We start from the raw sequence: 227,804 nt of genomic DNA on the forward strand, positions 1-227,804 counted from the left end.
GGAACGGCCCCGTATCATGAATTCGCGCGGAAAAGCGCATGACGGGGGCATTTTGTCAAGGAAAAGCCCCGCGCGAAGGAGGAAATCAGCTTCGTGAGAGGTCTCTCGAGGGGTGGCGTTTTCGCGCTCCCGCCGCCCCTTCCCTTGACATCGCCGCCGCAAAGGCGAAGGAAAGGTGGCGAAAAACGAGACGATATTTGAAGATGATCGAAACCACCGCCGCCCTTGCCGAGGCTTGTGCCACGCTTGCCAAATCCGACTTCGTCACGATCGACACCGAATTCATCCGCGAAAGCACGTTCTGGCCGGAACTCTGCCTGATCCAGATGGCGAGCCCCGATCTGGAAGTGCTGGTGGACCCGCTGGCAAAGGGCATCGACCTCAAGCCATTCTTCGAGCTGATGGCCGATGCCTCGGTGGTGAAGGTGTTTCACGCCGCGCGGCAGGACCTCGAGATCGTCTATCATCTCGGCAACATGCTGCCCGCGCCGCTGTTCGACACCCAGGTCGCCGCCATGGTCTGCGGCTTCGGCGACAGCGTTTCCTATGATCAGCTGGTCTCCCGCATCACCGGCGCGCATATCGACAAATCCTCGCGCTTCACCGACTGGCGCGCCCGTCCGCTCAACGACAAGCAGCTTTCCTATGCGCTGGCCGACGTCACCCATCTGCGGGACGTCTATCTGAAGCTCAAGGAACAGCTTGAAAGCGAGGGCCGCACCGACTGGGTGGAGGAGGAGATGGCTATCCTCGAAAACCCGCAGACCTACGACCTGCCGCCGGAAATGGCCTGGACGCGGCTGAAGCTTCGGATCAAGAAGCCGATCGATTTCGCGGTGATGCAGAAGGTCGCCGAATGGCGCGAGAACGAGGCGCGCGAACGCAACCAGCCCCGCCGCCGGGTGTTGAAGGACGACACGATCTACGAGATTGCCCAGCAGCATCCGACCGAGCCGGAGGCGCTGGCGAAGCTGCGGATGATCCCCAAGGGCTGGGAACGCTCTCAGCCGGCAGCGGGCCTGCTGGAGGCGGTCAAGACGGCGCTCGCCATACCCAAGGCCGACCTTCCGCGCCTGCCCCGCCAGCCGCACATGCCGGAAGGGGCAGCTGCGGCCGCCGAGCTTTTGAAGGTGCTGCTCAAGATCGTCGCCGAGCAGAACAAGGTCGCCGCCCGCGTGATCGCCTCCTCCGACGATCTCGACAAGATCGCGGCGGAGGGCGAGAACGCCGATGTCGAGGCGATGAAGGGCTGGCGGCGCAAGCTTTACGGCGAGCCGGCGCTGAGGCTTCTGAACGGCGATGTCGCGCTGCGCTTCGTCGACAAGAAGGTCGAGATGATCGAGGTCTGACACGAAAGCTTCATGGCTCCGTGAAATCGCCGACATAAGCAGGCGCTAACGCTCCCCGTGTTTCCAACATACGGGGATATTTCATGAAGACCCTCTTTCTTGTCGCTGCCGCCACGCTTATGGCCGGCACGGCCCTTGCCGACGACACGCAGTTCCAGGCAACGCTCACCAGCCACGCCATCCTGCCGGCAAACACTATCATCGCCGTACCGGCGGACGCGCCCGTCTATATCCAGACATCGGCCAAGTTCCTGAAGCCCGGCCAGCCGCGCGTCGCCGAAATCGGCAGCGTTCCCGGCATGTCCGCCAAGCGCGAGACCGGCCTTGCGACGCCGTTCGACGGCCAGCCGATGCAGGGCTTTTCCGGCATCAAGGCCATGGGTGACGGCACGTTCTGGTCGCTCTCCGACAATGGTTTCGGTTCCAAGGCAAACTCGTCCGACGCCGCGCTGATGATCCACCATATCGCCTTCGACTGGGACGCCGGCACGGTCGACCGGAAGGAAACCATCTTCCTCTCCGACCCGAACATGGTCGCGCCCTTCCCGATCGTGCTTGAAGGGTCCGACAGCCGCTATCTCACCGGCGCGGACTTCGACATCGAATCGATCCAGCCGGTCGCGGACGGCTTCTGGATCGGCGACGAACTCGGCCCCTATCTGCTGAAGTTCAATACGGCCGGCGAACTCCAGGCCGTCATTGAAACGCTGGCCGACGGCGAGCCGGTGATGTCGCCCGACAACGTCTCGCTGTCGCTGCCGAACCCGGGCGGCGAAATGCCGGCCTACAACCTGCCGCGCTCCGGCGGTTTCGAGGGCATGGCGATCTCGCCGGATGGCGCGCATCTTTACGCCATGCTGGAAAAGCCGATCGTCGTTGACGGCAAGCCGGAAATGGCTGATGGCAAGCAGGCGCTGCGCGTGCTGGAATTCGACACCGCCGCCGAGCAATGGACCGGCCGCTACTGGCTCTATCCGTTCGCCGATGGCGGCACCAATATCGGCGATTTCAACATGATCGACGCCACCACCGGTCTCGTCATCGAACGCGATGGCGGCGAAGGCGACCCTTCAATGGCCTGCGCCTTCGACACGGCCACCGGCTGCTTCGAGAAGCCCGCCATGCTGAAGCGCATCTACAAGATCGAGATGAATGACGACAACGTCAACGCCGCCGCCCGCAAGATCGGCTATATCGATCTGATGAATATCGCGGACCCGAATGGCGTTGCCCGTCAGGGCGGCAAGGACGGCGTCTACACCATGCCGTTCGTGACGATCGAGGATGTGGACGTGATTGACGACAGCCACATCATCGTCGGCAACGACAACAACCTGCCGTTCTCGGCCGGCCGCAGCCTGAATGCCGCCGACGACAACGAATTCGTCATCCTCGAAGTCGCCGACTTCCTGAACGCGAAGTAAGCTTCTGACGCCCGGCTGCCATGGCGGTCGGGCGTCTCCTCACGGGTGCATCTTCGCGCCCTTTGTGATCTTGTCGGCGATCTTCTTTTCCGCCCGAAAGGCGATGCCGACCACCTTGGCGTCCTCCGGCGAAAATTCGGCGAAGACGGCGCGATTGGCGGCGTCATGGCCCGTCGAAAACATCTCCTCGATATAGAGCGCCGCCGGCACGCCGCGTTCCAGCGCACGGGTCTGCACCTTCTTCAGCGTGTCGCCATCGCCGCACAGCACAATGATCGGCTGGGCAGAGATCGGGTGATAGACATTCCCCGCGCCGTCCCTGTAGTCTTCCCCCAACACGCCCTCTGCCGCGCCGGCGACGCCGGTCGCGAGAAAGGCGGTGACGTTGAGCTTCTGCCATTGCGCAAGATCCTCGCGCACGACGATGACGAATTTGGTGTCGAACATGAATGCGAACTCCGGGAAGGGATTTGAACGGTCGGGCGCCATCCTAGCGAAAGCGAAGGGCGGCGATCTTGAACGTTCGTGCAGGCGTGACGCGATCTTCGCCGCGCCTGCCGAGGATGGCATCGAGCGGCTGGAGGCGCGGTTTTCCGGCAACGGCTTTGCGCCGCACCGCCACGACACCTATGCGCTGGGGCTGACCATGGCCGGCGTCCAGACCTTTTCCTATCGCGGCGCGGCGCGCTTTTCGACGCCCGGCCGGCTGATCATCCTGCATCCAGATGAGCTGCATGACGGCGGCGCCGGCGGCGAGGACGGGCTCACCTACCGGATGATCTACCTGCCGCCGGAAAAGATCATGGCCGCCTTGGAAGGGCTCGCGACCGCCCTCCCCTTTGTCCGCGATCCCGTGGCCGATGACGGCCAGATGAGGGCAAGCCTGATCGAGGCGCTCGACGAACTCGACGGCGAAATGGGCGAATTGAAGCGCGACGGCCTGATCGCCGAGATCGCCCATCACCTTCTGCGCCTCGGCGACGCCCGGGGCCGCGCGGCGAAATCCATCGACCGCCGGGCGCTCGCGCTTTGCCGCGACTTCTTGAGCGAATGCGCGGAGGAAGCGATCAACTCGCAACGGCTGGAGGAGATCGCCGGACTCGACCGGTTCACGCTCGCCCGCCAGTTCCGGACGCTCTACGGCACCAGCCCGCACCGCTACCTCGTCCAGCGACGCCTTTCGCGGGCAAGGGCGATGATCATTGCGGGCGCGCCGCTGGCCGAGGCCGCCACCGCTTCCGGCTTTGCCGACCAGAGCCACATGACCCGGCATTTCGCCAAGACCTACGGAATGCCGCCCGGGCGATTTCGGGCGTTGACCCTTGCCGCGCACGCAGAGGAAGAGAAGCATCCCGCTTCTCCTCGGCACTGCCGCGGGTTGAGACGCTGAATGCGAATTCGCGCCTGAAATGCGGGGCAATCGCTACAAAACTGCTATATGTCATAGTATCGTTGCCAAACTGGGCTAAGCGGCAAATGATCAACGACCGCATGCCGATATCCGGCCAGCAAGAGGAAGAACGCACATCATGAACGACCTGTCTTCGAGCGTTTCGGAAATCGTCGAATTGGGCGCAGCCGAGGATCTTTCCAAGAGCCCGGCGCGGTTCATCAATCGCGAATTCTCCTGGCTGCAGTTCAATCGCCGCGTGCTCGAGGAAACCCTGAACCCGGCGCATCCGCTGCTGGAACGGGTGCGGTTCCTGTCGATCTCCGCGGCCAATCTCGACGAGTTCTTCATGGTCCGCGTCGCCGGCCTCGAAGGTCAGGTGCGCCAGGGCGTCACCATGCTGTCCGCCGACGGCAAGACGCCGTCCGAGCAGCTTGCCGACATCCTGCGCGAAATCGACAACCTGCAGATGGAGCAGCAGGCGGCGCTGGCCGTGCTGCAGCAGTACATGGCCAATGAAGGCGTGATGATCGTGCGCCCGACTGTGCTGTCAGAAGAGGACCGACTGTGGCTCACCAATGAATTCGAACAGGGCATTTTCCCGGTCCTGACGCCGCTTTCCATCGATCCGGCGCACCCCTTCCCGTTCATTCCCAATCTCGGCTTCACCATGGGGCTGCAACTCGTCAGCCGCCACGGCCGCGAGGCGATGAACGCGATGCTGCGCCTGCCGCCTTCGATGAACCGCTTCATCCGCCTGCCGGATCTCGACGGCGCGATCCGCTACATCACCATGGAAGACGTGATCGGCCTGTTCATCCACCGGCTCTATCCGGGTTACGAGGTGCAGGGCTACGGCACGTTCCGCATCATCCGCGACAGCGATATCGAGCTGGAGGAAGAGGCGGAGGATCTGGTGCGCTATTTCGAAAGCGCGCTGAAGCGCCGCCGCCGCGGTTCGGTGATCCGCATCGAGACCGACAGCGAGATGCCGGCATCGCTGCGCCATTTCGTGATCCATGAACTCGGCGTGCCGGAAGACCGTGTGGCCGTGCTGCCCGGTCTGCTGGCGCTCAACACGCTGTCGGAAATCACCAAGGCGCCACGCCCCGACCTCCTGTTCAAGCCGTTCAACCCACGCTTTCCCGAACGCGTCCGCGAACATCTCGGAGACAGTTTCGCCGCGATCCGCGAGAAGGATTTCGTGGTCCATCACCCTTACGAATCCTTCGACGCCGTGGTCCAGTTCCTGATCCAGGCCGCCCGCGACCCGAACGTGCTGGCGATCAAGCAGACGCTCTACCGCACCTCCAATGACAGCCCGATCGTGCGCGCGCTGATCGACGCCGCCGAGGCCGGAAAATCGGTGACGGCGCTGGTGGAACTCAAGGCCCGCTTCGACGAGGAGGCCAATATCCGCTGGGCGCGCGATCTGGAGCGCGCCGGCGTGCAGGTGGTGTTCGGCTTCATCGAGCTGAAAACCCACGCGAAACTCTCCATGGTGGTGCGCCGCGAGGAGCATAACCTCAGGACCTACTGCCATATCGGCACCGGCAACTATCACCCGATCACGGCCAAGATCTATACCGACCTGTCCTACTTCACCTGCAACCCCGAGATCGCCAACGACGTCGCCGAAATCTTCAACTTCATCACCGGCTATGGCGAGCTTGAGGAAAACATGCAGATCGCGGTGTCGCCCAAGACCATGCGTCCTCGCATTCTCCAGCATATCGAGGAAGAGATCGAGCATGTCAGGAGCGGCCTTCCCGGCGCGATCTGGATGAAGATGAATTCGCTGGTCGATCCCAAGATCATCGACGCGCTTTACCGCGCCAGCGGCGAAGGCGTGCAGATCGATCTCGTGGTGCGCGGCATCTGCTGCCTGCGCCCACAGGTGCCGGGGCTTTCCGAGAATATCCGCGTCAAGTCGATCGTCGGCCGCTTCCTGGAGCATTCCCGCATTTACTGCTTCGGCAACGGCCATGGCCTGCCCTCGGAAAATGCCCATGTCTATCTCGGTTCCGCCGACCTGATGCCGCGCAACCTCGATCGCCGGGTTGAAACGATCGTACCGGTCACCAACCCCACCGTGCATGAACAGGTTCTGTCCCAGATCATGCTGGGCAATATCATTGACAATCAGCAGAGCTACGAGATACTCCCCGACGGAACCTCGCGGCGGACGGAACCGCGCGAGGGCGAGGAACCGTTCAACGCGCAGGAGTATTTCATGACCAATCCGAGCCTGTCCGGCCGCGGAGAAGCCCTGAAATCAAGTGCGCCGAAGCTCATCGCCGGCCTGCTTTCGGGCCGCACCAAATAAGCCGGGTATTTATGGTCGAATCTGAAGCGCAGGGGCGCCTTCGCGGAATCTCCCCTGTCTCCGTGGTCGATATCGGATCGAACTCGGTTCGCATCGTCATCTATGAAGGCCTGTCGCGCGCGCCGACCGTGCTCTTCAACGAAAAGGTCCTGTGCGGCCTCGGCCGCGGCATTGCCGCCAGCGGCAAGATGAACGAGGAAGGCGTGGAACGGGCGCTGAGGGCGCTGAAGCGCTTCAAGGCGCTCGCGACCCAGGCCCGTTCGGTCACCATGCATGTGCTGGCGACCGCCGCGGCGCGCGAGGCGAGCAATGGCCCGGCCTTCATCGAGGCGGCGGAGAAGATCCTGGGCATCGATGTCCGGGTCCTGACCGGTCGCGAGGAAGCGCTCTATTCCGCATATGGCATCATCAGCGGCTTTCACCAGCCGGACGGGATAGCCGGCGACCTCGGCGGCGGCTCTCTCGAACTCATCGACATCAAGGACAAGACCTATGGCGACGGCATCACGCTGCCGCTAGGCGGCATCCGCCTTTCGGAGCTTTCGGAAGGCTCGCTGGCAAAGGCCCGCAACTTCGCCAAGAAGCAGGTCAAGAAGGTCACTTTCCTGGAAAAAGGCCGCGGCCGCACCTTCTATGCCGTCGGCGGCACCTGGCGAAACATCGCCAGGCTCCACATGGAGATCAACAATTATCCGCTGACGATGATGCAGGGCTACGAGATCGGCTTCGACGAGATGATGGCCTTTCTCGACCGCATCGGCGCCGACGAGGAGCAGAAGGACCCGGCCTGGCAGGCGGTTTCCAAGAACCGCCGCATGCTCTTGCCCTTCGGCGCGATCGCGATGCGCGAAGTGCTGAGCGTGATGCAGCCGAAGACGATCAGCTTTTCCGCGCAAGGCGTGCGTGAGGGCCTGCTCTATTCGCTGTTGAGCGCGGAGGAACAGGATCAGGACCCGCTGCTGGTGGCCGCGCGACAACTGGCGCTGCTGCGCGCCCGCTCGCCCAAGCACGCAGCCGAGATTGCCGCCTGGACCGGGCTGATGCTGCGCCGCTTCGGGATCGAGGAAACGCCCGAGGAGGCGCGCTATCGCCAGGCCGCCTGCCTGCTCGCCGATATCAGCTGGCGCGCCCATCCCGATTTTCGTGGTCGCCAGTCGCTGAACGTGATTGCCCATTCCGCACTGACGGGCATCACCCATCCCGGCCGCGCCTTCATCGCGCTCACCAATTACTACCGCTATGAGGGTCTGCGCGACGACGACCATACAGACGGGCTCGGCACGATCGCGACGCCCGAACTCCTGGAGCGCGCCAAGCTGCTCGGCGGCCTCCTGCGCGTCGCCTACCTGTTCTCGGCCTCCATGCCCGGCATCGTCGGCGCGCTCGACTTCCTGCCGGCGAAGGACAAGGAATTCGATCTGGAACTTGTGGTGCCGGAGCAGCACGCCGATTTCATCGGCGAGCGCGTGGAAGGACGACTGGATCAGCTTGCCAAGCTCACCGGCAAGAAACTGACGATCGCGACCATGTGATACTGTTCTGATCGAGATCGGGGCCCGCGCTTACGGCATGGGTCCAGTTTGCTGACAAACCTCTCACCATATTCCGCGTCATCAACTCTGTTGGATGACTTTCTCTGTGAACCTTGCATTGAGGATCACGACGATTTTTCGCATGACTGCTGCGATCGCGACGATTGGCTTTTTGCCGGCTTCGACAAGGCGCTTGTAGAAGGCGGCGAACTCGCCCCTTCCGCGGGCGGCCTGCATGGCCGGCATGAACAGGATGGTGCGCATGACGGGTCTGCCGCCGCGCATTCTCCGGTAACCGATCTAGTTGCCGCTCTCGTTTGGGTGCGGCGCCAGGCCGGCCAGCGCCGCCGCCTTCTTTCGATCCAGCGTCCCGAGTTCGGGCATTGTGGCGATCAGGGCGGCGGCGGTTGTCTCCGCGATGCCGGTCATCGCCATTGCGATGCTGGCCCTGGCTGCAAAGGCTTCGCTGCGCATGAGCATGCGGATTTCCTTGTCGAGCAGCGCGATCTGGCGATTGATGGCAGCGAGCATGGCCTTGAAGGTGACGGCAAGTTCACGTCCGCCCGGCGCCATGGCGCGGTTTTGCTCGGCGACCCTGATGGCGACCAGATCGGCGCGGCGGCGCACAAGGGCCTTGAGCCTTGCCTCTTCAGGGTTTTCAGCCTGCCACAGGGACAGGCTTGCCCAGCGTTCCATGCCATAGGCGACCATTTCCCGGGCATCGATCGCATCGCTCTTGCCGACCCGTCCACGCGAACGAATGAAGGCCTTGAGCCTGCGCGTATCGGCCCGGTGGACGGCAAGGCCGCGCCGCAGGCACTCTTCGATCAGGACGGTTTCATACCCGCCGGTGGGTTCGCAGATGACCAGATCTGCCTCGCAGTTTCGCAGGAAGCGACGAATATCCCTGCTGCGATTGGCGATGACGGTGGCCGGACCGCCGCAGGAAACGGCGATCGTGTCCTTTGCAACGTCGCAACCAAGACAGATGTGCGGAGGGTGATGCAAAACGACCATGGCGATGCTATCCTTTCAAGGCATGCTTGGGATTGTTTGCGGGCGTGGCAATCAGCGGCCCAATCAACTCTTCAAGCGGTTGCTCGGTGCAACAGTGACCTTGATGACAGCGGGTATTCCACCCAATACTCGGACGGTCGGCTGTTGCAGCAGCTGCGGGCAAGCCAACGGTCCGCAGCTGCATCACAACAATAGCGCAGATCCGACAAACAATCCTCGGGCTTGACCCGAGGATCCAAGCCGCCTGACAAGGGGTTGTCATAAGACTTTGCAAATTCAGCGACTTAAACCGCCTGGATGCTCGGATCAAGTCCGAGCATGACACAAGACGGAAGGGCTCATGAGAAATGATGGTCAAAGCTTATTGCTTTGTCATCCTTCCAGGCCCGCGCTCACGTCGCGGACCGCTCGTTTCTCAGCGCCGCCACCTCCTGCCTCAGCGCCTTCAGTTCGGACAATATCTGCAGCATTTCCGGTTCGCGCGCCTGCCGGCTCTCCTCCAGCAGTTCCTGCTCATGCTCCTTCTGCATGGCCGAGACGATGATGCCGATGAACAGGTTCAGCACGGTAAACGCCGTCGACAGGATGAAGGGGACGAAGAATAGCCAGGCATTCGGATAGACATCCATGACCGGGCGGACGATGCCCATCGACCAGCTTTCCAGCGTCATGATCTGGAACAGCGAATAGATCGACGCGCCGAGCGAGCCGAACCATTCGGGGAACGCCTCGCCATAGAGCTTGGTCGCGATCACGGCGAAGATGTAGAACACCAGCGCCATCAGCACGATGATCGATCCCATGCCGGGAAGGGCCGCCACCAGCCCGCCGATGACGCGCCGGAGCGACGGGATCATCGACAGGAGACGCAGCGCCCGAAGGATCCTGAGCGCGCGCAACACCTGAAGCGGGCCGCTGGCCGGAATGAGGCTGATCGCGACGATCGTAAAATCGAACAGGCTCCAGGGATCGCGAAAGAAGCGCAGCCTGTGGGCATAAAGCCGCAGCGTGATCTCGATCACGAAAATGGTGAGCACCAGAGCGTCGAAGAAGCGCAGCAGCGGGCCGGCAAAGCTCTGCATGACGGTTTCGGACGTCTCGAAACCCAAAGTGATGGCGTTGATGACGATGACGGAGAGGATGAAGGCCTCCCAGGAACGGGAACTCATCCAAGCCTTTACCTTTTCACGCATTATCCGCACGCTCTCCGCAGTGACCCAGATCGGCCTTCGAGATGGGGAAATTTCGCGCCGAAAGCAAGTAAGCGGCGGAGACATTTTCAGCCGCCGACAATGCCGGCAATCACGAATGTGTGATGAACCGGAACGCCGGCCCACATGGACCTTTCGGCGGTTCTCCCGCACACTGGCCCGATCAGGACAATCTGGGGAATGGCAATGCTTCGCTCATGCGCGATGCTTATCCCGGCGTTTCTGGCGCTCGCCGCAACGGGCGTCGCCCAGGAGGCGCGCCCGCCCGTCAGCCAATGCCAGGCGATCGCCGAACGCCTGCCGCAAGTGAAATTCGCAAGCTTCGTGCCGGTCGCCTACGAGGCGCCGGAAGTCTCGATCAGCTTCATCGGTCATTCGACCTTCCTGATCGAAAGCCCCGGCGGGGTGCGGATCGCCACCGATTATTCCGGCTTTCTGCTGCCCGGCGGCCCGGCGGATGTCGCGACCATGAACAAGGCGCATGAAAGCCATTTCACGCTGACGCCCGATCCCGGCATCGGCATGGTGCTGCATGGCTGGGGCGACACGCCCGGCCAGCCGATCGACCATGACCTGGTCGTGGGCGACGTCTATATCCGCAACGTCACCACCGATATCCGTGCCTGGGGCGCGTTCGAGGAGGACGGCAATTCGATTTTCATCTTCGAGGTGGCGGACCTCTGCATCGGGCACCTTGGCCATCTCCACCACGAACTCGCCGACAGCCATATCGCCGAGATCGGCCGGCTGGACGTGGTCATGGTGCCCGTTGACGGTGGACTGACGCTTGGCGCCGAAAGCATGAGAAACGTGATCGAACGCCTGCACTCCTCGCTGGTGCTGCCGATGCACCGCACCGGCCCGCGCGTGCGCGATTTCGCCGCCATGTTCGAGGGCGACTACGACGTGGTCTATTCCGACAGCCGCACCGTAACCCTGTCGCTCGCCTCGCTGCCGCGCCCGCCGCAGATCCTGCTTCTGCAGGGCGTTTGGTAACGCGCGCGGGCTTGAATGCGCGGCCCGCCGCCCGTATAAGGGCGCGCATTCAGACAAACAAAGACAGGGCGGAGCCATGGCTGGCCATTCACAGTTTAAAAACATCATGCACCGCAAGGGCCGGCAGGATGCGGTCCGTTCGAAAATGTTCTCCAAGCTTGCGCGCGAAATCACCGTCGCCGCCAAGATGGGCACGCCGGACCCGGACATGAACCCGCGCCTGCGCCTGGCGATCCAGAACGCCAAGGCGCAGTCGATGCCGAAGGACAATATCGAACGCGCCGTCAAGAAGGCCGCCGGCGGCGATGCCGAGAACTACGATGAGGTGCGCTACGAGGGCTATGGTCCCGGCGGTGTCGCCGTGATCGTCGAGGCGCTCTCCGACAACCGCAACCGCACCGCCTCCAACGTTCGCTCGATCTTCACCAAGGCCGGCGGCGCGCTCGGCGAAACCGGTTCGGTCGCCTTCTCCTTCGATCATGTCGGCGAGATCGTCTACAAGCCCGAAGCCGGCGACGCCGATGCGATCATGGAAGCCGCGATCGAGGCCGGCGCTGAGGATGTCGTTTCCGACGAGGACGGCCACACCATCTACTGCGGCTTCGAGGATATCAACGAGGTCTCCTCCGCCCTTGAAAAGGCGCTCGGCGAGGCCGAAAGCGTCAAGGCGATCTGGAAGCCGCAGAACACCATCCCCGTCGACGAGGAACGCGCCACCTCGCTGATGAAGCTCATCGATAATCTTGAAGACGACGACGACGTCCAGAACGTCTACTCGAACTTCGAGGTCGATGACGAGGTCATGGCCAAGCTTTCGGCCTGACCTTTCGCAGTCTCGACATTTGAAGCCGCCGGTCACTTTGATCGGCGGCTTTTTTGTTGCCGGTGGCACGGGCTGCGGACAGCGTTGCGAATCTGCACTCATGCGCGGAAAACGTGCAAAGTCGGTAGCGCCATGGGTTGGCGATGCTTGCAACCTTGAGAGAATAGGATTGAACTGACTTTTACGTTGGGGTTGTGGTGGAGGGGAAGATGCGTTTCATCGCGGCAGTATGCGCAATGGCCTTTGCGTTGATGGCTGGCCGTGCGCTGGCGGACGATGCCCAGGCCGACCTGGCCAAGCAGCTTTCCAATCCGGTCGCGCCGCTGACGGTGTTGCCGTTCCAGTTCAACTATGATCGCGGCTATGGCCCTGAAAAGGGCGACCAGTTGCAGCTCAATGTTCAGCCGATCATCCCCTTCAGTCTGAACGCGGACTGGAACCTGATCAGCCGCACCATCGTGCCCTTCGAGCAGCAAAGCGATATCGCCGGTCCTTCCGGCGACCAGTTCGGCCTGGGCGACACGTTGCTGTCGCTGTTTATCTCGCCGGTCGACAGCGGCGTCGACGGGCTGATCTGGGGTGCGGGGCCGGTTTTGCTGTTGCCCACGGCAACCGACGACCTGCTCGGAACCGAAAAATGGGGCGCGGGGCCGACCGGGGTCGTCGCCTTCGAACACGGGCCATGGACGAGCGGACTTCTCGCCAACCACGTCTGGTCCTTTGCCGGCGCGGAGGACCGGAGCCGCATCTCGACCACGATGACCCAGCCCTTCATCTCCTACAACACAAGATCGGCCTGGACCTTCTCGCTCACCAGCGAGGCGGAATATGACTGGGTGGGCGAGGACTGGATCGTGCCGATCGACTTCACCATCGGCAAACTGGTGATGGCCGGCAAACAGCCGATCAGCCTGACGCTTGGCGCGCGTTACTGGGCGACCGCGCCCGATAACGGCCCGGAAGGCTGGGGGCTCCGGGCCGTGGTCAGCTTCGTGTTCCCGAAATAGGCGGAATTACGCCGCCTCTTTAAGCTCATCGCGCAGAGCGCCGAACATGCCGACGGCCTTCAGCCGCGCTTCCACCGAATGCACGGGCACGGAGATGATCACCTCGTCGGCCTTGGTGTCGGCAACGAAGCGCTCCATCTTGGCCCTCGCCTTTTCCGGACCGCCGACGACGGCGAACTGGAAAGTGTGCTCGATCGACATCTTCTCCATCTCGGTCCAGATGCCGTCCATGCTTTCGACAGGCCGGGGCGTCTTGCCGCGGGCATTGCGGCGCAGCGCCACGAAGCTCTGCAGCGCAGAGGTGAACAGATAATCCGCCTCGTCATCACTATCAGCCATCGCGCCCATGACGCCGACGATCACATAGGGCTTTTCGAGCTGCGCCGAAGGCTTGAAATTGGTGCGGTAGATGTGAAGCGCTTCGAACAGCATGTCAGGCGCGAAATGCGAGGCGAAGGCATAGGGCAGGCCGAGCATGGCCGCCAGATGCGCGCTGTAGGTGGAGGAGCCGAGAATATAGATCGGAACCTTGGCCCCTGCCCCCGGATTGGCAAGCAGGCGCTGCCCCTCGACCGGATCGTCCATCAGCTGCTGCAACTCGACGATGTCGTTCGGGAAGGTCTGTGCTCCGGCGTCGAGATTGCGGCGCAGCGCCCGCGCCGTGTTCATGTCGGTTCCCGGCGCGCGTCCGAGCCCGAGATCGATGCGCCCCGGATAGAGCGCTTCCAGCGTGCCGAACTGTTCGGCGATTACCAGAGGCGAGTGATTGGGCAGCATGATGCCGCCGGAGCCGACGCGGATGGTGCTGGTCGCCCGCGCGGCCTCCGAGATCACCAGCGAGGTGGCGGCACTGGCAATGCCGGCCATGCCGTGGTGCTCGGCGAGCCAGAAACGGGTGTAGCCCGCCTCCTCGGCCTTCCTCGCCATCTGCCGCGTGGCATCCAGCGCCTGCGAAATGGTGCCGCCTTCGACAACCGGACAAAGGTCGAGAATGGAGAATTTGGTCATGGAAAATCCTGTCCCGGAATGTGTGTCTTTGACACATAATTAGGGATTGACAAGCCGGTTTGCAAAGTCTGGCTGTCGTGATGGCCGAAGAAACTGCTCGCTACCCTGTCTCGCCGGCCTGTCGCCGTTGTGCAGCCACGAAATCGATGAAGGCCCGCAGCGGGCGCGGGGTCAGGCGGCTGGAATAATAGAGAAAAGGTCCTTCGAAATCGGGGCACCAGTCCTCCAGGACGGGCGCCAGTTCGCCGGTTTCGAAATGCGGTTCCAGCCAGTTGCGGAAACTGTAGATCAACCCGTGGCCGGCGATCGCCAGCTTGACAGCGGCGCGCCAGCCGGGCGTGGCGATGATCAGCCGGGCGGTCGGATCGAGCCGCAGCGTTTCGCCGTCCTTTTCGAATTCCCAATCCGTCAGCGCCCCGGAAGCGAAACGCATTCGAATGCAGTCGTGAAAGAGCACGTCGCGCGGATGCAGCGGTTTCCCTCGACGGGCCAGGTATTCCGGCGCTGCGGCAAGCGCGGAGCGCTGCCGGGCCGGGCCGATCGGCGTCGCGATCATGTCCTGCGCCAGGTGCTCGCCATAGCGGATGCCGGCGTCGCAACCGGTGGCGATCATGTCGGTGAAACGGTCGTCGACGAGGATTTCGACCCGCACCTCCGGATGGGCCTTGGCGAAACCGTCGAGGATCGGCGGAAGAATATCCTCCATCACCGCGCCCGGAACCTGGATCTTCAGCCGCCCCCGCACCGTGCCCTCGCTGCTGGTGGCATCGGCGATGGCCGAGCGGGTTTCCGCGACCACCGGCTCCAGCCGATCGGCCAGCGCCCGGCCGGCTTCGGTCAGGTGAACGCTCCGGGTGGTGCGGATGATCAGCGGCACGCCAAGTTCCTCTTCCAGCCGGGTGATCGTCTCGCTGACCGTGGAGGGCGAATTGCCGAGCCGCCTGGCCGCGGCGCGAAATCCGCCCGTGCGGGCGATCACGAGGAAGGTCAGCAGGTCGTCGAAGGAGGGTAGCGGTTTATTGTTCGCCATACCGATCACCGTATTCGCAATTGTACGGATTATCAAGCGATCCTCCGTCGCCTATATCCGCTCCATGAAAGCACAAGGAGCACTCCAATGACCTCTCCAGCCTCGGCCGCCGGCCGCTTCACCTTTCCCGGAACGGACATTTCCGTCAACCGCATGGGCTTCGGCGCAATGCAGCTCGCCGGCCCCCATGTCTTCGGCGAGCCCAAGGATCCGGACGAATGCCGCGCGGTGCTGCGCGAGGCGCTCGCGCTCGGCATCGACCATATCGACACCAGCGATTTCTACGGACCCTACGTCACCAACCGGCTGATCGCCGAAACGCTGCACCCCTACCCCGACAATCTCACGCTCGTCACCAAGATCGGCGGCTGGCGCGATGACGCCGGCGGCTGGAACATGAACCACGAGCCGGATTTCCTGCGCAAATCCGTCGAGGACAATCTCGAGCGGCTGAAGCTCGACCGGATCGCGATCGTCAACCTGCGCATGGGCAGCGCCACCGGGTTCAGCGAGGATCGGGAACTCGTTGAGCCGATGAAGGCGATGCTGCGGATGCAGGAGGAAGGGCTTATAGGGCATATCGGCATTTCGACCGTGACCGCGCCCCAGGTGAAGATTGCCCAGGATATCGCCCCGATCGTCTGCGTGCAGAACCACTACAATCTGATCCACCGCGACGACGATGCGATGATCGACAGCCTCGCCGACCAGGGCATCGCCTATGTGCCCTATTTCCCGCTCGGCGGCTTCCTGCCCTATCAGGCTGACATTCTGGACCAGGTCGCAAGGGAGCTCGATGCCTCCATCCAGAAGGTCTCGCTCGCGTGGCTGTTGCAGCGCAGCCCGAATATCCTCGTCATTCCCGGCACATCTTCACGCGCGCATCTGCGCGACAATATCGCCGCCGCCGAACTGACGCTCGGCGAGGAACACCTGAAACGGCTCGACGCGATCGCGGCCTGATCGCTTACATCGTCCTGACGCGATACATGCGGAACGCTCGGTCGGCGCTCCGCATGTTTTTGTTTTGTTCACTTTTATCTGGAAGCCTCGGGGCAAGAACGATAGGGTGAATTCATGGAAAAGACGATTCGCATCATAGGCATCGATCCGGGGCTGAGGCGCACCGGCTGGGGCATTATCGAGACGCTGGGAAACGCGCTCAAGTTCATCGATTCCGGCACCGTCACCTCCGATGGCGATCTGGACCTGCCCTCGCGCCTTCGCCAGCTCCATGACGGGTTGTCGGAAGTGGTGCACGGCTTCCGCCCGGACGAGGCGGCGGTGGAGCAGACCTTCGTCAACAAGGACGCGGTGGCGACGCTGAAGCTTGGCCAGGCGCGCGGCATAGCCCTGCTGGTGCCCTCGCTCGCCGGACTTCCCGTGGCCGAATACGCGCCGAACGCGGTGAAAAAGGCGGTGATCGGCGTCGGCCACGGCGACAAGCAACAGATCCACATGATGCTGAAAGTTCTGATGCCGCGCGTGCAGTTCAAGGGCAGCGACGCGGCGGATGCCTTGGCCATCGCCATCTGCCACAGCCACAATCGCGGCGGCAACAGGATGATGAAGGCGGCCATGGCGGCGGGGTAAGGAAGAAACGGCCCCACGGCAACCAATCTCCCCCCTTGAGGGGGAGATGTCGCGAAAGCGACAGAGGGGGGTGAATATTGTCCGCGAATACAGAGTATCGGGCGTGCGCTGCACCCCTCTCTGCCCTGCCGGGCATCTCCCCCTCAAGGGGGAGATCGGCAAGTGGCGATGGGGTCGATGAAACGACAAACGGTGGACGGGGCGTCACACCACAATGACAGAGGCATACGCGTGAAGGCGTCACGTCGGAAGGAAAAATCTGCATGATCGGCAAGCTCAAGGGCGTGATCGACGAGATCGGCGACGACCATGTCGTGGTCGATGTGCATGGCGTCTGCTACGTCGCCTATTGTTCGGCGCGCACGCTGTCGCGCATCGGGTCGCCCGGCGAGGCGGTGGTGCTGTTCATCGAGACCTTTGTGCGCGAGGACCAGTTGCGGCTCTACGGCTTCATGAGCGCGGAGGAGCGCGGCTGGTTCAACCTGCTGCAGAGCGTTCAGGGCGTCGGCGCACGGGTGGCGCTGGCGATCCTGTCGACGCTGTCGGCGGGCGAGATCGCCAATGCGATCGCGCTTGGCGACAAGACCGCGGTATCGCGCGCGCCGGGCGTCGGGCCCAAGGTCGCGACCCGGATCGTCACGGAACTCAAGAACAAGGTGCCGGCCGGGCTCTCGATCGGCGACAGCGAGGCGATTTCCTTCCGCAGGGAGGTCGGCGAAGGCGCCGCGCCCGCCGCCGTCTCCGATGCGATCTCCGCGCTCACCAATCTCGGCTATTCCCGCGACCAGGCCGCAGGAGCCATCTCCGCCGCGCTGAAACAGGCCGGCGAGGATGCCGCGAGCGCAACCCTGATCCGGCTCGGCCTGAAGGAATTGTCGCAGTGATCCTTTCCTGATAGGATACTCCTTACAAATTCTGGATGGTAAGGAAAATGAGCATGAGCGTGTTTTACGGCACATTGACTTCCAAGGGACAGACGACGATCCCCGCTGAAGTGCGCCAGATGCTGAACCTGAAACCGGGCGACCGTATACGCTACATCATCCGCGACGGCGAAATCATCGTGCGGGCGAAGAACAGGCAGGCGAGCGACCTCAAGGGCCGCTTCCACGATGCCGACAGGGAGCCGGTCACGCTGGAAGACATGAAAGACGCCGTCGGTGAGGCGGTTGCAGAACATGTCGCCGAGCGGTCATGATCGGCCTCGATACCAATATACTGCTTCGGCTGGTTCTGCAGGACGACGCCGAGCAATGCCGGCGGGTGGACCGGCTGATGGAAAGCTTGCCGGAGCGCGGGCCGGGCCATATCAACGCGATCACGCTGATGGAGTTTTCCTGGTTCCTGAGGAAGCGGCTAAGGGTGGGACGCGCCGAACTTGCAGCGGCGATCGCAGATCTTCTGGAGGCGCGCGATATCGAGGTCGAGGATGAATGGCAGGTTGAAGAGGCGCTGGATCTGATGAACCGTACGCCGGCCGAATTTCCCGATATCCTGATCGCGCTTCGAAACACAAAATCCGGCTGCCATGCCACGATGACGCTCGACCGCACCGCAGCCGCCGCCATACCGGGAATGGAATTGTTGACATGAGTGAAGCCGACCGTCTGATTTCGCCGGACAAGCGCGGGGAAGACCTCGATGCGGCGCTGAGGCCGCAGACGCTGGACGATTTCACCGGCCAGGCGGAGGCGCGCGCCAATCTGAAGGTGTTCATCGAGGCCGCGAAACGGCGAAGCGAAGCGCTGGATCATGTGCTGTTCGTCGGCCCGCCGGGGCTCGGCAAGACCACGCTTGCCCAGATCATGGCCAAGGAGCTCGGCGTCAATTTCCGCTCGACCTCGGGCCCGGTGATCGCCAAGGCCGGCGATCTGGCCGCTCTTCTGACCAATCTCGAAGAGCGCGACGTGCTGTTCATCGACGAAATCCACCGGCTCAACCCTGCGGTCGAGGAAATCCTCTATCCGGCGATGGAGGATTTTCAGCTCGACCTGATCATCGGCGAGGGCCCGGCGGCGCGTTCGGTCAAGATCGACCTGTCGAAGTTCACGCTTGTCGCGGCCACCACGCGACTCGGCCTGTTGACGACGCCGCTGCGCGACCGGTTCGGCATTCCGGTCCGGCTCAACTTCTACACCGTCGAGGAGCTGGAACTGATCATCCGACGCGGCGCCCGGCTGATGGGGCTCGGCATGAGCGATGACGGCGCGCGAGAGATCGCGCGGCGCGCCCGCGGCACGCCGCGCATCGCCGGCCGGCTGCTGCGCCGGGTGCGCGATTTCGCCGAAGTGGCGGACGCAACCGAGGTCAGCCGCGCGATCGCCGACGAGGCGCTGACGCGGCTTGAGGTCGACCATATGGGGCTCGACCAGCTCGACCGGCGCTATCTCAACATGATCTGCCAGCATTTCGGCGGCGGGCCTGTGGGGATCGAGACGATCGCGGCGGGGCTTTCCGAGCCGCGCGACGCGATCGAGGATATCATCGAGCCCTATATGATCCAGCAGGGCCTGATCCAGCGCACCCCGCGCGGACGGGTGATGACGGCAACCGCCTGGAAGCATCTCGGCCTCACGCCCCCGAAAGATGCCGACCTCACCCAGTTCCGGCTGTTCGACGAAGGCGAGTGACCACCGGTTCCGCAGTGCCTCAGATGGCTTCGCGCGCGGCCAGCACCTCAGCGGCCAGCGCCCGGGTGATGCGGCGGTTGCGCGACAGCGCCAGCTTGTCGATCTGATCGACGATCTGGCTTGCGGCATCGAGCGAGCGCTCCATGCGCGTGACGACATAGGCGACGAGACGGTCGTCGACTTCGAGCTGTCGGTCGGCGAACAGCTTGAAGATCACCTGTTGCAGCAGCGCGTCATCCGGCGCGCCGATTTCCACCGTGGTGGCGGCGGCAAGCCGGGATTTCAGGTCGGGCAGCGTGATCGGCCAGAGCTGCGGCAGCGAGCGTGCGGTGATCAGCAGACTGCCGCCATGCTGGCGCACCGTGTTGATCAGATGGAACAGGCCGGTCTCGTCAAAGGCTTCGCGGTCCGCATCCTCGAACAGGAACGCGCCGTGGCGGGCTGCGACCGGGCGCCCTTCCCTCAGCTCCGCCGTCACCGGGCGGGCCTGGCTCAGTCCCTTCCAGATGGTCGACAGATGGGTCTTGCCCGACCCCGGCGGACCGACGAGCACGGTAACCGGCGTGTGCCAGTGCGGCCAGCGGTCGATCAGGTCGATCGCCGGCATGATCGACCGCGAGATCAACAGGTGATCGCGGTCGGCCGCCGGGTCGTGGCCAAGCTCCAGCGGCAACTGCATCGCTTTTTCACGCAGCACGGTCAGGCTCACTTCCCCTCTTCAACAACCGGCGAAGGCTCTTCGGCATGGTGCTCGATACCGTCCCAGTAGAGATCGCTGGTAAGATAGCGATCGATCGCGAAGCGCACCAGCACGCCGACGGCCGCCGACACCGGCACCGCGACCAAGAGGCCGACAAAGCCGAACAGCACGCCGAAGGCGAACAGGGCGAACATCAGCCAGACCGGATGCAACCTGACGCTGGAGCCGACCAGCTTGGGCTGCAGCACATTGCCTTCCAGAAACTGGCCGAACAGATAGATCCCGAAGATCAGCGCGATCATCCAGAAATCCGGCCAGAACTGGAACAGCGCCACGCCCATGGACAGGATCAGGCCGGAGGTCGAGCCGAGATAGGGAATGAAGCTGACAAGACCGGCGAAAATCCCGATCAGGGCGCCGAAATTGAGCCCCGCGAGGCTGAGCGTGATCGCGTAGTAGATCGCGAGAATGAGGCAGAGCGACCCCTGCCCGCGCACGAAGCCGGAAATCACCGCGTTGATCTCGTGGGCGAGGTAGCGGACATCGTCCACCTGTCCGCGCGGTATCCACTGGTCGATCTTCTGGACCATCCGGTCCCAGTCGAGCAGAAGGTAGAAGGCGATCACCGGCGCCAGCACGAAGAACGAGACGAGATTGACCACCGCCATCGACGAGTTCCAGATGCTGCCGAACACCTGACCGGCGATCGAGGCGCCGCCCGACAGCATCTTGCCGATATTCTCGCTGAGCGAAGCAAGCTGGTCGTTGCCCCAGTCGATCAGTTTGGAAAACTCGGTCGTCTCCAGGTACTGCTCAAGCTGGTGCATGTATTTCGGCACCTGCTGGGCGACATCATAGGCCTGCGACACCAGAAGCGGAATGAACAGCAACAGCACGGCGATGACGATCACCAGGAAGGACAGCATGATCGTGGTCGTCGCCCACAGCCTGTTGAAACCAAGCTTCTCCAGCCGGTCGGCAACCGGATCGAGGAAATAGGCCAGCGCCATCCCGGCGACGAAGGGCAGCAATATGCTGCGGAAAACATAGAGAAAGAGCGCGACAAAGGCGGCAAACAGCAGCCAGAAATAGACCTGCCTGCGCAATCCCGCGGCACTGATCCGACCCGCCATGAAAAAACTCCCGCTCCGGTTCGCGCTCAAGCGATTGTGGCACCAGGGCCCGCAACATGGATGAAGGCCCATAGCGTTTGTTCAGCAAACCGCCGCCAGCGTCAAGCGACAAGGCCGATGCCACGCGCCCCTCCCCGATATCCACTGTGTCCAACGTGGTCGCGCGCGCGTTAATTGTCGATATCGGCCTCATGGTCGGGCAACACACTTGCATCGGGCAAAACTCCATGCAATGCCCGGCTTTGACTTTTGCATGAGGGACCGCCCCATGAGCGAGACGCGTAGAAACGGCCTGACCTACTCCGACGCAGGCGTCGACATCGATGCCGGCAACCTTCTGGTCCAGAAAATCAAGCCCGCGGTGAAATCGACCCGGCGGCCCGGTGCGGACGGTGAAATCGGCGGTTTCGGCGGCCTCTTCGACCTGAAGGCGGCGGGCTTCACCGATCCGGTTCTGGTCGCCGCCAATGACGGCGTCGGCACCAAGCTGAAGATCGCGATCGAGGCCGGCAAGCACGACACGGTCGGCATCGATCTGGTCGCCATGTGCGTCAACGATCTCGTGGTTCAGGGCGCGGAGCCGCTGTTCTTCCTCGACTATTTCGCCACCGGCGCGCTCGACCCCGATGAGGGCGCGGTGATCGTGGAAGGCATAGCCGAGGGCTGCCGGCAGGCAGGCTGCGCGCTGATCGGCGGCGAGACCGCAGAAATGCCGGGCATGTACGCCAAGGGCGACTACGATCTTGCCGGCTTCGCGGTGGGCGCTGCCGAGCGCGGCGCGCTGCTGCCGTCCGAAAGCCTTGAGGAAGGCGACGTGATCTTCGGCCTCGCCTCCTCCGGCGTTCACTCCAACGGGTTTTCGCTGGTGCGGCGCGTGGCCGAAATGAACGGTCTCGGCTGGCAGGCCCCTGCCCCCTTCGCGCCGGGCAAGAGCCTTGGCGAGGCGCTGCTGGAACCGACCCGCATCTATGTGAAGCCGCTGCTGGCCGCAATCCGCGAAACCGGCGCGATCAAGGCGTTGGCCCATATCACCGGCGGCGGCTTTCCGGAAAATATACCGCGCGTTCTGCCCGCGACGCTTTCCGCCGAGATCGATCTCGAGGCGATCACCGTGCCCGCCGTGTTCTCCTGGCTCGCGCGCGCGGGCGGCGTAGCACCCGCTGAAATGATGCGCACCTTCAATTGCGGCGTCGGCATGATCGGCGTCTGCCGCGAAGACCGGCTCGATGCCGTGCTCGCAGCGCTTGCGGACCAGGGCGAAAACGCCTTCCGGCTCGGCCGCATCGTCGCCCGCAAGGACGGCATGGACGGCACGGTCTACAAGGGCATGATCGCGCTATGAGCGGACGCAAGCGGGTTGTCGTGTTCATTTCGGGCAGCGGCTCCAACATGGAGAAGCTGGCTGAAGCCTGCGAAGCGCCGGATTTCCCGGCGGAGATCGTGGCCGTCATCTCCGACAAGCCCGACGCCGGCGGACTGCTAAAGGCGAAGGCCCGCGGCATCGCCACCTACGCTCTTGCCCGCAAGGATTACGACAGCAAACAGGCGCACGAGGCCGCGATGCTCGGCTTGCTTGCCGATCTCGCGCCCGATTTCATCTGCCTTGCCGGGTTCATGCGGCTGCTCTCGGGCGATTTCATCCGCGCCTATGCGGGGCGGATCATCAATATCCACCCCTCGCTGCTGCCGCTGTTTCCGGGGCTCGACACCCATCAGCGCGCGCTCGACGCCGGCATGCGCATCGCCGGCTGCTCGGTGCATTTCGTCACCGAAGGCATGGATGAGGGGCCGATCATCGGCCAGGCCGCCGTCCCGATCGTGCCGGGCGATGACGCCGATGCGCTGGCAGAGCGGATACTGACGGTCGAGCACAGGCTCTATCCCGCCACGCTCAGGCGGCTTGCCGCTGGCGAGGTGCGGATGGAAAATGGCCGCGCCGTCTTCACCAACCGTGGCACAGACGGGGCCGAACAGATTTTGATCGCGGGGTAAAGCGATCCCGGCGGGCGATAGGCCGCGACCGGAGAAATCGATGCCGGAACAAGAGGCAGGACTGTCTTGGACATATTCCTCATCAATCTCGCCAGTAGCCAGGACCGCCTGTCGCGCATGCGCGAGGTTTTCGGTGCGCAGAAGCTTGCCTTCGAGCGGATCGATGCCGTCGACGCCGCATCGCTATCCGATGACTTTGTCCGAAACATCGTCGCCCCGCCGATGAGCAAACATGCCCGCAACCTGACCCCGACCGAAATCGGCTGCTATCTCAGCCACAGGAAGGTCTGGGAGACGGCGCTGTCGCGGGGCATCGATTACGCGACCATCTTCGAGGATGATATCCACCTCGCCCCCGATGCGGGAAAGCTTCTTTCCGCGGCCGCTGATTGGCTGCCGGAGGGGGCAGACCTGATCAAGCTCGAAACGCTTGCCATGCCGACCCATGTCTCCCGCGACGGCAAGGTCCTGATGGCAACGCCGCACCGGCTGAAAAAACTCCTGAGCAGCCATTACGGGGCTGCGGGATACATCGTCAGCCGCCGGGCGATGGAGCGTCTTTGCGCAGCAAGCGATCCGCTGCCGCTGCCGGTGGATGATGTCATCTTCGGCGCGCATTACCGGGTCTTCGGCGGGCTGCGGGCCTATCAGATCGACCCGGCGATCTGCGTTCAGGATCAATATATCGAGAGTCCCGAAGCCGGGCGGCTCGGCATCGTCTCGACGATCCGCGACCGCCATGCCAGCCTGCCGGTAACCCATGCGGGCCGGAGCCTCATCAGACGCGGCCTCGATGGCCTTTCGACCAAGCTCACCCGTCGCCGGCGGAAAACCAGGATCGCCCTGCTGCAGGCGCTTGGCCGCGCGGAGCAAAAGACCATCCCGTTCGCGCGGGATTGAAGCCGGTCAAAGCCCCTTGAGAAAGGGGTTGTTGCGGCGCTCTTCGCCGATGCGCCCGCCCGGCCCGTGGCCGCAGATGAAGCCGACATCGTCGCCGAGCGGAAACAGCTTGTCGCGGATCGAGGCGAGCAGGATATCGTGGTCGCCGCCCGGCAGATCGCTGCGCCCGACCGAGCCGTGAAACAGCACATCGCCGACATGGGCGAATTTCTGGGCGCGGTTGAAGAAGATCACATGGCCGGGCGCGTGGCCGGGAGTGTGATAGACCTCGAACACATGGTCGCCGAAACCCACCGTTTCGCCCTCGGTCAGAAACCGGTCGGGAAAGCAGTTGCGCACCATGCCCGCCATGCCGAAACGCTCGGCGCTTGCCTCGATGTTCTCCAGAATGAAACGGTCATCCTCATGCGGGCCGATGATCTCCAGCCCCAGACGCTCCTTCAGCTCCATCGCGCCGCCGGCATGATCGAGATGGCCGTGCGTCAGCCAGATCGCCTTCAGCGTTATGCCGTTTTCCTCCACGGTCTGGATGATGACATCGGCATCCCCGCCGGGATCGACCACGACGCCCTCGCGCAACTCGGGATCGAACAGCACGGTGCAGTTCTGCTGGAGGGGGGTGACGGGAATGATCCCGGCCTGAAGCTGCGCCATTGAACTGATATCTCCCTTGCGGACGGTCGCCGCCAACGGCTTCCATTTCGCTTGCGTCCGTTTTAAACCTGATACGATATCTATGTCAGACTGGATTTGATTACAAAAGCCCGGCGGGCGAAAGGAAACAGGCTTTGGGAGTGAAACATCAGGCGATCATGCCCGAACACGCGCCCGAGAGCGGCGTCGCGGACCTGGCGGTGGTCGAACTTCTGTTTTTCGCCTATCGCGATTTCATCTCCGATCCGGACGCGATCCTCGGCGAGATCGGCTTCGGCCGCGCCCATCACCGGGTTATCCATTTCGTCGGAAGCCGGCCGGGCATGAGCGTTGCCGACCTGCTCGACATCCTGCGCATCACCAAGCAGAGCCTCGCGCGCGTGCTGAAACAGCTGATCGACAGCGGCTATATCCGCCAGACGGCGGGGCCGGAGGACCGGCGTCAGCGTCGGCTGTTTCTGACCGCGGAAGGCGAGCGGCTGCGCGCGGAACTGCTCTCGCCGCAATTGCGGCGCATCGACAGGGCATTCGCGGCAATGCGCGAGGACGAGCGCCGGGCGGTCGGCGAATTTCTGACACGCATGTGCGATCACGATCCCCATGCCGGCGTCGAGGCCTTGCCGCAGAAAGGGGAGGAAGCATGAGCGAAGCCAGAGCGATCGATGATGACGCGGCCCACCTTCTGATTGTCGACGACGACACCCGTATCCGCACACTGCTCAAGCGCTATCTGGGCGAAAACGGCTACCGCGTCTCCACGGCCGCCGATGCCGCCGAGGCGCGGCGCAAGCTGGAAGGGCTCGACTTCGATCTTCTCGTTCTCGACGTGATGATGCCGGGCGAGGACGGTGTGTCGCTGACCCGGCACCTCAGGGACGTCCGCCCGGTCCCGGTACTGCTTCTGACCGCGAAGGCGGAGGCCGACGCCCGCATCGCGGGTCTGGAGGCCGGCGCCGACGATTATCTGGTCAAGCCCTTCGAGCCGCGCGAGCTTCTGCTTCGCATCAGCAATATCCTGCGCCGCGCCGATACGCCGAAGACGCCGGCGATCGAACAGGTCGTGTTCGGCCCCTATTCCTTCTCGCTCGCACGGCGCGAACTCAAGAGAGGCGCAACCCCGATCCGGCTCACCGAACGCGAACAGGACATTCTGGCCATGCTCGCCGAAAAGGCCGGCGAAACGGTCGCGCGCTACGATCTCGTCAGCAGCGCCAGCGAGATCAACGAGCGCACGATCGACGTGCAGATCAACCGGCTGCGCCGCAAGATCGAAAACGATCCGGCGAACCCGCTTTATCTCCAGACCGTGCGCGGTATCGGCTACCGCCTGAGCCGGGATTAGGACCCGACATTGAAACTCTGGCCCGCAAGCGTTCAAACGGCCTGTGAAAGAGCGGCGCACGCCCTCAGACGGCGCACGCGCGAACTCGAGCGGCTGCCCGGCCTGCGCCATATCGCCGGCGCCTACAAGGTTATCGCCCGCTGGACCCATCACCGGCTTCCGCGCGGCCTGTTCGCGCGCTCGCTGCTGATCATCATCATCCCGATGCTGCTGCTGCAGGCGGTGGTCGCCACCGTGTTCATGGAGCGCCACTGGCAGATGGTGACCCGCCGCCTTGCCGACGCCGTCACCGGCGATATCGCGGCAATCATCGACCTGATCGACGTGACCGGCGACGAATATGAAAGCGAGATCGTCTCGATTGCCGCGCGCGACATGGGGCTGAGAGTCGCCTTCGAGCCGGGCGCGAAGCTCCCGCCGCCGCTGCCGAAGCCGTTTTTCGGCCTGCTCGACCAGGTGCTGGCGGAGCTGATCTCGGCCAAGATCGGCCGGCCGTTCTGGATCGATACGCTCGGCGATTCCCGCTTCGTCGAAATCCGCATCAAACTCGATGACGGTATATTGCGCATCTTCGCGCGCCGTTCGATGACCTATGCCTCGAACACCCATATCTTCATTCTGTGGATGGTCGGCACCTCGCTGGTGCTGATCGGGATCGCGACCCTGTTCCTGCGCGGCCAGATCCGGCCGATCCTGAAGCTGACCCAGGCCGCGGAGGATTTCGGCAAGGGCCATCGCTCCGAGGTGCCCTATACGCCGCGCGGCGCGATCGAAATCCGGCGGGCGGGCCTCGCCTTCATCCTGATGCGCGAGCGCATCGAGCGCCAGATCGAACAACGCACCACGATGCTGAATGGCGTCAGTCACGATCTGCGCACCATCCTCACCCGCTTCAAGCTGCAGCTTGCCCTGATCGGCGAGAGCCCGGAGGTGGAGGCCCTCAACGAGGATATCGAGGAAATGCAGAAAATGCTGCAGGGCTATATCGACTTTGCCCGCGGCGATGCCGAGGAAACCACCGGCACGGCCAGTCTCTCGACGCTGTTCCGCCGCCAGAAGGAGGATTTCGAACTCTCCGGAAAATCGCTGCATTATGTGGTGATCGGGCCGGACGAGGTCACGGTCAGGCCCAACGCCTTCGCCCGCCTGATCGCCAATCTCGCCTCCAACGCCAAGCGCCATGCCGACAGTCTGGAGATCACCGCCGAGCATGGCGAGAAATGGCTGACCGTGACCTTCGATGATGACGGGCCGGGTATTTCCCCGGAGATGCGCGAGGAAGTGTTCAAGCCGTTCCTCAGGCTCGACAATGCCCGCAACCTCGATTCCTCCGGCACCGGTCTCGGCCTCGCGATCGCCCGCGATATCGCCCGCTCCCATGGCGGCAATGTCACCCTCGGCGACAGCCCGCTCGGCGGCCTGCGGGCCGTGATCAGCATCCCCTGCTAAACCGGCCCACGCGCAAGCCCACAAATGGAAAAATAAGTATTTGCTTACTTATATGGGTGTCTCTGGCACGGCAGAGGAAAAGAGCCGCTTTCGTTTAAAACCATGTCCCGAATGCCAGGTTTGCTGAATCGGCGACCGCGCTTGCCGCGCCGCGAAACAGCCAGCGCACAGACAAAAAAGGCCCCATCACGGATCATGGGCGCATGATCGGCGATGGGGCCCGAGCTTAATTTTATACGCTTTAGAAAAAAATTTAATTAAATCACGAACCTATACCAATATTTAAAGCTTTATTATAAAGATAGAGAGCGCTGAAGGTCATTACCACCACCCAAAATATTCCGAAGGATACTATGAGTATAAGATATGGCCAGCGGCGATTGTAAAAAGGCGTGATACGATAGCACTTGCCGCATGTGGAGGAGCCAAATCGCAAACGATGACCACAGCGACAGGTAAAAAAGCGCCTTGGCGATTTGCGCCTTCGCTCCGGCTCCATCCGTTGTCTTTCAGCCACAAAATGCATCTCAGCCCTCTCGAGTGCTCAAGGTTCTAAAACCCCTCCCGAAGCGATGAACAAGTGATATACGTTCGAGCAAACTTACAAAATACCATATTCATGGTATTGCCGGCATCCGCGATACAAGAAACAAAATGGGATTGGCTGCGCAACGCGGTCACGGCGGTTCCGAAGCTCTTCGGATAGAGATGGGGACATACTTCTTTGGCACCCTTTCGAATTGTCCTATGCGAGGACGACGATGTCGTGCGCCAACGGCTGGCAAGTCTGATCAAGGGATGGGATGGCGGCCAACTGGTCGCCGCTTGCGCAACCATTGCGGAGACGCGCGCGGTCTTTGAGAGGTCTGAAATCGACCTTCTGATCGCGGATCTGAATTTGCCGGATGGCAGCGGCCTCGAAGCGATCCGCGCTTTGCGCAAGACGCACCCGAGGGCCGAGGCGATGGTCATTTCCGTTCTCGCGGACGACAGGTCCGTGCTCGAAGCAATCGGGGCCGGGGCTTCAGGTTACCTGCTGAAGGATGCTGACAGCCTGGATCTGATCGAGGCGGTCGAAAGCCTGATGGCGGGTCATTCACCGATATCCTCCCGGATCGCCCGCGTTCTTGTGAGGCAACTCTCTGAACAGGCGCCCGATACCCGTTCTCCAGAGCCGGCCGTGAACATGACCTCACGAGAGATGGATATATTATGGGGCATCGCAAAGGGGTTCACCTATGCGGAAATCGCCCAGCAATTGCATATTTCGAGACAGACTGTTCCGGTCCATATCCGTAATATCTATCGCAAACTTCAGGTGAAGAACCGGTCGGAGGCCGTTTTTGAGGCGACCCGCCAGGGACTGATGCAATTCTGACGGCAAATCCAATGGCCTTGGCGGCGAAAAAACTTCAGGCCTGGGCAGGCCACCCGACACTGTCATCTCTCTTGCTCAAGCTGCTTTTTGTTGTTTCAATCGCCATCTGCTGTGCGATGCCGTTCGTACTGTCCCTGCCGACGCCGCGCGATGCGCTCGTTCTGCATTCGGCAATACTTCAGGAAGGCGCTTCCCCGGCGCGTGAGATAACGCTACCCTATACGCGAACGAACGTCTGGGAATCGTCACGCACCGAAGCGCTCTACAAGATCCATTTTCCCCGGGAGGCGGTTCCTGCCGATCATCCGGTTCTCTTCTTTCCGGCGGTACGCCAGGCCATAGACGTACGTCTGAATGCTATTCCCCTTGTGCGCCGGGAAATCTCACTCCTCACCTCGCCGCGCCTGGGCGATTACTATGCATTTGATGTCATGCCCCTGGCGCTTCGTGATGGCGTCAACGAACTTGAAATCCGCCATAGCCGTCTGGATGGCTGGATCTCGAGCTATCTCTCACCCGCTTACCTGATGTCGCAATCCGTATTCGCGCCTTATCGGCAACTCTATGATTTCGTCTTCGAACAGTGGCGCTTCACCTCGCTCCTGCTCAAGGCGATCATTACCATCAGCGTCGTCATGATAGCGCTATTGCGGCCAGCCGATGGCTTCTTTCGATGGTTCAGCCTGATCATGGTCTTCAGCCTCACCCTGACGGCGACGCAATACGGCTTCTCGCTTGCCGGCGCCGGCGTGCCGCGACTTTATTATGCAACGCTGCAATTGGGCACGCTTTTGCTTGCGGTTGCTCTGACGCTCGAAATGGCAGGCCGGAAATTCGTCCGGAAATCGCTCTATCTGGCGCTGGGCCTCCCGCTTACGCTGCTCACAGCGTATTGGGCCGGCCTGGGTTCGAGATCGCAGATTGCAGTGCTCGGCAATGTCTTGAGCATTGCCGCCATGATGGCGGCGTTGTGGATTGCAATCGCGCATTACTATAGGTCGCGGGATCCGATTGCGGCCATCATAGCCGCGCCGCTCGCTCTCTGCTTCCTGTTCGGGCTTCATGACGTCGGCCTGTTGTTCGGCCTCACGAACGGCGCCCACATGTTAACGCCCTATATCGAGATGGCGACCCTCCTGGCCGCCATGCTCATCATCACAATCAGGTTGATCCAGAGTCTGAACCAGCTTGATAGCGCCAACATCCGCCTGAAACGGCGGCTTGATGAGCAACAGAAAGAGTTGAACCTGCTTCATGAAAAAGAACGCAGGAATTTGACCCGCATGGCCCTCGAAAAGGAGCGCGATCGCCTGATGCGCGACCTGCATGACGGACTGAGCGGCCACCTCGTGTCGATCATGGCCCAGACTGAGAGAGAGAATCTGGCTCCGGAGGCGATCCGCACCACCGCCCGGGATGCACTGGGCGATCTCCGGCTGGTGATCCAGTCGCTTGACCTGAGCGACACGGATCTGCGGGTCGCGCTGGCCGGCTTTCGCGAGCGAACCGGCCCGTACCTGCACCGCATGGGCATTCGGCTCGACTGGCAGACCGGGAACATGCCGGAAGTCACCGGGGTTACGCCTTCAACCGCCCTCGCCCTTTTAAGAATACTGCAGGAGGCCGTCACCAATGCGGTCAAACATGGACCAGCAACGCACATCGCGATTTCCGCGTCCGCCAATGAGAATGGGGACGCGGTCATCACCGTGGAGAACGATTTTAGCGGCAACGATATCCGCGGCAAAGGCCATGGCCTCGCCAATATGGCCACGCGCGCCCGAACCTTTGGCGGCGATATTGCCTTCACCCGTTCAAAAGACATGGCGCGTCTCGTGATCACGCTGCCCACAGCCCTGCGCCCGCAGCCCGCCTGATTGACAAAGACGCAGACGCGAGCACGTCAGGCGGGATGCTGCTGGACGCTGAGGCCGCCGTCAACGGTCAGGCAGGTCGCGTTCATGAACGGGCATTCGTCGGAGATCATGAACACAGCCGCCATCGCGATCTCCTCGGGCGTGGCGATCCGTCCGCCGGGGTGGAGCTTCAGCGTCTCGGCTTTCGCCGCCTCGGGATCAGGAAAGCTGTTCCAGTAGTCGATGACCTTCTGCGTCGCCACATAGCCGGGCGCGAGCGCGTTCACCCGGACGTTGTTCGCCGCATATTCAAGGCCCAGCGACTTGGTCATGCCGAGAAGCGCATGTTTTGCCAGCGGATAAGGAAAGGTATGGGGGATGATGGTGAAGGCGTGGGTCGAGGCAATGTTGAGGATCACGCCGCCGCCGGCATCGATCATCCCCGGCAGCGCCGCCTTGCAGCAGTTCCACGCGCCCTTGAGATTGATGTCGAAGCACCGGTTCCAGTCCTCGTCGCTGGTCTCGAGCGGGGTGGAGAACACATTGACGCCGGCATTGTTGACCAGAGCGTTGATAGACCCGATTTCGTCGGCGGCCTGTTTCATGGCGGCGGCGATCGCTCGGGCATCGGTTATATCGGCGGCGGCCCAACCAAGGGACCCGTCAGGCGCAACGAGGGTCGCGGCCTCGCGCTCCAGAAGCGCGCCGTCGCGGTCGACCATGAACAGCGCCGCGCCCTCCTTCACGAAGGCCCTCGCGAGCGCCAGGCCGATACCCTGGGCCGCGCCGGTGACGAATATGCGTTTGCCCGAAAGCCGTCCCGTCATTTTCCGCTCCTCACCACTCGGCGAAACTGCCGTCCGGATGACGCCAGATCGGGTTGCGCCAGCGATGACCCTCTCTGGCGCGCTCTATCACATAGGCCTCGTCGATCTCGATGCCGAGCCCCGGCCCTTGCGGTATGCCGACAAAGCCATCGGCATATTCGAACACGTCCTTGTTCGAAATGTAATCGAGAATGTCGTTGGTCTCGTTATAATGGATGCCCAGACTCTGCTCCTGGATGAAGGCGTTGTAGGACACGGCGTCCACCTGAAGGCAGGCGGCGAGCGCGATCGGCCCGAGCGGACAATGCGGCGCGAGCGCCACATCATAGGCTTCCGCCATGGCGGCGATCTTGCGGCATTCGGTGATGCCGCCGGCATGCGACAGATCCGGCTGGATGATATCGACATAGCCGCCCTCGAATATCGGCTTGTAGTCCCAGCGCGAATAGAGCCGCTCGCCCAGCGCGATCGGCGTGGAGGAATGGTTGGCGATCTCCCTCAGAGCTTCCGCGTTTTCCGAAAGCACCGGTTCCTCGATGAACATCAGCTTGTAGGGGTCGAGTTCCTTTGCCAGCACCTTGGCCATCGGCTTGTGGACGCGGCCGTGAAAATCGACGCCGATGCCGATATGGGGGCCGACGGCCTCGCGGATGATCGCGATGGTCTCGACCGCCTTTTCCACCTTCTCATTGGTGTCGACGATCTGCATCTCCTCGCAGCCGTTGAGCTTGATCGCCTTGAAGCCGCGCGCGACTACCTCTTTCGCGTTCGTCGCAACGTCGGCAGGACGGTCGCCGCCGATCCAGGAGTAGACCTTGATGCGGTTCCTCAACTGGCCGCCGAGGAGCGCATGGACCGGCTGCCCGAGCGCCTTGCCCTTGATATCCCACAGCGCCTGGTCGATGCCGGCCAGCGCCGACATGTGGATCGCGCCGCCCCGATAGAACCCGCCCCGGTAAAGCACGGTCCAGTGATCCTCTATCAGAAACGGGTCCTTGCCGACGAGATAATCCGCCATCTCGTTGACTGCCGCCTGAACGGTCAACGCGCGCCCTTCCACAACCGGCTCGCCCCAGCCGACAATGCCCTCATCGGTCTCGATCTTCAGGAACAGCCAGCGCGGCGGGGCCAGATAGGTGGTGAGCTTGGTGATCTTCATGACTGGTTCCGATCAGGGAAGTATGAGGTCGATCGCCTTGGCGGCGGCGGCAAGAACGGCGGCATTGGTGTTGCCGCTGACGATGGTCGGCATCAGCGAGGCGTCGATGACCCTGAGGCCCCTTGTGCCCCGGACCCTGAGGCGACTGTCGAGCACGGCGTCCGGATCGCCGTCACGCCCCATCCGGCAGGTGCCGACCGGGTGATAGCCGGTCTTGACGGTGCGCTTGCAATGCGCCGCGATCGCCTCGTCGCTGGTCACATCGGCGCCCGGAAAGATTTCCCTGTCGATCAGTTCGCGCATCGGCGAAGCGGCAAGCACGGTGCGCGCGTAGCGAAAGCCCGCCATCGTTATCCTGAGATCGTCGGGATGGCTGAAAATCTGGGTATCGACTACCGGATCGGCGAACGGATCGCTGGAGGAAAGCGTCACCGAGCCGCGCGATTTCGGGCGCAGCAGCAGCGAGTTGATGGTCACGCCGTCGCCGGGATCGGTGCCCATGACATCGCGGTCGAGATAGATGGTCGGCACGCAGAACATCTGGATCGTCGGGCGGTCGCTCGTGCCTTCCGGATCGTGGAAGGCACAGGTTTCGACCCCTGTGGTGGAGGCCGGGCCGGACTTGAACAGCAGATATTGCAGCCCCGCCTTGATCATCGGCCAGCCGCGATCCTGCCCGTAATAGCCGAACGAGCCCTTGGTGGTGGCGACCACCGGACACTCATAATGGTCCTGAAGATTGCGCCCGACGCCGGGAAGCGCGAGCTTGACCGCAATGCCGTGCCGGGCGAGTTCATCCTCCGGTCCGATCCCGGACAGCATCAGCAGTTTTGGGGTCTGATAGGCACCGGCCGCAAGGATCACTTCGCTGTCCGCGAAGACGGATTTCCGGCCGCCGCCCTGCACGTAATCAACGCCGACCGCCCGGTCGCCCTCCATGCGGATCGCGGTGACGGTTGCCCCGGTCACGATCGTCAGCAGCGGATCATTCATGACCGGAGCTAGAAACGCATCGACAGCGCTGCAGCGCCGGCGCGTGCGCCAGTCAATTGTGTGCTGCATGAAGCCGACGCCGAACTGGCTTTCGCCGTTGAAATCCGGGTTGTAGGGAATGCCCATGCCCTGCAGGGTTTTGACATAAATGCGGGTCATCGGACTGGTGTGGCCGAGATGGGAGACCTTCAGCGGTCCGCCGACGCCATGATATTCGCCGGCAAGATGGTCGTTATCCTCCTGCGCCTTGAAATAGGGCAGAAGATCGCGATAGCTCCAGGCGTCGTCGCCTTCGGTCACCAGCTCGTTCCAGTGGTCGAAATCGGCCGCCTGCCCGCGCATATAGACCATGGCATTGACCGTGCTGCCACCACCGAGCACCCTGCCCTGCGGCACGATCGGCCCGCGCCCGTCAAGCTGCGGCTGCGGCGCGGTCGCGTGCATCGCAAGATAGGTGTCCTTCGCCAGGAACTTCATGTAGCCGGCGGGGAAATGCATGATCGGGCTGGCCTTGGCCGGGCCGCGCTCCAGCACAAGCACGCTCGCGCCGCACTTCACCAGACCGGCGGCAACCACGCAGGCCGAACTGCCGCCACCGACGAGGATATAGTCGTATCGTCCGTCGCTCGTCTTGCTCATAGGTCCTGCGCTCCCAGCCAGATGCTGCCCGACAGTTTTTCGCCGGGCTGAAGAATGCGAAGCCCGCCAAGATCGGGCATGTTGTGACCGTCCACCAGATGCGACATCGGCTCGAAACAGAAATAGTCCCGCTGAAAGTTCGGATCGAACGCGGTATCCGAGACAAACAGGAAAGCGTGCCGGAACAGCGGTTCCGCCTTCAGGGATAGCTTCGTTTCCCGTTCCGGCCAGGCGATCACCGCTTCGCCGGACCAGTCCTCGAAGCCGTTATTGACCCAGCGGTGCGGCAGGGGCGAAGGCTTACTGAAATCGAGATCGGCGGGGATGTCCGTGGCCTCGCCCGGCAGCCATCCCTCGACCTCGGTCCAGAATTTCCGGGCGGGCGCCATGAGCGTGGTTTGCGGCGTCATCGGGAAATAGGGATGCCATCCAAGCCCGAAAGGCAGCGGCTCGTCTCCCTGGTTCTCGACGGTCGACGTCATCTGCAATTCGCCGTCGGCAAGCGAAAAACGCTGCCATGCCTCATAGACATAGGGCGTGCCGCCGCCCGCATGCCGGAAACGCATCGCCAGCCGGTCGGCCTCGTGTTCTTCCAATGACCATTGCGAAAGCCAGCCCTCGCCATGGAGGTAATGCGGGTCCCAGTCGGTATTCGCGGTCAGGGCGTATTGCTTGCCGTTGAAGGTGAACCGGTTGTCCCGCACCCGGTTGCCGAACGGCACCAGCGGATAGCAGGCGGACGACAGCGCATCCGCCCCCTCGGGCGCTTCGCGCAGTAGGGCCACCCGTCCCTCTGCGCCATCCCGCCAGAGACCGAGGATCAATCCGCCCTTTGTCGAGGCTCGCAGCGACAGGGCCCCGGAGCTGATATCAACGACCGCCATGCCCCTCACCCCTTGTTGCGGGCCAGGCTGCGCTTGATCGCCTGCATGTTGGCGAGCACGGCGATGACGATGATGAGGCCCCGGACAACCTGCTGGAAGAACGGATTGATGCCAAGCAGTACGAGACCGTTGCCGATCAGCGTGATCACCAGCACTCCGAGCAGCGTGCCGAGCATCGAACCGCGACCGCCGGAAAGCGCCGTGCCGCCGACGACCACGGCCGCGATCACATCGAACTCCAGACCGCTTGCCGCCGTCGCATTGCCGGAGCCGAGACGCGACACCAGCAGAATGCCGGAGATCGCCGCCATTGCGCCGCCGATCGCGAAGATCGCAACCCGGATACGCGCCACGTTGATGCCGCTGAGATAGGCCGCATGGGCATTGCCGCCGATCGCAAACACCGAGCGTCCGAACGCGGTCTTGCGGCTGACGAAGGCGAAGATGGCAAACAATACGAGCATGATGATCGCCGCCGGCGGAATGCCAAGCACCGAGCGGTCCAGCGCATCCAGCACGTCATTGCGGCCGATCGAAACCGGCAGCGCATCGGTGAAGAATAGCGCCAGCCCCCGCAAGGCGCTCCACATACCGAGCGTGGCCACGAAGGACGGCACGTCGAAATAGGCGCGCAGCACGCCGGAAATACCGCCAAGCCCGGCGCCGAGCGCCACCGCCAACAGGAAGGCGATCGGCGTGGGAAAACCCCATTGCAGGAGGTAGGCCAGCGCGACGGAAACGAAGGCCACCATGGGACCGACGCTGACATCGATTTCGCCGGAGATGATGATGAAAGTCATCGCCCAGGCCGCAATGCCGATCGTGGCCGCATCGCGCAGAATATTGACCTGGTTGTTGAACGACAGGAAGCCATAGGCGGTCGTGCCGAAAATCACATAGAGCAACGCGATCGCCAGGAACAGGCTGAGTTCGTTGATATGCTTCGAAACGCCGAAGCCGCTCTTCTTCGGGGCGGCCGTGTCGGCAGCGTTGTTGTGCGACATCATCGTCTCCGTCAGTGTCCTGAAATGCAGGCCGCCATCAAGGTGTCCTGATCGATGTTGGGGGAACGGAACTCTTCCCTGAGCGCGCCGTCCCTCAGGACGAGCACCCGGTCGCACACCAGCGGCAGTTCCTCGATCTCGCTGGAGACGAAAACGATGCTGCGGCCTTCGGCGGCGAGTTCGCGAATGATTGAATAGATCTGGGCCTTGGCCTCGATATCGACGCCGCGTGTAGGCTCGTCGAGCAGAAGGATGCGGCTGCCGGCATAGACCCATCGGCCGATCACGACCTTCTGCTGGTTGCCGCCCGAAAGCGTGCCGATCGGCGTATCGGTGCGCGCCGTCTTGATGTGCAGCCGATCGATGATCTCGCGCGTCGCCTCGGCCATCCGCCGCGCCGACAGCACGCCATTGACGGTGACGCCCTCAAAGCGCGTCGAAAGCGTGTTCTCGTCAACGCCGAGCAGCGGAACGATGCCCTCTTCCTTGCGGCTCTCGGGCGTGTAGCCGAAGCCGAGCTTGATCATCTGCTTGTAGCCGAGCGATGTCACCGGCTTGCCGTTTGCGTAAATCTCGCCCGCCTCGCCGCGACGCACACCCATGATCGCCTGCAGCAATTCCGTGCGGCCGGAGCCGAGCAGGCCGGCGATCCCCAGAACCTCGCCCTTCATCAGCGAAAAGGACACGGAGGAGAGCTTCGGCGCCACCGCCAGATCCCTGACCTCAAGCACGGTCTCTGGCTGGCTGGCATCTTCCAGCACGGCCGCCTCGGCGCCCTCCGAGCCGAGCATGAGGCGCACGATCTCGCGGGTATCAGCGTTCTGCACATCGACGGTGTCGATGATCCGGCCGTCGCGCATGATCGTGGCCGAATGAGCGATCTGGCGGATTTCGTTCATCCGGTGGCTGACATAGATGACCGCTATGCCCTCAGCGGCGACGCGCGTCACCGCCGCCATCACCTTTTCGGCCTCCGCGGCCGCCAGCGAGCTTGTCGGCTCGTCGAGGATCACCAGCTTGGGATTGCCGAGCAGCGCCCTTGCGATCTCCAGAAGCTGGCGCTCGGCCGGGCTGAGCGCCGAGACGAGCGAGTCGGGCGAAAGATCGAGACCGAGACGATGCATCGCCTCTTTGGCCTCGGCGATCATGGCGCGGTGGCGGATGACCCCGCCCTTGCGCGGCCAGCGCCCGAGAAACAGGTTCTCGGCAAGCGACATGCCGGGAACCAGGCTGAGTTCCTGATAGACGACACGCACGCCGTGCGAAAACGCCTGCTGCGCGCGGGCGGAACCCACATGCGTCAGTTCCTCGCCGTCGATCAGGACAGTTCCGCTGTCGGGCACTTCGGCGCCGGTGAGCATGCGGATGAGGGTCGACTTGCCGGCGCCGTTCTTGCCGAGAAGCGCGCGTACTTCGCCCGGCGCGACCTCGAAATCGGCATTGTCGAGCGCCAGCACGCCGGGATAGCGCCGCGTGCAACCCGTCATGGAGACGAGCGCGGTTGCTTCCGGTCTTTTGTTCTGAGATGCGGACGTCATTGCTCTTCCAGTTGATGGCGATGCCGCCGGGTTGCGGCGGCATCGGAATTTGCCTTCAGCGCGCTGCCTCAGCAGCGCCGCAGCGCCGGGCTATCGATCACGGAATACCGTCGGCGTGCGCCTCAAGCCATCCCTTGCCGTCCTCGGACGACTTGTAGAGATCGATGTCATAGGGAACCTCGATGCCTTCCGGAGGCGTGCCGTCGATCGACTTGATCGCCTGCGCCAGCGCCAGCTTGCCGAGGCCCTGGCCGGAGATGTCGACAACACCCTTGATGACCGTGAAATCGGCAAGTTCCTGGGCGATTTCGGTGGTCATGTCGCCGCCGAAGACCACAACCTCACCTTCCTTACCCTGAGAGCGGACGGCGCGGGCGGCGCCCAGCGTCGCGCCGCCGGCTTCGCCGAAGAAGGCGTCAATCTCGGGATTGGAGGTCAGCATGGTGCTGGCGACCGAAACGGCCTTGTCTAGGATCGCGCCTTCCTGGTTGGCCACGATCTCGGCGTCCGGCACCTTTGCCATCAGCGCGTCCTCAAAGCCCTTTCGGCGGGTGACGCAGACTTCGACAAATTCGCAGTTCAGAACGGCGATCTTCGGCGCGTCATTGCCTTCCGCGATGAAGTAGTCGGCGGCGGCATCGCCGAGCTTGTGACCGAAATCATAGGGGTCTCCGACGGCATAGGCGGAGATATATTCCTTCATGTCCTGTTCGTTGAGGCAGGTATTGTAGCAGACCACCGGGATGCCGGCGTCATGGGCGCGGCGGATCGCGCGGTAGGAGCCATCGGCGGAAACCGGCGAGACGATGATGGCCTGAACATCGGCGGAAATCAGCGAGTCGATGAAGGAGGATTCCTTGCTGACATCGCCCTGGGCGTTGGTTTCGACGATGACGAGGTTGCGGCCGGCCTCTTCCGCGCCATCCTGGATACCCTTGCGGACACCGGCATAGAAGCCCTGCGCGTCCATGTAGATCGCGCCGACCTTGAGGTCTTCCTGCGCCGATGCGGTGGTCACACTCGACAATGCGGCGGCGGCCAACAAGGCCGCCTTGATGATGAGCTTCATTGTGCTCCTCCCTGTGGACGTTTTACCTGCCGGAGGCCATGCCGTCCCGGCGGCACGATAATTATAATACGTCCGATCAATGTCAATTATAAATATGATTTATTTTTGAATTTGAATGAGGATGATATATCGATCATATTACCGACAATGAATGCGGGAGCGAGGTCCGCCCACGACACGCGGCGGGAAAGCATTCGCAACGAAGGGGACCCGGACGAAGCGATGACTCAAATACTGACGGAACACGGCACGCCGATTGCCCAGCGCGGCAAGCGCAGCGTACGGGAAGCGTTGCTCCAATCCCTCATCGAGCTGATCGTTTCCGGCACATTTGCCGAGAGCGCCACACTTCCCAACGAGATGGAACTGACGGAGAGGTTCGGGGTCAGCCGCACCAGCCTGCGCGAGGCGATGCAGTATCTTTCCGCCCTCGGCATGGTGCGCTCCCGCACCCGCGCCGGGACCATCGTATTGCCGCGGGAAAACTGGAACTATCTCGATCCGGTCGTGCTCGATGTCATGCTGGCGGTCGGAGCGGACGATTCGTTCTATTCATCGCTGATCGACGCCCGCCAACTGCTGGAACCGGCCGCGGCGGCACAGGCGGCCGCCAACGCCAATGCGCGGCAACTCTACCAGATCGCCAAAGCCTTCGAGGATATGGTCGAGGCGAACGCCCGCGACAACGAGGAGTGGAGCCGGGCCGACCTCGAATTCCACACCGCGATCATCAATGCCAGCGGCAACTGGGTTTATCGCCAGTTCGCCAGCGCCATCCGCGCCGCTCTGCTGGCGAGCTTCCGCCTGACGAACCGCGCCAGCCAATCCCATGAGCAGGCGATCCTCGCCCATCAGGACGTGCTCGAAGCCATCAGGATGCGGCGGCCGGATGCCGCGCGCCATGCCATGGAACAGCTCATAGGCGTTGCCAGAAGCGAGATGACCGATGCGATGCGCCGGACCCGCCTCGCCTCCAAAATGCAACCCAATGACTAGAAATCGGATAAAAGATCATACATAAATAACGCGGTTACGCGGCACGGACTTTTGCCGTCGCCGTCAGATGAGACCACCCGTGACAATACCCAAGGACAAATGGAGGCGGCGTTTCCGTGAGACGCGGAACCGCCTTCCTCCGGAAATGAGACCGACCGCATGACCCAAACCGTTGCCGCCATTCTCGACTGGGGCACCAGCTCGCTGCGCGCCACGCTGCTTTCCGCCGATGGCCGTGTGCTCGACAGACGCGAAAGCCGGAACGGCGGCATCCAGTTCGTGGAGAGCGGCGCGTTCGAGGCGGCGCTGATGGCGGCGATCGGCGCGTGGTTTGAGGAACATGGCCCGTTCCCGGTCGCCGCCTGCGGCATGATCACCAGCCGCAGCGGCTGGGTCGAGGTGCCTTACGTCGACGCGCCGGCGGGTCTTGCGGAACTTGCCGCGGGGGCAAGGCACATCACGCTGCAGAACGGCGCGACCATGACCTTCCTGCCGGGCCTGCGCGATCCGGCTGCAAAGCCGTTTCCCGATGTGATGCGCGGCGAGGAAACGCAGATCGTCGGTTACGGGCTTGCGGAGGACCGCACGCTGGTGCTTCCCGGCACCCACAGCAAGTGGGCGCGCATTGCTCGAGGCCGTATCGCCGCCTTCCAGACCTATGCCACCGGCGAAATCTATGCCCTGCTCACCCGGCATTCCTTCATCGCACGCGCCGCCGAGCCCGCCCCCGGCAGCGAGCCGGCCTGGTCGGCCTTCGATCGCGCCGCGGAATTTGCCGCGAGCGACGAGCCCGCCGCCGATGCCCTGCTTTCGTCCGTCTTCAGCGCCCGCAGCGGCATTCTGTCCGGGGCGCTTCAGCCCGAAGAGGTCGGGGATTACGTCTCGGGCCTTCTGATCGCCTCGGAATTCCGGCAGGCGCGCGCCGCCGGCTGGCTTCACCCCGGCGAAGCGATCGGCATCATCGGCAACTCGGCGCTGAGCGAACGCTACGGGCGCGTCGCGCCGCTTTTCGGCCTTACGATCAAACCCGGCCCCGAAGATGCCGCGACCCTCGGCGTCCAGCGGATCATCGGCAAACTGCAATCGACGGAACAGGAATGAACGACATGAATTTCACCGAAGCGCTTGAAGCCTGCAATCTGATCGCGATCCTGCGCGGCATCCGACCGGAGGAAGCGGAGCCGATCGGCGAAGCGCTGATCGAGGCCGGCTGGCGCATCATCGAAGTACCGCTGAACTCGCCCGAACCGCTGAAGAGCATCGAAAAACTGCAGGCCCGTTTCGGCGATCGCGCGCTGATCGGCGCGGGCACGGTTCTCACCGAGAGACAGGTCGCCGATGTCGCCGCGACCGGGGCGCGCGTCATCATCTCGCCCAACGCAAACCCGGCCGTGATCGAAGCGACCGCCGCGCGGGACATGATCAGCCTGCCGGGCGTCGCCACGCCAACGGAAGCCTTCGCCGCCATCGCGGCCGGCGCCACCGGCATCAAGGCCTTTCCCGCCGAGGCCATACCGCCGATCGCCATCAAGGCATGGAAAGCCGTTCTGCCGAAAGAAATCCCGGTCTTCGCCGTCGGCGGCGTGACGCCCGATAACATGAAAGCCTACGTCGAGGCCGGCGCATCCGGCTTCGGCATTGGCGGCGCGCTCTACAAGCCAGGGGCGGATGTCGCGGCGATTGCGCAGAAGGCAAGGCAATTCATCGAGGCCATGCATCGGATATGATGCGGTAGAAACGGAAAGACCGTCTGGCTTGACCGCTGTGCCGCAAGACGGACGCCCCATGCCGTCCGGCAATGACAAGGAAAAGCCCCCGCCCCTACCATAAAGCCAGCCCTCGGGATCAAAACGGCTTGCCAATCCCTTCGAAGGGTCGTTTCACTGGCCCGGCGACAACACCGGAAAGAAAGGTATGCCTGATGGTCGAAACGGCTCGAAACACCAAGGCGAAGGTTACGCTGATCGTCCTCGGCGGTACGATCACCATGACGGCCGACGCCAGCGGCGGCATAACGCCGAAGCTGAGTGCGCAAGCGCTGGTCGACGCCGTGCCCGGTCTGGCCGAGATTGCAGATGTGGAGCCGCTCTCACCATTCAAGTTACCGAGCGCATCGCTCACGCTCGAGCAGCTCGGCGAGGTGGCGCGGATGGCCAGGCGTGCGGTCGATGGCGGCGCTTCCGGCGTGGTCGTGGTGCAGGGAACCGACACGATCGAGGAAACCGCTTTCGCGCTCGATTGCATGTGGGCAGAGGACGCCCCGATCATCGTGACCGGCGCGATGCGCGGGCCGGAAGCGGCCGGCGCCGATGGTCCTGCCAATATCCTTGCCTCGGTCATCGCCGCGTCTTCCGATCAGGCCCGTTCGCGCGGCGCGCTGGTGGTGATGAATGACTGCATTCACACGGCCCGCGCTGTGACGAAATCCCACACCGGACTTTGCTCGGCCTTTACATCGGGCGCGGTCGGCCCCGCCGGCGAAATCATGGAGGGACGCCCCTTCTTCTTCGCGCCGCCTTCGCCGCGCCGGCTTCCGGCAATCGCGCCTCCCTCGGAGCCCGTGCCGCCGGTCGCGCTTTTGAAGCTTGGGCTGGGCGAAGACGCCAGGCTGGTCGAGGCCCTGCCGGGACTTGGCTACAAGGGCGCTGTCATCGAGGCGATGGGCGCGGGCCATGTGGCGGAACGTTTGTCGGAGCCGCTCGGCGCGCTGGCCGCGACCATGCCGGTCGCGCTTGCCAGCCGCACCGGGAACGGTCCGGTTTTCAAAAGCACCTACGGCTACAAGGGCGGAGAGATCGACCTGCTTTCGAAAGGCCTCATCAACGCCGGCAGGCTCAGCGGGCTCAAGGCACGGCTGCTGCTGCAGCTCCTTCTAGCAAGCGGCGGCGATCGCGAGGATTGTGCTTCTGCCCTGAAGGCAGCTTGGGACAGATAACATAATCTATTTCATGGGGGCTATTTCGTAGGGGCTATTTCATGGGGGCGCTTGCGCTCGTGCCGCGAGTATCGGATATTCGCGGCAATGACCCGCTCGCCGGCGGGCGCTTTCAGGAGGTGCCAGATGTCCGTCCCATTCCGTTTTGCCATTCCGCTCGCCGCTATGTTGGCGCTGGCCGGCTGCCAGACGGCCGCGCCGGAAAGCCCGGACCAGACGATGCTCGATCAGGCTGCCCGTGCCGAACTCGGCGCCGCTGACTGCCAGTCTTATGGCGGCCTGCGCGCCACCCGCCGCCTCAACGATGCCGCCGACGCGACCTTCGCAAAGGCGCTCCAGGCGGGCGCAACCGAAGCCGACATCGAAGCAGCGCGTCTGCGCGCGCGCCAGCAGGCCGATCAATATCAGACCCTTTACGGCAATCGCGGCGCCTGCGACCGGTTGCTGCAATTCCCGGACGGCTACACGCCGCCGAACTGACAGGCGCCGGAGCTTCCCGCCATTGGCGCGAACGACAAGCCTCAGAGCATTTCGGAAATGTGCGGACCGGGCTTCACATTCCCCCCGCGACGGTGAAAACGGCTACTGCAGTGCAGAATACCGGCCACAGTGCGCCGCTGTGCGAAGGCAATTGGCGCCGCGAGGCGGCCTCGGTCGACATCGCATTTTACTGCTTCCTTTGCCGAAAACGGCCCGGCTGGCATTGCCAAATAGTGAGTGCAATAACGTCGGCGTAGTGTATGCTTCGACGCATTCAGCCTGGTCGGCTTCGACGCCGATGCGGATCACGAAACATGAGACTACTGCTGTCTCGCTTCGTAAAATGAATCCGGCTAATATTTCTGTAAAAATCAATTAAAGAGAGAAAAATTGGCGAAAACGGCTTTGATCACCGGGATCACCGGTCAGGACGGCTCCTATCTTACGGAATTCCTTCTCGAAAAAGGCTATGAGGTTCACGGCATCAAGCGACGCGCCTCGCTGTTCAACACCCAGCGCATCGATCATCTCTACGAGGATCCACACGTTTCCAATGCGCGGCTGAAGCTGCATTACGGCGATCTGTCCGACACTTCGAACCTGACCCGCATCATCAGCGACATCCAGCCGGACGAGGTCTATAATCTCGGCGCGCAGAGCCATGTCGCGGTCTCCTTCGAGGCGCCGGAATATACCGCCGATGTCGATGCGATCGGCACGCTGCGCCTTCTGGAGGCGATCCGCTTCCTCGGGCTTGAGAAGAAGACACGGTTCTATCAGGCGTCCACCTCCGAGCTTTACGGGCTCGTTCAGGAAACCCCGCAGCGCGAGACCACGCCATTCTATCCGCGCTCGCCCTATGCGGCCGCCAAGCTCTATGCCTACTGGATCACGGTCAATTACCGCGAGGCCTACGACATGTATGCCTGCAACGGCATCCTGTTCAACCATGAGAGCCCGCGCCGCGGCGAGACCTTCGTGACCCGCAAGATCACCCGCGGCCTCGCAAACATCGCGCTCGGGCTGGAGCCCTGTCTCTATATGGGCAATATCAGTTCACTGCGCGACTGGGGCCATGCGAAGGACTACGTCCGGATGCAGTGGATGATGCTGCAGCAGGAGAGCGCGGAGGACTACGTGATTGCCACCGGCAAGCAGTATTCCGTGCGCGAATTCATCACCTGGGCGGCCTCCGATCTCGGCATAACGCTCAGCTTTTCCGGCGACGGCGTCGAAGAGGTCGGCACGGTGGAAGCCGTGATCGGCGACCTGGCGCCCAATGTGAAGCCGGGCGACGTGATCGTGCGGATCGATCCGCGCTATTTCCGCCCCGCCGAGGTGGACACCCTGCTCGGCGATCCCACCAAGGCCAAGGAAAAGCTTGGCTGGGTGCCGGAGATCACCGCCCGCGACATGTGCCGGGAAATGGTGGTCGAGGATCACAAGGCCGCGCGCCGCTATGCGCTGTTGAAAGCGCACGGGCTCGACCTGCCGGTCAGCCTCGAGGGTTGACCCGCATTCGTGCAGATCCTTTTATTTGACGCATCGGGTCAAAGAAAACCGCATCCCTCTTTTCATCCGACGCTCTGATTTCGAAACGGAAGATCATCTCATGACCTTCGATATCGCACAGAAGAGAATCTGGGTCGCTGGCCATCGCGGCATGGTTGGCACTGCCGTCGTCCGCCGCCTGGCCGGGGAGAACTGCGAGGTGATCACCGCCGGACGCGATACGGTCGACCTGAAGCGACAGGCCGAGGTCGAGGCGTTCATGGCCGATGCGAAGCCCGACGCGGTGGTGATGGCTGCGGCAAAAGTCGGCGGAATCCTCGCCAACGACACCTATCCGGCGGATTTCCTTTACGACAACCTGATGATCGAGGCGAACATCTTCGAAGCCGCCCACAGGAGCGGCGTCGACCGCTTTCTGTTCCTCGGTTCGTCCTGCATCTATCCGAAATTCGCCGAACAGCCGATCCGCGAGGATTCCCTGCTGACGGGTCCGCTGGAGCCGACCAATGAATGGTATGCGATCGCCAAGATCGCCGGCATCAAGCTCGCCCAGGCCTATCGCCGGCAGCATGGCCGCGACTATATCTCGGCGATGCCGACCAATCTCTACGGCCCGGGCGACAATTACGACCTGAATTCGAGCCATGTCATGCCGGCGCTGATCCGCAAGGCGCATGAGGCCAAGGCCTCCGGCGCGAAGGAGATCGTGGTGTGGGGCACCGGCACGCCGCTGCGCGAGTTCCTCCATGCCGACGACTGCGCCGACGCGCTGGTCTTCCTGCTGAAGACCTATTCCGGCGAGGAGCACGTCAATGTCGGCTCCGGCACGGATATCTCGATCCTCGATCTTACGAAGCTGGTCTGCAAGGTGGTCGGCTTTGAGGGCGACATCGTCCACGACCTCTCCAAGCCCGACGGCACGCCACGCAAGCTGATGAGCGCCGACAAGCTGCGCGGCATGGGCTGGTCCCCCAAGATCAGCCTCGAGGACGGTATCCGCGACGCCTATGACGCTTTTCTCTCGGGGAATTTTTCCGCGCGCGCTCTCGGGTAGAAAACGGCGCTCGCGAGACAGAACGACCAATCCTCGTCATAAGGTGTCCTTGGGAGCTTCGCAGCGGCTGCCGACCGTCTCAACACCACCCAGTCGGCAATCTCGAAGCGGGTGCAGGAGCTGGAACAGCAGTTCAGCGTCGAAATTTTCGACCGGTCAAAGCGCACAGCGCGCCTGACAGAGAAGGGCGCGGAAATCCTGCACTATGCCAAGTCCCTGCTTGAGGAGCGCGACAATTTCATCGAGCGCGTCAGCTCAAACCAGGTTTTGATCCGGCACTTCCGGATCGGGGTCACGGAGCTGACCGCCATGACCTGGCTTCCCCAGCTCGTGAAGGAAATCAAGACAGAATATCCGCGCGTCAGCATCGAACCGGAGGTCGAACTCAGCGCGACGCTTTTCGACCGCCTGATGGACGATACGATCGATCTGATCGTCATTCCCGACGTGTTCAACGATTCGCGCTGCGTCGTGACGCCGCTGAAGGCCGTGGAGAATGCCTGGATGTGCGTCCCGGAACTTGATCCGGGCGGGGAAACCTTGTCGCTCGAGGATCTTTCAAATTTTACCATGCTGGTTCAAGGCACCCGCTCCGGCACGGGTCTTATCTACGGCCGCTGGCTTGCCGAGCATAATATTATCCCCTCCAAGACGATCTATTGCGAAAGCATGTTGGCGCAGATCGGCTTCACGGTTTCAGGCCTGGGCGTCAGCTATCTGCCCGTACCGGTGACCCGGCAGCTCGTTCGGGACGGAAGACTGAAGCACCTGGCCATGCGCGGCGATCTGCCACACATTCGCTACGCCGTGCTTTACCGTCACGACCGTAGTTCCAGTTTCAAGAAACGCATTGCCGAAATGGCACAACAATGCTGCGACTTTCGCACCTTCTTCGCCGAATCCAGCCAGCCTCCAACGTGCTCCATGCCGAGCAAGTATCCCAACCACCGCACCTTCGGCTATGGTTCTGGCGCAGGACGCTTCCACCTTGACCGAAGGCGCTCCAGTCTCTCTTGCCACTATGTCTTGGTCTCCACGCATTCTGCCAGTTGCGCCACCACCGTTCCCCAGCCATCGTGAAACCCGAGCTCTTCATGTTTCTCGCGATCGGCATGACTTTTATGCAGCGCTTGCGCGCGGTAATGTGTGCCGTCTGGATGATCGGAAAGGGTGATGATCGCCGTCACAAAGCCGTTTGCGGCAGGTCGCCAGCCTCCGGTCAGCGCGTTCGTATAAATGATGCGTTCCCCGGCCAGCACATCGAGAAAGCAGGCCGAGAGGTGCGGCGCGAACGGCCCGTCATTCTCGCTCATTTCAGTGACGAACGCTCCGCCGGGTCGAACGTCCAGACTGACGACGCGGCAGATCAGGGGATGTGGTATCCACCATTTTGCAAGGCGTTCCGGATCCACCCAGGCGTTCCAGACGCGATCCCGCGGCGCCTTGATGATCCGGGATACTTCGAGATCGAGTTCAGCGGTCACTGTCTGCATTTCTGCCCTCCTGTTCCAGCATTACAAAAGCCTCCAGCCGATCGGCCTGTGCTTCCCATATTTTTCTCTGCTCCGCCAACCACCGCTCGGCATTGGAAAGGCCTGGTCCGTCGATCACGCAGGTACGGGTTCGCCCAGACTTTCTGGTCCGGATCATCCCGCTGTTTTCAAGAAGCCGAATATGCTTCATGAATGAAGGCAGTCCCATGTCGAAAGGACTTGCGAGTTCGCTGACGCTGGCCGGCCCCTGCCCGAGGCGGGCAATGACGGCACGGCGCGTCGGGTCGGCGAGCGCCAGGAAGATCGAACTGAGATCGTCGGACATCTGCGAGGCGGCTGTTGCCATCAACCTGCTCCTCAATCCTGTGCGGCGCCGGCCAGATTGGTCTGCCCGCGCACATATGTTCCAGCCGATCCATTGCCCGTGTTCTCAAGACGGCACATGATGAGACCCGATGGCGTTCGCTCCTCGGAAAGAAGTTTGAAACCTGATGGCGCTTGCGTGTCGCCAAACAGCTTTCGCCCCTGGCCCACAATCACCGGCGCGATCGCGATACGCAGTTCATCGACGAGGTTCGCAGCCAGAAGAGACCGACCCAATCTGCCGCTGCCATGCACCTGAAGTTCGCCGCTTTCCTCCCGCTTCAGGGCGGCGACCGAGGCTTCAACATTGCGGTCCAAAACCGTGACCGGCCCCCAGGCGACATCGACTGGGGAGGTGGCCGCGACATACTTATGAAGCGTGTTGAGCCGGGCGGCGTTGCGATCGGCTGAATCGGTAATGGCGGGCCAGACAGCCGAAAACTCTTCATAGGTCCATCTTCCGAACAGAAATCCGGATGCTGTCGCCGCCCATTCTTCCACGCGTTTCTCCAGGGTCGCATCAACGAAGGGCACAAACCAGCCACCGCGTTCGAAACCATCCGACCGATCCTCATCGGGGGATCCCGGGCCCTGATAGACCCCATCGAGCGACAGGAAATTCAAAATGACAACGCGCATTCCAGCCTCCGGCATAATAGTTTTCCTTTTAGCCAACTATCATGCCCGAATACTTCGCTCAAGAGGAAAGTGAAGTCCAAACGTTCCCGGTATTAAGGGATGCTCCTGAAGCGCTAGGATCGAAGCGAAGGCTAACCCACCCTGGGCTCTTTTACCGCTCGTGGCATTCAGCTTTGCCCGTCTTCTGTATATGCTTGCCCGCGCGGAACATTTTACGGGGAGGCTCTTGTAGTGATGGGCGGAACGGAGAACGCATCAGGGTTCAGCGATTTTCTGCTGGAACTTTACCATGACGCCTCGGAATGCACGCCCGACGAACTGCGTCTGCGCGTACTGAATAACCTGCAGCGCTTCATTCCCTTCGATTCCGGTGTGTGGGGCGGCGGCTGGGCTGACGGCCGGCTGGTCACGGACCTGACCGTCCTCAACCAAAGCGAGGCGATATTGGGCGAATGGGACACTGTCGCCCAGGAGGATGCCTTCTGCGACCTGACGCTCAACCGCCTCGGCGCGACCGCCCGCTTCGATGACGTTCCTGACTATCGCGCAAGTCTAGCGTACAACGAGCATTGGCGGCGCTTTGACGCCTCGCATATGATGGCGACAATTGTCGGGGAGAAAACCGACGGCTATGTCAGTTTCGTTGGACTTTGCGCGGACGACAGGCCGGGGACGTTCTCCGATGCCGAGCGCATGTTCAAGCAGATGCTTATGCCGCACCTGTCCCAGGCGCTGCGTATGAACCGGGAACTATGGACCGGCCGGGCGGCCTTCGAACATGAGGCAATTGCATTGGTGGACCGGCAAGGCTGGGTGCTGTGCACACAAGGTCCGTTTCACGATTTTGCCGGGCAAGAGTGGTCTGGGCATATCGCCCGGCTCCCGGCTGACGTGATGATACTGCTCAATCAGGGCAAACGTTGGCGCGGGGAACGTCTCGATGTGCGCATGTCCCGGTTTGGCAGTAATCACTTCGTTCACATGTCGGTTCATCCGACACTTTCGGGCCTGTCCCGACGCGAACGCGAGGTCGCCGGATTATTCTCATCCGGCATGACCAACAAGCAGGTGGCGCGCGCCCTGGGCACATCACCATCCACCGTGCGCAACCAGCTCGTACGTATCTACGAAAAGCTTGGCATCTCCAGCAAGGCGGAACTTGCGAGACTTGTCGGCGGCAGGTAGCGCGCCTCTCACGCGTCAATAGAGCAAACGCTCTATTGTCAATCGCCCCTGAACCCGGGATACCCTTGCAGTTCACAGGAGGTGAACTGACCGTGTTTGGAAACAGACAAGCCCCCAGAGATGCCATGGCGGCCATCGCCGCAGCGTTTGCCTTGTTGGCGAGCGTCGCCCAGGCCGAGATCGACGGGTCCGGCCCTGATGCCTGGCGGGTAACGGGAGTTGCGCCGAACGACGTTCTCAATGTCCGCATGGGACCAGGCGCCGGCTATCCCGTGATCGCGACCTTCGCGCATGACCAACGCGAGCTGCAGCAGATCACCTGCGTGCCCTTCTACACAATGGCGCATTTCTCGGCGATGACCGAAGCCGAACTCGATGCCCTGCCGCCGCGCTGGTGCCTCATGCGCACTGCCGATCTGGCTACCGCCGGCTGGGTGGCGCAACGCTACCTGATCGTCGATTTCGACGATGACATCCTGTTCGGAAATAGCGGAGCGCATGAGGAACAAGAGGAAGTGGTGGACGTCGAGAAGATTCTCCCCGCCCCCACGACCGGCCCGCAGGCGTGGTCAGGCGATGACCTGATCGAACACGCGCGAGCGCTCGTCGCGGCGCTCTATGACTATGATGACCATGGCGTGGGGCTTAGCCATCGCGATCCGTCCGCGCCCGACGTGTTTTTCTCCACCGGATTCAGGAATGCGCTGCGATCGCGCCCACCCGGCGCGGACCTGCTCATTGGCGCGCAGGATTTTCAGGGCAGCGTCTCCGAACCGGTTCCCGACCCCGATCAGCCCATGTTCCGGGGCATGATCACCATCAATGTCGAGGTTGAGAATTTCGGCAAGACGCACACGGCCGTCTTCCGCCTGCGCGGTGACGCCACGCGACCCGACGCACCCTTGCGCATCTTCCGCATCGAACACGACGGATGGTCGTATCCATAAGCGCATGAAAGGACCCGCTCAATGAACTTGAACCAAGCGCCTCGCCTGGCAACCGTCGGCCTCGTCCTCTGCCTGATCCAGCCCGCACAGGCCCAAATCGCAAGAACGCCGGTCGGCACGGTCGATGCTACCATCGATGGCACGTCCTATTCGGGCGAAACACTCGATATCCCATCAGAGGGGACGTCGACGGCTGAATTCCGATCCATGGGGCCGGTGACGTCCATTTCCATCCAGGCACACAACCCCGAGGCCGAAAGCATCATGCGCGACGTCCTAACGATCGAGGTTTCGCTGATGGGTGGCGATGCATCGTCCTCCATCATGGATGTTTCCGTTTCCTGGTGGCCGGACGGGATGAGCGAACCTTTCTACCTCAGTGAAGATAGCGGGACGCCCCCCGAGATCGTCTTTGATGCGCTTTCGTTGGAAGACGGAGCCGCCGCCGCTCAAGGCCGCTTCTCGGCTGTCGTCTGCCGCAGGGACAGCATGTTTGCGGACGCTGATAAGAACGACTGCCGACAGGTTGAGGGCGCCTTCGATACGGATCTGCGCAAGGCCGATTGAGACGGTTTTTTGGGCTTGCCAATCGAGATCAGTCTCGAACCATGACGAAGCGGATGTCGTCCTTGGTGCTGCCGTAGACGCGGTCGCGGTAGGAATCGATGGGCAGGTCGAACGAACCGATATTCGGCGTCGCGATGGCGGACAGGATGATCGTGCGACCCTTGCGTTCCCAGCCATTGATGCGGCTGACGCCGTTGATGCTGCCGAGACCCTCGACCAGGTTGCAGGCGAATGTGCTGACGCGACCCTTGTGCGGGTCGAAGGCGCTCGCCTTGAACTCGATCGAGCAGTTGCGTTTCGTTGGGCCGATTGCCGGGTACATTTTCCATTTCCCCACAACCGAGTCCTTCATCTCCTTTTGCGCGGCCGCAGTCGACTGGTAGCCGGGCGCGGTCGAGACCGATGGCACGGAACCGTCCGATACCTCGCAGCCGGTCAAGCCGGCGACAATCAGAAGACCTGCCCCGGCCAGGATTGGCGAGGCGACGTGAGAATGAGCGCGTTTCATGACATTGTTTCCCCTGTTTTGAGCTTGCACGTGGTTCTCTAGAATTTGAGGCTGGCATTGGCGGAAAAGATCTGGCTGGTGAGATTGTCCCGGAGCTCCGCATCGTAGCTTGCACCAAAGGTGAAACGATCCGACGCGATGGCATTGACGGAGACGCGGCCGATAAAGGCATTGCGCCCGATATCCGCGCCGGATGCATCAAAGCCGCTGCCGAAGATGGCAAGGCTCGAGGACCGGTCCAGATCGCCGAAGTCATGGCGCCAGCCTGCGCTCAACACCGGCTCCAGCTTCAGCCCGTTATCGAATGTAAAGCGATGCGAGGCGGACAAGGCCAGCGTGGCCTGCGTTTCGGAGAAGGTTTCATCCGGCAATGACAGCGCGAAGAGGCTTCCCGTCTCGGTCATGGCATCGCGGTGGAAACCGCGATAGCCGAGCGTGGCGGATGGCGTCAGGGTCAGCGCCGCCATTTCGAATTCCTGAAAGGCACTGACTTCGGCAAAGCCGCCCATGCCGTGACCCGAGGCGTTGGCCATGGCGGCATACTTGCCGAGCGTGGTCAGCCGACTGGTCGAAAGGTCGCCATAGGAAAGCCCGCCGCGTACGGCCACGGTCGGGCCGGCGGTTTCAAACGTGGCATAGGCTGCGGCTTGGTAGGTGCCGATATTGCCGTCGCCGTTCGCATTTGCCGAAACGTCGGCATATTCATAGGAACCCGCGATGCCGGCAATGGTCTGCCCGAAATGCCAGTCAATACCGAACGCGCCATTGTTGGCGTTGACGTCATAGCCAGAGATTGCGCCGGATGAGGCCACGTCCGTATGGGCATGGTTGCCGCTGACCCAGACCTCGCCGGTGCCATAGGGCGTTCCCGTCTCGGAAAGCCATCCGGTGGCAAGGCCCATCTGGCGCTCGCCGATGCGGTCGGCGAATCGGCCGATGGCGCGGACGGCGCTGGTACCCATTTCGGCATGGATCTGGCCGGTCAGCGACGAAAGCCCTCCGGCAAGCGCCTCGATGTCGGCTGCATAAAGTGCGTTGAAACTTTCATTATAGGCGGCATCGGGACGCACGCCCGCCGGAGGCCGGCTTCTGTCGATCGCACCGCCCAACGCCTTTTCGTTTTGCGTGGCGGAGATGCCGAAGACGGAAAGATCGGCATAGCGCTCCGGCGTGGCGGCCAGGGAAAGAGCATCCGCTGCGTAGAGCACATCGAAACGCGTGCCCGGCGCAAGGCCCTCATCCGGCTGGTCCAGGCCAGAGAAACTGCCCGTAACGCTGCCGTCTGCGACCTGAACAAAGGTGAAAAGTTCGCCGGGCATTGGCGTGAAGGCATTGGTGGCGGCGCCGGAAATGCCGCGCAACCGCGGTTGAAGGGTGCCGTTGGCGGCGATGTCATTGCCCGCGCCGGTCACGAGAAGACGGTCGTAATTGCCGGCCCCGTTCTCTGTCCCCGTGCCATCGACATCGATTTCCATGGTTGCCGTCGGCGCAAGGCTCACATTGCCGGCAATGGTCATCGTTCCGGGCGACTGTCCGGGCGCAAGCGTGCCGTCGACCTCCACAGCGGCTACAACGCGCCCGGTACCGCCAAGCGTGCCGTTTCTGCCGACATGCAGTTCCGGTGTCGTCAGGGCGCCATCAACCGCCAGCAGTCCGTCCTCGACGCCCGCGGCCTGCCTGAAGGTTGCGGCGTTGAGGATGGAAAGCGTGCCGCCGCCCTGCTTCTCAAGGCTTCCATCGCTCGTAAACGAAACGATCCAGGTCGTGTCGGAACCGTCCGCGCCGACCGCGTAAACGCCTTCGCCGGTCATGCCGACCGGGCCGACCGAAAGCGCGCGGTCAAGCCGCACCAGCCCCCAACCATAGACAGCGTCAATTCCCGCAGCGCCGAGATCCTCGGCGGTCATGAACAGGATTTCGACGATTTCCGCCGGGGTGAAGCTCGGATAGGCCTCGGTCAGGACGGCGACGGCGCCGGACACATTCGGCGCGGCCATCGACGTGCCTGAGTAGGAATCATAGCCACTGGGAACCAGATCTTCAGGGACGGTCGAATAAATACCGCTATCCGCTCCTGATGGCTGATCACCGCCCGGCGCGGCAATACACCACTCTTTTGCAACACCGCATCTGTTGGAATAGCTGGAGATCTGATTATAGGCATCGAGCGCGACGACGACGACAATTCGACCGCGGGCAATGCCATCTTGTTTTTCCGCAGCCGCCAGTGCTTCGGCGGACGTGAAGCTGAGGTCAAGCCCGGTGCCATGATCATCATAGACCAGACTGCCTGACGAGTTCGTAGCCGCTTCATTTTTCGGCTGAATGAAGGGGAAAAGGCCACTGCTGAAAGGATTTTCCGCAAGTACTGGAGCCTCAAGGAATTCATTGCCCGCAGACATGACGATGATCTGCCCGGCATCAAGGCTTTGCTTCATGGCCTTGGCGTCTGCCATGAACTGAGCTTGCGCCCCGACAGGTATATCCCAGGTTTCTTGATCCGGTTCAGCATTGGATCCGAAGCTGCCATTGATCACCTTCACATCCGAAAACTGCGACAGATATTCAAACCCTACAGTATCGGGAACGCGTGAACCGGTGATGGGCTCGCAGGTTCCATTCAATAGGGATGGCCCGCAATACTGCAAATCATCGATATCAAAATCCTCGCCGTCGACGAAGACCTCGCCATCGCCTCCCGGTATCGCTCCAACGGAGAGAATCGTGGCCTGAGAGGCGACACCCTCCATGCCGAAGCCGTTACGACCTGCACCAATAATCCCGGAGACATGGGTTCCATGACCATCGATATCATAGGGGTCATCCGGGCCTTGTTCGAAAGCGGCCTCAAACTGTTCTTGGGTCAGGTGCTCGCCCTCGACACTGGGGTCAAACCAGTAGAGGTAGCTTTTTGAACGAGGATCGACGCGGCCTTCGAATTCAGGGTGAACAGTCCCGTTGGGGCTAAGCGCAATGCCAGTGTCAATAACACCGACGACGACACCCTTTCCGGTAAAACCTTTTTCGAGTGCAGCATCGACATGCATGGCATCGAGCGAATAGTTGCGCTGATATTCACTGAGCGCATCTTTCAGAATGCTGGGATTACCCCCGGGGTAAGGCGTAGCGCGCGCGGCTGGGGAGGATGCCCGAGGTTGCGTCCGGACCGTTCCGGACACCGAAGCCTCGGGAAACAGGCTTGCGAGGTGGCGGCCAGAGGCGGCCGCCTTGGAGATCGACGCGGCAAGATCGGGCCGAAGCCTCCGCGCCTCCGTTTCAATCAGATCGGCGCGTTCTGGCGTCAGCCGCGCGTTTTCGACGATACTGGCAAGAAGCGATTTGCGACCGAAGGCGATTGCCTCCTGCAGCGCGGCCCTTACTGCCTCCGACGATTGATCGGCAACGGCCCCGCTCTCTTCGGCAGGTCGCGTCGCAAGATCGTCCGCGAGTGCGCCGGTCGCCAGCAAAGTCGAGGTCAGCATCGCCGAGACGGCGATAGTTCCGAACCGGCCTGAGAGAGAGGGGCGAGGAAAGGCAGGGGTTATGGGCATACGCATGTCCAATCATGACCGGTCACAAACATGTTTCGGCAGCGGCAAGCGGCGTTGACCAGACTGACGAACCGTCCCCGCCCCGTCCGCCTGCGCGAAACAGAACGATCCTGTCATCTCACAGAAATGTTTGCTCAGTATTTGAAACGGCGATTTTCTTGACTTTTCGCAAGTTTCCACCGTCGGTGTCGTGGACGCGTCATCCGCCCTGGCCGCAGAAAATGCACCAGATTATCGCCGCCGCGCCGGGCTTAGGCCGGATCGGCTACGCCGGATCTGATGCTCTCGCTAACGACATCGTCGCCAAATGCGGCAGTGAAGGCGGCAATCGGCGCGTTCATGATATTCCGGCGGTGCTCGAGTTTCTTGAAGCGGCGGCCGAAGACATTGTAGAGCAGTTGAAGCATGTGCGCCGCGATGGCCGATGTCAGCTCGGCGCCCGCGACCGTCCGGCTCATATGGCCCTCGTTCAGTTCGGGCGCGAGCAGCAGACCCAGGCGGGCATGCGCGAGCGGCGCTGTCATGCGCAGACGCTCGGCAAGCGCCTGCAACGCGTCCAGCCTGTTTCCGGCGCGCAGTGCACCAGCCTTCAGCAGCATCAGATAGATGAAGAACTCCGTGCCCGGCTCGGCGAGTTCCAACGCCTCGTCGTAGAGCTGGCACGCGGCGTCGATGTCCCCTTCGATCGCCGCGATTTCTCCCCGCAAGGCCGCCGCGGTGGCAAAGGCAGAACCATGTTGGAGAGCCTGATCCACCAGACTTTCGGCGAGCTCCGTATGTTCATTGTTGACGAACAGAAGCAGCTTGGCGAAGGCCAGTCCCATTTCGGGCATCTTGGGCAGCTCGCCCAGAGCGGACAGGCTGGTCTCTTCAATCTCCCGCTCGATCGCCTGCCACTCCTCATGGGAAAGCCATTGATCCGGTTCACTCATGCTCTGCAGCAGCCGAGCATAGAGATTGAGCGCCCACATCACGTTTAACCGTTGATCATGCGGGCTTTCCGCCATGGCGCGCTCTAGCATGCGCGCATTGTCCCGCCAGCTAACCTTGGCCGGGTTGCCGCTGAGCGTCAGCGCCGCGTCGTGCTGGCGGATCCATGGCGGCAGATCATCGGGCAGCCCGCCGATCGGCGGCGGCAGGGCGAGATGCGACCAGATGGCCTGCAAGATGTCCTCTGTGCCGACCGCATTGCTGCCTGCGCGATGATCGACCCGTTTCATGCCGATAAACTGGCCGGCATGCCTTAGAAGCAGCGCGGCATGAAGAACATCGCCATGACGGTGAAAGACCACCTCGATGCTGAAATGCCGCGTTTCGACCCTGTGGGACTCCTCGACGATCACCGCCCTGTCGGAACTAAGGCCTGCCTGAAACGCCTGACGGAGCTGAGCGAGATAGCGCTCCGCCTCCGCCCCACCCCGCTTCAGGCCGCGGATGGGTCCGATGATTAGAAACGCATCCGGATTCTCTGCATTCACCGACGTGTGCGGCGCAATCCAGACATAGCCTTCGCCATACTGCGTTCGGATGAAGCGGGGTGTGCGCGGCGCGTCCTGAAGCTTGCGCCGAAGCTGGTTGATCAGGAAATCGACGTGACGATCGCTGCTGGTCTCGCTTTGCCCGCCGAGAACAGAGAGCAGATCATTGCGGCTGAGCAGGCGCCCGTTATTGGCCGTAAAATGTTGCAGCAGAATTCTTTCCTGCCGTGTGAAGGTCAGTCGCGTACCGTCTCCGTCGCGGTCAGCCGTCAGAAAATCCGCTGAAAATTCAATATCAAGATACCGCATGCGCCGAGCCTATGGCCTGGCTGGCACATGGTAAAGCACGCCTTGCGCGAGGCGCGAAATCTCTGATCGCAAACCGTGTTTCGTTCCTCTTTGTCGATTGCAGGCGTGCCACGTCTGGTGGTGCCGAAGACGGTAGCGATTGCGGTGGGAAGCGCCATCGCGATAACAGCGCCGGGAGCGATGCTCCGCCGCAGTTCGAACATCACCGCGCGCATGAGCGGTTCGGTCTGGTTGGTTGTGGTGAGACCGGTGCGATCGATCAGATCCCGGCACCACTCCACATGCAGCCGCGTCGCATTTTCCACGTCATATGGATGTCCCATGATTGTCCTCCGTTGTCGGGCTAGCAAATGTCCTGATCTCAGAGCTCACCTGGCCTGGCCGCGCGCCTTTATGCGTGTCGCAGCCAGCAAAGCGCCGAAAGACATGACGACCAGCGCTCCGAACGCGATCCGATAAGCTGTCGCCGGTGCAGAGACGCCGAACTGCTCGATGACGGCGACCGTGGCGATCGCGCCCAACGCGCCTCCCAGACGCTGGGCGATGTTGATCAGCGTCGCGGCGTCAGCGGTTCTGGTCTCGTCAACCTGATTATAGGCAGCCGTGATCGCAGGCATCTGGGCCAGAGCCAGGCCGGCTCCGCGTGCGACGAGAACAAGGATGATGGCGGGAAGTGCGATAGCGGCCGAGACGAGGAAAGGAATTGTCGCTAGAACCAGCAACCCGCATCCGGTCAGCGATACGGCTCTCGGTCCATGGCGATCCGTCAGCGCCCCCGCCGCCGGTAGCATGCACGCGGAGCCAAGACCCATGGCCATGAGCATGAGGCCGGCTTCCGTTGACGTTTGTCCAAGGCTGCGCTGCAGGTAGATCGGCAGGAGCAGCAATCCGCCATACATGGCGGCGCCCGTCAATCCGGCCGTCACGACTGGCGCGGCAAAACCCGACCGCGCAAGAAGGGCGACATCGATCAGGGGATCGGGCGTTCGGATGGCGTGGACGACAAAGGCGGACGTCAAGCCAGCCCCGAGGACCAGGATTGCCAAGGAGAGCATGCCGATAGTGCTCGATCCGATCTCCGCCGCGCCGTAAAGCAGCAGCGGAAGGCCGAAACCGATGAGCATCAGTCCGCGCGCGTCGATCCGAGCCTTCTCCGACCTGTTACCGGGCGGCACCAGACGCGCCGCGCCGATCAGGGCTGCTGCGCCCACCGGCCCATTGATCAGAAACAGCCACCGCCAGGAGCCCGTATCGATCAGCACGCCGCCAAAGGCTGGTCCCAGGGCCGGCCCAAGGGCGATGGCAAACCCCACGATCCCCATGAGCCGCCCCAGCTGACGCCGTTCGGCGGTGGATGCCAGAACCGCCTGACCGGCGGGCACCATCAGCCCGGCTGCAAGCCCCTGCAGGCAGCGCGCCACGATCAGATGCGTCACGGACTGCGCGAGCGCGCAAATGATCGAAGCGAGCACGAAGGCAAGGATGCTGGCTTTCCAGACGCGACCGTCGCCAAGGCGTCGGCCGAGCCAGCCGGTGAGCGGCAGCGAAACGGCGAGTGCGATCAGATAGCCGGTCGCCACCCACTGAACGGACGACAAGGGCGCGGCGAGGTCGGAACGGATGGCTTCCAGCGCAAGGTTGGCGATGGTCGAATCGAGCATCGCCATGAAAGCGCCGGAGCCGGTGATGGCGGCGACAGCCCAAAGCCGGCCTGAGATTTGGGGAGGTGAAAGCGACATGGCGTTCAACGCGTGCGAAAGATGACAGTGGCGAATCTTTATGATACACTCGTACCACAAAAAATAACCATAAGCGAGGCCGGCCGCCCATGCCACGAACCGTCGACCACGACGAACGTCGCTCCATGATCCTGGAAGCCTTCATGCGCCTCGCCGCGCGTGAGGGATTGCATGCCGTCTCCCTGCGCGGCGTTGCCGCCGAAGCCGGCATCTCGCTGCGATTGGTGCAGTATTATTTCGAGACCAAGGCCAGGCTGATGCAATCGGGCCTCACCGCTCTCGAGACCATCAGCAATGAACGCCTGAGTGCCCGTCTTCAAAGTCTTGGGCCGTCGCCCGGTGCGCGGGCCACGCTCGAGGCATATTTCGCCGTTGCGCTTCCCACCGATCGCGAAAGCCGCCAGTTTCACCTGCTCTGGACCTCCTATGCGATGCTCGCGATGACTGACCCGGAGATTTCGGACCGAACCTTCGTGGATGGCCCCGACCGGCAGCAGGAGCGGATCGCATCGCTGTTGGAGAAGGGAAAATCCGACGGCGCGTTTCATGCCGCTCTCGATAGCGAGATCGAAGCAACCATCCTGATATCCCTGATACACGGCCTCGGAACCGCGGTTCTCGTCGGCCAGCAGACGGCAGAGCGCGCGTTTGCAAGCTTCAGGCATCACCTTGACCGTTTGACCGCAGAAGCAAGCGGAAAGCCGGATCGCGATCGGCAGCGTTCAGAGTAAACACCGTCTCCGGCCTGGCGGAGAACGCTCTCATTCCTCGATTGAGAAGACGAACCAAGGAGCAGCCCTTGATGACAGACCTCATCCTTCCTGCAACCGCTCTCGCCACAGCGCTAGCCTTCATCGGCCTTGGCGGCGGCCTCTACGAGGTCGGCGTGATTGATCCCGCCTGGCCTCGACGACCGGACCTGATACAGCCCGATCATGGCGGCATATCGCGCAAGCGCTTCTGGATACCGGCACACGCGACTTTCGAAGTGCTGCTCGTCATCGCGCTTGCTCTTTCTTGGTCCATTGCCGATGTGCGGTTCTGGCTTCTGGTCGCGATGGCAAGTCACGCCGTCATGCGGTTCTGGTCGGCCTTCGATTTCATTCCGAAGGCGCTCGCTTTCGAAAAGGCGGTCCCCGGACCGGACACGGAAACCGCTGCAAGGCGATGGACGCGCCGAAGCCTGGCGCGCCTGCCGCTGGACATCATTGCCTGCGGCGCAATGCTGGCCGCCACGATTGCAGCGGCAGGGGTCGCATAGGCGCCGCAGGGCAAACGGTTGCTCCCGTTGCCGGACCAAATGCATGTGGGCTGCACTCTTATTGATCGCCTTGAAACACCGCTTCCACGTTGTTGCCATCCGGGTCTATGACGAATGCCGCATAATAGGCATCGTGATAGTTCGGGCGTATCCCCGGTGCGCCATTGTCGGCGCCGCCGGCGGAGACGGCGCCTGCATGAAAGACCGCCACCTCTTCTCGGTTCCTGGCGCGAAAGGCGAGATGAAGCGGGGTAGGCATCGGGCCCGACGCGCCAATAATGAAAAGTTCCACGCGCTCCCGGCCGAAACCGGCGACCCCGCCCTCGGGGCGATCGATAAAGAACTTCTTCTCTATTCCGAGCGGCGCGAGCGCCGCTTCGTAGAAGCGCTGCATGTCCGCGAGGCGCGTGGTTTTGAGGCTGACATGATCGAAGATGCTCATTCCTGTTTCCTGACTGAGATGGGACCTTGGGCGGTCGTTTCAGATCGTCGGCAGCATTCCGCCGTCGAGACGAAGGTTCGAGCCGGTGATGTAGGCGGCGCGCGGGCTGGCAAGGAAGCAGACGGCATCCGCAATCTCCTCCAGCGTTCCCACCCGACCAACGGGGACCGCCGCAAAGAGCGGAAGGACCGCGGCCTCGACGTCATCCCAGGGCGCATCCGGCGCGATGCCCCTGGTTTGCGCGACCTCGCGAAACCTGAAGTCGAGCTTCTCGCTGTGAATTGTGCCGGGGGAAACCGTGTTCACGGTCACGCCTTCGGCGGCGGTGGCTTTCGCCATGGAGGCCGACATCGCAAGCATCGCCGCCTTGGCGGCGGAATAATCCGGGTTCGCTGCGGGCGGCATCAGTCCGGCGAGGCTGGCGATATTGATGATCCGTCCCCACCGCGCGCGCCGCATAGCCGGCAGCACGGCGCTTGTCACGCGCACGGCCGCCAGCACATTGGCGTCGTAGGTCGTGGCCCATAAAGCGGCCTCCGTCGTGCTCCAATCGGACGCGCCGCCCGAACCGCCCGCATTGTTGACGAGAATGTCGATATCGCCGGCGGCGGCTCGGGCCGCGGACACCATTGTCTCGACCTGAGCCGCATCGGTGAGATCGCCGGTTACGACATGCGTCGTTCCGCCCGTGGCCTCGATCTGCTCCGCCACGCCGCGCACCTGGTTTGCGTCGCGGCCGTGAACGATGACGGTTGCGCCTTCCAGGGCCAGCCCCCGTGCAATGCCTGCGCCGATGCCCTTGCTGCTTCCGGTCACCAGGGCAATCCTGCCCTCAAGATGTAGATCCATGAACCGGCTCCTCTTACTGTGTTACGTTGAGCCCGTGATTTAGGAGTGCCGCGATGGATGCCGCAAGAACGCACCAAAAAGTGCCTGTCAACAAACTGGAGCGAGGCGCCTGCCTTGGCGCGGATGGCGCGGTTGCGCATGTGACGCGTTGCCTGCGGATGATCAGCGGACGCTGGAAACTGCCGATCCTGTTTCGCCTCTATGCCGACGAGATGTTGCGAAGCTCACAGCTTCTGCGCGACATGCCTGACGTGTCGCAGAAGATGCTCACCCAGCACCTGCGCGCGCTGGAGGCGGACGGTCTGATCCTGCGAACGGATTTCGGCGAAACGCCTCCCCGGGTGGAATACCGCCTGACAGAGCGCGGCCAGGCCCTGATGCCGGTTCTGCTCGCCGCGCGCCAGTTTGCCGAGGACCATGAGCGGGCCGTCAAATAATGGGATGAAGACGCCAGACGAGCAAAGCCTCGTCGGCCGAAAGGTCGTTGCCTACTGCCTTGCGGAAGACGTTTACCGATGTCCGTGAAAGGCGGAAGCGACCACGCACGCGTGGTCGGGGCACACAGCGCCAATCGCGGTGCAGGGGCAAAACCATCATCATGTCGCTGGCCGGCAAACTGCTTCGGCTGACTCTGGAGAGCGCTTGCCTGGGTCCTGTCAAGAACATCTTGCAGCCGCCCTGCCCTTCTTTCATGGTTTCGCGCTTCAACGGGCTATTGCGGTTGGCGGGCCTCGGCCCGCAGCAGCTTGCGGATTCGTCTTCCCCGGCGCCAGCAGGTGACCGCCGCAAGCGAGACGATCAGCCACAATGCTGCCTCAAGCACGAAGCCGATGGAAAGCCCAAGCATGGGTGCCGTCAGACACAGCAATGCGGCAATCGTCAGCGTCGCCATCCGCTGGGGCTTTGCCATCGGGCCACGGTAATCGGCGGGCTGGCCGAGCGATTGCGCAAAGGCACGAAGATAGGCCGTGAAAATGGCAAGCGCCGCGGCCGCCCAGCCCAGCTCGGGCATGCCCGCCCCATAGCCCGCGCCGACAAGGATGAGCGTGTCGGCAACACGATCGGGCGCCTCGTTCCAGAACGGGCCATCGTCCGCCGCGCGACCGGCCTCGACCGCGAGCATGCCGTCGAACAGATTGCACAGAAGGCGCAACTGGCAAAACAGCGCGGCTGCGAGCAAGAGGACGATCTGCAAGGCCCCGGCCGCATCGCTGGAAAACGCGAATGCCAGGCCGGCGATCCCCGCCATCACCATGCTCAGAAACGAGACCTGGTTTGGCGTGATCGGCGTCTTCGCAAGCATGCGGACAGTCGCTTGCGCCCAGGCCGTCTGCCGGCTGGCAAGGGGCCGACGATGTTCAAGGTCGGGCATGGCTATTCCCCTCCGTCATGGTTCTCTTTGGATCGATCTGTCGACACGCCCTGCCGGCGGCCGCGTTCCAGATGACAAATACCGTGCTAGCTGGTCGACCACCAGAACCGGACGAGATGAAAGAAAATCGGCGCCGCGAACACGACCGAATCCAGCCGGTCGATGAAACCGCCATGGCCTTCGATCAGATATCCCCAGTCCTTCACGCCCCTGTCGCGCTTGATGGCCGACATGACTAGGCCGCCAAAGAACCCCATGAGCGCGATGGCGAAGGCGAGCAAGCCCGCCTCAAGCATGGAAAACGGCGTCATCCAGCTGAGAAGCGCGCCGATCAGCGTCGCGCTCGCAACGCCGCCGACAAAGCCTTCGACCGTTTTGGAAGGCGATAGCCGCGGGGCGATCCTGTGCCGGCCGAGAAGCTTGCCACAGACATATTGCAGAACATCGCTCATCTGCACCACGAAGATCAGGAACACGATCAGCAGGATGTTACGCCCGTCATAGCCGGGTATGTCGAGACTGAGCAGCGCAGGGACATGGCTCGCGCAGAAGACGCAGATCATCAGGCCCCACTGGGTTTCCGCTATCCGCACCAGGAAATCATCCACATCCCCTCGCAAAACCGCTAGGATCGGAAGAAAGAGGAAGGCGTAAACCGGAATGAAGATCGAATAGATGCCATACCGTTCTGCCCAGACGAGATAATACTGGACCGGCAGGACGACGAAGAAAGCGGCGAGCAGAACCCGATGGTCGGCGCGCGTGGTGTTCGTCAGCGTCGCGAATTCCCTGAGTGCTGCGAAGGACAGAAGCGCAAACAGCACAACGACGCCGGTCTTTCCCGCGAGAAAAGCGATGCCGAGAAGCGCGACCATGGCCCACCACGCGCGGATGCGGGCGTTCAGGTTCTCGATCGCATCATTGCCACCGTCAGGAGAAAACTTTCGTTTCAGCACATAGCCTGTGACCGAGGCAACGACGAGAATAAGCCCGACGGCCAGAAGCATGTATCCGAGTTCCGGGATCGCGGTCGTGCTCATGACTGCTCCGTTCCACGATTGCAGACAGGCTCGTCCTCATCCGCGAGCGCCAGAAGCCGGTCACGCGCCCTTTCCAGAAACGCCGCCTTGCTCTCCCCGGGATCAAGCCGAAGCGCCGCTCCGAAGCGAACGACGCAAAGCAGCGGAACCGGCAGGAATTCCCCCTTCGGCAATACTCTGTTCAGGTTGGAGATCCAGACCGGCACGAAGTCGACATCGGGCCGCGCTTCGGCAAGGTGAAAAATGCCGCTCTTCAACGGCAGCAATCTATCCTCGGTGGTGTTGCGGGTTCCCTCGGGAAAAACGATCAGAGACGACCCCTGATCGAGCGCTTCCGCCATCGCAGTGATCGGATCGATATCGGCATGCTCACCATTTCGGGCGATCAGAAGTGACCGGAAGGCGTCGACACCGATGAACCGGCGCAGACGAGAGGCTTGCCAGTAGTCCGCTCCTGCAACAGGCCTGGTCTCGGCCCGCAAGCCCGGCGGAAGCACAGTCCAAATCAATATGAAGTCGCCATGGCTCGCGTGGTTGGCGTAAAAGACACAGGGCTCGGTGTAGGCCTCATCGCTGTGACGGACACCACGAACGGCGGTGATCAGGCGCGCGAGAAAGCCGATCAGCGCGGCAACGAAACCGGCCGCAAATCTGCGAACAACCAACCTCATCCGACCACCACGCAAAAATCGAATCCTGCCATCGGCACCTTATAGCCCGCAGCATTCTCATGAACAAATCGCATGGTCCTCGACAGTGCTGAGCGATAGCCCCGGTCTTATGTCCGCCTGATTCCATAAATTATGGCTGCTGCCGCCACGGCCATCGGTGCCCAGAAATGGATGAAGCCGATCTGGCTCCAGACGCTGAATTCTTCACGGCATCCGGTGGGGTTCATCCCGCAGCCCAGGGGCACGAAATAGGAGAACCACACGAATGTTCCGATGAGGAGCAGGATGCCGCACAACAGGGAGAGTATTTTCATGAGTGCTTGCCTTGCCTATTTGCCGTCCAGCGCCGCGATCGTTCGCTGGGGCGGCCCGGCTGCCGATCGCTCACGCGTCGGGCCAACGCGAGAGATGCCGTTTCAATTTGCCCGCAAACCTGTCGCAGGCAATCCGCTGCTTCCCTCATACGCTATCCCGCGAATTCCGTAGCGCGATGGTACATGCTCACGAGACGGCGGCGGAACGCCTGGCGCTGCTCATAATCGGCAACGGAGGCTGCCCGGCTCAAATCCTCGCATTGTCCCGCAAATCCCACGGCCTCGACGTCCTCCGCGCAACGGCCGAGCCAAGGCGCGGATTGCGCGACCGCCCGACTATGGATTTCCAGCGCCCGGTCGCACAGCGCCGGCATGTCGTCGCTGCAGCCCATCGCGAAGGCCAGATAGGCGATATACTCGGGCTGCCATATTTCGTCATCCACGCCCATCTCGTCCGCATCGGGGATGCTGTCAGCGAGGATTTCGCACCCGTTGCCGTCGATGAACGGCGCGGGATTGTGCAGGAAGCATGCGCGAGAGAGTTCGGCAAAGGCCCGGTCGATCCGCGGCTCTCCAGTGAGGCCGTTGCGATAGATGATGCCCAGATATTTGCAGGCATAGGGACCGATGCCGACATCGTCGGAGCCGCACACCCTTTCCATCCTCTCCCGCGCCGCTTCATAGTCGCGAAGCGTGACATTCAGAAAATAGATCTTGCCGGCCTCATAACAGCCGCCCATCTGAAAGCCCGCATTGCATGACGCTTCATAGGCAGCGAGCGCCGCCTTCGCATCCCCGAGCTTTTCCGCCGCCACGCCGGCCTCCCAACAACTGTCCACATTGGCCTCCGGTACGCAGTCCAGAATGGTCTGTTCGCCTCTCGATACTCCGGCGCTCTGCGTCGGCTCAGCAGCCGAAGCACCCGTGGCAACCGCCCCAGTCATCATCAAAAAGGCCGCCAAGATTGATCGCATTTTTTCTCCCAGTCAGCGGTTCGGTCTTGCCGGACGCTCGCCCCCTGCGCCGCGCTATATTCCAGAGGCGGTCTACTGCTTCCACATATCGCGTTTAATCGCGGCCCATAAGCAATCTAGAAGCGAAACGCAGTGGTTTATAGCTTGGGTAGGCAAACCTCGACCCCGCAACGAGTTCCCCCTTTTATAGCCTTCACTTCGCTGCCTGTCACACCAATCGGCTCGATCTTAACCGGGAGTCCTCAATCCTAATCGGTGGCGATGTCTTCAACACGGAACTGTGTCATGACCTGCCTGACCATATCACTCAGCGAGCCTTCATCGCGGTCGAGCCACAATTCGACAGCCGCGTGAATGGCGGCATAATCGAAGCCCATCGGCCTGGGCTGGCCGGCCCGATTTCTTTTCGGGCCGGCCATCGAGGAAATTCTGTTATCTATTTTGGGCTTGGCTCTCTAGCAATGATTGCTTGCAGCAGTGTCTGCCGAAGTTTACACGCATTTCAACCGCGATTTGCGCCTTGCGGGCATCCCAAATGACTGCGGCCAAGCTGGTTATCTGCATCAGGTCTTGATGGGACTCGGACCAGCGATCCGTTGTTTAGCGGCTGCAGCGGCGCCAATTTTCTCATTTCCATGGAGGTATAGTGACTTTATCAGGCGACTTCCCAGGTCGCCCGGTGGTATGGGCTTCCGTTACTGGTTCTTGGCATGGGCCGCAGAACTGACCGAACCGGCGTCACTGCCCAGGTTGCGGCAGGCCCGGATCGTCAATGCCATGACCGTGAGCGTGGTCCCGGCAACGCCGCTGCCGGGAAAGGCGCTCGCATCCGTGACCAGAACGTTCGGCGCGTCCCAGAGCCGGTTGAAGGGGTCGAGCACGGATGTTTCGGGGGTTTCGCCCATGCGCGCGCCGCCGGTTTCGTGGATGGCCGCTCCCATGCGCATCGTCTTGCCGAACCAGAGACGAAACATCATGCGGCTGAAGGGATCGGCTTGCGGAAACGCGCCCTTTCCGAATTCCTTCAGACCCGAGGGCGAGCCGATGAATTCCAGTTCGCCGCCGACGTCGCGGATCATGTCGACCATGGTCTCCTCCTGCTGCTTGAGAAGCGCCTGTTCCGCCTCGTGCATGACGCAGCGGATATGCGGCGCGGGAATGCCCCAGGCGTCCTTGCGCCGCGGATCCAGCGTGATGCGATTATCCGCGTATGGCAGCATGCGGCCGAAGCCGAAGAAGGAGAGCTGCGCGTCTTCATTCGCGCCGACCGGGCTTCGTCCGACGCTGCCCTGATAGTCGAAATCGCCGCGCGCCGGCTCGCTTTCATCGAACCGGGGTATGAATATTCCGCCGGAAGCATTGTAGAACGAATCCTCAGGAGCCGATCCGTCCCGCGCCCAGCCCTTGGCGCCCGGAAACGAGCCGAACGCCAGGCATGGAAGCTGGTCCATGAAATAGCGGCCGAGCAGGCCGGAACCGTTGCCCAGGCCATCGGGATGCCGGGAAGAGGCGGAATTCAACAGCAGCCTGACGCTTTCCACGGGCGAGGCGCAGACGACGACCCTGGCCCCACGGGCGATTTCCGGCTTTCCCGTGACCCGGTCGATGAAGTCCACGCCCGTCGCCAGGCCGGTCGCATCATCCGTGATTATGCGGCGGACGACGGCATTGTAGCGGATGCTCAGCCGGCCGCTCGCTTTCGCTTCTCGCAGGGGGCGAGGCACCCGTTCCGGATCGGGGGCGATATAGCGCCACGAAACCACGTGACGGCCCGGCCACCGGCTCTCGACCGCGGATTTGAAGGCCTGTTCGCCGGGCGTCAGCATGGCGGGCCGGCAATAGATGCCGTCGGGCAGCGTCTCGACATCGTCCCGGTTGCCGTAAAGCCCGAGGCAGCGCTCGACCTCGTCGTAGAAAGGGGCCAGTTCGCTGTAGGAAACCGGCCAGTCCGCCCCCTTGCCCGTGCGCGAACTGATCTTGAAATCCGCATCGGTCCAGCGCAGCAGCACGCGACCGAAACTGTGAAGGCGACCACCGCCCTGCCGTCCGCGAATCCAGAGAAAGGGTTCGCCCTTCGGCGTGGTGTAGGGATTTTTCACATCGTTGACGAAGAAATGGCTCAGACGCTCGGTGAAGAACGCGGCCCGCGCCTGAATCGGCTGGCCCTTCAGCGTCGCGCGCATGCGCTCCCAGATATTGATGGCGCCTGCCGGCGGCTTCTTCCGGTCCGGATCGAAATCCGCCGGCCCGACTTCGCGGCCGGCCTCCAGAAGAAGGACGGAAAGCCCCTGCTCCGTCAGTTCCTTTGCCGCGAAAGACCCGGCAGCGCCGGAACCGATCACAAGTGCATCATATATCTTGGTGGACATGTATTTCCGATCGTATTTGCGTATTGGAGCGCCGGGCGAAGATGGTCACCGATTTTCGATAACCCGACGCGGCAAAGGTAAGAAACGGGATCATCGGGCGCTTCATACTGAGCGCCCGATGATCTAAAGACGGCGTCCGGCTTCATCGAAGAGCGACGCCCTGGCGATATCGATCCCGGGCGCGATTTCGTCACCGGGCCGCAGCGTCACCTCATCCATGGTTCTGAACGAAAGGCTGTTCTCGCCCCGGTCGAACCAAACGATCGCATCGGCGCCCATCGGTTCGACGACAGCGACGCGGCCGGCAATGACGGGAAGCCCCGCCGCCGCGCCGTCGATCACGAGATGCTCCGGGCGGAAGCCGAGCGTTGCCGGGCCGGCGCGCGCGCCCTCCCGGAAGGCATAGCCCGAAAGGTCGAGCGAAAGATCGGGGCTGTTGAAAACCGGCCCACCGTCCGCAAGCTCGATGCTGCCGGAGATGAAATTCATCGCCGGAGCGCCGATGAAGCCGGCAACGAACAGATTGACGGGACGATGATAGATTTCCGATGGCGCGGCCACCTGCTGGATAACGCCGTCGCGCATGATCGCGATGCGGTCGGCCAGCGTCAGCGCCTCCACCTGGTCGTGGGTAACGTAGATCATCGTGTTGCCGAGCTGCTGATGCAGCTTCTTGATCTCCACACGCAGCTCATTGCGCAGTTTGGCGTCGAGGTTCGACAATGGCTCATCGAACAGAAAGACGTCGACTTCGCGCACAAGCGCCCGGCCGATGGCGACGCGCTGGCGCTGTCCGCCGGAAAGCTCCGACGGCTTTCGGTCCAGCAGGTTTTCGAGATGGAGCAATCGCGCGGCGCGGTCCACGCGGGCCTCGACCTCCGCCTTGGGCAGGCGACCCGCGACGCGCAGGCCGAAGGACAGGTTCTTGCGCACGGTCATCTGCGGATAAAGCGCATAGGACTGGAAAACCATGCCTATGCCGCGATCCTTGGGTTCCTCCCAGGTGACATTGTTGCCATGGATCCAGATCTCGCCGTCGGTGATATCCTGCAGCCCGGCGATCGAATTCAGCAGCGTTGACTTGCCGCAGCCGGAAGGGCCGAGCAGAACGAGAAACTCGCGACGGGCGATATCGATCGACAATTCCTCGATGACCGTGTGGTCGCCATAGGCGATCTTCAAATCCCTGACTGAAACAGCGGTTTCCATGATTGAGCCTTATCCTTTGACGGCGCCGGCGGCGATGCCGCGCACGAACCAGCGGCCGGAGAGAAAATAAATCGCCAGCGGCACGAGCGCGGTGAGCATGGTGGCCGCCATGTTGACGTTGTAGAGGCGTTCGCCGGTGGTGGTGTTGACGATGTTGTTGAGCTCAATCGTCATCGGAAGATTGTCCCGGCCGGCAAAGACCAGGCCGAGCAGGAAATCGTTCCAGATGCCGGTGAACTGAAACATCGATGCAACGACGATCATCGGAACGGCCATCGGCAGCATGATCTCGAGCAGGATGCGCCAGAAACCGGCGCCATCGACGCGCGCGGCCTTGAACAGTTCTTCGGGGATCGTCACGAAATAGTTGCGGAACAGAAGCGTGACCAGCGGCAGGCCGAAAAGCACATGCACCAGTATGATGCCGCCGAGGGAGTTGTAGAGGCCGAGCGTGGCCATTGCGCGCACCAGCGGATAAAGGAACACCTGATAGGGTATCAGGGCGCCGGCCATCAGCAGCGTAAACAGAAGCTTCGATCCCCGCACCCGCCAGAACGACAGTGCATAGCCGTTGACGGCGCCGACGAAAACCGAAATGGCGACCGCGGGGATGGTGATCCTGACGGAGTTCCAGAAACCGACGCGGATGCCTTCACATTCCGTTCCGGTGCAGGCAGCCGTCCAGGCCGTGATCCAGGCCGACAGATCGAAGTGACGCGGCAGGGCGAATATCTGGCCGAGACGGATTTCGTCCATGGTTTTCAGGGATGTGACGATCATGACGTAAAGCGGCACGGCGAAAAACAGCACGGCGCTCAGCAGGAACAGGTAGAGGCCGATGCGGCCTGCCGTCATGTGACCTGGCCTTGGCCCGCGGGGGTGGGTCATAGCGTACCTGCCTTGCGTCGGGCGCTGATTGTCTGGGCATAGCGAAAGGGTGCGACGATGATGACAACCATCAGAAGAAGCGACGTGGCGGCAGCCGTGGCAAGCCCCAGATTCTGCCGCTGAAACAGATTGTCCATGATGAACTTGGCGGGCACCTCGGTGGCCGATCCCGGCCCGCCATTGGTGAGCGCGACCACAAGGTCATAGGTCTTGATCACCCCCATCGTCAGGAGCGTGCCGGCAGCCGCGAGCACCGGACCAAGCTGCGGCAGGACGATAGACACGTAGACCCGCCAGACGGGAATGCCGTCAATCCTCGCCGCCCGCCATTGCTCTCCGTCGACGCCGCGCATGCCGGCCAGCGCCAGCACCATGACCAGCCCCGCCCCCTGCCAGACGCCGGCGACGACGACCGCGTAGATCGCCATCTCGCGCGAGGTCAGCCAGTCGAACCGGAAGCTCTCCCAGCCAAGCGCGTTGACGCTGGCCTGCAGGCCGAATATCGGGTTTGCCAGCCATTGCCAGACAAGGCCGGTCACGATGAAGGACATGGCGTAGGGGTAAAGGAAAATGGTTCGAAAGGCGTTTTCGAAACGGACCTTGCGGTCGAGCGCGGCGGCCAGCAGAAACCCCAGGACCAGACAGCCAACGACGTAGAGCACGCCGAAAATCACCAGATTCTGCAACGCCGTCAGCCATTTGCTGGATGAAAACAGCTTTTCGTATTGCGCGAAGCCGACATAGTTCGATGACGGAAACAGCCGGGAATCCGTGAACGAAAGGCGCACGGACCAGACCATCGTGCCGATATAGACCAGGATCACGGCCAGCCATGTCGGCGACAGCGCAACATAGGCGGCGAAGGGGTGTTTGCGTTTCATCGGTTGTTCTCTATCGATGCGGTTGTCGCCCGCCATGCCATGCCATGCCGAAGGCGACGGATCGCCGCCCGGCCCGCACGCCCGGCCGATCAGACAGCGACCGTCCGGGAGCGGCGAGGCCTTTGGCGCGATGTCAGACATTCATGTCCGGGCGTTACTCGAAGACCGCCGAGAACTGCGCGACCGCATCATCGATATCGGGCGACGGATCGCTCCAGAACTCGCCGACGAAATCCGTCAGCATGCCCACCGCCTCCGGCGTGAGCGTGATCGCATGCTCAGGCACGATCTTGCCCTCGGCCATCATCGCCATGCCCTTCTGGGTGCACATGTCGAACAGCGACGCATCGAGATCGGTCCGCGCCGGAATGGAGCCCTTGTTGAGGCTGAACTCCACCTGCACGGCAGGGTCCATCACCACTTCCGCGATCAGTTTCTGGGCCGCCTCGCCGTTCGGGTCGGAAACCTTGGGGAAGCCGAAGGCGTCGCCGATGTAGATCATGCCCGGCGTTGCCGGCGAAAAGGCGCAGCCGAAATCTTCGCCCGGCACCTGTCCGGCCGTCGTGAACTCGCCCTTGGCCCAGTCGCCCATGAACTGGACGCCGGCCTTGCCGGTAATCACCATGGCAGTGGCATCGTTCCAGTTGCGCCCCGGCGAACCTTCATCGACATAATCGCGCATTCTGCCGAAGATCTCGAGCGTGTTTCGAACGCCGTCCGAAGCCAGCACCTCCTGATCGCCATCGGCGTAAATCTTGAGGAAACCGTCAAGACCGACCTGAGACAGCAGGACCATGTTGAAAACCTTGGTTTCCTGCCAGGCCTGGCCACCCCACGCGATCGGCACGAGGCCGGCCGCCGCGAGCTTGTCCATATCGGCGAAGAACGCGTCCCAGGTCGTTGGCTCTTCGGTGATGCCGGCCGCCTCAAAGGCGGCCTTGGAGTAGAACATCCAGCTCTCGCCGTGAATGCCGGTCGGCGCAAGGTAGGTCTTGCCGTCATAGGTGATGTAGTCCGACAGCGCCTTGGGCAGCACGGCATCCCAGTTTCCGGCGGTCGCGACGTCGTCGATCGGGGTCATCAGCCCAAGCGCGATGAACTCCGCGGGATCCTTTCCGACGATAAGCTGTTTGACGGTCGGCGGGTCGCCGGCCACCAGTCGGTTCTGGAACGCGGCATTGGCATTTTCAAATCCGGCGATCGAGGAATTTTCCCACGTGCCGCCGCGTTTTTCGAATTCGCTCTTGATCGCCTGCAGCGCGCGTCCCTCGCCACCCGACGTCCACGAGCTGAAAACCTCCGCCTTTGGCGCTTCCTGCGCCTGGGCTGCGGCAAATGTCGCGGCTAGTGCTACGCTTGCGAGTAATAGTCTGGTTGTGTCGATCATTGTTCCACCTCTTCTGTTTTGGTTCGGGGCCGTTTGTCGCGGCTTCTCCGGTCGTTTTGATGTCAGCGATAGATTGGCAGGAGCGCCTGCCGGACGAGCGTCAGCCCGCCGGCGATGTCGCGCACGGGATCCGGAGCGGCATCGAGTTCGAGGATTGCCCATCCTTCGAAATTGCGATCGCGGAGAAGGCGGATCCAGGCGGGCCAGTCCACCCGGCCCAGGCCGAAACCGCAAAAATAGGGGCGATGGCGATCGTGGATATGCTCGTCAATCGGCGTTTCGGAGGGCATCGGCCCGATCGCATCCTTCCAGTGCGCGATGATCATGCGCTCATGATGACGATCGACGACTTGGATCGGATCGGAACCGGCGAGGATGATGTGGGCGGTGTCCGGGCACATGTGCACATAGGCCGGATCGGTCAGCAGCATCATCAGGTCGACGTCGCGCGCGGCGGCGAAAATGGAATGCGCCTCGGTGTGAACCGCAAGGCGCACGCCGCGGGCAAGAAGGGTCGCGCCAAGCCGGTTCAGGAAATCGGCGATCGCCTTCGCGCGGTCAAGGTCGTGAAACATGGCCGGCTGTGCGCCCGGCGTCTGCCGCAAGGGCGCGCCGATGACCATGATGTCGCTGCCGCAGGCCTTCAGGAAGTCGGCATAGCGCTCGGCCTTGTCGATGATCGCTTCCTGCGCCTCCGGACGGGTGAAATCCCCGGCCGCCTCGAGCTCGGCGAAAAACCCGCTGCAAAGCGTCAGCCCGCGTCCGGAAAGAGCCTCCGCAAAACCCTCGACCGAGCCGTAGGTCTTGATCGCATCCTGCCAGTTGAAAGGCGAGAAGGTAAGCTCGACGCCTGTCACGCCGGAGGACTGAACGCTGTCGAGTATCCGGTCCCAGAAGGCGCGCGGCGCCTCGCGGGCATAGCTGATGACAGCCTCGTGATCGGGGACGTTCCAAAAGCCAGGATGGAAGAAGGTCACCAGGTCAACGCCAAAGCGGAGTCCGTCGCGGGAAGTCATGGCTGCTCCAGTTTCTAGGCATGCTGCATGGTTTGCGGAAAACGTATCCCGCATAATAAAATACAGCAATTTCAAAATGTTGCGAAATGGCAAACGATTGCCATGGCTAGATAATAATCAAGCCTATATTTATTGCAAGTGCTTTTTGGCAAACGTTTGCTATAAGCTTCCGGGCGGATTGGGCACCATGACGCAAATGTCTGGGAGGCAACAGAATTGAACAGAAAAGACAATGTGACTCAGGACGAGCCGTCAGGTCCGCTGATGGCGGATGTCGCCCGGCTTGCGGGCGTGGCAATTTCGACGGTCAGCCGCGCGCTTGCCAATCCCGGACGCGTCAACGAAAAGACGCGCGCGAAGATCGATGCCGCGGCCAAGCAACTGGGCTACACGCCGAACGCCATGGCGCGATCTCTCAGGGTCGGCAAGCCCAACACCATCATGATTATCCTTCCCGGATCGCTCTACTACGGCGCGTCGCAGATCATTCCGCAGGTCCTGCAGAGCATCAACAAGTCGCTGATCAAGGCCGGCTACAATCTGATGATCGCCAACCTCGATCGCGACGAGACCTCGGAACGCTACATTCTCGACCTCGCCTTCGGCGGCACGGCGCGCGGCGTCATCATCCTGTCCTCGAAATTGCCGGAAGTCGACGGCCGCTCGCTTGCGCAGGCGGGGCTGCCGGTCGTCTCGATGCTTCTGGACATGAGCGACGCCGGCACGCCGAGCGTCGTCACCAATGATCGCGCGGCCGTTCGCGCGGTATCCCGCGAACTGGTCGGACTGGGTCACAGGCGGTTCTTCTACCTGGCCGGGCCCGAGGGCAATTATCACGACGTGGAGCGCTATGCGGGCGTCGTCGAGGCATTGGCCGAGGCGGGCCTTGGCGAAGACGCGGTGGTGCGCTCGGGAGGCAGCCTCGACTATCAGCAGGGCTTCAGAATCGGCCTTGAGGGCGTCGCCGATTTCGAAGCGCTCGAAAACCGACCGACGGCGGTGATCGCGACCAGCGACGACATGGCGATTTCCTTCATGAGCGGCATCCGCAAGCTTGGCTTGCGCATTCCGGAGGACGTCTCGGTCGTTTCCTTCGACGGCTCCCCTGTCTGCGCCTTCTGCACGCCGCCGCTTTCGACGATTGAGCAGCCGGTGGAGGAGATGGGCCAGGCGGCGGCCGCCTTGCTGCTTGAGGCTATCGAAAACGGCCCACCGACGCCAGCGAGCTGCACTGTCGTTCCAAGCCGGCTGATCACGCGCGAGAGCATGGCGCCGCCTGCCCTATCGCGCTGAACGACCGCGCCACGTCGGGCCGTTCGGCCGTGGGAAATCAGGGCAGCATCACTTGACGGCTGAATTTCCGCCATCGGCAAAAAGCGCTGAACCTGTAACAAAACTCGATCCCGGGCCTGCGAGGAAGAGCGCGGCCTGCGCAATTTCTTCCGGCTGAGCTATGCGTTTCATAGCGTGGAGACCGGCGGCCCATTCCTTTTGCGATTGGTCACCCGCCATGCCGGTGTCCGTGCCACCGGGGAGAAGTGCATTTGAACGGATATGCATGGCTCCATAATCGGCAGCAATGGCTTTGACCAAACCCATTAATCCAGCCTTGGCCGCTGCGTAAGCTCCCATGCCGGGAAGTCCCACGCTCGTCCCAACGAAGCTCGACGTGAAAATGATCGAGCCGCCACCGCGTTCGAGCATTGCCGGTATCTGGAAACGGCTTCCAAGGAAAGCCGCCGTGAGGTTTGTGGAAATGGTTTGATGCCATTCATCAGCCGTCATGTCTGCGATCGGTTTCATCGCCCCAACCGTCCCGGCATTGTTGAAGGCAATATCAAGCCCACCGAAAACCGTCGTAGCTGCTGCGACCAGCTCCTCGTGTGTGTCGGATGAGGCAACATCTCCGGCAACCAGATGCGCGCGTCCCCCCCTCTCCTCAATCCGTTTCGCCACGCTCTCCAAAGACGATTTGCCTCGTGCGTTCAAAACGACGCTCGCGCCTTCCGCGCTAAACAACAAAGCGGCGGCCCGCCCTATGCCAGAAGACGCACCGGTGATAATTGCAACTTTATTCTCTAGAATTCCCATGAGTATTCTCCTTGAATTGGAGATCAATGGGATAAGGAAAATCCTAGTTTCCGGACACCCGATTCCTGCACAGCCGGCGCCCGCCCTTTCGCTTCCGTCTGCACAATGAGGCGCGGAAGATTCTCTACTGGCTGATCTGTTGTCTGGCTTGTGGGGTATCAGCGCACGTCGTCACTGTCGCGATCCCAGTACCAGGCAACATACATTTTCTTCCGGTCGTGCTGCCGATTTTTCAGGAGCGCGCGGATATCGCGGATGTCGCTTTTCTCGCAGGCGATCCAGACGAAGGTTTCGCTGTCGAGGTCGGCGAGTGCATGGTGGATGGTTTGCGCCAGTCCCTCGGTTCCGGCGGACGAGCGATGCAGCCAGGTGAGGTCGAGTTCGGCCGCCCCGCCGATTGCCTGTTCCTCCGAAGCGCTTTCCACCACGATGATCGCCGTCAACTTCGTTCCGGCCGGCGCCTCCTCGGCGATACGGGCGATCGCGGGAAGGGCGGCCTCGTCGCCGGCAAGGAAAATGTGTTCTGCCTCGGGAACGCCGCCGCCGCCGGGGCCGAGAAACGCCGCCCGGTCGCCGGGCTTTGCATCGCGAGCGAAATCGGCGCCCGGCGTGGCAATGCCCGGGGCCGGGTGCTGAAGGAAATCGACCCAGACTTCGCCGCGTTCGATATCGACGAAGCGGATCGTATAGACCCGGATCAGCAACGCATCCTCGCCCTCCGGCCATTTGATCCGTCCGTCTTCTCCGATCACCGGCCAGACCGGCTCCCGGCCTTTTGGCGGCACCAGCAGACGGACATGCATGTTGCCGCCGACGAACGGCGTCAGATCGGCGCAGACGAATTTCACCCGCAGCATGTGCGGCGTGACGGTTTCGGTGGCGACGACCCGCACCTCATGCAGGTTCGGGGGAACGGCGGGCGGAGGCGGATCGGACCATGACAATTCCAACGCCTCCCCGCCGGCGAAATAGAACAGGTGCTCGGCGAGCATGGTGCGCAACAATTGCAGCCTTGCGGCGCTTTCCGCCGCAAGCGCGATCCGCAACTGGTTGCCGTCCAGCGATATCACCGCCTCGCCGCCCTCGCCGGCAATCGTCACGCAGTCACCGGTTCTTGTGACATCGGCATGGTCGGCGAAGTGCTCGGCGGCCATATCGAGCATCGCGCGCGCATCTTCGGGCCGGGCAAGGCCGGACAGGCGGAAAGTCTCGGTCATGATTGTCGTCCTTTCATAACGTGCCGCTGTGATGGCGTCCCATCGGCAGCATCATCGGTCGCGCGGATACCGGATCGGTGACGATCCTGCTTTCGAGGCCGAAAATCTCCCTGATGTGGTCTTCGGTCAGAACGGTTTCGGGCGTGCCGGCGACATGCAGCCGCCCCGCCTTCATCGCGACCAGATGGTCGGCGTAGCGGGCCGCAAGGTTCAGGTCGTGCAGCACCATGACGATGGTGGTTCCGTTCTTACGATTCAGGTCGGTCAGCAGATCCAGCACCTCGACCTGATGGCTGATGTCGAGAAAGGTGGTCGGTTCGTCGAGCAGCAGGATATCGGTCTGCTGGGCCAGCACCATGGCGATCCAGACCCGCTGGCGCTGGCCGCCGGAAAGTTCGTCGACGGCGCGGTCGGCAAGGTCCGCGGTTCCGGTCGTGTCGAGCGCAAGGGCAACCGCCTGGTCATCCGCGGCACTCCACCGCGAAAACATGGTCTGGTGAGGATGGCGTCCCCGGCTGACGAGATCCGAAACCGTAATCCCCTCCGGGGCCAGTGGCGACTGCGGGAGCAGGCCCAGCGAGCGTGCCAGTAATTTCGTCGGTGTGCGGTGGATGGCCTTGCCGTCGAGCAAGACCTCTCCGCGCTTCGGCGTCAGAAGCCGCGACAGCGTCTTGAGCAGGGTCGACTTGCCGCAGGCATTGGCTCCGACAATCGCCGTGATCTTGTTCGGCGGCACGTCGAAGCTGAGGTCTTCGAGGATGGTCCGGTCGCCATAGCCGGCGAAGATTCCTTGGGCGCCAAGGGTATGCTGGATCATAGCGAACCTCTGTTGACCCGGATGATCAGGTAGATGAGATAGGGCGCTCCAAGCGCACCGGTGACGACGCCGACCGGATAGCGGGCGGGAAGAAGGAACTGCCCGGTATAGTCCGCCACAAGCACGAGGCACGCGCCCACCAGCGCTGCGGGCACCAGCAGCGAGCCGTTGTTACGCATGATCCGCGCCGCGATCGGCCCCGACAGGAAGGCCACGAAGGCGATCGGCCCGGTGATCGCGGTCGCGATCGCAATCAGGCCAACCGCCGCGATGGTGATCAGGAGCCGCGTGCGCGCGACGCCAACGCCGAGCGCGGCAGCCGTGTCGTCGCCAAGCCGCAGCGTTTCGAGATCGCGCGTCCGGCTGAGGAGCAGGCCCCCGAGCAGGACGAGGCTGATCGCAAGCGGCATTGCCTGATCGAGCCGCGCACCGTTGGTGCTGCCGGTCAGCCAGCGCATCGCCTCCTGCAGATCCCACATCGGCGCGCGCGAGAGAACATAGGCGATCACGCTTTCGAGCATCGAGGAGACGCCGATGCCGACGAGGATCAGCCGCGTGCCGGCAACGCCGTTCTTCGCCGCAAGCCCGTAGACCAGCAGCGCCACGCCGAGCCCGGCGGCAACGGCAAAGACCGAGACCACGGGCCCATCCAGCGACAGCACCACGATCGCAAATACCGCCGCGGCACTCGCCCCGGAGCTGATGCCGATAATGTCCGGGCTTGCCAGCGGGTTGCGCAACATGAGTTGGAAGGCGACGCCGCCAAGACCGAAGCTTGCGCCCGCAAGAATGGCAAGCACGGCGCGCGGCAGACGCAACTGGCCGACGGTGAAGGAGAGGCCCGGCACATCTCCGCCCATGAGCACGCGCAGGACATCGCGCGGCGGCGCGAAAGATTGGCCGAGCATCAGCGTCAGCGCGAAGAACGCCGCGAGCAGGGCGAGAAACAGCGCCAGGAAAAACCGCCGATGCCGGGCGCGGCGGGCTCTTGTCGCGCTGACGAGCCGGAATGTCGGGGAAAGATCCGTCACAGTTCACGCACCTGTTGACGCCTGACGATCCAGATGAAGACCGGCCCGCCGACCAGCGCGGTGATGATGCCGACATCGACCTCGCCGGGGCGGCCGGCGATGCGGCCGATGATATCGCTCGCCAGAAGCAGGATACCGCCGCCAAGGGCTGAAAACGGCAGGAGCCAGCGGTGATCGACGCCGACGATCAGGCGGCAGGCATGTGGCACCACGAGGCCGACAAAGCCGATCGGCCCGCACACCGCCGTCGTCGCCCCGCACAGGAGAACCGCCGAAACCGCGGCAACGGCGCGGCCGAGGGCGACGTTTTCCCCGAGGCCGGCGGCCAGTTCGTCGCCCAGCGCCATGGCGTTGAGCTTGCGCGCGGAGATGAAGGCGAGCGCGAGACCGACGACAAGGAACGGCAGAACCGGAAGGATGCGCGAAAATGTGGCCCCACCGACGCCGCCGATCTGCCAGGAGCGGATGCCGCCGGCGATGTCGCCTCTCGGCAGCACGATCGCCATGACCAGCGAAGCAAACGCGATCGAGGTTGCCGCTCCCGCAAGCGTCAGCTTCAGCGGCGTCGCCCCGCCGCGGCCGAGCGAGCCGACCAGATAGACGAAGACGGCGGTGATGCCCGCGCCGAGGATCGCGGTCCAGATATAGGCGTTGGAGGAGCTGATATTGAACCAGGCCACGCCGATGACCACCGCCAGCGCCGCGCCCGTATTGACGCCGAAAATGCCGGGATCGGCCAACGGATTGCGGGTGATGCCCTGCATCAGCGCGCCGGAAAGCCCGAGCGCGGCCCCTGCCAGCACGGCAAGCGCCGTGCGCGGAATGCGCATCGCCACCACGGCTTCGCCGATCGTTTCATCATGCCCGGCAATGGCGGCGGCGATGTCGGAAAAAGACACGCCGCGCGTGCCGATCGCCAGCGAGGCCGCCGCCAGAACGACGACAGCGAGAACGGCCACGGTCAGCCAGAACACTTTCCCGCCGCCACCAAGGCCGGAGGCTATCGTAACCTGCCGCCTCATTCTGGCTTAGCGGTTGACTTTCTGGCCGCTGCGGCAAGCTTTGCCACATAGTCATCAAGTACATACGAGATCGAAAGCGGGGTCGGGTTGGCCGCCGTGCCGAGGGGATTGCGGCCTAGCATGACGACAGCGCCGTTTTCGACAGCCGGCATGTGCCGGAAAACCGGATTCTGCCGCATGGCCTTGAGAAGCGTATCGTCGCCATAGGTAACGACAATATCGACGTCGTCGAAGGCATCGATGCGCTCGACGCTGATCGACCCGGCAAAGCTGCCGTCCTTCGAGGCCGCGATCACGCTTTCGGGGGCTTCCAGCCCGAGATCGCCGAAGAACTGCACCCGGGTATCGTGCGTCGTATAGAAATTCACGACGCTGAGGTCGGTGGCGTCGAGATGGGTGATGAACATCGCCTTCTTGCCCCGAAGCTCCGGGTATTCGGCGACCTCGGCGGCAATCTCGGCCTCGATCCGCGCGATCAGCGCCTCGCCTTCCTCGGGCATGCCGAGCCCTGCGCTGTTGAGGCGGATCATGTCGCGCCAGTTCGTCGCCCAGGGCGCCTCCGGATAGGCCACGACCGGCGCGATCTGGCTCAGCGTGTCATATTCGCTGCGGGTAAGACCGGAATAGGCAGCGAGGATGACGTCGGGCCTGACAGCGGCCACAGCCTCGAAATCGATGCCATCGCCCTCGTCGAACAGCGCGGGCGTGTCGGCCCCGAGTTCATCGAGCCTCGCAGCGACCCAGGGCAACAGCCCGTCGCCGTCATCATCGCCGAAATTGGCCGCGGCGAAGCCGACCGGCACAACGCCGAGCGCCAGCGGCACCTCGTGATTGGCCCAGGCAACGGTTGCGACCCGCTCCGGCTTCTCGGTGATCACGGTCTCGCCGAAGGCATGGTGGACGATGATCGGTTCGGCAAGGGGCTCGCCCGCGAAAGCGGCATCATCCGCGAGGAACCGAAGTGTGGCTGTCATGACCAGGAGGGAAAAAAGGAACAAGCGCAGCATGACGACCTCTTTGATCGCTTAAAGTTGACGCTAGCTTTCATGTTTAACGGACGAGGTCAAGCGACGCACCCGCCCGCCCCCCCCAGACAAGTGCAGGCACAGGAGGATCCTTCAAAAACCGGAAAATATACAATACTGGACTAAAATAATCATGTATTTTCGGATCGAATATGACAGCTACGCCGCCGACACCGCGCTGACGGACGCGCCGCATCGGTTGTCAATCTGCGGGACGCGATTTCTGGAAACTGAGCATGAATTATTCAATACGCAATCTGGCCGGACGGGCTTCTCTAAGGGGCTACAGGCTTGCTTTTCTTCTCGGCTGCACGGCGCTTGTCGCGGTCCCTCTGCCCCTTCAGGCCCAGGAGCAGGCGGAGAACCTGGATGCCGAAAGCGGCGACGTCACGGTTCTGGACCCGGTCTTCGTTTCGGTTGACGGCTATGGCGCCAGCGATGCCAGCTCGATCGTTTCCTTCGGCAATACCGGCGGCGGCAAGCTGGCGACCGATTTCCTCGATACTGCGGCTTCGGTCTCCGTGATCACGTCCAAGGAAATCCAGCAGCGCGACGCCCAGACGGTGGAACAGGTGCTCGATTACACCGCCGGCGTGACCACCGACTTCTACGGCTCCGACGATCGCTTCGATTTCTACAAGATCCGCGGCTTCGACGCATATACCTACCGCGACGGCCTTCCGCTCGGTTCGCCCTTCGGGGGCGTGCGCGAGGAGCCTTATGCGTTCGAGCGGGTGGAGGTGCTCAAGGGCGCCGATTCGACGATCTTCGGCGTCTCCGATCCGGGCGGCACGGTGAATTTCGTGTCCAAGACGCCGCGGAGCGAGCGCTTCGGCGAGGCTTATATCACCGGCGGCTCCTACGACCACGCCGAGGTGGGCTTCGACTTCGGCGACAACATTACCGAGGATGACACGCTTTCCTATCGCCTCACCGGCAAGTTTCAGAACGCCGACGCGGAATACGACTATTCCAATGATGACGAGAGCTTCATCATGGGCGGTCTGACGTGGCGCATCGACGATGCCACGACGATGACGCTGATCTACGACTATCTCGACACCGATGGTACGCCGGGTGGCGGCGGACATCCGATCGGCTCGGATTTCGACCGCAGCTTCTACCTCGGCGAGCCGGACTACAATTACAACGATGTGACCCGCAACACCGTCACCTGGATGTTCGACCACGATTTCGGCTCGGGACTGACCTTCAGCTCGCGGGCGCGCTATGCAAGTTCCGAGACCGGTTTCGGCTATGCCTATGTCTATGAGCCGGTCGACAACGGCGACACGATCGCCGACCGCTATTACTTCGGCAGCGCCCGCGACTATGACGATTTCGTCATCGACGCGCATTTCCAGTACGACACGTCCTTTGCCAATGTCGAAAGCCGCACGCTTGCGGGCCTGCAGTACCAGACCTTCTCCGGCACCAATGACAGCTATTACGATGTCGCGCCGGGCATTGACTGGACCAACCCGGTCTATTCCGGCGGCCCGAACTACAGCGGGCCCTATGCCAGCACGAAGAACGACCAGAACACGACTTCGGTCTACCTGCAGCAGGAGCTGACCTTCTCCGAAAAGCTGATCGCCTCGGTCGGCCTGCGCAACGACTGGCTGGATCTGGAACAGCGCAACCAGCTCACCGGCATCACGACCAGCGGCGACTACAGCGAGTTCACCGGCCGCGCGGGGCTGACCTACCGGATCACCGACGAAGTCTCGACCTATGCGAGCTATGCCCAGTCGGTGGCGCCGCCAACGCTCGGGATCGATCCGGAGCGCGGCGAGCAGTATGAGGTCGGCGTCAAATACGCCCCGCTCGCCTTCCCGGCCCTGCTCAGCGCCTCGGTCTATGATCTGACCAAGACCAACATCACGGTCACCAATCCCGCGACCAGCATGCAGGAATCGATCGGCGAGGCGCGGGTGCGCGGTATCGATCTGGAAGCCAAGGCCGAACTGCCGCACAATTTCAGCCTCACGGCGGCCTATTCCTACATGATGTCGGACATCGTCGAAAACGGCACGAGCGGCAATGTCGGCAACGAACTCGGTTTCGTCCCGAACAATGTCGCTTCCCTGTGGGTGGATTATACGCTGGAAGGCGAAGGCCGGCGCGGCGACATGACCTTCGGCCTCGGCGCGCGCTACCAGAGCTCCTATTATTTCGGCGAGGACAACAAGGTCAAATCCGATCCCAACATCACTTTCGACGCGGCCTTCAGCTATGATGTCGCGGAACACACGACGCTACAGGTCAATGCCACCAACCTCTTCAACGAGAAATATGTCGCCTATGGCGGCTACGGCGCCGACTGGTACAATCAGGGCCGCGCGGTTTATGTGACGCTGCGCCAGACATGGTGAGAAAAAGGATGCGCCATTGCGAGCGGGTCAGCGCGCGTTAAGGCGCGCCGACTTGCGCCAGGCTGCCGGCGTTTCTCCGGTGACCTGGCGAAACACGCGGGTGAGGTGCGCCTGATCGGAAAAGCCGAGCTCGGTGGCGGCATCGGCAACGCTGATGTCGCTTCCGACGAGCAGGTCTTTCGCGCGTTCGACGCGTCTGGCAAGCTGCCATTGCAGCGGCGTCTTGCCCGTGGTCTGCCGGAAGACTTCCGAAAACCAGCTTTCCGAAAGCCCGACGGTCTCGGCCATCTCGGCAACCGTCATGCGCGCGTGGGGCGATGCTTCGAAACGTGATATCAGCCGGTTCATCTGCGCCTCGGTGATCCGGCCGCCGGAAGCGCGTTCTCCGGCATCGGCGGGTATGTCCAGCAGCGCGGTCGCGAGGCTGCCGACAAGGCTTTCGGCATAGAGCGAATGGCGGGCGGGATTTGCCACCTCGTCGACGATCATGCCCGCCAGCGTGCCGATCGGACCGATATCATGGGTTTCCGCCGGACGGCGCAAAACGGCGCGTGCTGCGGAGGCGCCGAGCGATGGCGCGATGAAGCGCAGTAGCCTGTCCTCATGCAGATGAAGATCGAGATGGGAAAAGCGATGCCGGGCGGTGAACTGCGTCCACATCGGAACACCCGCCGGTACGTAGATCGCTCGCGTCAGCGGCCGTTCATGGCCGGAAAACGCGCCATTGCGGTTCGAGACGCGAATGCAATCCGAGACATCGTTGAAGAAGATGACGATCCGCGGATCCGGCGAAAGATAATAGGCGTTCGCGTCCCGATCGCCCTCGGCCTCCCAATAGACGCCGACAAGACCGTCAAGTCCGCGCCACTGGACCGGCGCGACCGGGCGAATGCCTTTCGTATGGCTCAACATCGAATGCCGATAGGTCAAGACAGGTTACCGTTTTCAAAGTGTTGGCCCATGCGCTGCCGCCGATGGAACATGACGATACCGTAAGCCGCTTCTGCGCTTCGATCAGGTTCAGACATTTACTTGACTATAAATATCATATTTTCCGCATGCGCAAGCATCGGTTCCCGCTGCTTGCGGTTGTCGATCCTCGCCGGGGCCTGCCCTCCGTGATGCACGTCAGGCGGCAAGGTCTTGCACTGCGAACCACTGCCAACGCGAACCCGCCGGATTCGAGACCGCCGCCCAGGCAAGGGAAAGAGGCCCAGGGTTCGAGCCGTTTCAATGATCGAGACGGCTTTCTCTTCGGATCGCATCAGTTGTGATCGGCCGACCGGGCGATCTCGTGCCGCAACCGATCGACCTTTGCGCCGGCCCACTGCCGGGCGTCGTCGCCGAACACGAACCGCGACGGTGCATCGTCCTGCGCGGCAAGCGCGCCGACTTGCCGTCCATGAAGTCGGTGCGCAGTCTTCTGACCTGCCTCCTGCTCCTTCACAATCCCGATGATCTGCTCGTCAGAGAACCGTGAACGCTTCATTCCGTCGGGCCGCTCAAGAAGGCCTTTGCTCGCGCCTATCCATTGTCGCAAAGCATGGCGTAAAGCGGATCATCGGGCCAGGCCGCGCCGATCGGGTGCCGCGGGCCGAACCGTTCGGCCTCTCCCTCGGACGGCGGCTCCTGATGATCGACCCAGTCGTAGACGACCGTGCGTTTCAGCACCCGCCATTCCTCCGCGCGCTTTTCGAAGACATCGCAGTAGCGGCCGCAAAGCAGCACCTGGCGTTCGACGCCGTCCGCGCCACGGCCCCGCTGGAAGGCAATGAAATAGGTTTCGACGGCCGCTCTGTCGCTCTCCAGAAATGTTATCAGGATATTTCCGACATTGTGAATGTTGCGCGGCCGCCGGGCCCAGGCGGTCCGCACCCTGTCGAAGAACCCTGAAACGGGACCGTCATAGGCCCCGTGGCAATCATGGGCATCGGGCCAGTATGACGACAGCAGCGCCGCCTCGTCGGCGCGGTCGATCCCCCTGCAATAGCGGTGGATGCAGTCGCGGATGGCCTCTTTGTCCAAAAGCATTTCGAGTCGCGGATCGCCCATGTGTTTGCCTGCCTGCGGTTTCATCAATGCGCCCCCTCGCGCCCAGCATGCCTGATCAGGCCCTCGGCCTTTTGCGCATCTGCCTGACGATGTTGAGCTGGTGGATCTGGCTGGTGCCCTCGTAGAGGCGGAAGAGGCGGACATCCCTGTAGTAGCGCTCGATCGACGAATAGTTCGCCACATAGCCGGCGCCGCCGAACACCTGAACACAGCGGTCGGCTATACGGCCACAGGCTTCGGATGCGAAATATTTGCAAATCGACGCCTCAAGCGCGATGTCCTGGCCATCATCCCGCGCACGGGCGGTTTGCAGGATCAGCGCGCGCGCGGCCTCGATCTCGGTTCTGCAATCGGCCAGAAGGGCGGCGACAAGCTGGAAGTCGATGATCGCCTGGCCGGATTGCCGACGGGTTTCAGCGTGGTCCATAGCCATATCCAGCATCCGGATCGCCGGGCCGGTGCACAATGCGGCGAGGTGAATCCGCTGTTTGTTGAGAACCTTCATCGCCGTTCGAAAGCCCTGGCCCTCTACGCCGCCGATCAGGTTCCGGGCAGGCACCCGCACCGAATCGAGGAGCACTTCACCCACCGGCGAACCCGCCTGTCCCATCATCTTGTAGGGCGGCGAGGTTTCAAGCCCCGGGCTGTCGCGCCGGACGATGAAGGCCGAGACGCCGCGGGCGCCGGGCGTATCCGGATCGGTTCGCGCCATCACCGTGAAGAGATCGGCGATCGGCGCATTGGTAATATAGCACTTGCGTCCATCGAGGATGTAGTCGTCGCCGTCGCGGCGGGCCGACGTTGTCAGGGCGCTGGCATCGGAACCTGCCTCGGCTTCGGTGAGCGCAAAACTGCCGGTCATCGCTCCGCTGGCAAGAAGGGGCAGATAGGTTGATTTCTGCTCTTCCGTTCCGTCGGCGACCAGAGCTTCCGAGCCGATGCCGGTGTTGGTGCCGACCCGGGCGCGGAAGGCTACCGCGCATTGCGAGAGTTCAAACGCGGCGAGGATCAGTTCTTCGGTCGTAAGGCCCAGTCCGCCATATTCCTCGGGGATCGACCAGCCGAAATAGCCGCGCTTCGCCATGTCCGAAACAATGGCGTCGGGGATCCGGTCCTCCGCCGCAACCTGATCCTCGGCGGGATGTGCTACGGTGCGAACCCAGGTGTTTACCTCGGAAAGAAGCGTGTCCAATGCGTTGCGGTCGCGGATCATGTTCGTGTCCTCATGCCAGGCGGCAGCCGATGTCTGACGGGGCGAATGGGCTACCGGTTCGGGAAATCCGGCTTGCGTTTTTCGAGAAAGGCCTGCAATCCCTCCGCTGCTTCCCTGCCATATCGTGCCTTGTTGATATTGCGTCCTTCCAGGTCGATCTGCTCGGCAAGTTGGTTTTCGCGCGCGGACGCAATCTCGGTCTTGATAACGGCGATCGCCTCTCTGGCCCCTGTCGCACATGCTCGCGCCAGATCGAGCGCAGCCTCGATCGCGTGGCCATCCTCGCACAGCGTGTTGACGGCGCCTGCCGCGTGCAGCCGCGCCGCCGAAACCGGTCGTCCCAGCATGCAGAGCTCAGACACCAGTTGTCGGGGCAGGCTATCGGTGAGGAAATGCGTCGCGCCGCCGTCGGGCGTGAGACCGATCTTGACATAGGCGACGGTGAATCTGGCCGCGTTCGAGGCGACGACCATGTCGCATGCGAGAGCGAGCGAAACGCCAAGCCCCGCCGCTCCGCCCTCGACAGCCGCGATCACGGGCGTCGGGCAGTTGCGGATCGCAAGGATCATCGCCGCGAGCGCATCCGTATTGCGGCTGACTTCGGACAGATTCTGGCTGCGGCTTTCCTGCAGGGCGCCGACATTGCCGCCGGAAGAGAAGAACCCGCCGGCGCCCGTCAGAACGACGGCGCGAATGGCGGCATCATTGCCGGCATCGACGATGATGGCCCGCAGCGCCTCATATTGGGCGCGGCCAATGGAGTTCCGTGTCCGCGGACCATCGAGCGTGACAAGCCTGATATTGCCATCGATGATCTCGCTGCGCACTGCGGTTTCGTTTTCGTGCATCAGTTCTCTGCCCCGTTGCGAAGATGGGTGTTCCAATACATCGGACCGCCCAGTTCCCTGGGAAATCCGTAGCCGTTGACCCAGACCACATCGATGTCCGACGCACTGCGGGCTATGCCCTCGGCGAGCAGGGCTTGCCCCTCGGCGACCATGGCGTCATGGGTTCGGGCAATGATTTCGGCATCGCCGATCCTGCGCCGGCTCACGCCGCGCGCCCGCGCCACTTCGGCGATGATCGCGTCGACCTCGTCCGAGGGACTGGCGCGGCCATCGGGATAGTCGTACCAACCCTTGCCCGCCTTCCGGCCGATCCGGCCGCTTTCGCAAATCGCATCCGCAATCGGCTCGCTGATCCCCTCGGCTTTCCGCATGCGCCAGGAAATGTCGAGGCCGGCCAGGTCCTGCATCTCGCATGGCCCCATCGGCCATCCGAAAGCGCGAAAGGCGCGGTCGATATCCGCCGGAGCCGCGCCCTCGCAAAGAAGATCCGGCACGGCCCTGTTGCGCGCCTGCAGCATCCGATTGCCGACGAAGCCGCGGCAGACGCCGACAGTGACCGCCTGCTTGCCAAGCCTTCGCGCAACGGCATTCGCGGTCTTGAGGACGTCGGCGGCTGTATCACGCGCCCTGACGATCTCCAGCAGTTTCATGATATGGGCCGGCGAGAAGAAGTGCAGACCCACGACATCGGCAGGCCGCGAGGTTGCCCCGGCTATGATGTTCACATCGAGATAGGATGTGTTGGTGGCGAGAATCGCGCCGGGCTTTGCGATGGCATCGAGTTCAGTGAAAATGGCTTGCTTGACCTGCATGTCCTCGAACACGGCCTCGACGATCAGGTCACAGACCTCAAAGCGCGCCAGCGCAGGCTGCGGCTTGATCAGCCCGACGCGCGCTTCGGCTGCCGCCGCATCGATCATGCCGCGCTCGACCATCCGCTCGTAGGAGCCGGCAATGCTGGCAAGGCCGGCTTCCAGCGCCTCCGGCGAGGCATCGAAGATCAGCACCTGAAAACCGGCATTGGCAAAGGCCATTGCGATACCGCGACCCATTGTGCCGGAACCGATCACACCCACACATTCCACCTGGCGAGCTGAAACGCTCTTGTCCTCAACGCCCCGCGCGGCCGCGCGCTCGGCGAAGAACAGATGGCGCAGGGCCGCCGAGGCCGGGCTTGCGACCGCCTCGAGAAACAATGCGCGTTCATGGGCAAGCGCCGCTTCGAAAGACTGGGACTGGGCGAAAAGCACAGAGTCCAGGACTCGTTCGGGGGCCCGCGATTTGAGTGTCTTGCGCTGCCCGTCCGCAATCGATCCGAGCCGGTCGGGATCCACGGCGATCGGTCGCGACCTGTGTGACAGCGCCGCCGGAATGTCGTTGGCCGCGATGCGCGACCGCAGGAGTTGGACGGCGGCCGCCACAGGATCGCCGTCGGCGACCAGATCGATCAGGCCGGCGGCCAGGGCATCGGCTGCCGGCATCATCGCGCCGCTGCCCGCCAGGCGCAGCGCCGTTTCCGCTCCCGCAAGCCAGGTGGTGCGAACCGTGCCGCCAGAACCGGGCAGAATGCCCAGGGTGACCTCCGGCAGACCGATCTTCGCATCCGCCCCGGCAATCCGGAAGGTGCAGGCAAGCGCAACCTCGAATCCGCCACCAAGGGCGGTTCCGTGCAGGGCGGCCGCGGTCGGCTTGCCCAGGTTTTCGATCAGGGACAACACCTCCGGCAGGCCGGGTTCGAGCGGCTGTCCAAGCTCCGAAATTTCGGCGCCGGCAATGAATGTTCGACCCGCGCAGGCGATCACCGCCCCGGCTATATGTGCGTCCTCCTTTACAGACTTCAGCGCATCGACGAGCGCCTGCCGCAGTGATTGCGACAGCGCATTTGCGGGGGGCCTGTCGATTGTCAGAACGGCAATCTCTCCAAGGCGCTCGATTCGGACAAGGCGCTCCTCTGGCATGGTCATCGTCATACGACCTTCTTTTCTCGATAAGCCGCAATTTCTTCCGCGCTCAGGCCGAAATCGCCCAGGATGGAATCGGTATCGGCGCCAAGTTCCTTGGCCGCCCACCGGATGCGTCCGGGGTTGCGGGTCAGACGGGGCACGACATTCTGCATGCGAACCGTGCCGAAATCCTCATCCGGCACGGCGGTCACGACCTCGCGGGCCTGCACCTGGGCATCTTCGAAAATCTGCTCGACGGAATAGATCGGGCCGATCGCTCCGTTTTCGCGTTCGAACGATGCCAGAGTCTCCTCAAGCGTGTGGCTCTCCATATAGGCTGCGAAAATCTCGTCGAGTTCGGCGCGAAACTCCATGCGCTGCCGGTTTGTCGCAAACCGCGGATCATCGATCAGGTCTGCCCTCCCGATGGCGCGCATGTTGCACTTGAACATGCTGTCCGTCGAACCGGTAACCGTCACATAGCGGTTGTCGCTGGTGCGGAACACGTTGGCTGGCGCGGTGTACTGGTTGTTGTTGCCATCGCGCTCGCGAATCTGCCCGAGCTGATCGTATTCGATGGCAAGGTTCTCCAGCAGACGGAAGGTCGCCTCCGTCAGCGCAAGGTCGATCTCCTCGCCCTCTGTGCCGTTTCTGATGATGCCGTAAAGAGCGGCCAGAATGGAAAACGCGCCGAACAGACCGCCGAAGGCATCGGCGATCGGATAGCCGGGATGCACCGGCGCACCATCCCGCATACCGGTGATATGGGTCAGGCCGCCCATGGCCTCGAAAATCCGTGCAAATCCGCCCTGACCCGCCTTCGGCCCCGTCTGGCCGAAGGCCGAGACCCTGAGGATGACCAGTTTCGGATTGATCGCCCAAAGCGTATCGCGGTCCAGACCCCATTTGGCCAGCGTGCCCGGACGAAAATTCTCCACCAGCACATCGCTCTCCGCGACCATGCGCTTCAGCAGCGCGAGGCCCTCCGGCTTGCGCAGATCGAGCGTCCCGTACCGCTTGCCACGGTTGGTGACCTTCCACCAGAGCGGTTTGTTGTCTTTGAACGGCGGGAAGGCGCGCAGACCGTCGCCATGGGCGGGAATTTCCAGCTTGATCACGTCCGCGCCGAAATCGGCAAGAAGCGAGGCTGCGAACGGCGCGGCAATGATGGTGGCGATATCGAGAACCCTGAGCCCGGCCAGCGGGCCGAAAGCCTCGGTCTTTTCTGTAGACGTCATAGGTCTGTTCCTGACTTCAATATCTGCGTGGAAAGTTCAAACCGCTTTTCGGCAATGCCGGTGGCGCCGGTACCATCGATCGCGAACACAATGCCGCCATCGGGATGGGTCGATACGGCGCGCCCCGTGCGTGAATCGCGGATTGAGGTGACGAAGAGACGGTCCAGCGAGGCCCCGCCAAAGGCGAGGCTGCTCGGAAGATCGGTGGGCGCCGCAAAGCGCCTGATGAGCCTGCCGTCCGGCGCGAAACAGCCGATTTCGCCAATGCCGATCAACGCCGCCCAGATATTGCCGTCGCGGTCCACGGTGGCGCCGTCGATGCCCGACCCGATCGAGGCCGTGTCGATGTGCAGGCGCGGATCGGATATCCGGCCCGTATCGGGGTCGTAGTCACAGGCAAAGAGCTTGCGTTGCGGGGTGTCGCTGAAATAGAGGCAGTCCCCGGCGGGGCTGAAGCAGACACCGTTTCCGATCTGCAACGCCGTCCTGGTCCACCGATGGTTCAACGCGCCATCGATCTGGTGCAGATCGCCGATCGGCTCCCGGTTCCTGCCCATGCCGGCGCAGATGAAGCGACCCCGACGATCCGCCTTGCCGTCATTGAGGCGCATGTCCGGGCTCATGCCGGACAGCGCAAGGAGTGTGCCCACGGCTGCCGTGGCGGTATCGAGCAACACGAATTCATGATCCCGCGCGACCAGCAATCGTCCCCGATCCGCAAGGGCGATCGAACCGATATGTCCGCCGACCGGGATCACGTGCCGCGCAGCCGGCTCTTCCGCTTCGAATGCAAGTCCGCGGACCAGACCCGCGACCCCGTCGATCCACCACAGGCATTCCATTTCCGCGTCCCATAGCGGGCTTTCGCCGAGATCGTCGGGCCGATCGGAAAGGCGGATGAAACGGAGACCGTCCTTGTCGCCGATGGGCCGGGCCTCAGACATTTCCGACCTCGCGCGGATGCCGTTTCGCCACCATTTGCCATGTCTTTGAAGCAATCGCCCAGACGAGAATGGCGATTGTCACGACGCTGATCGTTCCTGCGATGGGGCGCTCGAAGAAGCTTCCGAGGTCGCCTCCGGAGACGACGAGCGCCCGACGGAAATACTCCTCGATCATCGGACCGAGAACAAAGCCCAGAAGAAGGGGGGCGACTTCGAAGCCAAGCGTCTTCATGCCCCAACCGAGAAAGCCAAAGGCCAGAAGAATGTATATGTCGGCAATCTGGTAATTTACGCTGTAAATCCCGATGCATGTGAGGGCGACAATGACGGGAAAAAGGAAATTGTAGGGGATCTTGAGAAGCCGCACCCACATGCCGACGAGAGGCAGGTTGAGGACGAGCAGCATGAGGTTGCCGATGACGAAGCTGACGATGAGGCCCCAGAAGAGATCGGGCTTGGACTGGATCACGTCCGGCCCCGGCAGGATGCCATGGACCATCATGACGCCGAGCATGATCGCCATGACGGGGTCGCCCGGAATGCCGAGGCTGAGCGTGGGAATGAAAGCCGCCTGCACGGCCGCATTGTTGGCCGCCTCGGGCGCAGCGACGCCCTCTATCGCCCCCTTGCCGAACTCTTCAGGGCGTTTGCTGACCTTGCGCTCAAACGCGTAGGAAACGAACGTCGCGACCAGCCCGCCAGTGCCGGGCAAGGCTCCGAAGAAGGCGCCGATGCCCGACCCGCGCAGCATGGGCATGGTCGAGCGCTTCCAGTCTTCACGCGTCGGCATCATGTCCTTCATGCGGATCCTGGCCTGATTGACCTTCGGCATGGACTCGCGCCCGGCATTGGCAATGATTTCGGGAAGACCGAAAAGTCCGATTGCGACGGCGACGAGCGGCAGGCCGTCGAACAGAAAGGGCTGGCCGAAGGTGAAGCGGGCGACGCCGCTGTTGAGATCAAGGCCGATCAGACCCAGGGCCAGTCCGAGCGACACGGACGCGAGGGAGCGAATTGACCGACCCGCTCCGATGACGGAAGCCGCGATCAGGCCGAGCGCCATCAATGCCACATATTCCTGGGGACCGAAGCGCAGCGCCACGCGCGCCAGAGGAACCGAAAATCCCGCCAGCAGAAGAACGCCGATCAGGCTGCCCACGAAGGAGGCGATCGCCGTCATGAACAGGGCCTGTCCGGCGCGGCCCTGCTGGGCCATCGGATATCCGTCGATGCTGGTGACGGCGCTGGTGGCCGTTCCCGGCAGGTTCATGAGAATCGAGGCGGTCGACCCGCCAAAGGACGCGCCATAATAGATGCCCGCCAGCATGATGAGCGCATAATTCGGGTCGAGATGGAAAGTGATCGGCATCAGCATGGCAAGCGTTGCCATGATGCCGATGCCGGGAAGCACGCCGATGAACGTTCCGAGGAATACGCCCAGGAAGCAGTAGAGGAGGCCGTTTAGCGAAAAGGCGACAGCGAGCCCGATACTGAGATCATGAAACAGGTTCGCCATTTCAATAAGCCTCGATCTGAAGGCCGAGGCCGACACGGAAAACCAGAGCGCAGGCAACGGCGGAAATCACCGCCAGAAGAAGCGATGCCGGCAATCTGGTCTTTCTGTTGGCCAGGCTGGAAAGGAACACCGCAAGCGCTACCGCGATCAGCATGCCGGCCCGCTCGATCGTCAGCGCGAACGCGATGAAGGCGGCGGCCAGAAAGAGAATGCCGCGAAGCTGCCCGGCATCGAAGCGCCATTTTGTTCCTTCCGGCTGGGCGGTAACAATCATCGCGACCGCGAGCAGCACCATGATCGCCCCCAGCACCGTGGGGAAGAAGCCCGGGCCCATGTCCCGCAGGCTCCCCGTCTCATAGCCGGCCGCCTCGACAATGATGAGTATCCCGATCGCGGCGGTTACCAGACCCGCCACGAAATCTTCCAGTCTTGCAAGCACGAAGCCCATTATCTCCTCCCGTGAGTGTGCTGGGTCGCCAGTTCTCTCATACGGACATTGCCGCCGTTACAGCGTATCTCCGGCATGAACGGTCTGTCCGGTTATGTAGGATGCATCCGCTCCGGTCAGGAACCGGCACACGGCCCCCAATCGCCGATGCGGTTTGCCGCACCACAAGATCGAGTTGACCCGGATACCCGAGCGCGCCCATTCAAGCGCAAGGGTTCGCGACAGCATTCCAAGCGCCGCGGCGGCGGCCCGGCCGGAGGGGCTCACCCCTTCCGCGATCACATAGACGAGGCTGAAATCAGCGGTACGATCAGGGGCCGCAGCGCAGGCCCTTGCCGTTGCAAGGGCCGTGTCGAGCGTTTCCGCCGGCGAACGATCGCAGGCGAGCGCGCTTGCATCGATCACGGACGAAAGCGGGCCGGTAGCGTCAAGACGCGCGCGCGCGACAACACCGGCGATGCCGAGGTCCATTTCGCCGGTCGCGCCCAGCAAGACTATCGCGCCCTCTGTCTTCGTGCCCTTTGCGGGGCCCGCGGCTTTCGGAGCCGACCCCATCATTCCGCCCCCATCGACGATCAGGGTCTGGCCGTTTATCCCCCCGCCTTCGGCGGAGGCGGCAAATGCCACGGCCGAGGCGATATCCTCGGGCCGTGCCAGCCGGCCGAGCGGAATGCCAGCGGCGACCGCGCTCAGATCGACGCGGGCCGTGCGTTCAAGCTCTTCCACCAGCGGAGTGGCGGTATATCCCGGCGCGACCGCCGCGACGGCGATGCCACGCGGTTCGAACTCTTCGGCCAGTGCGCGTGTCAGCGCGACAATACCTGCCTTGGTCGCGCTGTAGGGACCGCGCAATGCAAGCGCGCGATAGGCAGCGCCGGAGGCGAGGTTCACAATGCAGGAACCGGGCTTGAGGATCGCACCCGCCGCTTTCGCAATCTGCTCGACGGCGGTCAGATTGATGGCGACCATGTGAGCAATTGCCGCCTGAGGAAGGTCGACAAGCGTTCGCCCCGAACTGTCCGTGACCCCGGCATTGTTGATCACGACATCGAGCCCGCCAAGGGCCTCGGCAGCTTTCGCCGGCAGCTCTCCCGCCGCCTGCGGATCGGCAAGGTCGACGGCCAGCGCGACATGGCCGATCCCCATCAACCTTGCAAGCCGCGCGGCTTCGTCCGAAGCGATATCGGCAACCGCGACGGCATAGCCGTCGGCCGCGAGACGCATGCAGACCGCCCGGCCGATCCCGTGGGCGCCGCCGGTCACCAGTGCCCGGCGCTTTTGAGTCTGGTTGGTGGAATCCGCCACAGCCGTCTCCCTGGCCTTAGTTGATCGCGATGCCGATGCCGCCATCGGCGGACAGGACCTGGCCGGTGATGAAGTCGCTTTCGGGGCCGAGAAGATATCCGATCGCCCGCGCGATATCGTCGACCGTCCCCAAGCGGCCCAGCGGCGTATCGGAAATGCGTTTTGCGTCGCGTTCGGCGGATCTGTGCCTTGCCGTACCTTCAGTGGGCACGGCCGAGGGCGCAACGGCGTTGACGCGGATGTTCTGCGGCCCGAGTTCGACGGCCGCTGCCCTGGTGAGCCCCATGACGCCCGCCTTAATGCCGCTATAGACCAGCGACCGCGGCGCCGAGCGAAAACCCGCGGCGGAGGCGACATTGACGATCGTGCCGCCGTTTGCCATTGCGCGGGCGGCGGCCTGTATGCCCCAGACCACGCCGGAGAAGCCTATCTGCAGCATGCGATCCAGCGTTTCGGGCGCAATATCCGGAATAGTCTGATAGCGAACCCAGGCGGCGTTGTTCACCAGACCATTCAGTTGCCCCGTCTTTTCCACCACGGCTGTTATTGCCGCCTCGACGCCCTCGCGGGTCGAGACATTTTCCACCACGGGAAAGGCCTCGCCGCCGGCGGCGAGAATTGCCTCGACCGCCTCATTTGCGAATTCCTCCTTGAGGTCGTTCACGCCCACGATCCAGCCGCGCTTAGCCATGAGCCGGGCGGTCGCCTTGCCGATTCCGTGACCTGCGCCGGTAATGAGTAGAGATTTTCTGTCAGGCTGCATCGGCTATCTCCGCATACCAGGGATTTGCTGTGCCGGCGATGATGGCATCACCGAGTTGGTCCAGCTCCAAAGCCGCCCCGCCATAACGGGCCTGAGCGCGCATCTGGCGCAAATGGCGGTGCAACGGTACTTCCCATGTAAAGCCCATCCCGCCAAAGACCTGAATTGCGCTTTCAGCAATGGCAGGCCCGCTCTGCGCCGAGCAAAGCCACGCAGCGTTGCGCGCCATTTCAACATCGTCGTCCCGGACCGACTGCGCTCGGATGATCGCATTGCGCATCGTCTCGAGGACAAGGGCATCGCGGGACAATCGATGGCGCAACGCTTGGTTTGCCGACAACAGCTTGCCGAACTGCTCGCGATCCTGGGCGTAGTCCGACGCCATTTTCAGGCAATTGGCCGCCGCGCCGTGAATGAAGGCGGCGCGCAGCATCCGTGCGTCCGAACGGAGTTTTTCAACGGTTGCGAGATCGAGCTCCACGCCCTTGAAGGCTCCGGAAACGTGGATCTCCGCTTCCGGCACGTCGATGTCGAAGGAATGCGTCTCGACCGCTCGAACCGCATTGGCGATCGGCGCGAGAACGGCAGTTCCATCAGCACTGAAGATGAGCACATGCTCTGCCTGGCAGCCCATTGGCGCGCCGCCGAGGTCCGCCCCGGCATCGGTTCCAAGCCAGGCGATCGTGGCAACGGTTTCGCCGGAGCAGATGCGTGCCGCAAGTTCGGCATCGGTATCCGCCAGCGCCTTTGACAGCAGCAAGGTTTCGATCAGCGGATAGGCTAGGCACCCTTCGCCGGCCGCGCGGAGAATGGGCGCGGCGAACCTGGTGGACAACCCCAGTCCGCCGACATCTTCCGGTGCGATGACGCCGAGAAGTCCGGCTTCCGCGAGCAGCTTTCCACGCTCGGCCGCGGATGGCGCCTGGGCGCAGCTCTCGATGACGGTTCTGGCGGTGTCCTCAAACTCCTGGGGATCGAGATCATCGAACATGGCCTACGCTGCCTTCTTCAGATTCAGAATACGTTTTGCGATAATGTCGAGCTGAATTTCAGTCGTTCCCGCATAGATGGTCTCGGCGCGGCTGCTGAGATAGATGCCTTCCATCCGCGCGCGAAGATCCTTCAGCGCCTGGTTCGCGCCGGGGGGAAAGCGGGAGACGATTTCATAGGCGATCTGGGCGAAGCGCTGATGGGATTCGGACCAGTACAGCTTTGGAAAACTGCCGCGCGGGCCTATCTGCTGACCTGCCAGGAGATCGTCGACGAGCGTTTCCACATGCCCCTTGATAAGCTCGACTTCCACCCGGCACTGCGCCAGTTCCCGGCGATAGCCCTTCATGATCGCAAAGGCGGCATTGTCGCTGCGGCAGGCCGCAATCAGGTGGTCCAGCTCGCTTTCAAAGCGCCAGGCCCGATACATGCGGTTGGTGGCCCGTTCGATGGACAGGACGCGCGATGCCGCCGCCCAGCCCTCGTCCGGTGCGCCGAGCATTTCGGCTTCATCGACGATGACGTCGTTGAAAAAGACCTCGCAAAACGAGCGGTCCCCGTCGATCGACTGGATTTCGCGCACGGTGATGCCGGGGCTGGACATCGGCACGGCGAAGAGAACCAGGCCCTTGTGCCTGTCTTCGCGTGCGCCGGTGCGAGCCAGGAGCATGCAGCGACTGGACTTCGAAGCGCCGCTGGTCCAGATTTTCTGCCCGTTGATCCGCCAGCCATCGGCGGTCCGCTCTGCCTTGGTTCGCAACGCGGCCAGGTCGGATCCGGCGCCCGGCTCCGAGAAGCCCTGGCACCATATGTTCTCCATCGAGAGGATCGCCGGCAGATAGGTGCTCTTCTGACGTTCGTTGCCGACGGCCATGATGATCGGTCCGGCGAGTTCCTTGCCGATCGAATTGATTGCGTTCGGCATCGGCGCGCGGCCGATCTCGCGGTTGGCTTCGAGATGCTCCCGCAATGTCAGCCCATGGCCGCCATATTCCTTCGGCCAGGTGATGCCGGCGAGGCCGGCCCGATGCTGAGCCGCCTCGAACCGGATCTTCTCCTCCAGGCTTGCCGGTTGATCCAGGCATCTGTCGGTGCGCAGCCGATCATTCAGGTTTTGCTTCAGCCACTGATAGGCCTGCGCGGCATAGGCGCCGGTCTGGCCGGGCGTTCCTGCCTCCAACGGCGAGACTGATGTCATCCTGCGTTCTCCTGTGGATCGCCATGTCTGGGAATGATCAGCGCATCGAGCGCAATGGCTCCCTGGCCCTCGGGGCGCGCGATCAGTGGATTGATATCGATTTCGGCGACATCGGCAGCGTGGCGGGCGGCAAAGCGGGAGAGGGCCGCTATGGCCGCCGTCACCGCGCCGATATCGGCAGGCGCTCGGCCGCGGGCGCCGTTGAGAAGCGGAAACGCCTTGAGCTCGCGCAGCATCTCGCCCGCCTCTTCTTCGGTCACCGGCGCCATCCGCAATGCGGTATCCTGAAAGATCTCGGCGAAGACGCCGCCCAGTCCGACCATTACCACGGGGCCGAAAATCGGGTCGGTCGTGGTTCCGAGGATCAACTCCGTGCCGCGGCCGGCCATGGGGGAGATAAGGACGCCGTCAATTTCGGCCCGCGGCGCGTGCGTTGCCGCCGAGGCCATAATGCGATCAAAGGCGGCGGCGACATCCCGCGCGCCGGAGATGTCGAGCTCGACACCGCCGATATCGCTCTTGTGCTGGATATCCGGCGACAGGATCTTCAACGCGACCGGCCCGCCAATCTTCTCGACGGCGAGAACGGCCTCCTCAGTGTTTGTCGCAATGATCTCGGCGGCGAAGGGCAGGCCCGCAGCGCCCAGCGCGGCCTTGGCCGTGGCCTCATTGCGCCAGGAGCGCGCACCGAGAGGCTGTCGCTCGATGGCCTCGGCAACCGCGTTCCCGCCGCCCGCCCGCGTTTTTTCCAATCTGGCAAGCGCCGCCATGCCGGCCATCGCCGCGTCGATCGTCGGGAAGCAGGCTATGCCCAGGCCGCTCAGTTGCCGTATGGCGTCCTTCGGCCCCGCCACGCAGGCCACGAGCACCTTGTCCGGATGGCGCCTGGCCGCATTGGCGAGCCCATCCATGAAGACAGATCGCAGGCGGGGAACTTCCATCCCCAGCGCCAGCATGATGCAGACCGCATTGTTGGCGGAGTCGCCGAGCGCCGCGTCGACAAGCGCCTCGAGCACATCGGGATTGGCCGACATCTGGGCCGTCGCATCGACGGGATTGACTGCCGATGCCAGCGGCAGGATCTTGTTGATCCGGGCCTGGGTTTGCGCGGTCAGCGGATTGATTGCCACGCCGTGGGCCGCGGCCGCGTCGGCCATCATCACGCCGAAGCCGCCGGAAGCGGCAATGACGGCGGCGGATGGCGTTGCGTCACCCCCAAAGCTGCGTGTTCCAAGGGCCTCGATGGCCGCGCCGACCTGAACCAGTTCTTCCAGCGAGCGGACCCTGACGGCGCCGTGGCGGGCAAAAACGGCATCGAAAACGCGATCGCTTCCGGCCAGTCCCCCGGTATGCGAGAGCGCCGCCTTCTGCCCCGCTTCCGATGTGCCGATCTTCAGGGCGACCACCGGCTTTTTCGCCTGTCTGGCGAGGGCGAGCGCCGCCGTCAGCCGGCTCGCATCGCGACAGGTTTCAAGGCAGCAAAGGATCACCTTGGTATCGGGATCGCCGGCCAGCCAGGCAATCGCATCCCCGGCCTGAATATCCGCTTCGTTGCCGGTGGCGACGAAGCGGGCGATTCCCGCCCCGCAATCTCCGAGCATCCGCATCGCCGCGCTGCCGATATTCCCGCTTTGGGAGACGATGGAAACCCCACCTTCGAGCGGCATCGCCTTTTCAAGCGCAACGGAGAAGGTTCCGATCGCGCGCTCCCTGACGCTCACCGCCCCCAGGCAGTTCGGACCCAGTATGCGCATACCGGTTCGCGCGGCCAGGGCCGTGACGGCGCGTTGCAATTGCCGGCCGTCCGGCCCGCTTTCGGCAAAGCCGGCGCTGAGAACGATGGCCGCGCCCACGCCGCGACTGGAGGCCTTTTCAAGAACCTCCAAAGCCGCAGCGCCTGGAACGGCGACGAGGATGAGGTCCGGCGTTGCCGGCAAATCATCGATCGACGGAAAGGCGGGCAGTCCCTGTATCGCGTCCGCCTTGGGATTGACGGGATAGATCGCGCCGTCATAGCCGTGCTTTTGAAGCAGAAAGACCGGTCGTCCGCCCGTCTTCGTCGGGTCCGACGAGGCACCGATGACGGCAATCGAGCGGGGCTTGAACAAGGCGTCGAAGCCCTGCGCTGCAAATTTGTGACTGTCCATGTCAGCGCCCCTTGAACACGGGCGGCCGCTTTTCCAGAAACGCGCGCCGCGCCTCCTGGGCATCCTCCGTCTTGGAAAGCGCCATCGTGTAGTTCTGCTCCAGGCGATAGGCATCGCGCTGCGGCATGTTCTCGACCATATTCGCCGCCTCTTTGGCATAGGTGATCGCCAGCGGCGCCTTGGCGGCAATTTCCTGCGCCACCGCCATGGCGGTCGGCACGAGGTCCTGCGCCGTCGTCACCTCCTCGATAACAGAGCGCGCCTTGAGTTCCGCCGCGCTCAGACGCACACCGGTATAGAACATACGCCGCGTCGTCGACCTGCCGAAGAGCGAATGCAACATGGACGCCCCCCCGGCCAGACCGACATTGATTTCCGGCATGCCAAACACCGCCTCTTCGGAGGCATAATAGATGTCGCAGGAGGCCATCAGGCCGAGACCTGCTCCGAGCGCGGCGCCATTGACCGCCGCGATCACGGGCTTGCGGCATTCCCTGATCGCGTTGCCCGTCTCACGGGTCACGCGGTTGTGCTCAAGAAAGTCACCGGGCTTTTCCGGATCCGGACGATCGGTCAAATCTGCGCCGGCGCAGAAATGCTTACCGGCGCCGGTCAGGACCGCGGCGCGAATGTCGTCGCGCTGGGAAATCTCGTCGAAGACCGAAATGATTTCGTATCTCGTGTTGCGATTGAGCGCGTTCACAGGCGGTCGGCGCAGCGTCACGAGCGCGACCATGCCCTGGAGTTCCACGATGACGTTGTCTTTACTTTGCACTGTGTCCTCCCACCGCAAGCAGACTGACCGTCCGGTCAGGTGCTCGGAAGATAGCCATGTCTTATGAGTTCTGCAACGGGGTTTTTGAAATTTTTACCCTTGACCGGCCGATCGGTCAGTGCCTAACCTTGCACCGCTACGGACGCGCCGTATGCATCAGCTTTGGGAGGAGCCAGAAGAAATGGTACCAATTTTCAGACGCACTGTGCTTGCTGCTGCCGGAATGGCGGCTCTCATGTTTTCCGCGACGGGCGTGTCGGCACAGTCCGGCGACCCAATCCACCTGGTCGTCCCCTATGGCGGCGGCGGACTGATCGACGGCCTCGTCCGCCAGATCGCGGATTCAATGTCGGCTGAACTCGGCCAGCCTGTCGTCGTCGACAACAAGCCCGGCGCCAACGGCATTGTCGGCGCAAGCTACGCGGCTGCGGCAAAACCCGACGGGCTGACCTATCTGGTTGGAGCGACAGGCCCGGTCTCGCTCAATGTGATGCTGCGCGAAAACCTGCCATTCAGCATGGACTCCTTCGAGCCGGTCGGCACGATGATGAATGGTCCGCTTACAATCACCGTCCCTGCCGCTTTGGAGATCGACACGATCGACGAACTGAAGGAATATGCCGTCGATACGGGCAAGCCGCTGCGCTATGCAACGCTCGGTCCCGGCAGCGTCACGCATCTCTTCGGCATGGTGCTGCAGGATCAACTCGGCGTGCCCATGGTCGATGTCGCCTACCGCAACAACCCGGCGGCGATTGTCGATCTGCTTGGCGGACAGAACGACCTGAACTTTTCCACCCCGATCTCGCTGATCAAGCAGGAAGAGGCCGGCGAAGTGAAGATTCTGGCCGTCTCGACGCCCGAGCGGATGGCCCAGTTCCCCGATCTGCCGACGACCACCGAACTCGGCTATCCATCGCTGGTCTCGTCGTTCTGGTTTGGGCTTCTGGCGCCCGCCGGCACGCCGCAGGCGGATATCGACAGGGTCAGCGCGGCCTTGCAGAAAGCCATGGGCGACCAAGGGCTTCAGGAAAAGATGGTCAATGCCGGCATGACCCCCGAAGTCGGCGGCGCCGATGCCATGAAGGCGCAACTCGACAGTGACGTCGCATTCTGGGGCACGGTTATCGACAAGAACAACATCAAACTCAAATAGGCCTGACGCTCCGCGTCCGTTCGAACCAACCCCTGCGGCCCCGGCCGCGGGGTTTTTCGAGCCCGGGTTATTTCTGTTTCTTCGCGATGCCGGAAAGCAATATGTCGGCATATTGATCGGCGATTTCCTCGGCGCTCAGTTCCTTGTCCGGGTCATACCAGCGATGCATCCAGTTGATGCCCGACAGAATCAGGCGCCCGGCGCTCGCCGGATCGATATCGTTGAATTCGCCGGATGCCACGCCTTCGCGAATGATATCCCTGAGGCTGTTTTCGAACTGCCGACGACGGGCAATCCGCAAGTTGGCGAGCCGCTGGTCGGGATCGGACCAGAAGGCATTGCTGGCCGCGATCCAGGCCGAACGATGTTCGGAGAAGAATTTCGCCGCCGACACCATGAAAGCGCGCAGTTTCTCCGCCGCCGTACCGTCGGCCGGAATCCTCGCATTCACGAAGGCATTCAGGTGCTGCGTGGCGGAAAAGGCGATTCTCGCATAGATATCGTCCTTGCTGCTGAAATGATGATAGAGCAGCGCCTTCGATACTCCGGCGGCATTGGAGATATCGCGCATGGAGGTCGCGTCGTAGCCTTTTTCGGCAAACAGCCTGGCACCCGTATCGAGTATGTCTCGAACCCGCTGGCTCGGCGTTTCCTCCGCCATTTCGCCAGCATTTGCCTGTTCACCCATAAAACTGTCCCCTTAGTATCCGTCGCCGGCACTGTGTCTTCTACTGAACGGTCGGTCAAGCCATCGCCGGCTTCCGATCCTTTGCGCGCAGCGCATCACTCCAGCGAGCGACCACGAAGTCGATGTAAAGCCGAAGCTTGGCGGGCAGGAACGGGGTTTCCAGATAGGTCACGAAGATGCCTTCCTCAAACGTGGCATTGGTCACCCGGACATCCGGCAGCAGTTGCACGAGAGCGCCGGACGCCAGATCCTCGGCGACGGTGTAGTCGTCGAGAAGGGCAATGCCCTTGCCTTGCCTGGCCATCTGCAGAAGGACGAGACCGTTATTGCTGCTGAATGTCCGGGGGACCGGCAGTTCGAGTTCGCGATCCGCATGGCGAAAACGCCAGAAGACGCGTTCATGGCTCAGCCAGTAGGTCATGCAGCAATGCGCCATAAGGTCTTCTGGCCGGGTCACCGCGGGATGACGTTCGACATAATCGGGGGATGCCACCAGGATTCGCTGACTGAGAAAAAGCCGCCTTCTCACCAGTCCGCTTTCCGCGGGAGGCGCAATTCTGAAGTCGAGATCAAACCCGTCTTCGCGCAGGCGCACGGAACTCTCCGACAGATGCAGGTCCACAACGAGATCGGGATAGAGGTCATGGAAAGCAGGCTGAAGCCTGGCGAGAACCGATATGCCGAACATGGTCCTGGAATGAACGCGAAGAAGACCCTCGATCTTGTCCTGCCGGGCTGAGGCGGCGGTATCCGCGGCCTTGACGCTGGCCAGGATGTTCCGGGCATCCAGCAGATAGGCCTCTCCGCACTCGGTGAGGCTCAGCGCGCGGGTCGATCTATGGATGAGAGATACGCCGATGTCGCCCTCCAGATCGTTGATATGGCGGGAGACGCTGGCCGGAGACAGACCGTAGAGCCGTCCCGCCGCCGAGAAGCTTCCGCTTTCCGCCGTGGCCACGAACAATTCCATTGCACGCAATTTGTCCATGATTGTCTTTTCAAAATTCGAAAAACTGAACTCATAATTTTTCTTATTATCGCGAAAATTGCAATGCAATAACATGATGGATGAAGTTATTTTCGGAGGAGAAACCCATGGATTTCGGCGCTTTTATTCTCGCGCAGCAGCGCGGCTACCATCAGAATTCACATGATGTGATCGCCAATTCGGTCGAACAGACGGTCAAGGCCGAGCAGGCCGGCTTTTCAAACGCCTGGTATGCTGAACATCATTTCAACAATTATTCGCTCTCGCCCTCGCCGCTGATGATGGTTGCGCATTGCGCCGGCCTCACCAGCACCATCCGGCTTGGCTCGGCCGTCTGTATTCTGCCGCTTTATCACGCGCCGCGTTTTCTGGCGGAAGTCGGCTTTGTCGACTCGATCTCGAACGGGCGGCTCGAATTGGGGATCGGCTCCGGCTACCAGCAGTTCGAGTTCGAGCGGTTCGGAACCAGCCTCGAGGATTCCGGCAGGATTTTCGAGGAATATCTCGACGTCATTCCCAAGGCGTTGAAGCAGAAGATTTTCGAACACCACAGCGAGTATCTCGATATTCCCCCGAGCTCGATCGCCGTTCGCCCGGTTCAGTCCCCGATGCCGCCAATCTGGGTGACCACCGGCAACCCGAAATTGCGCGAACGCGCCTTCCGCGAAGGCTACAACCTCTTTGTGACCGCGCTTCTGAACGGCAAGGATGGCGTCCATCGCCTGCGTGGCCAGTTGGACGAGGCAATCGCCAATTCGGGCTCCGACGGCAGTCGGACGCGCATCGGCTTCCTGCGTTGCGCCTATGCCAGCGACAATCGCGCCGAGATCGATTCCTATCTCGAAAACGCCCGCTTCCAGCGTCGCCTTTCGTTCAGCCTGAAGGAACGCCGTCAGCAGACCGACGACGGGTATCTGATGAAGGAAGTCCCGACCGAGGGCGAGCCGACCATCGACGATCTGCGCGCTAATTTGCCGGTCGGCAGCGTCAATCAGGTGATCGACAGCCTGTTGGCGGAAATCGAGATCCTGAAGCCGGATCATATTGCGCTCCAGACGCAACTTGGCGATTTCGACCAGAAAACCATGTTGAAGCAGATGGACCTGTGGGGCGAGAAGATCATCCCCGCAATCCAGAAGGAAGTCGGGGCCGGGCCCTACAGGGAAGCGGCGGAGTGAACCGATGCGGATCATTCTTTCCACCGGCGCACTTCCGCGACTGGAAGATCCGGGCGATTTCAAGCGTTTCGCCGTCGCCCTGGAAACGCGGCTGACGGCCGACCTCAAGGCAGCGGTCGCGCCCGTTGCCGATCTCGATGTCGACGGCGCCCATATCTGGGTGCGCCCGGATGCGATCCGGGCGCTTTCCCCTCTGGCGGGTCAGGCTGAATGGGAAGCGGGTTTTTCGGAAATGATGCGCTTTGCCGCAAAGCATGGCTGGATTGATGATCAGGGGCGTATCCGCGCGCATATCGAAACCTTCGAAGGCCAGCCGGCCGTCGACGCCGATGTCTTCCGCCGGGCCATGCGCCGCTTCGCATCCGGCGTCTGCCTGGTCGCGGCCGGCGAAGACGAGGAGCGTCGCGGCCTCACCGTTTCGGCCTTTTCCTCGGTATCGGCGGATCCGCCGATGGTGCTGGTCTGCATCAACCGCTCGACCTCGGCGCATCGGAAACTGACTGGCAGCAGCTATTTCAGCGTCAATATTCTCGGCGCCGGCCAGCAGGAAATCGCGATGCTTTTTGCGGGCCAACGGGGCCTGCAGGGCGCCGCGCGGTTTGACGAAACCTGGAACAGTCATCGGTTGGGCGCACCGGTTCTTGCCAGCGCGCTCTATTCGATCGTCTGCGCCAGCGAGGCCAATCATGTCGCGGGTTCGCACACCATCATGATCGGCCGGGTCGTGGATGCGACGACCAACCGGCACGATGGCGGCCCCGCCCTGATCAATTATGACGGGGCCATGGGCCATAGTATCCGGGCGGCATAAGCTGTCCTCCCCGACCGGGCGGGCGGGGAGACCGGTCCGCCCGTTTTTTTTATTTCGGCGGATGCTTTTCCACTGGTAGGCCGATGGCCGACGGACGCACGCGTGACCGTTTCGCTTTTGTCTGCATCCCACGCAGAGAGCAAGTGTGCGCTGATTCAAGGGCAGCATTCTCGCTCTCATCAAATCTGGACCGGCACGGCCATACATGGCTCGCTTCAGAGACTTCAGACGGTTAATCTGCCCCTTGTATTGCTGGTGGCGTCGCCTTAACCGAACTTGAGACGTGACAGTCCCTTCGGCCTGCATTTCACGCATGGATCGGCAAGACAATTTCCCGCCAGGTCGAGATGGCGTGTGCGCGAAGCTGGCGGTGTTCGGTTGCGGTCAACTCTTTGCGGTGAAGAAGAAACAGATTGGCGATCTGGACGTGAGTTGAGACGAAGCGTTGACATTGTCGCGCCGACTTGAAGCGCATCATTCGCCGCTCTCGGCTCCGTAGTGGCAGATGCGAATTCTCAGTCAGGTTGTTCAATCCCTTGTTCGAGCGATGTTCGACGCCCGGCATCGGCTCTGCCTTCGCGGCCGAATAGGAACGCAGCTTGTCGGTTACCATCACGCGCGGGGCGGTCCCTTGGCCCTGAGCAGTTTTCTCACCAGACGAAACGCTGCTGCCTTGCTCATTCGGTCTTGCAGCGGGGCATCGAAGAGGTACGCTCTTGGTTTCCGCTCCTTCAAGAGAACGTGGCAGGAGCCGAGCTCCGATTCAGGTCTCCACATGACAGAATCCCGATTTTCATTGGAATCTGATCCAATAGAGTCACAAGCATCTGACTTAAATGGATTTTTAAAGAAAATTCGCGGGTTCTGAAAAATCTCTTGACTCGGGGGTGCACGAAAAACGGCCATTTCGTGCACTCTTATGCTTCATAGGCATCAGGAGATCAAGTTGGCTGGGGTGGCTGGATTCGAACCAGCGCATGCCGATACCAAAAACCGGTGCCTTACCGCTTGGCTACACCCCAGCAAGGGCCCGCGGGCCGGGGCCGGCGGTGCGCACAGCCTCTTAGCAAAGCTCGCGCCCGGTCTCAACGTCTAAATCTGTCCGCCTGACGAGATTCTCGCCGGCGACAGGAATTGGCGTTATTGAGCACCGTGCTTCCGTTCGGAGGTTCGGAGGCGCTCGCACTGGTCGAATCCATGCATCATGCTTTCAGGAAGTTCAATCCGATCTTCGGGCCAGCGGCTCCGGCCTTGCATTTTGCGCGCATGGTGTCAGACAGGCAGGGCAGAAGTTGAAGGAAATGCGAATGGGCATACCCGAATTCGATCCGGCCTATGGACGCGCCGTACCGCTTGCGGAAGGCATTGCGCGGTTGACGGCGAACAACCCCTCGCCGTTCACTTTTTTCGGCACGAACGGTTATCTCGTCGGCTCCAACGAGGTGGGCATCATCGATCCCGGGCCCGATATCGACGGGCATCTGGAGCACTGGCTTGCCGCGATCGACGGGCGCAGGGTCCGCTTCATCGCCGTCACCCACACCCATATGGACCATTCGCCGATGGCCCGCAGGCTGAAGGCTGAGACCGGGGCGCCGATCGCCGGCTTCGGCCCGCACGAGACCGCCCGCCCGCTTTTTGCCGGCGAGGTCAATCCCTTTGCCGAGAGCGCCGATAGCGCGCTTCAACCTGATATCGTTCTCGGCGACGGCGACACGATCGCCGCCGATAATGGCTTCGCGCTTCAGGCCGTGCACACGCCGGGCCACACCGCCAATCATCTCGCCTTCGCGCTTCAGGGCACCCCCTATCTGTTCTGCGGCGATCACGTGATGGACTGGTCGACCACGATCGTTGCCCCGCCCGACGGGTCGATGGGCGATTACATGGCCTCGATCGAGAAACTGCTGGAGCGTCCCGAAACGGTTTACATGTCCGGCCACGGCGACACGATCCGCGACGCCAAGGGCGTGTTGCGGGCCACTCGCTCGCACCGGCGCATGCGCGAAAAGGCGATCCTCGAACGGATCGCGACCGGAGACGAGACCATTGCCGAGATCGTCCAGGTGATCTACCGCACCACGGACCCGAAGCTCCATGGCGCGGCCGCGCTTTCCGTGCTGGCGCATCTGGAAGATCTGGTCGAGCGCGGCCGGGTGGAAACGGATGGACCGCCAATGCTGAAAAACCGTTACAGGCTTTCTGACTGAGACTGGCCGATCGTCGCCTGGGCGGCGGCAAGGCGGGCGGTCGGCACCCTGAACGGCGAACAGGAGACATAGTCCAGCGCGAGCCCCTCGCAGAAGCGGATCGAAACCGGATCGCCGCCATGCTCGCCACAGATGCCGATCTGGAGATCGCTTCGGGTCTGGCGGCCGCGCTCTGCGGCCATCCGCATCAGTTCGCCGACGCCGTCGAAATCCAGCGAGACGAACGGATCGCGCTCGATAATGCCTTTTTTCTGATAGGTGCCGATGAAGCCCGGCGCATCGTCACGCGACATCCCGAACGTCGTCTGGGTCAGGTCGTTTGTGCCGAGCGAGAAGAAGGCGGAGGTTTCGGCGATCTTGTGGGCGCGAAGGGCCGCGCGCGGCAGTTCGATCATGGTGCCGACGAGATACTCGATCTCCATGCCGGCTTCAGTCATCACCTCGCGGGCAACCGCGTCGATGCGTTCCTTCACATAGTCGAGCTCGGCGCGCAGCGACACAAGCGGCACCATGATTTCCGGCACCACCGCCTCGCCGGTGGCGCGGGCGGCGGCAACGGCGGCCTCGAAGATCGCCCGCGCCTGCATTTCGGTGATCTCCGGATAGGAGATCGCCAGCCGACAGCCGCGATGGCCGAGCATCGGGTTGAATTCATAAAGCGCGTCGAGGCGATGCCGAAGCGCCTGCTTGTCCATGCCGAGCGCGTCGGCGACATCGTCGACCTCGCTTTCGGTCTTCGGCAGGAACTCGTGCAGCGGCGGATCGAGCAGGCGGATGGTCACCGGCAGGCCGTGCATGATCGAAAACAGCGCCTCGAAATCGTCCCGCTGCATCGGCAGAAGCTGGTCGAGCGCGGCGCGCCTGCCCTCTTCCGTCTCGGCAAGGATCATCCGCCGCATCATGTGGATGCGGCCGCCCTCGAAGAACATGTGCTCGGTGCGGCAAAGGCCGATCCCCTCCGCGCCGAAATCGCGCGCCGCGCGGGCATCCGCCGGCGTATCGGCATTGGTGCGCACCTTCATCCGCCGCACATCGTCGGCCCATACCATCAGCCGCTGGAAATCCTCGGAAAGCGCGGGCTTCTGGGTTGGTGCTGCGCCCTTCATCACCCGGCCGGTGGCGCCGTCGATCGTCACCTTGTCGCCGGCATGGAGCATCACCCCGCCAATGCCGTGCAGGATGTTGTCGAACCGGTCGACTCGCATATTGCCCGCGCCGGTGACGCAGGGCACGCCCATGCCGCGGGCGACAACGGCCGCGTGGCTGGTCATGCCACCGCGCGTGGTGAGCACGCCGACCGCCGCGGTCATGCCCTGGATATCCTCCGGGCTGGTTTCGGTGCGCACCAGAATGACGCTGCGTTTTTCCGCCTTGGCGGCAATCGCCTCCTCGGCGGTGAACACGATCTCGCCGGTCACGGCCCCGGGCGAAGCCGGCAGGCCGGAGCCGATCTGGGTACCGCGATATTCCGGACGGATGGTCGGATGCAGCATCTGATCGAGCGTGGCCGGATCGATGCGCATGATCGCCTCGGAGCGGCTGATCAGCCCTTCATCGGCCATGTCCATGGCGATCCTGACGGCGGCGCCCGCCGCGCGCTTGCCGCTGCGGGTCTGCAGCATCCATAATTTGCCGCGCTCGATGGTGAATTCCATGTCCTGCATGTCGCCATACTGGCGCTCAAGCCGCGCCGCGATCGTCGCAAGTTCCGCAAACGCCTCCGGCATCAGCTTTTCAAGCGAGGGCTTTTCGCCGCCCGAGGCGATGCGGCCGGCCTCCGTGACGCTTTGCGGCGTGCGGATGCCGGCGACGACGTCCTCGCCCTGCGCGTTGACCAGAAACTCGCCGTAGAGCGCATTCTCGCCGGTGGACGGGTTGCGGGTAAACGCCACCCCGGTTGCCGATCCATTGCCGAGATTGCCGAACACCATGGCCTGAATATTGACCGCCGTGCCCCATTCCGTCGGAATGTTGTGCAGCGTCCGGTAGGCAACGGCGCGCGCGCTGGTCCAGCTTGAGAAAACCGCCGCGATCGCGCCCCAGAGCTGCTCGAACGGGTCCTGCGGGAAATCGCAGTCGAGTTCCTCGCTGAGAAGCTGCTTGTAGCTTGTGACGATATCCTCAAGCTGACCGGCCGTAAGCTGGGTCTCGGCCTGATGGCCAAGCTCGGACAACCGCTCCTCGAGAAGCTCCTCGAATACCTCCTGATCGAGCCCGAGCGCGACATCGCTGTACATCTGGATGAACCGGCGATAGCTGTCCCAGGCGAAACGGGCATCGCCGGTGTCGCGGGCAAGCGACAGCACGGTCTCGTCATTGAGGCCGAGATTGAGGATCGTGTCCATCATCCCCGGCATGGAGACGCGCGAACCGGAGCGGACCGAAAGCAGAAGCGGGCGTTCTCCGGAGCCGAAGCGGCGGCCGGTGGCCGCCTCGACCGCCGCTAGCCCTTCGGCGACCTCCTCCTTCAGCCCTTCAGGGAAGCTGCGACCGTTATCGTAGAAATAGCGGCAGACATCGGCGATGATGGTGAGGCCGGGCGGCACCGGCAGGCCCATGCGCGCCATTTCGGCAAGGCCCGCGCCCTTGCCGCCGAGCCGGTCGCGGTCAATCTCGTGCTCATCTCCCGCGCCGAAGCCGTAAACCCAATTCGCCATGCATCCGCCTTCACACGCCTTGGGGACCATCTCCACTGTTCCCGCAAGGCGCGAATTCCTCTTCTGGTGCGAGACGTTAGAGCATCATGGGCGAAATGAGAATTGGGCACTGGCGAAAAAAGCGCCGGTAGCACCGATCTTTGGCCGTTAACGCATCCCGCGACGGCTCTCAGACCTCTTCGACCAGCTTTTCGGCGGTCTGCAGGTCGACGGAGACCAGTTGCGACACGCCCTGCTCGGCCATGGTGACGCCGAACAACCGGTCCATGCGCGCCATGGTGATCGGGTTGTGGGTGATGACGATGAAGCGGGTTTCGGTGGTCGCCGCCATCTCGTCCAGCAGGTTGCAGTAGCGCTCGACATTGTGGTCGTCGAGCGGCGCGTCGACCTCGTCCAGCACGCAGATCGGCGCCGGATTGGTGAGGAACACGGCGAAGATCAGCGCCATCGCCGTCAGCGCCTGCTCGCCGCCGGAAAGCAGCGTCATGGTCTGCGGCTTCTTGCCCGGCGGCCGGGCGAGGATTTCCAGCCCAGCCTCCAGCGGATCGTCGGATTCGATCAGTTGCAACTCGGCCATACCGCCGCCGAACAGATGCACGAACAGCCGCTGAAACTGCTCGTTGACGGCGTCGAAGGCGGCCAGCAGGCGCTCGCGCCCTTCCCGGTTGAGGCTCTGGATCGCGCCGCGCAGCTTGCGGATCGCCTCGATGATATCGTCGCGTTCTTTGACCAGCGCGTCGAGTTGCGCCGAAAGCTCGCTCTGCTCCTCCTCGGCGCGCAGATTGACCGCGCCCAGCCGTTCGCGCTCGATCTTCAGCCGCTCCAGCGCGCGCTCCACCGAAACCGGTTCGGGAAGCTCCGCGTCGGGTGCGAGACCGGTCAGCCGGAACGCTTCGTGGGGGGCCACCTCCAGCACCTCAAAAATGCGCTTCTCCGCGCCCTCGCGGCGCTCGCGGGCAGACACCAGCCGCTCCTCGGCACGACCGCGCTTTTCGCGGGCCTCGGCCAGATTGGAAAGCGCCTGCGCGGCTTCCCTGTCGGCGTCGCGCTGCGCGGTCTCCGCCTCGGCCAGCCGGTCGGATGCGGCCTTGCGAGCCTCTTCCGCCTGCTCCAGTTCGCGAGTCAGCTGGCGGCGCTTCTCCTCGAATTCCTCAGGCGCTTCCTCAAGGGTTTCCAGCTCCTCGCGGGCTTCCTCCTCGCGGGCCTTCAAGGTTTCGATCTGCGATTGCGCGCTCCTGGCGCGGTTCTGCCAGCTTGCGCGCTCCTGCCCGATCGCGGTCAGGCGGCGCTGGCGGGAATCGTTCTCGCGCAGCAGCCCGTCGTGGCGGGCGCGGACCTCGGCCAGTTCGCCGCGATGGCGCGACACCTCGGCGCCCTGCGCGGCCAGCCGGTTTTCCAGCGCAGAGTAGTCCGGCGCCTCGGCAAGGGCGGCCGACGCATTCTCGAAGCTCAGCACGATATCCTCGCCCTGCGCCTGCAACTGGCTCAGCGTTTCGGCGGCGACATCGCGGCGGCGCACCAGTTCGCCGGATGCGCGCTCGGCCTCGGCAAGCGCTGCACGGGCATCGGCGACCGTGCGCCCGGCCATGCGCACCGCCTCGCGGGCGGCGGTAACCGCCTGCTCCTGCGCGCGCACCGCCTCGCTGGCCTCGACCTGCACCGCCCGGGCATCTTCCAGGGCCACCTCGGCCTCCCGGCGCTCCTCCTCCAGCGCGGCGAGCCGATTCTTCTGCGACAGCCTGAGGGCTGCGGCACTTGGCGCGTCCGCGCCCTTGATGAAGCCATCCCAGCGATAGACCGCGCCGGCCTCGGTGACCAGCTCCTGACCGGGCGCGAGTTTTGCCATCAGGGCGAGAGCGGCATCGTCGGCCACAAGCCCCACCTGGCGCAGGCGGCGCGACACTTCGGCGGGCGCGTCGACAAGCGTGTTCAACGGGCGGCAACCCTCCGGAAGCGCGGCATCGTCCCCGCCATCGCCATTGCCGTGCCAATGCGCCGGGGCATCGGCCTCCAGCGGCGCGTCGAGGTCATCGCCCAGGACCGCGCCAAGCGCGGTCTCATAGCCATGCTCGATGCTGAGCAGTTCGGCAAGCGGGGTGAAATCGCCGGCGGCGGCGCTTGCGGCCAGCATCCTGTCGATCGTGCGCGCCTCGGTCTCGATTTCCGACAGTCTGGCGCGCGCGGCTTCCACCGGCTGGCGGGTCAGCGCCTCGTTGCGGCGCGCCTCTGCAAGCTGCTCATCGGCCTCCTCGGCGGCGGCAATCGCCTCTTCCTCGGCGATCGCGGCCTCTTCCAGCGCCGCCTGTTTTTCGGCTGGGTCCGGCAGGCCGGCAATGCGCTCGCTGATCGCCGCAAGCTCGGATTGTGCATCTCCGATCTGGCGCTCAATCCGCTGGCGGCGGTCGGAAAGCTCCGAAATGGTCCGCTCAAGCTGCGACCGGTTGGCGGCCGCCTCGGCCCGTTCGGCCGTCAGCGCGGTGAACACCGCCTCGCTTTCGCCAAGCCGGGCCGCGGCCTCGTCCATCTTCTCCCGGGCCTCGGCAAGCTCCTCGCCGGAAAACCCGATCAGCTCGGTAAGCTCGGCCTCTTCCTCATCCAGACGCGCGAGGATCGCGCTGTTGTCGGCGATCATCGCCTCCTCGCGGCGGATGTCCTCGCCAAGCTGAAGCAGGCGGCGGGAGAGTTCGTCGCGGCGCTGTGTCAGACGCGAGGCATCATCCTCAAGCTGACGGCGGGCAATCTGCAGGCGCTGCAGAAGGGCCGCGGCCTTGACTTCCGCATCGCGCAGTTCGGGCGTCTTCAGGCCGGCAATCGCCTGGGCCTTGGCCGCCTCCATCTGCTGGTTGGCGCGCTCGGCCACCGTCGCGGTCAACTGGTTGAGCGCGCTGGTCGCCTCGGCCTCCGCCGTCTTGGCATCGACCCAGCGTAGATGCAGCAGGATCGCGTCATGGGCGCGGATATCGGCCGACAGCATCTTGAACCGGGTCGCCTGCCGGGTCTGGCGCTTCAGGCTCTCGATCTGGCTGGTCAACTGCCCGGTGACGTCCTCGAGCCGCTCCAGATTGGTCTCGGCCGCGCGCAGGCGGAGTTCCGCCTCGTGGCGGCGGGAATAAAGCCCGGAAATGCCGGCGGCCTCTTCCAGAAGCTGGCGACGGGCCTGCGGCTTTGCCTGGATCAGCTCGCCGATCCGCCCCTGCCCGACCATGGAGGGCGAGCGGGCCCCGGTCGAGGCGTCGGCGAACAGCAGTTGGACATCCTTGGCGCGGGCCTCCTTGCCATTGATGCGGTATTGCGAGCCCTGCTCGCGCATGATCCGGCGCGTGACCTGGATTTCGTCGCTATCGTTGAAGGCGGCGGGCGCGGTGCGGTCCGAATTGTCGATATGGAGGCCGACTTCGGCGGCGTTGCGCGCCGGGCGATTGCCGGAGCCGGAGAAGATCACGTCGTCCATGCCCGAGGCGCGCATGTTCTTGTAGGAATTTTCTCCCATCACCCAGCGTAGCGCCTCGACAAGGTTCGACTTGCCGCAGCCATTCGGCCCGACCACGCCGGTGAGCCCCGGCGCGATGATGAAATCACTTGCCTCGACAAAGGATTTGAAGCCGATCAGGCGCAGGCGGTTGAACTTCATGCCGCCGGCCCCTTGCGGACAATCAGCGCGCCGCCGCCAACCGTGCCCGAACCTATGCCTATCGATATGATGGACCAACCCGCCGCTTGCCGATCTCCCCCCTTGAGGGGGAGATGCCCGGCAGGGCAGAGAGGGGTGAAACGCCGGCCCGATATTCCGAGCCTGTTGAGAGGGTTCACCCCTCTCTGTCGCTTTCGCGACATCTCCCCCTCAAGGGGGGAGATTGATGGCGTCTTGGCAAACGCTCGTCTTTTGGGCCGCCCAAACGCAAAAAAGCGCGCGCCATCGCTGGCGCGCGCCCGAAACTCTTCGAACGTACGGTCAAAGCATGCTGTTGATGAGGGCCGACATGGTGTCAACCGACATATCCCCCGCATATTTCTTTCCGTTGATCAGGAAGGTCGGCGTGGCATTGACCCCGAATTCATCCGCACCGCGCGTTCTGACTGCATTAATGTCATCAAGCAGCTTCTGGTCCGTCAAGCAAGCCTGAAAGCTTTCCTGTGTAAAACCGGCGAGTTTCGCCATTTGCAGCATGGCGGCGCTGCCGTCTTCGGCCGTTGCCCATGTGCGCTGCTGCTGGAACATCATGTCGATGAACGGCAGATACTTGTCGTTGGGCGTGCAGCGGGCCAGCATGAAGGCGGCCATGGCGCGCGGGTCGAAGGGGAATTCGCGGAAGATATAATAGACCTTGCCGGTATCGATGAAGTTTTCCTTGATCGCCGGAAAGGTATCTTCCTGATACTTGGCGCAATGCGGGCAGGTCATGGACATGTATTCGATGATCTTGACCGGCGCATCCGGCTCACCAAGCGCGATCTCCGGAAGGCTGCCGGGCTCAAGCGCCTTGTCCATATCGACGCTGCCCTGGCTCTTCGGCAGGTCCTGCGCCAGCGCGGATGAGAAGCCCATGGAGCCGATGGCCGCGCCGACAGCCGCGCCGCGCAGCAGGTTCCGCTTTGTGATCTCGAATTCAGGCATATCCTGTACCTCGTCTGTTTCCCGTAACTCTCACTAGCGACCGCGGCCAGAATCCACAAGCCGCCCGCCGCGCCAAGGCTTCAAAGAAATGTGACCGGAGCATGCTGAACAGCGCCTGAACTAGCGACGCTTGTTGCGCTTCTCACTCATAACGCCGGCGCCGAGCCGCATGATCGCCTTCCTCAGCGCCTCGGATTCGATGCCTGCGAGCCGGGCCTCCAGATCCCGCGTTTCGGACGGTGACAGCGTAGGCTTCGGGCGATGATTTCCGCCGAGCGGCTGCACCGGTTTTTGAACCACCCTCACCCGCTCGATCGCCACATAGCCGAAAAAGCCGTTGACCCGGTGGATCAGTTCGTCCTGGGCGTGGGTGAGAAACAGAACCCGCGCGCCCTCGCAGGCGATCGTCAGCGTTCCCGGCTTGAAACCGCCGTCCTCGTTTGCGCCGTTCCGCTTCGGCCAGGCGATCTTTTCGGGACGGGAGAACTCGGCATAGGTCTCGCCGGCGATCTCCGGCCAGGCATTGAGAAGGGCGGTGGAAATGCCGGCGCGTTTTGCGAGGATCGGATCGATGAGGCTGTTGGCGACATCGGCAATCTGGCTGGCGCTTCTGGAACGAGTGGGACGCATGGGGCTTTCTCGACACGGAACATGAAAACGGGCGACAGATATTGCCCGTTTCGGTCTGGCACTGTACGCGATCAGGAGACAAAGCGCAGCACCGGAATTTCATGGACCACTTTTCTTACGACCTGCTTACCTGGTACGACCGCCACCACCGCGACCTGCCCTGGCGGACCGGCCCCGGCGACCGATTGAAGGGCGAAAGAGCCGATCCCTACCATGTCTGGCTCTCCGAGATCATGCTGCAGCAGACCACGGTGCAGGCGGTAAAGGCCTATTACGAAAAATTCCTCGCCCGCTGGCCGAGGGTCGAAGACCTCGCCGCCGCCGAAACCGACGAAGTCATGGCCGCCTGGGCCGGGCTCGGTTACTACGCCCGCGCCCGCAATCTGAAGAAATGCGCCGAAACGATCGCGCGCGAGCATGGCGGCGTGTTTCCCGACACGCTCGAAGGGCTGAAGGCGTTGCCCGGCATCGGCGATTACACCGCCGCCGCAATCGCCGCGATCGCCTTCGACCGCCCGGAAACCGTGGTGGACGGCAATGTCGAGCGGGTCGTCACCCGGCTTTTCGCGATCGAGACGCCGCTGCCCGCCGCCAAGCCCGAAATCCGCTCATGGACCGCCAAGCTGACGCCGCGCGAACGGCCCGGCGATTTCGCCCAGGCGATGATGGATCTCGGCGCCACGATCTGCACGCCGAAGCGACCGGCCTGCGCGCTCTGTCCGTTCCGCGCGCACTGTCTGGCGCTGGCCAATGACGATCCCGAGCGGTTTCCGCTGAAGATGCCGAAAGCCGCACGGCCGGTGCGCCGGGGCGCGGCCTTCGTGGCCGAAACGCCGGATGGTCGCGTGCTGCTGCGCACCCGGCCCGAAGCGGGGCTCCTGGGCGGCATGGCGGAACCGCCGACCACAGGCTGGACGGCCCGCCAGGATGGCGAGACCGGCAGCGACGCCGCCCCCTTTGCCGCCGAGTGGAGCCATGCGGGTGAGATCACCCACGTCTTCACTCATTTCGAGCTGCGGCTTTCCGTCTGGCATGCGGTGACCTCCGAACGCCCCGTTGCGGGCGGGCGATGGGAAAGCGGGCTTGGCGAAAAAGCGCTTCCCAGTGTAATGAAGAAGGCCATTTCCAAGGCCATACCCGATGCATTCAAACGGAGACCCCATGACCGCTGAAATCCGCCATATCGTCTACGACATCGGCCAGGTTCTGGTGCATTACGACCCGCTGATCCCGTTCAAGCGCATCATCCCGGACGAGGAAAAGCGGAACCGGTTCTTCGCGGAAGTCTGCACCAATGCCTGGAACCACGAACAGGATCGCGGCCGTCCCTGGACAGAAGCCGAGGCCGAGGCGATTGCCCGCCATCCGGAAGAGGCCGACAATATCCGCGCCTTCCGCGCCAACTGGGAAGAGATGATCCCCTATTGCTATGATGATTCCGTGGCCCTGTTCCGCAAGCTCGCCGCCTCAAAGCATGATGTCACCCTGCTGACCAATTTTGCGCCCGACACCTTCACGATCTGCCGCGCGCGCTATCCGTTTCTGGAGGAAGGCCGGGGCATCACGGTTTCCGGCGAGATTGGCATGGTCAAGCCCGACCGCGACATCTTCGAGCGCCATGCCGAGACCTTCGGCCTGACGCCGGAGGCAACGCTGTTCATCGATGACAAGGCGGAAAATATCGAGGGCGCGAAAACAGCCGGATGGCACGGCATCCGCTTCATCGACGCCGCCCAGCTGGAACGCGATCTCGCCAAATACGGTATCACCGTATGAAAGATTTCGGGCCCGGCAGGGACCGGGCCCGAAGGATGCGTCTTATCTGGAGGTCAGGACGCCTTTTGCAGGGTTTGCCTAACAACCGATAAACGATAATGCTAAACAAATTCTATATTTAGTTGCACTCTCGCTAATATAGGTTGTATGTCGCGAGGCCTCAGATTTCGGCGGTCGCCGCGCGTATCTCGCCGCGCAGCCGGTCGATCGGGTGGCGCTTTCCGGCCTCCTCGTAATGCCAATAGGTCCAGCCATTGCAGGCCTCCGCGCCCTGCACCTGGGCGCCCAGCCGGTGGATCGAGCCGGCGGTCTGGCCGCTGACCAGCGTTCCGTCGGCGCGCACCAGCGCCACATGGTCGCCCTTGGGCGACGTCAGGCGGTCGCCGGGCGAAAGCAGGCCGCTCTCGATCAGCGAGACGAAGGCGACGCGCGGCAGCGATTTTTTACTCGGCAGCGGCTTCAGCATGTCCGCCGCAAGCGGATCGATCGCGTCGATACGCGCCTGCGCGGCATCGATATAATCCTGTTCGCGTTCCACGCCGACGAAATGGCGGCCGAGCCGCTTGGCGACCGCGCCGGTGGTGCCGGAGCCGAAGAATGGATCGAGCACGACATCGCCGGGCTTCGTGGAGGACAGGATGATGCGCGACAAGAGCGCCTCCGGCTTCTGGGTCGGATGGACCTTGCGGCCCTCCTCATCCTTCAGCCGCTCGCCGCCTGAGCAGATCGGAAACAGCCAGTCGGAACGCATCTGCACATCGTCATTGGCCGCCTTCATCGCGTCGTAATTGAAGGTATAGCCCTTGGTTTCCGAATTGGGGCTCGCCCAGATCATGGTTTCATGCGCGTTCTGGAACCGGCGGCCCTTGAAATTTGGCATCGGATTGGTCTTGCGCCAGACGATGTCGTTCAGGATCCAGAATCCGAGATCCTGCATCTTGGCGCCGACGCGGAAGATGTTGTGATAGGAGCCGATCACCCAGATCGTGCCGGTGGGCTTCAGCACCCGTTTGCAGGCGAGCAGCCAGGCGCGGGTGAAGGCATCATAGACCTCGAACGAGGCGAACTGGTCCCAGGCGTCATCGACCGCATCGACCTTCGATTGGTCGGGGCGATGAAGCACGCCGCCAAGCTGGAGGTTATACGGCGGATCGGCGAAGATCGCGTCGACCGAGTGATCGGGCAGGTTTTCAAGTGCTGCAACGCAATCGCCCTTGATGATGGTGTCGAGCCACGGCGCGGGACGCGCCGCCTTTGCCTGAAGGGCGGAAACCGGAACCATGTGATACTCGCTTGTTACACGTACTCGAAAACTGGTGACGAAGCGGATTCTCCGCGAGTTTGGTTACCAAAGCCTGAAGCCCGCGCAAAAATGTCGCGGCCCGCTTTTCCCACATCACAAGTGTATGGACATGCTGTATTCATATTTCAGGTTGTATAGAAGCTGGGATTGAAACCGCCGCCGGCACGCGCAGCTTGCGACGGCACTGTGCGTAACAGGAGATACAGATGTACAAGCCCTTCATCACAGGCTTTGCAATCGCAGGCCTTCTTCTCGGCCCGGTCAGCGGCCTTGCCGCCGACGAACCCAATGATACCGCCGCCATCGCCGAGCAGGCCACCGTCTACGGCCTGCCGATGGTGGACCTCTACAAGCTGATGTACGATCAGGCGATCGACACGGACGGTTCGCAGTTCAAGGCCCCGTTCAACACGCTGCACAATGAATCCAACGTGTTCACCCCGGCTGACACCTCGATCGTCACCCCGAACAGCGACACCCCCTATTCCGAACTGTGGATGGACCTGCGGGCCGAGCCGCTGGTGTTGTGCGTGCCGGCGGTCGACAAGGACCGCTATTACTCGGTGATGCTGACATCGCTCTACACCTTCAATTTCGGCTATATCGGCTCGCGCGCCACCGGCAACGACGCCGCCTGTTACGCCGTGGCCGGTCCCGACTGGAAGGCTGACGCGCCGAAGGGGATCGCCAAGGTGTTCCAGTCGGAAACCGAATTCGCGACCGCGCTTTATCGCACGCAGCTCTTCAACCCGGGCGATATCGACAATGTCCGCAAGGTTCAGGCCGGCTATACGGTGGAGCCGCTTTCAGCTTTCCTCGGCGAAGCAGCGCCGGCGCCCGCGCCCGCCATTGACTGGCCGGAAATCGATGACCAGTCGGCGAAGGAAAATCCCCTCGGCTACCTCGCCTTCCTGCTCCAGTTCGCGCCGGCGACCGGCCCGGCGGCCGTGGAGCAGCCGCTGCGCGAAAAATTCGCCAGTATCGGGCTGGAAGCCGGAAAGCCGTTCCCGCCGGCCGGCACCAGCGACGCCGAACTTGCGGCGATCCAGCAGGGCGTGAAGGCCGCCCGCGCCGATATCGCAAACGCGATCAAATCCATGGGCAAGATCGAAAACGGCTGGAGCGTGAGCACGGGCATTCAGGGCAACCGCGATGGCTATGCCGGCAATTGGGGCCTGCGCGCGGCCGTCGCCGTCGCGGGCCTTCTTGCCAATGACACCGCCGAGGCGGTCTATCCGATCACCAATATCGACATCGACCACAACAGGCTGGACGGCTCGAAATCGGATTACACCATCACCTTCAAACCTGGCGAACTGCCGCCCGCCAGCGCCTTCTGGTCGGTCACCATGTATGACGGCAAGACCCAGCATCTCGTGCCCAACCCGATCGACCGCTATCTCATCAACGCCCCGATGCTGCCGGAGCTGACCAAGAACGCCGACGGCTCGCTCACCCTCTACATCCAGAAGGACGCGCCGACGGACCCGGCGAAAAAGGCCAACTGGCTGCCCGCGCCCGACGGGCCCTTTTATGTCGCGATGCGCATCTACTGGCCGAAACAGGCGGTGCTCGACGGCGACTGGCAACCGCCCGGGATCGTGCCCCATAAAGGCTGATACAGCAGGCGGTTGTATCTTCGCGACGCGGCCGCGATCCGTTCAGACCGGCGCGTTCAAGCAGACCGATGCGATCCCTCCCGGCTCATCGCCAGCAGTGCGAGCCCGACGACCGGCAGCAGGATATCGGTCCAGAACACGACGCCGGCATTGCCCGGCGCGAAATTGTGGGAGCGCACCATATCGATCACGTGGCCGACCGCTGCCCCCCAGAGGAAGCAGGTGGGGCCGACGATCGCGGCGATCCTCAGGCCGCGATTGCCGGCAAAGGCCATGAATCCGACCACGGCGAAGCCGAGGCTTGCATAGCCGACCTCCGCCTGGAACGGGCTGTCCGCCCAGCCGATGAACGAGGCCGTCATCTTGCCGAAGAAGACATGCATGACGAAGTTGTAGAACAGCGAGACGCCGATCGAGAAGAACAGGAACCAGGCCAGCAAGGCCTCGACCACGGCGCCGTGCGGACGCGGCGGCCGCTGCGCGGCAAGCGCGATCGCCGCGGCGATGAGGCCGAAGATGAAACAGGTCAATGTGAAGTTCGAAAGCGCAAAGGTGATCGCAGCGGCCATCCGGCCCTCCCTCTCTCCGCCGCCCAGCGCGGCGCCCGGCCCGCATGATAGCGCCGGACGGCGTATCTGGAAATCGGCTTTCGCCGCCCCGGGAACATAAACGAGGGCGCTTCGTTGGACGTGAAAGAGCCGTTTCCCGATCTCTGTGACGGACACGGCCCAAACGCCTGCAGGATTGGAGGGAAAGAATGGCCGAGACCGCGAAAACCGCCAGACTTTACCGGATGGTGATGCCCGATCACATCTGCCCCTATGGCCTAAAATCCAAGGACATGCTGGAGCGGCACGGCTATCGGGTCGAAGATCACCATCTGAAGACGCGCGAGGAAACCGATGCCTTTCAGCGCAAGCATGATGTCGAAACAACGCCGCAGACCTTTATCGAGGACGAGCGGATCGGCGGCTATGACGATCTCAGGGTATTTCTCGGCGTCGACCCGCCCAAGGAAGAGCAATCCGATACCAGCTATCGTCCGGTGATCGCGATCTTTTCGGTCGCGGCCCTGCTCGCGCTGGGCCTTGCCCTTCACCAGTACGGCACCGTGCTGACATGGCAGACCGTGATCTGGTTCATCTCGCTCTCGATGACGATCCTCGCGATCCAGAAACTGCAGGATGTGGAACAGTTCTCGATCATGTTCCTGAATTATGATCTGCTCGCGAGACGCTTTGTACCCTATGGCAAGGTCTATCCCTATGGCGAGGCTGTTGCGGGCATCCTGATGACCGCCGGTCTGTTGCCCTGGCTCTCCGCGCCGGTGGCGCTATTTGTCGGCACGGTCGGCGCGGTCAGTGTGTTCAAGGCCGTCTATATCGACAAGCGCGAACTGAAATGCGCCTGCGTCGGCGGCAATTCGTCCGTTCCGCTGGGCTTCATCTCGCTGACCGAGAACCTGATGATGATCCTGATGGGCCTGTGGATGGGCAGCCGGTTTCTTCTGGGCGCCTGAGAACGCTATTCCCGCTACGCCCAGAACCCCGGCACCGTCTCCTCAAGCCGCGGCCCGAGCCTGAGCGGCGCGATCTTTTCCGCCAGTCCCGTGCGATCCGATATCTCGACGCCAAGCCCGCAGATGGTGGCCGGGCCGGTGGCGGCCTCGAAGCGGGACTTGTTCATTTTCGAGATGAAGCGGTTGAGCGGCTCTTCCTTGTCCATGCCGAGCGAGGAATCGTAATCGCCGCACATGCCGGCATCCGACATGAAGCCCGTGCCGCCGTTCAAAATCTGGCAATCGGCGGTCGGCACGTGGGTGTGGGTGCCGACGACGAGGCTGGCGCGGCCATCGACGAAATGACCGAAGGCCTGCTTCTCGCTGGTCGCCTCGGCATGGAAATCGAACACAATCGCATCGGCCTCGCTTTTCAGCGGGCAAGCTTCCAGAATGGTCTCGGCGGCCTTGAATGGATCGTCCAGCTCGGGATGCATGAACACCCGGCCCATGATGTTGGCGACCAGAACCCGCGCGCCGTTTCTGGCGTAATAGAGCGATGAGCCGCGCCCAGGCGTGCCTGCCGGATAATTAGCGGGGCGCAGAAACTGCTCATGCCGGTCGGCGAAGATGATGGCGTCCTTCTGGTCCCAGACATGGTTACCGGTGGTCACCACATCGGCGCCGGCGTCGATCGTGTCCTGGAAGATCGTCTCGGTGATGCCGAAGCCGCCGGCGGCATTCTCGCCGTTGACGATCACGAAATCGAGCTTCAGGTCGCTGATAAGGCCGGGCAATCGTTCCCACACCGCCGTGCGCCCCGTCTTGCCGACCATATCCCCCAGAAAAAGCAAACGCATGAAATTCCATCCTGCCGCGCGCGCCGCGCATTGGTTTTGCGCCGGTTTAGAGCCGTTGAGGCGGTCATGGCAATGATTTTATGCCGCGAGAGGGAACGCGGCGGCTCAGAGGCCTTCCGGCCGATCGCCGAACCAGGCAAGCCCCGTCTCGGTGATCACGCCATCGAGCGGCATGTCATGGGCTTCGGCGGGCACTGCCGGCGCTTCCTGAAGATCGAAGGCGACGGCGATCAAAAGCGGCTTGCGGCCCTTTGCAACGAGCCGCTCGATCGCGCGGTCATAATGGCCGGCGCCATAGCCGATGCGGTTGCCCTGCCGGTCGAACACGGAAAGCGGCATCAGCAGAATATCCGGGTCGACGATCTCCGCCTCCTCCCCCGGAGCCATTGTGCCGAAGCCGCCGGGCACAAGCTTTCCGGCGGCGGTGTGGGCGCGGAAGACGATGGTCTCGCGGTCGATGACAGCGGGAAGCGCAAGCCGCGCGCCGGCATCCTCCAGCATGTGGGCGAGCAGCGCGACATCGACTTCGGAACGGATCGGGTGATAGGCGGCAACGCACTTGCCGGCGGCAAACCGCGACAGCGCCTCGGCGCCATGGGTGGCGATCGCCAGGCTTTTCTCCTGCCGCTCGTCAACGGACAGCGCGTCGCGCCTTCTCAGGCTCGCGCTGCGCAGTTCGGGTTTTGTGAGAAGGGCCAAGAGAGTTCTCCCCCGGTAAGAAGTGCGGTCCACGGCGACCGATGGAATCGGTTGGATCCTGGGCGCCTACAGAAGTAGGTGGGCGCCATATAACCAAGCCCACGGGCCAGGTCAGGGACAGCTCCCTTAGGATCGAGTAAGGCCCCGGGGATTCGTGTTGATTCCTGTCGAGAAGCGCAGACCGTAACTCTTATATAGAGTGTCGCATCGTCCGCTGGAAGGGGGAAGCATAGCTATATTTTCGTCCGCCACCGCAGCGGTCGGCACATCAAAGGCCGCGTCTATTTCGACACGCCGGAGACTTTGCACGAGAGCGTCGTGATCCGCTCCGCGAGGTTCTCCAGCCTGTCGGCCAGCGCATCGGCCTCGGCCGCCCGGTTTTCGTCGGCCGAGCCGGCGGCGCGGCGCAATTCAGCAAGCTCCGCTGCATTGGCGTCCACCGCCGCCTGCAGATCGTGAAGCTCATCCATGATCATGATCCCGGCCATCACCGTCAGGCGCAGATCGCCGATCTCGCCGAAACTGCCGCGCAGGTTGGAGATATAGGAATCGAAGCGGGCGGCGAGGTCCAGCAGGTGATCCTCCTGGCCTTCCTCGCAGGCCATTCGGTAGGCCTTGCCATCGATATTGACCGTGACTTGCGCCATCTGCCTCGCCCCTATTTTTCGTGGGCGAGAACGGAGCGTATGGTCTCCATTGCCGCCACCAGCCGACCGGAAACCTCGCGGTTGACTTCCTCGAGCCGGTTCGCGCGGAACTGCGCCTGGTCGAGTTCGCGCGCGAGCCCCGCGCGGTCCTCATGCACGATCCGGACCTCGTTTTCGAGCTCCTCGCGGTTCTGGAGGTTTTCGGCGCGGGCGTCGAGCGCATTTTCCAATGTCGAAAATGCCTTTTCGAGCGCGCTCAGCGCCGCGTCCAACCGGTCAGTGTTTGCGACCATTCTTTAGAACCCCACCCCGTGATGGAATTTGACCCGGCATCTTCGACAAACCGTCGCGTCGTCGGAGCGAATCGCCAAGATGCTCTAATTATCATCATGATCTTAGGGAGAGCTAACAGCAAAGGTCAACGCAGGCCGGCAGTTGTCAATAGGAAACTTGGTCCGCCGGCCGACATTCACGATTTGCCGCGGGACACCTTTCGCCCGGCCAATGCGACAGAGCCGCAAAGCCCGCAAAACTTGCCGATTAAGCGGTGGCAGGCCCGTATGAAATGGTGTAGGGTCGCGGCGTTTTCCGGGCAAGGGGGCGCCTGCGGACGGCCGCCCTGATTGGCCGGATCAACATAATAGTTTTCGCGGCAGCATTGCCGTCCGGCGATTTCGCCGGTAATCCGTCGACCAGTGTCACTCCCGAAGACCGATGTCATTCCCACAGACTCAAGAAAAGCGAAGAAGAACATGACTTCTCTTGATAAACATAACCGGATGGCCAACGCGATCCGCTTCCTTTCCATGGATGCCGTGCAGAAGGCCAATTCCGGCCATCCCGGCCTGCCGATGGGCGCGGCCGATGTCGCCACGGTGCTGTTCACCCGCTTCATGCGCTTCGACCCCAAGAACCCCGACTGGCCGAACCGCGACCGCTTCGTGCTGTCGGCCGGCCATGGCTCGATGCTGCTTTACTCGTTGCTCTATCTCCTCGGCTACGAGGACATGACGATCGACGATATCAAGAATTTCCGCCAGCTCGGCTCCAAGACCGCCGGTCACCCCGAATACGGCCACGCCTCCGGCATCGAGACCACCACCGGTCCGCTCGGCCAAGGCATTGCCAATGCGCTCGGCATGGCGATCGCCGAACGCAAGCTCGCCAATGAATTCGGCGACGAGCTGATGGACCATTACACCTATGCGCTGTGCGGCGACGGTTGCCTGATGGAAGGCATCAGCCAGGAGGCGATTTCGCTTGCCGGCCACCTGAAGCTGAACAAGTTCGTGCTGTTCTGGGACAACAACTCGATCACCATCGACGGCGCGGTTTCGCTCTCGGATTCGACCGACCAGATCGCTCGCTTCAAGGCCTGCAACTGGCACACGATCGATATCGACGGTCACAATCCGGATGAGATCGCGGCCGCGATCGAAGAGGCGCACAAATCCGACAAGCCGACCCTGATCGCCTGCAAGACCACGATCGGGTACGGCGCGCCCAAAAAGGCCGGCACCAACAAGGTTCACGGCTCGCCGCTCGGCGACGAGGAAATCGCAGCCACCCGCAAGGCACTCGGCTGGGAATATCCGGCATTCGAGGTTCCGGAGGAAATCCTCGACGCCTGGCGCGTCGCCGGGCTGCGCTCCACCAAGACCCGCGTCGAGTGGGAAAAGAAGCTCAACGCCGCCAAGGCCGATGTGAAGGCGGAATTCAACCGCCGCTTCGCCGGCGATCTGCCGGGCTCGTTCGACCGTGCGATCCAGAAGTACAAGAAGGAGCTTGCCGAGGAAAAGCCGACGCTCGCCTCGCGCAAATCTTCACAGAACGCGCTCGAAGTCATCAATGGCGTTGTGCCGGAAACTTTCGGCGGCTCGGCCGACCTGACCGGCTCCAACAACACCAATACTAGCCAGACCGCGCCGATCACGCCGGACGACTTCTCCGGCCGGTTCATGCATTGGGGCATCCGCGAGCACGCCATGGCCGCCGCCATGAACGGCATCGCGCTCCATGGCGGGCTGATCCCCTATTCCGGCGGCTTCCTGATCTTCTCCGACTATTGCCGCACCTCGGTGCGCCTGGCGGCGCTGATGGGCATCCGCGTCATCCATGTCTGGACACATGATTCGATCGGCGTCGGCGAGGATGGCCCGACCCACGAGCCGGTGGAGCAGATGGCCTCGCTGCGCGCCGTGCCGAACCTTCTGATGTTCCGCCCGGCCGATGCGATGGAAACCGCCGAATGCTGGCAGCTCGCGCTGGAAAGCAAGGATGCCCCCTCGGGCATCGCGCTGACCCGCCAGAACCTGCCGGCGGTGCGCACCAAATACACCGAGAAGAACCTGTGCGCGACCGGCGCCTATGATCTGATCCCGGCCAACGACGCCGACGTCACGATCTTCGCCGCCGGTTCCGAAGTGGGGCTCGCGGTCGAGGCGCAGAAGACGCTCGACGGCAAGGGCATTTCCACCCGCGTCGTTTCCGTACCGTGCATGGAACTGTTCTTCGAACAGCCGGAAGACTACCAGAAGGCGATCATCGGCAATTCGCCGATCAAGGTCGGCGTCGAAGCCGGCGTGCGCATGGGCTGGGATCAGTTCATCGGCTCGGACGGCATCTTCATCGGCATGACCGGCTACGGCGCATCCGGCAAGGGCGAGGCGCTGTTCGAGCATTTCGGCATCACCGCCGATGCCGTGGTCAAGGCCGTGGAAAAGAAGCGCGCCTGATTTGACGAACCGCAAGCCGCCCGGCTCCAAAGCCGGGCGGCAGGCCGGAAAATGCCGTAAACCAAAGTTGTTTGCTGAAATTCCGGTCGTAACTGTTTATATCGGGGCCGAGGCCTCGCAAGACCGTTTTCTCCGCTGCCCTCCCCGGAAGCTTCCAGAGATGTGCGGCCTTGGGACTTTGTGAAACTATTCGCGAATAGGGAGTTTCTGACATGACTGTAAAAGTTGCCATCAATGGCTTTGGCCGTATCGGCCGCAACATTCTGCGCGCCATCATCGAGTCCGGCCGCAAGGATATCGAGGTCGTCGCCATCAACGATCTCGGCCCGGTCGAAACCAACGCCCACCTTCTGAAATACGACTCCGTTCATGGCCGTTTCCCGCATGAGGTCAAGGTGGATGGCGACACGATCGACGCCGGTCTCGGCCCGATGCGCGTCACCGCGATCCGCGATCCGAAGGATCTCCCCTGGAGCGATGTCGACATCGCGCTCGAATGCACCGGCATCTTCACCGCCAAGGAAAAGGCGGAGATGCTGCTGGCAAGCGGCGCGAAGCGCGTTCTGGTCTCCGCGCCGTCCGCCGGCGCCGACAAGACCATCGTCTTCGGCGTGAACCACGACACGCTCACCAAGGACGACATCATCGTCTCCAACGGTTCATGCACCACCAACTGCCTCGCGCCCGTCGCCTACGTGCTGCATGAGAAGTTCGGCATCGAGCGTGGCTACATGACCACGATCCACTCCTACACCGGCGACCAGCCGACGCTGGACACGATGCACAAGGACCTCTACCGCGCCCGCGCGGCGGCCCTCTCCATCATCCCGACCTCGACGGGCGCGGCCAAGGCGATCGGCCTCGTCATTCCGGAACTGAAGGGCAAGCTCGACGGTTCCTCGATCCGCGTTCCGACCCCGAACGTCTCGGTCGTCGACTTGAAATTCGTGCCGAAGCGCGACGTCACCGAGGAAGAAGTCAACGCCGCGATCAAGGAAGCCGCCGAAGGCAAGCTGAAGGGCGTTCTGGAATACAGCGAAGAGCCGCTGGTCTCCCGCGACTTCAACCACGACCCGGCCTCCTCGATCTTCTCGGCCCAGCAGACCAAGGTTCTGGAAGGCAAGCTCGTGCGCATCCTGTCGTGGTACGACAATGAATGGGGCTTCTCCAACCGCATGGGCGACGTCGCCGTCGCCATGGGCAAGCTGCTGTAAGCTTCGCAAAGCCTATCGGAATGCAGAGGCCGGGTTCGTCCCGGCCTCTTTCGTTTGGGCATTCTCGAAGCGCTGTTGGCTCTGGCAGAGCGTGCCAGCAGCGCTCGTCGTGTGGCCTGGATCCTCGGGTCAAGCCCGAGGATTGTTTGTCGGATCTGCGCTATTGTTGTGATGCAGCTGCGGGCCGTTGGCTTGCCCGCAGCTGCTGCAACAGCCGACCGTCCGAGTATTGGGTGGAATACCCGCTGTCATCAAGGTCACTGTTGCACCGAGCAACCGCTTGAAGAGTTGATTGGGCCGCTGATTGCCACGCCCGCAAACAATCCCAAGCATGCCTTGAAAGGATAGCATCGCCATGGTCGTTTTGCATCACCCTCCGCACATCTGTCTTGGTTGCGACGTTGCAAAGGACACGATCGCCGTTTCCTGCGGCGGTCCGGCCACCGTCATCGCCAATCGCAGCAGGGATATTCGTCGCTTCCTGCGAAACTGCGAGGCAGATCTGGTCATCTGCGAACCCACCGGCGGGTATGAAACCGTCCTGATCGAAGAGTGCCTGCGGCGCGGCCTTGCCGTCCACCGGGCCGATACGCGCAGGCTCAAGGCCTTCATTCGTTCGCGTGGACGGGTCGGCAAGAGCGATGCGATCGATGCCCGGGAAATGGTCGCCTATGGCATGGAACGCTGGGCAAGCCTGTCCCTGTGGCAGGCTGAAAACCCTGAAGAGGCAAGGCTCAAGGCCCTTGTGCGCCGCCGCGCCGATCTGGTCGCCATCAGGGTCGCCGAGCAAAACCGCGCCATGGCGCCGGGCGGACGTGAACTTGCCGTCACCTTCAAGGCCATGCTCGCTGCCATCAATCGCCAGATCGCGCTGCTCGACAAGGAAATCCGCATGCTCATGCGCAGCGAAGCCTTTGCAGCCAGGGCCAGCATCGCAATGGCGATGACCGGCATCGCGGAGACAACCGCCGCCGCCCTGATCGCCACAATGCCCGAACTCGGGACGCTGGATCGAAAGAAGGCGGCGGCGCTGGCCGGCCTGGCGCCGCACCCAAACGAGAGCGGCAACAAGATCGGTTACCGGAGAATGCGCGGCGGCAGACCCGTCATGCGCACCATCCTGTTCATGCCGGCCATGCAGGCCGCCCGCGGAAGGGGCGAGTTCGCCGCCTTCTACAAGCGCCTTGTCGAAGCCGGCAAAAAGCCAATCGTCGCGATCGCAGCAGTCATGCGAAAAATCGTCGTGACCCTCAATGCAAGGTTCACAGAGAAAGTCATCCAACAGAGTTGATGACACGGAGTGGGGTGTGCGGCAGAGCATGACGGCGGCCTTTCGAAGCATGATGACGGCTGCTTTTCAACGTCGTCTCCCTCTCTCGGGGGCACCCTCGGGCTTGACCCGAGGGCCCAGGCAGCACTCTCCGCGCGACCGCAAGGGCAAAGCCCTCTCACGCAAACAGCAGCACCAGCACGCCGCAGACCACCAGTCCGCAGCCCAGCAGTTCGACGCGGGTGATCTTTTCCCTGAAGAACAGCACCGAGGTGGCGATGGTGAACAGCATCTCGACCTGCGCCACTGCCTTTACGATCGAGGCCTGCTGCAACGTCATCGCGATGAACCAGCCGAAGGACGCGGTCGCGCCGACGAAGCCGACGGCAAGAGCGGGACGCCATGCGCGCAACACCTTACCAAGCTCCGCGCGGTCGAAGGCGAGCATGTAGGCGACCATCGCGACCGCCTGGATCACGATCACCACCAGCAGCGTGAACGCAGCCTGCATGATGCTGTCGGGTGCCGGCAGAGTGGGCGCGAGCGCCAGCGACGCCGCCCGGTATGATACCGCCGACAACCCGAACAGCGTACCTGAAGCAATGCCGATCAGCGCCGTCCGGGTCATCAGGCCGGCAATCAGCGCATGGAAGCTGACGGCGCTGCGCGACAGCGAGATCAGCATCACGCCGGCAATCGAGATCAGGATCGCGATCACCGCGACCGGCGAGATCGTCGCGCCGAAGAACAGGAAGGCGAGGATGGCGGCCTGGGCCGGCTCGGTGCGCGAATAGGCGGTTCCCACCGCGAAATTGCGGAAGGAAAACAGGTAGACGAGCAGGAAGGTTGCCGCGATCTGCCCCGCCGCGCCGATCACCGACCAGAACAGGAAATCGCCGGTGACCGAAGGCACCGGCCGGTCGAGACCATAGACGAGAATTGCGAAATAGAGCACGGCGAACGGCACCCCGAACCCGAAGCGGGTAAAGGTGGCGCCAAGCGTCGCCATGCGCCCTTTCAGATATTTCTGAAGCGAGGAACGCAGATTTTGCAGGAAGGCGGCCGCGAATGTGATGCCGATCCAGATTTCCATGGGAATTGACCTTGAAGAGGGAAATTGAGGTAAGCGTATGACGGCCGAAGCCGCCGCTCAGCCCTTCAAAGTCGCCCGTTCACCGTCATGCAGAAATCGGCAAAGAACCGCACCGGCAGGCGCTTGCGGTCCTGCAGGATGATCGGCTTTTGGCGAATGGATCTGAACATGGGTCCTGTTTATCACGCCGCTCCCGACCGCGCCAGTTGCCGCAAATCGCAAATCCCGTTCCCTTCCCGCCCGCTCTCTGCCATAAGGCAGGCATGACAAAACCGATGACGCACCCCAAGAAAACCGATTTCGAGACCGTCCGCGACTGGGTCTTCGATCTCGACAACACGCTCTACCCGCACCACGTCAACCTGTTCTCCCAGGTCGACCGCAACATGACGGACTACGTCGCCCGGCTGCTGTCCCTGCCGCATGACGAGGCCCGGCAGTTGCAGAAGCAGTATTACCGCGACCACGGCACCACGCTGCAGGGGCTGATGATCAACCACCGGATCGACCCGAACGACTTTCTCGAAAAGGCGCACGAGATCGACTACACGGTGATCGAGCCCAATCCGGTGCTGGGCGAGGCGATCAAGGCGCTGCCGGGCCGCAAGTTCATCTTCACCAACGGCTCCGTGCCGCACGCTGAAAAAACCGCCGCGGCGCTCGGCATCCGCGACCATTTCGACGATATCTTCGATATCGTGGCCGCCGGCTACATCCCGAAACCGGATGCCGCGGCCTATCGCAAGTTCCTCAACCGCTCCGGTGTCGACACGCGGCATGCGGCCATGTTCGAGGACCTGCCGCGCAATCTGCGGGAGCCGAAAGTGCTCGGCATGCGCACGGTGCTGATCGTACCGCCAAACCTGGAATACGGGTTTGCGGAGGCTTTCGAGCAACTCGGCGACGAGACCGGACACATTGATTATGTGACGGAAGACCTGACGGGTTTCGTCACCAGTCTGCTATGATGAACGGAATATGAATTACCGATTATTCAGGCTACCTTTCCGTAAATTAAGTCGTCTTTGAGCGGTTGCTCACCTACTCTTTCCTCATAGGCCCACAACACGAGGAAGAAGCCATGAATGGGAAGCAACTCACTGTATCCGCCCTTGCCGCCACGCTGGCGCTCGGCGCCGCCGCAACCCCGAGCCTTGCCCGCGACATGCGCGGTCCCGGCCCGGAACGCGGCTTCATCTACCTGCTGAAGACCTCCGACGCCAACAAGGACGGCAAGATCACCGAGGACGAGGTCGTCGCCTTCCAGGACGGCCGGTTCGAGGAAATCGACGTCAATGGCGACGGCGTGATCACGCCCGGCGAGTTTGCCGATTTCCGCAAGGCCGAACAGCAGGCGTTCCGCGACGCCAACCCGCGCCCACAAGGCAAGATGGCGGCGACGGACGCAGCGCCCGCAAAGCCCGGTCCAGGCGGCAAGATGGCGGCCCAGAACGGCGGTCCGGACGGCATGCCCGGCCCCGATGGCAAGCCCGCCCGCAAGATGGCCAATAGTGAAGCCGGCCCCGGCGGCATGAACCCGGACGCGCCGCGCCGCATGGCGATGAATGGTGACGGCCCGCAGCACCGCATGGGCGGCCGAGACCACGACGGCAAGAAGTGGGACGGCAAGAAATGGGGCGGACGTCCCGGCGATGTCGAACGCATCTTCTTCGTGCGCGCCGACACCGACCGCAGCGGTCAGGTGAGCCAGCAGGAATTCGCCGAGCTCGCCGCAAAGATGTTTGCCCGCATGGACCGCAATGACGACATGGTGATCACGATTGAGGACCTGCCGGATCGCCGCCCGATGCCCTGATCGGCCTTGCGCCGGATCTGCTTGCCTGCATTGATGCCCCCGGTTTTTCCGGGGGCATTTTCGTTTGGCTTGGCGACGGCAAGTCCGGGAAGAACCGTCCCCAAAGATTGACGCCGTCGCTGCCCTCGCTTAGATCGGTTCTGACCAAGGCTTATCTTTGCGCCACCCGGCGCGACCGGCACAGGATACCAGCATGACCGATCTCAACTCCCTCGCAAAAACCATCGACAACGCCTTCGAAAACCGCGGCGAAATTTCGGTTTCGACCAAAGGCGAGGTGCGCGATGCCGTGGAAGAGGCGCTGAACCTGCTCGACAGCGGCGAGGCCCGTGTTGCCGAAAGGCAGGAACACGGCGCCTGGAAGGTCAATCAATGGCTGAAGAAGGCGGTGCTGCTGTCGTTCCGTCTGAACGACATGGAAGTGGTCAAGGGCGGCCCCGGCAATGCCACATGGTGGGACAAGGTGCCCTCCAAGTTCGAGGGCTGGGGCGACAACCAGTTCCGTGCGGCCGGCTTCCGCGCCGTGCCCAACGCGGTCGTGCGCCGCTCCGCCTATATCGCGCCCGGCGTGGTGCTGATGCCCTCCTTCGTCAATCTCGGCGCTTATGTCGATGAAGGCACGATGGTCGACACCTGGGCCACCGTCGGCTCCTGCGCCCAGATCGGCAAGAATGTGCATCTCTCCGGCGGCGTCGGCATTGGCGGCGTGCTGGAGCCGATGCAGGCCGGCCCCACCATCATCGAGGACAATTGCTTCATCGGCGCGCGCTCCGAAGTGGTCGAGGGCTGCATCGTGCGCGAAGGCTCGGTGCTCGGCATGGGCGTCTATATCGGCCAGTCGACCAAGATCGTCGACCGCGCCACCGGCGAGATCAGCTATGGCGAAATCCCGCCCTATTCGGTCGTCGTCGCCGGCACGCTGCCGGCCGCAAAGCCGATGGGCAACGGCGCACCGGGCCCCGGCCTCTATTGCGCGGTGATCGTCAAGCGCGTCGACGAAAAGACCCGCTCCAAGACCGGCATCAACGAGCTTCTGCGCGACTGACCACTGGCAATCGCAGCAGGAATATCCAGATAGAGATGATGAGCGTCACCGATCCCGTTGAGAACCTGCAAGCCCTGATCCGCTGCCCCTCCGTGACCCCGGAGGAAGGCGGCGCGCTGACGGCGCTTGAGGCGATGCTTGCCCCGCTCGGCTTTGCCGTTACGCGGATGACGGCGAGCGGGGACGGCACGCCGGACGTTGAAAACCTCTACGCCCGGCTCGGCGCGGACGGCCCGCACCTGATGTTTGCGGGCCATACCGACGTGGTGCCGCCCGGCGACGCCGCATCCTGGACCCATCCGCCCTTTGCCGCCGAGATCGCGGACGGAATGCTTTATGGCCGCGGCGCCGTCGACATGAAGGGCGGCATTGCCTGTTTCGTGGCCGCGCTCGCCCGCTTCATCGGCGAAAACGGCAAGCCCCCGGCCTCCGTGTCGCTGCTGATCACCGGCGATGAGGAAGGTCCGGGCATCAACGGCACGGACAAGCTGCTGCACTGGGCAAAGGCCCGCGGCGAGCGCTGGGACGCAGCCCTTGTGGGCGAGCCGACCAATCCGGACGCGCTCGGCGACATGATCAAGGTCGGTCGCAGAGGCTCGCTGACCGGCCGGCTGACGGTGATCGGCATTCAGGGCCATGTCGCCTATCCGCATCTCGCCGACAATCCGCTGCGGACGATGACCGGCATGCTGGACGCGCTGATGGGCAAACCGCTGGATGAAGGCACGGATCTGTTTCCGCCGACCAATCTGGAAGTGACATCGGTCGATACCGGCAATGCCGCCACCAATGTAATCCCGGAAAAAACCACGGCGACCTTCAACATCCGTTTCAACGACCTGTGGAGCGAGGAGACGCTGAAGGCCGAGATCCTCGATCGGCTTGGCCACGCGGCGCGCACCGGCGGAAAGGATACCACCCGGTTTACGGTCGAATGGCTCGGCCGCGTGAGCCCGGTGTTTCTCACCCGCGACGAACAGCTTGCCGGCAGCCTGTCCGAAGCGATCGCGGCGGTCACCGGCAAAACACCGCAGCTTTCCACCACCGGCGGCACCTCCGATGCGCGCTTCATCAAGGATTACTGCCCGGTTGTCGAGTTCGGCCTTGTCGGCCAGACCATGCACAAGGTGGATGAGCGGGTGGCGGTCGTCGACCTCGAAAAACTCACTGAAATCTATCGACATTTCATAGAGAGGTGGTTCGCGCTTGCCGCTGCTTGCTGAGGTCCTTTTCTACCTGCGCGGACTTTGGCTGTTGTTCAAGGCCGATCCGGCCCATGCGCGCTATCTCGATTTCACCGAACGGGGCGTGGCGCGCTCGTTCTGGGCGCTCGCCTATTGCCTGCCGCTGATGGTGGCGAGCGAGCTGGTGAGCCTTACCCGCCTTGTGCAGCCCCCGATCGACCTCACGCTCGTTACCCTTTTGCGCACCGCATTGATCCAGGGGCTGAGCTGGATGGCGCCGCTGGTCGTGCTCGGCGTCGTCTGCATGGTCTCCGGCCTGCCGCGCGCCTTTCTCAAGATCATCGTCGCCACCAACTGGCTGAGCCTGCCGGTGAACATCTTCGCAGCACTCGCGATCTTCCTGATCGCGACCGGGCTGCAGCCGCTGGCGACCATCGTGCTGATCGTGTTCCAGACCGTGCTGCTCGGCGCTTTCCTGTTCGAAATCCGGATCGTCTACATGCTGATGGGTGAAAAAGTGTTGCCGACGGCGGCGGCGATCATCGCCTCGGCGATCACCGCGCTGCTGGTCACCGATATCGGCACGCGCTATATCGTTGGAGGGTGAGAGCATCCTTACTTGACAGGTGGTGCCGCTCACGCAAAAATTGTATGCATCGGGGGATATGTCATGACCAGAAAAGCGCTGGCGCTCGCCGTTCTGCTGGGGCTCGTCGCCTGCCAGACGGGACCGGTTTCGATTCTCTACAAGGAAGGCTCGACCCGCGCCGAGCGGCAGGAAGCCTATGACCAGTGCTTTATCGCCGCGCTGAAGGATGTGCCGCAGAACATGGTGACCGAGGTGACAGGCGGCTACAGCTATCCAGGCTTTGTGAGCTGCGACACCAATGGCGACACCACCATATGCGGCGAAGTGGGCGGCTACACCACGCCGGTGGAAAGCTACAGCTACGACACCAATGAAAAACTGCGCCAGCGCCTGATCAACCGCTGCCTGGAGGCGAAGGGCTTCTCCGACGTCACGATACCCTATTGCCAGACCAAGGAAGAGCGCGCCGCCTATCAGATGCAGGTCGCCCAGCCGCCGCTTACCGAACTCACCTGCGTCACCGGCCAGACCGTTTCAACAGAGTAGGGCTGCGTCGCCGCGCGTTCCGGCGTCAGGCGCCGGTCTGGCGCGCATGCTTCTCGGCCGCCTCGATCCGCTCGGAATAGCGCTCCGTGAGGTATGCGCTCTGCCCGCGTAATAGAAGGGTGAACTTGACCAGTTCCTCCATGACATCGACGACGCGCCGATAATAGGATGACGGCTTCATTCGTCCGCTGTCATCGAACTCCTCGTAGGCCTTGGCGACCGAGGATTGATTGGGAATTGTGAACATCCGCATCCACCGGCCGAGAATACGCATCTGATTGACGGTGTTGAAGCTCTGGGACCCGCCGCAGACCTGCATCAGCGCCAGCGTGCGCCCCTGTGTCGGCCGCACGCCGCCCGCGGAAAGCGGCAGCCAGTCGATCTGGGTTTTCAGGACCGAACTCATCGCGCCGTGCCGTTCGGGCGAGCACCAGACATGCGCCTCGGACCAGATCGAAGCGGACCGCAACTCCTGGACCTTCGGATGATTTTCATCGGTACTGCCGACCAGCGGTAGGCCATGCGGATCGAAAATCCGCACCTCCGCGCCGAATGCCGCAAGCAAACGCGCCGCCTCCTCCGTCAGAAGCCGGGAATAGGAGCGTTCGCGCAGCGAACCGTACAGCATCAGCACCCTTGGCGGATGCGCGATCCGGTTGCCTGTGAACAGGCGTTCGGGATCGACGGGGTGGAAGGCCGTTTCATCGAGCGCGGGCATTGATTCGGCGTCCGGCAGGTTCACTTTTTGGCCTGCGGCGAGACAACCTCGCCGTCTTCCTTGGTGAACGCGCCGATGGCCGGGTTTGGCAGGATTTCAAGCACGGTCTCCGACGGGCGGCACAGCTTTACGCCCTTTTCCGTCACTACGATCGGTCTATTGATCAGGATCGGATGCGCCATCATGGCGTCGAGCAGTTCGGCATCGGAAAGCGCCGGATCATCGAGGCCAAGCTCATCATAGGGCGTGCCCTTGCGGCGGAGCAGATCGCGCACCGGAATTGCCATCGCCGCGATCAATTCCTGAAGCTTTTCGCGCGTTGGCGGGGTCTTCAGATATTCGATGATCTCCGGCGCCTCGCCGGACTGCCGGATCATCGCCAGAACGTTGCGCGACGTTCCGCAGGCGGGATTGTGGTAGATGGTGACGGGCATCGGGACCTCAACATATCCATAAAGCTGGAAATATAGATATATTGGAAGAACGAAGGACGCAAGCCCCGGCCGGATGTCGTTCAATCGCCGGGATAATCCACCTGCATGAAATAGAGCCCCTCCGGCGGAGCCACCGGCCCGCAAGCCTTGCGGTCGCGCGCCTCCAGCGCCTGCCGCACATCATCCACCGACATCTTGCCCTCGCCGCCGAGTTTCAATGTTCCGGCAAAGGAGCGGATCTGGTTGTGCAGGAAGCTCTGGGCGGTGGCGCGGATCTCGATGATCTCGCCCTCCCGCGTGACATCGAGCCGATCGAGCGTGCGCACCGGCGATTTCGCCTGGCACTGCACCGAGCGGAAGGTGGTGAAATCGTGTCTGCCGACAAGCACCTGGGCCGCCGCGTGCATCGCCGCGTGATCGAGCGGCTTCGGCACCCACCAGCCGCGCTTCCATTCCAGCGCGGGATGGGCGCGGCGGTTTATGATGCGGTAGAGATAATGCCGCCGAAGTGCGGAAAACCGGGCATCGAAATCGGGTTCAGCCTCGACCACATCGACCACCGAAATACCGTCGCCGGCGAGCCTCAGATGCGCATTGACTGCGTTCAGAATTGTGAACGGGCTCCAGGGTTTGGCAAGATCGAGATGCACCACCTGCCCCCGGGCATGAACGCCGGAATCCGTACGTCCCGCCCCGCGGATGGAAACGGTCTCGCCGGAAAACCCGGCAATCGCCTCCTCCAGCGCGCTCTGCACCGAGCGCCCCTCGGCCTGGCGTTGCCAGCCGACAAAGGCCGTGCCGTCATATTCGACCTTCAGGCGGTAACGCGGCATCAGGCAAGCACCGTTGCCGGGGCAAGCGGCGTGCCGCGCAGGAAATCCTCGGCCGAAAGCGGCTTTCCGCCGGCCTTCTGCAACCGGATGAGCCGCACAGCGCCCTTCCCGCAGGCGATCGTGAGGTCTGGTCCCGCGAGCACGGTTCCCGGCGCGCCCTCGCCTTCGCCGAGCGCGCTTTCATGCACCTTGACCCGCTCCAGCCGCTTGCCCGCCGGCACCTCCATCCACGCGCCCGGAAATGGCGCAAGCCCCCGGATATGATTATGCACCTCGGCGGCCGGTCGGCTGAAATCGATCCGGGTCTCGCCCTTGTCGATCTTCTTCGCATAGGTGACGCCGTCTTCGGCCTGCGGTGAAAGCGGCAGGTCGCCGACCTCGAGCTTCGCCATCGCCTCCGCCATCAGTCGCGCGCCGTCATGCATCAGCCGGTCGTGCAGCGCGCCCGCCGTCATGTCCGGACCGATCGCGACCCGCTTGGTCAGCGCCACAGGCCCGGTATCGAGCCCCTTTTCCATCTTCATGATCATCATGCCGGTCTCGCTGTCGCCGGCCATGATCGCGCGCTGGATGGGTGCCGCGCCCCGCCAGCGGGGCAGCAGCGAAGCATGGCCATTATAGGCGCCAAGCCGCGTCCCGTTCAGGATCGCTTCCGGCAGCAGCAGGCCATAGGCAACCACCACCGCAACATCGGCATCAAGCGCGGCGAAGGCGGCGCGATCCTCGTCAGCGCGAAAATTCTCCGGCGTGCGCACCGGCAGGCCTAGCAGTTCGGCCGCCTGATGCACTGGCGACTTGACCTCCGCCAGCCCGCGCCGGCCGGCCGCCCGCGGCGGCTGGGTGTAGACGCAGACAATCTCGTGGCCCGCCTCCTTCAGCGCCCTGAGGGTGGGAACGGAAAAATCGGGCGTGCCCATGAAAATAATCCTGAGGCTCATGATCGCTCCTTCCGGGCCCGCGCAAAAAGGCAAACGTGAATATACGGCAACTGGTCAGATAAACGAGAATGCCGCGCCGCAAAAGGCAAATCCGCCGCATAAGGAGGAACGCCAGACAACAACCGACTTCTCGGCGCGCTGAAAAACCGAGACGCCATTTTCGACCTCGCAGGCAGGCCGGCCCTTGAGCCGTGGTATGCGAAGGCAACGCGGGAACCGCGCCGCCTGCTCCGTCTCGACGCATTCTCCTGCGTGCCGGCTGGCAGCGAACTGTCCTAAAGCTTGTGCTTGGCCGCCTTGGCGAACTTCTTGATCACCCGGTCACGCTTCAGGCGCGACAGATAATCGATGAACAGCGCGCCGTCGAGATGGTCGATCTCATGCTGCAGGCAAGTGGCGAGCAAGCCCTCGGCCTCGATTTCCTGTTCCTTGCCGGCAAGGTCGGTATAGCGCACCCGCACACTCGCCGGACGCTCCACCTCGGCATAGAACTCCGGGATCGACAGGCAGCCCTCCTCATAGACCGAGCGCTCGTCCGAGCTGTGCAACACGGTGGGATTGATCACCACCATGGGCTGCTTCTCGCCCTCGTCCTTGTTGGCGACATCCAGAACCAGCATGCGGCGAGGCACGCCAACCTGGATCGCGGCAAGGCCGATGCCCGGAGCCTCATACATGGTCTCCAGCATATCGTCGGCAAATTTCTTCAGGTCGTCGTCTATGCGCTCGACCGGTTTCGAGACCGTGCGCAGCAGAGGGTCCGGCAAGATAATCAGTGGCATCGTGGTCATGCCCTCCCCATAGCGCATGTTCGCCCGAGGGGAAATCTTTTCATACGTTCTGCCCCAAACCTCCCTTCCCGTTATTTCCGTAAATCATTTTGTTCACGTTTTGATCTTTCTTTCAAGAAGAATCTGCGCTAGGCTCACCATAAGAGAGGTGATGTGATGGATGCAGTGATGGCCCGACTGGCGGCGGCGGACACGGCGATGCTCGCCATGGCCGGGGCGTTGTGCATTCTGATTGCCGCTCTCGTCATTCTCCTGGCCCGCCGCGGCGGCGGGCGGCAGGAAAAGGGGCTTGAACGCGAGCTGCAGCAACTGGTGCAGGCGCAGAGCGAGATGCAGGGCCGCATGGCGACGATGGCGGAACTGTTCGGCAGCCGCCAGTCGGAGCTGAATGCCGCGCTCGGCTCCCGCCTCGATGGCCTGTCACAGCGGATCGGCACCACGCTGCACCAGCAGCACCAGACCACCCACGAGAACCTCCGCCGCCTGCAGGAGCGGCTTGCTGTCATCGATGCGGCGCAGAACAATATCCAGTCGCTGGCCAAGGACGTGGTCGGCCTGCAGGCAATCCTTTCCAACAAGCAGACCCGCGGCGCATTCGGTCAGGGGCGGATGGAAGCGATCATCGCCGATGCCCTACCCGCCGGAAGCTTCCGGTTCCAGGCGACGCTGTCGAACGGCACCCGCCCGGACTGCGTGGTCGACATGCCGAATGGCGCGCCGCCCTTGATCATCGACGCCAAGTTTCCGCTCGAATCCTGGAACGCGATGCGCGCGGCGGAAAGCGACGAGGCAGCGCGCGCCGCCAGCCAGCGCTTCCGCCGCGATCTCGAGACCCATCTCCGCGATATCGCCAGCAAATATCTGCTGCCCGGAGAAACGCAAGACACGGCCTTCCTGTTCGTGCCGTCCGAATCGATTTTCGCGGATATCCACGAGCATTACGAGGCGGTCGTCCAGCGCGCCCATGCCATGCGCGTGGTGATCGTCTCACCGACGCTGCTGCTGTTGTCGATCCAGGTCGTGCAGGCGGTGATGAAGGACCAGCGCATGCGCGAACAGGCGCATCTGATACAGGGCGAGGTTGCCAATCTGCTGGCGGACCTGACGCGCCTCAACGAGCGCGTGGCAAAGCTGGAAAACCATTTCAACCAGGCCCGCCAGGATGTCGAGACGATCCGGATATCGACGGGCAAGATCGCCCGGCGCGGCGAACGGATCGCGACGCTGGAATTCGAAACCGGTCGAAAGGAGGCGGAGCCGTCTTCCACCCTTGACGAGGGACAGCAGGGGCTCGGCCGCATGAAACTGCGCGTCGTCGACGAGGACTGATTGCCATCGCCGCTTGCGCGCAATAAAAGCGCAAGGGAATGCATTGGCGGTCGGTTTTGCGATCGGCTGACTGGATGCGGTGTTTGAGTGTGCCGGATCGGCGGGGCGTGGAAGACGGTCTCGCCTTCCGGCGGAAGCCTTCGCGTCGACCAGGCGAGGCTGACGGGAGTACTGCCATGATCACGGTTTTCGGTTCCATCAATATGGATCTCATCGCCACCACGCCGCGCCTGCCGAAGCCGGGCGAAACCGTGGCGGGAACCTCCTTTGCCACGGCTCAAGGCGGCAAGGGCGCAAACCAGGCGCTTGCCGCGCGCCGCGCCGGCTCCGCTGTCGCCATGGCAGGGGCTGTCGGCAATGACGAGTTCGCATCCGCCGCAACCGCCCTTCTTGCCGAGGCCGGCGTCGACCTTTCAGCCGTGAAAACCACCAATGGCCCCACCGGCACGGCGATGATCCTTGTCGGCGGCGACGGCGAAAACGTCATCGTCATCAATGCCGCGGCCAATGGCGAGGTCACCGAGGCAGATGCCGAGGCTGTCGTGGCGGGAATGGCGGCGGACGACATATTGGTGCTGCAGCTCGAAATTCCGGCCAATGCCATTCGCACCGCGCTCAAGAGCGCCCGCGAAAAGGGTATCCGTACGATCCTCAACACCGCGCCGCTGACGCCGGAAGCGGCCGAGCTCGGCGCGCTCGCCGATATCGTGATTGCCAACGAGACCGAATTCGAGCGGCTTGTCGGGGCCGAAGAGCTCGGCAGCGAAGGGCGGATCGCCATGCTGAAAACCCGCCATGACGAAACCGGCCAGACCATCGTCATCACGCTCGGGGCCGAGGGCGTGGTTGCCATGCATGAGGGCGACTTCCACCGCATCGACGCTCTGAAGATCGACCCGGTCGACACCGTCGGCGCGGGCGACACCTTCTGCGGCTATTTCGCAAGCGGTCTCGATCAGGGACTGCCCTTCGCAAAGGCCGCGCACCGGGCCGCCGTCGCAGGCGCGCTCGCCTGCCTCAAGCCCGGCGCCCAGCCGTCCATCCCGGAAAAAGAAGCGGTCGACGCACGGGCCTGAAATCATCGGCCCCTGGCATTACGCCATCCATTTCCCGGAGATCATCGGGTGGTTCAGACCAAACGCCCGATGATCTAGCCAAGCAAGGCTTTTTGACCTTGTCGGACGGCGGAAATGCAAAACCACATTCGTCTTTCAGGTAGACCCCCGACCCGAGCGCCCTATTTCAAAAGGCAGCTGCGCCCGTCTGGCGCTGCCCTCCCGCGTTGCCGCAAGAGCCCGGATATTCGGGCGCGCGCCCCAATTGTTAAATTTTTTACTTTTCTTTTGGTCCATTTTGCGAGATGACGCGTTATTGCCCTATCCAGACGCGCCAAGGTGCCGGCTCGTCCGGCAGTCTGGAAAAAGGGGGTGCGCCCCGCGCCCCGGCACATCATCCCCCGATGTGCCGGGGTTTTTCGTGTCGGGGTCACGCATCGCGAGCGGAGCGGCAGGGCTATATCGCCCTGCCTTTCCTGCAGAAAATCAGGCCTTGTTCTTGTTGTAGACGTCGAAGACGACGGCGGCGAGCAGCACCAGGCCCTTGATCACCTGCTGGTAATCGATGCCGATGCCCATGATCGACATGCCGTTATTCATGATGCCCATGATGAAGGCGCCGACCACCGCGCCGACGATCTTGCCGACACCGCCCGACATCGACGCGCCGCCGATGAACACCGCCGCGATCACATCAAGCTCGAAACCGTTGCCGGCCTTGGGCGTGGCGATGTTGAGGCGGGCGGCGAACACCAGACCGGCGAGAGCGGCCAGCATGCCCATGTTCACGAACACGATGAAATTCAGCCGCTTGGTGTTGATACCTGAAAGGGCGGCCGCCTTCTCGTTGCCGCCGATCGCATAGACCCTGCGTCCGAATGTCGTGCTTTCGGTGATGAAGGTATAGATCACCGTCAGGATCGCCATCGAGATCAGCACATTCGGCAGGCCGCGGAACGAGGCGAGCTTCCACGACACGAACACCAGCACGCCGGCAACGATGATGTTGCGACCCAGGAAGAAGGACAGCGGCTCATCCTCGATGCCATAGGCGACGTTGCGCGCCCGCGATCGCCAGGCGAGATAGACGATCGCGGCGGCGGCGATGATGCCGGCCACAAGCGCCGTCATGTTGGGCCGGCCGACGCCGAAGAGATCCGGCACGAAGCCGGTGGACAACAGCTGGAAGGAACCCGGGAACGGGCCCACCGACTGGCCGTTGAGGATCCAGAGCGACAACCCGCGGAAGATCAGCATGCCGGCGAGCGTGACGATAAAGGACGGGATGCGCCAATAGGCGACCCAGTATCCCTGCCACGCCCCAATCAGCATGCCGGCGAAAATGCAGGCAAAAAAGGCGACGATGACCGGCACCTGCCAGTGGACGATCATCACCGCGGCAAGCGCGCCGATGAAGCCCACAATCGAGCCCACCGAAAGATCGATATGCCCGGCCACGATGATCATCAGCATGCCGAGCGCCATGATGATCACATAGGAATTCTGCAGGAACAGGTTGGTGATGTTGACCGGTCGCATCAGCACGCCGTCGGTGACGACCTGGAAAAACGCGATGATGACGATCAGGGCGAGCAGGATGCCGTAGTCGCGCATCCTGAGTGTCAGATAGGAGCGGATCGAGGGCTTGTGTTCGTCCGCGGTGGTTTCCTCGGGTGTATTCATCGCTTTCTCATTTCCTGACAATGAAGGACATGATGCGTTCCTGACTCGCCTCTGCGGCGCTCAGTTCGCCCACCAATGCCCCCTCGTTCATGATGTAAATGCGGTCGCACATGCCGAGCAGCTCCGGCATTTCCGACGAGATCATCACGACGCCCCGGCCTTCGGCCGCAAGTTCGTTCATCAGCGTGTAGATCTCGTATTTCGCGCCGACATCGATGCCGCGCGTCGGCTCGTCCAGGATCAGCACGTCCGGCTGGGTGAACAGCCATTTCGACAGCACCACCTTCTGCTGGTTGCCGCCCGAAAGGTTGACCACGCGTTGGGCCACCGTCGGCGTGCGGATGTTCATGGCCTTGCGGTAATGCTCGGAGGTCTTGGTTTCCTCGGCGGGGTTGAGCACGCCGTATTTGGAAACCCCGCCAAGATGGGCGAGCGTCACGTTCCGGGTGATCGGCTCGTCCAGGATCAGCCCGAGGCCCTTGCGGTCCTCCGTCACATAGGCGAGGCCCGCATGGATGGCCTTCGGCACGGTGGACACATCCACCTTCTCGCCGCCGAGCCAGACCTCGCCGGAGATATTGCGGCCATAGCTGTGGCCGAAAATGCTCATGGCGAGTTCGGTGCGCCCTGCCCCCATCACGCCCGCTATGCCGACGATCTCGCCGGCGCGCACATTGAAGGCGACATTCTTGATCACCTTGCGGTCGGCCTGTTCGGGGTGCCAGACGGTCCAGTCCTTCACCGCCATCAGTTCCTCGCCGAACTTGCGCTCGCGGTCGGGATAGCGGTTCTCCATGGTCCGGCCGACCATGGCCTGGATGATACGGGCCTCGCTCACTTCTTCCGCGGCGCAATCGATATCGGCAACCGACGAACCATCGCGCAGCACCGTGATGTTATCGGCGACCTGCTCGACCTCGTTCAGCTTGTGCGAGATCAGGATCGAGGTGATCCCCTGTTTCTTCAGATCCAGAAGCAGCTTCAGAAGCTTGGCGCTGTCGGATTCCGAAAGCGCGGCCGTCGGCTCGTCCAGAATGAGAAGCCGCACATCCTTGGAGAGCGCCTTCGCGATTTCGACAAGCTGCTGCTTGCCGACGCCGATCTTCTCCACCAGCGTCGCCGGCGGGTCCTTCAGGCCCACCTTCCGGAGCAGTTTCTCAGTGCGATCGAAGGTTTCCGGCCAGTCGATCACGCCGGCCCGCGACACCTCGTTGCCGAGGAAGATATTCTCCGCAATCGACAATTGCGGCACCAGCGCCAGCTCCTGGTGGATGATGATGACGCCCTTCTTCTCGCTGTCGGCAATGCCGGAAAAGGTCGCCAGTTCACCGGCATAGTAGATTTCGCCCTCATAGGAGCCGTGGGGATAGACCCCGGAAAGCACTTTCATCAGCGTGGATTTGCCCGCGCCGTTCTCGCCGACCAGCGCGTGGATCTCGCCTTCCTCGACCTTCAGGTCGACGTCGCTCAACGCCTTCACGCCGGGAAAGGTCTTCGTGATCTTTCGCATTTCGAGCAATGTTGTCATGACACCTGTCACCGTTTGGCACCGGATCGCGCCTCAAGCGCCATCCATTCCTTCGACGCCTAACGACGAACCCCTGGGGCTCGCGTGCGTCAGCCCGCCGCCGGAAATGCCGGCGACGGGCCCATTGAGATCACCTCAGACGATCAATTCTCGATCTGCTGCATGGTGTAGTAGCCGCTGTCATCGACCAGGATCTGCTTCCAGTTGTCCTGGGTCACGATCACCGGCTCCAGCAGGTAGGACGGCACGTCCTTCTCGCCGTTATTGTAGGTGCTGGTGTCGTTGACTTCCGGCTCCTTGCCCTCGCCGATCGCCTCCACCATGCCGACGGTGACGCCGGCAAGCTTGCGGGTATCCTTGAAGATCGAGGAATACTGGTCGCCGTCGATGATCGCCTTGACGTTCGGCAGGTTGGAATCCTGGCCGGTGATGATCGGCATCTTCATGTCGCCGGAGCCATAGCCGATACCCTTCAGCGACGAGATCGAGCCCATGGCGAGATCGTCATTGGAGGCATAGACGCCGTGCAGCGGCTTGTCGGTGTAATAGGCCGAAAGCAGGTTATCCATGCGCGCCTGGGCGGCGGCGTTCGACCAGTTCAGCGTGCCGATCTTGTCCATGCCCATCTGGCCCGACGGGATCACGATATCGCCGGAATCGATCAGCGGCTGGAGCACGGACATCGCGCCATTATAGAAGAAATAGGCATTGTTATCGTCCGGCGAGCCGCCGAAGAGCTCGACATTCCAGGGCTTCACATCGGGGAAGCGCGCCTTCAGGCCCTCCACGAGGCTGTTGCCCTGCAGCACGCCGACCTTGTAGTTGTCGAAGGTCGCGTAATAATCGACATCGGGCGTGTTGAGGATCAGCCGGTCATAGGCGATCACCGGAATGCCGGCGGCGCCGGCATTGGCCAGCGGACCGGTGAGCGAGCCGCCATCGATCGCCGCGACCACCAGAACGGTGACGCCCTTGGTGATCATGTTTTCGATCTGCGACAACTGCTGGGGAATTTCGTTCTCGGCATATTGCAGGTCGGTCTTGTAGCCGGCCGCCTCGAACTGCTCGACCATGGACGCGCCGTCCTTGTTCCAGCGGTCAAGGCCCTTGGTCGGCATGGCGATGCCGACATAGCCCTTGTCGGCGGCGAGCGCCGGCGCGGCGACAGCAATGGCCGCGACAGAGGCGGCTGCAAAAATGGAGATAATCTTTCTCATGTCTCTCTCCCGTTGAAGGCCGGTATGGCCCGTCTCATGAATGCGCCTCCGCTGTCGCGGAGGGATTTCGGCCCCAGGCCGGCAGTCGCCGGCGAAATTTGAGGCACGTAAGTCAAAAAGGAACGAAGAAAACTCCTTCGCACAGGAAAGGGCGGGCGCCGCAACGCCCGCCCTCGTGGTGATTACTTGAGCTGGTCAAGGGTATAGTAGCCGCTCTGGTCGACCAGGATTTCCTCCCAGTTGGAGGCGTCGATCGAGACCGGCGACAGCAGATAGGACGGGACCACCTTGACGCCATTGTCATAGGTCTCGGTGTCGTTGATTTCCGGCTCGCCGCCCTGCAGAAGGGCATCGACCATGCCCACGGTCACGCGGGCAAGCTCGCGCGTATCCTTGAACACCGTCGAATACTGCTCATCGGCGATGATCGACTTGACCGAGGGGATTTCGGCATCCTGGCCGGTCACGATCGGCATCTGCTGGTCGCCGGTGCCATAGCCCACGCCCTTCAGCGAGGACAGGATGCCGATCGACAGGCCGTCATAGGGCGACAGCACGCCGTTGACCTGCTTGTCGGTGTAGTTGGCCGACAGAAGGTTGTCCATGCGGGCCTGGGCTTCCGCACCATCCCAGCGCAGCGTGCCGACCTGGTTCATGCCCATCTGGCCCGACGGGATCACGATGTCGCCGGAGTCGATCAGCGGCTGCAGCACCGACATCGCGCCGTCATAGAAGAAATAGGCGTTGTTATCGTCCGGCGAACCGCCGAACAGTTCGACATTCCAGGGCTTGGTGTCGGGGAAGCGCTGCTTCAGGCCATCGACCAGGCTTTCGGCCTGCAGCACGCCGACCTGGAAATTGTCGAAGGTGGCGTAATAGTCGACATCCGGGCTTTCCCGGATCAGCCGGTCATAGGCAACCACCGGAATGCCCGAGGCGGCGGCATTCGCCAGCGCGTTGGAAAGCGTGGTGCCGTCGATCGAGGCGATCACCAGCGCATCGACGCCCTTGGTGATCATGTTTTCGATCTGGGACAGCTGGTTGGGAATATTGTCCTCTGCATATTGCAGATCGGTGGCGTAGCCCGCCTCCTGGAACTGCTCGACCATGGACTGCCCGTCCGAAATCCAGCGCGCCGAGGATTTGGTCGGCATCGCGATCCCGATCGTGCCCTTGTCCTGCGCAAAGCTCGGCACGGCAAACGACGCAACCGTCACTGCCGCAACGGCAAATGCGGAAACTAACAATTTCATAGCTCTCTCCCAATTCGCGAATATCTGTTCGCTCCGCGCCTCGGCCGGCGTGCCGGCGCTCAGGTCCTCCCCTTCGCAACCCGTGCGGTTGCAAAACGCAGATCGCGCCGCAAGGGTGTTATCAGAACGACGCCGGTGTCAAATTGAGATCAACGAAGCTGATATACCAATTCTGCTATATTTGCGGTCGGCACTTTATCTAAGCCGTTGAATTTTCAGCCCACCCCGCCGCGCGATGGCGGGACGGGCGCGGAGGCACCTTATCCTTTGGTCTAACAGACGCCGACACCAGGCCCTCCCTCCCCCGCGCAACCTCGATCGACATCGTTTTTGACGCCACGTTATTTTTGCGATTGATGCCGCCCGCAAGCTGGGTTAAACAGTCCGCGCAGGCGAAGAACGCCTGCCCGAAGCGCCCGTAGCTCAGCTGGATAGAGTGTTGGATTCCGATTCCAAAGGTCACAGGTTCGAATCCTGTCGGGCGCGCCAAATACCACCGACCGCTTTCGGCTACTCCTTGTCAGATCCGGCCTAGGCTCCGGATGCGTTGCCGTGGCTGCTGTCGGCGGTTTGGGATCGGGGATTCAGGTGTTTTGGATCTTCTATGAATGCGCCCGGCGTCATGTCGGTGACCTGCCTGAACGCATGGCAAAATGCCGCAGTGCCGGAGAAGCCGGCCTCGCTTGCCACATGCGCGATGGCTCGGCCCTGCGCGAGCTGCTCCATCGTTCGAACGATGCGCGCCCGTTGCCGCCATGCCTTCAGCGTCATACCCGTCTCGACCGGAAAAAGACGGCTTGCCGTGCGCACCGAGGTCGCGGCGCGCGACGCCAGTTCGGCAAGGTCGAGATGATTGCGATAGTCGGCGATCGCAATGTCGGCGACACGTTTCGCGACGGCACTTGTGGGCAGCGGAAGATAGGTCGGTGCGTCGGTCATCGCGTCCAATTCAAGCAGCATCAACCGGGCCAAAAGAGAAGCCTTCTCCGACCGGATGTCGATTTCAATCGCCGTGGCAAGCAGCGCGCGCATCAATGGCGTGACTTTGGATACGAATGCGCGATGAGGAAAGGTCGAGGGAGCCCATGCTTCAATGGCAGCCGGTTGCCAATGCATCATCCAAAGCTCGGCATCGGTCAGAATATCAAGACGGTGCGAAATGCCTGACGGTATCCATGCCGTCAATTGAGGGGGCACCAGCCATATACCCGCGTCCGTATGGACCTGGACCATACCCGATGCCGCAAAGGTCAATTGCGCGTGTTCGTGGGCGTGAAGCGGCAAGGCTACGCCCTTGGGCTTGCTTACGCGGTGAACCGTGAGAAGCGTATGCACGGAATTGGCCTCTTGGCGATGTTGATTGGCGTTACATCGAAGAAATACTTCGCTATCCCTGAGCGGGTCAATATCGAAGGGAATTCAAACCATGAAAGCAGTGGTCATCACAGAATACGGGTCAAACGATGTCGTGCACCTCGTCGACATAGACAAACCCAGCCCCGGAGCCGGCGAAGTCCTGGTGAAAGTTCACGCCGCAGGCGTGAATCCGATCGACTGGAAAATACGCGGCGGCGCGGGCGAACGCATGGGCATGCCCCTTCCCATCCGCCTTGGCGGCGAGTTCGTGGGCACGATCGAGGCGCTTGGGCCGGGCGTCCATAGCTTCGGTCACGGTGAAGCCGTATTCGGCATGGTGCACACCGGCGCCTTTGCGGAATACGCGCTGGCGAAAGCGGACAATATCGTGCGCAAGCCCTCCGGCCTGGACTTCATTCAGGCAGCCGCGCTGCCGCTCGCCGGCACCACGGCATGGCAGGCCCTTTTCGATGAGGCCGGACTGTCCGCCGGACAAAGGCTTCTGGTTACCGGCGGCTCCGGCGGCGTCGGCTCTCTCGCGGTCCAGTTCGCCAAAGCCAAGGGCGCGCATGTCACGGCGGTCGCTTCCGCCCGCAACGCGCAGTTCGTCCGCGATCTCGGCGCCGACGCCTTCATCGATTACACCAGCGGTCCTTTTGAAGAGGCGGCCAGCGATATCGACGTCGTCCTAGACACGGTGGGCGGCGAAAGCTTTCAGCGCGCGTTCAAGACGCTGAGGAAAGGCGGTTTCATGGTCACCGTCGTGGCCTTTCCGGGTGACGAAGCCGAACGCTTCGAGGTTGGCGTGAAGCGCAGCTTCACAGTGCCGAGCGCGCCAAGCCTGAGCGCGATCGCGGACCTAGTCGAGGCCGGCAAGGTGACGCCGCACATAGACACCGTGCTCCCCCTTGCCGAGATCAGACAGGCGCTGGCCTTGTCCGAGGCCGGTCGCGCCCGCGGAAAGATCGTTCTCACCATGCTGGACTAAGCGCTTGCGCCTGGCCTCAGAAATCCTCGTATTTGAAGATCACTGTCTTCAGGCCGGGCGTGATCTCGGCGTAGGCGCAGGCATCATCGTCCAGTTCCGCGACCCATTGGTGGCCGATATAGGTTTCCATGTCGATGGACTGGCCGGGCGCGAGACGGCCGTAGGGCTGCCGTTTGCCGTCGAAATCGATCCAGTAGAGTTCGAAGGGGAAATCGAGCGAGCGGTCGGCGGCGAACCGGATCTTGCGCGTCGCGCCGGTGGTTTCCGTGGCGATGCCGCCGAGACAGGCTTCGACCGAGGGCACGTAGATGGTCTCGTCGTCCGCAGCGGCCGGCATCGCGCCGGTGGATGGCGATTTACCCTGTCCTTCGAGGCATTCCCGGATCTTCAGCACCGCGGCGGTGGAGCCGGAAAGGTTGAAGCGGAGCGGTTTTTCATCGTTGATCGCGACCGTCAGCGAAGCCGCCTGCATCAGGAATCCGATCTCGTCACGCGTCAGATGGGAAACCGCGTGTCCGCCCTCGAAGCCGAACTGCGAGTCGATATCGCGGTCGTCGAAGGAAATCAGCGCGCCGTCATAGCGGTCCGCATCGCTGCGCCCCGTCGGCACGACGAGTTGCCAGTTATCCTGATAATTTTCGAGCACCAGCGGCCCGGCGGGCTCCGCCTTCACCGCGCCGCAACCCAGAAAACCCGACATCGAATGATCGATGGCATAAACCCGCCAGCCCTTGACCTCGCCATAGGGCACGATCGCGTGTTCTTCGCGATAATCCAGCCAGTTCGGCCATGCCGCGCCGGCCTGGAAAACAATCGTCAGAACGAAGAGAATACGAAAGATACCGGCCTGCATGTCGCTGTCCCCCGCGCCACCGAATTTCCACGACGACAGTATTGCCATGAGGACCGGGTCTAGGCAATCTCACAATAGGATGATATCAACCTATATCGATTGCGGGAGGAAGGGCATTGCACAAGAACACGATCTGCATCTGGTATGACAAGGACGCCGAGGCGGCCGCGCGGTTTTACGCGGACCTGTTTCCAGACAGCGCGGTGACGCGAGTCACCCACGCGCCGGGCGATTACCCCTCCGGCCAGAAAGGGGACGTGCTCACCGTCGAATTCACCGTCTGCGGCATTCCCTGCCTGGGGCTCAATGGCGGTCCGGCCTTCAGCCACAGCGAGGCCTTCTCGTTTCAGATCTCGACCGAAGACCAAGCGGAAACCGACCGTTATTGGGACGCGATCGTGGGCAATGGCGGCGAGGAAAGCGCCTGCGGTTGGTGCAAGGACAGATGGGGCCTGTCCTGGCAGATCACGCCCCGCACGCTGATGGAGGCGCTGGCGGCAGGCGGCGATGAGGCGAAACGGGCTTTTGAGGCCATGATGCAGATGCGGAAAATCGACGTCGCCGCGATCGATGCCGCCCGCAAGGGCTGATCGGGTTTTCGCCGGGAGGGGCCAGACGGCCCTGATCAGCCCTGCCCGCTCTCGCGCAGACGCAGTTCGGTTTTCAGAACCTTGCCATAGGCATTCTTCGGCAGGGTGTCGAGGAAACGATAGGCCTTGGGGCGCTTGAAGCGGGCGATCGAGGCGAGGCAGTGGGCGTCGAGCTCCGCCTCGTCGCAGGCAGCACCGCGCGCCGTCACCACGAAGGCAACCACGTCCTCGCCCCATTCGACAGACGGCCGGCCGATCACCGCGACCTCGTCCACGGCGGGGTGGGTCAGAAGCGCCTCCTCGACCTCGCGCGGATAGATGTTGGTGCCGCCGGAGATGATCACGTCCTTGGACCGGTCATGCATGGTGACGTAGCCATCGGCCGACATCGCGCCGCGATCACCGGTCCTGAGCCAGCCGCCGGCAAGGGCCTCCGCGCTCGCCTCCGGCGCGTTCCAGTAGCCTGGCATGACGAGCGCGCCCTGCACCACGATCTCGCCGATCTCGCCCGGTTCGGCGGGCATGCCGTCGTCGCGCAGGATTTGCACCGTCACCGCCGATTGCGCCCGTCCGACCGATGTGATTCGCAATGGCCAGTCGGGATGATCCCGGTCGGCGATCTCGGCGCGCGACAGCGCGGTGATGCCCATCGGACATTCGCCCTGACCGTAGATCTGCACGAATTTCGGGCCGAAATGATCAAGCGCCGCCTCGATATCGGCGCGGTACATCGGCCCGCCGCCATAAACCACGGTGCGCAACCCCTCCCCCCTGCTGCCGGATGCCCGGGCGGCGTGGGTGAGCCGGTGCACCATGGTCGGGGCAAGGAACGCGCTGACGGAGCCGTGGGCAGCGGCGATTGCCAGAAATTCATCGGCATCATAGCCGCCGGAGGGCGGGCAGATATGGCCCGCGCCGCGCAGCACGTGTACCAGCGCGTAGAGACCCGCGCCGTGGCTCATCGGCGCGGCGTAAAGCGCGGCATCCCTTTCCGTCACATAGTCGACATCGGCGAGGTAGCTGAGCGACATGTCAGCAAGCATGGCGTGGGTTATGATCACGCCCTTGGGCCTGCCGGTGGTGCCGGAGGTGTAGAACAGCCAGGCCAGTTCGCGCGGTCCGCGCTCCTCCGTCGTCATCGGCTGCATCTGTGTTGCGCGGGCAAAGGTTTCGCCCGGCACCGTCAGTATCGCTGGAGCCTTGATGCCTGCGGCCAGGCTTTCGGAGACCAGCGCCAGCCGAGCGCCGGAATTGTCGATGATCCAGTTCGCCTCCTTCGGGTGGAGCTTGGCGTTGACCGGCACCGCGACCGCTCCCGCCTTCCAGATGCCGAACAGCGCGATCAGATATTCCAGACTGTTCTTCATGAAAAGCACGACCCGATCGCCCGGCGCAACACCCGCTTCCTCGGCAAGAAAGCGCGCGAAGCCGCCGGCGCGCGCGTTGAACGCGGCGTAATCGGCCACCATTTCCGAGCCCAGCAGCAAGGCGGGCGCTGCGGGCCAGCGCTTGGCCGCGCGGTCCAGCCAGTGGGCGATGTTCATGTCGCCGCCGCCTCAAGCACCGAGGCGTAATTGGCAACGCCCGAACCGCCCATGTTGAAGACCAGCGCGCGCTCGGCGCCGGCGCGCTGCATGTCGCCCGCCTCGCCCAGAACCTGCCGGGCGGCCATGACATGCATCGAAACGCCGGTGGCGCCGACCGGGTGGCCCTTGGCCTTCAGCCCGCCGGACAGGTTGACGGGCAAGATGCCGTCCCGCGCGACCCAGCCTTCCTCGATCGCCCGGTGACCCTCGCCCGGTGCGGCAAGCCCCATCGCCTCGTAGACCATCAGTTCGGCTATGGTGAAGCAGTCATGCACCTCCGCCGCGTCGATATCGCGAATGCCGAGCCCAGCCGCCTCAAGCGCCTGCCGGATCGCGATCGCCGCCCCGGTGAGTTCCGTCGACGATCTGCGCGACATCGGCAGAAAATCGCTGACCTGGGACCGCGCCCGGATGGCGACGGCCCGCGCCGCACCCCGCGCCGCCTCGTCGCGGGTGATCACGAGCGCCGCCGCGCCATCGGAAATCAGCGAGCAATCGGTGACCTTCAGCGGATCGGCGATCATCGGGTTGCGATTGGAAACCTCCCGGCAGAAGTCGAAGTCGAGCGGCTTGTGCATCTGCGCCAGCGGGTTCGCCATGGCATTGGCGTGGTTCTTGACCGCGATCCGGGCCAGCGCATCGGTCATGTCGCCATATTCGGCGGCATAGGCCCTGGCGAAGCGGGCGAAGATTTCGGGGAAGGAGACGCCGGCCTCCTCCCGCTGGTCGGACGCACCGGCGAGCCCGGCGGTCACCTCCGGCGTGGTCAGATGGGTCATCTTCTCCACGCCGATCACCAGCGCCGCATCCACCCTGCCCGCCTCCACCGCATCGATGGCGCCCCAGAGCGCCGCCGAGCCGGAGGCGCAGGCGTTTTCAAGCCGGGTCGCGGGCGTGAAGCGCAGATCGGGATCAATGTCGAGCGCCAGCGAGGAGGCGAAGGCATCGCCGACCATGCCGGAATTGAAGTGCCCGAGCCAGATGCCGCCGATTTCTGAAGCGGGAACGCCGGAATGCTCCAGCGCCTCCCGCCCGGCGGCAACCACGAGTTCGGGCAGCGTTTCGGCTAGCCTTCCAAAGGGCGTATGCCCCCAACCGATGATGCGCGCCATCTCAGTCGACCTTGACCAGCCTGTTGCGAAGGATGCCGATGCCCTCGACCTCGAGCTCGACGACATCGCCCGGCGACAGGAAGCGCATATGCTCCAGCCCGCAGCCATTGCCGACGGTGCCCGAGCCCAGAAACTCACCCGGCCGCAGCGTTTCGGAGGCCGAGACATGTTCGATCACCTGTTCGAAGCTCCAGAACATCGTGCCGGTATTTCCGCGACCCCATTCCTCGCCATTGACGCGGCAGATCATGGTCTTGTCATTGGGGTTGCCGAATTCATCCGCCGTCACCAGGCACGGGCCCATCGGGTTGGCGGTGTCGAAATCCTTGCCCTTGGCGGGACCAAGCTGGCCGCCCATTTCGGCGGTCTGGGCATCGCGGGCGGTGAAATCGTTGAAGATCGTATAGCCGAAGATATAGGGACGGGCGTCGGCGGCCTTGATGTCCTTGGCGGTCTTGCCGATGTAAATCCCGAATTCCAGCTCGAAATCCATGAATTTGGAGTAGCTGGGCCAGATCACATCGGTTTCGTGGCCGACCACGGAGAACCGATTGGCCTTGTAGTAGATCGGCTGCTCGTAAAAGGTTTCCGGCACCGAGAGAATGCCCTTGCGGGCCATCTCCGCCTCCGCCTCTTCCGGATTGTCGAACTGCCGGGCGCGCAGCTTGCGGGCCTGCTGGAAGGCCTGTTTCAGATGGGTCTCGAAGCACAGGCAATCGCGCATCTGGATCGGCGGTTCGATCGGCGCCATCAGCCTGACGGCGCTCCGTTCCAGCATATGGCCGTTCGCGGCAGAGGCTTCCGCCTGCCGGGCGCGTTCGAGTGCCGCGTCACCGCCCTCGATCAACCCCTGGATCGAGGCGATGGCCCCGTCGGTGGCGGCGGCGAGATCGAGGATGCGTTCGCCATCGCCGAGAAGCACGCCGGGGCGGCCGACGCCGTCGCCGCGATCATAAGTCACCAGTTTCATTGCATTTCCTCCCAAGAAAACATGATTTAGCTATTGGCTGTCTGGCTCCGGTCGCGGTGCTTGAGACCGGCGGTCAGCATCGCGACGATATGGGTCGCCGCCGCGGCGGTATCGGCCGAGTCCGCGGTGCCTCCGGAAAGGCGCGCCATGCGGCCATTGTCCATCATTACGATCATCATCGCGCCGAGCATGGTCTGGTAGGCCCAGTTCACCTCGGCCCTTGTCCAGTCCGGAAAACATTCCGCAAGCGCGTCGAGCATCATCTCGGCCACCGGATCGAAGGTTTCGCGGAAAATCCCGCGCCCCTCCGAACTCGGATCGGAAAGCTCGCGAGCAAGGATACGGCCGAAGGCGCCGTCATTGGCGTTATCGCGCAGGCCGAACATCGGCACGATCAGAGCCTTGACGACGAGTTCCACGCGCTTGTCCCAATCGGCCTCCGAACGGGCAAGCTGGAGCCCGACAACGCGCTGGCCGCGGATCGCCGGCGACCGGGTTTCGAAAATGGCGCGGTAGAGCCCTTCCTTGGAGCCGAAATGATAGTTGATCAGGGCCACCGGCACGTCGGCGCGAGCGGCGATCTTGCGCACCGTCGTCGCGTCATAGCCGTATTTGCCGAACACGGCCTCGCCGGCCGAAAGGATTTTCTCCTTCGACGTCGCACCCTGTTTTTCTTGATTTTTTGGCTCGTTCACTCTGCTTTCCCGTCCTGAATTGAACAAACAATAAAAAAGGTTGAACAGTTGTTCAAGTCCTATTATCCTTTTTTGTGGAGGCACCGGCAACGGTGACAATCAGGGAGGATTTCATGAACCGAATTATCACCACACTTGCGCTTTCAGGCGGCGTCGCGCTCGCCGCGCTCTCGCCGGCGATGGCCCAGGAGACGCTGCGTCTCACCATTGCGTCCGGCCATCCGGAGGTATTTCTCTGGGTCAAGCACATGCACGAGACCTTCATTCCCACGGTCAATGCGGCGCTCGCCGAAAAGGGCGACCTGCAGATCGAATGGACCGAGGCCTATGGCGGCACGCTGATGAAGCTCGGCTCGGAAGCGGAGGCGCTTGAGACCGGCATTGCCGATGTCGCGATGGCATCCGGGGTGTTCGATCCCGCCGGCATGGGCATCCTCAATATCACCTACGCCATGCCCTTCGGCCCGATCGATCCGGAAATGGTCACCTCGGCGGTCGAAGACGCGCTTTACGGCACCGAGGGCCTGATCGACCAGCTCACGGATGAAACCGGCGTCGTCTATATCGGCGGCGGCGTGGCGATCGACGGTTATAACATTGCCGCCAAGCGCCCGATCCGAACCCGCGCGGACATGGACGGCATGCGCATCGGCGGCGCCGGGCCCAACCTTGCCTGGCTGAATTCCACCGGCGCCGTCGGCGTTCAGGGCAGCTACGTCACCTTCTACAACGACATTTCGACCGGGGTGTACGACGGCAATATCGGCTGGATGACCGCAAATGTGCCTGCCCGCATCTACGAAGTCGCGCCCTACTGGAACCGCACCGATTTCGGCGCGATGTATATCGGCGGGCTCGGCGTCGCCGAACGGCTGTGGGAGGAATTCTCCGACGACACCAAGGATGCCTTCCGCAAGGGCGCGGAAGCCTATTCCAAGGCGTTTTTCGAGGAACAGTCGGCAAAATACGCCGCCAATGAAAAGACCATGCTTGAGGGCGGCGGCGAGGAAATAATGATGGAGCCCGCCGAACGCCAGGCCTGGATCGACGACATGGACAACCCGGTGACGGCATGGCGCGAGGCAGCACTTGCCCGCGGCGAGCCGGTGGACGAGATGCTCGAAATCTACCGCGACACGCTTGCCGAAGACGGCTTCACCTTCCCGCGCGATTATCTCGCCGAATAGTCCGGCGCGGCCCGGCATGCATTGCCGGGCCCGTCCAAAGACCAATCTGGAGAAAATCATGGCAAATGCACGCGGCCGGCCGGGCCAGCTGCTTGGCCCCGTTGTCGCCGGGCTCAACGCCCTCGGCTCGGTCTGGATCCTCGGCCTGATGTTGCTGATCTGCGCCGACATCATCATGCGCGGTGTCTTCAACGCACCGATCGCGGGCGTTGCCGAAATGGTGGCCTTTTCCATCGTCGGCATCGTGTTCCTGCAATTGGCCCACACGCTGCGCAGCGGATCGCTGACCCGGTCCGATCTGCTGCTGATCGTCGCAGAGCGCCACAGCCCTCGGCTGAAAGGCTTCCTGCTGGCGCTCTACAATTTCGCCGGCGCTGCCATTCTGGCGATCGCGCTCTGGCATTTCCTGCCGTCATTCCTCAGCGCCTGGGACAGGCCGGAGCGGCATTTCATGGGCAATCCCGGCTTCTTCCAGATACCGACATGGCCGCTTTACGGGCTGATGAGCATCGGCATGGCGGCGACCATCCTGCAATTCCTGGCGAACTCGGTCGCCGCGCTGAGGGGAGAGGCCGTATGAGCGGCGTGGAAATCGCACTCGGCTCGGCCGCCCTGATGCTGGTGCTGATCTATGCCGGGCTGCATGTCGCGATCGCGCTGATCCTCGTCAGCTTCATCGGCGTGTGGGTGCTGAAGGACAATTTCGATCTTGCCGCCAACATGCTGGTGGTCGCCTTCAAGGATTCGATCACCGACCAACTTTTCGGCGTGGTGCCGCTGTTCGTACTGATGGGGCTGGTGGTCTCGATCTCCGGCATGGGCCGCGACACGTTCGATGTCGCGCAACAGGCCTTCCGGCGCATTCGCGGCGGGCTCGGGGTTGCGACCGTGGCGGCAAACGCCGTGTTCGCGGCCATCACCGGCATATCGATCGCGTCGGCTGCCGTGTTCACGAAGGTCGCCGTGCCGGAGATGCGCGCCAGAGGCTATACGCCCGAATTCTCGGTCGGCGTGGTGGCCGGCTCCTCGGTGCTTGGCATGCTGATCCCGCCATCGCTGCTGTTCATCCTCTACGGCATCCTGACGGAGCAATCGGTCGGCTCGCTGTTCATCGCCGGCGTCCTGCCCGGTCTGCTGCTGGCTGTCACCTACAGCATCGGCATCGTCGCCATGGCGCATCTGAGACCCGGTTTCGTCGGCGGCCAGATGGCGCAGGAATTCGACGCGCCGCATATGGGCTGGGGCGAGATCGCCGCCAAGCTGCTGCCGATCGCAGCCCTTGTGGCCCTCGTGCTCGGCGGCATCTATGGCGGCCTGTTCACGCCGACGGAGGCGGGCGGCGCGGGCGCTGCCGGCGCGCTGGCGATCGCGATCGTCAAGCGCCGCCTCAACTGGCGCGATTTCTGGCAGGTTCTGGTCCAGACCGGCCACACCACGGCCTCGATCTGTTTCCTGATCATCGGCGCCAGCCTCTATTCGCGCATGCTCGCCTTTACCGGCATGCCGGGCTGGCTGGGCCGCACGGTGCTGGAAGCCGGGTTCTCGACCGAGGGCGTGGTGCTGGCCATGGTCGTTGTCATGGTGCTGCTCGGCACCATTCTCGACAGTTCCTCGATCATGCTTCTGGTGCTGCCGATCGCGGTCCCGATCCTGAACGGGCTCGGCGTCGACCTGATCTGGCTCGGCGTGATCGCCATCCTTGCCGTCGAAATCGGCCTCCTGACGCCGCCCTTCGGCATCGCCGTCTACGTCATCAAATCAACGCTCGGTCCGGACAGCGACATCACGCTCGGGCAGATCTTCCGCGGCGCGGCCCCGTTCGCGCTGATGATGCTGTTCGTGCTCGCGCTGGTGTTCCTGTTCCCGGCCATCGCCACCGCACTGCTTTAGGGAGAAGACCTATGACCAAATGGAAATACACCAAGGGACTGCACGATCTCGGCAATGGCTGCTGGGGCTATCTGGTGCCGGACGGTTCGTGGGGCTGGTCCAATGCCGGTCTGATCGCCGACGGCGAGGCCACCCTGCTTGTCGATACGCTGTTCGACCTGAAGTGTACCGGCGACATGCTGGCCGAGATGCGCAACGCCGTGCCGGCGTCGGAAAAGATCGGCATCCTGGTCAACACCCATGCCGATGGCGACCACACCTTCGGCAACCAGTTGGTCAAGGGTGCGCGCATCATCGGCACCGAGGGCACGGTCAGCGATTTCAACCGCTTCGACCCCAAGGTTCTGCTTGCGGTGCAAAACGATCCGAAGAAGTTCGGCCGCTCCGGGGAGTTCATGGCCGAATGCTTCCGCCCGTTCGATTTCTCCGGCATCGAACTGACGCCGCCGACCGAGACCTTCAAGGATCGGATGACGATCAAGGTCGGCAACAAGACGGTGGAGTTGATCGAGGTCGGCCCCTCCCATTCGCTGGGCGACGCGCTGATCTACGTGCCGGAGGACAAGGTTCTCTACACCGGCGACATCCTGTTTTCCGCCGGCACGCCGATCGCCTGGTACGGCCCGATCGCCCGCTGGATCAATGTCTGCAACATGGTGCTCGACATGGACGTCGAGATCATCGTCGCCGGCCACGGCCCGCTGTCCACCAAGGAAGACGTGCGCAAGATGCGCGATTACCTGCTCGACATCACAGAGAAGGCCCGGCCGTTCTACGAGCAGGGCGTGGACTATCTCGATGCCGCCTACAAGATCGATCTCGGCGAATATCGCGACTGGAACGACGCGGAACGCGTTGTCGTGACGCTGCGAACGCTGTATGACGATTTCGACAATGCCCCGGTCCGGCCCACCCGCGTGCCCATCCCCTTCTTCGAACAGATGAAGGACATGCGCGAAAGCCTTGGCAAGCCGCCGGTGCATCACGAATATTGCAGCCATGATCATCACGATCACTGAGCCTTTCGGGAGATATCCATGAAGCTGTTCCACGCGCCCGGCGCCTGTTCCGACGGGATCGTTCTGCTCCTCGACATCATCGGCGTACCTTACGAAATTCACGAGCTCGACGTGAGGAAAGGCGATCAGCGCCAGCCCGACTATCTCGCGATCAATCCGAAGGGCAAGGTTCCCGCGCTCCTGCGCGACGACGGCAGGCTTCTGACCGAGTTTCCGGCGATCGCCTTCTGGCTCGCCCGCAAATATCCCGAGGCCGAACTGCTGCCGACGGACCCCGATGGCGAGGCAAGAGCGCTGGAGCTGCTCGATTTCATCGTCTCGTCGATCCATATGCGCGGCACGGCGTTGGTGCAGCGGCCAACGGCTTTCGCGGGCTCGCCCGAGGCGCAGGACGAGGTCAAGGCGATGGGTCGCCAGGCCATCGAGCGGGGGCTTTCGCAGCTTGACAGGGAACTGGGCGATAAGAAATTCCTGATGGGCGATCGCTTCAGCCTGCCCGATGCCGCCGCCTATTACGTGCTGAGCTGGCAACCCCGATACCAGGTGCCGCTCGGCGAACGACTGGAGAATTACTACGCGCGGCTTTCCAGGCTCTCTCCGGCCTGAGCGACCGGAAAGGAAAGCATAACGATCGTTCCCCCGCCTTCCACGCTTTCGATATCAATGGCGGCGGCGTGGGCGGTGGCGATGCGCGACACCAGCGACAGCCCCATGCCGGTGCCCTTTATCCTGCTTGTATTGGAACCGCGCACCCTGGCCTGCAGCACCTTGCCGATTTCGTCGCTCGGAATGCCTATTCCCTGATCCTCAACGGCGATCCGGACATTGCCGCCGACAATCTCGACGGACAGCATGACCGATCCATTGCCGGTCGGCCCCGAATACTTCACCGCATTTTCGAGAAGATTGACCAGCGCCAGATTGACCATATCGGCATCGACGCAGATCTCCGCCCCGACCGCATCCTCCATGATATCCACGGTAATGGTGGCATCCGGCATCAGGTCCCGGCTTCTGCGGGCGGCATCGAGCACGATCGTGCTGACAGGCGTGGGGGTTGCCTCAGGCTCCAGCGCCAGGCCTTGCACCCGGCTGCGCTCCAGATTGATTTCCAGCACTTCGACCAGACGGGCGATGCCGCGCCGTATCCGCGCGATCCGCAGATGGTTGGCCTTGTCATCGTCCCTGAGCCCGAGCTCCATCGTATCGACGCTGGACCGGATCGAGGCGAGCGGCGTGCGATACTGGTGCGAGATCACCTCCATGAAACGGACCTGGTTTTTCTGCTGCTGAAGCTCGGCTTCAAGCGCGGCCTCGGCGGTGCGTTTTGCCTCTGCGAGTTCGGCGGTGCGTATTTGGACCATTTCAGCCGCCCGCTGCCCGGCGCTGCGGGCGGCCTGGAGCGCTTCTTCCTGCAGGGCCGAATTGAGGCGATGGGCGGCTCTGAGACGCCAGCTCAGCATGGCAGTGAGGAGCAGCGCCTCCAGCAGGCAGGCTATGGCGTAGCCCTTGGAGGCCCAGTCCGGCAGGCCCGGCACATTCCAGTAATAGAGCAGCATCACCGTCATTCCGACCCACAGCACCAGGAAGGCGGCGGCGCGCAGATAACTTGCCCAGTCTCCCGGCCTGATCGTCACCAACCCGTAGATGGCCGCAAGCGTGACGCAGGCCAGTATGAAGATATTGCGCACCGGCGCTGTGTAGAGGTTGAGTCCGACGAAAATCGAAAGTGTGGAAACAAGGCCGACTGCGCCGGAGATGACGCAGACCCAATACATCCAGTGGCGCGGACTGGTGAGGTCGAACGCCCGCATCGTCGTCATCGCGCCGGCCAACAGGCCGAAGGACGAAAAGAAGGCCAGAAACAGATCATTGCCTCTGCCGCCCTCGGAAAACAGCAGCCGCGCATAACCGAGACTGCCGATATGATAGGCTGCCGCCGAGATCGTGCTGAGCGCCAGAAACAGATAGAGCGGATCGGGATCAGAGCGATAGAGCATGAGCTGGGTGACAAGCAGCAGCGCCATGCATCCGATCACGGCGCCACCGACCGTGGAGACCAGCGCCTTGTGCATCAGATAGTCCCTGGGCTGATAGAACCGCACATTCAACATCATCATGACATTGGGAGAGGCAGCGCGGATATAGATCACCTTCGCAATGCCGGCGCCGAATTCGAGCGCCACCGCATCCTCGAAACCGGACAAGGCGTCATCGGAGAGCGGCCGGCCCGCGCCCAGACCGAAATGGGCGAAATCCACCACCGACAGGCGGGGGCGTTCATCGGCTGCATAGACGTCCACGAACTCGACGAAGGTCGGAGTCAGCGCCATGACCGCCGGCATCGCCTTTTGCGAGGTGACCGTGATGCGCAGCCAAACCGCATCCCTGGTAAACTGAGCCGGTATCCCGCTGTCTTTCACCGGTCTGAAGTCGGCGTCGCCTCCGATAATATCAGCCAGCGTCAAAGTCGCTGAAGGATCGGTAAAAATCGCGAACTCCGGTTCGGATATCACATCGGCGCGCGCCGGACCGACGGCCGCAAGCATCGCGGCGACAAGCACCGGAAGCACGCAGAACAGAAGACGGCATTGATTGCGCAAACGCGATTTTCTCCCTCATATCCGGCTTCGCCGGAGCATCGCCTCAACGAGACGCCGGCGGCGCAGCGAAGGCGGCATGCGCCCCGGCCTCGCTGCCGTTGTGGCCATTATAGCCAAGCAATGATGAGGCGCGTTGCGTCAAGGCGAAATCGCCCCGAGCGCCGGACGAAAACCTGATCACCGCTGTTATTCGAGGTTCGACGGCGCGCAGTAGGTGTCGTGAATGTTGCAGCCTTCCGCGCCACCCTCGGCGCATTTTGCCATGGCCTCATCCTGGGAGGCCTGCCTGCTGGAACCGGCGCCGATTCCCATCGCGGCCCTGCTCGTCGCCCGCGCGAGCGAAACGCACATATCCGCTCCCGAAAAGGCAATCTCGCAGTCGCCGGCGCCGCCCTTGCCGCATTCCGACATCGCCTTGTCGCTGGCCGCCGATTCGGAGTCCGCTTCGGCAAAGCCGACATCCTGGGTGGAGCTGCTATAGGCAACCGCAACATTGGAGCCCGCGAATGCCGCAGCCGGCAGCGCCCATATTGCCGCGACGACGACCATTTCCAGAAACTTTTTCATGTGACCCCCGATCCGAAACCGCTGAAACCGCCGGCAGCGTCCCCGGCACTTTGTTCATGCTAAAATAAATATTTACCCGCATCAAATATAAACAACGCCAATGCTGCCCACGATCCAGGAAATAAAGTAATACAATGTAACGAAACATGACGCACCGATCTGGAAACTGAAGCAAATCCAACTGCGGGCCGCTTGATCCTGACGGCAGGCTTTGACATGTCAGCAAAGCCGTACATTAAATATGTCCCGACGCATGCCTCATCACATCTCGCTCAAGGGGAGCCCCATCACACAATGGCTGGCCAGACACAACAGGCAGAAGACGACGCACACGGAATCCGCATTCTTCTCGTGGAGGATGAGCGGGATTTGCGGCAGAGCTTCGCCGACTACCTGACGATGCGGGGCAACACGGTGACGGAAGCGAGTTCCGGGCTCGAATTTTACCGGGCGTTGCGAAAACAGAAGTTCGATGTCGCCATCATCGACGTCAACCTGCCCGATATCAGCGGTTTCGAACTTGCCGAGGAACTTGCCAAGGAAACCGAAGGCGTGGGCATCGTCATGCTGACGGCCCGTGCCGGCCGCGAGGACCGTATCAGCGGCTATAGCGCCGGCGCCGATCTCTATCTGACGAAACCGGTTGATGGCGATGAACTGCTTCTGGCGGTCAACAATCTGGCGCGTCGCCTCTCCGAAAAGACCTCCGTTGCGTTAGCCCCCTGGAAGCTCGATACGGTCGGCTACACGCTGACCGCGCCCAATGGCACCCGGATCGAGCTTACCGGCCGGGAGCTCGATTTCCTGAAACTGCTTGCCGATGGCGGCGGCAATCCGGTCAGCCGCGCGGTTCTGTCCGCCGAGCTTGGCTATGACGACCGGCCGGAGGCGCGCGGCATCGACGCTATCATTCAAAGGCTGAAGCACAAGGCCGGCGCGATCGACATGGACCTGCCGATCAAGACGATTCGCCTCGTCGGCACCAGCTTCACCGCGACGGTCGAGATCAGATAGCCTCGTCCCGCCAACCCGGCAGGTAGTCGACCTTATCGACACCGGTGAAACGGGCGAGGCGCGCAAGCTCGGCGTCCAGCTTTTCCAGACGGCCCGAGGAGGCGCGCACGCCCGGCTCCAGCCACAACCTGCGGACATCGAGCGAGGAACGCTTGCGATCGGCCTTCATGTCGATCCGTCCGATCATGCGGTCGCCCTCGATCAGCGGAAAGACGTAATAGCCGTATTGCCGCTTCGGCTCCGGCACGAAGACCTCGATGCGATAGGAAAAGCCGAACAGCCGTTCCGCCCGCGCCCGGTCGCGCAGCAGCGGATCGAACGGGCTCAAGACGCGCACCCGCGAGGGCGGTTCCGGCACGTCGAACAGAACCGGCATCTCCTCGGCAAGCGCCACCGCCGCGCGCGGCCTGCCGCCGTCGACGGTTTCCACCTGCACCTCGACGAGTTGGCCCGCATTGGCATCCACCCAAGCCTTGGCCTCCTGCGGCGTGATGACCGCGAAAAAGGCGGCGATCTCGCCGGAGGTCGCAAAGCCGAGGCGAGAAAGCGCGGCACGGCAGGCCCAGTCGACGAATTCCGCGTGATCGACCTCGTCCAAACGGTATTGGTCCGGGACCACCCGCTCGGCCAGATCGTAGGCCTTCTGGAAATTATGCCTGTGGCAGATCGCGAAATGGCCGGTGCGCCAGTGATATTCCAGCGCGGTCTTGGCTGGATGCCAGTTCCACCAGCCGCCGGAGACGTGATCCTCCTGCTTCAGCTCTCGGGCGAAGATCGGGCCGTTCGCCCGCACCTGTTCATAGGTGTGCTCGAACGCGGCGGCAAAGTCCTCCCCGTGCCATTTGCGCCAGCGCTCCTGCAGACGCTCCTCCTCGCGCCGGAAACGGTGTTTCCAATAGGGATAGAACGTCGTCGGAATGATGGAGGCATCATGGGTCCAGTGCTCGAACAACGCCCGGTCGCGTTCCAGAAGCGCCGTGAGATGCTCGCGGCGAAAGGTCTGGTTGCGCGAAAACAGGATCAGGTCATGGGCGCGCTCGACCGTGCGGATCGAGTCCACCTGCACGAAGCCGATCGTCTCGATCAGATCGAGAAGCCCGGCCTTGTCCATCGCCCTGCCGGGCGGAATGGAGAGCCCCTGTCGGGCGAGGAAGATGCGCCGGGCATCGGCGTTGGAGATCGTGATGGTCATGGCGCGAGGCTAATCCGATTCGGACAAAATAAGAACATCCTATCTGCGCCGCCCTGACGCGACGTCCCGGCAACCTGTGCAGCAGCGGGAACGACCCTTCCGGAACCGGACTTTCATGCCTATAAGAGGAAAAAATGTCCGGGGGCGAGATTGCAGATCGAATTCATTGAGGCCGGTGTCACGCATGAAGGCCGGGTGGCGCTTCATCCGCTGACGCTGACGCTGACCGGCCGCAGGGTCGGCGTGATCGGCCTCAACGGCTCCGGCAAGACCACCTTCGCGCGGTTGATCAACGGCCTGACCCAGCCCACGACCGGCGCTGTCGCGGTCAACGGCCGCGATACTGTTTCCGAAACGCAAGCGGTGATGGCGGATGCGGGCTTCGTGTTCCAGTCGCCGCAGAACCAGATCATCCTGCCGATCCTTCAGGACGATATCGAACTGGGGCTGAAGGCGCGCGGCGTTGCCAAGGCGGAGATCGCCGAACGTGCGCAGGAGGCGCTCGCTCGCCTCGGCATCGCCCACCTCGCCAGACGCCGCTCCCATGAGCTTTCCGGCGGGGAACTTCAGCTTGCCGCCCTTGCCGCCGTGCTCGCCACCTGCCCCTCGCTGGTGATCCTCGACGAGCCGACCAACCAGCTCGACCTCAAGAACCGCCGCCGCGTCGCCGATACGATCGCGGCGCTTGACGAGGATGTCATCATCATCTCCCACGATCTATCCATTCTGGGTGGTTTCGAGCGGGTCCTGCTGTTTCACGAGGGGCGACTTGCCGGAGACGGCGCGCCGGAAGATGTGATCGTGCGATACGAGGCGATGAACCGCTGATGCAATCGCTCTATGTCGAAGCAGACAGTATTCTCCACCGCATGGCCCCGGGCGTGAAGCTTGGCGGGCTGGTCATCTTTTCGCTCGCCGTGTTCTTCACGGCAAACCTTTGGGGGCTGGCCGGTTTCGCCGCCGTCGCGGCATTTGCCTATTTCACTTTGCCGATCAGACTGCGTCCGGCTCTGGCCCGGCTGGTGCCGATGGCGCTCGCCGTCCTGCTCGTCGGCGGCTTCAGCCTGATCTTCAATCCCTGGGAGCAGGCGCTGGTCTCCGTGCTCAGGCTTTCGGCGCTGATGCTGGCGGCCGCCGCCATCACGGCAGCGACCTCCGTGCCGGACTTTATCGACACGATCACGCGCGCCGCCCGGCCGCTCGAGAAGACCGGGCTGGTGCGCGCGGCCGATATCGGGCTGGCGGTCGGGCTTGTCATCCGCTTCGTGCCGGATATTCTCTCCCGCTATGGCGCGATCCGCGATGCCCACCGGGCCCGGGGGATACGGTTTCGCCCGCGGGGCGCGATTGTCCCGCTGATCATCTTGACCCTGCGCGATGCCGACAGTATCGCCGACGCCATCGATGCCCGCGGCATTCGCGGAGAAGACAGAAGGAACGTCAAATGAACTCGCGTGATCTGGTTCTGGTGTCGCTTTTCGCGGCCATCATCGTGGCGCTCGGCCTGCTGCCGGCCATACCGCTCGCCTTCATTCCCGTGCCGATCACCGCGCAGACGCTCGGCGTGATGCTCGCCGGTCTGATCCTCGGGCGCAGGCGCGGCGCGGCGGCGGTGCTGGTGGTGTTCGTGCTGGTCGCGATCGGCCTTCCCGTGCTTGCCGGCGGGCGCGGCGGCCTCGGCAGTTTCGCCGCTCCGACGGCGGGCTTCCTCATCGGCTGGCTGCCGGCGGCCTATGTCGCAGGCGCGCTTGCCGAATATGCGGCCGAAACCGATCATGCGCTGCGCCAGACCTTCGGCTTCTTCATCGCGGCCTTCGCCGGCGGCATCGTGGTCGTCTATTTCTTCGGGATCGCCTGGCTTGCCTATGGCATCGGCATGGGCATTTCCCCCGCAGTCGCAGGCTCCATGGGCTTCATTCCGGGCGATATCATCAAGGCGGTACTGGCGGCGCTGGCAGCGCGCGCGGTGATGGTCGGTTATCCGCTGCTGCCGAAGAGCCTCTCGAACGAGGCCTGATTTCTCAAGCGCGGAGGTGTCAGCCGGTCTCGCGCTAATCGAGAAACGAAAACAGCCAGTCCCGCGTCGCTTCCGGCAGCGGGGCCGGTTCGCCGTTCACCCGATTGACCGCCGTCCACAGCAGTTCGACCTCGGCGGCGATGTGATTGCCGGACTGCACCGCGACATTGAAGCCGATCGACTTGCCGCCGATCTTGGCCGCGCGCACAACCAGATCCGCGGTCTCGCCGTTCTTCAGCCCGCGGTAAAACGTGCAGCCGACCTTGCGGACCACATAGGCGGGCTCGTTCTCCACTTCCGGACGATACTGCCAGAACCGCGCAAGAGCTTCCTCGGCATGCTCGATATAGGCGGCGGTGTGCATGCGCCCGTGCATGTCGATATCGCGATAGGGAACGCGAAGTTCCGTTCTTTCAGGATGAAGCTCATCCATCGGCCACACCTTCCCGGCGCAAGAGGCGCCGTTACGCACGTTTTCACCGGCTTCTCGCAAGCACGCAAATGCGCTGCAATGCGAAAAAGCTCAGCACTCTATAGAACCTTTCCAAGTCAAACGCCATGATATGGTTATCTAATACCAAGGACCGATGATTAGAACCCATATGACCGGAGCGATTTTGAAAGCCGGCTAGGCGAAAACCGCAGTCGTAGCCATAGCTACGGCGAGGACTTTCAACGACGCGGGCTTTCAAAAGCGCCCGGCCCTTTCAGGGTGCGGCTGGAATGGCCCCCGAGAGCGTCAAAATCCTCGCGCGATGCTCAAGCATCGCTCTGCGGTGTTTTCCTACTCGGATGGCCATTCCAGCGCGCATCATATGGGTCCTAATCATCGGTCCTTGGTATAATGGTTAGCAAGCGCCCCGCTTGACTTGCAATCGCGCCGGGGCGCATTACCTTGCCGGAACGAAACGCGATGATCGGAGAGGCCAGACCATGACGGAAGCAACGAAACCGACCGATGTGACCGGCCTCAGCTTCGAGCGCGCCGTCGAGGAACTCGAATCGATCGTTGCGCGGCTGGAACGCGGCGACGTCGCGCTGGAAGAATCCATCAAGATCTATGAACGCGGCGAGGCCCTGAAGAAGCATTGCGAAAAGCTGCTGAGCGCGGCCGAGGCCCGGGTCGAGAAGATCCGCCTTGACCGCGATGGCAAGCCGGCAGGAACGGAACCGCTGGACCCACAATAGAGATCGGCGCACACCGGCGCCCGGAGTATCGGACATGTCGTTTTTTCCCGGCAAGGACCCCGAATTCGGAGATGCCGAAAGCTGCAATGCCGTCACACAGCTCATAATTCCTCGCACCAGCGATATCGGCGGCTTCGAGGTGCGGCGCGCGCTGCCGACAATCAAGCGCCGGCTCGTCGGCCCTTTCATCTTCTTCGATCGCATGGGCCCGGCCCGTTTCGGCGGTCATGGCGAGGCGTTGGACGTCAAGCCGCATCCCCATATCGGGCTTTCGACCGTCACCTACCTGACCTCCGGCGAGATCGGCCACCGCGACACGCTCGGCAACCACACCGTCATCCGCCCCGGCGACGTCAACCTGATGACGGCGGGGCGCGGCATTGTCCACTCCGAGCGCACGCCCGACGACCTGCGCCTGCGCCCGCATGCGCTGTCCGGCGTCCAGACCTGGCTCGCCCTTCCGGAACGCGACGAGGAGATTGATCCGAGCTTCGGCCACACCGAGAAGAACGCGCTTCCGACCATTTCGGAGACCGGCGTCAGCGGACGCCTCGTGCTCGGCCATTTCTGCGGGATGAAGGCCGATGTGAAGACCCACACTGATACGCTTCTGGCCGATATCGCACTGCGCCCCGGCGCCCGGCTCTCGTTTCCGGCAGAGCATGAGGAACGCGCGATCTATATCCTTGAAGGCCAGTTGGGCGTTGCCGGCGACGTGTTTGATGCCGAGCAATTGCTGGTGCTTGCCCCCAATGACCCGATCACAATCGAGGGAGCGGGGGAACACGGATGCCGCCTCATGCTTTTTGGCGGAGAGGCGTTGGAAAAGCCGCGCCATATCTGGTGGAATTTCGTGTCCTCCTCGAAGGAACGGATAGAACAGGCAAAGGAAGACTGGCGGCAGGGCCGGTTCGGACTGGTGCCGGGAGACGAGAAGGAATTTGTTCCTTTGCCCGAACGCTGAAATTCGCTAGAAACGATTTAGGGCGCGTCCAGATGGCTGCCGGTTTTCCGGCCCGTCACGCGTGAAGACAAGAAAAGAGAACATTTCCGGCTTGTGCCGCAGATGCTTCAGGCAGGAACAACGTCTTTCAGGGCGTATGAGGCTCCACAGTGACGCTACCGTCAAAAACCTCCATTCTCGACCGGATCAGGCTGCCCGAGGACCTTCGCGCAATCCACGACCGCGACCTGCCGCAGCTTGCCGAGGAAGTCCGCGCTGAGATGATTTCGTCCGTCTCGCGCACCGGCGGGCATCTTGGTGCAGGCCTTGGTGTGGTCGAACTGACGATCGCGATCCACAAGGTGTTCAACACGCCCGATGACCGGCTGATCTTCGATGTCGGCCACCAGTGCTACCCCCACAAGATCCTGACCGGACGGCGCGAGCGGATGTCGACGCTGCGGCAGGAAAACGGCATTTCCGGCTTCACCCGCCGCGCCGAAAGCGAATACGACCCCTTCGGCGCGGGCCACTCCTCCACCTCGATTTCCGCCGGTCTCGGCATGGCGGTCGCCTCCAAGCTTCAGGACAGGCCGCGCAACGTGATCTCCGTCATCGGCGACGGCGCGATGTCGGCCGGCATGGCCTATGAGGCGCTCAACAATGCCGGCGCGCTCGGCGCGCGCCAGATCGTGATCTTGAACGACAACGACATGTCGATTGCGCGGCCGACCGGGGCGATGAGCGCCTATCTGGCGCGGCTCGCCTCCGGCAAGACCTATCTTGAGGTCCGCGATTTCGGCAAGCGGCTGACCTCCTATCTCGGCAAGTCGATCGAAAGCGCGATCTCGCGCGCCGTCGGCCATGCCCGCGGCTATGTCACCGGCGGCACCATGTTCGAGGAACTCGGCTTCTACCACATCGGCCCGATCGACGGTCACTCCTTTGATCACCTCCTGCCGGTGCTGCGCAATGCCCGCGACAATGCCCGCGGCCCGGTGCTGATCCATGTCGTGACCCAGAAGGGCAAGGGCTATGCGCCGGCCGAAGCTGCGTCCGACAAGCTGCACGCCGTGAGCCGTTTCGATGTGGTCACCGGCCATCAGGCGAAAGCCAAGCCGAATGCCCCGAGCTATACTTCCGTATTCGCCAAGGCGCTGATCGAGGAAGCCCGCAACGACAAGGATGTGGTGGCGATCACCGCCGCCATGCCGTCCGGCACCGGACTCGACAAGTTCGAGGAAATCTATCCGAACCGGATTTTCGATGTCGGCATCGCCGAACAGCACGCCGTGACCTTTGCGGCAGGGCTTGCAAGCGAGGGCATCAAGCCGTTCTGCGCGCTCTATTCGACCTTCCTGCAGCGCGGCTACGACCAGGTGGTCCACGATGTCGCGATCCAGGGCCTGCCGGTGCGCTTCCCGATCGACCGCGCCGGCTTCGTCGGCGCAGACGGGCCGACCCATGCAGGCTCCTTCGACACGACCTATCTCGCCACCCTGCCCGGCTTCGTGGTGATGGCCGCCGGCGACGAGGCCGAGCTGATGCATATGGTGCGCACCGCCGCCGCCTATGACGAGGGCCCGATCTCGTTCCGCTATCCCCGCGGCGAAGGCACCGGCGTGGTGCTGCCGGAACGCGGCGAGATACTCGAAATCGGCAAGGGCCGGATCATTTCCGAAGGCTCGAAGGTGGCGCTGCTGTCCTTCGGCACCAGATTGGGCGAATGTCGCGAGGCGGCGACGGTTCTGAACGCCGCCGGCCTTTCAACCACGGTTGCCGACGCCCGTTTCGCCAAACCCCTCGACCACGACCTGATCCGCCAGCTTGCCGCCCATCACGAAGTGCTGGTGACGATCGAGGAAGGCGCGGTCGGCGGGTTCGGCGCTCATGTGGTCCAGTTCCTGGCCAATGAGGGTCTGCTCGATCACGGCCTGCGCGTTCGCCAGATGGTGCTGCCGGATATCTGGATGGAACAGGCCAAGCCCGAGGATATGTATGCCAAGGCCGGCCTTGATCGCGATGGCATCGTGGAAACCGTGTTCCGCGCGCTCGGCCGCCACGGCGTTTCCACCGGCACGGTCGGCTGAGCGCATCGGCCCGAAAATCGATTGCGTTTTTCGGAAAGCACGATGCGTCGTTTCAAGAGATTATCTTGCGCCGGCCGCCAAAAGCGTCCATGGAGCGGCCATGACCGCTCCCGCTACCCCCATGCGCCTTGACCAGTTGCTGGTCGCGCTGAACCGTTTCGAGACCCGTTCGCGGGCCCGCGACGCGATCGCGCGCGGGGCGGTGACGGTCAACGGCAAAACGGTAACAAAGCCCGGCGCAATGGTAAGTCCGGATGCCGTGATCGCGATTGACGACCCGGCCGAACATTATGTCTCCCGCGCCGCGCTGAAGCTTTCGGCGGCGCTCGATCATTTCGCATTGTCGCCGGAAGGCGCGCATGCGCTCGATATCGGCGCTTCGACCGGCGGGTTCACGCAGGTTCTGCTGGAGCGCGGCGCGCGTCATGTCACCGCCATCGATGTCGGCCACGGCCAGATGGCGAGCCGGATCGCTGACGATCCGCGCGTCACCAATATCGAGGGCTTGAACGCCCGCAACCTCAGCCGCGAGGATATCGCAGGCGGGCCGGTGCACTGGGTCGTCTCCGATGTCTCCTTCATCTCGCTGAGGCTCGCCTTGCCGCCGGCGTTGGAACTTGCCGACCCCGGCGCGATCTGCGTCCTGCTGGTGAAACCGCAATTCGAGGCGGGCAAGGACAATATCGGCAAGAAGGGCCTGCTGAAGGACCCGGCGCTCGGACCTGTTATCGCCGCCCGGCTTGAGCAATGGCTCACTGGGGAGATGGGCTGGCGCAGTCTCGGTATCGCGCCCTCGCCAATCGAGGGCGGTGACGGCAATCGCGAATTTCTGCTCGCCGGGCGCAAACCCGGCATAAAAGAGGAATAAAATCCCATGGCGGCCGAAACCGTGACCATTGAAAAGCTGGGCGCGAAGGGCGATGGCGTAGCGCAGACGCCTGCGGGCCCGGTCTTCGTGCCGTTCGTCCTGCCCGGAGAGCGCATCACGATCGCCCGGCAGAAATCCTCTGGCGCGATGCTTGCGCTTCTGGAGCCTGCGGCCGAGCGCGTCGAGCCCGCCTGTCGGCATTTCGGGCCGGACGGCAAGAACGGCACCTGCGGGGGATGTTCGCTCCAGCATCTGGCACCTGCGCCCTACCACGCCTTCAAGCGACAGGTCGTGATCGACGCGCTTTCCGCCCACGGCCTCGACTGTCCGGTCGAACCGCTGGTCACGGCCGCCCCTGGCCAGCGCCGCCGGGCGACCTTTTCGGCGCGCAAGACCGAAGCCGGCATCGTGCTCGGCTTTTCGAGCCCGGAAAGCCATCACATCGTGGAGATCGAGGAATGTCCGGTGCTGTCGCCGGCGCTGTTTTCCCGCCTGCCCGCCCTGCGCCTTCTGGCCGGCATTCTGGCAAGCGGTAGCGACCCGTTCCGGATCGCCGTCCTGGAAACCGAAACAGGCCTCGACATCAGTTTCTCGGGCCTCAAGCCGCCATCGGAAAAGCGCCGGCAGGCGGCAACCCGCGCGGTGATGGCGTTAAAGGGCATCGCCCGCCTGACCTATGAGGACGAGATTATCGTCGAACCGGTCCGCCCTGCCCTCAATATCGCCGGAACCACGGTCAACCCGCAGCCCTCCGGTTTCGCCCAAGCGACGCGAGAGGCCGAGGAGGTGATGGCGGGGCTGGTGGCAACGCATCTGAAAAGCGCCAAACATGTCGCCGATCTCTTCAGCGGGTTTGGCACATTTGCCCTGCGGCTGGCCGCGAGATCGAAGGTTCATGCCGTCGAGTTCGACGCGAAGGCGCTCGCCGCGCTCGATATCGCGGTGCGCAACCGCCAGGGGCTGAAGACGGTGACGAGCGAACGGCGCGACCTCTTCCGCCGCCCTTTGCTTGCACGCGAACTGGCGGGCTTCGACGGCGCGGTGTTCGACCCGCCGCGCGCCGGCGCGGGCGAACAGGCCGAGGAACTGGCCCGCTCGAAAGTCTCCAAGATCGCCGCGGTCTCCTGCAACCCCGCCACGCTTGCCCGGGATCTCCGGCTTCTCGTGGATGGCGGCTACCGGATCGAGCGGGTCATTCCGATCGACCAGTTCCTCTGGTCCCATCACGTGGAAGCGATCGCGCTTCTCAGCCGGGCAAAATAAAACCCCGGCGGAAACCCGCCGGGGTTCGAAATCACGCCATCACCCGCACTCAGTAGTAGGGCGACAGGCACTGCTGGCGCGGCCCGTTATAGGGCTGGAAGGTGTTATCGTAAGTACGGTAGGAACGATAACGGTTCTCGCACCAGGCATAATGCTTGGGGTTCAGCCCATTGGTCTGCTGCGGACGGTTGTTGTTTCCCGCCGCGATCGCGCCGCCGATGATCAATGCGCCGGCGCCAAGGACCGCGAGCGGAACCCAGGCATTGTCGTTATTGTCCCAGCGGTAGTCCGGACCCGGGCGCGGCGGGCGGTAGCCCGGCGGATAGCGGTCGTAGCGGTTGCTGTTATAGTAACCGCCCCTGCCATTATAGGCCTGATGGCGACGATCATAGCCGGGTCGGCGATCATAGCCATGACGGCGATCCCAATTGCGGTCGCCCCGATTGCCGTTCCAGTTCCGACCATCGACGCGTTCGATTCGTGCATCCGCGCCGGCCGGATTTACGGAAATCGGCATGGACTGAGCAGGGATGGCGCTTGTCGCCACGACAATCGAGGCGAGCGCTGCGGCCACCATTTTCTTTGCCCGATCTAACATCTGCATCTCCCGTTCTTTCTTTAAAGCCGAAGCCCGGATTGGCCTCGTACGCTATGTGACGACCATAAATCCTGTCACCTGAACTCAGGATTAACGGCTTGTTTAGGTTTCTCTAAACGCGCGAAATATGCAGGAGGTTCAAAAAAATGCGCCGGCAGGCCTCGTGTCAGACCGTGGGCACCGTGCCGCCATCCACGACGTATTCGACGCCTGTGACCGCCGAGGCTGCGGGAGAAGCAAGAAAGCCGATAACGCCGGCGACCTCCTCGGGCTTGGCCGGCCGGCCGAGTGGAATGCCGCCCAGCGCGTTCATGATGATCGCCTTCGCGCCCTCGTAGTCCGTGCCGGAACTCTCGGCGATGCGCTCGGCGAGCGCCACCGAGGCCTCGGTCTCGATCCAGCCCGGTGAAACCCGCACGACCCGGACACCCTTGGGCGCCAATTCCTTCGACAGGCTCTTGCTGTAGGTCGAAAGCGCGGCCTTGGCGCTGGCATAGGCCGTGGTCGATTCCGGCAGCGGCAGTTGTCGCTGGATCGAGGTGACGTGCACGATGACGCCGCCCTGGCTGAGTTGCGGGGCAAGCTGCCGGTCGAGCCGCACCGCGGGCATCAGGTTCAGGTCGATTTCGCTTCTCCAGAAGTCGTCGGTCAACGCGGCGAAACCGCCGCCCGGCGCCGACGAACCGCCGGCGACATGCACGATGATATCGAGGCCGCCGAGAAGGCGTATGGTCTCGGCGGCCACTCTCGCACAGCCCTCGGCAGTGGCAATATCGGCCGCGATAAAGGCGACGCCTTCCGGCGCATCCTCCGGCTTCGACCGGGCCGTCGTCACCACATCAGCGCCGCGCGCGGCGAGATGAGCGACCACCGCCGCGCCGAGCCCGCGCGTGCCGCCGGTCACGAGCGCGCGCTTTCCCTCAAACACGCCCATCAGCTGATCTCCAGCGTGTGAATGAGATCATTCCTGAGGGTAAAGGCATAATCCAGATCGACCGGGCTGCCCGGGAAATTGCCTTCGACATGGGCGGTGACGATAAGCCTGCCGTCTTCGCTTCTGGCGGCAATCGGCGTGCTGGTATATTGATATTCCGTCGCGGTCTTCGCCCGCCATGTGCTAATCGCGGCCCGTCCCGTATGGGTCTTGCCTTCGTCACGCACAGTGGCATCTTCCGTGAAGCAGTGGGCGACCGTATCGGTATCGCCGGGATCGGTAGCCAGATAGGTTGCGATCGCCTTGGGTAAATCGCGCATGATGGTTTTCCTTGGTTTCGTTGCGGACCGGCAAAATGTGGGCTAATCTGAAAGAATGACAAGTACGGACGAAAAAGTGGGGTACGAACCTAAAAGTAAGTACACGAGCCAGACCGCCGCCGCAGGCGTGGAAACGGCGCTGCGCTTTCTGGAGGGGCGATGGAAACTGGTGATCCTGTTCCACCTGTTCGGCGGCAGGGTGATGCGGTTTTCGGAGCTGGAACGGGCGATCCCGGACATCTCGCAGAAAATGCTGATCCAGCAGCTACGCGCGCTGGAGAATGACGGCATCGTGCGCCGGGTCGTGTACCCGGAGGTGCCGCCCAAGGTGGAATATCGCCTTACCGATTGGGGACAGGCGCTCTGTCCGGCGCTCGACGCGCTTTTGACGTGGGCGGAGCAGAAACCCGAGACGCCTGCTGCATAGAACAAGCGGCGTCAGCACAAAAAAGAGCGGGTCCGCATTTCGGTCAAATGCGGACCCGCTCTTTTGTCATCACTGGCAAAATGCTCAGATGTCGCTCTGGCTCGTCACGATACGCGAGACTAGGCCGTATTCGATCGCTTCCTCGGCCGACAGCCAGTAATCGCGGTCGATATCCTTGGCGATCTTTTCCTCGGGCTGGCCGGTGGCCTTCGAGAAGATCTTGATCAGCCGCTCGTTCATCTTGATGATCTCACGGGCCTGGATTTCGATATCGGAGGCCGGGCCGCGGGTGCCGCCGGAGGGCTGGTGCAGCAGAAAGCGGGTGTTCGGCAGGCAGATGCGATCTTCCTTCGGCGCGGCGGCATAGATCAGCGCGCCGGCGGAGGCGACCCAGCCCGAGCCGATCATGATCACCCTCGGCTTGATGAACTTGACCAGGTCGTGGATCGAATCGCCCGATTCCACATGCCCGCCCGGCGAATTCACGAAGACGCGGATATCCTCGTCGGAAACCGCCGCCATCGCGACAAGCTGCGAGCAGACCCGCTGCGCCAGTTCCTGGGTGATCGGGCCGTAAATGAAGATCGACCGCGACTTGAACAGATTGGCTTCGGCTTCCTTGCCCAGGGGCATTTCGGTCTTCTTGTCGTCTTCTTCGTCGTTCATCTGCAACTCCGGGAATCAGGATTGTTCCTTCCCGACTTAATGCCAATGAACCGGCAATACAATGACCCCGCCTTCAAACGCCGCGATGAAGCCCGTATTCGGCGACGGCTCTTGAAAAATGGCCTCGGCGACCCCACATGAAAGGGGTAGCTGGCGACGGCCACGCTATCATTGTCAAATCCAATCATCATTGAACCATTCTGCCGCATGACGAGCATCGCGCCCTCATCCGCGGCACTCTGCATACGCGAAAGGACACTCCCTTGCGTTACAATCGACTTGGAAATTCCGGCCTCAAGGTCTCCGAACTCTGCCTCGGCACCATGACCTTTGGCGGCAAAGGCTTCTGGACAGCCATCGGCCAACTCGACCAGAAGGCCTCCGAAGAACTCGTCTCCGCAGCTCTCGACGCCGGCATCAATTTTCTCGATACCGCCAATGTCTATTCCGAAGGCCTGTCGGAGGAAATCACCGGTCAGGCGCTGAAGACCCTGAACGTTCCCCGCGACGAAATCGTCATCGCCACCAAGGTCTTCGGCGGCATGGGCGAAGGGCCGAACAGCCGGGGCTCGTCGCGCTATCACATCATGGAGCAGGTCAAGAAGAGCCTCGCCCGGCTGCAGACCGACCATATAGACCTCTACCAGCTCCACGGTTTCGACAACACGACGCCGGTCGAGGAAACGCTGGAGGCGCTCGACACACTCGTCCGCCACGGCCATGTCCGCTATATCGGCGTTTCCAACTGGGCGGCATGGCAGATCGCCAAGGCGCTCGGCATCTCCGAACGCAAGGGCCTCGCCTCGTTCCAGTCACTGCAGGCCTATTACACGATTGCCGGCCGCGACCTCGAGCGCGAGATCGTGCCGATGCTGAAATCGGAAGGCGTGGGGCTGATGGTCTGGTCGCCGCTTGCCGGCGGTTTCCTGTCGGGCAAGTATGACCGCGACAACCAGACAGATGGCGAAGGCCGCCGCGTCGCCTTCGACTTCCCGCCCGTCGACAAGGAACGCGGCTTCGCGACGATCGACGTGATGCGCGAGATCGCGAACGTCAAGGGCGTCTCGGTGGCGCAGATCGCGCTTGCCTGGCTGCTTCACCAGACGGCCGTCACCAGCGTCATCGTCGGCGCCAAGCGCAGGGAACAGCTTGAGGACAACATCGCCTCGACCGCGGTGGAATTCACCGCCGAGGAGATGGAACGCCTCAACGCCGTCTCGGCGCTACCGCGCGAATATCCGGGCTGGATGCTGGAGCGTCAGTCCGGCAACGAGGTGGAGGCCGAGCCGCGTTCGCTGAAATAGTCTCTGCGTGCGGGGCGGTCGCCGAAAGGCCGCCCCAGAATAGAACCGGGCATCATGAAAGCCGCACCCTCACCCCGTGCGGCTTTACACCTTCCGGCTCGACATGAATGGCAAGCGAGGCGCCGGGGATCGCCTTCTTGATCGCCGCCTCCAGCCGGTCGCAAATGTCATGGGCTTCGCCTACCGGCATGTCCTCGCTCACCACCAGATGGAAATCGATGAAGGCCGCCGAGCCCGCCCTGCGGGTGCGCAGGTCGTGAACGCCGGAAGAACCGGCGGCGTTGTCCATGATCGCCTGACGGATCATTTCGGATTCTTCCTGGGTGAGCGCCGTATCCATCAGCCCGCCGAGCGATTCCTTGATCAGCCCCCAGCCCGCATAGAGAATGTGCGCGCCGACCGCGAGCGCGAGCAGCGGATCGAAGATCGGATAGCCGGTGGCGAGCGCCAGCCCGAGCCCGATCACGACGCCGATCGAGGTCACGACGTCCGTGCGGATATGCTTGCCATCGGCGACCAGCGCCGGCGAACGCGCCGCGCGCCCGGCGCGGATCAGCACATAGGCCCAGACGCCGTTGATCAGGCTTGCGACAACATTGACGCCGAGGCCGATATAGATATCGGTCGGCATTGTGGGGTGAAGCAGTTCGCCCGCCGCTTCCTTGAAGATCAGCAGCGCCGCCACGACGATCGCGACGCCCTCGATGACGGCCGAGATATATTCCGCCTTGTGGTGCCCGAACTGGTGATCGTGATCGGCGGGCTTGGAGGCGTAGATGATGGCGACGAGGGCCGCGACCGAGGCGACGACGTTGACGATCGATTCCAGCGCATCCGACAGAAGGGCGACCGAGCCGGTCAGATGCCAGGCGGCAAGCTTGATCGCGAGCACCAGGAGCGAGAGGGGGATGGTGGCGATGGCAAGCTTGCGGGGCATGCTTGATCCATGGGCATGGCCTGTGCTCATTGCGCGCTCCCATAGCGTTCACGATCGTTCGGGAAACCGGGAGGTTTCCACGATGACGATGTGAAAATGCAGACTTTTTCCGAGACCACCAAGGTCAAATGCAGAGCGGGCCGGAGAAGGCCCGCATCGCATTGCTACTCAATCACGCCCCCGTCCGCAAGTCTCAGCCGACAGCTTTCCTGCCTGAAACATCGGCATGGCCGACGAGCTTACCGACGACATTCTCGATGATGCGCATGCCGGCATCGCCGCCGAGCGTCATGATCGATTCGGGATGGAACTGGACGGCGGCGACCGGCTCGCTGACATGTTCTATGCCCATGACGATGCCGTCATCGGTCTCGGCCGAAATCGCGAACTCGGTCGGCAGCGCCACCGCATCGGCGAAGATCGAATGATAGCGACCGACGGTGATCTCGTTGGGCAGGCCATCGTAAAGCCGACCATGCTCGAGAATGCGGATGCGCGACGGTTTGCCATGCATCGGCACCGCCAACTGCCTGAGCGTGCCGCCATAGGCTTCCGCCAGCGCCTGAAGTCCCAGGCACACGCCGAAGATCGGCAGGCCGCGTTCGCGCGCCTTCTTGATCGTCGCCTTGCAATCGAAATCCTTCGGCATTCCGGGACCGGGCGAAAGCACCACGAGATCGGGCCCGACGCGGTCGAACGTCTCGTCGGCCACGGGGGACCGCACGGTCGCGACCTCCGCGCCGGTCTGGCGGAAATAATTGGCGAGCGTGTGGACGAAGCTGTCCTCGTGATCGACCAGCAGGATCTTGAGCCCCTTACCGACCTTCTCGACGGCTCGCACGGCGGGCGCGCGGGTTTGCGCATCCGCCTCGCGGATCGCGGCCAACATGGCTGAAGCCTTCAATTCGGTCTCCGCTTCTTCCTCATGGGGATCGGAATCATAAAGCAGCGTCGCGCCTGCGCGCACCTCGGCCACGCCCTGCTTGACCCGGATGGTGCGCAGCGTCAGCCCGGTGTTCATGTCGCCGTTGAAGCCGACCATGCCGATCGCGCCGCCATACCAGGCGCGCGGGCTCTTCTCGTTGTTCTCGATGAAGCGCATCGCCCAGAGCTTCGGCGCGCCGGTGACGGTGACCGCCCAGGCGTGACTCAGAAACGCATCGAAGGCGTCCATATCGGCCCGCAGCCGACCCTCGATATGGTCGACGGTGTGGATCAGGCGCGAATACATCTCGATCTGACGCCGTCCGATGACCTTGACGGAGCCCGGCTCGCAGACGCGGCTCTTGTCGTTACGGTCGACATCGGAACACATCGTCAGTTCCGACTCATCCTTCTGCGAATTGAGCAGTTTCAGGATCTGCTGGCTATCGGCGATCGGGTCCTCGCCGCGCTTGATCGTGCCGGAGATCGGGCAGGTCTCGACCCGGCGGCCGGTGACCCGCACGAACATTTCCGGCGAGGCGCCGATCAGATATTCCTGATTGCCGAGATTGATGAAGAAGGAATAGGGCGAGGGATTGGTGGCCTTCAGCCGCTTGGAGATCGCCGATGGTTGGCTTGCGCAGCGCTCCATGAACTGCTGGCCCGGCACCACCTCGAACAGGTCGCCGCGCACGAAACTCTCCTTGGCGCGGGTGACCAGTTCGGCATATTCGCCCTTGTGGTGATCGCCTTTCGGCGGAACGCTGTTGGAGGGACGGAACGGCTCGGGCTCGATCGTCCCGTCCCTGCCCTCGGTCGCGATGCCGTCCTTTTCGAAATCATAGCGGTCGATCCAGGCCTTGGCGGCATGGTTGTCGACCATCAGCACCTCGTCGGGGAGGTAGAGCACCATGTCGCGCTGGTCGGCCGGGCGTTCAAGCTTCAGGTCAACCGCGTCGAACTGGAAGGCGAGGTCATAGCCAAACGCGCCGTAAAGGCCGAGGCTGGCATCCTCCTCGGAGAAGAACAGGTCGGTGATCGCCCGAAGCACAGTGAAGACGGTCGGAGCCTTGGAGCGCTCCTCCTCGGTGAACTGGCGGTCGGGCTCGGCGACCTTGAGATCGATCCGGCGGGCCTCGCGGGAAAGGATTGTGACGGCATCGAGGGCTTCCAGCGCCGGCAGGATCAGTTCGAGCAACGCCTCGCCCCGGCCATTGAAGGCCTCGAGCCAGACATTGCGGCCATTGCAGGAGATCGCCATCGGCGGATCGATCACGGCGGTATCCCAGCGGGTGTAGCGGCCCGGATATTCGTAGTTGGAGGAAAGCACCGCCCCGCGGCGCGAATCCAGCCGCTCGATATAGCTGGAGATCGCGTCGTCATAGGGCACGAAACGCCGCGTCCGCGTGATCTCCACGCCGCCTCGGGTCAGATAGCTCTCGCCGCCATCGGGCCGCTCATGAAGGCTCATATTCCTTGCTCCACCTCGGTGATGCGGCCCTGCCGCATGCTGGTCATTCTCAACCCTTGCAAAGACGGCCCTAACAAAAAAGCCGCCTCGTTGGAGGGCGGCTTCGTCAGATCAACTGAACATGCGTGATCGCGGCCGCCGTTAGCGAGCCCACCACCAGTTTGCAATGTTGTTCGTCTTGATCGTCATGCTGGTTTTGTAGCGCAACCCAAAAGCGCTGGCAAGCGTGGATTGGGCGGCCGGGGTCCGCGCCGCCCATCCGCAAGATGCCGCCGCGCGCTCAGGCGAACAGCTGGCCATGGCAATGCTTGAACTTCTTGCCGGAGCCGCACGGGCACGGCTCGTTGCGGCCGGTGTTTTTCCACTCTTCCGGCATGGTGGCGGCGTCGCCGGAAGCGACCTGCTCGCCGGCCATCTCGTCCTCGCCCGTTGCCGGATCGATGTGGCTGGCGCGCACCTGCGCCGGGTTGATTTCCGGGCGCGGCGGCGGAGCCTCGCGCACGAGCTGGACGCGGGACAGCTGCGAGACCGCGACCTCGCGCATATTGCCGAGCAGCGCCTGGAACAGTTCGAACGCCTCGGCCTTGTATTCCTGCAGCGGGTCGCGCTGGGCATAGCCGCGGAAGCCGATGACCGAGCGCAGGTGATCGAGGTTCACGATATGCTCGCGCCAGAGATGATCCAGCGCCTGCATCGTCACCTGCCGCTCGACATATTTCAGCACGTCGGGGCCGAACTGCTCGGCCTGCTTGGCGCGGTTTTCCTCGATCTGCTTGGCCGCCTCGTTGATGCGCTCCTCGATTTCAGGCTCGGCAATGCCGTCTTCCTCTGCCCATTTCTCGATCGGCAGGTCGAGATTGAGAATGCGCAGGCAATCTTCCTTGAGGCCGGCGACGTCCCACTGCTCTGCATAGGCGCGTTCGGGAATGCGGGCCTTGACGGCCTTTTCGACCACGTCCTCGCGCATTTCCCTGACGATTTCGGAAATGTCCTCCGAATCCATCAGTTCCTTGCGCTGGTCGAACACGACCTTGCGCTGATCGTTGATGACGTCATCGTATTTCAGCAGGTTCTTGCGGATGTCGAAGTTGCGGGCCTCGACCTTCTTCTGCGCGCGCTCCAGCGCCTTGTTGATCCACGGATGGACGATCGCCTCGCCTTCCTTCAGGCCAAGCTTGGTGAGCATGCTCTCCATGCGGTCGGAACCGAAGATGCGCATCAGGTCGTCCTGAAGCGACAGGTAGAATTTGGAACGGCCCGGGTCGCCTTGACGGCCGGAACGACCGCGCAGCTGGTTGTCGATGCGACGGCTCTCATGGCGTTCTGTGGCAATCACGTAAAGACCGCCGGCCGCCAGCGCCTCGGCCTTCAGCCGGGCGACGTCCTCGCGGATCGCCTGCTCCTTCGCGTCGCGTTCGGGACCCGGCGGGGTAAACTTGCGGGCGACTTCCACCCGCTCGCCCTGCTCATTGGTCACGATATCGGTGCCCGGCTCGGTATCGCCAAGCTCGGCCTCGATGCGCATTTCCAGATTGCCGCCGAGCTGGATGTCGGTACCGCGACCGGCCATATTGGTGGCGATCGTCAGCGCGCCCGGCACGCCGGCCTGCGAAATGATGAAGGCTTCCTGCTCGTGGTAGCGCGCATTGAGCACGCTGAAATCGGTAATGCCGTCCTTCTTGAGAGCGGCGGCGAGAAGCTCGGATTTCTCGATCGAGGTGGTGCCCACCAGAACCGGCTGGCCCTTGGCCTTGGCCTCCTTGATCTCCTCGACGATCGCAAGATACTTCTCCTGCACCGTCAGGTAGACCTCGTCGTCTTCGTCGATACGCGCGATCGGCATATTGGTCGGCACCTCGACCACGTCGAGACCGTAGATATTGGCGAACTCCTCCGCTTCCGTCGCCGCCGTGCCGGTCATGCCGGCGAGCTTGTCGTACATGCGGAAATAGTTCTGGAAGGTGATCGAGGCGAGCGTCTGGTTTTCCGGCTGGATCTTGACGTTCTCCTTGGCCTCGAGCGCCTGGTGCTGGCCATCGGAATAACGCCGGCCCGGCATCATGCGTCCGGTGAATTCGTCGATGATCACGACCTCGCCGTCACGGACGATGTAATCCTTGTCGCGCGAAAACAGCTTGTGGGCCTTCAGCGCGTTGTTGAGGTGATGGACGATGGCAACGTTCTCGATATCGTAGAGCGAGGCGCCCTTCATCATGCCGTTTTCGGTCAACAGCTTTTCGAGCTTTTCCATGCCGTCTTCGGAGAAATTGGCCGAGCGCTGCTTTTCATCGAGCTCGTAATCGCCCTCTTCCAGCATCGGGATGATCTTGTCGATCGACACGTAAAGATCGGAGCGGTCGTCGAGCGGGCCGGAGATGATCAGCGGCGTGCGCGCCTCGTCGACCAGGATCGAGTCCACTTCGTCGACGATCGCGTAATTGTGGCCGCGCTGCACCATTTCGGCGCGCTGCATCTTCATGTTGTCGCGAAGATAATCGAAGCCGAGTTCGTTGTTGGTGGCGTAGGTGATGTCGGCGGTATAGGCCTCTTTACGCTGGCGGTCGTCGAGCCCGTGATGGATCACGCCGGTGGTCATGCCGAGAAAGCCGTAGAGCTTGCCCATGTGCTCGCTGTCGCGCCGGGCGAGATAATCATTGACGGTGACGACGTGAACGCCCTTGCCGGCAAGGGCGTTGAGATAGACCGGCAGGGTCGCCACCAGGGTCTTGCCTTCGCCGGTCTTCATTTCGGCGATCGCATTTTCATGCAGGATCATGCCGCCGATAAGCTGGACGTCGAAGGGCCTGAGGCCGAGAACCCGCTTGGAGGCTTCGCGGACCACGGCGAAGGCCTCGACAAGAATGTCGTCGAGCGTCTTGCCGTCTTCGAGCTTTTTCTTGAATTCGTCGGTCTTGGCTTTCAGCGCCTCATCCGAAAGCGCCGAAATCTGCTCTTCCATCGCATTGATCGCGACGACGCGGGGTCTGTAGGCACGGACGCGGCGCTCGTTGGCCGAACCGAACAATTTGCGGGCTACGCCACCGAGTGAGACCATTTCAATAGCTCTTTCCGAAAGTTGTCATATTTAAACTCTACGTAGCGCCCTGTTCGCATCCATTGCGCGCCCGGACGTCTATCGACGCTGGCTTGGCAGACAGATAAGAGGGGGGGCACGCCATGTCAACGTCGAAGGCCGCGCGGCAATGACCGCAAACGGGAGGAAAACCGGTCCGCGTTCAGCTTCTCTTCAGATTAAAAAGCGGAAAGGTTGCAACGTAATACGCCGTTTTGCGTTGACGGACAGAGATGCGACGACCACATTCCCGCACAATCATCGGCGCATCCCGACGGGCCGCTACGATTACGTTCAAACAATGAAAAGGTGAACTTATGCAGAAAAGAACCCTGGCAGCCGCAGTGCTGCTCGCAACGACCGTCAGCTTTGCCGCGCCGGTGTTCGCGCAGGACACCGATGCCGGCCAGACCGTGGTCGCGACCGTCGACGGCACGCCGATCACCGAGGAAGAGCTTCAGAGCACCGTCGATCAGTTCAAGGGCCAATTCGGCCAGATGCCCGAAGAGCAGATGCGCGCGATCGCGCTGTCGAGCCTTGTGGACATGAAGCTGATCGCGGACGCCGCCAAGGAGGAAGGCCTCGACCAGACCGATGCGTTCAAGACCCGCATGGAGCAGTTGCAGCAGCAGGAACTCTATAACGCCTATTTCGACCAGGTGATCAATTCCCAGATCACCGACGAGATGCTGAAGGCGCGCTATGACGAGGAGATCGCCAAGGCGCCGAAGCAGGAAGAAGTCCATGCCCGCCATATCCTCGTCGAGAGCGAGGATGAGGCCAAGGAAATCATCAAGGAACTCGACAACGGCGCTGATTTCGCGGAGCTCGCCAAGGAGCACTCCACTGGCCCGAGCGGTCCCGATGGCGGCGATCTCGGCTACTTCGCCAAGGGCCAGATGGTTCCGCCGTTCGAGGAAGCGGCCTTTGCGCTGGAACCGGGCAAATACACCGAAACCCCGGTCAAGACCGATTTCGGCTATCACGTCATCGAAGTCGAGGACAAGCGCGAGAAGGCGCCGGTTCCCTTCGAACAGATCAAGCCGCAGCTTCAGCAGCTCGTCGCCGGCGAGAAATACAATGAAGCCGTCAACGCGCTGAAGAAGGGCGATACCGTCGTTATCGAAGATAAGGACTTGCAAGACAGCTACGACGCCGTCAATAAAATGCAGCAGCAATAACCAGTTTCCGGCCCGCCATTGCGGGCCGGTTTCTTATCCGGCCGCGGCGGTCTCCGCCCGGCCCAAGAGAGGGTCATCATGTCGACTGCCGTATCTCCGCTCGCGCCCAAATCCCTTACCCCCATGCCCGTTATCGATGGCGTGCGCCTGGCAACCGCCAGCGCCGGGATCAAGTACAAGGGCCGCACCGATGTGATGATGATGATCTTCGATGAACCCGCCGCCGTTGCCGGCGTGTTCACCCGCTCGCGCTGCCCCTCCGCCCCGGTCGATTTCTGCCGCGCCAATCTGTCGAACGGCACGGCGAAGGTGCTGGTGGTCAATTCCGGCAATGCCAACGCCTTTACCGGCAAGAAGGGCAAGGAGGCGACCACGCTGACAGCGGAAACCGCCGCCGCGGCGGCCGGCTGCGGCACGGGCGACGTCTACCTCGCCTCCACCGGCGTGATCGGCGAGCCGCTCGATGCCTCCAAATTCGCCGGCGTTCTGGCCGACATGGCCGGACAGGCGAAGCCGGATTTCTGGCAGGACGCGGCAAAAGCGATCATGACCACCGACACCTATCCGAAAGTCGCGACCCGCGGCGCCACGATCGACGGCGTTTCCGTGACGTTGAACGGCATGGCCAAGGGCGCCGGCATGATCGCGCCCGACATGGCGACCATGCTCTCCTTCATCGCCACCGACGCGGCGATTGCCGCCCCCGCCCTGCAGGCCATGCTTTCCGAAGGCGTCGGCGAAAGCTTCAACGCGATCACCATCGACAGCGACACCTCGACCTCCGACACCGTGCTGGTGTTCGCCACCGGCAAGGCCCCGGGGCAGGACCGCGTCACCGAACCCGACGATCCCCGCCTCGATGACTTCCGCGCCGCGCTGCACGCGCTGATGAAAGATCTCGCGCTCCAGATCGTGCGCGATGGCGAGGGCGCGCGCAAGATGGTGACCGTCAACGTCACCGGCGCGGAGAGCGACCGCGCCGCCTTCGAGATCGCGCGTTCGATCGCCAACTCGCCGCTGGTCAAGACCGCCGTTGCCGGCGAGGACGCCAATTGGGGCCGCGTGGTCATGGCCGTCGGCAAGGCCGGCGAGAAGGCCGACCGCGACCGGCTTGCGATCTGGTTCGGCGATATCCGCGTCGCCTTTCAGGGCGAGCGCGATCCGGACTATTCGGAAGAACACGCCTCCGCCGTGATGCGGCAGGACGAGATCACGATCCGCGCCGATCTCGGCATCGGGGACGGTCAGGCAACCGTCTATACCTGCGACCTGACCAAGGAATATGTGGCGATCAACGGCGATTACCGCAGCTAAGGGAGCGTTGCCGCAGGGCAACACAGATCGGCTGACAAGAGGCTTTTGTGTTTACAGCCCGGCCCTCCGTCATTACATCCACCGCAACGGATCGTCACTGAATCGGAATCGTCTTGAACGTTGATCTTCCGCTTGTCCGCAGACTGGAAGCCATGGGCCTGCGCGCCTGGCCGGCGAAAAACGTGCTCTATGACGGTGCGTGGCAGCTTCGGGTCACGGCGGGACACCCGTCGAAACGGCTCAACAGCCTGGCCGTGCTGGACCGGTCCGATATCGCCGACATGGAAATCCGGCTGGAGAAGGCCAGGCGCCATTATGCGGCCTTCGGCCGCCCGCTGCTGATCCGCGAAACCCCGCTGACGCCGCCGGAGATCGGCGAATATCTCGCCGCCGAAGGCGCGGAAGCCTTCGACGAGAGCTTGGTGATGACCCTCGATCTCAATGGATTTCAGGCCGCCGACGCCATCGAACTTCTGCCGAGCCAGGACGTCGGGCGGTTCGTCGACGCCGCGCTCGCGATCAACCCGGTTGAGGGTCTGACCAAGGCCGGGCTTGCCGAGGTGGTGACCGCCATCAAGCCTGCCCACGGCCTGTTCATCCGCGAGGACGACAAGCCCTATGCGGTTGGCCTTGCGGTGCATGATTTCGACATGGCCGGCATCGAGGCCTTCGCCGTTTCAGAGGACGCCCGCAGACAGGGCCATGGCCGCAAGCTCGCCGCCGCCATGCTGCGCTGGGCCAAGGGCCGCGGCGCGCGCATGGCCTGGCTTCAGGTAACGGCGACAAACGCGGCCGCAATCGCACTTTACAAGAGCCTCGGATTTGCCGAGGCCTATCGCTACCGGTACTGGCGGGAACAACAATGACGGATGGATCGAAAAGACTGCTTCTGGTCGCCGCCTGCGCGCTGATCGACACCGACGGACGGATATTGTTGGCGCAGCGCCCGGAGGGAAAGACGCTTGCCGGGCTCTGGGAGTTTCCCGGCGGCAAGGTCGAACAGGGCGAAACGCCCGAAGCCTGCCTGATCCGCGAAATGGAAGAGGAACTCGGCATCACCACCAAGGTCGCCTGCCTCGCGCCGCTGACCTTCGCCAGCCACACCTATGACGATTTCCACCTGCTGATGCCGCTCTTTGTCTGCCGCCGCTACCAGGGCATTCCCGAAGGCCAGGAAGGACAGGCGATCAAATGGGTGCGCGCCAAGGACCTGCGCGATTACCCGATGCCCCCCGCCGACGAACCGCTGATCCCGATCCTGCAGGATTTGCTTTGATCGGCGCGTGCTTGGTACTTGTCGCGGCATATCACTTAAACCACCGACCTATCGCCCCATTCGGCGTCTTCCTCGGCCTTGTGCCGAGGATCTAAGCACGCCTCCCCACGAGCGGAGCGGGCGGACAAGCGCGCGGCCCGACCAACCTACAAGCTCCTCTCGCGTCAAAGGTGATTGGATCCTCGGGTCAAGCCCGAGGATGACGCCGAGTGAGAGGCGGCTTCACCGCTTCAGCTTGATCTCTTCGGTATTCAGCGCATCGGCAAGCCGCGCCTTGGCGGAACCCGGCTTCAACGGTTTCTGCTGGCTTTCATGCGGGCTCCAGCCGGAGACGTAGATCACCGAGAAGCTGGCGCGGATTCGGCCGTCGGGATCGCTGTATCGTTCGGCGTAGAGTTCGGCGGCGCGCAGGAAGAACCGGCGGCTGACCGGTTTGTTGGACCGCCCCAGAAGCGGATTGACCATGCCCATCGCCCTGAGATCCGCCATCAGCGAGAACAGCGTGTCGTAGCGCACCGTATAGGTTTCCTGGTCGACCACCGGCAGGGTGAAGCCGGCGCGCTGGAGCAGGCCGCCGATATCGCGGACATCGGCAAACGGGATCACCCGCGGGCTCGCGCCGCCATAAAGCTCGATTTCAGCCGCCAGCAGACAGTCGCGCAGTTCGGCAAGCGTGCCGCTGCCCGGAATGGCCGCCAGGAACAGGCCATCGGGTTTCAAAGCCCGGCGGATTTGGATGAAATAGCCGGGCAGGTCATTGATCAGATGGGCGGCAAGCGGCGAGAGCACGAGGTTCAGCGACTGGTCGTCCAGCCCCGGCAATTCGAGCGGCGCAAGCGAAAGCTCCTCCCCCTCGCCCGCAAATTCCGCATCGGTCTCGATCCGCACGATCTCGCCGACCTTGCCGGTCGCCTGAGCGGCATTGGCCACCACGCCGGTGACACCGTGCAGTTCCACCGCCTTGTCGAAACGACGTTCGACCACGGCCAGCCGGTCCGCCAGTTCCTCGGCCACGATATTGAGCAGGAAATCCGCGCCCCTCTGCCCCTTCCGGAAAGCGCGCAGCCGGTTTCTCGCCACGCGTTCGGTATCGAAAACCTGTTCCATGGCTGAATGTCCTTTCCCGCAAATCGGCCTCGAAATGCACCCGGAAACGCGGTACTGTCAAGAACATGGACGCGCCCGAACCCTCGCTTCTGAAAAACCTTGCCGCCCGCTCCGAGGCGATCGCGCTCGGCGCGCTCAACACGCTCGGCAATCTGATCTATCCGCCGGTCTGCGCTGCCTGCGGGCGCAATACCGGTTCACACAGCGCGCTCTGCATGACCTGCTGGAGCGATATCCGCTTCATCGAGAGGCCGTTCTGCGCGGTGCTCGGCACCCCGTTTTCCCATGATCTCGGCGAAGGCATTTTGAGCGCCGAGGCCATCGCCCATCCGCCGGAATTCGACCGGCTTCGCTCGGCGGCGTTTTATTCCGGCACGGTGCGCAATCTGGTCCACGCGCTGAAATATCGCGACAACACCCATCTGGCGGTGATGATGGCGAACTGGATGCTGCGCGCCGAGGACGGCATGGTCAAGGAATGCGACGGGATCACCGCCGTGCCGTTGCATCCGACGCGGATGATGGCGCGCCGCTTCAACCAGTCGGCGGAGCTCGCCCGCCATCTCGCGCGCCTTTCCCGCAAGCCGTTCCTGCCGGGGCTGATCCGGCGCAGGAAGCGCACCATCCAACAGGTGGGCCTGACCAGAACGGCCCGCGAGGACAATGTGCGCGGGGCTTTCGTGCTCGCCCCGCACAGCGAGGATCTGGTGTTCGGCCGGCGCATCCTGCTGGTCGACGACGTTTATACCACCGGGGCCACGGTTTCGGCGGCGGCGCGGCTCTTGAAGCGCAAGGGCGCCGCCGATGTCAGCATTTTGACCTTTGCACGCGTGCTTGATGAAACTATATGAAGGCCAGCCGGTTATACCAGTCAGGCTGAAACAAGGAGGCACGACCGAACATGGCCAATATCGACATCTATACGCGCGATTTCTGTGGTTTCTGCGCCCGCGCCAAGTCGCTGCTGGACAAGAAGGGCGTTGCCTATACCGAATTCAACGCCACCGAGACGCCGGATGTCCGCGCCAAGATGATCGACCGCGCCGGCGGCCGGTCCACCTTTCCGCAAATATTCATCGGCGATCGCCATATCGGCGGCTGCGACGATCTTTACGCTCTGGACGCGGCGGGCCAGCTTGATCCGCTGCTTGCCGCATAGGAAAACACGATGACCCGCTTCAAGGCCGCCGCCCTGCAGATGCGCTCGGGCACCGATCCCGAAAAGAACGCCGAAACGCTTGCCCGCCTGGTGCGCGAGGCCGCCGGCCATGGCGCGACCTATATCCAGACGCCCGAGATGACCGGCGCGGTGCAGAAGAACCGCAAGGGACTGATGGCCGTGCTGAAGCCGGAAGCCGACGATATCATCGTGAAGACGGCAGCCGAGCTCGCCCGCGAGCACGGCATTCACCTTCATATCGGATCGACCGCGATCGCCGTCGACGATGGCATGATCGCCAACCGCGCGCTGCTGTTTGGCCCACAGGGGGATATTCTTGCCCGCTACGACAAGATCCACATGTTCGATGTCGATCTCGACAATGGCGAAAGCTGGCGCGAGAGCGCGGTCTACCGTCCCGGCGAGAAGGCCGTGCTTGCCCGCCTGCCCTTCGCCGCCATCGGCCTCGGCATCTGCTACGATGTGCGCTTCCCCGACCTCTACAACGCCTACGGGCTCGCCGGCGCGGAGGTTCTGACCGCGCCGGCCGCCTTCACGAAGCAGACCGGTCTGGCGCACTGGCATGTGCTGCAGCGCGCCCGCGCCATCGAAAACGGCGCCTACATGATTTCGGCAGCCCAGGCAGGCACCCATGAAGACGGCCGCGAAACCTTCGGCCATTCGATGATCGTCGATCCCTGGGGCAAGATCATCGCCGAGGCCGGAAACGAGGGCGAGGCCGCAATCATCGCCGAGATCGATACCAATGCCGTGACGGCGGCGCGCGGCAAGGTGCCGAACCTGAAGAATATCCGCGCCTTCGCCCTGGAAGAAGCCCGGGCTCTTACGGAAGTCTGAAAGCCGTGATCCATTATTCGCTAAGATGTGACAACGGCCACGATTTCGATGGCTGGTTTGGCGGCAGCGCCGATTTCGACAAGCAGGTCGAAAGCGGTTTCCTGACCTGTCCTGTCTGCAATTCCGCCAAGGTTTCCAAAAGCCTGATGGCCCCGCAGGTCACCACCGCCCGCAAGCAGGAAAGCCGAAAGGCAGCCCTGGTCGACAAGGCCCAACGCGAGGCGATGGACAAGCTGCGCAAGGCCGTCGCCGAAATCCGCGCCAATGCCGAGGATGTCGGCGAACGCTTTCCAGACGAAGCCCGCAAGATCCATTACGGAGAGAGCGAGGAACGCGGCATTATCGGCGAAGCCAATGCCGATGAGGTGCGCGACCTTCTGGAGGAAGGCATCGAGATCATGCCGCTGCCGATCCTGCCGGACGACAAGAACTGAGCGGAAAATTTTCGTAATCGCAGGGGAAATTGGTGGAGCCGAGCGGGATCGAACCGCCGACCTCTGCAGTGCGATTGCAGCGCTCTCCCAGCTGAGCTACGGCCCCATTGACATCAGCGCTGATACTCCAATCCGGGGCGCGGGGCAAGCGTCGTCGAAGCGAATTTCACGGTTGCAAATCCGGTGGGCGCTGAACGGGGCCTTCCGCCTGAGCCGCGCCCCTCCCCGTGGCACGGCGAACGCCTGCTTGCATCCTGGGCGGCCCCGTCCTTGCGATGCGCCACCGCAACCCCGCCCTCCGAAGACGGCGCAAGATGACAGACAAATTACTGTTTTATATATATTTTTTAAAGTTTCCGCTTCCTATCATTATCGCTTGTTAAGCAACCGGCCTCAAGAAGTTGCCCAATCAACACACCCGAGGCGAAACTGGAGCGATTACGCGTCAACCGTGTGAACTCTCCTCGGTCGGCGGTTGCCTTGACAATTCGTAACCGTATAGTGGGGCACGCAATCGCCAATAATCGGTTGATCGAACAACAAAGAGTGCGTCGTGGCGACCTGCATTCACATTACGTCCCAATTGTTGGAGATTCCGTTCATGAAGATCAACGTATTGCTCATCGGCTCCGCTTCGCTGCTGGCGCTTTCCGCCACCGGAGCCCGGGCCGCCGATCCCGTGATGGCGATCGAGCCGGTGACCGCCAATTATGTCGAGGTCTGCGATGCTTTCGGCAAAGGCTATTTCTACATTCCGGGCACCGAAACCTGCCTCAATATCGGCGGATATGTCCGCTTCGAAACCCAGTTCGGCGGCATCCAGACCGGCTCCGCCGATGACAGCGACTGGTCCCCCTACGTTAAGGCCAATCTCCAGATTACCGCCAAGACCGACACCGAGCTTGGCACCCTGACCTCGGTGATGACGCCTGAGTTCTACTATTATTCCAACGGGTCAGGGGACGACTTCAAATTCGACCAGGCCTATATCGACATTGGCGACGCCGTTCAGTTCAGGGCCGGTTACATCAAGGGCTTCTGGAACGAGGACCTGTGGGGCGAACTGGACAATATCGACAATGTCAGCCGCTACAACGCGGTGCGTCTTGGCTATTTCCCGTCGGACGGCTTCCAGATCGCGCTTGAACTCGATGCGCTCACCAAGGACAATAGCGACGACCCGAAGCTCGGCCTGTCTGGCCGCATTGCCTGGGCGCCCTCCGACTCGCGCTATATCAAGCTTGATGTCGCCTATGACACCGACAGCGAAAACTACGCCATCCGCCCATGGGCCGGTATCGGCATCGGTCCGGGCACGTTTGAAATCGCCGGCCTTTATGAAAGCGGCTTCATTTCCTACGCGCCGGACTTCACCGCCGACAACTGGAATGATTCCCCGATCGCCGGCACCTACATGAAATACGCTGTGGCCGCGAACTACTATTTCAATGTCACGGAAAACCTGATCCTCGCACCGCAGACCCAGTACAATGTCGCCAGCAACGACAAGGCCTTCTGGGAAGCGGGCGCCACGGCGGACTGGCAGGTGGTGGACAATTTCCACGTCCGCGCCAACCTCAACTACGCCTTCCTCGATGAGGACTGGAACCAGCAGAACTGGTTCGGCTGGCTGCGTCTGGAACGCGATTTCTGATTTTCGGCGTTGATATGAAACACGAAAGCCGCGGCAGCACGCCGCGGCTTTTTTTCATGCTATAGCAATTCCAGGTGAAGTGGACACCGGTTCACCGTCCGGAATTGCGTAAAAACAAAGAGATAGGGCCTTTCCGCGTTTCCGTGAAATGCGGAAAGGTTCTAGCGCCGACAGTCGTCCCGGCCTATTCCGTAACCGAAACCGGCACTTCGAAGTTGACCCGCAGCGCATGGCTGTAGGGGCAGACGATGTGGGCTGCGTGAACCAGTTCTTCAGCCTCCGCGCGATCCATGCCGGGAATGGCGACGGCGAGCGAAACCTCGATGCCGAAGCCTTCGCCATCATCGCGCGGGCCAACGCCAACGGTTGCCGTCACCCGCGTTTCGGACGGCAGCTTGACCTTTTTCTTGCCAGCGACGTTGAACAAAGCGGAGGTGAAGCAGGCGGAATAGCCGGCGGCGAAAAGCTGCTCCGGATTAGTGCCTTCACCACCCGGGCCGCCCATTTCCTTCGGCGGGGTGAGCTTCACCTCGAACGAGCCATCCTCGGTGCGGGCGGTGCCTTCGCGGCCACCGGTGGAGGTGGCTTTGGTGGTGTAGAATGTCTTGATCATCTTCGTTCTCCTTCGCGCCGATGGCGCATCTGTTCGAACCTGTTGACAGGACGCGCGAGCGACGGGTTCTGTTCCCCGCTCAGCGTCGGCTATTTATATAGTACACAATTTAATTTCCCACAATATAATTTTACAAACTCTTTTTCGCATATTATATTGGGCCCATGGAACACCATGAACATGACGGTCCCGAACCGCTTCTGAACCTCGACAACCAGCTCTGTTTCGCCGTCTATGCGACCGAGCACGCCTTTCAACGCGCCTATAAGCCGCTGCTTGCCGAGCTCGGCCTGACCTATCCGCAATATCTGGCGATGATGGTGCTGTGGGAGGGCAAGCCGCTGACCGTCAACGAGTTGGGGCGACGGCTGGGACTCGATTCCGGCACGCTGTCGCCGCTTTTGAAGCGCCTTGAGGCCGCCGGCTATATCAGGCGCCAGCGCGGGCGTGAGGATGAACGGCGGGTGGACCTTGCCCTGACCGAAAAGGGCCGTGCCGCGCAGGCCAAGGCTCGCAATGTCGCGGCGGCGATCGCGCTGAAGACCGGATGCAGTCTCGATCAGGCGCAGTCGCTGCTTTCCGAGTTGAACGCTTTGCGCAAGCGGCTGCTCGCGCCTGCCGGGTAAGCTTAGTTCGGCAGAACCGCCCGAACCGCGCCGACATCGGTTCCGTTCCAGTTCTTCAGCTTTGTGGCGGCCATGTCCGAAAGCTTGGCCGCAATCGCCGCATCATCGATGAAACGCGCGAGCACGGCGGCCACCATCGCTTCGGCCGCGCGGGTCGTCCCGTCCTCGCATTTGAGCGCGATGCCGAGGCCCTTTTCCGGCAGCGCCGCGCAGAACACGCCCTCGGCGCCGGTCTTGGCGAAGATTTTCCCGGGCGCGAGCGACATCAGTTCGGTGCACGCTCGTTTCGTGCCGGCCACATACCAGGGCTCGGCCATGCAGGCCGACAGGATGCGTCTTCCCGCCTTGGCGCGCGCGGGCGACAGCCCCTCCCCGGTCGCAAGTTTCGCAAAGCCCTGCGCCAGCGCCTTGAGCGGCACCGCATAGGTCGGGATATTGCAGCCGTCGATGCCGCAGAGATCGCGGCCGACCGGCGCGCCGGTGACATCCTCCATCGCCGCGCGGATTTCGGCCTGCAGCGGGTGGTCGTAGCCGGAATAGCCCTTGGGGTCGATGCCCTGATGCACGCAGGCGCAGATGAAGCCCGAATGCTTGCCCGAGCAATTGTTGCAGAGCGCATCCGGCTTTTCGCGGGTGCGGGCCTGATGGATCAGCACCTTCTGCTGGAACGACCAGTGCGCGCCGCATTCGAGATCGTCGACGCCGCGCCCGGCCTTTGCCAGCATCTGCCGGGCAAGCTCGGCATGGCCATCCTCGCCCGAATGGGACGAGGCCGAGAACGCGATCTCCCGGTCGCCGAAGCCGAGCGCGTCCGCCGCCCCGCTTTCGACAAAAGGCAGCGCCTGGATCGCCTTGCAGGCCGAGCGCGGAAACACCGCCGCCTCGATATCGCCCACCGCATAGGCAACCGCGCCCCCGCCATCGACCACGGCGATCATGCCGCGATGCCGGCTTTCAACGACATCGCCGCGGGTGACTTCCACCAGAACCGGGTTGGTCATGCCTCTATCCCTCAATCGAAGCTGAGAACGATCTTGCCGATGTGGTCGCCACCCTCCATGCGACGGTGGGCCTCCACGACATCCTCGAAGGCAAACACCCGGTCGATGACCGGCTTGACCTTGCCCGCAGCAATGAGCGGCCAGACCTTTTCCAGCAATTCGTCGCGGATCTCGCGCTTCTCCGCATCGGTGCGCGGCCGCATGGTCGACCCGGTCACCTTGAGGCGCTTGAGCATGATCGGCATCAGGTTGGCGTTTTCCACCTTGGGGCCGCCGAGAAAGGCGATGATCGAAAGGCAGCCATCCCTGGAAAGCGCCGAAAGATTGCGCTGGAAATAGGCCCCGCCGATCATGTCGAGGATGATATCGACGCCGCCGGACGTCTCCTTGATGACCTCGGAGAAATCCTTCTCGCGGTAATTGATCGCGACATCGGCACCGAGCCGCTCCGCCGCCGCGCATTTTTCGGCCGAGCCCGCGGTGGTGAAGATCGTCGACGCTCCGAAGGCCTTCGCAAGCTGGATCGCCGTCGTGCCGATCCCGCTGGTGCCGCCATGGATCAGGACGCTCTTGCCCTTCTCAAGGCCTGCCATCATGAACAGGTTCGCCCAGACGGTGAAGAAGGTCTCGGGAAGCGCGGCGGCGCTGATATCGTCCATGCCGTCCGGCGCGGGCAGAACCTGACCTTCCGGCAGAATGCAGAATTCGGCATAGCCGCCGCCATTGGCAAGCCCGCAAACCCGATCGCCGACCGCGAACCCGGTCGCGCCTTCGCCAAGCGCGGCCACCGTTCCCGCCACTTCGAGGCCAAGAATGGGGCTCGCGCCGGGCGGCGGGGGGTAATTGCCCTGCCGCTGGGCGACATCCGGGCGGTTGACGCCCGCAGCCGCCACCTTGACCAGCACTTCGCCGGGGCCCGGCGTCGGGCGCGGCCCGGATGCGATCGACATGACGTCAGGCGCGCCGAAACCGCCGAGCGCGACGTGGCGCATGCTGCCGTCGGAAGCCATCACGCTTCCTTGCGCGGCTTCAGCGCAAGCGCGAAGACCACCAGGGAAAAGCCGTAGACCAGGAAGTCCGCAGCCACGAACAGGCCGAGCAGCCACAGGCTGTTCTGCGGGAAGTTCGAAGCGATCAACACTGCGGCGAGGATCAGCACCAGGCCCGAAAAGATAATCCAGCCCCAGCCTTTGACGGGGCGCATCGTCATGCCGAGATAGATGCGGAAGCCGCCGGCGATCGCAAGCGAGATGCCGACCATGATGGTGAACACGCCGGAGGCGAGCATCGGATTGCGCATCACGAAGATGCCCGCCAGCACGTAAAGCAGGCCGGAAATCAGCCAGAAGGCGACATGCCCGGTGCGGCGATTGTAGAAAAGCTGCGACAGGTGGATGACGCCGGCGACGATCAGCATCGCACCGAAAAACACCACCGACGCCACGGTGGCGACCACCAGATTGCCAAGCAGGACGAGGCTCAGAACAATCAGCAACACGCCGAAGGCCAGCACCCATCCCCAGCGTCCCCGCACCTTGTCGGCATTCAGTTCCTGCTGCTCAAGAATCGTCATTGGATATCCCCTTCCAAAGTTACAAATATTGTCGAGACGATAGTGACGAAGGATATGATAAGCAACTGTTCTTCGCTCAGCAGAGCGCCGCACACCGGACGGCTGCCGATCGCGCAATGAGGGCGGGGCGGCGACGCGCCATGTTTACCCGCAATCCGCCGGGCCGGGCAAAGCCCGATCACGCTTCGGACGCGCGGTAACATAAAGTGCGAATGATCAATTCTTTTTGCCGGAAAGAGCCTTGAAATCCTTCAAGGCCAAGAGGATAACGGGTCAGCTTCACCCCGTATCCTGATGCCTTATGCCGCCGGGCCGCGGACTGCCGAAACACTGACATTGCCGCGAAAGCCGAGCCATGCGCCCCTATTACAAGAACGTCAAGATGGTCCGCCGCACACGGGTGATGTGGGGATCATGGCGGATCTGGCAGCCGCGGCTGGTGTTCTGGATCGGCGCGGTGATGATCGGGGTGGTGAGCGTCGGGTTCGCGCGCGCTTCCGACCATGCCTACCACTTGTTCGAGACGATGCGCCAGTCGAGCGCCTGGTCGCCATTTCTGCCGCTGGTGCTCACCCCGCTCGGCTTCATGCTGTGCTCCTATCTGTCGACGCGATGGTTTCCCAACACGCAGGGCTCCGGCATTCCGCAGGCGATTGCCGCGCGCCATCTGCACGACGTCGAAAGCCAGCACAGGCTGCTCAATCTCAGGGTTGCCACCGGCAAGGTGCTGATCACCATTATCGGCCTGTTCTGCGGCGCCTCGATCGGCCGCGAGGGACCGACCGCGCAGGTCGGCGCCTCGATCATGATCCAGACCGCGCGTTGGGGAAAGATGATCCAGACCCGGGGGCTGATCGTCGCGGGTTCGGCCGCCGGCATTTCGGCCGCGTTCAACACGCCGCTTGCCGGCATCGTGTTCGCCATCGAGGAGATGAGCCGCGCCTATGAATCGCGCGCCAACGGGCTGGTGGTCTCCGCCATCATCCTGTCCGGCCTCGCCGCGATCGGGCTTGCCGGCAATTATACCTATTTCGGCCAGGCCTCGGCCATCGCCATCAAGCCGGAGGAGTGGGTCGCTGTGTTCGTCTGCGGCATCGGCGGCGGCTTTCTGGGCGCGCTGTTCTCGCTTTACTCGCTGAAGGCCGCCCGGCGGATCAAGCGCTGGGCGCAGGCGGCGCCAATCAAGCGCATGGCGTTGTTCGCCGGCGCCTGCGGCCTTGCCGTTGCCGTCATCGGCATCGTCTTTGGCGGCGCGACCTTCGGCACGGGCTACGAACAGGCGCGGACCGTGATCGAGGGCGGGTCGATCAGTCCCGTCTTCTTCATCGGCAAGCTGGCCGCCACCTTCCTGTCGATGGCTTCGGGCATTCCGGGCGGCCTGTTCGCGCCGTCGCTGTCGGTGGGCGCGGCCTTCGGCTCCACGATTGCCGATGTGCTCGGCGTCAGCATCGGGCTTGGCGCGATCCTCGGCATGGCGGGCTATTTCGCGGGCGTGGTGCAATCGCCGATGACGGCCTTCGTCATCATTCTGGAAATGACCGACAATCACGACGGCATCATCACGCTGATGGCAACCTCGATGCTGGGCTATATCGCCTCGCGCCTGATCTCGCGCGAACCGCTCTATCACGGTCTCTCGCGCGCCTATCTCGCCGACAGCATCAAGTTCCAGCGCGCCCGCAACCGCGAGGTCGATGAGCAGGACCGCGCCTCGATCGGCGAAATGCGCGAGGAAACCCGCCGCTACGACGAAAAGGGCGGCGTCTGACTACGGAAAAGTGCCGGCTTTCTACGATGCCGGCTCATATGCGAAGCTTTTGTCCAGCCGGCTCGCATTTCGGCAAACAGGTACCTTGCCGGCCTCCATTATAGTCGTCAAACTATGCGAAATTTTTGATAGGCAATTATTTCGAGAGGCAAGTTTTATGACAAACAGCGATACAGTAACTGAATTGGACAAGACACTCGGCGAACTCGACCTGACCGGACGGCTGCGGTTGATCGCTGAAACCGGCCAGCCGGCGATCTTCACCACCAGCCTCGGCATCGAAGACCAGGTGATCACAGAGGCGATCGCGACCGCCGGCCTCGATATCCGGATCATCACGCTCGATACCGGCCGGCTCTTTCCCGAAACAGAGGCACTGATCACCGAGACGGAAACGCGCTACAACATCCGCATCGAGCGTTTCCGCCCCGAGACCGCCGCGGTCGACGACTATGTCAAGAATTATGGCCGCAATGGATTTTACGAAAGCGTCGAAGCCCGCCACGCCTGCTGTCAGGTGAGGAAGCTCGAGCCGCTGGCCCGGGCCCTGGATGGCGCGGCGTACTGGATCACCGGTTTGCGCCGCGGCCAGTCCGGCAACCGCGCGACCACGCCCTATGCCGAGGCGGATGCCGCCCGCGGCCTCACCAAGGTGAACCCGCTTGCCGACTGGAGCCTTGAGGATATCCGCGCCCATGTCGATCGGAACGCCATCCCGATCAATCCGCTCCACGCGCGCGGCTATCCCTCGATCGGCTGTGAGCCCTGCACCCGCGCGATCAAGCCGGGCGAACCGGAGCGCGCCGGTCGGTGGTGGTGGGAAAACGACGCCAAGCGCGAATGCGGCCTGCATGTCGCCAAGGCGGCGAGTTAGAGCCCGAGAAATTCGGGCGCTCTATCGCCGCGTCGACGCGCCCTCGATGATCTCGAAAGGCAGTTCCACCGCCTTCTTGGGGCGCTCGCCCTCGCTCAAGTAGCGCATGATCATCTCGGCGGCCTTGTAGCCCATATCATAGAGGGGCACGTAGACGGAGGTCAGCGGCGACTCCTCCACATCGGCGAAGTCGACGCCGTTATATCCGCAAATGCCGAGATCCTCCGGCACTTTGAGGCCGATCTGCTGCGCGCCGAAATAGACGCCGAGCGCCAGCCGGTCATTATGGCAGAACACCGCGTCGATCTGCGGCAGGCGTTTGCCGAGATCGAAAACGAGCTTCATGCCCTGTTCCAGCGGACTGCTGCCGCTCGCCTCGAAAACATAGTTCGGATCGTAGAGCCCGGCCTCGGCCAGCGCATCCTGATAGCCCTCGAACCGACGGCGCGAACGGATATCCTTGCCGCCGCCCAGAAGGGCGATCCGGCGATAGCCCTTGGAAAGAAGATGCTCGACCGCCGCCTTCGCGGCCGCGCGATTGCGAATGCCGACCCCCATGTCCAGCGGCGTGATGCTGGTGTCCATCATCTGCACGACCGGGCAGCCAAGCTCGGTGATCAACGGCTTGTTGACCGGAAATTCGGCCACGCTTTCGAGGATGATGCCCGCCGGATTCTGCGCGACGAAAAGGTTGATCAGCTTCGCTTCCTCGGCGGCATCAAGGCCGATATTGGCGAACTGCGTGGTGACGTCGCTTGAATGGAACCTGTCCTCGATCCCGTGGGCGGCATGGAAGAAGCCGCTCATTTCCAGGATCGGCGCCAGAACGGCGACCGTTCCACTGTGGCGGCTTGCCAGCGCGCGCGCCGCGAAATTCGGCACATAGCCGATGTCCTCGATGACTTCGAGTATCTGTTCGCGCAGCTTGTCGCTGACCTTGTGCGGCTCTCTGAGCGCACGCGATACCGTGATCGGACTTACGCCAGCAATACGAGCTACGTCACTCAAGGTCGTGCGCGCTCTTGGTCCGCCTCTTACCCGTAAAGACAATGCCCCGTTCCCCTGCTCTATCGCGAACGCATCCCTTTGTTATTGCTAACTGGTTGCATTTCACGAACCACTAAATTTACTTTGCACATGATTTCAGCAAATACAAATACGTTATATGACGAGGTCCCGCCGTTCGCCCTGAAACCATCACTGCGCGGCAAGCGCCTTCAGATCGGTCGCGGGATCGGCGATAACGTCCGGCGAAGGGTTGCCGCCGGCCGCCAGAAGCTTCTTGGCGCAGACATAGGCCCTCGCATCGTTGACGGCATCGACCGCCAGAAGCCTGTCGCCGCGGAAATACCAGACCGAGGCCGCCCCCTCCCGCGCGCCCTGGCGCACCACGGTATGGTCATAACCGCCATTATAGCCTGCAATCTGCAGCTTGACATCATACTGATCGGACCAGAACCAGGGCTCCGGCACGTAAGGCTCGTCCGACCCCGCGATCACGGCGGCCACCGCGTCGCCCTGATCGACGGCGTTGGGAACGGATTCGAGCCGGATGCGGCCGCCATCGAACGGCAGTTCGGTGCAGTCGCCGACGGCGAAGATCGACGGATCCGAAGTCCGTCCGAATTCGTCCACCGTAATCCCGTTTCCGACCGCAAGACCGGCATCCTTCGCCAGTTGATCGTTCGGCGCAACGCCGATGCCGACGACGACCATGTCGACATCCAGCGTGGTGCCATCCGCAAGCACCGCGCGGACGACACGGCGGTTTTCGCCTTCAAGGCGGGTAAGGCCGCAGTTTTCACGGATATGAACGCCATGCGCCAGATGGACGGCGCGCATGATATCGGCGGTTTCGGGCGCCGCCACCCGCTTCAATATCCGGTCCGCCATCTCGATCACGGTGACATCGACATCGAATTTGCGGGCGACCGCCGCGGCCTCGAGCCCGACATAGCCGCCGCCGACAACCAGAAGCCTCGCACCCGGCCGCATCGCCTCGGCAAGCCGATCGGCATCGCGCTTGTCGCGCATCACATAGACGCCGTCGAGATCGCCGCCGATCGCCTTCGGCAACACGCGCGGCGTCGCCCCCGTCGCCAGCACCAGCGTGCCGTATTCGATGGTCGAGCCATCCTGCAGCACCACCTGCCTCGCGTCGCGGTCAATGCGCTCCACGAAGCTTGCCAGCCGCAGGTCGATCGCGTTTTCGCCGTACCAGCTTTCGGGACGAAAAAGCAGCCGGTCGAAACTCATCTCGCCGAGAAGGTATTTCTTGGACAGCGGCGGCCGCTGATAGGGCGGAACCTGCTCCGCGCCGATGATCGTGATGTCCCGTTCGTCCTTCAGCGCCCGCAATTTCGCGGCAACCGCAAACCCGCCCTGGCCACCGCCGACAATTACAATCCGATCCGTCACTGTTCCCAAGACCTTTCTTTTTCGCACTGCGACAAACGACTTACGGCCTCCCGCGCGCAGCGTCAATCGCATGCAAAAAGGCCCGGGATTGCTCCCGGGCCGTTTGGAATTAGGTCTCTGGACCCGGCAATCTTTAGAGATTGCCCTTGCGCTGCTGGACCATCATATACTTGTCGAACGAGAATTCGGCGAGCTGCATCCAGAGATAGGCGTCCTTCTTGAACTCCTGCTGGCTGTCGTAAATGGTCTTGAACCATTCATTCTCTGCGGAAATCTCGGCGAAGGTCTCCTGCGAAGCCGCGTAGCAGGCGTCGAGAATCTCTTCGCTGAACGGTTTCAGCACGGCGCCATCGGCAACGAGCTGGCGCAGCGCCTTCGGATTGCCGGCATCATAGCGGGCCAGCATGTCGAGGTTCACCGCGTCGCAGGCGTCCGTCAGGATCTGCTGGTAGCTTGCCGGCAGCTCGTTGAACTTGTCGAGATTGGAGAAGGCGTGGATGACCGGGCCGCCTTCCCACCATGCCGGGTAGTAGTAGTATTTCGCGACCTTGACGAGGCCGAGCGCCAGATCGTCATAAGGGCCGACGAATTCGCTGGCGTCGATCGTGCCGCGCTCCAGTGCCGAGTAGACGTCGCCGGCGGCGATCTGCTGCGGGGTCACGCCAAGCTTGGCCATGACCTGGCCCGCTAGGCCGGCAATGCGCATCTTCAGGCCCTTCAGGTCCTCGACCGAATTGATCTCCTTGGAGAACCAGCCGCCCATCTGCGCGCCGGTATTGCCGGCCGGATGGCCCCACACGCCCTTTTCGGCGAAGAAGTCGTTGAACAACTCGTTGCCGCCGCCCTGATAGAGCCAGGCATTCTTCAGGCGCGCATTCATGCCGAAGGGCACCGCGGTGCCGAGACCATAGGTCATGTCCTGGCCGATATAGTAGTAGGACGGGGTGTGGCACATCTCGATCGTGCCGTCGCGCACGGCGTCCAGCACCTGCAGCGGGGGAACGATCTCGCCGCCGGCATAGACCTGGATTTCGAAATTGCCGTCGGTCGCCGCGCTGACGCGCTCGGCAATGCCGGTCGCGCCCGAATAGAGAATGTCGAGCGATTTCGGGAAGGCCGACGACAGACGCCAGCTCAGCTTGGGATTTTCCTGGGCGATGGCGGGAGCGGCGAGCGCGGCCGGGGCAAGGGCGCCGGCCGAAGCGACACCCGCCTTCTTGAAGAATGTACGGCGATCCATGGAGGTATTTCCTGCTAGAATTTTCTTGCTTGTCGACGCTCCTGCAAAGCGCACCCGCAGGGCAGCCGATCACTACGGGTGGGGCCTAGCCCCTTTTGCACCGGCTTGCAAGCCTGGAGGGGCCGGCACCGGGCTTCGCGGTTTCGCAGCCGCCCGTCGTGCGTTTGACATTGGGCCGCGCTATAGCGCTGACGAAACAGCAGATGATTCGCGGAACCTTTCGTCCTTCGAAAAGTTCTGTGCTCACTTTCTATCTCACCGGGACTGATCCCAATGCACGTCTATCGCTTTCGAAGCCAAGGCATCAAAACGCAGGCGACCCCGCGCTGCATCGCGGAGAGCCTGTTTGCGGGCGGCCGACCGCTCTCCATGATCGATTTCAGCGGTCCGCACGCCGTGCGCCGTGGCGCCCTTGCCCTTTCGGGCACGCGCGCCGCATTGCCGGAAGGCCTGACGCTGATGGCCAGGATCACGGCCGACGGCACGCTTCTTGAACTTTGCGGCGCTTCCGGCCTCGGCCGCTGGCGCGGCGCGTTCGCCGCTACCGGCAATGACGGCGGCATGACGGTGTTCGGCAATCGCGGGCAGGATATGGCGGTGGCCGCCAATGCCGTCCTCAAGGCCGGCGGCGGCCTTGCGGTCGCGGAAGGGGAATGGATCAACGCCCTGATCCGCCTTTCCGAACTGCCGGACTATCCAGGCGAAATCGAACGCGAGTTCGCAAGCGTCAGGAATGCGCTCGCAGTCCTGGTAGACCGGAAACCGCCCTTTCTGCTGAAGAAGCTGCTGGACTACGCCCTGACGCCGGCAACGGCGATCAGCCCCGCTCCCGGTTTCAGCGATGATGGCGATGGTCCTCTAGCGGCAGCGGAATAGCTTCCAGCCGGTTTGCCCAGCGATTGGCACCGCGCACCGACCGTCGGCGCATTCCCAAACGCTTGGGATCGCCTGGAAGGCAGGCCCCCTTCTATCCTGCCCACTTCCTCATCCTACGGGTTGCAAAATAATGTGACAAGAGATATGACTGACTGGTCAGTCATATTAGAAGGTTGAGAGATGGCGGATCAAAAGCGGCCGGTGCGGAGCAAGAGCCAGGAAGAACGGCGACGGATCATCCTCGACGCCGCACTCTCGACTTTTGCCGCGAAGGGGTTTGCCAGCGCCCGGATCGAGGACATCGCCAAGGCCGCGGGGGTCGGCAAGGGCACGGTCTATCTCTACTTTCCCGACAAGGAGAGCCTGTTCAAATCGCTGATCAGCGATGATCTCGCGCCGCTGATTGCGCACGGCGCCGGTATCCTGGAAGCCTCGCCGCAGTCTCCGCGCAAGGCCCTCTCGGCCTTCTATACGCTCGTGGAATCCGAGGTTCTGGATACCCAACGCGCCGACCTTTTGCGCCTGATGATCACCGAAATGCCGAACTTTCCCGACGTCGCCGCCTACTACCACGCCAACCTGATCCGCCCCGGCATGCAACTGGTTCAAAAGCTGCTGACAATCGCGCATGATCGCGGCGAACTGCGCTCCGCCAAGGTGCTGGAGGTGCCGCAGATGGTGGTGGCGCCGATCCTGATATCGGCGATCTGGGGAATGCTGTTCTCCCCCTTCGGCGCATTCGACCGGCGCGCCGCCTTCGAAGTGAGCCTCGACAACCTGTTCCTATCACCGGAAAGGGAAACGCCATGAAAAAGCTCGCCCTCATCCTGGTTGCGCTCGCGATTGCGACAGCCGCCGGCTTTGTGTTTTTCCGCCCGGACGCCCATCAGGGCTGGCTCGGCTGGGTGGAGGCGGACATGGTCTATGTCGGCGCCACCTCGACCGCGCGTCTGACCGAACTCACCGTGTCCGAAGGCGATCAGGCGGAGGCGGGCCAGACCCTGTTCACGCTGCAGGCCGACAGCGAAAAGGCCGCTGTCGAGACCGCCAGCGCCAGTCTGGAAAAGGCGAAGGCGGCGCTGTCTCTGGCGAGAGCTCCCATGAACCGGGAGCAGGAGCTTGAAGCGCTCGAGGCCTCCCGCGCGGAAGCCCAGGCCGCCTTCGACTACGCCCGCAAGGCGCTCACCCGCGCTGAGGCGCTGGTGAAGCAGCAAAGCGGCACCGAAGCCAATCTCGACGACGCGGTCAGCAATTATGCAAAGGCCAAGGCCGCGCTCGACAAGGTCAACGCCCAGATCGCGCTCGGCAAATTGCCGCAACGCGACCAGCAGATTGCCGAGGCCGAGCAGCAGGTCGCGGCGGCCGAAGGCGATCTCGCCAATGCCGAAGCCACGCTCGCGCTGAAGACCGTGGCATCGCCAGCCAGCGGCAAGGTCCAGCAGGTCTATTACCGCGTCGGCGAAGTGGCGCCCGCCGGGCGGCCGGTTGTTTCATTGCTGCCGCCGGAAAACGTCAACATCGAATTCTTCGTGCCGGAGCAGAGCCGCGCGGCGATCGCGACCGGCGACCGGATCAGCTTCACCTGCGACGGCTGCGAGACCGGGGAAGCGACCGTCAGCTTCATCGCCGAGGATGCCGAATACACCCCGCCGGAAATCTTCTCGCGGGAGGAGCGCGCGAAGATGGTCTACCGGGTCAGGGCCCGTCCTTCCGACCCTGCGACCCTGCCGGTCGGCCTGCCCGTGGAAGTCACGCTGGAAGGCCGGTCATGAACACGGACGAAAACGTTATCTCGGTCGAGAACCTCACCAAGAGCTTCAGCGGCCGCACCGTGGTCGACCACCTGACGATGAGCGTGAAGAAGGGCGCGATCCACGGCTTTCTGGGACCCAACGGCTCCGGCAAGACCACGACCATCCGCATGCTCTGCGGGTTGCTGACGCCCGACAGCGGCTCCGGCACCTGCCTCGGCTACGACATCACCCGTGACGGCGAGAAGCTGCGCCGCCGCGTCGGCTACATGACCCAGCGGTTTTCGCTCTATCAGGACCTCACCATCCGCGAAAACCTCGATTTCGTCGCCCGCATCCACGGGCTTAGTAACCCGAGGAAACGGGTTTCCGACGCCATCGAACGGCTCGGGCTTGGTGGGCGCGAAAAGCAGCTCGCCGGCAATCTCTCCGGCGGCTGGAAACAGCGGCTCGCGCTCGGCGCCTGCACGCTCCCCGATCCCGACCTGCTGCTGCTCGACGAGCCGACCGCCGGCGTCGACCCCAAGGCGCGGCGCGAATTCTGGACCGAGATCCACGCGCTGGCCGCAGACGGCCTCTCGGTGCTGGTCTCCACCCACTACATGGACGAGGCCGAACGCTGCCACGAGATCGCCTACATGGCCTATGGTAAGCTTATGGTAACGGGCACGGTCGACGAGGTGGTCGCCTCGGCGAACCTCAAGAGCTACCTGATCACCGGCGCCGACGTTCACGCGCTGCAGGCGGAGCTGGAAAAGGCCGAGGGCGTCGATCTCGTCGCCCCCTTCGGCGCCTCGCTCCACGTCTGCGGCCGCGATCGCGACGCGCTGGAACGGGCCTTGCAGCCCTATCGCGACCGGCCGGACACGCATTGCAAACCGGGCGAGACGACGCTGGAGGATGCCTTCATCTATCTCATGGGTTCATCGAAGGACAATTTCGATGACGGCTGAGCGGACACAGAGCTTCGCCCCGCTCAGGCGTTTCTGGGCGATGACGATCAAGGAATTCATCCAGATGACCCGTGATCGGCTGACCATGGGCATGATGATCACGCTGCCGATCATGCAGCTCCTCCTGTTCGGCTTTGCCATCAACACCACGCCGCACCACCTGCCGACCGCGGTGATGATGGGCGAGAGCACCGACGCCTCGCGCGCCATTCTGGCGGCGTTGAGGAACACCGACTTCTTCGACATTACCGGCGTGGCGACGTCGCCCGACGCCATGGACCGGATGCTGGAATCCGGCGAGGTGCTGTTCGTGGTGGAGATCCCGCCGAACTTCGAGCGCGATCTGCGCCGCGGCCTGTCGCCCTCGCTGCTGGTCGCCGCCGACGCCACCGACCCGGTCGCCGCGTCATCCGCGCTCGGCGCGCTGTCGGGCATCATCAACACCTCGCTTGCGGGCCTCCGGCACATCCGCATCGACGCGCCGCAGGACCCGCCCTACACCATCGTCCAGCACCGCCGCTACAATCCGGCGGGCAAGTCGACGCTCAACATCGTGCCGGGCCTGCTCGGCACCATCCTGACGATGACGCTGCTGATCTTCACCGCGCTCGCCGTCACCCGCGAGATCGAGCGCGGCACGATGGAGAACCTGCTTGCCATGCCGATCCGCCCGATCGAGATCATGATGGGCAAGATCATGCCCTATGTCTTCGTCGGCGGTTTCCAGGCGGCGCTAATCATCGTCTCGGGCCTGTTCATCTTCGACGTCCCTATCCTTGGCGACCCGTGGTCGCTTGCGCTCCTGACCCTGCTTTTCGTCGTCACCAATCTCTCGATCGGCTACACCTTCTCGACGATCGCGAAGAACCAGCTTCAGGCGGTGCAGATGTCGATGATGTTCTTTCTGCCGAGCATCCTTCTGTCCGGCTTCATGTTCCCCTTCGACGGCATGCCGAAATGGGCGCAGTATATCGGCGAGGGCCTGCCCTTGACGCATTATCTGCGGATCGTGCGCGCCATCATGCTGAAGGGCGCCGACATCACCGTGCTCGGCTTCGACAGCGCCATGCTCGCCGCCATCGCCCTCGTCGCCATCACAATTGCGGTGACGCGCTTCAACACCACGCTGGATTGAGAAGCCGGTTTCCGGATTTTCAAGCGCGCCCGGTAATCCGCCTTGCTTTATCGCCGTGCTTTGCCCACACTCGCCTGAAAGACAGGGGAATACTGAAGGGCGAATGCGGCTTCAAGCCGCGCGCCCGGAGGCAGGCAAGGACGCATATGTCTATCAAAGCAGCGATTTACCATCTCACGCACTACAAATATGACAAGCCGGTCAATCTCGGCCCGCAGATCATCCGGCTGAAGCCCGCCTCGCATTCCAAGACCAAGGTGATCAGCCATTCGCTGAAGGTCACGCCGGACAATCATTTCGTCAATCTGCAGCAGGATCCCTACGGCAATTACCAGGCGCGTTTCGTGTTCCCGGAGCCGGTCACGGAGTTCAAGATCGAGGTCGATCTGGTCGCCGACATGTCGGTCTACAATCCCTTCGACTTCTTCGTCGAGGAACAGGCGACGAAATACCCCTTCGAGTACGACGAGGCGATCAGCGAGGACCTGTCGATCTACCGCACGCCGGAGCCGATGGGGCCGCTTCTGAAGGCCTATATGGAAAAACTCGACCTCACACCCGGCCAGGGCACGGTCGACATGATCGTCGGCATCAACGCCAACCTCCAGCATGATGTCGACTACATCATCCGCATGGAGCCCGGCGTGCAGACGCCGGAGGAGACGCTGGAGCGTAAGTCCGGCTCGTGCCGGGATTCCGCGTGGCTGCTGGTCCAGATCCTGCGCAATATGGGTCTCGCCGCGCGTTTCGTCTCCGGCTATCTGATCCAGCTTGAGCCCGACCTGAAGGCGCTTGATGGCCCGGCTGGCACCGATCACGATTTCACCGACCTGCATGCCTGGGCGGAGGTTTTCCTGCCCGGCGCCGGCTGGATCGGCCTTGACGCGACTTCCGGGCTTCTGACCGGCGAAAGCCACATTCCGCTGGCCGCCACGCCGCATTACCGCAATGCCGCGCCGATCACCGGCGGCTATTTCGGCGAGGCCGAGACCTCGTTCGATTTCGACATGACGATTTCGCGGGTCGCCGAGCACCCGCGCATCACCAAGCCGTTTTCCGACGAGAGCTGGGAGGCGTTGAACGCGCTTGGCGAAAAGGTCGACAGGCTGCTCGAAGAGACCGACATGCGTCTCACCATGGGCGGCGAACCGACCTTCGTATCGATCGACGATTTCGAATCCGACGAGTGGAACACCGGCGCTGTCGGCCCCACCAAGCGGGCGCTCGCCGACGAGCTGATCCGCCGTTTGCGCGAGCGATTCGCCCCCGGCGGCTTCCTGCATTACGGCCAGGGCAAATGGTATCCGGGCGAAAGCCTGCCGCGCTGGACCTTCTCGCTCTACTGGCGCAAGGACGGCATCCCGATCTGGAACAACCAGTCGCTGGTGGCAGAAGAGAAGAGTGACACCAAGGTCGATGAGAGCGACGCCGGCCGTCTGCTGCAGGCGATCGCCAACGAACTCGACATCCAACCGGAAATGGTCTCCCCCGCCTTCGAGGATCCGGCGGAATGGCTGATCCGGGAGGGCAATCTGCCGGAAAATGTCGACCCCTCGAATTCGAAGCTGAAAAGCGCCGAGGATCGCGCGCGCATCACCAAGGTTTTCGAGCGCGGGCTGACGCGGCCGACCGGCTATGTGCTGCCGGTTCAGGCCTGGCAGGGCCGCGCCTCCGGCCTGAAATGGGTCTCGGACCGGTGGACCACGCGGCGCGGGCGGATTTACCTGATCCCCGGCGACAGCCCGATCGGCTTCCGCCTGCCGCTCGATGCGTTGGCATGGATTCCGGAATCGCAATATCCTTTCATCAATCCGATGGACCCGTCGGTGCGGCGCGATCCGCTTCCCGATTTCCGGCAGGATGAAGGGCGACCGCTGCCGAAAGCGCGCTTCGTTCCGTTCGAGGAAAGCCCGCAGGCGGCGCGGCCGGCGCCCGGCCATTCGATCGGCGGTTACGTCCGCACCGCGATCTCGGTGGAGCCGCGCGATGGCCGGCTTTGCGTGTTCATGCCGCCGACCACGGCGCTCGAGGAATATCTCGACCTGATTGCCTCCGCCGAGCGGGCCGCCGAAAAGCTGGGTCTCCCCATCCATATCGAGGGCTATGCGCCGCCGCAGGACGAACGCATCAACGTCATCCGGGTCGCGCCCGATCCGGGCGTCATCGAGGTCAACATCCATCCGGCCGCGAACTGGAAGGAATGCGTGGAGACCACGACCGCGATTTACGAGGAAGCGCGCAAGACGCGACTTGGCGCCGACAAGTTCATGATCGACGGCCGCCACACCGGCACCGGCGGCGGTAATCATGTCGTGGTCGGCGGGGCCAATCCCGGCGACAGCCCGTTCCTGCGCCGCCCGGACCTCTTGAAGAGCGTGGTGCTGCACTGGCAGCGCCATCCCTCGCTATCCTACCTGTTCTCGAGCCTTTTCATTGGCCCGACCTCGCAGGCCCCGCGCATCGACGAGGCGCGCCACGATGCGCTTTACGAGCTCGAGATCGCGATGGCGCAGATCCCCCATCCGCAGGCCGGCGTCATGCCGCCGCTGCCATGGCTGGTGGACCGGCTGTTCCGCAATCTGCTGATCGACGTGACCGGCAACACCCACCGCGCCGAGATCTGCATCGACAAGCTGTTTTCGCCGGACGGCCCGACCGGACGGTTGGGGCTGGTCGAGTTCCGCGGATTCGAAATGCCGCCGAACGCGCGCATGAACCTTGCGCAACAATTGCTCGTGCGTGCCCTTCTGGCGCGGTTCTGGAAGAACCCGCTTGAGGGCAAATTCGTGCGCTGGGGCACCGCCCTTTCCGACCGCTTCATGCTACCGCACTACATCTGGCAGGATTTCATGGACGTGCTGCAGGACCTGAAGGAAAACGGGCTTGAACTCCGTCCGGAATGGTTCGAGGCGCAGCTCCAGTTCCGCTTCCCCTTCTTCGGCGAGGTCGAATATGAGGGCAACCGGCTGGAACTCAGGCAGGCGCTGGAACAGTGGAACGTGATGGGCGAACAGGGTGCGGCCGGCGGCACCGTGCGCTATGTCGACTCATCGGTCGAGCGGCTTCAGGTGCTTTTGGAAAGCAATGCCCCGGAACGCTACATCGTCACCTGCAACGGCCGCAAGGTGCCGCTGAAACCCACCGATAAATCAGGCGTTTCCGTTGCCGGCGTCAGGTTCAAGGCGTGGCAGCCGGCCTCCGGTCTTCACCCGGTCCTGCCGGTCAATTCGCCGCTGACATTTGACATTTACGACACATGGTCCGCAAGATCGGTGGGTGGTTGCATATATCATGTTGCGCATCCCGGCGGGCGCAATTATGAGACGTTTCCGGTCAACGGAAACGAGGCGGAGGCGCGGCGTCTGTCGCGGTTTGAAGCCTCGGGCCACACCGCCGGCGGCTATGCCGTTTTCAACGAGGCCGCGTCACCGGAATTTCCGCTGACGCTCGATCTCAGAAGGCCGGCCGGATTGTAACATCTCAAGACCGCGTCTCGCCTGCGATGCGCCACGAGGCTGGGCGAGGCTCCGGCAAAACGGCGGAAGCCTCAGGTCTCCCGCCGTATCGACATTATCAACGCGGCTGAAGCTTTCCGATAGCGGGAAGCGGCCTATTATCGCGGGCGGCAGGGACGCGCCAGATGGCAGAGGCGAAAGCGGAGCATTCCGCTGAACGGCACAGGGTTGAACAGGATAGCGAGGCAGAGCCCGCGATCGCCTGGAACGCCGGCAATTATGCCCCCCTCCCCGGCATCCCCGACGAGATGGTCGATGCCGAGGGAAAGGTGCGCCCGGTCTGGCAACCCTTCGTCAACGCGCTGTCCGGCATGACCACCGACGAACTCGCCGAACGGTTCTCGCGCGCTGATCGCTATCTGCGCGACGCCGGCGTGTTCTACCGGGCCTATGACGGCCAGGACGATACCCGCGCATGGCCGTTCTCCCACATCCCCGTCATCATCGACGACGACGAATGGCAGGAGCTTGCCGAGGGGCTGAAACAGCGCGCCGACCTGCTGGAAGCGATGATGGCCGATTTCTACGGCGACAACCGGCTGGTTGCGGAAGGCTTTATCCCGCCGGCGCTGGTGGCCTCCAACAGCGAATTCCTGCGCCCGCTCGTCGGCGTCACGCCCGCTGGCGGCAATTACCTGCATTTCATTTCCTTCGAGGTCGGGCGCGGGCCGGAGGGCAAGTGGTGGGTGCTCTCCGATCGCGCCCAGGCCCCTTCCGGCGCCGGCTTCGCGCTCGAAAACCGGGTTGCCGCATCGCGCGCCTTTTCCGGCATTTACGGCGACATGCATGTGCGCCGCGTCGCCTCCTTCTTCGGCGCGTTTCGCGATGCGCTGCAGTCGGGAACCTATGGCGGCGAAGGCCGATTCGGGGTGCTGACCCCCGGCCCCGCCAACGAGACCTATTACGAACATGCCTATATCGCCCGCTATCTCGGCATCTCGCTGCTAGAGGGCGAGGACCTGATTGTGGTCAACGACCGGCTAATGGTGCGCACCGTCGCCGGGCCGATGCCCGTCAGCGTGCTGTGGCGGCGGCTTGATGCCGATTTCACCGATCCGCTGGAACTCAACCAGCATTCGCGCATCGGCACGCCCGGCATGGTCAGCGCCATCCGCGCCGGCAATCTCACCATGGTCAATGCGCTGGGCTCGGGCATTGTCGAAACCCGCGCGCTGCTCGCCTTCCTGCCGGCCCTTTCGCGCAGGCTTCTGAACGAGGACCTGAAAATCCCGTCGATCGCGACATGGTGGTGCGGGCAGGAGAACGAGCGCGCCCATGTCGCCGCCAGTCTCGACCAGATGCTGATCGGCCCTGCCTATTCCCGCCAGCCCTTCTTCGACGATTCCGGCCTGTCGTTTTCCGGCAAACGGCTTGGCGAGCGGCGGCCCGGCGCGGTGAACCGCTGGCTTGAAAAACGCGGGCCATGGCTTGTGGGCCAGGAGGCGGTGAAGCTCTCGACCGCGCCCGCCTTCATCAACGGCAAGCTGGAGCCGCACCCCTTCTCGCTGCGCGTCTTCGCCGCCCGCACCAATGACGGCTGGAAGCTGATGCCGGGCGGCTTTGCCCGTATCGGCTCCTCCGACGATGTTGCCGCGATCGCTATGCAGGCCGGCGGCAGGGCCGCCGACGTCTGGGTGGTGAGCAAGACGCCGGTCGCGACCCCGACGCTTCTGACCCGCGAAAGCAGGGTGCCGCGCAACCATCCCGCAAACCTGCCGAGCCGCGCCGCCGACAACCTGTTCTGGCTTGGTCGCTATATCGAGCGCGCGGAAGGCAATTTGCGCATCCTTAGGGCCTGGCACGGCCGGTTCGCCGAGGTCGACGACCGCGGACAGGCGCTGTTGACGCGGGTGGAAGCCTATCTCGATAACGCGGGCCTCGATCTTTCGGAGGCGGCGCTTCCCAAAAGCCTGATGCGCGATATCGACAGCGCGGTCTATTCCGCCGGCAATATCCGCGACCGGTTCTCGCCCGATGGCTGGCTGGCGCTGAACGACCTTTCCAAGACCGCCAGCCGCTTCGTCGACCGGGTCGGGCCGGGCGATGACGCCGCCCATGCGATCACGATCCTGCTGCGCAAGCTTGCGGGCTTCGCCGGTCTCGTCCACGAAAACATGTACCGCTCCACCGGGTGGCGGTTCCTGTCGATCGGCCGCTATCTCGAACGCGGCCTGCACATGACGCGCCTGCTCGGCGAGCTTTCCGGCGAAGACGCGCCCGACGGGGCCTTCGATATCCTGCTCGAAATCGGCGACAACGTCATGACCCACCGGCGTCACTACAACGTCAACACCGACCGGCTGACGATCACCGACCTCCTGGCGCTCGACCCGCAGAACCCGCGCTCCGTTCTGTTCCAGCTCAACCAGATGCTGGCCGAAGTCGAGAAACTGCCGAGCCAGGGCCACATGACCCAGATGTCGCCGCTTCACCGCGAGACCATGCGCGTCCAGTCCGGCCTTGCGGTGATGACCGCGAACTCCATCTCGATCGATTATTATGCGACGCTGGAGCGCGATTTCGAGGCGCTCTCCGACTGTCTCGCCCAAAGCTATCTGTGAGGGATGATGCTCTACGATCTCTCGCTGAAGATGGAATATCACTACGACACGCCCGCCTCGCTCGCGCGCCACATCACCCGCGTTTTGCCGCTGGCCGCGACCCAGCGCCAGCGCCTGATCGCCGGCCACGTCAAGTTCGATCCGCATCCGAGTGAACAGCGCGGCTTCACCGATTTCTTCGGTCATCCGGCGATCGCGACGCTGATCGATCCGCCGCATCAGAGCTTCGCGGTCACGATGAAGGCGCGCGTCAACGTCGAGCCGCCGCGCACCACGCTCGCCTTTTCGCCGGAACTGCCGCGCCTTCGGGAAGAATATGCCCGCATTCTCGATCTCGGCCGGGATTCCCCGCATCATTTCCTGAGCGCCAGCCCGCGCATACCCCATGACCTTGCAATCGGCGCCTATGGCCGGGAAAGCGCCACGCCCGGCATGAGCGTTCACCAGATCGCCAAGGCGATCTGCGCGCGCATCCATGACGATTTCGCCTATGACGGCGAGGCGACGACGGTCGACAGCACGCCGATCGAGGCCTTTCACCTCAGACGCGGCGTCTGCCAGGATTTCTCACATGTGATGATTTCGGCGCTGAGGGCGATCGGCATTCCCGCCGGCTATGTCAGCGGTTATCTCCGCACCATTCCCCCGCCCGGCAAGCCGCGGCTGGAGGGCGCGGATGCGATGCATGCCTGGGTCCGGGTCTGGTGCGGCGGCGCGCTCGGCTGGATCGAACTCGACCCGACCAACAATATCGAGGCGGGATCGGATCACATCGTGGTCGCCTATGGCCGCGATTATGCCGACGTGGTGCCGGTTCTCGGCGTCATGAAAACCTATGGCGAGCACAAGGCGACCCAGGCGGTCGATGTCGTGCCGGTCCCCGAGACGGTGCGCTGAAACGGGCTCGCGCCCTTTCGTTCGAGATATTTGCGAAAACTTCGGACGATTTCGACCGACGATCAGATCCCTTCAGGCTGAAATGCTCCGGGTCATTTTCCTGCCGCTTTGCAGGACAAGCTGAAAGACAGTGCTTGAAGGCCGGAAAGAAATTCCCGCCCGTTACGATCGCTTTATTGCAAGTGCGTCATATCAGTGCATAAATTGCATTGTTAAGACGCCCATCAGGTCCTCCCGCACTGAGGGGCCGCAATTTCAAACGGTCGATGCTTCCGATTTTCCAGCTTTTATTGACGGAAAAAAACAATGAACAAAGTGACCAACCCCGATCTCCCCCTGCCCACGCCCCGCTCTCACGATGCCGACGAACTGGCCGCCAGCATCCTGGAAAAGCTGATCTATCAGGTCGGCAAGGACACGATCGTTGCCAAACCGCATGACTGGCTGCGCGCCGTCATTCTCGCGATCCGCGACCGGGTCACCGACAAGTGGATGGAATCCACGCGCAAGACCTATGAAGCCGGCTCCAAGCGGGTCTACTACCTGTCGCTGGAATTCCTGATCGGCCGGCTTTTGCGCGATGCAATATCAAACCTCGAAATGATCGACGCGATCAACAAGGCGCTCGCCAAGCTCGACGTCAATCTGGTCGAGATCGCCGGGCTCGAGCCCGATGCCGCGCTCGGCAATGGCGGTCTCGGGCGGCTTGCGGCCTGTTTCATGGAATCGATGGCGACGGTCGACGTGCCGGCCTATGGCTACGGCATCCGCTACGTCAACGGCCTGTTCCGACAGGAGATCGCGGACGGCTGGCAGGTGGAATTGCCGGAAAACTGGCTCGCTCACGGCAACCCCTGGGAATTCCACCGCCGCGAAAGCACCTATGAGATCAATTTCGGCGGCAAGGTCGACATCATCGAGGAAGGCGGCAAGGAGCCGCGCTATGTCTGGAAGCCGGCCGAACGGATGATGGCCGAGGCCTACGACACACCCGTCGTGGGCTGGCGCGCCAAGCGCGTCAACACGCTCCGGCTCTGGTCGGCGGACGCGATCGACCCGATCCTGCTCGACAAGTTCAACGCCGGCGACCATATCGGCGCACTGCAGGAAAGCACCAAGGCGGAGACGCTCACCCGCGTGCTCTACCCCGCCGACGCCAATCCGGCGGGCCAGGAACTCAGGCTGCGGCAGGAATATTTCTTCTCCTCCGCATCGCTGCAGGACATTCTCCGCCGCCACAAGCAGCAGTTCGGCGATCTCTCCAACCTGCCCGAGAAAGTCGCGATCCATCTCAACGACACCCATCCGGCGATTGCCGTGATCGAGATGATGCGACTTCTGATCGATATCCACGACATCGCCTTCGACGAGGCCTGGGATATGACGGTCAAGACCTTCGCCTACACAAATCATACGCTTCTGCCCGAAGCGCTGGAAACCTGGCCGGTGCCGCTGTTCGAGCGGCTGTTCCCGCGCCACATGCAGCTGATCTACCAGATCAACGCGAAGATCCTGCTGGAGGCCCGCAAGCAGAAGGGCGCCACCGACGAGGCGATCCGCCAGATCTCGCTGATCGACGAGGGCGGGGAGCGCAGGGTCCGCATGGGCAACATAGCCTTCCTCGGCTCGCATTCGATCAATGGCGTTTCGGCCCTGCATACCGAACTGATGAAGGAGACGGTGTTCTACAACCTGCACCGCATTCATCCCGACCGGATCAACAACAAGACCAACGGCATCACGCCAAGGCGCTGGCTGAAGGAGTGCAATCCGGGCCTCACCCGGCTGATCCGCGATGTCATCGGCGACGAGTTCCTCGACGACACCGAGAAGCTGAAGGCGCTCGACGCCTTCGCCGAGGATTCGAGCTTCCAGGAGCGGTTCGACGCGGTCAAGCGCGAGAACAAGGCGCGGCTCTCGAACCTGATCGGCGAACGGCTCGGCACCCGCATCGATCCGTCGGCGATCTTCGATATCCAGATCAAGCGCATCCATGAATACAAGCGCCAGCTTCTCAACATCATCGAGGCGGTCGCGCTCTACGACCAGATCCGCTCCCATCCGGAAATGGACTGGGTGCCGCGGGTGAAGCTGTTCGCCGGCAAGGCGGCACCCAGCTATCATAACGCCAAGCTGATCATCAAGCTCGCCAATGACGTCGCCCGCGTCATCAACAGCGATCCGGCGGTGCGCGGCCTGCTGAAGATCGTGTTCATCCCGAACTACAACGTCTCCACCGCCGAGGTCATGATCCCCGCCGCCGACCTTTCCGAGCAGATCTCGACGGCCGGCATGGAGGCATCGGGCACCGGCAACATGAAGTTCGCGATCAACGGCGCGCTCACGATCGGCACGCTCGACGGCGCCAATGTCGAAATGCGCGACTGGATCGGCGCGGAGAACATGGTGATCTTCGGCATGACCGCCGAGGAGGTCGAGGCGGCCCGCGCCGACGGCTACAATCCGCGCGAGTTGATCGAAGGCTCGAAGGAGCTGTCGCAGGCGCTGTCGGCGATCTCGTCGGGCGTGTTCTCCCATGACGATCCCGGCCGCTATGCCGATCTCATCGGCGGCATCTACGACCATGACTGGTTTATGGTGGCCGCCGATTTCGACGCCTACGCCGCCGCCCAGCGCCAGGTCGACGCGATATGGAACGATCGTACGGCGTGGAACGTTAAGGCAATACGGAACACTGCGCGTATGGGGTGGTTCTCCTCCGACAGGGCCATCAGGGAGTATGCTCGCGATATTTGGGGTGCCTTATGAGACAACCGGAGCCAGTCGATCCGGACAAAGGCGGGGATTTCGCCCCGCCGAGAGGAGACATCGAAGCCATTTTGAACGCCACGCATGGCAACGCCTTTTCCGTGCTGGGCATTCAGAAAATCAACGGCAATCTCGTTGCCCGGTGCTTCCTGCCGGGCGCGGAGCGCGTGGAGGCATTCGACCTTGAGGGCGAGCCTCTCGGCGTTTTGACTCAGATCGATCAGTCCGGTTTCTTTTCCGGTAAGTTGACGCTCACGACCTTCGTTCCGATCCGTTATCGCGCTCGGCGCGGCGACGTCACCTGGACGGTGACAGACCCCTACAGTTTCTGGCCGGTTCTGGGGCCGATGGACGATTATTTCGTTCGCGAAGGCTCCCATCTTCGCCTGTTCGACAAGCTCGGCGCTCACCCCATGACCCATCAGGGCGTGAAGGGCTTCCATTTCGCGGTATGGGCGCCGAATGCGCGCCGCGTTTCCGTGGTCGGCAGCTTCAACAACTGGGACGGCCGGCGGCACATGATGCGGTTCCGTTCCGATTCCGGTGTGTGGGAAATCTTCGCGCCCGAAGTCGAGCCTGGCACACCATACAAATTCGAAATCATCGGCTCCAACGGCACTCTCCTGCCGCTGAAGGCCGATCCCTTTGCCCGCCGCAGCGAATTGCGCCCGCAGACGGCGTCGCTGACGGCGGCCGAGCTGGAGCAGGAATGGGACGATGAGGAGCATCGCGAGCACTGGGCCGCAAGCGACAAGCGCCGCGAGCCGATCTCGATCTACGAGGTTCATCCGGGCTCATGGCAGCGTCGCGATGACGGGTCGTTTCTGTCCTGGGACGAACTCGCCGACCGGCTGATCCCCTATTGCGCCGACATGGGCTTCACCCATATCGAATTCCTGCCGGTCTCCGAATATCCCTACGACCCGTCCTGGGGCTACCAGACCACCGGGCTCTACGCGCCGACTGCCCGCTTCGGCGAGCCGGAGGGTTTCGCCCGCTTCGTCAATGGCTGCCACAAGGTCGGCATCAGCGTGCTGCTCGACTGGGTCCCGGCGCATTTTCCGACCGACGAGCACGGGTTGCGCAATTTCGACGGCACCGCGCTTTACGAACATGCCGATCCGCGCAAGGGATTTCATCCCGACTGGAACACCGCGATCTACAATTTCGATCGTACCGAGGTCGCCTCCTATCTTCTCAACAACGCGCTTTACTGGGGCGAGAAATTCCATGTCGACGGCCTGCGCGTCGATGCGGTGGCGTCGATGCTCTATCTCGACTACTCCCGCAATTACGGCGAATGGATTCCCAACGAATATGGCGGCAACGCCAATCTTGGCGCGGTGCGGTTCATCCAGGAAACCAACAAGGCGGTTTACGGCCAGCATCCCGAGATGATGACCATCGCCGAGGAATCGACCACCTGGCCGAAAGTGTCGCAGCCGGTCCATGAGGGCGGCCTCGGTTTCGGCTTCAAGTGGAACATGGGCTTCATGCACGACACGCTGACCTATTTCGGCCGCGAGCCGGTGCATCGCAAGCACCACCACCAGGAAATCACCTTCGGCCTAACCTATGCTTTCACGGAAAACTTCGTGCTGCCGCTCTCCCATGATGAGGTGGTGCACGGCAAGGGATCGCTGATCGCCAAGATGTCCGGCGACGACTGGCAGAAATTCGCCAATCTCCGGGCCTATTACGCCTTCATGTGGGCCTATCCCGGCAAGAAGCTCTTATTCATGGGCCAAGAATTCGCGCAGTGGAGCGAGTGGAGCGAGGCGCGCGCGCTGGACTGGAACCTGCTCGACTACAACACCCATGAGGGCGTGCGCCGGCTGGTGCGCGATCTGAACTTCACCTACCGCGCCAAGCCCGCGCTTCACGCCCGCGACTGCGAGCCGGAAGGCTTCGAGTGGACGATCGTCGACGATCACGACAATTCCGTCTTCGCCTGGCAGCGCAAGGCGCCGGGCGAAAAGCCGATCGTGGTTGTCAGCAACCTGACCCCCGTGCCGCGCGACGGCTACCACGTGCCGCTGCCCAAGGCCGGAATCTGGCGCGAGATCCTCAATACCGACGCCGAAATCTACGGCGGCAGCGGGCTGGGCAATGGCGGTCGGGTGCGCGCCGAGAGCCATGGCAATGGCGGCATTTCCGCCGGTCTGATGCTGCCGCCGCTCGCGACCATAATGCTGGAACCAGAGTAGTTTGGGAGGGAAGGATGAACAATCGCATGGGACAGCCGCTGGCGCGTGACGCCATGGCCTATGTTCTGGCTGGCGGACGCGGGAGCCGCCTGAAGGAACTGACGGATACGCGCGCCAAGCCCGCCGTCTATTTCGGCGGCAAGACCCGGATCATCGATTTCGCGCTGTCGAACGCGCTCAATTCCGGCATCCGCCGCATCGGGGTCGCGACCCAGTACAAGGCGCATTCACTGATCCGCCACCTGCATCAGGGCTGGAACTTCTTCCGCCCGGAGCGGAATGAGAGTTTCGACGTGCTGCCCGCCTCCCAGCGCGTGTCGGAGACGCAGTGGTATGAGGGCACCGCCGACGCGGTCTACCAAAACATCGACATCATCGATTCCTACGGTCCGGAATACATGATCATTCTGGCCGGCGACCATATTTACAAGATGGACTACGAGATGATGCTGCGCCAGCACGTCAACGACGGCGCCGATATCACGATCGGCTGCCTGGAAGTGCCGGTGGAGGAGGCCAAGGGTTTCGGCGTCATGCATGTCGATGAGAACGACCGGATCGTCGATTTCGTCGAAAAGCCCGCCAATCCGCCCGGCATTCCCGGAAACGAGACGATGGCGCTCGCCTCGATGGGCATCTACGTCTTCAAGACCAAGTTCCTGTTCGATTGCCTCTACCGCGATGCCGCCGACCCGACCTCCAGCCGCGATTTCGGCAAGGATATCGTCCCCTATATCGTCAAGAACGGCAAGGCGCTGGCGCACCGCTTCTCCAAGAGCTGCATCCGTTCCAGCTACGAGGAGCAGGCCTATTGGCGCGATGTCGGGACGCTCGATGCCTACTGGCAGGCCAATATCGACCTGACCGGCGTGGTGCCCGAACTCGATATCTACGACAAGTCCTGGCCGATCTGGTCCTACTCGGAAGTCACCCCGCCGGCGAAATTCGTGCATGACGACGAGAACCGGCGCGGTTCGGCGATCTCCTCCGTGGTTTCGGGCGATTGCATCATTTCCGGTTCGCAACTCTATAAAAGCCTGCTGTTTACCGGCGTGCGCGCCAATTCCTATTCCCGCCTCGAGGGCGCGGTCGTCCTGCCGCGCGTGCATGTCGGCCGCCACGCCCAGCTCAGAAACGTGATCATCGACCACGGCGTTCATATTCCCGAAGGCCTCATTGTCGGCGAGGACCCCGAGCTCGACGCCCGCCGTTTCCGCCGCACCGAAAGCGGCATCTGCCTCATCACGCAGTCAATGATCGATAAACTGGACACATAAAACATGAAGGTTCTTTCCGTCGCCTCGGAAATCTATCCCCTGATCAAGACGGGAGGGCTTGCAGACGTCGCTGGCGCGCTGCCGCTTGCGCTGGCGGCATACGGCATCCACACCCGCACCCTGATCCCCGGCTATCCGGCGGTGATGAAGGCGATCGGCGACAAGGCCGAAAAGGTGATCACGCTCTATGATCTATTCGGCGAGCAGGCAAACGTGCTTGAAGCCCGCCATGACGGTCTGGACCTTCTCATCCTCGACGCCCCTGCCCTGTTCAACCGTTTCGGCAATCCCTACAATGCGCCGCACGGCGAGGGTTATTCCGACAACTGGCGGCGTTTTGGCGCGCTCTCGAAAGCGGCAGCCGATATCGCCGCCAGCGCCATTCCCGGCTGGGAGCCCGATCTGGTGCATGCCCATGACTGGCAGGCGGCGCTTACGCCGGTCTATATGCGGTTCGCGCCAACGCCGGAAAAACCGTCGATCCTCACCATTCACAACATCGCCTTCCAGGGCAATTTCGACACGGGGATTTTCCCCTGGCTCGGCCTTCCCGACCATGCGCTCGCCGTGGACGGCGTCGAATATTACGGCAAGGTGAGTTTCCTGAAGGGCGGCCTGCAGACCGCATGGGCGGTCACCACGGTCAGTCCGACCTATGCCCGGGAAATCCAGACCCCGCAATATGGCATGGGTCTGGAAGGCCTGATCTCGGCCCGCGCCCACACCGTGCACGGCATCGTCAACGGCATCGACACCGATGTCTGGGACCCGGCAACCGACGACACCATCGTCAGCCGCTATTCCGCGCACAAACCGAAGGGTCGGGTTGAAAACCGGCAGGCCGTGGGCGAGACCTTCGGCCTCGACAACGACGATTCCCCGATCTTCTCCGTCGTATCGCGCCTGACATGGCAGAAGGGGATGGATATCCTCGCCGCCGTTGTCGGCGATCTGGTCGCCATGGGCGGCAAGCTCGTCGTGCTCGGCTCTGGCGAACCGGGGCTTGAGGAAGCCTTCCGCAATGCCGCGCGTTATTACCCCGGCCGGGTCGGCACCATTATCGGCTACGATGAGAAACTGTCGCATATGGTGCAGGCCGGCGCCGACGCCATTCTCGTGCCCTCGCGGTTCGAGCCCTGCGGCCTGACCCAGCTCTACGCCCTGCGCTATGGCTGCATTCCCGTGGTCGCGCGCACCGGCGGGCTGGCCGATACCGTGATCGACGCCAACCCGGCCGCCCTCGCCGTCAACGCAGCCACCGGCGTCCAGTTCTCTCCGGTCGAGCCATGGTCGCTGTCGCATGCCATACGCCGCACGATCAACCTCTACGACGACAAGAAAACCTGGCTCGCCATGCAAAAGCAGGGCATGAAGAGCGATGTGTCGTGGAAGGCCAGCGCCGGTCTCTACGCCGATCTTTACAAGCAACTCGATTTGATGGTGTCGAAACCATGAGCGTGACAATTCCGACCACTCCCTTCAACGACCAGAAGCCCGGCACATCGGGCCTGCGCAAGAAGGTGCCGGTCTTCACCCAGCCGCATTACGCGGAAAATTTCATCCAGGCGATCTTCGATTCCATCGGCGACTTCAAGGGCAAGACCCTGGTGATCGGCGGCGACGGCCGTTATCTCAACCGCGAGGTGATCCAGACCACGATCAAGATGGCCGCCGCCAACGGCTTCGGCAAGGTGATGGTCGGCCAGGGCGGCATTCTGTCGACGCCGGCGGCTTCCAACATGATCCGCAAATACCAGGCCTTCGGCGGCATCATCCTTTCGGCGAGCCACAATCCGGGCGGGCCGAACGAGGATTTCGGCATCAAGTACAATACCGCCAATGGCGGCCCGGCGCCGGAAAAGATCACCGATGCGATCTATGAACGCACCAAGCTGATCGACCGCTACCGGATTTCCGAGGCCGACGACGTTTCGCTCGACGCGATCGGCACCTCGAAGGTGGACGACATGGAGGTCGAGGTGTTCGACCCCGTCGCCGACTATGCCGAACTGATGGAGCAGCTTTTCGATTTCGACGCGATCCGCTCCCATATCGCCTCCGGTTTCCGGATTTCGTTCGACGCGATGAGCGCCGTGACCGGCCCCTATGCCAAGGAAATCCTCGAAAACCGCCTTGGCGCTCCGGAAGGTTCGGTGCTGAATTTCGAGCCGCTGGAAGATTTCGGCGGCCATCACCCTGACCCCAACCTTGTCCACGCCAAGGCCCTGTATGATGCGGTCATGAGTGATGGCGGACCGGATTTTGGCGCGGCATCGGATGGCGACGGCGACCGCAACATGGTGGTCGGCCACGGCGTGTTCATCACGCCGTCTGACAGTCTCGCCATTCTCGCGGCCAATGCGCATTTGGCGCCGGCCTACAAGGGCGGCCTTGCCGGCATCGCCCGCTCGATGCCGACCAGCCAGGCGGCCGACCGCGTGGCGGAAAAGCTCGGCATCGACTGCTACGAGACGCCGACCGGCTGGAAATTCTTCGGCAACCTGCTCGACGCCAGCAAGGCGACGCTCTGCGGCGAGGAAAGTTTTGGTACAGGCTCGAACCACGTACGCGAAAAGGACGGGCTGTGGGCCGTGCTGCTCTGGCTCAACATTCTGGCGGTGCGCGGCGAGAGCGCCCTCGAAATCGTCAGGAAGCACTGGGCCGAATATGGCCGCAACTATTATTCGCGCCATGATTACGAGGGGATCGAAACGGAAGCCGCAAATGGCCTGATGGACGCCCTGCGCGGAAAGCTCGAGACCCTGCCCGGCACGACCTTCCGCGACCTCACCGTGGCCGAGGCCGACGACTTCGCCTATCACGATCCGGTCGACGGCTCGATATCGAGGAAGCAGGGCATCCGCATCCTGTTCGAAAACGGCTCACGCGTGGTCTTCCGCCTGTCCGGGACCGGCACATCCGGCGCGACGCTTCGGGTCTATCTCGAGCATTATGAGCCCGACCCGACGCGCCACGAAGAGGAAACCCAGGAAACGCTCGCCGACCTGATCGCCTATGCCGAGCATGTCGCCGAGATCGCCAAACGCACGGGCCGCACCGCCCCGACCGTGATCACCTGAGCATCCGATGTCCGAGCCTTTGAAAAAGCCCGGCGTCCGCGTTCTGGACCGGGGCGTGGAATTTTCCGTCTATTCGGAAAACGCCACCGGCATGGAATTATGCCTGTTCGACAAGGCCGGCGCGCAGACCGCGAAACTGCCGATGGCGCATGCGGGCGGCAATCTGTTCCGCCTCATGGTGGACGGGATCAAGCCCGGACAGCGCTACGGCTACCGCGCTTTCGGCGAATGGGACCCGATGAACGGCTTGTGGTTCGACCCGGCCAAGCTGCTTACCGACCCCTATGCCCGCGAGATCGACCGGCCCTACCGGTATGACCCGGATCTCAGTGAATTCGGCGTCGACACCGCCGACATGGTGCCGAAAAGCATCGTCGTCGCCGACAGCGCGGAAGACATTGGACATGTGGATTTTCCCGATGGCGGGCTGATCTACGAGGCGGGCGTGCGCGCGCTCACCATGCTCCATCCCGACGTGCCGAAGCCGATCCGCGGCACCGTGGCGGCGCTTGCTCATCCGGCGGTGATCGACCACCTGAAGAAGCTCGGCGTCGACGCCATCGAGCTTCTGCCGGTGACCGCCTGGATGGATGAGCGGCATTTGCAACCGCTCGGGCTCACCAATGCCTGGGGCTACAATCCCGTCACCTTCATGGCGCTGGAGCCGCGTATCTGCCCGGGCGGGATTGCCGAACTCCGGGGTGCGGTAAAGGCTCTCCACGAGGCCGGCATCGGCGTCATCCTCGATCTGGTCTTCAACCACAGCGGCGAAAGCGATCAGTTCGGCGGGGTTGTGAGCTTTCGCGGGCTCGACAACGCGACCTACTACCGTCTCGCCCATGACGACCCTTCCGTTCTGATCAACGACACCGGCTGCGGCAACACCATTGCCTGCGACCATCCCATGGTGCGCTGCTATATCGTCGACAGCCTCCGCCATTTCGTGACAGAGGCCGGCATTGACGGCTTCCGCTTCGATCTGGCGCCGGTGCTGGGACGCCGCTATGAGGGCTTCGATCCCGATTCCGAAACGCTTCACGCGATCCTCAACGACCCGGTTCTGAAAGACCGGACGATGATTGCGGAACCATGGGATATCGGCCCCGGCGGCTATCACCTCGGCAATTTCCCGCCGCCCTTTCTGGAATGGAACGACGTCACGCGCGACGACATCCGCAAGTTCTGGCGCGGCGACCCGTCCATGACCGGCCAACTCGCCGACGCGCTGTCCGGCTCCTCGCACATCTTTTCGACAAACGGCCAGGGCAGTACGCGCTCGGTTAATTTCATCGCCGCCCATGACGGCTTCTCGCTTTATGACCTGACGGCCTATGTGCACAAGCACAACGCCGAAAACGGCGAGCACAACCGCGATGGTCACGACGAGAACTATTCGTGGAACAACGGCGTCGAGGGCGAGACCGACAACGAACTGGTCAACAACAGGCGCCGGCAGGATCTGCGCGCCCTTCTCGCCACGCTGTTCGTCAGCCGCGGCGCGATCATGCTGAAGGCCGGCGACGAGGGCGGCTGCAGCCAGAAGGGCAACAACAACGCCTATTGCCAGGACAACGAGATCACCTGGCTCGACTGGGCGCATATGGACGGTGAACTGGTAGCCCACACCGCCGAGCTTTCGGCGCTGCGCAAGCGCTTCGCCGTGTTCTCACAAACGGATTTCTTCACCGACGACGATGTCCTGTGGCTCAGGCCCGATGGCAAGGTCATGGACGTCGCCGACTGGGAGTGCCCGGAATGCCAGTGCCTCAGCATGGTGCTTGCCACCACCGAGACCACGACCGGCCATCCCACGCGCCTTGCCGTGCTCATCAACCGGGGCCTTGAGGAAGCCGTGTTCCTGCTGCCCGAGGCCCATGAGGACGGCTGGCACAGCCTTGCCGGCCAAAGCCAAGGCGCCGTCGAGATCGCGCTTGCGCCCCGCTCGGTATCGCTCTATGCCGAGAGACTGAACGAAGGAGAGACGCATTGACCGCTCCTCAGGCGACGAAAGAAGACCCTATGGTTCTCGAAATTTCTCTGGGTGACGTCAAGGGACTGATCGGACAGGAAGTCGGCCTGTCGCGCTGGTTCACGGTCGACCAGTCGATGATCGACACCTTCGCCGATGCCACGCTCGACCACCAGTTCATCCATACCGATCCCGAACGCGCCCGCAATGAGACCCCCTTCGGCGGCACGATCGCGCACGGTTTTCTCACGCTGTCGCTGCTTTCTGCCATGAATTACGATTGCGCGCCGCGCATCCGCGAACAGACCATGGGCATCAATTTCGGCTTCGACAAGGTGCGCTTCATGGCCCCGGTGAAAAGCGGCGCCAAGGTTCGCGGCCGGTTCGTGCTCAAGGACGCCCGTTTCAGGGGCGCGGAACTCTTGGCGATCAACTACGCTGTCACCGTCGAGATCGAGGGCGAACGCAAGCCGGCGCTGTCGGCCGAATGGATCACGCTGGTGCAATTCGCCGCCGCGGATCGGCCGGAAACGGTGTGAGCGATGTCGGCGTGCCCGGCCTTCGTACTCGGTTTCGAAAGCCAGGCCGACGCCTGCGATGAACTCGGTTCGCCATTTACCGCAAGGCTCTGCAGACTGGCGGCGGAGCGGCTCTCAGGCATGGGCGGTCCCGTCCCGTCGCTGATCATGACATGGCCGGAAGACCGCATCCGCCCCGATGCGCTGGCACTGCGCTTCTGCGGCGCGCTGCACGCCCTGAAGCGACGCGGCCATGGCCCGCTTTCCGCTGTCTATCCCCCGGCAAAGATATCCGATGACGCGCTCTGGCAAGGCGTCGCAAAGGCAATGGCGGAAGAAACGTCATTCATCACGCAGCGGATGCAATCGGCCCCGCAGACCAATGAAGTTCGCCGCTCGGCCGCCCTGTTTCCGGCCTTTGCGCTGATCGCCACCCGCTTTCCCGGCAAGGACCTCGCGCTGTCCGAAATCGGCGCATCGGCCGGTCTGAACCTGATGTGGGACCGCTATGCCTACCTTCTGGGAGACCGGCATGTCCCGTCAGCCACCGGCGAAGCACCGTTCGAAATCGCGCCCGACTGGACCGGGCCGCTGCCGCCGGATGCGGCAATCACGGTCAGCGAACGCGCCGGCTGCGACCTCAACCCGCTCAACGCTTCAAACAGCGATGATTGCGAGCGGTTGCTCTCCTATATCTGGGCCGATCAGGCCGACCGGCTGGAGCGCACCGAAAAGGCTTTGGCGCTCGCCCGCGCGACCGGCGTCAGTGTTGAGAAGGCGGACGCCGTTGAATGGCTGCGGGAGCGGCTTGCGGTTTCCCGCCCGGGCAAGGTGCACATCGTCTACCACACCATAGCCTGGCAATATCTGCCGTTCGCGGCGCGCGCGGAGGGCGAGCGACTGCTGGCCGAGGCGGGCGCGCGTGCTGACGATAACGCCCCGCTCTGCCGTCTTCAGATGGAGGCCGACGAAGACAAGCAGGGCGCGGGATTGACGCTTGCGATCTGGCCCGGCGGCGAAATGTTGAAACTCGGGCGCGCCGATTTCCATGGTCGATGGATCGACTGGCGCGGCCCGGCTCAATAGGCCGCGTCCTTCGCCCCCTGATCGAGCAGTCCGAACACATAGGGTGCGAACGAGCGCCAGCATTCAACGCGGAAGGTCTGCTCTTCCTTGCGGAACAAAACAATCTCCGCCTTGCCGAGCACCGTGCGCGCGACCTTGCCGACCGGGAATCTCTCGAGCCTCAGATCGAGCGGGCAGGCCGCGTTCAGCGTTGCTGCAGCGCCCGGCCCGTCGACCATGATCGCGATATTGCGATGGGAGACATCGACCGCCGAATAGGGCCCCGCCGCCGGGCCGAGGCGGCCGGCGAGGTCATCCTCATATTCATCGATCACCAGCCACTCGTCGGGCCCGAGCCAGAAGGCGTAGCGGCCTTCGCCACCCGAAGAAGTCAGCGGCTTCACCGGCAGGTCGAGTTCCAGCATGCCGTTGAGGCCGGGGATCGCGTCTGCACCTGCCCGCAGCGACAGCCGTGTTGCCGGGCGCGCCACCACCAGCCGGGCAAGGCCCGAGCCGCCATAGGCGCCGGCAAGCGGCAGGTCGCGTTCCGCTGTGAATTGCTCAGCCATTGATGCGCGCTCCTTCGGGATCATAGAAAACGGTGTCGACCACCTCGACGGCGATGGTGCGGTCGGGCATCGGCA

The 227,804-nt window shown here is 62.8% G+C and carries 212 protein-coding genes, 3 tRNA genes, 1 other RNA gene and 2 pseudogenes (1 of these 218 only partly in view); 104 read left to right on the forward strand and 114 right to left on the reverse strand.

All coding sequences use genetic code 11. The annotated features are described in order from the left end of the window. The first annotated feature begins 203 nt into the window (after positions 1-203). Both rnd and Mame_RS18220 read left to right on the forward strand, forming a co-directional pair. Entirely contained in the window at positions 204-1,349 is a 1,146-nt protein-coding gene (rnd, locus tag Mame_RS18215) for a ribonuclease D (protein WP_018067616.1), read from the forward strand. 83 nt (positions 1,350-1,432) lie between these two features. Next, the gene (locus Mame_RS18220) at positions 1,433-2,773 is read left to right on the forward strand and encodes an esterase-like activity of phytase family protein (RefSeq protein WP_018067615.1); all 1,341 of its coding nucleotides are present in this window, start codon (positions 1,433-1,435) and stop codon (positions 2,771-2,773) included. A gap of 39 nt (positions 2,774-2,812) precedes the next feature. On the opposite strand, the gene Mame_RS18225 is transcribed toward Mame_RS18220, so the two are convergent. Then, positions 2,813-3,220 carry a DUF2000 family protein gene (locus tag Mame_RS18225; protein WP_018067614.1) on the reverse strand — a complete coding sequence of 136 codons (408 nt, stop codon included), beginning with the start codon at positions 3,218-3,220 and terminating at the stop codon, positions 2,813-2,815. Between Mame_RS18225 and Mame_RS18230 the strand changes: the two genes are divergently transcribed. The 3 genes from Mame_RS18230 (at position 3,219) to ppx (ending at position 8,021) form a co-directional block, all read left to right on the forward strand. Then, the gene (locus Mame_RS18230) at positions 3,219-4,163 is read left to right on the forward strand and encodes an AraC family transcriptional regulator (protein WP_018067613.1); all 945 of its coding nucleotides are present in this window, start codon (positions 3,219-3,221) and stop codon (positions 4,161-4,163) included. The genes Mame_RS18225 and Mame_RS18230 overlap by 2 nt on opposite strands. 139 nt (positions 4,164-4,302) lie before the next feature. Continuing rightward, positions 4,303-6,489 carry an RNA degradosome polyphosphate kinase gene (locus tag Mame_RS18235; protein ID WP_018067612.1) on the forward strand — a complete coding sequence of 729 codons (2,187 nt, stop codon included), beginning with the start codon at positions 4,303-4,305 and terminating at the stop codon, positions 6,487-6,489. A gap of 11 nt (positions 6,490-6,500) precedes the next feature. Continuing rightward, positions 6,501-8,021 carry an exopolyphosphatase gene (ppx, locus tag Mame_RS18240; protein WP_018067611.1) on the forward strand — a complete coding sequence of 507 codons (1,521 nt, stop codon included), beginning with the start codon at positions 6,501-6,503 and terminating at the stop codon, positions 8,019-8,021. Between the two features lie 81 nt (positions 8,022-8,102). Here the strand turns inward: ppx and Mame_RS27375 are convergent, their stop codons facing one another. The 3 genes from Mame_RS27375 to Mame_RS18250 all read right to left on the reverse strand — a co-directional run bounded on the left by Mame_RS27375 (position 8,103) and on the right by Mame_RS18250 (position 10,231). Next, a complete protein-coding gene (locus Mame_RS27375) occupies positions 8,103-8,306 on the reverse strand; it encodes a hypothetical protein (RefSeq protein ID WP_236953505.1) in 204 nt (67 codons plus the stop codon). 15 nt (positions 8,307-8,321) lie between these two features. Next, positions 8,322-9,038, reverse strand: a complete 717-nt coding sequence (locus Mame_RS18245) for an IS110 family transposase (RefSeq protein WP_236953506.1) — start codon at positions 9,036-9,038, stop codon at positions 8,322-8,324. 392 nt (positions 9,039-9,430) lie between these two features. Next, on the reverse strand, positions 9,431-10,231 hold the full coding sequence (locus Mame_RS18250; RefSeq protein ID WP_026173930.1) for an ion transporter: 801 nt from the start codon (positions 10,229-10,231) through the stop codon (positions 9,431-9,433). 204 nt (positions 10,232-10,435) lie between these two features. Between Mame_RS18250 and Mame_RS18255 the strand changes: the two genes are divergently transcribed. The 3 genes from Mame_RS18255 to Mame_RS18265 all read left to right on the forward strand — a co-directional run bounded on the left by Mame_RS18255 (position 10,436) and on the right by Mame_RS18265 (position 13,075). Next, positions 10,436-11,245 carry an MBL fold metallo-hydrolase gene (locus tag Mame_RS18255; protein ID WP_051085181.1) on the forward strand — a complete coding sequence of 270 codons (810 nt, stop codon included), beginning with the start codon at positions 10,436-10,438 and terminating at the stop codon, positions 11,243-11,245. Between the two features lie 76 nt (positions 11,246-11,321). After that, a complete protein-coding gene (locus Mame_RS18260) occupies positions 11,322-12,068 on the forward strand; it encodes a YebC/PmpR family DNA-binding transcriptional regulator (RefSeq protein WP_026173928.1) in 747 nt (248 codons plus the stop codon). A gap of 209 nt (positions 12,069-12,277) precedes the next feature. Then, entirely contained in the window at positions 12,278-13,075 is a 798-nt protein-coding gene (locus tag Mame_RS18265) for a hypothetical protein (RefSeq protein WP_026173927.1), read from the forward strand. A 6-nt stretch (positions 13,076-13,081) separates the two neighbouring features. Here Mame_RS18265 and Mame_RS18270 read toward each other — a convergent pair whose 3' ends face one another. Together Mame_RS18270 and Mame_RS18275 are read right to left on the reverse strand one after the other, a co-directional pair. After that, positions 13,082-14,083: an LLM class flavin-dependent oxidoreductase gene (locus Mame_RS18270; protein ID WP_018067409.1), complete on the reverse strand. Its 1,002-nt coding sequence runs from the start codon at positions 14,081-14,083 to the stop codon at positions 13,082-13,084. Between the two features lie 100 nt (positions 14,084-14,183). Continuing rightward, positions 14,184-15,113, reverse strand: coding sequence for a LysR family transcriptional regulator (locus Mame_RS18275; protein WP_018067408.1), 930 nt, complete (start codon positions 15,111-15,113; stop codon positions 14,184-14,186). 87 nt (positions 15,114-15,200) lie between these two features. Between Mame_RS18275 and Mame_RS18280 the strand changes: the two genes are divergently transcribed. From Mame_RS18280 to ruvB, 6 genes are all read left to right on the forward strand, one after another. Then, positions 15,201-16,076 (forward strand): oxidoreductase, encoded by an 876-nt coding sequence (locus Mame_RS18280; protein WP_018067407.1) that lies wholly within the window; start codon positions 15,201-15,203, stop codon positions 16,074-16,076. A gap of 114 nt (positions 16,077-16,190) precedes the next feature. After that, the gene (gene ruvC, locus Mame_RS18285; RefSeq protein ID WP_018067406.1) at positions 16,191-16,706 is read left to right on the forward strand and encodes a crossover junction endodeoxyribonuclease RuvC; all 516 of its coding nucleotides are present in this window, start codon (positions 16,191-16,193) and stop codon (positions 16,704-16,706) included. 263 nt (positions 16,707-16,969) lie between these two features. Then, positions 16,970-17,590, forward strand: a complete 621-nt coding sequence (ruvA, locus tag Mame_RS18290) for a Holliday junction branch migration protein RuvA (RefSeq protein ID WP_018067405.1) — start codon at positions 16,970-16,972, stop codon at positions 17,588-17,590. A gap of 53 nt (positions 17,591-17,643) precedes the next feature. Continuing rightward, the gene (locus Mame_RS18295; RefSeq protein WP_018067404.1) at positions 17,644-17,904 is read left to right on the forward strand and encodes an AbrB/MazE/SpoVT family DNA-binding domain-containing protein; all 261 of its coding nucleotides are present in this window, start codon (positions 17,644-17,646) and stop codon (positions 17,902-17,904) included. Continuing rightward, positions 17,901-18,299 carry a PIN domain-containing protein gene (locus Mame_RS18300; protein ID WP_018067403.1) on the forward strand — a complete coding sequence of 133 codons (399 nt, stop codon included), beginning with the start codon at positions 17,901-17,903 and terminating at the stop codon, positions 18,297-18,299. The genes Mame_RS18295 and Mame_RS18300 overlap by 4 nt, the downstream gene beginning before the upstream one ends. Continuing rightward, positions 18,296-19,336 carry a Holliday junction branch migration DNA helicase RuvB gene (ruvB, locus tag Mame_RS18305; protein WP_018067402.1) on the forward strand — a complete coding sequence of 347 codons (1,041 nt, stop codon included), beginning with the start codon at positions 18,296-18,298 and terminating at the stop codon, positions 19,334-19,336. Before Mame_RS18300 ends, ruvB begins: the two co-directional genes overlap by 4 nt. A gap of 19 nt (positions 19,337-19,355) precedes the next feature. On the opposite strand, the gene hdaA is transcribed toward ruvB, so the two are convergent. After that, entirely contained in the window at positions 19,356-20,015 is a 660-nt protein-coding gene (gene hdaA, locus Mame_RS18310) for a DnaA regulatory inactivator HdaA (protein ID WP_051085180.1), read from the reverse strand. Positions 20,016-20,041: 26 nt separating this feature from the next. Then, complete coding sequence (locus Mame_RS18315) at positions 20,042-21,169, reverse strand: AI-2E family transporter (protein ID WP_026173926.1); 1,128 nt, start codon at positions 21,167-21,169, stop codon at positions 20,042-20,044. 268 nt (positions 21,170-21,437) lie between these two features. On the opposite strand from Mame_RS18315, the gene purM reads away from it, so the two are divergent. From purM to Mame_RS18330, 3 genes are all read left to right on the forward strand, one after another. After that, positions 21,438-22,511, forward strand: coding sequence for a phosphoribosylformylglycinamidine cyclo-ligase (gene purM / locus Mame_RS18320; protein WP_018067399.1), 1,074 nt, complete (start codon positions 21,438-21,440; stop codon positions 22,509-22,511). Next, complete coding sequence (purN, locus tag Mame_RS18325; RefSeq protein WP_018067398.1) at positions 22,508-23,161, forward strand: phosphoribosylglycinamide formyltransferase; 654 nt, start codon at positions 22,508-22,510, stop codon at positions 23,159-23,161. Before purM ends, purN begins: the two co-directional genes overlap by 4 nt. A 66-nt stretch (positions 23,162-23,227) precedes the next feature. Further along, positions 23,228-24,061: a glycosyltransferase family 25 protein gene (locus Mame_RS18330; RefSeq protein WP_018067397.1), complete on the forward strand. Its 834-nt coding sequence runs from the start codon at positions 23,228-23,230 to the stop codon at positions 24,059-24,061. 6 nt (positions 24,062-24,067) lie between these two features. Here Mame_RS18330 and Mame_RS18335 read toward each other — a convergent pair whose 3' ends face one another. After that, positions 24,068-24,715, reverse strand: a complete 648-nt coding sequence (locus Mame_RS18335; protein ID WP_018067396.1) for an MBL fold metallo-hydrolase — start codon at positions 24,713-24,715, stop codon at positions 24,068-24,070. Positions 24,716-24,873: 158 nt separating this feature from the next. On the opposite strand from Mame_RS18335, the gene Mame_RS18340 reads away from it, so the two are divergent. The 5 genes from Mame_RS18340 to Mame_RS18360 all read left to right on the forward strand — a co-directional run bounded on the left by Mame_RS18340 (position 24,874) and on the right by Mame_RS18360 (position 30,761). Further along, entirely contained in the window at positions 24,874-25,359 is a 486-nt protein-coding gene (locus tag Mame_RS18340) for a MarR family winged helix-turn-helix transcriptional regulator (RefSeq protein ID WP_033411217.1), read from the forward strand. Next, a complete protein-coding gene (locus tag Mame_RS18345; protein ID WP_018067394.1) occupies positions 25,356-26,057 on the forward strand; it encodes a response regulator in 702 nt (233 codons plus the stop codon). The genes Mame_RS18340 and Mame_RS18345 overlap by 4 nt, the downstream gene beginning before the upstream one ends. Positions 26,058-26,150: 93 nt before the next feature. Continuing rightward, on the forward strand, positions 26,151-27,506 hold the full coding sequence (locus Mame_RS18350) for an ATP-binding protein (RefSeq protein ID WP_051085179.1): 1,356 nt from the start codon (positions 26,151-26,153) through the stop codon (positions 27,504-27,506). Between the two features lie 766 nt (positions 27,507-28,272). Further along, positions 28,273-28,884, forward strand: a complete 612-nt coding sequence (locus Mame_RS18355; RefSeq protein ID WP_018067392.1) for a LuxR C-terminal-related transcriptional regulator — start codon at positions 28,273-28,275, stop codon at positions 28,882-28,884. A gap of 11 nt (positions 28,885-28,895) precedes the next feature. Further along, positions 28,896-30,761, forward strand: a complete 1,866-nt coding sequence (locus tag Mame_RS18360; protein ID WP_018067391.1) for a sensor histidine kinase — start codon at positions 28,896-28,898, stop codon at positions 30,759-30,761. A 26-nt stretch (positions 30,762-30,787) separates the two neighbouring features. Here Mame_RS18360 and Mame_RS18365 read toward each other — a convergent pair whose 3' ends face one another. The 7 genes from Mame_RS18365 to Mame_RS18395 form a co-directional block, all read right to left on the reverse strand. Continuing rightward, positions 30,788-31,567 (reverse strand): SDR family oxidoreductase, encoded by a 780-nt coding sequence (locus tag Mame_RS18365; RefSeq protein ID WP_018067390.1) that lies wholly within the window; start codon positions 31,565-31,567, stop codon positions 30,788-30,790. A gap of 10 nt (positions 31,568-31,577) precedes the next feature. Then, on the reverse strand, positions 31,578-32,726 hold the full coding sequence (gene dgoD, locus Mame_RS18370; protein ID WP_018067389.1) for a galactonate dehydratase: 1,149 nt from the start codon (positions 32,724-32,726) through the stop codon (positions 31,578-31,580). Between the two features lie 12 nt (positions 32,727-32,738). Then, on the reverse strand, positions 32,739-34,358 hold the full coding sequence (locus Mame_RS18375) for a GMC family oxidoreductase (RefSeq protein WP_018067388.1): 1,620 nt from the start codon (positions 34,356-34,358) through the stop codon (positions 32,739-32,741). Beyond that, positions 34,355-35,242: an aldose 1-epimerase gene (locus Mame_RS18380; RefSeq protein ID WP_018067387.1), complete on the reverse strand. Its 888-nt coding sequence runs from the start codon at positions 35,240-35,242 to the stop codon at positions 34,355-34,357. The genes Mame_RS18375 and Mame_RS18380 overlap by 4 nt, the downstream gene beginning before the upstream one ends. Before the next feature lie 5 nt (positions 35,243-35,247). Then, positions 35,248-36,246 (reverse strand): ABC transporter permease, encoded by a 999-nt coding sequence (locus Mame_RS18385; protein ID WP_018067386.1) that lies wholly within the window; start codon positions 36,244-36,246, stop codon positions 35,248-35,250. An 11-nt stretch (positions 36,247-36,257) separates the two neighbouring features. After that, on the reverse strand, positions 36,258-37,784 hold the full coding sequence (locus Mame_RS18390) for a sugar ABC transporter ATP-binding protein (RefSeq protein WP_018067385.1): 1,527 nt from the start codon (positions 37,782-37,784) through the stop codon (positions 36,258-36,260). Between the two features lie 97 nt (positions 37,785-37,881). After that, on the reverse strand, positions 37,882-38,853 hold the full coding sequence (locus tag Mame_RS18395; protein WP_018067384.1) for a substrate-binding domain-containing protein: 972 nt from the start codon (positions 38,851-38,853) through the stop codon (positions 37,882-37,884). Between the two features lie 222 nt (positions 38,854-39,075). Here Mame_RS18395 and Mame_RS18400 point away from each other — a divergent pair, with 222 nt between their 5' ends. The 8 genes from Mame_RS18400 (at position 39,076) to Mame_RS18435 (ending at position 46,910) form a co-directional block, all read left to right on the forward strand. Beyond that, entirely contained in the window at positions 39,076-39,849 is a 774-nt protein-coding gene (locus Mame_RS18400) for a FadR/GntR family transcriptional regulator (protein ID WP_033411214.1), read from the forward strand. A 159-nt stretch (positions 39,850-40,008) separates the two neighbouring features. Continuing rightward, complete coding sequence (locus Mame_RS18405) at positions 40,009-40,950, forward strand: 2-dehydro-3-deoxygalactonokinase (protein WP_018067382.1); 942 nt, start codon at positions 40,009-40,011, stop codon at positions 40,948-40,950. Next, positions 40,947-41,576, forward strand: coding sequence for a 2-dehydro-3-deoxy-6-phosphogalactonate aldolase (locus Mame_RS18410; RefSeq protein WP_018067381.1), 630 nt, complete (start codon positions 40,947-40,949; stop codon positions 41,574-41,576). The genes Mame_RS18405 and Mame_RS18410 overlap by 4 nt, the downstream gene beginning before the upstream one ends. A gap of 194 nt (positions 41,577-41,770) precedes the next feature. Next, positions 41,771-42,784 carry an asparaginase gene (locus tag Mame_RS18415; protein ID WP_018067380.1) on the forward strand — a complete coding sequence of 338 codons (1,014 nt, stop codon included), beginning with the start codon at positions 41,771-41,773 and terminating at the stop codon, positions 42,782-42,784. 126 nt (positions 42,785-42,910) lie between these two features. Beyond that, complete coding sequence (locus Mame_RS18420; RefSeq protein ID WP_018067379.1) at positions 42,911-43,264, forward strand: hypothetical protein; 354 nt, start codon at positions 42,911-42,913, stop codon at positions 43,262-43,264. A 390-nt stretch (positions 43,265-43,654) separates the two neighbouring features. Then, the gene (gene gmd / locus Mame_RS18425) at positions 43,655-44,776 is read left to right on the forward strand and encodes a GDP-mannose 4,6-dehydratase (protein WP_018067378.1); all 1,122 of its coding nucleotides are present in this window, start codon (positions 43,655-43,657) and stop codon (positions 44,774-44,776) included. A 100-nt stretch (positions 44,777-44,876) separates the two neighbouring features. After that, positions 44,877-45,830 carry a GDP-L-fucose synthase gene (gene fcl, locus Mame_RS18430; protein WP_026173924.1) on the forward strand — a complete coding sequence of 318 codons (954 nt, stop codon included), beginning with the start codon at positions 44,877-44,879 and terminating at the stop codon, positions 45,828-45,830. 111 nt (positions 45,831-45,941) lie between these two features. Next, positions 45,942-46,910, forward strand: coding sequence for a LysR family transcriptional regulator (locus Mame_RS18435; RefSeq protein WP_236953507.1), 969 nt, complete (start codon positions 45,942-45,944; stop codon positions 46,908-46,910). Here Mame_RS18435 and Mame_RS18440 read toward each other — a convergent pair. From Mame_RS18440 to Mame_RS18450, 3 genes are read right to left on the reverse strand one after another with little or no spacing between them, the layout of a single operon-like run. Next, complete coding sequence (locus tag Mame_RS18440; protein ID WP_079920922.1) at positions 46,850-47,323, reverse strand: SRPBCC family protein; 474 nt, start codon at positions 47,321-47,323, stop codon at positions 46,850-46,852. The genes Mame_RS18435 and Mame_RS18440 overlap by 61 nt on opposite strands. Then, positions 47,304-47,669 carry an ArsR/SmtB family transcription factor gene (locus tag Mame_RS18445; protein ID WP_018066719.1) on the reverse strand — a complete coding sequence of 122 codons (366 nt, stop codon included), beginning with the start codon at positions 47,667-47,669 and terminating at the stop codon, positions 47,304-47,306. Before Mame_RS18445 ends, Mame_RS18440 begins: the two co-directional genes overlap by 20 nt. A gap of 11 nt (positions 47,670-47,680) precedes the next feature. Further along, positions 47,681-48,325 carry a dihydrofolate reductase family protein gene (locus tag Mame_RS18450; RefSeq protein ID WP_018066718.1) on the reverse strand — a complete coding sequence of 215 codons (645 nt, stop codon included), beginning with the start codon at positions 48,323-48,325 and terminating at the stop codon, positions 47,681-47,683. Between the two features lie 234 nt (positions 48,326-48,559). Between Mame_RS18450 and Mame_RS18455 the strand changes: the two genes are divergently transcribed. From Mame_RS18455 to Mame_RS18465, 3 genes are all read left to right on the forward strand, one after another. Next, positions 48,560-49,510, forward strand: a complete 951-nt coding sequence (locus tag Mame_RS18455) for a helix-turn-helix transcriptional regulator (RefSeq protein WP_018066717.1) — start codon at positions 48,560-48,562, stop codon at positions 49,508-49,510. Between the two features lie 125 nt (positions 49,511-49,635). Beyond that, positions 49,636-50,457, forward strand: coding sequence for an SH3 domain-containing protein (locus tag Mame_RS18460; RefSeq protein WP_018066716.1), 822 nt, complete (start codon positions 49,636-49,638; stop codon positions 50,455-50,457). A 21-nt stretch (positions 50,458-50,478) separates the two neighbouring features. Next, entirely contained in the window at positions 50,479-51,024 is a 546-nt protein-coding gene (locus tag Mame_RS18465) for a hypothetical protein (protein WP_018066715.1), read from the forward strand. A gap of 28 nt (positions 51,025-51,052) precedes the next feature. On the opposite strand, the gene Mame_RS18470 is transcribed toward Mame_RS18465, so the two are convergent. The 6 genes and pseudogenes from Mame_RS18470 to Mame_RS18490 all read right to left on the reverse strand — a co-directional run bounded on the left by Mame_RS18470 (position 51,053) and on the right by Mame_RS18490 (position 58,537). Further along, positions 51,053-51,532: a hypothetical protein gene (locus Mame_RS18470; protein WP_018066714.1), complete on the reverse strand. Its 480-nt coding sequence runs from the start codon at positions 51,530-51,532 to the stop codon at positions 51,053-51,055. A gap of 38 nt (positions 51,533-51,570) precedes the next feature. After that, on the reverse strand, positions 51,571-55,083 hold the full coding sequence (locus tag Mame_RS18475) for a S8 family serine peptidase (RefSeq protein ID WP_235726863.1): 3,513 nt from the start codon (positions 55,081-55,083) through the stop codon (positions 51,571-51,573). A gap of 251 nt (positions 55,084-55,334) precedes the next feature. Next, positions 55,335-56,426: a tetratricopeptide repeat protein gene (locus tag Mame_RS18480; RefSeq protein WP_235726862.1), complete on the reverse strand. Its 1,092-nt coding sequence runs from the start codon at positions 56,424-56,426 to the stop codon at positions 55,335-55,337. A gap of 216 nt (positions 56,427-56,642) precedes the next feature. Then, positions 56,643-56,870: pseudogene (locus Mame_RS27700) on the reverse strand (helix-turn-helix domain-containing protein); the annotation flags it as partial. Further along, a complete protein-coding gene (locus Mame_RS18485) occupies positions 56,831-57,193 on the reverse strand; it encodes a DUF2267 domain-containing protein (protein ID WP_079920925.1) in 363 nt (120 codons plus the stop codon). The pseudogene Mame_RS27700 and the gene Mame_RS18485, both read right to left, overlap by 40 nt. A 45-nt stretch (positions 57,194-57,238) precedes the next feature. Continuing rightward, positions 57,239-58,537 carry a DHA2 family efflux MFS transporter permease subunit gene (locus tag Mame_RS18490; RefSeq protein ID WP_210162281.1) on the reverse strand — a complete coding sequence of 433 codons (1,299 nt, stop codon included), beginning with the start codon at positions 58,535-58,537 and terminating at the stop codon, positions 57,239-57,241. Between the two features lie 161 nt (positions 58,538-58,698). Here Mame_RS18490 and Mame_RS18495 point away from each other — a divergent pair, with 161 nt between their 5' ends. After that, complete coding sequence (locus Mame_RS18495) at positions 58,699-59,340, forward strand: TetR/AcrR family transcriptional regulator (RefSeq protein ID WP_033410875.1); 642 nt, start codon at positions 58,699-58,701, stop codon at positions 59,338-59,340. A 71-nt stretch (positions 59,341-59,411) separates the two neighbouring features. Continuing rightward, positions 59,412-59,870 carry a hypothetical protein gene (locus Mame_RS18500; protein ID WP_018066709.1) on the forward strand — a complete coding sequence of 153 codons (459 nt, stop codon included), beginning with the start codon at positions 59,412-59,414 and terminating at the stop codon, positions 59,868-59,870. 58 nt (positions 59,871-59,928) lie between these two features. On the opposite strand, the gene Mame_RS18505 is transcribed toward Mame_RS18500, so the two are convergent. Further along, a complete protein-coding gene (locus Mame_RS18505) occupies positions 59,929-60,306 on the reverse strand; it encodes a VOC family protein (RefSeq protein WP_210162283.1) in 378 nt (125 codons plus the stop codon). A 45-nt stretch (positions 60,307-60,351) separates the two neighbouring features. Continuing rightward, positions 60,352-61,161: an SDR family NAD(P)-dependent oxidoreductase gene (locus Mame_RS18510; protein ID WP_018066707.1), complete on the reverse strand. Its 810-nt coding sequence runs from the start codon at positions 61,159-61,161 to the stop codon at positions 60,352-60,354. Between the two features lie 53 nt (positions 61,162-61,214). On the opposite strand from Mame_RS18510, the gene Mame_RS18515 reads away from it, so the two are divergent. Beyond that, on the forward strand, positions 61,215-61,598 hold the full coding sequence (locus Mame_RS18515; protein ID WP_018066706.1) for a winged helix-turn-helix transcriptional regulator: 384 nt from the start codon (positions 61,215-61,217) through the stop codon (positions 61,596-61,598). 275 nt (positions 61,599-61,873) lie between these two features. On the opposite strand, the gene Mame_RS18520 is transcribed toward Mame_RS18515, so the two are convergent. The 12 genes from Mame_RS18520 to Mame_RS18570 form a co-directional block, all read right to left on the reverse strand. Next, complete coding sequence (locus tag Mame_RS18520; RefSeq protein ID WP_018066705.1) at positions 61,874-62,533, reverse strand: CDP-alcohol phosphatidyltransferase family protein; 660 nt, start codon at positions 62,531-62,533, stop codon at positions 61,874-61,876. Between the two features lie 86 nt (positions 62,534-62,619). Beyond that, complete coding sequence (locus Mame_RS18525; protein WP_018066704.1) at positions 62,620-63,573, reverse strand: phosphatidate cytidylyltransferase; 954 nt, start codon at positions 63,571-63,573, stop codon at positions 62,620-62,622. Further along, on the reverse strand, positions 63,570-64,244 hold the full coding sequence (locus Mame_RS18530; protein WP_018066703.1) for a lysophospholipid acyltransferase family protein: 675 nt from the start codon (positions 64,242-64,244) through the stop codon (positions 63,570-63,572). Before Mame_RS18530 ends, Mame_RS18525 begins: the two co-directional genes overlap by 4 nt. Positions 64,245-64,351: 107 nt before the next feature. Beyond that, entirely contained in the window at positions 64,352-64,558 is a 207-nt protein-coding gene (locus Mame_RS18535; RefSeq protein ID WP_018066702.1) for a hypothetical protein, read from the reverse strand. A gap of 152 nt (positions 64,559-64,710) precedes the next feature. Continuing rightward, a complete protein-coding gene (locus Mame_RS18540; protein ID WP_155122148.1) occupies positions 64,711-65,397 on the reverse strand; it encodes a hypothetical protein in 687 nt (228 codons plus the stop codon). 383 nt (positions 65,398-65,780) lie between these two features. Continuing rightward, complete coding sequence (locus Mame_RS26775) at positions 65,781-65,951, reverse strand: hypothetical protein (RefSeq protein WP_155122149.1); 171 nt, start codon at positions 65,949-65,951, stop codon at positions 65,781-65,783. A gap of 276 nt (positions 65,952-66,227) precedes the next feature. Then, complete coding sequence (locus Mame_RS18545; RefSeq protein ID WP_018066699.1) at positions 66,228-67,901, reverse strand: GMC oxidoreductase; 1,674 nt, start codon at positions 67,899-67,901, stop codon at positions 66,228-66,230. A gap of 123 nt (positions 67,902-68,024) precedes the next feature. After that, positions 68,025-69,110, reverse strand: coding sequence for an ABC transporter ATP-binding protein (locus tag Mame_RS18550; RefSeq protein ID WP_026173809.1), 1,086 nt, complete (start codon positions 69,108-69,110; stop codon positions 68,025-68,027). A 9-nt stretch (positions 69,111-69,119) separates the two neighbouring features. Then, positions 69,120-69,998, reverse strand: a complete 879-nt coding sequence (locus tag Mame_RS18555; protein ID WP_026173808.1) for a carbohydrate ABC transporter permease — start codon at positions 69,996-69,998, stop codon at positions 69,120-69,122. After that, the gene (locus tag Mame_RS18560) at positions 69,995-70,879 is read right to left on the reverse strand and encodes a carbohydrate ABC transporter permease (RefSeq protein ID WP_026173807.1); all 885 of its coding nucleotides are present in this window, start codon (positions 70,877-70,879) and stop codon (positions 69,995-69,997) included. The genes Mame_RS18555 and Mame_RS18560 overlap by 4 nt, the downstream gene beginning before the upstream one ends. Before the next feature lie 154 nt (positions 70,880-71,033). Then, the gene (locus tag Mame_RS18565; protein ID WP_018066695.1) at positions 71,034-72,266 is read right to left on the reverse strand and encodes an ABC transporter substrate-binding protein; all 1,233 of its coding nucleotides are present in this window, start codon (positions 72,264-72,266) and stop codon (positions 71,034-71,036) included. Between the two features lie 62 nt (positions 72,267-72,328). Next, the gene (locus tag Mame_RS18570) at positions 72,329-73,282 is read right to left on the reverse strand and encodes a sugar phosphate isomerase/epimerase family protein (protein ID WP_018066694.1); all 954 of its coding nucleotides are present in this window, start codon (positions 73,280-73,282) and stop codon (positions 72,329-72,331) included. A 264-nt stretch (positions 73,283-73,546) separates the two neighbouring features. Between Mame_RS18570 and Mame_RS18575 the strand changes: the two genes are divergently transcribed. Continuing rightward, positions 73,547-74,575, forward strand: a complete 1,029-nt coding sequence (locus Mame_RS18575) for a LacI family DNA-binding transcriptional regulator (RefSeq protein ID WP_018066693.1) — start codon at positions 73,547-73,549, stop codon at positions 74,573-74,575. Between the two features lie 48 nt (positions 74,576-74,623). On the opposite strand, the gene Mame_RS18580 is transcribed toward Mame_RS18575, so the two are convergent. The 6 genes from Mame_RS18580 to Mame_RS18605 form a co-directional block, all read right to left on the reverse strand. Then, the gene (locus Mame_RS18580) at positions 74,624-75,373 is read right to left on the reverse strand and encodes an SDR family oxidoreductase (RefSeq protein ID WP_018066692.1); all 750 of its coding nucleotides are present in this window, start codon (positions 75,371-75,373) and stop codon (positions 74,624-74,626) included. A 158-nt stretch (positions 75,374-75,531) separates the two neighbouring features. Further along, positions 75,532-76,590, reverse strand: a complete 1,059-nt coding sequence (locus Mame_RS18585; protein ID WP_018066691.1) for a DUF2218 domain-containing protein — start codon at positions 76,588-76,590, stop codon at positions 75,532-75,534. Positions 76,591-76,603: 13 nt separating this feature from the next. Next, positions 76,604-77,407: an ABC transporter ATP-binding protein gene (locus Mame_RS18590; RefSeq protein WP_018066690.1), complete on the reverse strand. Its 804-nt coding sequence runs from the start codon at positions 77,405-77,407 to the stop codon at positions 76,604-76,606. Next, positions 77,404-78,438 carry a FecCD family ABC transporter permease gene (locus tag Mame_RS18595; protein WP_018066689.1) on the reverse strand — a complete coding sequence of 345 codons (1,035 nt, stop codon included), beginning with the start codon at positions 78,436-78,438 and terminating at the stop codon, positions 77,404-77,406. The genes Mame_RS18590 and Mame_RS18595 overlap by 4 nt, the downstream gene beginning before the upstream one ends. Next, positions 78,435-79,460 (reverse strand): FecCD family ABC transporter permease, encoded by a 1,026-nt coding sequence (locus Mame_RS18600; protein ID WP_018066688.1) that lies wholly within the window; start codon positions 79,458-79,460, stop codon positions 78,435-78,437. Before Mame_RS18600 ends, Mame_RS18595 begins: the two co-directional genes overlap by 4 nt. Next, complete coding sequence (locus Mame_RS18605) at positions 79,457-80,467, reverse strand: iron-siderophore ABC transporter substrate-binding protein (RefSeq protein WP_018066687.1); 1,011 nt, start codon at positions 80,465-80,467, stop codon at positions 79,457-79,459. The genes Mame_RS18600 and Mame_RS18605 overlap by 4 nt, the downstream gene beginning before the upstream one ends. A 254-nt stretch (positions 80,468-80,721) precedes the next feature. Here Mame_RS18605 and Mame_RS18610 point away from each other — a divergent pair, with 254 nt between their 5' ends. Then, complete coding sequence (locus Mame_RS18610; RefSeq protein WP_018066686.1) at positions 80,722-82,860, forward strand: TonB-dependent siderophore receptor; 2,139 nt, start codon at positions 80,722-80,724, stop codon at positions 82,858-82,860. 27 nt (positions 82,861-82,887) lie between these two features. On the opposite strand, the gene Mame_RS18615 is transcribed toward Mame_RS18610, so the two are convergent. From Mame_RS18615 to Mame_RS18695, 16 genes are all read right to left on the reverse strand, one after another. Continuing rightward, entirely contained in the window at positions 82,888-83,772 is an 885-nt protein-coding gene (locus Mame_RS18615; RefSeq protein WP_033410888.1) for a helix-turn-helix domain-containing protein, read from the reverse strand. A 352-nt stretch (positions 83,773-84,124) separates the two neighbouring features. Continuing rightward, positions 84,125-84,349, reverse strand: coding sequence for a hypothetical protein (locus Mame_RS27770; protein WP_018066683.1), 225 nt, complete (start codon positions 84,347-84,349; stop codon positions 84,125-84,127). 35 nt (positions 84,350-84,384) lie between these two features. Continuing rightward, entirely contained in the window at positions 84,385-84,912 is a 528-nt protein-coding gene (locus Mame_RS18630; protein WP_018066682.1) for a nuclear transport factor 2 family protein, read from the reverse strand. Between the two features lie 55 nt (positions 84,913-84,967). After that, positions 84,968-86,125 carry an acyl-CoA dehydrogenase family protein gene (locus Mame_RS18635; protein WP_018066681.1) on the reverse strand — a complete coding sequence of 386 codons (1,158 nt, stop codon included), beginning with the start codon at positions 86,123-86,125 and terminating at the stop codon, positions 84,968-84,970. A 50-nt stretch (positions 86,126-86,175) separates the two neighbouring features. Further along, the gene (locus Mame_RS18640) at positions 86,176-86,973 is read right to left on the reverse strand and encodes an oxepin-CoA hydrolase, alternative type (protein WP_018066680.1); all 798 of its coding nucleotides are present in this window, start codon (positions 86,971-86,973) and stop codon (positions 86,176-86,178) included. Beyond that, entirely contained in the window at positions 86,973-88,943 is a 1,971-nt protein-coding gene (locus tag Mame_RS18645) for a 3-hydroxyacyl-CoA dehydrogenase NAD-binding domain-containing protein (RefSeq protein ID WP_018066679.1), read from the reverse strand. The genes Mame_RS18640 and Mame_RS18645 overlap by 1 nt, the downstream gene beginning before the upstream one ends. Continuing rightward, the gene (locus tag Mame_RS18650; RefSeq protein ID WP_018066678.1) at positions 88,940-90,154 is read right to left on the reverse strand and encodes a CaiB/BaiF CoA transferase family protein; all 1,215 of its coding nucleotides are present in this window, start codon (positions 90,152-90,154) and stop codon (positions 88,940-88,942) included. Before Mame_RS18650 ends, Mame_RS18645 begins: the two co-directional genes overlap by 4 nt. Further along, positions 90,151-91,098, reverse strand: a complete 948-nt coding sequence (locus Mame_RS18655) for an SMP-30/gluconolactonase/LRE family protein (RefSeq protein WP_018066677.1) — start codon at positions 91,096-91,098, stop codon at positions 90,151-90,153. The genes Mame_RS18650 and Mame_RS18655 overlap by 4 nt, the downstream gene beginning before the upstream one ends. Beyond that, positions 91,091-92,614 carry a tripartite tricarboxylate transporter permease gene (locus Mame_RS18660; RefSeq protein ID WP_018066676.1) on the reverse strand — a complete coding sequence of 508 codons (1,524 nt, stop codon included), beginning with the start codon at positions 92,612-92,614 and terminating at the stop codon, positions 91,091-91,093. Before Mame_RS18660 ends, Mame_RS18655 begins: the two co-directional genes overlap by 8 nt. 1 nt (position 92,615) lies before the next feature. Further along, entirely contained in the window at positions 92,616-93,062 is a 447-nt protein-coding gene (locus Mame_RS18665) for a tripartite tricarboxylate transporter TctB family protein (RefSeq protein ID WP_018066675.1), read from the reverse strand. Between the two features lie 57 nt (positions 93,063-93,119). Next, positions 93,120-94,367, reverse strand: a complete 1,248-nt coding sequence (locus Mame_RS18670) for an SDR family oxidoreductase (protein WP_018066674.1) — start codon at positions 94,365-94,367, stop codon at positions 93,120-93,122. A 16-nt stretch (positions 94,368-94,383) separates the two neighbouring features. Further along, positions 94,384-95,130 carry an SDR family NAD(P)-dependent oxidoreductase gene (locus tag Mame_RS18675; protein WP_018066673.1) on the reverse strand — a complete coding sequence of 249 codons (747 nt, stop codon included), beginning with the start codon at positions 95,128-95,130 and terminating at the stop codon, positions 94,384-94,386. Continuing rightward, on the reverse strand, positions 95,120-96,121 hold the full coding sequence (locus Mame_RS18680; protein WP_018066672.1) for an acyl-CoA dehydrogenase family protein: 1,002 nt from the start codon (positions 96,119-96,121) through the stop codon (positions 95,120-95,122). Before Mame_RS18680 ends, Mame_RS18675 begins: the two co-directional genes overlap by 11 nt. 3 nt (positions 96,122-96,124) lie before the next feature. Next, positions 96,125-97,318: an acyl-CoA dehydrogenase family protein gene (locus Mame_RS18685; RefSeq protein ID WP_079920930.1), complete on the reverse strand. Its 1,194-nt coding sequence runs from the start codon at positions 97,316-97,318 to the stop codon at positions 96,125-96,127. Next, entirely contained in the window at positions 97,315-99,465 is a 2,151-nt protein-coding gene (locus tag Mame_RS18690; protein ID WP_018066670.1) for an acetate--CoA ligase family protein, read from the reverse strand. Before Mame_RS18690 ends, Mame_RS18685 begins: the two co-directional genes overlap by 4 nt. A gap of 1 nt (position 99,466) precedes the next feature. Beyond that, the gene (locus Mame_RS18695) at positions 99,467-100,240 is read right to left on the reverse strand and encodes an enoyl-CoA hydratase/isomerase family protein (RefSeq protein ID WP_033410869.1); all 774 of its coding nucleotides are present in this window, start codon (positions 100,238-100,240) and stop codon (positions 99,467-99,469) included. Between the two features lie 181 nt (positions 100,241-100,421). Between Mame_RS18695 and Mame_RS18700 the strand changes: the two genes are divergently transcribed. After that, positions 100,422-101,396 (forward strand): Bug family tripartite tricarboxylate transporter substrate binding protein, encoded by a 975-nt coding sequence (locus Mame_RS18700; RefSeq protein WP_026173803.1) that lies wholly within the window; start codon positions 100,422-100,424, stop codon positions 101,394-101,396. 67 nt (positions 101,397-101,463) lie between these two features. Here Mame_RS18700 and Mame_RS18705 read toward each other — a convergent pair whose 3' ends face one another. Continuing rightward, the gene (locus Mame_RS18705) at positions 101,464-102,084 is read right to left on the reverse strand and encodes a TetR/AcrR family transcriptional regulator (protein ID WP_018066667.1); all 621 of its coding nucleotides are present in this window, start codon (positions 102,082-102,084) and stop codon (positions 101,464-101,466) included. A gap of 55 nt (positions 102,085-102,139) precedes the next feature. Beyond that, the gene (locus tag Mame_RS18710; RefSeq protein ID WP_026173802.1) at positions 102,140-103,072 is read right to left on the reverse strand and encodes a LysR family transcriptional regulator; all 933 of its coding nucleotides are present in this window, start codon (positions 103,070-103,072) and stop codon (positions 102,140-102,142) included. 107 nt (positions 103,073-103,179) lie between these two features. On the opposite strand from Mame_RS18710, the gene Mame_RS18715 reads away from it, so the two are divergent. Together Mame_RS18715 and Mame_RS18720 are read left to right on the forward strand one after the other, a co-directional pair. Beyond that, entirely contained in the window at positions 103,180-104,250 is a 1,071-nt protein-coding gene (locus Mame_RS18715; protein WP_018066665.1) for an LLM class flavin-dependent oxidoreductase, read from the forward strand. A 4-nt stretch (positions 104,251-104,254) separates the two neighbouring features. After that, complete coding sequence (locus Mame_RS18720) at positions 104,255-105,061, forward strand: flavin reductase family protein (RefSeq protein WP_018066664.1); 807 nt, start codon at positions 104,255-104,257, stop codon at positions 105,059-105,061. A 307-nt stretch (positions 105,062-105,368) separates the two neighbouring features. Here Mame_RS18720 and Mame_RS18730 read toward each other — a convergent pair. Both Mame_RS18730 and Mame_RS18735 read right to left on the reverse strand, forming a co-directional pair. Further along, positions 105,369-105,772, reverse strand: a pseudogene (locus tag Mame_RS18730) (DDE-type integrase/transposase/recombinase); the annotation flags it as partial. A gap of 236 nt (positions 105,773-106,008) precedes the next feature. Beyond that, a tRNA-Gln gene (locus Mame_RS18735) sits at positions 106,009-106,083 on the reverse strand. 285 nt (positions 106,084-106,368) lie between these two features. On the opposite strand from Mame_RS18735, the gene Mame_RS18740 reads away from it, so the two are divergent. After that, positions 106,369-107,271: an MBL fold metallo-hydrolase gene (locus Mame_RS18740; protein WP_018066661.1), complete on the forward strand. Its 903-nt coding sequence runs from the start codon at positions 106,369-106,371 to the stop codon at positions 107,269-107,271. Here Mame_RS18740 and ppdK read toward each other — a convergent pair. The 4 genes from ppdK to Mame_RS18760 all read right to left on the reverse strand — a co-directional run bounded on the left by ppdK (position 107,253) and on the right by Mame_RS18760 (position 115,173). Continuing rightward, positions 107,253-109,928 (reverse strand): pyruvate, phosphate dikinase, encoded by a 2,676-nt coding sequence (gene ppdK, locus Mame_RS18745; protein ID WP_018066660.1) that lies wholly within the window; start codon positions 109,926-109,928, stop codon positions 107,253-107,255. The genes Mame_RS18740 and ppdK overlap by 19 nt on opposite strands. Before the next feature lie 169 nt (positions 109,929-110,097). After that, on the reverse strand, positions 110,098-113,559 hold the full coding sequence (locus tag Mame_RS18750) for a chromosome segregation SMC family protein (RefSeq protein ID WP_018066659.1): 3,462 nt from the start codon (positions 113,557-113,559) through the stop codon (positions 110,098-110,100). Between the two features lie 321 nt (positions 113,560-113,880). After that, positions 113,881-114,543, reverse strand: coding sequence for a DsbA family protein (locus Mame_RS18755; protein WP_018066658.1), 663 nt, complete (start codon positions 114,541-114,543; stop codon positions 113,881-113,883). A 120-nt stretch (positions 114,544-114,663) separates the two neighbouring features. Further along, positions 114,664-115,173, reverse strand: a complete 510-nt coding sequence (locus tag Mame_RS18760) for a DUF721 domain-containing protein (RefSeq protein ID WP_018066657.1) — start codon at positions 115,171-115,173, stop codon at positions 114,664-114,666. A 101-nt stretch (positions 115,174-115,274) separates the two neighbouring features. On the opposite strand from Mame_RS18760, the gene mutY reads away from it, so the two are divergent. Then, positions 115,275-116,345, forward strand: coding sequence for an A/G-specific adenine glycosylase (mutY, locus tag Mame_RS18765; RefSeq protein WP_018066656.1), 1,071 nt, complete (start codon positions 115,275-115,277; stop codon positions 116,343-116,345). Next, entirely contained in the window at positions 116,335-116,949 is a 615-nt protein-coding gene (locus tag Mame_RS18770) for an HAD family hydrolase (protein ID WP_018066655.1), read from the forward strand. Before mutY ends, Mame_RS18770 begins: the two co-directional genes overlap by 11 nt. A gap of 160 nt (positions 116,950-117,109) precedes the next feature. Here the strand turns inward: Mame_RS18770 and Mame_RS18775 are convergent, their stop codons facing one another. Continuing rightward, positions 117,110-118,231, reverse strand: coding sequence for a site-specific DNA-methyltransferase (locus Mame_RS18775; RefSeq protein ID WP_018066654.1), 1,122 nt, complete (start codon positions 118,229-118,231; stop codon positions 117,110-117,112). A 227-nt stretch (positions 118,232-118,458) separates the two neighbouring features. Between Mame_RS18775 and Mame_RS18780 the strand changes: the two genes are divergently transcribed. Beyond that, complete coding sequence (locus Mame_RS18780) at positions 118,459-119,871, forward strand: DUF1254 domain-containing protein (RefSeq protein ID WP_018066653.1); 1,413 nt, start codon at positions 118,459-118,461, stop codon at positions 119,869-119,871. Between the two features lie 56 nt (positions 119,872-119,927). On the opposite strand, the gene Mame_RS18785 is transcribed toward Mame_RS18780, so the two are convergent. Further along, positions 119,928-120,440: a DUF6790 family protein gene (locus Mame_RS18785; RefSeq protein WP_018066652.1), complete on the reverse strand. Its 513-nt coding sequence runs from the start codon at positions 120,438-120,440 to the stop codon at positions 119,928-119,930. A 188-nt stretch (positions 120,441-120,628) separates the two neighbouring features. Between Mame_RS18785 and Mame_RS18790 the strand changes: the two genes are divergently transcribed. Beyond that, positions 120,629-121,390, forward strand: coding sequence for a glutaredoxin family protein (locus Mame_RS18790; RefSeq protein WP_018066651.1), 762 nt, complete (start codon positions 120,629-120,631; stop codon positions 121,388-121,390). Positions 121,391-121,404: 14 nt separating this feature from the next. Here the strand turns inward: Mame_RS18790 and Mame_RS18795 are convergent, their stop codons facing one another. The 5 genes from Mame_RS18795 to Mame_RS18815 all read right to left on the reverse strand — a co-directional run bounded on the left by Mame_RS18795 (position 121,405) and on the right by Mame_RS18815 (position 123,868). Continuing rightward, on the reverse strand, positions 121,405-122,229 hold the full coding sequence (locus Mame_RS18795; protein WP_018066650.1) for a TIGR00282 family metallophosphoesterase: 825 nt from the start codon (positions 122,227-122,229) through the stop codon (positions 121,405-121,407). 105 nt (positions 122,230-122,334) lie between these two features. After that, positions 122,335-122,928: a 5-formyltetrahydrofolate cyclo-ligase gene (locus tag Mame_RS18800; RefSeq protein ID WP_018066649.1), complete on the reverse strand. Its 594-nt coding sequence runs from the start codon at positions 122,926-122,928 to the stop codon at positions 122,335-122,337. 22 nt (positions 122,929-122,950) lie between these two features. After that, positions 122,951-123,114: non-coding RNA, 6S RNA (ssrS, locus tag Mame_RS18805), on the reverse strand. A gap of 95 nt (positions 123,115-123,209) precedes the next feature. Then, positions 123,210-123,575, reverse strand: coding sequence for a cell division protein ZapA (locus Mame_RS18810; RefSeq protein ID WP_018066648.1), 366 nt, complete (start codon positions 123,573-123,575; stop codon positions 123,210-123,212). A gap of 11 nt (positions 123,576-123,586) precedes the next feature. Further along, complete coding sequence (locus Mame_RS18815) at positions 123,587-123,868, reverse strand: DUF4164 domain-containing protein (protein ID WP_026173800.1); 282 nt, start codon at positions 123,866-123,868, stop codon at positions 123,587-123,589. A 459-nt stretch (positions 123,869-124,327) separates the two neighbouring features. Here Mame_RS18815 and tkt point away from each other — a divergent pair, with 459 nt between their 5' ends. The 3 genes from tkt to Mame_RS18830 all read left to right on the forward strand — a co-directional run bounded on the left by tkt (position 124,328) and on the right by Mame_RS18830 (position 128,815). Beyond that, positions 124,328-126,310, forward strand: coding sequence for a transketolase (tkt, locus tag Mame_RS18820; protein WP_026173799.1), 1,983 nt, complete (start codon positions 124,328-124,330; stop codon positions 126,308-126,310). A gap of 212 nt (positions 126,311-126,522) precedes the next feature. Continuing rightward, complete coding sequence (gene gap, locus Mame_RS18825) at positions 126,523-127,524, forward strand: type I glyceraldehyde-3-phosphate dehydrogenase (protein WP_018066645.1); 1,002 nt, start codon at positions 126,523-126,525, stop codon at positions 127,522-127,524. A 355-nt stretch (positions 127,525-127,879) separates the two neighbouring features. After that, positions 127,880-128,815 (forward strand): IS110 family RNA-guided transposase, encoded by a 936-nt coding sequence (locus Mame_RS18830; RefSeq protein ID WP_079920699.1) that lies wholly within the window; start codon positions 127,880-127,882, stop codon positions 128,813-128,815. 157 nt (positions 128,816-128,972) lie between these two features. On the opposite strand, the gene Mame_RS18835 is transcribed toward Mame_RS18830, so the two are convergent. Next, positions 128,973-129,887 (reverse strand): EamA family transporter, encoded by a 915-nt coding sequence (locus Mame_RS18835; RefSeq protein ID WP_018065391.1) that lies wholly within the window; start codon positions 129,885-129,887, stop codon positions 128,973-128,975. 263 nt (positions 129,888-130,150) lie between these two features. Between Mame_RS18835 and Mame_RS18840 the strand changes: the two genes are divergently transcribed. The 6 genes from Mame_RS18840 to Mame_RS18865 all read left to right on the forward strand — a co-directional run bounded on the left by Mame_RS18840 (position 130,151) and on the right by Mame_RS18865 (position 135,067). Next, the gene (locus Mame_RS18840; protein ID WP_026173576.1) at positions 130,151-130,855 is read left to right on the forward strand and encodes a pyrimidine 5'-nucleotidase; all 705 of its coding nucleotides are present in this window, start codon (positions 130,151-130,153) and stop codon (positions 130,853-130,855) included. Positions 130,856-130,968: 113 nt separating this feature from the next. Further along, positions 130,969-131,703, forward strand: coding sequence for an EF-hand domain-containing protein (locus Mame_RS18845; protein WP_018065394.1), 735 nt, complete (start codon positions 130,969-130,971; stop codon positions 131,701-131,703). Positions 131,704-131,896: 193 nt separating this feature from the next. Continuing rightward, positions 131,897-132,748 (forward strand): 2,3,4,5-tetrahydropyridine-2,6-dicarboxylate N-succinyltransferase, encoded by an 852-nt coding sequence (gene dapD / locus Mame_RS18850; RefSeq protein WP_018065395.1) that lies wholly within the window; start codon positions 131,897-131,899, stop codon positions 132,746-132,748. Positions 132,749-132,786: 38 nt separating this feature from the next. Then, entirely contained in the window at positions 132,787-133,971 is a 1,185-nt protein-coding gene (gene dapE, locus Mame_RS18855) for a succinyl-diaminopimelate desuccinylase (protein ID WP_026173577.1), read from the forward strand. After that, the gene (locus tag Mame_RS18860; protein ID WP_018065397.1) at positions 133,955-134,539 is read left to right on the forward strand and encodes a hypothetical protein; all 585 of its coding nucleotides are present in this window, start codon (positions 133,955-133,957) and stop codon (positions 134,537-134,539) included. Before dapE ends, Mame_RS18860 begins: the two co-directional genes overlap by 17 nt. Positions 134,540-134,602: 63 nt before the next feature. After that, on the forward strand, positions 134,603-135,067 hold the full coding sequence (locus Mame_RS18865; RefSeq protein WP_018065398.1) for a hypothetical protein: 465 nt from the start codon (positions 134,603-134,605) through the stop codon (positions 135,065-135,067). A gap of 25 nt (positions 135,068-135,092) precedes the next feature. On the opposite strand, the gene arsH is transcribed toward Mame_RS18865, so the two are convergent. The 5 genes from arsH to def all read right to left on the reverse strand — a co-directional run bounded on the left by arsH (position 135,093) and on the right by def (position 138,781). Further along, positions 135,093-135,785 carry an arsenical resistance protein ArsH gene (gene arsH, locus Mame_RS18870; protein WP_051085117.1) on the reverse strand — a complete coding sequence of 231 codons (693 nt, stop codon included), beginning with the start codon at positions 135,783-135,785 and terminating at the stop codon, positions 135,093-135,095. Positions 135,786-135,805: 20 nt separating this feature from the next. Continuing rightward, entirely contained in the window at positions 135,806-136,219 is a 414-nt protein-coding gene (gene arsC, locus Mame_RS18875; protein WP_026173578.1) for an arsenate reductase (glutaredoxin), read from the reverse strand. 80 nt (positions 136,220-136,299) lie between these two features. Next, entirely contained in the window at positions 136,300-137,052 is a 753-nt protein-coding gene (truA, locus tag Mame_RS18880) for a tRNA pseudouridine(38-40) synthase TruA (protein WP_018065401.1), read from the reverse strand. Continuing rightward, positions 137,052-137,990: a methionyl-tRNA formyltransferase gene (fmt, locus tag Mame_RS18885; protein WP_026173579.1), complete on the reverse strand. Its 939-nt coding sequence runs from the start codon at positions 137,988-137,990 to the stop codon at positions 137,052-137,054. Before fmt ends, truA begins: the two co-directional genes overlap by 1 nt. A gap of 275 nt (positions 137,991-138,265) precedes the next feature. Next, positions 138,266-138,781, reverse strand: coding sequence for a peptide deformylase (def, locus tag Mame_RS18890; RefSeq protein WP_026173580.1), 516 nt, complete (start codon positions 138,779-138,781; stop codon positions 138,266-138,268). Between the two features lie 156 nt (positions 138,782-138,937). Here def and Mame_RS18895 point away from each other — a divergent pair, with 156 nt between their 5' ends. Then, the gene (locus tag Mame_RS18895) at positions 138,938-140,110 is read left to right on the forward strand and encodes a DNA recombination protein RmuC (RefSeq protein ID WP_018065405.1); all 1,173 of its coding nucleotides are present in this window, start codon (positions 138,938-138,940) and stop codon (positions 140,108-140,110) included. A gap of 176 nt (positions 140,111-140,286) precedes the next feature. Next, a complete protein-coding gene (locus Mame_RS18900; RefSeq protein ID WP_018065406.1) occupies positions 140,287-141,186 on the forward strand; it encodes a ribokinase in 900 nt (299 codons plus the stop codon). Between the two features lie 465 nt (positions 141,187-141,651). Here the strand turns inward: Mame_RS18900 and mmsB are convergent, their stop codons facing one another. The 4 genes from mmsB to chvE (Mame_RS18920) form a co-directional block, all read right to left on the reverse strand. Beyond that, positions 141,652-142,848, reverse strand: a complete 1,197-nt coding sequence (mmsB, locus tag Mame_RS18905; RefSeq protein WP_018065407.1) for a multiple monosaccharide ABC transporter permease — start codon at positions 142,846-142,848, stop codon at positions 141,652-141,654. A gap of 7 nt (positions 142,849-142,855) precedes the next feature. Continuing rightward, entirely contained in the window at positions 142,856-144,376 is a 1,521-nt protein-coding gene (mmsA, locus tag Mame_RS18910; protein ID WP_018065408.1) for a multiple monosaccharide ABC transporter ATP-binding protein, read from the reverse strand. Positions 144,377-144,519: 143 nt separating this feature from the next. Continuing rightward, on the reverse strand, positions 144,520-145,593 hold the full coding sequence (gene chvE / locus Mame_RS18915) for a multiple monosaccharide ABC transporter substrate-binding protein (RefSeq protein ID WP_018065409.1): 1,074 nt from the start codon (positions 145,591-145,593) through the stop codon (positions 144,520-144,522). Positions 145,594-145,775: 182 nt separating this feature from the next. Further along, entirely contained in the window at positions 145,776-146,846 is a 1,071-nt protein-coding gene (chvE, locus tag Mame_RS18920; RefSeq protein WP_018065410.1) for a multiple monosaccharide ABC transporter substrate-binding protein, read from the reverse strand. 412 nt (positions 146,847-147,258) lie between these two features. Between chvE (Mame_RS18920) and Mame_RS18925 the strand changes: the two genes are divergently transcribed. Next, a tRNA-Arg gene (locus Mame_RS18925) sits at positions 147,259-147,335 on the forward strand. Between the two features lie 42 nt (positions 147,336-147,377). Here Mame_RS18925 and Mame_RS18930 read toward each other — a convergent pair. After that, positions 147,378-148,181 carry an AraC family transcriptional regulator gene (locus tag Mame_RS18930; RefSeq protein WP_051085116.1) on the reverse strand — a complete coding sequence of 268 codons (804 nt, stop codon included), beginning with the start codon at positions 148,179-148,181 and terminating at the stop codon, positions 147,378-147,380. A gap of 91 nt (positions 148,182-148,272) precedes the next feature. Here Mame_RS18930 and Mame_RS18935 point away from each other — a divergent pair, with 91 nt between their 5' ends. Further along, positions 148,273-149,190 (forward strand): NADP-dependent oxidoreductase, encoded by a 918-nt coding sequence (locus tag Mame_RS18935; RefSeq protein WP_026173581.1) that lies wholly within the window; start codon positions 148,273-148,275, stop codon positions 149,188-149,190. Positions 149,191-149,206: 16 nt separating this feature from the next. Here the strand turns inward: Mame_RS18935 and Mame_RS18940 are convergent, their stop codons facing one another. Further along, positions 149,207-150,043, reverse strand: a complete 837-nt coding sequence (locus Mame_RS18940) for a VHL beta domain-containing protein (protein ID WP_018065413.1) — start codon at positions 150,041-150,043, stop codon at positions 149,207-149,209. A gap of 116 nt (positions 150,044-150,159) precedes the next feature. Between Mame_RS18940 and Mame_RS18945 the strand changes: the two genes are divergently transcribed. Then, positions 150,160-150,633: a VOC family protein gene (locus Mame_RS18945; RefSeq protein WP_018065414.1), complete on the forward strand. Its 474-nt coding sequence runs from the start codon at positions 150,160-150,162 to the stop codon at positions 150,631-150,633. A 35-nt stretch (positions 150,634-150,668) separates the two neighbouring features. Here Mame_RS18945 and Mame_RS18950 read toward each other — a convergent pair whose 3' ends face one another. Genes Mame_RS18950 through Mame_RS18965 form a run of 4 tightly spaced genes read right to left on the reverse strand, consistent with a single transcriptional unit; the run spans position 150,669 to position 154,996 of the window. Further along, positions 150,669-152,177 carry an AMP-binding protein gene (locus Mame_RS18950; protein WP_018065415.1) on the reverse strand — a complete coding sequence of 503 codons (1,509 nt, stop codon included), beginning with the start codon at positions 152,175-152,177 and terminating at the stop codon, positions 150,669-150,671. Beyond that, positions 152,174-153,331, reverse strand: coding sequence for a thiolase domain-containing protein (locus tag Mame_RS18955; protein WP_018065416.1), 1,158 nt, complete (start codon positions 153,329-153,331; stop codon positions 152,174-152,176). Before Mame_RS18955 ends, Mame_RS18950 begins: the two co-directional genes overlap by 4 nt. Before the next feature lies 1 nt (position 153,332). Beyond that, positions 153,333-154,301, reverse strand: coding sequence for a fumarylacetoacetate hydrolase family protein (locus tag Mame_RS18960; RefSeq protein ID WP_018065417.1), 969 nt, complete (start codon positions 154,299-154,301; stop codon positions 153,333-153,335). A gap of 26 nt (positions 154,302-154,327) precedes the next feature. Further along, the gene (locus tag Mame_RS18965) at positions 154,328-154,996 is read right to left on the reverse strand and encodes a TetR/AcrR family transcriptional regulator (RefSeq protein ID WP_018065418.1); all 669 of its coding nucleotides are present in this window, start codon (positions 154,994-154,996) and stop codon (positions 154,328-154,330) included. A gap of 113 nt (positions 154,997-155,109) precedes the next feature. On the opposite strand from Mame_RS18965, the gene Mame_RS18970 reads away from it, so the two are divergent. Genes Mame_RS18970 through Mame_RS18990 form a run of 5 tightly spaced genes read left to right on the forward strand, consistent with a single transcriptional unit; the run spans position 155,110 to position 159,698 of the window. After that, the gene (locus tag Mame_RS18970) at positions 155,110-156,183 is read left to right on the forward strand and encodes a C4-dicarboxylate TRAP transporter substrate-binding protein (protein ID WP_018065419.1); all 1,074 of its coding nucleotides are present in this window, start codon (positions 155,110-155,112) and stop codon (positions 156,181-156,183) included. A 58-nt stretch (positions 156,184-156,241) separates the two neighbouring features. Further along, complete coding sequence (locus Mame_RS18975; protein ID WP_018065420.1) at positions 156,242-156,763, forward strand: TRAP transporter small permease subunit; 522 nt, start codon at positions 156,242-156,244, stop codon at positions 156,761-156,763. Beyond that, entirely contained in the window at positions 156,760-158,073 is a 1,314-nt protein-coding gene (locus Mame_RS18980; protein WP_018065421.1) for a TRAP transporter large permease, read from the forward strand. Before Mame_RS18975 ends, Mame_RS18980 begins: the two co-directional genes overlap by 4 nt. Positions 158,074-158,084: 11 nt before the next feature. Further along, positions 158,085-159,092 carry an MBL fold metallo-hydrolase gene (locus tag Mame_RS18985; RefSeq protein ID WP_018065422.1) on the forward strand — a complete coding sequence of 336 codons (1,008 nt, stop codon included), beginning with the start codon at positions 158,085-158,087 and terminating at the stop codon, positions 159,090-159,092. A gap of 18 nt (positions 159,093-159,110) precedes the next feature. Further along, on the forward strand, positions 159,111-159,698 hold the full coding sequence (locus Mame_RS18990) for a glutathione S-transferase family protein (protein WP_018065423.1): 588 nt from the start codon (positions 159,111-159,113) through the stop codon (positions 159,696-159,698). Here Mame_RS18990 and Mame_RS18995 read toward each other — a convergent pair. Both Mame_RS18995 and Mame_RS19000 read right to left on the reverse strand, forming a co-directional pair. Beyond that, positions 159,665-161,695, reverse strand: coding sequence for a sensor histidine kinase (locus Mame_RS18995; RefSeq protein ID WP_018065424.1), 2,031 nt, complete (start codon positions 161,693-161,695; stop codon positions 159,665-159,667). The genes Mame_RS18990 and Mame_RS18995 overlap by 34 nt on opposite strands. A gap of 186 nt (positions 161,696-161,881) precedes the next feature. Further along, positions 161,882-162,262 carry a DUF4189 domain-containing protein gene (locus tag Mame_RS19000; RefSeq protein ID WP_155122150.1) on the reverse strand — a complete coding sequence of 127 codons (381 nt, stop codon included), beginning with the start codon at positions 162,260-162,262 and terminating at the stop codon, positions 161,882-161,884. A 294-nt stretch (positions 162,263-162,556) separates the two neighbouring features. Here Mame_RS19000 and Mame_RS19005 point away from each other — a divergent pair, with 294 nt between their 5' ends. Then, positions 162,557-163,276, forward strand: coding sequence for a response regulator transcription factor (locus Mame_RS19005; protein ID WP_162141090.1), 720 nt, complete (start codon positions 162,557-162,559; stop codon positions 163,274-163,276). Here the strand turns inward: Mame_RS19005 and Mame_RS19010 are convergent. Further along, on the reverse strand, positions 163,269-164,468 hold the full coding sequence (locus Mame_RS19010) for a winged helix-turn-helix domain-containing protein (protein ID WP_018065427.1): 1,200 nt from the start codon (positions 164,466-164,468) through the stop codon (positions 163,269-163,271). The two genes, Mame_RS19005 and Mame_RS19010, sit on opposite strands and share 8 nt — an antisense overlap. Before the next feature lie 150 nt (positions 164,469-164,618). On the opposite strand from Mame_RS19010, the gene Mame_RS19015 reads away from it, so the two are divergent. From Mame_RS19015 to Mame_RS19025, 3 genes are read left to right on the forward strand one after another with little or no spacing between them, the layout of a single operon-like run. Then, positions 164,619-165,296, forward strand: coding sequence for an energy-coupling factor ABC transporter ATP-binding protein (locus Mame_RS19015; RefSeq protein WP_018065428.1), 678 nt, complete (start codon positions 164,619-164,621; stop codon positions 165,294-165,296). Beyond that, positions 165,296-165,916, forward strand: coding sequence for an energy-coupling factor transporter transmembrane component T family protein (locus Mame_RS19020; RefSeq protein ID WP_018065429.1), 621 nt, complete (start codon positions 165,296-165,298; stop codon positions 165,914-165,916). Before Mame_RS19015 ends, Mame_RS19020 begins: the two co-directional genes overlap by 1 nt. Then, the gene (locus Mame_RS19025) at positions 165,913-166,485 is read left to right on the forward strand and encodes a biotin transporter BioY (RefSeq protein WP_018065430.1); all 573 of its coding nucleotides are present in this window, start codon (positions 165,913-165,915) and stop codon (positions 166,483-166,485) included. The genes Mame_RS19020 and Mame_RS19025 overlap by 4 nt, the downstream gene beginning before the upstream one ends. A gap of 34 nt (positions 166,486-166,519) precedes the next feature. Here Mame_RS19025 and Mame_RS19030 read toward each other — a convergent pair whose 3' ends face one another. Continuing rightward, positions 166,520-166,918, reverse strand: a complete 399-nt coding sequence (locus Mame_RS19030) for an acyl-CoA thioesterase (RefSeq protein ID WP_018065431.1) — start codon at positions 166,916-166,918, stop codon at positions 166,520-166,522. A 500-nt stretch (positions 166,919-167,418) separates the two neighbouring features. On the opposite strand from Mame_RS19030, the gene Mame_RS19035 reads away from it, so the two are divergent. The 5 genes from Mame_RS19035 (at position 167,419) to Mame_RS19055 (ending at position 172,837) form a co-directional block, all read left to right on the forward strand. Continuing rightward, positions 167,419-167,673, forward strand: coding sequence for an exodeoxyribonuclease VII small subunit (locus Mame_RS19035; RefSeq protein ID WP_018065432.1), 255 nt, complete (start codon positions 167,419-167,421; stop codon positions 167,671-167,673). 34 nt (positions 167,674-167,707) lie between these two features. Continuing rightward, positions 167,708-168,637: a pirin family protein gene (locus Mame_RS19040; protein ID WP_018065433.1), complete on the forward strand. Its 930-nt coding sequence runs from the start codon at positions 167,708-167,710 to the stop codon at positions 168,635-168,637. 149 nt (positions 168,638-168,786) lie between these two features. Then, positions 168,787-170,706: a 1-deoxy-D-xylulose-5-phosphate synthase gene (gene dxs / locus Mame_RS19045; protein WP_018065434.1), complete on the forward strand. Its 1,920-nt coding sequence runs from the start codon at positions 168,787-168,789 to the stop codon at positions 170,704-170,706. Positions 170,707-170,806: 100 nt separating this feature from the next. After that, a complete protein-coding gene (locus Mame_RS19050) occupies positions 170,807-171,574 on the forward strand; it encodes a TlyA family RNA methyltransferase (RefSeq protein ID WP_033410401.1) in 768 nt (255 codons plus the stop codon). Between the two features lie 6 nt (positions 171,575-171,580). Further along, on the forward strand, positions 171,581-172,837 hold the full coding sequence (locus Mame_RS19055) for a class I SAM-dependent RNA methyltransferase (RefSeq protein ID WP_018065436.1): 1,257 nt from the start codon (positions 171,581-171,583) through the stop codon (positions 172,835-172,837). Between the two features lie 49 nt (positions 172,838-172,886). Here the strand turns inward: Mame_RS19055 and Mame_RS19060 are convergent, their stop codons facing one another. The 3 genes from Mame_RS19060 to Mame_RS19070 form a co-directional block, all read right to left on the reverse strand. After that, entirely contained in the window at positions 172,887-173,435 is a 549-nt protein-coding gene (locus Mame_RS19060) for a BA14K family protein (protein WP_026173583.1), read from the reverse strand. A 166-nt stretch (positions 173,436-173,601) separates the two neighbouring features. Further along, entirely contained in the window at positions 173,602-174,369 is a 768-nt protein-coding gene (locus Mame_RS19065; protein WP_018065438.1) for an SDR family oxidoreductase, read from the reverse strand. Beyond that, the gene (locus Mame_RS19070) at positions 174,369-174,689 is read right to left on the reverse strand and encodes a nuclear transport factor 2 family protein (RefSeq protein ID WP_018065439.1); all 321 of its coding nucleotides are present in this window, start codon (positions 174,687-174,689) and stop codon (positions 174,369-174,371) included. The genes Mame_RS19065 and Mame_RS19070 overlap by 1 nt, the downstream gene beginning before the upstream one ends. Before the next feature lie 55 nt (positions 174,690-174,744). Between Mame_RS19070 and Mame_RS19075 the strand changes: the two genes are divergently transcribed. Continuing rightward, positions 174,745-175,116: a winged helix-turn-helix transcriptional regulator gene (locus tag Mame_RS19075; protein WP_018065440.1), complete on the forward strand. Its 372-nt coding sequence runs from the start codon at positions 174,745-174,747 to the stop codon at positions 175,114-175,116. Between the two features lie 84 nt (positions 175,117-175,200). Here the strand turns inward: Mame_RS19075 and Mame_RS19080 are convergent, their stop codons facing one another. After that, positions 175,201-175,782, reverse strand: coding sequence for an ATP-dependent Clp protease proteolytic subunit (locus tag Mame_RS19080; protein ID WP_018065441.1), 582 nt, complete (start codon positions 175,780-175,782; stop codon positions 175,201-175,203). A 263-nt stretch (positions 175,783-176,045) separates the two neighbouring features. On the opposite strand from Mame_RS19080, the gene Mame_RS19085 reads away from it, so the two are divergent. Next, the gene (locus Mame_RS19085; protein ID WP_018065442.1) at positions 176,046-177,086 is read left to right on the forward strand and encodes an aldo/keto reductase; all 1,041 of its coding nucleotides are present in this window, start codon (positions 176,046-176,048) and stop codon (positions 177,084-177,086) included. Positions 177,087-177,138: 52 nt separating this feature from the next. Here Mame_RS19085 and Mame_RS19090 read toward each other — a convergent pair whose 3' ends face one another. From Mame_RS19090 to secA, 3 genes are all read right to left on the reverse strand, one after another. After that, positions 177,139-178,053, reverse strand: coding sequence for a cation diffusion facilitator family transporter (locus Mame_RS19090; protein ID WP_033410405.1), 915 nt, complete (start codon positions 178,051-178,053; stop codon positions 177,139-177,141). 163 nt (positions 178,054-178,216) lie between these two features. Continuing rightward, complete coding sequence (locus Mame_RS19095; protein ID WP_018065444.1) at positions 178,217-180,418, reverse strand: anthranilate synthase; 2,202 nt, start codon at positions 180,416-180,418, stop codon at positions 178,217-178,219. Between the two features lie 280 nt (positions 180,419-180,698). Beyond that, entirely contained in the window at positions 180,699-183,473 is a 2,775-nt protein-coding gene (gene secA / locus Mame_RS19100) for a preprotein translocase subunit SecA (RefSeq protein ID WP_026173584.1), read from the reverse strand. 335 nt (positions 183,474-183,808) lie between these two features. Here secA and Mame_RS19105 point away from each other — a divergent pair, with 335 nt between their 5' ends. The 4 genes from Mame_RS19105 (at position 183,809) to mutT (ending at position 187,262) form a co-directional block, all read left to right on the forward strand. After that, the gene (locus Mame_RS19105; protein ID WP_018065446.1) at positions 183,809-184,672 is read left to right on the forward strand and encodes a peptidylprolyl isomerase; all 864 of its coding nucleotides are present in this window, start codon (positions 183,809-183,811) and stop codon (positions 184,670-184,672) included. 78 nt (positions 184,673-184,750) lie between these two features. Continuing rightward, a complete protein-coding gene (gene argJ, locus Mame_RS19110; RefSeq protein WP_026173585.1) occupies positions 184,751-185,986 on the forward strand; it encodes a bifunctional glutamate N-acetyltransferase/amino-acid acetyltransferase ArgJ in 1,236 nt (411 codons plus the stop codon). Positions 185,987-186,099: 113 nt separating this feature from the next. Then, positions 186,100-186,852, forward strand: a complete 753-nt coding sequence (locus Mame_RS19115) for a GNAT family N-acetyltransferase (RefSeq protein WP_018065448.1) — start codon at positions 186,100-186,102, stop codon at positions 186,850-186,852. Beyond that, positions 186,849-187,262, forward strand: coding sequence for an 8-oxo-dGTP diphosphatase MutT (gene mutT, locus Mame_RS19120; RefSeq protein ID WP_018065449.1), 414 nt, complete (start codon positions 186,849-186,851; stop codon positions 187,260-187,262). The genes Mame_RS19115 and mutT overlap by 4 nt, the downstream gene beginning before the upstream one ends. 222 nt (positions 187,263-187,484) lie before the next feature. On the opposite strand, the gene Mame_RS19125 is transcribed toward mutT, so the two are convergent. Beyond that, on the reverse strand, positions 187,485-188,369 hold the full coding sequence (locus Mame_RS19125; RefSeq protein WP_018065450.1) for a methyltransferase domain-containing protein: 885 nt from the start codon (positions 188,367-188,369) through the stop codon (positions 187,485-187,487). Between the two features lie 65 nt (positions 188,370-188,434). Between Mame_RS19125 and Mame_RS19130 the strand changes: the two genes are divergently transcribed. From Mame_RS19130 to Mame_RS19145, 4 genes are read left to right on the forward strand one after another with little or no spacing between them, the layout of a single operon-like run. Continuing rightward, positions 188,435-189,220 carry a ComF family protein gene (locus tag Mame_RS19130; protein WP_018065451.1) on the forward strand — a complete coding sequence of 262 codons (786 nt, stop codon included), beginning with the start codon at positions 188,435-188,437 and terminating at the stop codon, positions 189,218-189,220. Between the two features lie 50 nt (positions 189,221-189,270). Further along, positions 189,271-189,528, forward strand: a complete 258-nt coding sequence (gene grxC, locus Mame_RS19135; RefSeq protein ID WP_018065452.1) for a glutaredoxin 3 — start codon at positions 189,271-189,273, stop codon at positions 189,526-189,528. A gap of 9 nt (positions 189,529-189,537) precedes the next feature. Then, a complete protein-coding gene (locus Mame_RS19140) occupies positions 189,538-190,386 on the forward strand; it encodes a carbon-nitrogen hydrolase family protein (RefSeq protein ID WP_018065453.1) in 849 nt (282 codons plus the stop codon). A gap of 5 nt (positions 190,387-190,391) precedes the next feature. After that, positions 190,392-190,820 (forward strand): DUF1178 family protein, encoded by a 429-nt coding sequence (locus Mame_RS19145; protein ID WP_018065454.1) that lies wholly within the window; start codon positions 190,392-190,394, stop codon positions 190,818-190,820. Positions 190,821-190,850: 30 nt separating this feature from the next. On the opposite strand, the gene Mame_RS19150 is transcribed toward Mame_RS19145, so the two are convergent. Next, positions 190,851-190,926 (reverse strand) — tRNA-Ala (locus Mame_RS19150). Between the two features lie 495 nt (positions 190,927-191,421). Between Mame_RS19150 and Mame_RS19155 the strand changes: the two genes are divergently transcribed. Continuing rightward, positions 191,422-192,474, forward strand: a complete 1,053-nt coding sequence (locus Mame_RS19155) for a porin (protein ID WP_018065455.1) — start codon at positions 191,422-191,424, stop codon at positions 192,472-192,474. Between the two features lie 184 nt (positions 192,475-192,658). On the opposite strand, the gene Mame_RS19160 is transcribed toward Mame_RS19155, so the two are convergent. Further along, a complete protein-coding gene (locus tag Mame_RS19160) occupies positions 192,659-193,084 on the reverse strand; it encodes an organic hydroperoxide resistance protein (RefSeq protein WP_155122243.1) in 426 nt (141 codons plus the stop codon). Between the two features lie 167 nt (positions 193,085-193,251). Between Mame_RS19160 and Mame_RS19165 the strand changes: the two genes are divergently transcribed. Then, entirely contained in the window at positions 193,252-193,713 is a 462-nt protein-coding gene (locus Mame_RS19165) for a MarR family winged helix-turn-helix transcriptional regulator (RefSeq protein WP_018065457.1), read from the forward strand. A 2-nt stretch (positions 193,714-193,715) separates the two neighbouring features. On the opposite strand, the gene Mame_RS19170 is transcribed toward Mame_RS19165, so the two are convergent. From Mame_RS19170 to Mame_RS19180, 3 genes are read right to left on the reverse strand one after another with little or no spacing between them, the layout of a single operon-like run. Beyond that, positions 193,716-194,714 carry an asparaginase gene (locus Mame_RS19170; RefSeq protein WP_018065458.1) on the reverse strand — a complete coding sequence of 333 codons (999 nt, stop codon included), beginning with the start codon at positions 194,712-194,714 and terminating at the stop codon, positions 193,716-193,718. Positions 194,715-194,725: 11 nt separating this feature from the next. Beyond that, positions 194,726-195,724, reverse strand: coding sequence for an NAD(P)H-quinone oxidoreductase (locus Mame_RS19175; RefSeq protein ID WP_018065459.1), 999 nt, complete (start codon positions 195,722-195,724; stop codon positions 194,726-194,728). Further along, positions 195,724-196,287 (reverse strand): HdeD family acid-resistance protein, encoded by a 564-nt coding sequence (locus Mame_RS19180; RefSeq protein ID WP_018065460.1) that lies wholly within the window; start codon positions 196,285-196,287, stop codon positions 195,724-195,726. Before Mame_RS19180 ends, Mame_RS19175 begins: the two co-directional genes overlap by 1 nt. A gap of 355 nt (positions 196,288-196,642) precedes the next feature. On the opposite strand from Mame_RS19180, the gene Mame_RS19185 reads away from it, so the two are divergent. Continuing rightward, positions 196,643-198,055, forward strand: coding sequence for a chloride channel protein (locus Mame_RS19185; protein WP_018065461.1), 1,413 nt, complete (start codon positions 196,643-196,645; stop codon positions 198,053-198,055). Positions 198,056-198,212: 157 nt separating this feature from the next. Further along, on the forward strand, positions 198,213-198,929 hold the full coding sequence (locus Mame_RS19190; RefSeq protein ID WP_026173587.1) for a phosphoadenylyl-sulfate reductase: 717 nt from the start codon (positions 198,213-198,215) through the stop codon (positions 198,927-198,929). Between the two features lie 21 nt (positions 198,930-198,950). Here the strand turns inward: Mame_RS19190 and Mame_RS19195 are convergent, their stop codons facing one another. The 3 genes from Mame_RS19195 to Mame_RS19205 all read right to left on the reverse strand — a co-directional run bounded on the left by Mame_RS19195 (position 198,951) and on the right by Mame_RS19205 (position 202,587). Continuing rightward, on the reverse strand, positions 198,951-199,937 hold the full coding sequence (locus Mame_RS19195; protein ID WP_018065463.1) for a LacI family DNA-binding transcriptional regulator: 987 nt from the start codon (positions 199,935-199,937) through the stop codon (positions 198,951-198,953). Positions 199,938-200,126: 189 nt separating this feature from the next. After that, positions 200,127-201,347, reverse strand: coding sequence for an NAD(P)/FAD-dependent oxidoreductase (locus tag Mame_RS19200; RefSeq protein ID WP_018065464.1), 1,221 nt, complete (start codon positions 201,345-201,347; stop codon positions 200,127-200,129). A gap of 133 nt (positions 201,348-201,480) precedes the next feature. Further along, positions 201,481-202,587 carry a TRAP transporter substrate-binding protein gene (locus Mame_RS19205; protein ID WP_018065465.1) on the reverse strand — a complete coding sequence of 369 codons (1,107 nt, stop codon included), beginning with the start codon at positions 202,585-202,587 and terminating at the stop codon, positions 201,481-201,483. A gap of 273 nt (positions 202,588-202,860) precedes the next feature. On the opposite strand from Mame_RS19205, the gene Mame_RS19210 reads away from it, so the two are divergent. The 16 genes from Mame_RS19210 to Mame_RS19285 all read left to right on the forward strand — a co-directional run bounded on the left by Mame_RS19210 (position 202,861) and on the right by Mame_RS19285 (position 227,181). Then, the gene (locus tag Mame_RS19210) at positions 202,861-203,463 is read left to right on the forward strand and encodes an adenine deaminase C-terminal domain-containing protein (protein ID WP_018065466.1); all 603 of its coding nucleotides are present in this window, start codon (positions 202,861-202,863) and stop codon (positions 203,461-203,463) included. Positions 203,464-203,643: 180 nt separating this feature from the next. Further along, positions 203,644-204,273: a TetR/AcrR family transcriptional regulator gene (locus Mame_RS19215; protein ID WP_018065467.1), complete on the forward strand. Its 630-nt coding sequence runs from the start codon at positions 203,644-203,646 to the stop codon at positions 204,271-204,273. Further along, entirely contained in the window at positions 204,270-205,235 is a 966-nt protein-coding gene (locus tag Mame_RS19220; protein ID WP_018065468.1) for an HlyD family secretion protein, read from the forward strand. The genes Mame_RS19215 and Mame_RS19220 overlap by 4 nt, the downstream gene beginning before the upstream one ends. Then, positions 205,232-206,167 (forward strand): ABC transporter ATP-binding protein, encoded by a 936-nt coding sequence (locus Mame_RS19225; protein WP_018065469.1) that lies wholly within the window; start codon positions 205,232-205,234, stop codon positions 206,165-206,167. Before Mame_RS19220 ends, Mame_RS19225 begins: the two co-directional genes overlap by 4 nt. Then, complete coding sequence (locus Mame_RS19230) at positions 206,157-207,302, forward strand: ABC transporter permease (protein ID WP_018065470.1); 1,146 nt, start codon at positions 206,157-206,159, stop codon at positions 207,300-207,302. Before Mame_RS19225 ends, Mame_RS19230 begins: the two co-directional genes overlap by 11 nt. A gap of 146 nt (positions 207,303-207,448) precedes the next feature. After that, positions 207,449-210,778 (forward strand): transglutaminase family protein, encoded by a 3,330-nt coding sequence (locus Mame_RS19235; RefSeq protein ID WP_018065471.1) that lies wholly within the window; start codon positions 207,449-207,451, stop codon positions 210,776-210,778. A 164-nt stretch (positions 210,779-210,942) separates the two neighbouring features. After that, the gene (locus tag Mame_RS19240) at positions 210,943-213,378 is read left to right on the forward strand and encodes a circularly permuted type 2 ATP-grasp protein (RefSeq protein WP_018065472.1); all 2,436 of its coding nucleotides are present in this window, start codon (positions 210,943-210,945) and stop codon (positions 213,376-213,378) included. Between the two features lie 6 nt (positions 213,379-213,384). Beyond that, positions 213,385-214,275 (forward strand): transglutaminase family protein, encoded by an 891-nt coding sequence (locus Mame_RS19245; protein ID WP_026173588.1) that lies wholly within the window; start codon positions 213,385-213,387, stop codon positions 214,273-214,275. A 306-nt stretch (positions 214,276-214,581) separates the two neighbouring features. Continuing rightward, complete coding sequence (locus tag Mame_RS19250) at positions 214,582-217,044, forward strand: glycogen/starch/alpha-glucan phosphorylase (RefSeq protein ID WP_018065474.1); 2,463 nt, start codon at positions 214,582-214,584, stop codon at positions 217,042-217,044. After that, positions 217,041-219,251, forward strand: coding sequence for a 1,4-alpha-glucan branching protein GlgB (glgB, locus tag Mame_RS19255; protein ID WP_018065475.1), 2,211 nt, complete (start codon positions 217,041-217,043; stop codon positions 219,249-219,251). The genes Mame_RS19250 and glgB overlap by 4 nt, the downstream gene beginning before the upstream one ends. A 14-nt stretch (positions 219,252-219,265) precedes the next feature. Then, on the forward strand, positions 219,266-220,528 hold the full coding sequence (gene glgC, locus Mame_RS19260) for a glucose-1-phosphate adenylyltransferase (RefSeq protein WP_018065476.1): 1,263 nt from the start codon (positions 219,266-219,268) through the stop codon (positions 220,526-220,528). A gap of 3 nt (positions 220,529-220,531) precedes the next feature. Next, positions 220,532-221,983, forward strand: coding sequence for a glycogen synthase GlgA (gene glgA, locus Mame_RS19265; protein WP_018065477.1), 1,452 nt, complete (start codon positions 220,532-220,534; stop codon positions 221,981-221,983). Then, the gene (locus Mame_RS19270; protein ID WP_018065478.1) at positions 221,980-223,608 is read left to right on the forward strand and encodes an alpha-D-glucose phosphate-specific phosphoglucomutase; all 1,629 of its coding nucleotides are present in this window, start codon (positions 221,980-221,982) and stop codon (positions 223,606-223,608) included. The genes glgA and Mame_RS19270 overlap by 4 nt, the downstream gene beginning before the upstream one ends. A 7-nt stretch (positions 223,609-223,615) precedes the next feature. Then, positions 223,616-225,598 (forward strand): glycogen debranching protein GlgX, encoded by a 1,983-nt coding sequence (glgX, locus tag Mame_RS19275; protein WP_018065479.1) that lies wholly within the window; start codon positions 223,616-223,618, stop codon positions 225,596-225,598. 29 nt (positions 225,599-225,627) lie between these two features. Next, the gene (locus Mame_RS19280; RefSeq protein WP_018065480.1) at positions 225,628-226,116 is read left to right on the forward strand and encodes a MaoC family dehydratase; all 489 of its coding nucleotides are present in this window, start codon (positions 225,628-225,630) and stop codon (positions 226,114-226,116) included. Positions 226,117-226,119: 3 nt separating this feature from the next. Continuing rightward, entirely contained in the window at positions 226,120-227,181 is a 1,062-nt protein-coding gene (locus Mame_RS19285) for a DUF2332 domain-containing protein (RefSeq protein ID WP_018065481.1), read from the forward strand. Here the strand turns inward: Mame_RS19285 and Mame_RS19290 are convergent. Next, the gene (locus Mame_RS19290; RefSeq protein ID WP_018065482.1) at positions 227,175-227,729 is read right to left on the reverse strand and encodes a sarcosine oxidase subunit gamma; all 555 of its coding nucleotides are present in this window, start codon (positions 227,727-227,729) and stop codon (positions 227,175-227,177) included. The two genes, Mame_RS19285 and Mame_RS19290, sit on opposite strands and share 7 nt — an antisense overlap. Next, positions 227,722-227,804: the 3' portion of a sarcosine oxidase subunit alpha gene (locus Mame_RS19295; RefSeq protein WP_018065483.1), read on the reverse strand. 2,869 nt of this gene lie beyond the right edge of the window; the window shows 83 of its 2,952 coding nt (coding positions 2,870-2,952); its start codon lies off the right edge, out of view; it ends in the stop codon at positions 227,722-227,724. Before Mame_RS19295 ends, Mame_RS19290 begins: the two co-directional genes overlap by 8 nt.

The sequence above is a fragment of the Martelella mediterranea DSM 17316 genome, from assembly GCF_002043005.1.
In the GTDB taxonomy this organism is placed as follows: Bacteria; Pseudomonadota; Alphaproteobacteria; order Rhizobiales; family Rhizobiaceae; genus Martelella; species Martelella mediterranea.

Bases quoted from the DNA above. Each gene is read 5' to 3' on its own strand.
- Mame_RS18555 (WP_026173808.1), bottom strand. From the start codon at position 69,998: ATGACCCACCCCCGCGGGCCAAGGCCAGGTCACATGACGGCAGGCCGC.
- Mame_RS18515 (WP_018066706.1), top strand. From the start codon at position 61,215: ATGGATGCCGCAAGAACGCACCAAAAAGTGCCTGTCAACAAACTGGAG.
- Mame_RS19230 (WP_018065470.1), top strand. From the start codon at position 206,157: ATGACGGCTGAGCGGACACAGAGCTTCGCCCCGCTCAGGCGTTTCTGG.
- glgC (WP_018065476.1), top strand. From the start codon at position 219,266: ATGAACAATCGCATGGGACAGCCGCTGGCGCGTGACGCCATGGCCTAT.
- Mame_RS19070 (WP_018065439.1), bottom strand. From the start codon at position 174,689: ATGCGCGATTTACCCAAGGCGATCGCAACCTATCTGGCTACCGATCCC.
- mmsB (WP_018065407.1), bottom strand. From the start codon at position 142,848: ATGAATACACCCGAGGAAACCACCGCGGACGAACACAAGCCCTCGATC.
- Mame_RS19175 (WP_018065459.1), bottom strand. From the start codon at position 195,724: ATGGCTTCCGACGGCAGCATGCGCCACGTCGCGCTCGGCGGTTTCGGC.
- Mame_RS18405 (WP_018067382.1), top strand. From the start codon at position 40,009: ATGACCCAAACCGTTGCCGCCATTCTCGACTGGGGCACCAGCTCGCTG.
- Mame_RS18795 (WP_018066650.1), bottom strand. From the start codon at position 122,229: ATGCGTTTGCTTTTTCTGGGGGATATGGTCGGCAAGACGGGGCGCACG.
- Mame_RS18315 (WP_026173926.1), bottom strand. From the start codon at position 21,169: ATGGCGGGTCGGATCAGTGCCGCGGGATTGCGCAGGCAGGTCTATTTC.
- Mame_RS18340 (WP_033411217.1), top strand. From the start codon at position 24,874: ATGCCCGAACACGCGCCCGAGAGCGGCGTCGCGGACCTGGCGGTGGTC.
- Mame_RS19065 (WP_018065438.1), bottom strand. From the start codon at position 174,369: ATGGGCGTGTTTGAGGGAAAGCGCGCGCTCGTGACCGGCGGCACGCGC.
- Mame_RS18470 (WP_018066714.1), bottom strand. From the start codon at position 51,532: ATGAAACGCGCTCATTCTCACGTCGCCTCGCCAATCCTGGCCGGGGCA.
- Mame_RS18960 (WP_018065417.1), bottom strand. From the start codon at position 154,301: ATGAAACTGGTGACTTATGATCGCGGCGACGGCGTCGGCCGCCCCGGC.
- Mame_RS18600 (WP_018066688.1), bottom strand. From the start codon at position 79,460: ATGAGGCGGCAGGTTACGATAGCCTCCGGCCTTGGTGGCGGCGGGAAA.
- Mame_RS18755 (WP_018066658.1), bottom strand. From the start codon at position 114,543: ATGCCTGAATTCGAGATCACAAAGCGGAACCTGCTGCGCGGCGCGGCT.
- Mame_RS18400 (WP_033411214.1), top strand. From the start codon at position 39,076: ATGACTCAAATACTGACGGAACACGGCACGCCGATTGCCCAGCGCGGC.
- arsH (WP_051085117.1), bottom strand. From the start codon at position 135,785: ATGCCCGCGCTCGATGAAACGGCCTTCCACCCCGTCGATCCCGAACGC.
- Mame_RS19020 (WP_018065429.1), top strand. From the start codon at position 165,296: ATGCAATCGCTCTATGTCGAAGCAGACAGTATTCTCCACCGCATGGCC.
- Mame_RS18610 (WP_018066686.1), top strand. From the start codon at position 80,722: ATGAATTATTCAATACGCAATCTGGCCGGACGGGCTTCTCTAAGGGGC.
- Mame_RS19180 (WP_018065460.1), bottom strand. From the start codon at position 196,287: ATGACGATTCTTGAGCAGCAGGAACTGAATGCCGACAAGGTGCGGGGA.
- mutT (WP_018065449.1), top strand. From the start codon at position 186,849: ATGACGGATGGATCGAAAAGACTGCTTCTGGTCGCCGCCTGCGCGCTG.
- Mame_RS18635 (WP_018066681.1), bottom strand. From the start codon at position 86,125: ATGATCCGCGACCGCAACGCATTGGACACGCTTCTTTCCGAGGTAAAC.
- Mame_RS18495 (WP_033410875.1), top strand. From the start codon at position 58,699: ATGCCACGAACCGTCGACCACGACGAACGTCGCTCCATGATCCTGGAA.
- Mame_RS18980 (WP_018065421.1), top strand. From the start codon at position 156,760: ATGAGCGGCGTGGAAATCGCACTCGGCTCGGCCGCCCTGATGCTGGTG.
- chvE (WP_018065409.1), bottom strand. From the start codon at position 145,593: ATGAGAAAGATTATCTCCATTTTTGCAGCCGCCTCTGTCGCGGCCATT.
- Mame_RS18565 (WP_018066695.1), bottom strand. From the start codon at position 72,266: ATGATCGACACAACCAGACTATTACTCGCAAGCGTAGCACTAGCCGCG.
- purN (WP_018067398.1), top strand. From the start codon at position 22,508: ATGAGCGGACGCAAGCGGGTTGTCGTGTTCATTTCGGGCAGCGGCTCC.
- Mame_RS18420 (WP_018067379.1), top strand. From the start codon at position 42,911: ATGTCCGTCCCATTCCGTTTTGCCATTCCGCTCGCCGCTATGTTGGCG.
- hdaA (WP_051085180.1), bottom strand. From the start codon at position 20,015: ATGCAGTTGCCGCTGGAGCTTGGCCACGACCCGGCGGCCGACCGCGAT.
- Mame_RS19105 (WP_018065446.1), top strand. From the start codon at position 183,809: ATGCAGAAAAGAACCCTGGCAGCCGCAGTGCTGCTCGCAACGACCGTC.
- Mame_RS18950 (WP_018065415.1), bottom strand. From the start codon at position 152,177: ATGAACATCGCCCACTGGCTGGACCGCGCGGCCAAGCGCTGGCCCGCA.
- Mame_RS18260 (WP_026173928.1), top strand. From the start codon at position 11,322: ATGGCTGGCCATTCACAGTTTAAAAACATCATGCACCGCAAGGGCCGG.
- Mame_RS27375 (WP_236953505.1), bottom strand. From the start codon at position 8,306: ATGCGCGGCGGCAGACCCGTCATGCGCACCATCCTGTTCATGCCGGCC.
- Mame_RS19245 (WP_026173588.1), top strand. From the start codon at position 213,385: ATGCTCTACGATCTCTCGCTGAAGATGGAATATCACTACGACACGCCC.
- Mame_RS18525 (WP_018066704.1), bottom strand. From the start codon at position 63,573: ATGAGCACGACCGCGATCCCGGAACTCGGATACATGCTTCTGGCCGTC.
- Mame_RS18845 (WP_018065394.1), top strand. From the start codon at position 130,969: ATGAATGGGAAGCAACTCACTGTATCCGCCCTTGCCGCCACGCTGGCG.
- Mame_RS19080 (WP_018065441.1), bottom strand. From the start codon at position 175,782: ATGAACGACGAAGAAGACGACAAGAAGACCGAAATGCCCCTGGGCAAG.
- Mame_RS18840 (WP_026173576.1), top strand. From the start codon at position 130,151: ATGACAAAACCGATGACGCACCCCAAGAAAACCGATTTCGAGACCGTC.
- Mame_RS18985 (WP_018065422.1), top strand. From the start codon at position 158,085: ATGACCAAATGGAAATACACCAAGGGACTGCACGATCTCGGCAATGGC.
- Mame_RS19005 (WP_162141090.1), top strand. From the start codon at position 162,557: ATGGCTGGCCAGACACAACAGGCAGAAGACGACGCACACGGAATCCGC.
- Mame_RS18700 (WP_026173803.1), top strand. From the start codon at position 100,422: ATGGTACCAATTTTCAGACGCACTGTGCTTGCTGCTGCCGGAATGGCG.
- Mame_RS18225 (WP_018067614.1), bottom strand. From the start codon at position 3,220: ATGTTCGACACCAAATTCGTCATCGTCGTGCGCGAGGATCTTGCGCAA.
- Mame_RS18710 (WP_026173802.1), bottom strand. From the start codon at position 103,072: ATGGACAAATTGCGTGCAATGGAATTGTTCGTGGCCACGGCGGAAAGC.
- Mame_RS19140 (WP_018065453.1), top strand. From the start codon at position 189,538: ATGACCCGCTTCAAGGCCGCCGCCCTGCAGATGCGCTCGGGCACCGAT.
- Mame_RS18940 (WP_018065413.1), bottom strand. From the start codon at position 150,043: ATGCAGGCCGGTATCTTTCGTATTCTCTTCGTTCTGACGATTGTTTTC.
- Mame_RS19235 (WP_018065471.1), top strand. From the start codon at position 207,449: ATGTCTATCAAAGCAGCGATTTACCATCTCACGCACTACAAATATGAC.
- ruvA (WP_018067405.1), top strand. From the start codon at position 16,970: ATGATCGGCAAGCTCAAGGGCGTGATCGACGAGATCGGCGACGACCAT.
- Mame_RS27770 (WP_018066683.1), bottom strand. From the start codon at position 84,349: ATGAAGCGTTCACGGTTCTCTGACGAGCAGATCATCGGGATTGTGAAG.
- Mame_RS18230 (WP_018067613.1), top strand. From the start codon at position 3,219: ATGAATGCGAACTCCGGGAAGGGATTTGAACGGTCGGGCGCCATCCTA.
- Mame_RS18255 (WP_051085181.1), top strand. From the start codon at position 10,436: ATGCTTCGCTCATGCGCGATGCTTATCCCGGCGTTTCTGGCGCTCGCC.
- Mame_RS18935 (WP_026173581.1), top strand. From the start codon at position 148,273: ATGAAAGCAGTGGTCATCACAGAATACGGGTCAAACGATGTCGTGCAC.
- Mame_RS18590 (WP_018066690.1), bottom strand. From the start codon at position 77,407: ATGATCCAGCATACCCTTGGCGCCCAAGGAATCTTCGCCGGCTATGGC.
- Mame_RS19010 (WP_018065427.1), bottom strand. From the start codon at position 164,468: ATGACCATCACGATCTCCAACGCCGATGCCCGGCGCATCTTCCTCGCC.
- ruvB (WP_018067402.1), top strand. From the start codon at position 18,296: ATGAGTGAAGCCGACCGTCTGATTTCGCCGGACAAGCGCGGGGAAGAC.
- Mame_RS18415 (WP_018067380.1), top strand. From the start codon at position 41,771: ATGGTCGAAACGGCTCGAAACACCAAGGCGAAGGTTACGCTGATCGTC.
- Mame_RS19250 (WP_018065474.1), top strand. From the start codon at position 214,582: ATGAACAAAGTGACCAACCCCGATCTCCCCCTGCCCACGCCCCGCTCT.
- Mame_RS18790 (WP_018066651.1), top strand. From the start codon at position 120,629: ATGGCCGAGACCGCGAAAACCGCCAGACTTTACCGGATGGTGATGCCC.
- Mame_RS18220 (WP_018067615.1), top strand. From the start codon at position 1,433: ATGAAGACCCTCTTTCTTGTCGCTGCCGCCACGCTTATGGCCGGCACG.
- Mame_RS26775 (WP_155122149.1), bottom strand. From the start codon at position 65,951: ATGGCCGGCCCGAAAAGAAATCGGGCCGGCCAGCCCAGGCCGATGGGC.
- fcl (WP_026173924.1), top strand. From the start codon at position 44,877: ATGACCTTCGATATCGCACAGAAGAGAATCTGGGTCGCTGGCCATCGC.
- Mame_RS18560 (WP_026173807.1), bottom strand. From the start codon at position 70,879: ATGAAACGCAAACACCCCTTCGCCGCCTATGTTGCGCTGTCGCCGACA.
- Mame_RS18360 (WP_018067391.1), top strand. From the start codon at position 28,896: ATGGCCTTGGCGGCGAAAAAACTTCAGGCCTGGGCAGGCCACCCGACA.
- Mame_RS18295 (WP_018067404.1), top strand. From the start codon at position 17,644: ATGAGCGTGTTTTACGGCACATTGACTTCCAAGGGACAGACGACGATC.
- Mame_RS18545 (WP_018066699.1), bottom strand. From the start codon at position 67,901: ATGTCCACCAAGATATATGATGCACTTGTGATCGGTTCCGGCGCTGCC.
- Mame_RS18445 (WP_018066719.1), bottom strand. From the start codon at position 47,669: ATGGCAACAGCCGCCTCGCAGATGTCCGACGATCTCAGTTCGATCTTC.
- Mame_RS18605 (WP_018066687.1), bottom strand. From the start codon at position 80,467: ATGCTGCGCTTGTTCCTTTTTTCCCTCCTGGTCATGACAGCCACACTT.
- ppdK (WP_018066660.1), bottom strand. From the start codon at position 109,928: ATGGCGAATTGGGTTTACGGCTTCGGCGCGGGAGATGAGCACGAGATT.
- Mame_RS18640 (WP_018066680.1), bottom strand. From the start codon at position 86,973: ATGCACGAAAACGAAACCGCAGTGCGCAGCGAGATCATCGATGGCAAT.
- Mame_RS18830 (WP_079920699.1), top strand. From the start codon at position 127,880: ATGGTCGTTTTGCATCACCCTCCGCACATCTGTCTTGGTTGCGACGTT.
- Mame_RS18770 (WP_018066655.1), top strand. From the start codon at position 116,335: ATGACCGCTGAAATCCGCCATATCGTCTACGACATCGGCCAGGTTCTG.
- Mame_RS18835 (WP_018065391.1), bottom strand. From the start codon at position 129,887: ATGGAAATCTGGATCGGCATCACATTCGCGGCCGCCTTCCTGCAAAAT.
- Mame_RS18650 (WP_018066678.1), bottom strand. From the start codon at position 90,154: ATGACGTCTACAGAAAAGACCGAGGCTTTCGGCCCGCTGGCCGGGCTC.
- Mame_RS18815 (WP_026173800.1), bottom strand. From the start codon at position 123,868: ATGGTCGCAAACACTGACCGGTTGGACGCGGCGCTGAGCGCGCTCGAA.
- Mame_RS18775 (WP_018066654.1), bottom strand. From the start codon at position 118,231: ATGGTTCCGGTTTCCGCCCTTCAGGCAAAGGCGGCGCGTCCCGCGCCG.
- Mame_RS18750 (WP_018066659.1), bottom strand. From the start codon at position 113,559: ATGAAGTTCAACCGCCTGCGCCTGATCGGCTTCAAATCCTTTGTCGAG.
- Mame_RS18475 (WP_235726863.1), bottom strand. From the start codon at position 55,083: ATGCCCATAACCCCTGCCTTTCCTCGCCCCTCTCTCTCAGGCCGGTTC.
- chvE (WP_018065410.1), bottom strand. From the start codon at position 146,846: ATGAAATTGTTAGTTTCCGCATTTGCCGTTGCGGCAGTGACGGTTGCG.
- Mame_RS19040 (WP_018065433.1), top strand. From the start codon at position 167,708: ATGTCGTTTTTTCCCGGCAAGGACCCCGAATTCGGAGATGCCGAAAGC.
- Mame_RS18865 (WP_018065398.1), top strand. From the start codon at position 134,603: ATGACCAGAAAAGCGCTGGCGCTCGCCGTTCTGCTGGGGCTCGTCGCC.
- Mame_RS19050 (WP_033410401.1), top strand. From the start codon at position 170,807: ATGACCGCTCCCGCTACCCCCATGCGCCTTGACCAGTTGCTGGTCGCG.
- Mame_RS18385 (WP_018067386.1), bottom strand. From the start codon at position 36,246: ATGTCGCACAACAACGCTGCCGACACGGCCGCCCCGAAGAAGAGCGGC.
- Mame_RS18275 (WP_018067408.1), bottom strand. From the start codon at position 15,113: ATGGCGAACAATAAACCGCTACCCTCCTTCGACGACCTGCTGACCTTC.
- dapD (WP_018065395.1), top strand. From the start codon at position 131,897: ATGACCGATCTCAACTCCCTCGCAAAAACCATCGACAACGCCTTCGAA.
- Mame_RS19095 (WP_018065444.1), bottom strand. From the start codon at position 180,418: ATGAGCCTTCATGAGCGGCCCGATGGCGGCGAGAGCTATCTGACCCGA.
- Mame_RS18535 (WP_018066702.1), bottom strand. From the start codon at position 64,558: ATGAAAATACTCTCCCTGTTGTGCGGCATCCTGCTCCTCATCGGAACA.
- Mame_RS19240 (WP_018065472.1), top strand. From the start codon at position 210,943: ATGGCAGAGGCGAAAGCGGAGCATTCCGCTGAACGGCACAGGGTTGAA.
- Mame_RS19210 (WP_018065466.1), top strand. From the start codon at position 202,861: ATGCACGTCTATCGCTTTCGAAGCCAAGGCATCAAAACGCAGGCGACC.
- Mame_RS18265 (WP_026173927.1), top strand. From the start codon at position 12,278: ATGCGTTTCATCGCGGCAGTATGCGCAATGGCCTTTGCGTTGATGGCT.
- Mame_RS18510 (WP_018066707.1), bottom strand. From the start codon at position 61,161: ATGGATCTACATCTTGAGGGCAGGATTGCCCTGGTGACCGGAAGCAGC.
- Mame_RS18500 (WP_018066709.1), top strand. From the start codon at position 59,412: ATGACAGACCTCATCCTTCCTGCAACCGCTCTCGCCACAGCGCTAGCC.
- Mame_RS18485 (WP_079920925.1), bottom strand. From the start codon at position 57,193: ATGGGACATCCATATGACGTGGAAAATGCGACGCGGCTGCATGTGGAG.
- Mame_RS19270 (WP_018065478.1), top strand. From the start codon at position 221,980: ATGAGCGTGACAATTCCGACCACTCCCTTCAACGACCAGAAGCCCGGC.
- Mame_RS18390 (WP_018067385.1), bottom strand. From the start codon at position 37,784: ATGACGTCCGCATCTCAGAACAAAAGACCGGAAGCAACCGCGCTCGTC.
- Mame_RS18460 (WP_018066716.1), top strand. From the start codon at position 49,636: ATGGCGGCCATCGCCGCAGCGTTTGCCTTGTTGGCGAGCGTCGCCCAG.
- glgX (WP_018065479.1), top strand. From the start codon at position 223,616: ATGTCCGAGCCTTTGAAAAAGCCCGGCGTCCGCGTTCTGGACCGGGGC.
- glgB (WP_018065475.1), top strand. From the start codon at position 217,041: ATGAGACAACCGGAGCCAGTCGATCCGGACAAAGGCGGGGATTTCGCC.
- Mame_RS18615 (WP_033410888.1), bottom strand. From the start codon at position 83,772: ATGTTGAGCCATACGAAAGGCATTCGCCCGGTCGCGCCGGTCCAGTGG.
- Mame_RS18680 (WP_018066672.1), bottom strand. From the start codon at position 96,121: ATGTTCGATGATCTCGATCCCCAGGAGTTTGAGGACACCGCCAGAACC.
- Mame_RS18410 (WP_018067381.1), top strand. From the start codon at position 40,947: ATGAACGACATGAATTTCACCGAAGCGCTTGAAGCCTGCAATCTGATC.
- Mame_RS19035 (WP_018065432.1), top strand. From the start codon at position 167,419: ATGACGGAAGCAACGAAACCGACCGATGTGACCGGCCTCAGCTTCGAG.
- mutY (WP_018066656.1), top strand. From the start codon at position 115,275: ATGGACCACTTTTCTTACGACCTGCTTACCTGGTACGACCGCCACCAC.
- Mame_RS19090 (WP_033410405.1), bottom strand. From the start codon at position 178,053: ATGAGCACAGGCCATGCCCATGGATCAAGCATGCCCCGCAAGCTTGCC.
- Mame_RS18660 (WP_018066676.1), bottom strand. From the start codon at position 92,614: ATGGCGAACCTGTTTCATGATCTCAGTATCGGGCTCGCTGTCGCCTTT.
- Mame_RS18585 (WP_018066691.1), bottom strand. From the start codon at position 76,590: ATGACCGAGACTTTCCGCCTGTCCGGCCTTGCCCGGCCCGAAGATGCG.
- dapE (WP_026173577.1), top strand. From the start codon at position 132,787: ATGAGCGTCACCGATCCCGTTGAGAACCTGCAAGCCCTGATCCGCTGC.
- Mame_RS19075 (WP_018065440.1), top strand. From the start codon at position 174,745: ATGACAAGTACGGACGAAAAAGTGGGGTACGAACCTAAAAGTAAGTAC.
- Mame_RS18655 (WP_018066677.1), bottom strand. From the start codon at position 91,098: ATGTCTGAGGCCCGGCCCATCGGCGACAAGGACGGTCTCCGTTTCATC.
- Mame_RS18645 (WP_018066679.1), bottom strand. From the start codon at position 88,943: ATGACGATGACCATGCCAGAGGAGCGCCTTGTCCGAATCGAGCGCCTT.
- Mame_RS18520 (WP_018066705.1), bottom strand. From the start codon at position 62,533: ATGCCCGACCTTGAACATCGTCGGCCCCTTGCCAGCCGGCAGACGGCC.
- Mame_RS18630 (WP_018066682.1), bottom strand. From the start codon at position 84,912: ATGGGCGATCCGCGACTCGAAATGCTTTTGGACAAAGAGGCCATCCGC.
- Mame_RS18575 (WP_018066693.1), top strand. From the start codon at position 73,547: ATGGCGGATGTCGCCCGGCTTGCGGGCGTGGCAATTTCGACGGTCAGC.
- Mame_RS18570 (WP_018066694.1), bottom strand. From the start codon at position 73,282: ATGACTTCCCGCGACGGACTCCGCTTTGGCGTTGACCTGGTGACCTTC.
- Mame_RS18465 (WP_018066715.1), top strand. From the start codon at position 50,479: ATGAACTTGAACCAAGCGCCTCGCCTGGCAACCGTCGGCCTCGTCCTC.
- ruvC (WP_018067406.1), top strand. From the start codon at position 16,191: ATGGAAAAGACGATTCGCATCATAGGCATCGATCCGGGGCTGAGGCGC.
- Mame_RS18675 (WP_018066673.1), bottom strand. From the start codon at position 95,130: ATGCAGCCTGACAGAAAATCTCTACTCATTACCGGCGCAGGTCACGGA.
- Mame_RS19155 (WP_018065455.1), top strand. From the start codon at position 191,422: ATGAAGATCAACGTATTGCTCATCGGCTCCGCTTCGCTGCTGGCGCTT.
- Mame_RS19055 (WP_018065436.1), top strand. From the start codon at position 171,581: ATGGCGGCCGAAACCGTGACCATTGAAAAGCTGGGCGCGAAGGGCGAT.
- Mame_RS18740 (WP_018066661.1), top strand. From the start codon at position 106,369: ATGGGCATACCCGAATTCGATCCGGCCTATGGACGCGCCGTACCGCTT.
- Mame_RS18785 (WP_018066652.1), bottom strand. From the start codon at position 120,440: ATGGCCGCTGCGATCACCTTTGCGCTTTCGAACTTCACATTGACCTGT.
- Mame_RS19185 (WP_018065461.1), top strand. From the start codon at position 196,643: ATGCGCCCCTATTACAAGAACGTCAAGATGGTCCGCCGCACACGGGTG.
- Mame_RS18270 (WP_018067409.1), bottom strand. From the start codon at position 14,083: ATGACCAAATTCTCCATTCTCGACCTTTGTCCGGTTGTCGAAGGCGGC.
- def (WP_026173580.1), bottom strand. From the start codon at position 138,781: ATGACCACGATGCCACTGATTATCTTGCCGGACCCTCTGCTGCGCACG.
- tkt (WP_026173799.1), top strand. From the start codon at position 124,328: ATGACTTCTCTTGATAAACATAACCGGATGGCCAACGCGATCCGCTTC.
- Mame_RS19215 (WP_018065467.1), top strand. From the start codon at position 203,644: ATGGCGGATCAAAAGCGGCCGGTGCGGAGCAAGAGCCAGGAAGAACGG.
- Mame_RS18250 (WP_026173930.1), bottom strand. From the start codon at position 10,231: ATGCGTGAAAAGGTAAAGGCTTGGATGAGTTCCCGTTCCTGGGAGGCC.
- Mame_RS18550 (WP_026173809.1), bottom strand. From the start codon at position 69,110: ATGGAAACCGCTGTTTCAGTCAGGGATTTGAAGATCGCCTATGGCGAC.
- fmt (WP_026173579.1), bottom strand. From the start codon at position 137,990: ATGAGCCTCAGGATTATTTTCATGGGCACGCCCGATTTTTCCGTTCCC.
- Mame_RS19205 (WP_018065465.1), bottom strand. From the start codon at position 202,587: ATGGATCGCCGTACATTCTTCAAGAAGGCGGGTGTCGCTTCGGCCGGC.
- Mame_RS18760 (WP_018066657.1), bottom strand. From the start codon at position 115,173: ATGCGTCCCACTCGTTCCAGAAGCGCCAGCCAGATTGCCGATGTCGCC.
- Mame_RS18580 (WP_018066692.1), bottom strand. From the start codon at position 75,373: ATGGGAATTCTAGAGAATAAAGTTGCAATTATCACCGGTGCGTCTTCT.
- Mame_RS18895 (WP_018065405.1), top strand. From the start codon at position 138,938: ATGGATGCAGTGATGGCCCGACTGGCGGCGGCGGACACGGCGATGCTC.
- gap (WP_018066645.1), top strand. From the start codon at position 126,523: ATGACTGTAAAAGTTGCCATCAATGGCTTTGGCCGTATCGGCCGCAAC.
- Mame_RS18245 (WP_236953506.1), bottom strand. From the start codon at position 9,038: ATGGTCGTTTTGCATCACCCTCCGCACATCTGTCTTGGTTGCGACGTT.
- Mame_RS19190 (WP_026173587.1), top strand. From the start codon at position 198,213: ATGACAAACAGCGATACAGTAACTGAATTGGACAAGACACTCGGCGAA.
- arsC (WP_026173578.1), bottom strand. From the start codon at position 136,219: ATGCCCGTCACCATCTACCACAATCCCGCCTGCGGAACGTCGCGCAAC.
- Mame_RS19125 (WP_018065450.1), bottom strand. From the start codon at position 188,369: ATGGAACAGGTTTTCGATACCGAACGCGTGGCGAGAAACCGGCTGCGC.
- grxC (WP_018065452.1), top strand. From the start codon at position 189,271: ATGGCCAATATCGACATCTATACGCGCGATTTCTGTGGTTTCTGCGCC.
- Mame_RS18530 (WP_018066703.1), bottom strand. From the start codon at position 64,244: ATGAGGTTGGTTGTTCGCAGATTTGCGGCCGGTTTCGTTGCCGCGCTG.
- Mame_RS19290 (WP_018065482.1), bottom strand. From the start codon at position 227,729: ATGGCTGAGCAATTCACAGCGGAACGCGACCTGCCGCTTGCCGGCGCC.
- dgoD (WP_018067389.1), bottom strand. From the start codon at position 32,726: ATGAAGATCACCAAGCTCACCACCTATCTGGCCCCGCCGCGCTGGCTG.
- Mame_RS18335 (WP_018067396.1), bottom strand. From the start codon at position 24,715: ATGGCGCAGCTTCAGGCCGGGATCATTCCCGTCACCCCCCTCCAGCAG.
- truA (WP_018065401.1), bottom strand. From the start codon at position 137,052: ATGCCGCGTTACCGCCTGAAGGTCGAATATGACGGCACGGCCTTTGTC.
- Mame_RS18685 (WP_079920930.1), bottom strand. From the start codon at position 97,318: ATGACATCAGTCTCGCCGTTGGAGGCAGGAACGCCCGGCCAGACCGGC.
- Mame_RS19060 (WP_026173583.1), bottom strand. From the start codon at position 173,435: ATGTTAGATCGGGCAAAGAAAATGGTGGCCGCAGCGCTCGCCTCGATT.
- mmsA (WP_018065408.1), bottom strand. From the start codon at position 144,376: ATGACAACATTGCTCGAAATGCGAAAGATCACGAAGACCTTTCCCGGC.
- Mame_RS18955 (WP_018065416.1), bottom strand. From the start codon at position 153,331: ATGGCGCGCATCATCGGTTGGGGGCATACGCCCTTTGGAAGGCTAGCC.
- Mame_RS19285 (WP_018065481.1), top strand. From the start codon at position 226,120: ATGTCGGCGTGCCCGGCCTTCGTACTCGGTTTCGAAAGCCAGGCCGAC.
- ppx (WP_018067611.1), top strand. From the start codon at position 6,501: ATGGTCGAATCTGAAGCGCAGGGGCGCCTTCGCGGAATCTCCCCTGTC.
- Mame_RS18975 (WP_018065420.1), top strand. From the start codon at position 156,242: ATGGCAAATGCACGCGGCCGGCCGGGCCAGCTGCTTGGCCCCGTTGTC.
- Mame_RS18280 (WP_018067407.1), top strand. From the start codon at position 15,201: ATGACCTCTCCAGCCTCGGCCGCCGGCCGCTTCACCTTTCCCGGAACG.
- Mame_RS18715 (WP_018066665.1), top strand. From the start codon at position 103,180: ATGGATTTCGGCGCTTTTATTCTCGCGCAGCAGCGCGGCTACCATCAG.
- Mame_RS18380 (WP_018067387.1), bottom strand. From the start codon at position 35,242: ATGGCGGTCGTTGATATCAGCTCCGGGGCCCTGTCGCTGCGAGCCTCG.
- Mame_RS19130 (WP_018065451.1), top strand. From the start codon at position 188,435: ATGGACGCGCCCGAACCCTCGCTTCTGAAAAACCTTGCCGCCCGCTCC.
- Mame_RS18665 (WP_018066675.1), bottom strand. From the start codon at position 93,062: ATGGGCTTCGTGCTTGCAAGACTGGAAGATTTCGTGGCGGGTCTGGTA.
- Mame_RS18705 (WP_018066667.1), bottom strand. From the start codon at position 102,084: ATGGGTGAACAGGCAAATGCTGGCGAAATGGCGGAGGAAACGCCGAGC.
- Mame_RS18720 (WP_018066664.1), top strand. From the start codon at position 104,255: ATGCGGATCATTCTTTCCACCGGCGCACTTCCGCGACTGGAAGATCCG.
- Mame_RS18440 (WP_079920922.1), bottom strand. From the start codon at position 47,323: ATGCAGACAGTGACCGCTGAACTCGATCTCGAAGTATCCCGGATCATC.
- Mame_RS18235 (WP_018067612.1), top strand. From the start codon at position 4,303: ATGAACGACCTGTCTTCGAGCGTTTCGGAAATCGTCGAATTGGGCGCA.
- glgA (WP_018065477.1), top strand. From the start codon at position 220,532: ATGAAGGTTCTTTCCGTCGCCTCGGAAATCTATCCCCTGATCAAGACG.
- rnd (WP_018067616.1), top strand. From the start codon at position 204: ATGATCGAAACCACCGCCGCCCTTGCCGAGGCTTGTGCCACGCTTGCC.
- Mame_RS18490 (WP_210162281.1), bottom strand. From the start codon at position 58,537: ATGGCGATGCTCGATTCGACCATCGCCAACCTTGCGCTGGAAGCCATC.
- purM (WP_018067399.1), top strand. From the start codon at position 21,438: ATGAGCGAGACGCGTAGAAACGGCCTGACCTACTCCGACGCAGGCGTC.
- Mame_RS18900 (WP_018065406.1), top strand. From the start codon at position 140,287: ATGATCACGGTTTTCGGTTCCATCAATATGGATCTCATCGCCACCACG.
- Mame_RS19000 (WP_155122150.1), bottom strand. From the start codon at position 162,262: ATGAAAAAGTTTCTGGAAATGGTCGTCGTCGCGGCAATATGGGCGCTG.
- Mame_RS18690 (WP_018066670.1), bottom strand. From the start codon at position 99,465: ATGGACAGTCACAAATTTGCAGCGCAGGGCTTCGACGCCTTGTTCAAG.
- Mame_RS18990 (WP_018065423.1), top strand. From the start codon at position 159,111: ATGAAGCTGTTCCACGCGCCCGGCGCCTGTTCCGACGGGATCGTTCTG.
- Mame_RS18970 (WP_018065419.1), top strand. From the start codon at position 155,110: ATGAACCGAATTATCACCACACTTGCGCTTTCAGGCGGCGTCGCGCTC.
- Mame_RS18780 (WP_018066653.1), top strand. From the start codon at position 118,459: ATGTACAAGCCCTTCATCACAGGCTTTGCAATCGCAGGCCTTCTTCTC.
- Mame_RS19170 (WP_018065458.1), bottom strand. From the start codon at position 194,714: ATGACCAACCCGGTTCTGGTGGAAGTCACCCGCGGCGATGTCGTTGAA.
- Mame_RS18455 (WP_018066717.1), top strand. From the start codon at position 48,560: ATGGGCGGAACGGAGAACGCATCAGGGTTCAGCGATTTTCTGCTGGAA.
- argJ (WP_026173585.1), top strand. From the start codon at position 184,751: ATGTCGACTGCCGTATCTCCGCTCGCGCCCAAATCCCTTACCCCCATG.
- Mame_RS19220 (WP_018065468.1), top strand. From the start codon at position 204,270: ATGAAAAAGCTCGCCCTCATCCTGGTTGCGCTCGCGATTGCGACAGCC.
- Mame_RS19030 (WP_018065431.1), bottom strand. From the start codon at position 166,918: ATGGATGAGCTTCATCCTGAAAGAACGGAACTTCGCGTTCCCTATCGC.
- Mame_RS18810 (WP_018066648.1), bottom strand. From the start codon at position 123,575: ATGGCGCAAGTCACGGTCAATATCGATGGCAAGGCCTACCGAATGGCC.
- Mame_RS19280 (WP_018065480.1), top strand. From the start codon at position 225,628: ATGGTTCTCGAAATTTCTCTGGGTGACGTCAAGGGACTGATCGGACAG.
- Mame_RS18345 (WP_018067394.1), top strand. From the start codon at position 25,356: ATGAGCGAAGCCAGAGCGATCGATGATGACGCGGCCCACCTTCTGATT.
- Mame_RS19025 (WP_018065430.1), top strand. From the start codon at position 165,913: ATGAACTCGCGTGATCTGGTTCTGGTGTCGCTTTTCGCGGCCATCATC.
- Mame_RS18300 (WP_018067403.1), top strand. From the start codon at position 17,901: ATGATCGGCCTCGATACCAATATACTGCTTCGGCTGGTTCTGCAGGAC.
- Mame_RS18450 (WP_018066718.1), bottom strand. From the start codon at position 48,325: ATGCGCGTTGTCATTTTGAATTTCCTGTCGCTCGATGGGGTCTATCAG.
- Mame_RS18365 (WP_018067390.1), bottom strand. From the start codon at position 31,567: ATGACGGGACGGCTTTCGGGCAAACGCATATTCGTCACCGGCGCGGCC.
- Mame_RS18375 (WP_018067388.1), bottom strand. From the start codon at position 34,358: ATGAGCAAGACGAGCGACGGACGATACGACTATATCCTCGTCGGTGGC.
- Mame_RS19165 (WP_018065457.1), top strand. From the start codon at position 193,252: ATGGAACACCATGAACATGACGGTCCCGAACCGCTTCTGAACCTCGAC.
- Mame_RS19225 (WP_018065469.1), top strand. From the start codon at position 205,232: ATGAACACGGACGAAAACGTTATCTCGGTCGAGAACCTCACCAAGAGC.
- Mame_RS18395 (WP_018067384.1), bottom strand. From the start codon at position 38,853: ATGAAGCTCATCATCAAGGCGGCCTTGTTGGCCGCCGCCGCATTGTCG.
- secA (WP_026173584.1), bottom strand. From the start codon at position 183,473: ATGGTCTCACTCGGTGGCGTAGCCCGCAAATTGTTCGGTTCGGCCAAC.